The sequence below is a fragment of the Paractinoplanes brasiliensis genome, assembly GCF_004362215.1.
GTDB classification, from domain to species: Bacteria; Actinomycetota; Actinomycetes; order Mycobacteriales; family Micromonosporaceae; genus Actinoplanes; species Actinoplanes brasiliensis.
Window position 1 is genome coordinate 1720177 of sequence record NZ_SNWR01000001.1, and the last position, 226521, is coordinate 1946697.

Here is a 226521-nt window from a genome sequence, read left to right on the forward strand (position 1 = left end):
CGAGCTGAGGGCGGGCGACTACGTGACCTTCCCCGGCGACGTCGACCACCACTACGAGGCCCTCGAGCCGTCCTGGGCCGTCCTCGTGATGGAGCACCGCTGATTCAGCGCGCGTCGGTGTAGAGGCGGGCCACCACGTCCTCGATATCGGGTTCAACGACGGACAGATCCCGTACGGGGGCCGCGTTGACCAGGGCCGCCACCGCCGAACCGGCCGCGATCGACTCCAGCGCGAACGTGACCCGGTGACCCTCGGCCTCGGCCGAGATCAGGGTGGCGCCGGGCAGCGCGAAGTCCGGCGGCAGCGGCGATTCCAGGTCGGCGACCAGGCGACGCCTCGACCCGTACCGGGAATGAAGGTCCTCGATCGTTCCGTCGTGCACCACCCGGCCGTGGTCGATGACGATCAGCCGCTTGCAGAGTCGCTCGATGTCGGCCAGGTCGTGCGTGGTGAGCACCAGCGTGGTGTCGCCGGCCCGGCCCAGCTCGCCGAGGAACGAGCGCACCGCCTGCTTGCTGACCACGTCGAGCCCGATCGTCGGCTCGTCGAGGAACAGCACCTCGGGGCCGTGCAGCAGGGCGGCCGTCAGTTCGCCGCGCATGCGCTGGCCGAGCGAGAGCTGGCGTACGGGGGTGTCCAGGAACTCGTCGAGGTCGAGCAGGTCACGGCAGCGGCGCAGGCGGGACTCGTGATCTGCGGCGGGCACCCGATAAACGTGGCGGAGCAGCCGGAACGAGTCGCGCAACGGCAGATCCCACCACAGCTGGGAACGCTGCCCGAACACGACGCCGATCCGCAGGGCCAGCCTGGTCCGCTGCGGCACCGGGCTCAGCCCGCACACCGAGACCTCGCCGCCGGACGGGGCGAGCACGCCGGTCAGCATCTTGAGAGTGGTCGACTTGCCCGCGCCGTTCGGGCCGATATAACCCACCATTTCACCCGCGGCTATCGACAGGCTGACCCCGTCGACCGCCGCGAGCAGGCGTTTCTCACGGCGGAAACGGCCTGTTTTGACCCGTACGGCGAAGGTTTTGCGCAGTTCCCGCATCTCGATCATGAGCCGGTGCTCCGGTAGTGCCGCACGCCAATCCTCCAGACGAACCCGGCAATCCCCGCGGCGGCCAGCGCCACCAGCGGCGACAGGTAACCCGCCCAGGCCGGCAGACCGAGCGGGTCGGCGCGCCCGAGCAGCGTCAGCGCCGGGTGATAACTCACAAAACCGAACCCCAGCCCGTACGCGAAAATCGCGCGGAACCAGGTGCCGTAAACCGTGATCGGGTACGAGGTGAAGTCGCGACCGCCGTACGTGAAAGCCGCCCCGACCTCGCCCGAGTCGACCCACCAGAACGCGAGGCTGGCGCTCAGCACGAAGATCGACCCGAAGAAGACGGCGCCGGCGAGCGGGGCCACGATCAGCAGGACGACGTTCCCGGCCGTCCAGGCGATGTCGTTGCTCGCCACGGCGACGACCAGCACGGCGAGGCCGACGACGAAACGCATCAGCTTGCGCAACGGCAGATCGGCGATCACCAGCTGGGGCAGGATGCCGAGGGGGCGCACCAGCACGGAATCCAGCGTTCCCATTCGCACGTACGTCTTGAGCTGGTCGATGTTGCCGACGGTGAGATCCGCGAGCACGAAGCCGGACGCCGTCAGCCCGGTCATCAGCAACGCCTCACCGAGCGTGAACCCGCCCACGACCTTGGCCGCGTGGAAGAGCACGAAAATCGTGGAGACGTCGACCGCCGTGGCGCCCGCGTTGGTGAGCAATTCCACCGCGAAAGAGGCCCTGTACGTGGTGGCGCTGCGGAACCTTCCCCCGATCAGAGCGGCGTACGGCTTGAGGTCAGCCACCCTGCACCACCAGCTTGCGCTCGGCCCGGCGCTGTACCACACCCGCGAGCGCGACCATGATCACGGCCCAGACCGCCTGCAACCCGACCAGTCCCGCCTGCAGCGCCGGGCCGTCCCGCTCGACCAGCACGTCGAGTGGCGTCTGCAACAGTCCGGGGATCGGGGTCGCCACCCAGAGAGTGACGGTCAGCCACTCCGGGAGCAGGCGCAACGGGAAGTACAGGCCGGCCAGCACACCGGAGCTGAGCGTCCAGAACATCAGCGGGCCGCGGGCGTCGCCGAGCCAGTACGCGGTCGCGTTGACCAGATAACGACACCCGTAACAGCCGACAACCGCCAGCAACACAGAAGCCGCGAAAAGCGGCACGGTCTGCCAGCGCGACGGCGCGACCAGCGGAAACGCCAGCGCCCCGACGATCACCGGCGGCACGAACCGGGTCAGCGTCTGATAACCGGCGCGGCCCAGGTCAGCGGCCAGATAGGCGGTCACCGGCGGGACCGGGCGCAGCAGGTCGGCGGCGATGTCACCGGTCCGGATCCGCTCGGCCAGGTCGTTCCAGCCCCACAAGCCGACCACGTTCAGTAACCCCTGCCCCACCCAGACGAAGGTGGCGAGCTGCCGTGCGTCGTAACCGCCCGCTACGCCCCCGGCTGCCCCCGCCGCAACGGCCAGGAGCACGTAGCAGCGAAGAAAGCCGAAGACTATGTTGGTGAACGATCCGGCCACCGTTGCCTGCCGATAGGTCGCGTAGCGCCGGAAACCCGACCACATTAATGCACCGAAAGTAGCGACGGAGGCTCTCATCGGACGGCGAGGGGAGATCGTCGGCACGCTGGCGCCAAGCCCGTTCACGCCGTTAATCTCCTCTCCTGCAGTAGAGCCGGGCGACTCTACCCGGCATGCCGGACGCCCACCGCACAATTTCGACCAGAAGTGGAAGTTCGCCGTGACGGAGCGTCGCCATTCGCCGGGCCTCACCCTGGGTGCCCGATGAGCGGCTGGGGCGCTTGGGCCGACGAGCCGGCCTGGGTCTACGAGATCACCTGGGAGTGGGAGCCACAGCCCGGGCAGCGCTACCCGGGCGACCCGGGCAAGCGCAAGGCGGTGCACCGGCCGGTCTACGAGGCGTCCGAGGCGGGGCCGGCCTCGGCGCCGGCCTCCTGGTCCGACGCGCCGCAGTCGTCCGCCGGGGACGCTGCCGGCTCGCGCCCGGGTTCCCCGAGGCCGGACGCGCCGCGCTCGAACTGGCCGGGTGCAGCGGGCTCGCGTCCCGATCCCGCGCGCGCGGGATCCACGCCCGGTCCGGCGGAGTCCACGTCCCGCCGGGAGGAGCCGCTGTGGAACAGGCCCGCCGGGGTGTTGCCCGAGCAGCGGCGCGGTGACTCCTACCGCGATGGTGCACAGTTCCGTGAGGCGCAGGGGCGCGAGTCCGGGCCGCCTTCCGGGCCGCGTCCACCGCAGTATCGGGCCGGTGGCCAGGTTCCCGTGACTCCCGGTCACTCCTCCCCGCAGCAGGGCACTTCACCTCGCCCGCCGGCCGCTCGGGGTGGCTCGGCGCCGGTTTCCCCGCCGCCCGCGGCATCCAGCTCGTATTACGGCCGTCGGCAGGCACCGGAGCAGCAGCCCCCGGTCGGGCCGCGCCCCGTGTCCCCGTCCGCCGCCGTGTACGGAAGTGCCCGCCCGGCCCCGGCCGACGCCTTCCCGTCCCGGCCCGGCGCGCGCCCAGCCCCGGCCCCCGGCCGGCGCGACGACGCCCCGTTCGACCTGCGCCCGGCCCCGGCCGAGCGCAACACCCCGGCCCAGGCCCGTCCCGCGCCGCAGCCGACCAGGATGACGCCGTCGCGGCCCGGGGCTCCCTCGCCGGTGTACCCGCAGTCACCGGGCCAGACGCCCGGACAGCAGCCGCCGGACCGGACTGCCGGGTCGCGGGCGCCGGGTCAGACGGCGGCATCCGCGCGCCCGCCGGCCGGGCCGGCCCAGCCCGGGGCGAACCACCCGATGTCCGCCGTGCCGGACGACCAGGGTCCCCGCCGGCCCGCCTATCCGCCGCGGCCCGACGCCGTCCACCCGGCCTCGGCCCAGCCTGTTCCGCCGCGGCCGCAGCAGACCGGCTATGCGCCTCCGGGACAGCCGAACACCGCCCGTCCGTTCTCGCCGCAGCCGCCACGCGCGGGCCACCCGCCACGGCCGGACGCGATGGGCCCGGCCCAGCCGGGTGCCGTACGCCCGGCCTCCGCACCCGTGCCACCACGGCCAGACGCCGTCCACTCGGCATCCGCGCCGCCACGACCGGACGCCGTCCACCCGGCTTCCGCGCAACCCGTGCCACCACGACCGGACACTGTTCATCCGGCTTCCGCGCCGCCACGACCGGACGCCGCCCACCCGGCATCCGCGCCGCCACGACCGGACGCCGCCCACCCGGCATCCGCGCAACCCGGGGCGCCGCGGCCGGTGTCGGGGCAAACCGCGAGCAGCTATCCGGCATCCGCCCAGCCGTATGCGGGCTACCCGACGGCGGGTCACCCCGGTTCCTCGGGGCCTCAGCCGGGTTCCGGGCAGCCCTACCCGACTTCGGGCGGGCCTGCGCCGTCGCATCCCGCGCCCGGCGAGCCGCACACCGGCGGCCCGGGAAGCATCAACCCCCGTTCCGCACAGCCCTACCCGGCATCCGACCAGCCGCGCCGGGAAAGCGACGAATACCGCTCGATCGAGCCGCACACCGGCACCCCGGGAAGCATCAACCCGCGTTCCGCACAGCCCTACCCGTCGTCCGACCGGCTGCGCCGGGAAAGCGACGAATACCGCTCGATCGAGCCGCACACCGGCACCCCGGGAAGCATCAACCCGCGTTCCGCACAGCCCTACCCGTCGTCCGACCGGCTGCGCCGGGAAAGCGACGAATACCGCTCGGTCGAGGGTGGGCGAGGCCCGGATCAGCTCCGTGACCAGGGCTGGACCGCGCCGCGTGAGAGTGCGGCCGATCAGCGGGCGATCGACGAGCCGGGCCGGGCCGGGGACTACCGTGCCGAGCCCTACGGCGCTGAGAACCCTCCGGCGCCGGGCGAGGTCTACGACCCGTCGGTCGGGCCGGTGTCGACGCTTCCGGGCGGGCAGCCGTCCGAGGGCATCGAACCGGTGACAGGCCCGCCGAGCACGGAGCCGCGCCCCGGCGACGCCACCTGGAGCGGCTCGGTGTGGGATCGCCCCGCCACGCCGGAAAGCACCGAACCCGTCCGTGCCCAGGGCTCACCCACGGTCCCCGCGTCCCCGGCCCCCGCCGAACCGGCCGAGGACGCCCAAGAACCCCACGGCCTGGGCTGGCTGCTGTCCCAGAGCGGCCTCGGCGCGATCACGCCCTTGCCTCCGCCGAACCCCCAGCCGGTCAGCGGGCCCCCGGCGGCCCAGCCGGTCGTCATCGAGCCCCTCGACAACGACCCGGTCTCCGGGCCACCGCTCGCCTTCCGGCCGACATCGGCGCAGCCCGCCGCCACCGACCCGGTCTCCGCGCAGCCGTCCGGCGCGCCGCCGGTCTCGGCAGAGCCGTCCGACCCCCGGCCGTTCTCCGCCCAGCCGTCCGCGACCCGGCCGTTCTCCGCACTTCCGACTGCGGCCCGGCCGGTCTCGGCGCAACCGACCGCGCCCCAGCAAGTTTCCGCGCAGCCGGTCTCGACGCAGCCGTCCGCGACCGAGCAGGTCTCGGCGCAGCCGTCCGGGTTCCGGCCGGCCTCGGGACAGCCCGTCGGTCCGGAGCCGATCTCGGCCCAGCACTCCGCGCCGGCCCAGGTGCCGGCTCAGCCGACGGCGTCCCGGCCGGTGTCCGCGCAGCCTGATGCCGTTGAGCAGACGTCCACTGCGCGGTCGGTCCCCGGGCATTCTGGTGGGGCATGGCCGGTCTCGGCCCAGCCCGCTGCGGGCGGCTCGGGGTGGGACAGCGACGGCCCGCGAGCCGGATCGGCACACCCGATCGCCGGTGGGCCGGGGTGGGCCGACGGTGCGGGGTCAGCGGACGCTGACCAGGATCGGCCGGTCAGCGGCGGGCCGGGATCGCAGGACTGGTTCGTGCCCTCGGGTGCGCACCCCATCGTGGTTCCCCGGCAGAGCCAGGACGAGCCCACCGATCATGTTTCCTCGGATCCGGCGACGGAGAACCGGTTGTACGAGGACCTGCCCTACGCCGACTACGACGAGCCGATTGCCGTCCAGGCGGTTCCCGGCACGACACGCCCCGTCTCTGACCACTCGGTTTCGGGGCCGTCCACGCACGCCCAGCCGATCACCGTCGAGCCGGTTTCCACGTCTCCGGCCGAGCCCGCGGACCCACAGCAGTTCTCAGCACGGCCGTTCTCAGCGCGGCCTGTCTCAGCACAACCCGTATCGGCCCAACCTGTATCGGCCCAGCCCACGCCAACACCACCGGTGTCGGCCCGGCCGGTGTCGGCCCGGCCCGTGTCAGCGCAGCCCATGTCATCCGATTCCATGTCGGCGCAGCCCGTGTCGGCCGAGCCCGTGTCGGCGCATCCCACGTCGGCGCAGCCCGTATCGGCCCAGCCCGTATCGGCCCAGCCCGCATCAGCCCAGCCAACGTCGGCGCAGCCCGCGTCAGCCCAGCCGGTATCAGCCCAGCCAACGTCGGCGCAGCCCCTATCAGCCCAGCCCGTATCAGCCCAGCCAACGTCGGCACAGCCCGCATCAACCCCGCAGACGGAAGCACAGCCCGCCACGGCGCAGCCGGTTTCCGCAGCGCCCGCCGACTCGCGGCCGGCTTCGGGTCAGTGGGTCGATCGTGGGCACCTGGACGCGTACGCGGATCAGCCGGGACCGGAGCGAGCTGAAGGCCGGCCGGACATTGCCCACCCCGTCTCCGCGGCGCCGTTCCCCGCCGAGTCCGAGGCCGCGCGGGTCACTGAGCCGCAAGCAGACCGGTTCGCCGACACTGGCGCTGCTCCGGGCGAGTCGGCCGAGACGCCGGCCCAGCCGGGCGACCGCACCGCCGGGAGCTACTTGGAGCCGGAAGGCCGATTCGAGGCCGACGCGGCTGAGGGAGACGGCGAGCCGTTCGACGCCGAGATCGTCGAACCGGAGATCGACGACGATGAGCCGGCCGTCCTGCGCGCCGCCCAGATGGCCGGCAACGACGACATTGTGGACGCCGAGCTTGTCGAGGACGCCCCCGACTCCGTCGCCGTCCGGGAGACGACGCGCGCCATCTCGGCCGAGGCTCACAGCGGTGAGGTCACCGAGCGGGTTCACGCGGCCGATGACGCGTCCCGAAACGGCGGGCCGGAAGACGTCGAGGCGGGGGCCGACCAGCCGGACGACGTTGCCACGCCGGTCACGGAACCGGGCAACACCGGCACGCCAATCGACCAAGCGGACAACACCACTACGCGGGCCGACGAAGCGGACGAGGACAACACCACTACGCGGGCTGACGAAGCGGACGAGGACATCACGCCGGCCGGGGAAACGGACAAGGGCAGCGCACCCGACGCGGATGTGAGCGAGGACTCCACACCCGCCGAGGACACGCGGTCAGGCGTGGACCCGGACGTGGACGCTACGCGCGCCGAAGACACCGCGCCGGCCGAGGACACGGGCCAGGACACCGCGCCGGCCGAGGACGCGGGCCAGGACAACCCGGCGGCCGAGGACACGAGCACAGACAGCCCGACCTCCGACAACGCCGGCGAGAACACCGAGCCGGCCGAGGACACGAGCCGGCACGACTCGGCAACGGACGCGGGCACGGACGCCACCGAAGCAGGCGTGGACGCGGCGCCGGCCGGGCAGGTGAGCCAGGACGTTCCGGCTGCCCAAGAGGCGAGCGAAGGCGCGAAAGAGGACGAGGACGGGGAACGCGAGGACGCGGGTGCGCAGGCTCCGGCGTACGCGCGAAAGCCCATCAGGCAGCGGCGCGAGCAGGTGGCCGACCCGCGCAACCGCAGGACCGACCCGGAGCAGATCCTCGCGGCCTACCCGGTGACCTACGACCCGCTGACCCTGCGCGAGCAGATCGAGGACGACGAGCCCATGTGGGTGGTCATCGACCGGCTCACCGACAAGCTGGAGTACGCCGAGCGGGACGCCGACCGGGCACGGCTGCTGAGTTTGCGCGCGGTGGCTTCGCGGCTGCTCAACGACCTCGGCCCGGCGCTGGAGGACGCGACGGCGGCGCTCGCCCATGCCGAGGCGACCGGCGATCTCGTACGGGTGGCGACCGTCAAGGCGCGTCTCGGGCACGTGCTGCTGTGGCGTGGGGAGCACGCCGAGGCCGATCGGGTTTTCGAGGAGGCTGATTCGGCCGAGCTGCCGGCCCGGTTGCGCGCCGAGGTGCAGGAGCTGGCCGGGCGGTCGGCGTTCGAGCAGGGGCGTTACCTGGAGGCCGTCAACCACCTGGAGCTCGCCCTTGACCTGCGGAAGGGCGCCGACCCGGACCTCGTCGAGCGGATCGAGCTGGCCCTCGACACGATCACCGCGCGAGCGGCGAAGGGCTGGGGGCCGTACCCGCGGACCCGCGACGAGATCGTGGGCAAGCCGGCGCAGGCGCGGCCGTTGCGGGACGACGCGTCGGGGCTGTGGGGCTATCCGGGGTTGCTGACGCCGCAGTTCGCTCAGGCGCAGCCGTTCGCGGACGGCGTGGCGTGGGTGCGCCGGCCGGAGGCGCAGGCCTGGGAGCTGATCGACGCGGCGGGGCGGCTGCTCGTGGACGCGTCGGCCGGGTACCGGGCGGCGGGCCGGTTCTCGGACGGGCTGGCCTGGGTGTCGCGGGACGACGCGGGCGGCTGGTACGCGATCGACAAGCAGAACCGGGTGATCGTGCCGGGCGGGTTCGACGACGCGCGGCCGTTCCACAACGGGCTGGCGCTGGTGCGGCGGGGCGGCTGGGGCGTGGTCGACCGGCACGCCCGGCCGGTGGTGCTGCCGCAGTTCCGGGCGTTCGCGACCATGCTGGCCTCGGGCGAGCCGGTGGACGGTTTCACCGAGGAGGGCCTGGCCGTGGTCGACGCGGGCGAGGTGTACGGGGTGGTCGACCGGGCCGGGCAGTTGCTGGTGCAGCCGGTGCACGCCGCCCTGCTCATCCACCCGTCGGCGTTCCTGGTGGCCGACCGGTTCGGGTTGTGGGGCGCGCTCGACCGCAGGGGTGAGCCGCTGGTCGAGCTGAAGTACCGGGAGCGGGCCGACGTGCTCGACGAGATCGACAAGTTGATCAAGGACACTCGTCCCGTCCTCTGACAGATCCCGCGGGCGGGCATAGTGTCGGGGCATGGAACATCGTCATCTCGGCCGTTCCGGCCTGCTGATCAGCGAGCTGGCCTACGGCAACTGGATCACCCATGGTTCCCAGGTCGAGGAGGAGGCCGCCGTCGCGTGCGTGCGGGCCGCGCTCGACGTGGGCATCACGACCTTCGACACCGCGGACGCGTACGCCGGTGGCCGCGCCGAGGAGGTGCTCGGCCGGGCGCTGAAGGGCGAGCGCCGCGCCGGGCTGGAGATCTTCACCAAGGTCTTCTGGCCGACCGGTCCGGGCCCGAACGACCGCAGCCTGTCCCGTAAGCACATCATGGAGTCGATCGACGCGTCGCTGACCCGGCTGCAGACCGACTACGTCGACCTCTACCAGGCCCACCGCTACGACTACTCGACGCCGCTCGAGGAGACCATGCAGGCGTTCGCCGACGTGGTGCGTTCGGGCAAGGCGCTCTACATCGGTGTCTCGGAGTGGACGGCGTCCGAGATCCGCGCGGGCTGGGAGATGGCGCAGGATCTGAAGATCCCGTTCGTGTCGAACCAGCCGCAGTATTCGGCGCTGTGGCGGGTCATCGAGGCCGAGGTGGTGCCCACGTCGATCGAGCTGGGTGTCGGCCAGGTGGTGTTCTCGCCGATCGCGCAGGGCGTGCTGACCGGCAAGTACAAGGTGGGCGAGCAGCCGCCGGCCGGGTCGCGGGCCACCGACGAGAAGTCGGGCGCCAACTTCATCTCGCGGTTCCTGCGCGACGAGGTGCTGGAGGCGGTGGCGCAGCTCAAGCCGCTGGCCGACCAGGCCGGGCTGTCGATGGCGCAGCTGGCCGTGGCCTGGGTGCTGCAGAACTCGAACGTCTCCGCCGCGATCATCGGCGCGTCGCGTCCCGAGCAGGTGCACGACAACGCGGTGGCGTCCGGCAAGAAGCTCGACGCCGACCTGATGAAGGCGATCGACGCCGCGCTCGACCCGGTCGTCGAGCGTGACCCCGCGAAGACGCAGAGCCCCGCTCGCCGTCCGTGATGTGAGCTTCTGGTCCGGCCGTCACGAGCCGGACCAGAACCTCATCAGTTGCAGGCCGACCTGGATCAGGACCTCGGACAGGCCGAGCTTGTCGGTGATCCAGAAGACGACGTCGAAAAAGTAGTCGCCGACGCGGGTCTGCCAGAGCAACAGGAAGAGCAGGATGAACCCGTACGGGGCGAAAAGGTTCCACGCCCGTTGATAGGCCGGGCTCATCCACGGCGCGAGGATGCTGCCGCCGTCGAGGCCGGGAATCGGCAACAGGTTGAGAATCGTCGCCGTGACCTGCAGGAACGCGACCGCCGCGAGGGCCGCCCAGAACTCCAGGTGATCGCCGGAGCCGCCCGCCACGAACTGGCCGCCGACCAGTTCGAGCGTGGGGCCGACGCCGATCAGGAACGGGAACGCGGCCACCAGCGCCAGGATCACGTTGGTGAGCGGGCCGGCCGCGCTGATCAGCGAGTCCTTGAGGCGGCTGTTGATGTAGCGGTGGTCGACCCAGACGGCGCCGCCGGGCAGGCCGATGCCGCCCAGGATCACCACGACCACCGGCAGCACGATCGACAGCAGCGGGCTCGTGTACTTCAACGGGTTGAGCCGCAGGTAGCCGCGTTCGGCCACGCTGCGGTCGCCGGAGAAGAAGCCGACCAGCGCGTGCGCGTACTCGTGCAGGCACAGCGAAACCAGCCAGCCCGACACGATGAACAGGAAGACGTCGACCCGTACGTTGCCGAAGCCCGTCCAGGTCATCCAGCCGCTGACGGCGAAGACGGCGACGATGCCCACGAACACCGGGCTGGGCACGAACGCGTTGCGAGGTGTCCGGGTGGAGACCGGCTCGTAAGTCACGACCGTATGCTCACTCGGCCGGGAGCAGGCTCATCCGGTAGTCGACCCGGTCGTCCTCAAGCAGCACGACCCCGGCGACTCCCTCCTTGGCCAGCTGCCGCCATTCCTGGCCGATCCACGACTCGGCGTCGGCCTGGCTGCTGAACGTCTCCTGCGGCCCGGCCACCGGCTGGCCCTCGGCGTTCTCGTACCGCCAACTCCACGGCATTCGCCGCCCCCTCACGTCCTCGGTCGGTGCGCTTCCACCCTACGGCGTCCGCGTGCGCGCTCCGGCCTTAAGGTACGGGGCATGTCCGATGATCGGTGGCACACGGTCCTGGTGCTCGGCGGCATCCGTTCCGGCAAGTCCGCGTTCGCCGAGTCGCTGGTGGCCGGCGCTCCCGCTGTGCGCTACGTGGCGACGGCGAGCGGCGGTGAGGACGACCCGGAGTGGCTCGCCCGGATCGAGGCCCATCAGCGGCGGCGGCCGCAGTCCTGGTCGACCGAGGAGACCGGCGCCGACCCGGCCCGGCTGACCGAGCTGCTGACCGAGGCCAAGCCCGACGACACGCTGCTCGTGGACGACCTGGGCGGCTGGGTGGCGGCGGTGCTCGACCCGGCTCGCCAGCCCAACGACGACCAGGCCGACGTGGCAGCCCTGGCGGCGGCCGTACGCTCGTGCACCGCCCGGGTGGTGCTGGTGAGCCCCGAGGTCGGCCTGTCGCTGGTGGCGACGACGCCGGTGGGGCGCGCGTTCGCCGACGCCCTGGGCACGACGAACCAGGCCCTGGCCGACGCCTGCGACCGGGTGGCCCTGGTCGTGGCGGGCCGTCCGGTGTGGCTGAAGCCGACGGCCGAAGATGCCGCGCTCGTCGGCGACCGGCTCGCGCCGGCGGCAGCCGCGGAGGCCGGCGAGCCTGTCGTGGTTGCGCCCGTCCCGGTTGAGGCTCAGCTGGTCAGCCCCGTTGTTCCTGAGGACCCTTCACCCCGTACGGGGGAGGTTCTCAACGAGGCGACCATGGTGCTGCCTCTCGTGGCGTCCAACACGGTCATCGAGGCGGGCATGGAGCTGCCCATGCCCGACAGCGACGCCGGGCCCGACGCGCGTGATCGGCTGGTGAACGTCGACTTTCCCGGCACCGGGCTGGGGCGCCTCGTCGAGGCCGTCGAGTTCGCGGCGGCCACACAGGGCACTGTCACGCCGCGGCCGTGGGAAGCCGTACGGGTTCTGTTGCTCTCGGGCCGGCACGCCGGTGGCGCCGCGGCCGGGGACGACGTCGAGGACGTGGAACGCCGCGTCGCGCAGGTCGAGGACGGCGAAGGTGTGCTCAGCCGCCTGGCCGGTTCGGCCGGGGCCGACATCGCCGTGCTGCGCACCGAGGAAGCCGGCCCCATCGAGGACGGTCCGGTCAGCACCGACGAGGAGGTCGAGCGCGCACTGCGGCAGGGCTGGCAGCTCGCCGACGCGGCCGCCGAGGCGGGCAAGGATTTGCTGGTGCTGGCCTCGATCGGCGTCGGCACGGACGCGGTGGCCACGGCCGTCTCGGTCGCCACCACCGGTTCCGAGGCCGTGGCCGTGCTGCCCCGGGTGCTGCTGCCGGGCGGGGTGTACGACGACGAGTCGTGGATGCTGCGCTGCGCCGCCGTCCGGGACGCGTTGCACCGGATCCGCCGTGAGCCGCGCGGCGCCAAGGACATCCTGCGTGAGCTGGGCGGGCAGGACCTCGCCGTGGCCACGGGGGTGCTGCTGGGGGCGGCCGCCCGACGGTTGCCGGTCGTGCTCGACGGACCGGTCGGGGTGGCGGCCGGCCTGATCGCCCGCGACCTGGCCGGGCAGACCCGGCACTGGTCGCTGCTGGTCGACACGGGCAGCCTCGAACTGGTGCGCCAGGGCGGGGACGTGCTCGGGCTGAACCCCGTACTCGAGCTCGGTCTCGGTCTGGGTGAAGGGGCCAACGCCCTGGCCGCCCTGCCGCTGCTGAGGACGGCGGTGGGGCTGGCGTCGGCGACCGGGGTGCACCCGGCGATGCTGGCCGAGCACGGCGACGACGGGCTGACCGGGGACCTGGACGACGCCGACTTCGTCGAGCCCGAGCCGGACGGCCCGGGACCGGCCACGACGTGACCTTCGCGGCCGGGCTGCGGCTGTCGATCACCACGCTGACCGTCCTGCCGGTGCGCGCCGGGCGGATCGACCGGCCGGTGGCCGCGGTGGCGATGAGCGTGGCGCCGGCCGTGGGCGCGGCGCTCGGCACGATTGTGGCCGGGCTGCTCTGGCTGCTGCGCGAGGCGCACGCCCCGGCGCTGCTCGCGGGCGCGGTCACGGTCGCCGCGGCGGCCCTGCTGACCCGGGGGATGCACCTGGACGGGCTGGCCGACACGATCGACGCGCTCGGCTCCTACCGCCGGGGCGAAGCCGCCCTGGACATCATGAAGAAACCGGACATCGGTCCGTTCGGCGTGGCGGCGATCGCCCTCACGCTGCTGATCCAGGCGGCGGCGCTGAGCACGCTGCCGGTGGCGGCGGTGATCGTCGCGTTCGCGGCGGGGCGGGCCGCCATCCCGATCGCCTGCCGCCGGGGGGTGCCGGCCGCACGGCCGGAGGGGCTGGGCGCGCTGGTGGCGGGAACGGTGCCGGTGGCGGTCGCCGTCGCGGTTGCGGTGGTCGTGACGGCAGCGGCGGCGATCCCGGGCCGGACCTGGCAGGGGCCGGTGGCGGTGGCTGTCGCGTTGCCGGCGGTGGTCGGGCTGGTGCGCCACGCCGTACGCCGTTTCGGCGGCATCACGGGCGACGTGCTGGGCGCGGCCGTCGAAATCGCCACGACGCTCACCATGATCGCCCTGACCCTGGGCTAGGCCTCAGCGGACCGACGGCTGCACGAACGGGGGCTTGACCAGGCGGGCCTCCGTACGCCGGCCCCGGATGTCGATCTCGACCAGGTCGCCGTCGCTGAGGGCGGCCGCGGTGTCGATCAGGGCGAGCGCGATGCCGGCCTTCTTGGTGGGTGAGAACGTCCCGCTCGTGGTCTCGCCGATGCGCGACTCACCGGCGTACACGGGCATGTGGCCTCTCGGGATGCCCCGCCCGGTCAGTTCCAGCCCACGCAGGGTGCGACGCGGGCCGGCGGCCTTCTCGGCGACCAACGCGTCGCGACCCCAGAACGCGGGTTTGCCCCAGCCGACGGCCCAGCCCGAGCGCGCCTGCACCGGCGTGATGTCGAGCGAGAGGTCCTGGCCGTGCAGCGGGTAGCCCATCTCGGTGCGCAGCGTGTCGCGGGCGCCGAGGCCGCACGGGCGCACGCCGGCCTCGATCAGCGCGTCCCACACCCCGGCCGCCTTGTCCCAGGGGACGACCAGCTCGTAGCCGTGCTCGCCGGTGTAACCCGTACGGCAGACGATCAGCTCGCCGGCGGCCACGAACGACATGTAGTCGGCCGGCCCGGGCAGTCCGAGCTTGGCCAGCACCTCGGCCGACTGCGGGCCCTGCACGGCGAGCACAGCCCAGTCCCGGTGCTCCCCCGTCACGGTCACGCCTTCGGGCGCGGCGGCTTCGAGACCCCGTACGACGGAAGCGGTGTTGGCGGCGTTGGGAATGAGGAAGACCTCGTCGTCGGAGATCAGGTACGCGATCAGGTCGTCGATCACGCCGCCGTTCTCGTCGCAGCACAGCGTGTACTGGGCCTGGCCCGGCGCTATCCGGCCCAGGTCGTTGGTCAGGCAGGCGTTGACGAAGGCGGCCGCGCCCTCACCCCGTACGCGGGCCTTGCCGAGATGCGACACGTCGAACACGCCGCACGCCTCGCGCACGGCCGTGTGCTCCTTGATGACGCCGCCGCCCGAGTATTCCAACGGCATCTCCCAGCCCCCGAAAGCGGCGAACTTCGCACCGAGGGCGGCGTGGCGCTCGTGCAGGGGGGAACGAGAAAGGGCGTCGGCAGACATGAGAGTCAACTTACCCGTGACCTTGCCCTTGGTTAGAGTCGCGGGGACACCCCACCCCCGGCGTCAGTCCGCCGGGGAATCACCGACCAGCCGGCGCGGCCCATGAGGCGCCCGGCCCCGAAGTCCCGCGGAGAGCCTCCAGTGAGCCAGCCCAGCCTCAGCCTGGTCGACACCGACCCGGCCGAATTGGCCGTCGATGCCATCGTCATCGGCCTGCACAGCCAGCCCGACGAGGGTGGCGCCCTGCTGCCGGCCGCCGGCGCCGAGAGCATCGCCGCCGCGTTCGACGGCAAGCTGACCTCGACGCTGGCGCTGCTCGGCGCGAGCGGCGCGCCGGGTGAGGTGACCAAGCTGGCCACCCTCGGCACGATCGCCGCCCCGCTGGTGGTGGCGGTCGGCCTCGGCGACGAGCCGTCCGGGTCGGCGCCCGAGCCCGAGACCCTGCGCCGGGGCACCGGCGCCGCTGTACGCGCGCTGGCCGGCAGCGCCACCGTCGCGCTCGCGCTGCCGCTGCCCGACGACGAGGACGCGCCGTCGGTGCTGCGCGCGATCCTCGAGGGCGCGCTGCTCGGCTCGTACAAGTTCGCCGGTTACAAGACCAAGCCGCAGCCGAACCGCCGCGAGCCGGTGTCGGCCCTGCAGGTGCACGTGCCCGACGCGGCGGACCCGGCGGCCGCGGCCGAGGTGACGCGGGCCGAGGTCGTCGCGCGCGCGGTGCGCCTGACCCGCGACTGGGTCAACACCCCGCCCAACTCGCTGCGCCCGCCGCAGTTCGCCGACGCCGTGGTGGCCGCGGCCGAGGGCACCGGCCTGCAGGTCGAGGTCCTCGACTTCGACGAGCTCCAGGCCGGCGGCTACGGCGGCATCGTGGCCGTGGGGCAGGGCTCCGAGGCCCCGCCGCGCCTGGTCAAGCTGACCTACGTGCCCGAGGGTGTGGAGTCGCCGAAGCGGGTCGCGCTGGTGGGCAAGGGCATCACGTTCGACACCGGCGGCATCAGCATCAAGCCGGCCGCGGGCATGTGGGAGATGAAGTCCGACATGGCGGGCGCGGCGGCGGTCGGCGCCACCATGCTGGCCGTGGCGGCGCTCAAGCCCCGGGTTGCGGTGAGCGCGTACCTGGCCATGGCGGAGAACATGCCTTCCGGTACGGCGTACCGGCCGGGCGACGTCATCACGATGTTCAACGGCAAGCGGGTCGAGGTCTTCAACACCGACGCCGAGGGCCGGATGGTGCTGGCCGACGCGATCGCCCGGGCCTGCGCCGACGGCACCGACTACGTCTTCGAGGCGTCGACGCTGACCGGCGGCCAGGTCATCGCGCTGGGCAAGCGGATCGCGGGCCTGATGGGCTCGGAGGCGGCCACCGAGCTGGTACGCAAGGCAGGCGACGAGGTCGGCGAGCCGGCCTGGCCGATGCCACTGCCCGACGAGGTGCGCAAGGGCATGGAGTCCGACATCGCCGACATCTGCCAGACGAACGCGAACCTGGACCGGGCCGGGCACATGCTGCAGGGCGGCGTTTTCCTGCGGGAGTTCGTGGCCGAGGGTGTCGAGTGGGCGCACATCGACATCGCCGGCCCGAGCTACCACACGGGCGAGGCCACCGGGTACTGGACCAAGGGCGGCACGGGCGTACCGATTCGCACGCTTCTTACGGTTATCGACCAGTTGGGCTGATTATTACGGTTCCGGGCGCATCGCGCCCGGAACCGTGTCAGTTTTCCTGGGCGGGACGCCGTTTGCGGCGCTCGTTGTAGTCACGCATCCGCTGCGGATAGCCCATGAGCCGCACGTCATAGATCGGAACGCTCAACTGATGAGCCCACCGCCGGGCGATCTCGGGAGTCTCGGTGCGCCGGCGCGTCCACTCCCCGTCGTGTGCCACGAGCAACACCGTGGTCTCGGTCACTGTCGTGCGCGGCTCGATGAACGCCTCGACCCCGCGGCGGGTGCGGACGAACTCGGCAAGATACTCAAGATCAGCACGGTCGACAGCCCGCCCGGCCGCAGCCCGCGGCTCCTGACGACGCCGAAACCAGGCCACCACATGCTCCTCACGCTCAACTGCGGCAAGAGTACGTCGAGCAGGCCCGCCTCGGGGAACCTGAGTGCACCGGCCGGTTCGCAAAGTGACAAGATGGCGTGGACATACTGTGACCGTTTCCATTGGGAGTTGTTCGGGCTTACCTTGACCGACGCACAGCTACAGCTGGACGCCTCGGTGCCCACCGCCCCGAATAATTGTCACCGTGTGACCCGCATGGCAACGACGCGAACACTGGAGTCAACGTGAGCCAGCCGAACGGCGGAACCTTCGACATCGTCATCCTCGGCGCCGGCAGCGGTGGTTATGCGGCCGCCCTGCGCGCGGCCGAGCTCAACCTCTCCGTCGCGCTGATCGACAAGGCCGAGCTGGGCGGCACCTGCCTGCACCGGGGCTGCATCCCGACCAAGGCGCTGCTGCACGCGGCCGAGATCGCCGACCAGACCCGCGAGAGCGAGCAGTTCGGCGTCAAGGCCGACCTGGTCGGCATCGACATGGCCGGTGTCAACGCGTACAAGGACGGCGTGGTCGCGCGCCTCTACAAGGGCCTGCAGGGTCTGCTCAAGCAAGACAAGATCACCCTGGTTCAGGGCGCGGGCAAGCTGGTCGCCAAGGACACGGTCGAGGTCGACGGCAAGCGTTACACCGGCCGCAACGTCATCCTGGCGACCGGCTCCTACTCGCGATCGCTGCCCGGCCTCGAGGTCGACGGCAAGCGCGTCATCACCAGCGAGCACGCCCTCAAGCTCGACCGCGTGCCCTCCTCCGCGATCGTGCTCGGCGGCGGCGTCATCGGCGTCGAGTTCGCCAGCGTGTGGAAGTCGTTCGGCGCCGAGGTCACCATCCTCGAGGCCCTCCCCCGCCTGGTGGCGGCCGAGGACGAGGAGATCTCGAAGACGGTCGAGCGCGCGTTCCGCAAGCGCAAGATCAACTTCAAGGTCGGCAAGCCGTTCGAGAAGGTCGAGCACACCGACAACGGCGTCCGCGCGACCATCGCCGGCGGCGAGACCGTCGAGGCCGAGGTGCTGCTGGTCGCGGTCGGCCGCGGCCCGACGACGGCGAACCTGGGCTACGAGCAGCAGGGCATCACGCTCGACCGGGGCTTCGTCATCACCAACGAGCGCCTGCACACCGGCGTCGGCAACATCTACGCCGTGGGCGACATCGTGCCCGGCCTGCAGCTCGCCCACCGCGGCTTCCAGCAGGGCATCTTCGTCGCCGAGGAGATCGCCGGGCTCAAGCCGGCCCCGATCGACGAGGCCGGCATCCCGCGGGTCACCTATTCCGACCCCGAGATCGCCTCGGTCGGCCTGACCGAGACCAAGGCCAAGGAGCAGTACGGCGCGGACAAGGTCTCGACGTACAACTACAACCTCGGCGGCAACGGCAAGAGCCAGATCCTCAAGACCGCGGGCTTCGTCAAGCTCGTCCGGCTCAACGACGGCCCGGTCCTCGGCGTGCACATGGTCGGCGCGCGGATGGGTGAGCTGGTCGGCGAGGCCCAGCTGATCTACAACTGGGAGGCGTTCCCGGAAGAGGTCGCCCAGCTGGTCCACGCGCACCCGACGCAGAACGAGGCACTCGGCGAGGCGTTCCTGGCCCTGTCGGGCAAGCCCCTGCACGCACACAGCTGATCACCTGATCTACGCCGAGCCGGACCAAAAACGTGGTTAAGGAGTTCTGAGACATGCCGACATCGGTCACCATGCCGCGGCTGGGTGAGAGCGTCACCGAGGGCACCGTCACTCGCTGGCTGAAGCAGGAGGGCGAGCGGGTGGAGGCCGACGAGCCGCTGCTCGAGGTCTCCACCGACAAGGTCGACACCGAGATCCCCTCGCCGGCCGCGGGTGTGCTCGCCCGCATCGTCGTCGGCGAGGACGAGACGGCCGACGTCGGCAGCGAACTCGCGGTCATCGCGGGCGACGGGGAGGACGCCGGTTCCGCCGCGCCCGCCCCGGCCCAGCAGCAGACCGCCGAGCCCGAGCCCGCGGCGCCCACCACCCCGTCGACCGAGAAGCCGGTCGAGCAGGAGGCTCCGGCCCCGCAGACGGCCAAGCCGACCGGCGAGGGCACCGCGGTCAAGATGCCGGCGCTCGGCGAGAGCGTCACCGAGGGCACCGTCACCCGCTGGCTCAAGGCGGTCGGCGACTCGGTCGACGTCGACGAGCCGCTGCTCGAGGTCTCCACCGACAAGGTCGACACCGAGATCCCCTCGCCGGTCGCGGGCACGCTGCTCGAGATCAAGGTGCAGGAGGACGAGACGGCCGACGTCGGCGCCGACCTCGCGATCATCGGCGCCGAGGGTGCCGCGCCCGCGCCGGCTGAGGAGAAGCCCACTCCGGCGCCCGCGCCTCAGCAGCAGGCCGCTCCGAAGATCGAGTCGGCTCCCGCGCCCGACTTCGCCCCGGCCGGCGAGTCCTACGCCGACCCGGCGCCCGAGGCCGAGACGGCCAAGGACCCGGTCGCGGCCGAGGCGAAGGCCGAGCCGCCCGCCCCGGCGCAGCCGCGCACCGAGTCGGCGAGCCCGAACGGCGCCGGCGACGCGGGTTACGTCACCCCGCTGGTGCGCAAGCTCGCCGCCGAGAAGGGCGTCGACCTGTCGACCCTGACCGGCACCGGCGTCGGCGGCCGCATCCGCAAGCAGGACGTGACCGACGCCGCCGAGAAGGCTGCCGCCGCCAAGTCGGCTCCCGCTCCCGCTCCGGCTGCGGCTCCGCAGAAAGCACCGGCGCCCGCCAAGCCGGCGCCGAGCCCGTTGCGTGGCCGCACCGAGAAGCTGACCCGCACCCGCGCGACGATCGCCCGTCGCATGGTCGAGTCGCTGCAGATCTCGGCGCAGCTCACCACGGTCGTCGAGGTCGACGTCACCAAGATCGCTCAGCTGCGGCAGAAGGCCAAGGCCGACTTCCTGGCCCAGCACGGCGTGAAGCTCAGCTTCCTGCCGTTCTTCGCCCTGGCCGCGGTCGAGGCGCTGCGTCAGCACCCGGTGGTCAACTCGTCGATCGACCAGGAGGCCGGCACGGTCACCTACCACGACGCCGAGCACCTGGGCATGGCCGTCGACACGCCGAAGGGCCTGATCGTCCCGGTCATCAAGGACGCGGGCGACCTCAACCTGGCCGGCCTGGCCAAGCGGATCGCCGACGTGGCCGAGCGCACCCGCAACAACAAGATCGGGCCGGACGAGATCTCGGGCGGCACGTTCACGCTGACCAACACGGGCAGCCGGGGCGCGCTCTTCGACACCCCCATCATCAACCAGCCGCAGGTCGGCATCCTGGGCACCGGCGCGGTGGTCAAGCGCGCCGTGGTCATCAACGACCCCGAGCTGGGCGAGGTCATCGCGCCCCGCTCGATGGTCTACCTGGCCCTCAGCTACGACCACCGGATCGTGGACGGCGCCGACGCCGCCCGCTTCCTGGTCACGCTGAAGGAGCGCCTCGAGGGCGGCCACTTCGAGGGCGACCTCGGACTCGCGTAACAACCAGCAGCACAGAGAGCGTCCGGGATCATCCCGGGCGCTCTCTTCGTTTTGAACGGGTTCGATCCAGGGCATGATGGGAACCATGCGGATCCTGATCTCCGGCGGCTCCGGCTTTCTCGGCACCCCTTTCGTCGAGCGGCTGCGCGGCAACGGGCACGACGTGACCCGGCTGGTGCGCCGGCCGGCCCAGGCGCCCGACGAGGCGACCTGGCAGCCCTCGCAGGGTCAGATCGACCCGCACGTCGTCGCGGCGGCCGACGTGGTGATCAACCTGTCCGGCGCGAACGTGGGCGGCAAACGCTGGAACGCCCGCTACAAGAGCGAGCTGCGGTCCAGCCGGGTCGACACCACCGGCACGCTCGCCCGGGCGATCAGCAAGCTGCCCGGCGGCGACCGCCCGCACACGCTGCTGCAGGCCTCCGCCGTCGGCTGGTACGGCGACACCGGCGACAACCCGGTCACCGAGGAGGCGCCCGCGGGCACCACATTCCTGGCCGACCTGTGCCGGGTCTGGGAAGCGGCCGCCCGTCCGGCCGAGGACGCCGGCGTACGGGTCGTGCTGATGCGTACGGGCATCGCCGTCGAGACCCTGGTCGAGAAGCTCCTGCTGCCGTTCAAGCTGGGCGCGGGGGCCAAGCTCGGCGGCGGCAAGCAGTGGATGCCCTGGACAGACGTGCCCGACTGGCTCGCCGCGGCCGAGTTCCTGCTCGAGCGTGAGGACCTCGCCGGCCCGGTCAACCTGGTCGGCCGCGAGCCGGCGACCAACGCCGAGTTCACCAAGGCGCTGGCCGGCGCCGTCAACCGGCCGGCCCTGCTGTCCGTGCCGGGCCCGGCGCTGCACCTCGCGCTGGGCGAACTGGCCGGCGAGTCGCTGCGCAGTTCGCGAGTGGTCCCGGCCGTGCTGCAGCGGGCCGGTTTCCAGTGGGCCCACCCGACCATCGAGTCCGCTCTCCGGGCCGTCGTGGGCCGGGAAGCGGCAGCATCGCGTTGAGCAGCGGCGGCGGCTTGCTAACCTGCGCCTGATGTCCGTCGCCGTTCCCACCACCACGTCTGCCGCCGATGAGCCGGCCCCGCCCGACGCCCCCGCGGCGACCCGGCGGTGGCGGTCGCATCTGTTCGTCGCGCTGGCCGCCCTCGTCCTCGCCGGGTACGTCGTCAGCCGGCTCTGGCAGGACCCGTTCCAGCACGCTGTCGCCGAGAACGTCGGCGATCAGGCGTTCTTCGAGTGGGTGCTGTCCTACGGCGTGCACCTGATCCAGCACGGCGGCGACCCGTTCTTCACCGATCTGCTCAACGTGCCCGACGGCGTCAACCTCGCGGCCAACACCTCGATCACCGTGTACGCGATCCTGTTCGCGCCGCTGACGATGCTGGCCGGCCCGCAGATCACGTTCCTGACGATCCTCACGCTCAACCTGGCCGGCTCCGCCTTCGCCTGGTATCTGTTCCTCGGCCGCTGGATCACCGCCAACCGGGCCGCCGCCGCGCTGGCCGGGCTGTTCTGCGGGTTCGCGCCGGGCTTCATCGCCCACGCCAACGGCCACCTGAACTGGACGGCGGGCTGGATCGCGCCGCTGGTGCTGTGGCGGCTGCTCGCGATGCGGGACACCGGCCGCTGGCTGCGCAACGGGCTGATCCTCGGCCTGACGCTGGTGGTCGGGTTCTCGATCGCCGCCGAGGGCCTGTTCTTCGCGGCGCTGGCCGGCGGGGTGTTCGTGATCGTCTGGGCCCTCGCGCCGGTCAACCGGGCCGAGGCGCGCGCCGCGTGGGCGAAGTTCGCGGCCGGGCTCGGCGTCACCGCGGTGGTGGCCGGCGCCCTGCTGGCGTACCCGCTCCACATGCACTTCGCCGGGCCGCAGACCTTCAAGGGCACCGGGTTCAACCAGCGGCACTACTCCGAGGACCTGCTCTCGTTCTTCGCGTACGCCGATCGGTCGCTGGCCGCCTGGGCCGGGTTCGGCAACCACTTCGCTGCCAACCGTACGGAGGAGCAAAGCTTCTTCGGCCTGCCGCTGATGGTGCTGATCGTCGTCTCGCTGGTGATGCTTTACCGGCGGGCCGACGACAGCCGCCGCGCGACGCTGCGCGCTCTGCTCGTGGTGGGCGGGCTGTTCCTGCTCATCTCGCTCGGCCCCCGGCTGCGGCTGGCCGGCGAGGGCACAGACATTCCTTTGCTGTACGCCCTCCTGCAGCGCCTGCCGCTGTTCGACGCGGCCCTGCCGGCCCGGTACGCCCTGGTGCTGGTCGGTGTGTTCGGCGTGATCCTGGCCATGGCGTGCGAGCAGGCCTTCGGCGCCGTACGCCCGCAGCCGCTCTACACGATGGGGCTGGTGCTCGCGCTCGTCCCGATCTTCCCGATCCCGCTGGAGTACCGGCACCGCTCGCCCGAGCCACGGTTCATCGCCGACGGCACATGGGAGCGGTACGTGCCCGACGGCGGGGTGATGAGCGCGCTGCCGTTCGCGATCAACGTGGCAGCCGACGGGCAGCGCTGGCAGGCGTACACGATGGCCCGAGGCGGCAAGCTGTTCCGCATCCCCGACGGCTACTTCCTCGGCCCCGACATCGACGGCCCCGAGGGCAAGGGCCGCATCGGCTCGATCCCGCGGGCCACCGACTGGTTGTTCCTGCGGGCCGCCCTGTACGGCTACATCGCCGACCTCGACAACGCCGACCGGGCCACCGCCCGCGCCGACTTCCAGCGCTGGGGCGTCGAGGCGCTGTTCCTGCCCGACGAGATCACCGGTCCCGAGGGGCCGTTGTTCCGCTCGGCCGTCGAGTTCACCGCGCGCGACCTGCTGGGTGAGCCGGAACGCGTCGACGACGTCCTGGTGTGGCGTATCCGTCCCGGAGTGGATCCGGTCGACCGGTGAGTAGGGGACTACCGTGGATGCCGTGACAACTTCCACGCTCACAGTCCTGCGTCCCGGCCTCGTCGACTACCGCGAGGCCTGGGACGAGCAGCGGCGCCTGCACGAGGCCGTGGTGGAGGGCACCCAGCCCGACACCGTGCTGCTGCTCGAGCACCCCAGCGTGCTGACCGCCGGCAAACGCACCGAGCCCGCCGACCTGCCGATCGACGGCACCCCCGTCGTCGACGTCGACCGCGGCGGCAAGATCACCTGGCACGGTCCGGGTCAGCTGGTGGGCTATCCGATCCTGAGGCTGCCCGACCCGATCGACGTGGTGGCCTACGTACGCCGCACCGAGCAGCTGCTGATCGACGTGTGCGCCGAGTTCGGCGTCACCGCCGCCCGCTCCGACATCAAGGGCCGCAGCGGCGCGTGGGTCCTGGCCGACGACCGCGGCCCCGACCGCAAGATCGCCGCGATCGGCATCCGGGTCGCCCGCGGCGTCACCCAGCACGGCTTCGCCATCAACGCCAACTGCGACCTGGCCAACTTCGACAGGTTCACCCCGTGCGGCATCCGCGACGCGGGCGTCACCTCGCTCAGCGCCGAGCTGGGCCGCGACGTGACGGTGGCCGAGGTGCTGCCGGTTGTCGAGAAGCACCTCACTACGCTGCTCTGATGGCTCTCTATCGGGACCCGCGCGACAAACGCGTCTTCGTCCCCAAACGCGGCGGTGGGGTGTCGCTGAACTTCGGCCACCCCATCGCCTGGGTGATCCTGGTCTGCACGACCATCATCCCGTTCGCCATCGTGATCGGCATGACCATCGCTGTGCTGTCCTGACGCCCCTCGCGGCGATCCATCCCAGCGGTTCCGAACCAACACCCCAGCGCTCCCCGAAGCGCAGTCCGCTTAAAAGGTTCCAAACCAACACGGCCCAGCGCGTCCCGAAACGACCACCCCAGCGCGTCCCGGGGCCAGCTCCCCAGCGCGCCCCGAAGCCAGCGCCCCGGTGGTTCCCGGAGCGTCAGTTCGCCCCAACGGTTCCCCAAGCGATCACCCAACGCCCCCGGAACAATCACCCCGACGCCCCCAGCAACCGCCCCCAGCGCGTCCCGAAGCCAGCGCCCAGCGGCTCCCGGAGCGCAGTCCACTTCACCGGGCCTCCTGAGCTCGTGACGAACGCCCCAGCGCGCCCCGAAGCCAGCGCCCGAGTGGTTCCCCGAGCGCAGTCCACTTCAGCGGCCCTCCTGAGCTGGTCCAGCCCGGCGCCTCCCGGAGCACGGTCCGCTTCCGCGTGTACCCGGGCGATGTGGCTCAGTGGTTTTCGCGGGCGAACCTCCACACGCTGACGGTCAGGTCGTGGCGCAGGCACGAGAGCAGGTCGCCCGCGCGCTGACAGGCGTCCGGCGTCACCCGCGGGATGACACCGCGCACCCGGCCGTCGCCGGCGCCGACCAGCGTGGTGCGGTCCCCCTCGGGATAGAACACCAGGTCTCCGACCGGTCGTCCCCGGCCGAACTCGTGCGTGACCCGGCCGGTGGCGAGGTCGACCCGCGCGGACCGGCCGTCATCGCCGGTCAGCACGTCGCTCTCGCTCACCAGCCGCCACCGCGGGCCGCTCCACCGGACCCGGCCGCTCGCCGGATCGAGGGTGGCAACCCCCTCGAAGCCGACCACACAGAGCAACCCCCCGCCGCAAGCGACCGCCCCGAACGGCGACACGACCGGCGTGCGCCACTCGCGTTCCAGCCCGTCGAGCCGGAAAGCCGCGACGGAAGTGCCACTGATGGCGATCAGCCGCTCCCCCACGAGCTGCACCGCCGCGCCCGGCACAGAAAAATCCCATTCCCCCCGTACGCTCAAAGCCCGCGGCCCGGTCAGCTCGCGCCCATCGGCAGCGGCGTAGACGGCCGCGCGCGTCCCGTCGAGCAGCACCACACGTGTCTCATCCCCCGCGAACGCCGACGCCGGCCGCTTCCAGAAAAGCCGCCCGGTGCGCAGCTCACGGAGCCGGAGCACGCCGTCGTCGGGGCTCCACTCGGCCACCCGCCCGCCGACCAGCTGCACGAACGGGAAACCGTCCTGACTCCACAACACCGTGCCCGTGCGCGCGTCGAGGAAGGTCGCCACCCCCGCGTCGTTGGAGTCGACCACCAGCGTGCCGCCGGCCAGTTGCAGCCGCTGCCCCGACGTGATCTCGGCCCGCCAGGAAGGGCAGCCCTCGCACAGCGGGATGGCCTCGACCCGGCCGTCGGTGCGCGCGATGTAGGCGGCCTGGGTGGTGAGCAGGCTCGCCGAGAGCCCCACGCCGTCGGCCCTGAGAACCTCGACCACGCCGGCGCCCCGCGGAAGCACGGCGGCGCCACTGAGCAGCAGCAGGACGAGCCCGGCCACGGCGACGACCCGCGCAAGACGACGCGACCCGGTGACCCGAGCGGGGGGCCGCTCGGAGCTCGCGGGAGCAACGTCGAGATCGATGAGCACGGTCGGCACTTTACGCCGCGGGACCGACAGAAAACCCGTTGTCCACAGGCCACCCCGACACCCCGAGCACCTGTGGACAACCAGCTTGATCACCTTGACAACCCGCCAAAGTCCCATCCGTTTCCCCAGGGCGGGTGGGGGTTCGGGATGGCCCACGCGCACGTGAAAGATTGCTTGTTCCCCGTCGGCTTGAGCGCGAGCGAGTCGATGGCCCAAGCGCGTGAACAGATTTCTTGTCGGCGTAGGGCGGGCGGTTGGGCTCCGGAGCGGGCGGTTTCTGGGTGGCTCGTCGGGTGCGATCTGTCCGCGGCGAAGGCCCAATACCCCGGGCGGCGGGGGCCCCTCGGGGATTTGAGGGGCCCCACGACGCGTACGGCATGGGTTTATGGGGTTATGCGGTGCAGGTCGCGCGGGAAGGCGGTCACCTCGCGCACGTTCGGGGTTTCGGTCAGGCGGGCCACGAAGCGTTCCAGGCCGATGGCCCAGCCGCCGTGTGGGGGCATTCCGTAGCGGAAACCGTCCAGGTAACCCCCGTACGGTTCCAGGGGCTCGCCGGCCCGGGTAAGCGCCTCGACATAGTCCTCGTAGGTGTGCAGGCGCTGGCCGCCGGTGACGATTTCCAGGCCTCGGAAAAGCAGGTCGAAGCCGTTTGAATACGTGGGGTCGGCCGGGTCGGGGTGGGTGTAGAAGGGGCGTTTGCGCATCGGGTATCCGGTGACGTAGACGAATTCGGAGCCGTGTTCGCGCCGCGCCCATTCGCCCACGGCCCGCTCGTGGGCGGGGGCCAGGTCGGGCTCGTCGTGGGGCGCCCCGGCGATGCGCAACGCCTCGGTGAAATGCACGGCGGGGATCTCGGCGGGCACGATCGGTTTTTCGAAAAGCGGCTCCGTCATGACGGCGAGGGTGCGGGTCAGCGTCGCCATCACGTCGCGGTGGTCCGCTATGAAACCCATCTCGGCGTCGAGTGACGTGTATTGGGCGAGGTGCCGCGCGGTGTCGCTGGGTTCGGCGCGGAAGACCGGGCCGACCTCGAAGACGCGTTCGAAGACGCCGACCATGAGCTGTTTGTAGAACTGCGGCGACTGCGCGAGATAGGCCGGGCGCCCGAAATAGTCGAGCCGGAAGACGTTGGCGCCGGACTCGGTGGCCGAGGCGACGATTTTCGGCGTCTGGATCTCGACGAATCGCTGCTCGGTGAGCGCGGCCCGGAAACCGGCCGTGACCGTGGCCGCGATCCGCAGCGCCGACCGCCGGGCGGGGTGCCGCAGGGCCAGCGCGGCGTGGTCGAGCTGGGTCGGCAATGCGGCGGCGAGGGCCGGGCGGTGCAGTTCGAACGGCAACGGCGACCGTACGGCGGACAGCACTCGGATCTTGGGTCTTGTCAGTTCGACACCGCCGGGCGCCTGCTCGTTGGGGGTGACCGTCGCGATGACCTCGACGACGCTCTCCTCGGTGAGGTGTTCGAGCTGCTCACGAGTCTCGGGTTCGGCGACGACGACCTGCGACAGGCCCTCGGCGTCGCGAACGATCAGGAAGGCCACCGATTTGAGCAGGCGGCGGCGGCGGATCCAGCCGGCGATCGTCACGGTCTCGTGCGGATGCGCCGGGAGCTGGGAAGAGAGGATGCGTTGCACGGCTTGGACCTCCTCTGGTTGCTGCAACGCGGCCCCAGGGAGGCGTGGGCGAGCGGGATCCTCGCGGTGCCACCACACCTTCGCGCCCTCACGAGCGCCTCTTGTCGTGCTCGGCTCGGGAGTGTCTTCACGCTCCGGCGTCGGGCCACCTTCACAGCCTGTGGTGACTCTCTCGGCCGACAAATCGGAGCGTTACTTGGTTCCTTCAGCGCCGTCCGGCGACGTTAACAGGGGGCAACGCGGGGGCGAAAGGCATTTAACACGGCGCGTGTGGTGGCCGTCACACGAGACGTCACGTGAGCCTCGTCGCCCCTGTCTAGGCAGGGGCCCGTTCAGGCGTAATCTCGACCCTGTGACTATTGCTCCCGAGGGCCGCCGCATGCTGCGCATCGAAGCGCGCAACGCCGAAACTCCCATCGAGCGGAAGCCTCCGTGGATCAAGGTCAAAGCCAAGATGGGACCGGAATACACCCAGATGCGCGGGCTGGTGCAGAAGGAAGGCCTGCACACGGTCTGCCAGGAAGCCGGGTGTCCCAACATCTACGAGTGCTGGGAAGACCGCGAGGCCACGTTCCTGATCGGCGGCGACCAATGCACGCGACGCTGTGACTTCTGCCAGATCGACACGGGCAAGCCGGCCGAGTTCGACGCCGACGAGCCCCGCCGCGTGGGCGAGTCCGTCGCCACGATGGGCCTGAAATACGCGACCGTCACCGGCGTGGCCCGCGACGACCTGCCCGACGGCGGCGCCTGGCTCTACGCCGAGACCGTCCGCCAGATCCACAAGCTCCAGCCGGGTTGCGGCGTCGAGCTGCTGATCCCCGACTTCAACGGCGACCCCGGCCAGCTGGCCGAGGTCTTCGGCTCGGCGCCCGAGGTGCTCGCCCACAACGTCGAGACCGTGCCGCGCATCTTCAAGCGCATCCGCCCCGGCTTCCGCTACGAGCGCTCCCTCGACGTGATCACGCAGGCCCGCGCGGCCGACCTGGTCACCAAGAGCAACCTGATCCTGGGCATGGGCGAGGAACGCGCCGAGATCTCCCAGGCCCTGCGCGACCTCCACAACGCCGGTTGCGAGCTCGTCACCATCACGCAGTACCTGCGCCCGACCCCGCGGCACCACCCCGTCGAGCGCTGGGTCAAGCCGGAAGAGTTCGTCGAGCTGCGCGAGGAAGCCGAGCAGATCGGTTTCGCCGGCGTGATGAGCGGGCCGCTGGTGCGCTCGTCCTACCGGGCGGGCCGCCTCTACAAGCAGGCCCTGGCGGCTCGCGGCTGATCCCTGCTTCCCGATGCCCCGGTTCTCGCCCGGAGACCGGGGCATCATCGTTCTCGCCGTAGGCCCCTGACCGCGCCGCCCGCCAATTGGCCGTACGCCTCGCACGGCGCGCCGCCCGCCGATTTGCCGTAGGCCCCTGACCGCGCCGCCCGCCAATTGGCCGTACGCCTCGCACGCCGCGCCGCCCGCCGATTTGCCGTAAGCCCTCACCGCGCCGCAGCCAATTGGCCGCACGCCCCTCACTCCTCGGCCTGCTAAGCAAGTCGGATATTTCCGCCGAAGTTACTTTTATGAGGCTGCGTCGGTTCATGCTTGCTCTCGCCGCGGCGACAGCGGTGACCGCACCCGGCGCCGGCACCGCCTCGGCCGTCTCCGCCGCCGAGCCCTGCACCTCCGCCGCCTCCGCGACCTTCCGGCACACGTTCAGCGGCATTTCCGGCAAGACAACCATTTCCTCCGTACGCCCCCTCTGCGCCGGGCAGAAGCAGGCGTTCGCGCTGGTCGCCTACACGGCCGGCAGCGGCAACCGGGGCCAGTTCGTGTACTCGACCGACCGCAAGACGATCACCTCCACCAACCGCACGGTCAACCTCGACGTCGTCGTACCACCGTGCCGGGCCACTGTCGACGCGGTGCTCGGCGCCGAGCTGCTCGACGAAGCCGCAACCCCCGAGAGCCCGTACGGCTCGAGAACGCTGGGCGCCCCGGGCAGCCGCTCCGCCGGCCCGCTCGCCCACTACCGCGGCGGCTCCGTCGACTGCGCACCCGCCCCCACGGTCACCTTCGTGAACGCCTGCGACGGCACCTTCACGGCCACGCTCGCCAACGCCACGAGCGCCAACGTCAGCGCGGTCTTCCTGGTCAGCGGCCGCCTCACCCGCCTGGCGCCCGGCCGTTCCACCAGGGTCGACGGCCCCCGGGGCGGCTCACTGACGATCAGGGACAGCAACTTCACCTCGTACGTGGGAACCTGGCGCCCACCCGCAAGCGGCTGCGACTCGGCAGCGCCGCCACCCCCGTCCGCCCCCGCCGTGCTGCCGACCACCCCCCTGTCCGCCACCACGTCACCGTCGGCCCCCGTCCCCAGCGCGCCCAGCACGGTCACAACCATGGACCCACCGGCCGTCGGCTACCCCGCCCCCGAGGACACGTCCGAATCCCTGGTCGCCGTGGCCAAAAAGAACATGAGCATCGGCAGCGTCATCGCCATAGCCTTCGGCCTGGTCCTCATCGGCGGCGGCATCATCCTGCTGGTCCGCGTGCTGAGGTCCCTGCGCGAGCCCTCGTAATCAGCACCGCGCGAGGCCCAGGCCGCGTCAGAGCACCGCGCGAGGCCCGGCCGCGTCAGCTCGCACGGCGCTCGTCGTCGCGTCGTACCCGAAAGCGCCAGTTTCGCCACCGCGGGACCATCCTCCACAGGCGGCACATTCCACTACTTGGCGGAAAGCCCGAAGTTCGCCTCGACGGCGCGGACGACCGCCCTCCGAACCTGCTCGAATTCCTGCTTCTGGCGCGACTGGAACAGGACTGCCGTTCGTTCCCGGTAGAACGCCCGCAAGGTCATCCACTGCGGGTTACGCCGGTGATCCACAACCAGGGCGATCGCAGTGCCGAAGGCGGCAGTCCCGCCGACCGCCACCATCGCCTCGGATCCATAGGCAGCGGCGAGGACAAATCCCAGAGCCAGGTCGAGCGCCCCGCAGATCGCGGCAACCGACAAGGCCGCGTGGGTGTTGATGTGGACGCGTTCGATGACCTGAAGCTCTCGAACCAGGAATCGGTCCGTTTCAGTCTCGATGTAGTGGCTGGTGACGATGATTCGGGGACCGGCGTAGAAGACCCTTTGAGGAGAGGGCTGGACGGCGCCACCACCGAGCCGGCTCTCCGCGAGCTGATTCCGGACGTCGGCGGAAGTCGGGCGCCCGTCTTGATCAAGAGGTCGTCGTTCGTGCGGGGGAACGGAAGGCCGGCCAGCGCGCCCCAATCCGATCCGTAGAAGTGCAAGTGGTTGGGGGAACTGCGGCTGGAGTACTAACCTGTACACGACTCGTCCTCTCGTGATGTAACACGCCTTGCGGGGGATTGAGGTCACAGGGCGTTCCGGCTGCCTCCGGGGCGCCCTTCTTCCTGCTTCGGCCGGGCCGCCGACCAACTGCGGCACGACACTTTGACGGTGAAGATCATCGTGCGGTGGATATCGTGGCCGAAGCGTTACACTCAGTGTCGATGTCAAATACTCGCCTGGCAATTGCCACGCAGAAATTGACACAGTATCTTCGACGCGGCTGCTGCGAAGAGACCCGTCTTGACGCAGTAAAGTTCAGATGGTAGGCGGAGGGAGGTGCCGTGGCTGGTTCACCCAGTCCTCCGATCTTGAGACGCGAGCTCGCTCTCGCGTTGCGGCACTATCGCGATGCTGCCGAGATGACCATCGCGGAAGCCGCGAAGGCCGCCGAAGTCGACAAGGCTCAAGTGAGCCGGCTCGAAACGGCCACGAGGCTACCGGTGGTGAACACCGTCAAAGCACTTTGCCACGCCTATTCACTGGACAGCGGGACGACCGAGCGCCTTGTTGGCCTGGCCAGGGCCGGACGGCGTCGCGGCTGGTGGGAAGACTACAAACTCGAACCCGAAACGAAGACGTTCGTCAGTTTCGAAAGCGCGGCGAGCGTTATTGAGGACTTCGAAAACTCAGTTCTGCCCGGTTTGCTGCAAATCGAGGAATACGCGATCGAGGCGATCCGGCCGGTGCGGTCGGATTTCTCGCCGCTGCGTTTGTCTCAGCTCGTCGACACCCGCTTGACTCGGCAAGGGATCCTGGCCGGGACGAGCGACAAACAAGCGACGGTCCTGAGGGCGGTCATCGACGAGGCCGTTCTGCTGCGGCGGGTCGGTGGCCCCGACATCATGCGCAAGCAGCTGGATCATCTGCTCATGATGTCCGAACGCAACAACGTCACACTGCGAGTACTCCCGTTCGAGGCCGGTGCGCACCCGGCCCAGGACGGTCCATTCACGATCTTGAACTTTTCTCAGGAGTGGATGGGAAACCTGGTGTACGTCGAGGGTCCGCTCGGTCAGGTGCTGGTCGACAGGGCGGGCGTCGTCGATGGATGCCGAGAGAATTTCGATACCCTCATGTCCATATCCGCAAATGACCAAGAGTCGCGGAAGATCATCCGTTCCGCAAGGGCGGGACTCTAGAAGGCGAAAATGACAACTCGTGATGTTGACCGACGCGAACTCTTGTGGCGTACAGCGAAAAAGAGTTCGGGGGGGAATTGTGTGGAGGTCGCTCCGGCAGGCGGCGGCATGATCGCCGTCAGGAATTCCAAGCAACCTGACGGCGAAATGATTATCTACACTGCGGCCGAATGGACGGCATTCCTGGACGGAGTCAGGGGCGGCGAGTTCGACGACTTGACAGTCTCCGAGATCTGACACCGATCACAACGGCACCAGCCCGCTGTCCGCTGCGCCGGCCACCACGGTCGGCGCAGCCACCAAAGAAGAGGGCGAGTTCAGCCGGTCGTAGCATTTGATCTTGACGGGTCGGTGGGACAGGATTCTCGCCCGTGCGCAACATGTTGACCTTGGCCGATCGGGAAGAGATATCCCGCGGCCTGGCCGAAGGCTTGGAATACAAGGAGATCGCCCGGTTGCTCGACCGGAACCCCTCGGTGGTCTCCCGGGACGTCGCCAGGCACGGCGGCCGGGCGCAGTACCGGGCGGTCGCCGCTGACGAGACGGCCGCCGTAGGCCGGCAGCGGCCGAAGGCGTACGCGGTTGATCGTTCGCCGCGGCTGCAGACGGTGGTCAAGCAGCTGTTGAGGGGCGGCTGGTCGCCGGCGTCGATCGCGGGCCGGTTGCCGTACGACTACCGCGACGATCAGGCTGTACGGGTGTCCCACGAAGCGATCTACCAGTGGATGTACGCCCAGCCGGTGTCCACCCTGGCCCGTGAGCTGCTGAAGCTGCGCACCGGCCGTACCGCCCGCCGTTCGGGTCCGCGCCCGGCCCCGGCACCGCGTATCCGCGAGCCCCGCTACCTCGACGAACGTCCCGCCGAGGCCGAGGACCGGCAGGTCCCGGGACACTGGGAGGGCGACCTCGTCATCGGTAAGGCCGGCAAGTCCGCGGTCGCGACGCTGGTCGAGCGGACGTCCCGGTTCGTGGTCCTGGTCCCGCTGTCCGGCCGCGACGCGCTGACCGTGGGCGACGCGGTGATCGCCGCCGCCGGCACTTTGCCGCCGCAGATCGCGAAGTCGTTGACGTGGGACTGTGGCTCCGAGATGGCCGGCCACGCCCGGATCACCGCAGCCGGGCTGCCGGTCTACTTCGCCCGCCCGCACTCGCCGTGGCAGCGCGGCAGCAACGAGAACGCGAACCGTATCCTGCGCGAATACTTCCCGAAAGGCGTCCCGATCACGGCCGATCCGAAATATTTAGCGATGGTGGCTTCCGAAATCAATGACCGACCCCGTAAGATCCATAACTGGAAGAAGCCCTCCGAGATATTCGCCGAACTCGTAGAGGCAAATGCTTCGACCGTCTGAATTCGCCGAGCACAGCAACGGCCACGGGGCGGAGTCAGTCGTCGAGCAGGCCCAGGCGACGGGCGACCGCGGCAGCCTCGCCTCGGTTGGAGACCTCGAGCTTGGCGATGATGCGGGACACGTGGACGCTCGCCGTTTTCGGGGAGATGTAGAGGTCGGCGGCGATGCGGCCATTGGTGTGACCCTCGGCAACCAGGCGCAGGACTTCGCGTTCGCGGGCGGTCAGCAACTCGTCGCGGTCGGGGACCGGGGTGGACGCCGGGCGGATGCCGAGACGGCGGTTGAGGGTGTCGGCGGCCTCGACCAGCGGGGTGGCGCCCAGGGCCGAGGCGATCGCCACCGACTCGGCGATGGCGTCGGCGGCCGAGGAACGGTCACCCGCGGCGGCGTGGGCCTCGGCCAGCCTCACCAGGGCGGAGGCCAGCTCGTGGCGGTGGCCGTCGGAACGCCACGCTTCGACGGCCGCGGCCCACTCGCCTGCGCCGCCCTCGAGGAAGGCCCGGGTCTCGGCGGAGAAGGCCCGCTCGGCCGGATAACGCTGCGGCAGGCGTGCGGCGATCTCCGCAACCCGCGCGGCAAGCGACAGATCGGGCAAGCCCGACGAGGAGCCGGCCGCGCCCGACGAGGAAACCGCGTAACCGGCTCGGGCGGCTGCTGCGGCCGCATGGGCCAGCAAGGACCACGCGTAGCGGGGCAAGACCTCGAACGACGGCTCGGCCAGCGCGGCGAGAGCCGTCCGCACGGCAACCGCCGGATCAGGGTCGGTGAGGGCGGCCGTCAACCCCAGATCGAGCGTGGCGAGCCGGCCCTCCGTGCTCAGGTAGGGCCGCCGCAGAAACGTGAGCGAGCGGGCAACCAAAGACTCGGCGTCGTCGCGGCCGCGCGCCAGGCGGATACGGGCCCGTAGGCGCAGCCAGGGCAGGGCCATGCTCTCGGGCGGGTCCAGGCGGGCGGCCTCGGCCAGGCGGGTGTCGGCCTCGTCCCAGCGGCCCAGGGCGATCAGCGCCTCCGCGTGGTTGGCCAGCAGGTACACGCCGGTGGTGCGGCCGACACCGATGCGGCCCGCGTCGGGCAGGCCCTCGGCCGCGGCCGCCGCGGATTCCTCGTAGCGGCCCAGTTCGAAGAGGGAGTCGGAGACGCTGATCAGCCCGCGGGTGAAGCTCGGGAAGTCGCCGGCGGCGCGAGCCCGGTCGACTGCCTCGCGCATGACGGGCAGGGCCTCGTTCGCCGTCTGCCGGCCGGAGCAGGACGACCCGTACGCCACCTCGGCCGACACGATGGCCACCAGGTCACCCGACTCGTTGGCGTCGGTCATCGCGACCTGGGCCACCTCGGCGCCGCGGTCGCCGTCGACGGCCGAGATGAGGTGGGCCAGCTCGGCCAGCAGCCGCACCCGCTCGGGACCGTGCGGCGCCCGGGTGAGCAGGCGAAACGCTTCGTCGCACTCGGCGGCGGCGTCGGATTTGCCGGCGCTGCGCAGCAGCTTGGCCCGGCGCACCAGCAGCCGACCGGCCCGCAGCGGCTCGGCCTCGCAGTCGAGATCGCCGAGCGCGGCCCGGGTCAGGCTGAGCGCCCGGGAGTACTCCCCCGAGTCGACCGCGGCCATGGCGGACTCCTCGAGCAGGTCGAGGTGGTCGAGGCCGAGCAGGGTTTCGGCGTCCGGCACCTCTTCCCACAACTGGAGCACCCTGTCGAGCAGGCGGGCCTGTTCCCCGTACGCGAAACGGCACTTCGCCTCGTCGGCCGCGATCTTGGCTGTGACCAGGGCGCGCGGCCGGTCTTTGGCGGCGTGCCAGTGGTGCGCGACCTCGGCGGCGGCGCGGCCCGCGGCGACCAGGTGGGGCTCGGCCTCGACCGCCTGGGCGTAGCGCGCGTGCAGCCGGGAGTGCTCGCCGGGCAGCAGGTCGTCGTGCACCGCCTCACGGACGAGCGCGTGGCGGAACTCGTAATCCCCGTCCCCGTCGACCATCACGAACTGGGCCGCGACCACCACCCGCAGCGCCGACTCGAGGGCGGCCTCGTCCATGCCGGCGACGCGGGCCAGCAGCTCGTGACCGAAGCGGGTGCCGCCGACCGCGGCCACGCGCAGCACCCGCTGGGCCGGCTCGGGCAGCAGGTCGACGCGGGCCAGCAGCAGGTCACGCAGGCTGCCGGGGATGTCGCAGGCCGGGTCGGCGGCGCCGGCGAACTGCTCGATGAAGAACGGGTTGCCCTGGGCGCGCTCGTTGATCGCGTCGACCAGGCGCGGGCCGGGCTCGGCGCCGAGCAGGTGGCCCAGCATCTCGGCAGTGCCCTCACGGTCGAGCCGGTCGAGTTCGAGGCGCAACACCCCCCGTACGCGGTCGAGCTCGCCCAGGAAAGGCCGGAGCGGATGGCCGCGGTGCAACTCGTCGGTGCGGTAGGTGATGATCAGCAGCAGCTGGGGCAGTCGGGCCGCCCGCACCAGGAACGCGATGAGGTCGCGAGTGGAGCGGTCGGACCAGTGCAGATCCTCGATGACCAGGACGAGCGGCCCGCGGCCGAGCACGGCGGCGACGGCTTCGAAGAGCAGGCCGCGACGGGCGTCGGCCTCGGGCGGGGGCCCCAGTTCGGGCAGCAGGCGGGCCAGCTCTTGCTCGTGGCCGTCGAGGACCTCGCGGCCCCCGGCCCGCAGCAGCTCGCGCAGAGCGCCCGCGAACGGCGCGAACGGCAGGCCCTCTTCGCCCAGCTCGAGGCACTGCCCGGCCAGAACACGGACGGAGCCGGGGTCGAGGCCGCGGCAGAACTCCTCGACCAGGCGGGTCTTGCCCACCCCGGCCTCGCCGCCGACCAGCACGGTCGACGGCTCGGCGTGGCGGGCCCGTTTCAAAGCGTCGCGCAGCACGGCCAGGTCGGCCTCGCGACCGACGAGAACCTCGCTGTGGGCCTGCGCCGTCATGAGGTCGAGCATGCCATGCGGGTACGACAGGTTTTCGAACCCGAGATCGGCGGCCGGCCCGGGCCCCCCGAACGTCGCGGCCGTCATACGACCGCGGCCCGGGCCGGCTGTTCCACCGCCCGCGACCGGCGTGGCCACCGGCCGAAGCGGCGTACCGGACCGGAACCGGCACGGCGGGGGGCGGCTTGACGGGCGAGCTCGTCCGCGTGCTGCCGCTGCAGGTCGAGCATCGTGTAGGGGTCGTTGTACGGAAACATCTGCTTCTCCCTCGAAGAGCCGTCGGTTGCTGACTTCGACTCTTCGCCGGAAGGCCCCGGCCCGGCATGGGGAAGCTGCCTCATCTTGGCCGCCCCACCCCCTTACGCATCGGGGGCGGCCTCCCGCCCCGCGTAAGACGTGCCCGCCCCACTACACTTTCGAGTTATGGCAAAACCCCAGGAGAAGGTGTCGTTCGGCACGCGCCTGAAGCAGATCGGTCAGGTGTTCTCGTTCACGGCAAAGCAGGACAAATGGTTCGTGCCGCTGCTGCTGGCGGCCGTGCTCATCCCGCTCGCCCTGACCGTCCTCCTGGTGATCCTGTTCGGCTGGATCTACCTGGCGATCGGCATCATGGTCACCCTGCTGGCCGCCGTGATCGTGCTCAACCTGCGGTCCAACGCCGCGATGATGAACGCGGCCGAGGGCCAGCCCGGCGCGGCCGCCTCGCTGATCGAGAACATGCGCGGTGACTGGCGGGTGCGTCCGGCCGCCGCGTCGACCACCCAGTTCGACATGGTGCACGTGGTGATCGGCCGGCCCGGCGTGATCCTGCTGGCCGAGGGCAACCCGCAGCGCGTCCGTGGCCTGCTCGGACAGGAAAAGCGCCGCCTGGCCAAGGTGATCGGCAACGCGCCGCTCTACGACTACGTGATCGGCGCCGACGAGGGCCAGCTGCCGGTCCGCAAGCTGCGCACCACGATGATGCGCCTGCCGCGAAACCTCACCGGCAAGGACGTCAACGCGCTCGACAAGCGTCTCGGCGCGCTCATGGCCCGCCCCCAGATGCCCAAGGGCGCGATCCCCAAGAACATGCGCCCGAGCAAGGGCGCGTTCCGCCAGCAGCGCCCTCGCTGACCACGATCAAGACCGTTTCCCCCGTACGCGACCAGGCGCGCGACGAGCGCATCGGCACTCGTCGCGGCCCTCACGGCGTACGGGGGAACGGTTTTGACTTCAGGGACGCTGGACCATGACCGACTTGGCGGCGCGATCGTGCAGGCCACGGCCGTCGCCGTCGTTGATCATCGCGGGGATCACGAGGGCCAGCAGCAGCGCCCGCACGATGGCCCGGGGTATGCCGATCGCGCCACCGTCCGTTATGGAGGTGCAGCGGATGCGGGCCAGAGCCATGCCCAGGGTCTGTCCGAACAGTCCGACGAAGAACGCGTGCGTCAGGACGAAGACGCCCAGCTGAGGCCACGGGTTGGCGCGCAGGTCGTCGACCAGCGCGGCCGCGATCACGGTGGCCACCGCCCAGTCGATGAACAGCGCCCCGAGCCGGCGGCCGAACGACGCCGTCAGCATCGTGCCGTGATCGAGCGCGCCGTCCGCCTTGCCAGCCATGCCACCAGCGTAACCGGGGCGGTTTCGGCGACCCGGCACACGGGCCCGTCCGGCGCGATAGCCTCGCCTGGCGAGTGTTGGTCACAGACGCCGTAACACGACGGAAACAATAGGGATACGCCTGGGCAACTCCCGCCCCATAGCGTCGCGACCAGCCTAGCCATGCGGCGGAACCACGCCGCCCCGGTATTGAAATCGTGTGCCAGGAGGACGTGTTGTTCGCCAATCCCGAGGAACTCCTGCGATACCTCAAGGACGAGGACGTCAAATTCGTCGACGTGCGGTTCTGTGACCTGCCCGGTGTCATGCAGCACTTCAACATGCCGGTCGAGTCGTTCGACGACAGTGTGGTGACCGACGGTCTCGCCTTCGACGGATCCTCGATCCGCGGGTTCCAGGCCATCCACGAGTCCGACATGATGCTGCTGCCGGACGTCACCACGGCCTTCGTCGACCCGTTCCGCATCCAGAAGACGCTGGCCCTCAACTTCTTCATCCACGACCCGTTCACGCGCGAGGCCTACTCGCGTGACCCGCGGAACGTGGCCAAGAAGGCCGAGACCTACCTGGCGTCCAGCGGCATCGCCGACACCGCCTACTTCGGCGCCGAGGCCGAGTTCTACATCTTCGACTCGATCCGCCACTCCACCGCCGCGCACCAGTCGTTCTACTACATCGACTCGATCGAGGGCGCCTGGAACTCCGGCCGCGAGGAGGAAGGCGGCAACCGCGGCTACAAGACCGCGTACAAGGGCGGCTACTTCCCCGTCGCGCCGGTCGACCACTACAGCGACCTGCGCGACGCCATGGTCCGCCGCATGATCGACGTCGGCTTCACCGTCGAGCGTTCGCACCACGAGGTCGGCACCGCCGGCCAGGCCGAGATCAACTACAAGTTCTCGACCCTGCTGCACGCCGGCGACCAGATGCAGATGTTCAAGTACATCATCAAGAACACCGCCTGGGAACACGGCAAGACCGCCACGTTCATGCCAAAGCCGCTGTTCGGCGACAACGGCTCGGGCATGCACACCCACCAGAGCCTCTGGCTCAACGGCGAGCCGCTGTTCTACGACGAGACCGGCTACGCGGGTCTGTCGGACACGGCCCGCTGGTACATCGGCGGCCTGCTGCACCACGCGCCCAGCCTGCTGGCGTTCACCAACCCGACGGTCAACTCGTACCGTCGCCTGGTGCCCGGCTACGAGGCCCCGGTCAACCTGGTCTACTCGCAGCGCAACCGCTCGGCCTGCACCCGCATCCCGGTCACGGGAAGCAACCCGAAGGCCAAGCGCGTCGAGTTCCGGGTGCCCGACCCGTCCTCGAACCCGTACCTGTCGTTCTCGGCCCAGATGATGGCCGGCCTCGACGGCATCAAGAACAAGATCGAGCCCCCGGCCCCGATCGACAAGGACCTGTACGACCTGCCGCCGGAGGAATGGGGCAGCGTCAAGCAGGTCCCCGGCTCGCTCGACGCGGTGCTCAACAGCCTCGAGAACGACCACGACTTCCTCACCGCGGGCGGCGTCTTCACCGACGACCTGATCTCCACCTGGATCGACTGGAAACGCGCCAACGAGATCGACCCGGTCCGCCTCCGCCCGACCCCCCACGAGTTCGAGATGTACTACAACGTCTGATCCCTGACGACGTCGCAAACGGCGGTCACGCCCGGCTCCGGCCGGCGTGGCCGCCGTTTCGCTGTTCGGGTGCTCCTGTCCGTCGTCGCGCTCGGTGCAGGCGTCGCCTCCGTCGTGTTCGCAGCGGACTCAGGCGTGCACGCGTCGTGCCCGGCCGTCGGGAACGTCCCGGTCGCGCGCTACGGCCCGGACAATCACGCGGGTCGCGAGGCGCCGCGGGTTCGGTGGAGGGTGGTGGCGGGAGGAGACCCGGCGTACGTCTGCGGTTCAGAGACGCACGGTGGCGACCTTCTCGTCCGAGGAGTTGCAGGCCTCGGCGGTAGGTGGGTCGGCTGAGGACCAGACAACGACGAGGCGGCCGTGGGCCGGGACGGGCAGAACGCGGCCCTCGACGCGGAGGGTGGTGATGTCGAGGGCGGCCAGCAAGGCGGCGGAACTGATCCACACGTGAGTGGAAGATAGAGGCATGTCTGAGTTCGAGCCGCCCGCGCCCGTTGTTGAGCGGACGCCGCGGCGGGTGCGGGTTCGCCTGGGTGGCACTGTGGTGGCTGACAGCAGCCGGGCGTGGCTGCTCGACGAGATCTCTGAGCGCGGGTTCCCGACCTACTTTGTGCCCTTCGAGGACGTGCGCGATGACGCGCTCGAGGAAGGCACGGCGGGCCGCTGGACGGTCGTCGCGGCGGGGCGGCGGGCGGCGGACGCGGCCTGGACGGATGACCGTTTCGAGCAGCTCAACGGGCATGTGACGTTCTCGTGGGAGTCGCTCGACTGGTACGAGGAGGACGAACAGGTCTTCGTGCACGCCAGGTCGCCGCGGCATCGGGTTGACGCCGTGCGCAGCTCGCGGCGGGTGCAGGTGTTCGTCGGCGGGGACGAGGTGGCGAACAGCACGCGGCCCGTGATCGTGTTCGAGACGTCGCTGCCGACGCGCTACTACCTGCCGTTCGCCGATGTGCGGAGCGAGCTGCTGACCGCGAGCGAGACCGTGACGCGATGCCCGTACAAGGGTGTGGCCCGTTACTGGTCGCACCCGGCGCTGGCCGACGCCGCGTGGAGCTACCCCGAGCCGATCCCCGAGATGCCGAAGATCCGGGACCTGGTCTGCTTCTTCAACGAGCGCGTCGACATCGTGCTGGACGGGGTGCCGCTGGAACGGCCGGTCAGCCCGTTCTCGTGAGAGCGTCGCCTCCGGCGTGGCCCACGCCCAACCTCCCCGGCCGACCCCGACGCGCGGCCTTTCACGGAGGCAAAGGGACTTCCGTCTCGGGTCGCTGTCATTGTTCGCTGGTTCCGGACGTCCAGGTCGCGCGGGGATCGACGCACGGGACAGCGGAGGGCCGATGACAGCCGACAGGAACGCGCTGCCCCTCCGAGCCGGCGACGGCCCTCACCACCGCCGACCTGGAACTGCCGGCCGAGAACTACGCCCGCGAGTGGCGCCGCGAAGCGAGGAGCCGGGCGAACTATTTGACGCGCCGGTGCTGACGGGCGACCACCTTGTCGTACTCGTGGTGCTCGTCGAGCCAGGAGCCGAGGAACGGGCAGATCGGCACCACGAGCCGGCCCTGGGCCACCGCGTCCTCCATGGCAGCCCGGGCCAGCTCGCCGCCGACGCCGTGGCCCTCGGCCTCGGGCTCCACCCGCGTGTGGGTGTAGGCGATCACGTTGCCGGTCAGCTGATAGGTGATCACCCCGAGCAGGGCGCCGTCGTCGTCCCGGGCCTCGAAGCGCTCCTTCTCGGGCACGTCCGCAATTCTCACCAGCCCACAGTAGCGTCGAGGGGGTGCAGACCTTCCTCCCGTACGCGGACTTCGTCGCCTCCGCCAAGGTGCTCGACGCCAAGCGGCTCGGCAAGCAGCGCGTCGAGACGGTGCAGGTGCTGCGGGGGCTGACCGTTCCCGGGTACGGGTGGCGGCACCACCCGGCCGTGAAGATGTGGCGGGGGTACGAGGAGGCGCTGGTGCGCTACGGCCTCGACATGGCCGACGTCTGGACAGCGACGGGCCGGGCCGACACCACCGCCGCGACGCTGCTGGCCGACCTCGGGACGGGGGCCGAGATCCGTACGCAGGAGGTTCTGGCGAAGGCGGGCGAGCTGCCACCGTGGCTGGGCGACCCGGCCGTGCACCACAGTCACCAGTCGGCGCTGCTGCGCAAGGACCCGGAGTTCTACCGTCCGCTGTTCGGCCCCGACGTCCCGGACGACTTGCCGTACTTGTGGCCGGCCTCGGACAGGGCGGGCCGCGAGCTGTAAGTACATCTGGCCCACGTCCGACGGGGCGGGCCGCGAGCTGTCGGGCAGAATCGTACGGGTGGAGATCGCGGTGCTCGGCCCGGTCGAGCTGTGCGGCCGCGCCGTTTCGGGGGCCCGCCTCGGCGCGCTCGTGACCCTGCTCGCCCTCGACGCCGGTCGGGTCGTGTCGGCGGACAGGCTGATCGACGGCGTGTGGGGCGAGCAGCCGCCGGCCGCCGCGGGCAACGCGTTGCAGGCGCTGGTGTCACGGCTGCGGCGGGCCGCCCCGGAACTCACCGTCGAGGCCACGCCGCACGGGTATCGGCTGGCCGTCGAGCCGGAGCAGGTGGACGCGCACGTCTTCGCCCGGCTGGCCCCCACCGATCCGGTCGCGGCGCTGCGGTTCTGGCGGGGTGACCTGGAGTTCCCCGAGGTGGCGCGGGCCGACGCCGTACGTCTGGAACGCCTGCGCCGCCAGGCGCTCAAGCAACGCCTCGCCGACGAACTCGGGAAGCGTCCGGTGCTGGGCGAGGTGGAGGCCCTGCTGACCGCCGACCCGCTCGACGAGTCGCTGGTGGCGCTGCAGATGCGGGCGCTGCGCGACGAGGGCGATCAGGGCCGGGCGCTCGAGGCGTACGAGTCGTTCCGTGCCCGCCTGGCCGACGAGCTGGGCGCCGACCCCTCGCCGGAGCTGCGGGAACTGCACCTGAAACTGCTGCGCGGCGAGACGAAGCGGGGCAACCTGCCCGCCGAGGTGAGCAGCTTCGTGGGCCGCGAGTCCGATGTGACCGCCGTACGGGATCTTTTGCGAAGCCACCGCCTGGTGACGTTGATCGGGCCGGGTGGTAGTGGCAAGACCCGTCTGTCGGTAGAGGCCGGGGCCGGGGTGCCGGGCGAGGTGTGGCGGGTCGAGCTGGCCCCGGTGACCGATCCGGCGGAGATTCCGCAGGCCATCCTGTCCGCCCTGGGCCGGCGCGGTCATGCCGTGCTGGACCGGCCGGGCCGCAGCGCGCGCACCGGCCTGCGGGAGGTGATCGCGGGCCGCACGATGCTGCTGATCCTCGACAACTGCGAGCATCTGATCGCCGGGGCGGCCGAGGTCGCCGACGAGTTGCTGCGGGCCGCTCCCACGCTGACGTTGCTGGCCACGAGCCGCGAGCCGCTGGGCATCGCGGGCGAACGGCTCTTTCCGGTCGAGCCGCTGGCCCTCCCGCCGGTGGGTGCGGCAGCGTCGTCCGCTTGCGCCTATCCCGCCGTACGCCTCCTGCTCGATCGCGCCGCGGGCTTCGTCCTCACCGAGGAGAACACCCCGGCCGCCGTACGGGTGTGCCGTGCGCTCGACGGCATGCCGCTCGCGATCGAGCTGGCCGCCGCCCGGCTGCGCACCCTGCCCGTGACCGTGCTGGCCGATCGCCTCGCCGACCGGTTCCGCCTGCTCACCGGGGGCAGCCGCACCGCGCTCCCCCGGCATCAGACGCTGCGCGCGGTGGTCGACTGGAGCTGGGATCTGCTCGGCGAACCCGAGCGGCGGCTGTGGCGGCGGTTCGCGCTGTTCCACGGCGGCGCCGAGCTGGCCGCGATCGAGCGGGTGTGCGGGGCCGATGTGGACACCGTGGCCGCCCTGGTCGACAAGTCGCTGCTCGTGCTCGGCCCCGACGGTCGTTACCGCATGCTCGAGACGATTCGCGAGTACGGCCTGGAGCGGCTGGCCGAGGCGGGCGAGTCGGAGTCGCAGCGGCTGGCGGTGACGCGCTGGCTGCTCGATCTGGCCGCGACGGCCGACCCGCACCTGCGCGACTCCGATCAGCTGGTGTGGCTGCCCCGCCTGGCCACCGAGCACGACAACATGCAGGCCTCGGTGCGGGCCGCGATCGACGCGGGCGACCGGGTCACGGCGGCGGCGTTGGTGGCCCGCCTGGGCTGGTACTGGTGGCTGAGCGGGCACCGGCCGGAGGGCGCCCAGCTGGCGGTCGAGGTCGCGGCGATGCCGGGCGACGCCGCCGACGAGGACGTGGCGCTGGTCCACACCTACGCGGCGATCAACGGCTTGGAAGGTGGGCTGCCGGTCGACCTGATCGAGATGAACTTCCGGGCGGCGCAGCGGCTGAGCGCCGGTCGCCTGCCGGAGCATCCGGCCCTGCGGCTGCTTCCGGCCCTGGCCGCGATGTTCGACGAGCGGGCCGCGCCGGGTGATGGCTTCGCGCTGATCGAGCCGCTGTTCGACGACCCCGATCCGTGGCTGCGGGCGGTGGCCAAGCTGTTCACGTCGCAGCTGCGGCTGAACTTCGGGCACAGCGCCGAGGTGGCCGAGGCCGAGATGCGGGAGGCGCTGGAGGGCTTCCGCACGATCGGTGAACGCTGGGGGCTGGGTTTCGCGCTCAGCGCTCTGGGCGACATGGCCGCGGCTCAGGGCGACTTCACCCGGGCGGTCAGCTGGCAACGCGAGGCGATCGCGCTGGTCCGCGAGGTCGGCATCCGTGAGGATCTGCCGCAGATGGTGGTCAAGCTGGCCCATCAGCTGTGGCTGGCCGGTGAGGCCGACGAGGCGCGGGCGACGCTCAAGCAGGCGCGGCAGGCGGCCGAGGAGGTCGACCTGCCCGAGGTGATCGCGTCGGTGGCGTACGGAACGGCGACGTTCGCCCGCATGGAGGGCGACCTCGAGGAGGCCCGCCGATGCATGGACGCGGCCGTCCACTGGATGCGCCACCCGTCCGCGCTGCCACAGTTCCGGGCGATGGCGTCGCACACCCGGGGGCTGATCGACGCCGCGGGCGGTGACCTGGCCGGGGCCCGGCGCAGCCACACCGACGCGGTGCGGACGGCGGTCGAGTCCCGGGACTCCCCGGTGATCGCGCTGACCCTGGTCGGGCTGGCCGAGCTCGAGCTGCGTGAGAACAACCCGGAACGGGCGGCTTTCCTGCTCGGGGCTTCCGATGCCGTACGGGGGTCGCGGGATCTGTCGGTGCCGGACGTCGACCGCATCACCGGCGAAGCCCGCGCCGCGCTGGGCGAGGCGGGCTTCGCATCGGCTTACCGACGGGCGTCCGGAACGACGATGTTCACCGCCGCCGAGCTGGTCTGACTACAGGACCCGGCCCAGGCGCAGGAAGACGGTCTCGCCGGTGGCGTCGTCGACGGCGTCGTTGTCGGTGACGGCGTACGTCCGCCCGTCACCGGCGATCGCGAGCCCTTCGACCTTGTCCTGCACCCAGCCGCGGTCCGCCCGCAGCAGCGGCAGCAGATCCTGGACCAGTCTCTTCCGGACGGTCGGGGCGCCGGTCCAGGACGCCGGCACGTCGAACTCGTAGATCTTCTTGATCGAGGCCTGGGGGCCGCGCTGGTTGTCGCGCTCGATGACCGCGAACGTGTTGCCGTCGACCGCGACCAGCTCGGACAGGCCGGTCCAGCCGGTCGGGGCGGTGTCGAGCGGGTAGAGCAGCCATGACCAGGCGCCACTTCCCAGGTCCAGCTTCCCGATCCGGACGACGTTCTGCGGGTCGGTCCGGAGCGGGCGCTGGACGGCGACCCACACGGCGTCGCCGGTCTCGGCCACGCCCTCGAAACCGTTGCCGGTGACGGCGGCCGCGATGTCGGCGGGCAGCGCGATCTCCTGCTGGACCCGGCCCTTCTCGTCCAGCCGCACCACCAGATCCGGCGCCTCACTGGCCAGCCAGTAACCGCCGGACTTGCGGGCCACGATGCCCTCGGCGTCGTAACCGACCGGTTGGCCGTTCTTGGTGACGGTCAGCTCCCGCACGATGGTGGCGGGCCGCGAACCGGTGCCGATCGTCAGGATCCGGGTCGGCGTGTACGCCGAGTCGGTCACCGAGACCAGCTGGGACCGCTTGCCCGGGACCGCGGACAGCCCCGACAACGTGCCGAACGGGATGGCGCGGGCGGAGACGATCGACGGGAACCCGCCGTGGCCGAGCCCGAAGATCTGCACCGAGCCGCGGATGTTGGCGTCCGGGATCTCCTCCTCGCTGGAGACCACGACGAGCCCGCGCGACGGCACGGCAACCACCCCTTCGGGACCGTTGGTGGTCGGCAGCAGCTGCCGGAACCTCGGCCGCCACGGGTTCGACACGTCGTAGACGGCGGTGAAGTTGCCGCGCTCGGAGTTGACGAACACGTACGGCGTAGGGCCGATCCGGGCGAACGCGACGTTCTCCACCTCGATGCCCTTGGCGTCGGAGCGTTTGTCCGGGTAGAGGCCGTGTTCGACGGCGATGTGCTCGAGCGTGTTGCCCGCGTCCCAGACGACCTTGCCGTCACGCGAGAAGATCGTCCAGCCGCGCGAGCCACCCTCGTAGTCGCCCTCGTTGGCCGACGCGAACATGTCGTCGTTGATCCAGGCGACGCCGTCCGGCTCCCGCTTGGCCGTGATCGTGCCGTCCAGGGTGATGGCGTCGTCATCCCTGGTGTCCACACCGGACACCGTGACCTGACCGGCCGGGAAGTGCTTGACGACCTTGCCGGAGCGGAGCGACACGATCGCGACGTGGTTGTTCTCCTGCAGCGAGACGACCGCCTCGTCGCGTGAGTTGATGCTCACGTACTCGGGCTCGGGGTCGGTCGGGGCGACCGCGGCCAGACCGGTGAGTTCGACCCGGGAGGCCGTCCAGGTCCTGGTGTCGATCACCGAGATGTAGCCGGCCGGGAGCTGCGGGATCGCGCCGTCGTCGACGTCCTCGTCGCGCTCGTTCTCGATCGCCACCGCGATGTAGCGGCCGCTCGGCGCGACCGCGACCGAGTCGGGCTGGCCGCCGAGGTCGATCTCCCGGAGCACCGTGCGGCTGCGGTCGTCGATCACGACCAGCTTGCCGGACGGGTCGGTGAAGCTCTCCCGCGTGTTCACGCCGGCCAGCAACAGGCGGCCAAGGTGCGCCACCGAGGTGGGCTCGCCGTCGAGGGCGAGGGTGCCGCCGGGCCGAGGCCGGCCGGGATCGGTGATGTCGACGAAGCCGAGACGCTTGCCCGGGCTGTCGGTGTAGACGACCGTGCGGCCGTCCGCGGTGACGGTGGAGATCTCGGCGGCGGCCGTGTCGCCGGCCGACGAGTTCAGATACGCGGGGAAGGTGGCCAGCCGCCGGAACTCCGGACCGGGCTCGTGGGCGGCGGCCGGCGTGGCGAGGAAGGTGGCGGCCAAGCCGGCAAGGGCGACAGCCGAACGTTTGCGCATGCGCTCTGACTACGTGAGGATCTTGTCCGGTTCATGGACTTTCGTTGAACGACGGGTGCCGATGGGTGTCCAGATCAGCAGGGCCAGGCTGAACCAGACGTACAGGTTGCCGCCGATCAGCTCCAGCGGCGGGCGGGGGCGCCGCTCCCACAGCCAGGTGAGCCGGCTGGTCATCAGCACGTACGCGGACCAGCCCAGGATCTTGTGGTTGCGGGTGCCCAGGTCGATGCAGCGGACGATCGCCGGGAGCAGCCAGACACAGTGGTGGATCCAGGTGACCGGGCTGATCAGGCAGCCGACGACGCCGGTCAGCGCGAGCCCGCCCATGATGTCGTCGCGTTCCCGGGACACCCGCCACGCCCAGAACGCCAGGGTGAGCAGCACGCAGACCAGCCACACCCTCGACTCGACTTGCGGGATCGGCAGCCGGGCCAGGAAACCGCGCTCGGACTGGTTGGACAAATAGGACAGGACGCCGACCCGGTTGGTGTCCCACAGGGCCGAGGTCCAGAACTCGCGGGACTCGTCCGGGAAGATCGCCGCGGCCAGCAGGGTGGCGCCGGCCGCCGTGCCACTCGCGGTCGCGGCGGCCCGCCAGCGCCGGGTGACCAGCAGGTACACGATGAAGATGCCGGGCGTCAGCTTGATCGCGGTGGCCAGCCCGATGCCGACGCCGGCCCACTTGCGCCCGCGGGACAGGCCCAGCAGCATGTCGCCGGCCACGAGCGTGAGCAGCAGCGTGTTGACCTGGCCGAACGTGATCGTCTCGCGGACCGGCTCGAACGAGATCGCCAGGCACACCGCGATCCCGTACGCGAACCAGACCGGCCGGGCCTGCCGGCGGATCAGGTCGCCCGCGAACCACCAGATCAGCAGCGCCGTGGTCAGCACCGTGGCGACGACGGCGATCACCACCACGGCGCCGAACGGCAGGAACGCCATCGGGGCCATGACCAGGCCCGCGAACGGCGGATAGGTGAAGCCGTACGGGGTGTTGGGGCGCAACCAGTCGTAGACCATGCCGCCGTCGCCGCGGAACCAGTACTGGATCGCGCCGTAGTAGACCTTGGAGTCGAAGTACGCGTTACGCGTCTCGGCGAGATAGACGATCAGAAAGGTGACCAGTCCCGCCGCCGCCAGCAGCCCGATTTTTCGCTTCATGCACCGATTTCCAGGCAAAGTAGATGATCAATGCTGTCATGAAGACCGCGCCCTGGGTCTTCACGGCCAGCGCCAGGTTGTAGCCGTCCGGCAGGCACAGCGCGGACGCCACCGCGCAGGGCACGACCAGCCAGGTCAGCCGGCCCTGCCAGGTGGCGGCCAGGACGGCGAGGGGCCACAGGGCGTACCAGGGGTGAAAAACCGGCGCCAGCAGAACGGTCGCGGCGAGGGCGTAACCGGCGTACAGCAGCGGGTCGCGGGTGCGGGCTACGGGCGTCGCGGTGGACGTTGTGGACGTTGTGGGCGTTGTGGCGGTGCGGGCCCGCCACCAGAGCACCACCAGCAGGACCGCGAGCACCCCCAGGCCCAGCACCCGCGTGACCGCCACGGCATCGGGGCCGACCAGGCCGATCGTCATCCCGACCGCCGTCGGCGGGGACGTCCACTGCACCGACTTCCCGCTGCCGCTGAGGGCCGTGACCCACCCGAAGCCCCGCCCGCTGACGAGCGAGGCCGCCGCCAGCCCGAACACCAACCCCGCGACAAGCGCCCCTGCCCGCGCCGCTTGCCTCGCGTGTTCAGCCATCCCGAACCCCCACCACCAGGGGCAGGCGCCGAGACTACCGCCGTGGGCTTCTTGCGGCGTCGCGTTATCCACAGGCCCACTTCGGCCACCCCGGGATTGTGGACCACTGCCGAAGACCAGCAGAACCGCAAACGGGGCCACGACCAGGGCGGTTGCCTTCACGGCGACCGCCAGCCCGATGAGGAGGCCGGCTGTCCACGCGGCGAGATTGGCACGTTGGTGTTCGGCTTGCCGGGGGGTGAGCGCTTTCCCGTCGGTGCGCGGCTGGGAGTCGGCCTGCGGGCCGGCTCCGGCGCTCGGCTGCGCGTCGGCTCCGGCCCGCGGCTGCAAGTCGGCTCCGGCCCGCGGCTGCAAGTCGACTCCGGCCCGCGGCTGCAAGTCGACTCCGGTGCGGGGCTGCGAATCGGTTACGGTGCGCGCCTGGGGGCCGACTCCCGCGCGTACAGCCAGCGCCAGACCCGCCGTCATCAAGCCGATCATCAGGGCGTCGTTGTGGGCGCCCGAGATCAAGTGGATCGGCACGAGCGGGCACGCCAGCACCAGCCACGCCGCCCGGCCGAGCGGCACCCCACCGCGGCGGGCCAGCACCGGCAGGGCCACCGCGATCAGGGCGACCCCGAACAGGGCGATCACCCGCAGTCCGATCAGCGTGCCGGTCAGGCCGCCGGTCTGCGCCGCGACCCCGGCCAGCACCAGGAACAACGGGCCGTAGGGGGCAGGGGCGTCACGCCACGTCGGCGCCACGGCGTCGGCCCAGGGGCAACCCAAGAGATCAACACCGCCCGCGTACGGGTCCAGGCCCGCCCCCTGCTGCCAGCCCTGACACGCGTACGAGTAGGCGTCGTAGCTACCCAGCGGAAGGAACGCGAGCAGCGGCGCCATCCACAGGAGCGCGGTGACGTACGACCAGCGCGCGGTCTTCTGCAGCCGGACGCCCAGAACCCAAGCAGCGATCAGCAGCCCCGTGCCGGCCAGCCAGGAGACCGGCAGCAGCACACCGTTGTCACCCGCGAAGATCGTGCCCGGGGTGATCGTCGGCTGCCACGGGTTCGTCGCGCCGCCGAGCCACGCCGCGACCGCCAGGGCCAAGCTGCCGGCGAGGCCCCCATAGCGGACGACGGCGGGGCGGGGCATGGCGAGCACACTACCGTGCGTACGGGTAGGGTCTTGGCGCGTGTGGGCTCGGCACCGGCTGGAGTGGTTCACCGCCGTCGGGGCGGCGGCACTCGGCGTCGTCTACCTGCTGCTCCCGCCGATGGGCTCCGACCTGGCCGCGCAGCAGGCCCGGGCCGACTTCTTCGCCCGCCACGGCTACACGCCGGTGGACCTCCGCTGGTACGCCGGCGTCGACCAGCTCGGGTACAGCCTGACCTCACAGCCCGTGATGGCCCTGCTGGGCGTCCGCGTCACCGGCGCCCTCAGCCTCGTGGCCGCTTCGGTGCTGTTCGCCCTCCTGCTGCGCCGTACCCACGCGCCACGCCCGCTGCTGGGAGCCGTGGTGGGCACGTTCTGCATCGCCGGAAATCTGGTGAGCGGCCGGGTCACCTACGGCCTCGGCGTCGCCCTGGGCCTGGCTGCCCTGCTGGCCCTGACCACTCCGCGCCGCCGCTGGCTCCCACCGGTGTTGGCGCTGCTGGCCGGGCTGACGAGCCCGGTGGCCGCCCTCTTTCTGGGCCTCTGCGGCGTGGCGCTCGCCCTCTCGCTTCGTCGCCCACCCGCGCCAGGCGCCTCCCCCGCGATCGCACGACCCAGCGCCGAGATCTCTGAGATTGCTGCGGCGGCGCCGCCCACCACCGCGTCATCAGCCCTCGGTCTCTCCCCCGCCGGCGCCGGTCTGCTCCTGGCGGTGCCCGCGGCGGTTCCCCTCATCCTCAACGCGTTGTTCTTCGGGGACGGCGGCTGGATGAACATCAGCCGCAACGACACCGTACGGGCGGTAGTCGCCGCACTCGTCGTGGCGGCGCTGGTCCCGAGACGTCCCGTTCGCATCGGCGGCGTCCTGGCGGCTGGGGGTGTGCTGGCCGCCGCGCTCGTCCACACGCCGGTCGGGCTCAACGCGACCCGCCTGGCCGTCATGTTCACGCTGCCGCTGCTGGCAGGGTACGCGGCGCTGCCCCGGCCCGGCGGTCCGCAACCCGGCGACACGCGACCCGGTTCGCAACCCGACGTCTCACGTCCCGGTTCGGAACCCGGCGACTCGCGACCCGGTTCGCAACCCGACGTCTCACGTCCCGGTTCGCAACCCGGCGACTCGCGACCCGGTTCGCGGCCCTTGCCCGTCTGGGCCGTGATCGGGCTGCTGGTTGTGGCCGGGTGGTGGCAGCCGCCAGTGGTCACCGGCGATCTGCGGGACATCGGCAACCCGACGGCCGACGCGTCCTACTTCCGCCCGCTGCTCGACCGCCTCGCCCGGGAGCAGCTGACCGGGCGGGTCGAGATCCCGGCCACGCGCGCCTACTGGGAGGCCGCGCACATGGGTGACGTTCCGCTGGCCCGGGGCTGGCTGCGGCAAGCCGACATCGACCGCAACCCGCTCTTCTTCGACAAGATCCCTGGGGCTGACGGCACCGGTGTTCCGCTCACGGCCGACACCTACCGCCGCTGGCTGGACGAGCTGGCCGTGCAGTTCGTGGCCGTTCCCAGCGCCGAGCTCACGTGGTCGGGCCGCCCGGAAGCCGCCCTGGTCACCGCGGGGCTGCCCTATCTGACCGAGGTCTGGTCGAGCCCCGGCTGGCGGCTGTTCGCGGTCGCCGACGCCCGCCCGATCGTCGCCGCCCCGGCCACGCTGACCGGCCACGACGCGGCTTCGGTGACGCTCAGCACCCCGTCCGCGGGCGATTTCCCGGTACGGGTGAGGTGGAACCGCTGGTTGACAGTGACCGACGGCGCCTCGCTGCGGCGGGACGGCGACTGGCTCGTCGTCCGGGTTCCGGGGCCGGGCCGTTACACGGTCAGCAGCTGAGCCACCCACGTCAGCCGGAGGCCGCGCTATGGGCCTGGACCACCGGCTGGGTCGCGAGGAGCTGCGGGGGCGGTGCTGCTGCTTTTGCCGGCGGCGACGACGCGTACGGGATCAGTTGATTTCTTCGAGGACGCGGTTGCGGGCGTGCTGGTAGATCACCGAGCTGCGGAAGCCGACGATCTCGCGGCGGGCGCTGAACCTGTCCATGAGGAAGGCGTGCAGGGCGTCGACGCTGGGGACGCCGACGTGGACGAGCAGGTCGTCGCCGCCCGCGACGACGAAGACCGAGATGACCTCGGGAAGGCCGCCGATGTAGGACTTCAGGTTCTCGATCACTTCGCGGCTCATCGGGCGCACCTGGACGTGCAGGAACGCCTGGACGTGGCGGTTGAGCGCGGCCAGGCTGATCTCGGCGTGGTAACCGGTGATCACGCCGCGGTCGCGGAGCAGCCGGACGCGTTCGAGGCAGGTCGACGGTGCGATGCCGACCGCGCGGGCCAGGTCACGGTTGGTCTGCCGGGCGTTCGCCTGCAATTCCCGCACGATCGCCGAATCAATGTCGTCCACGGGGACACCTTTCGGGGCTGCTGCCGAACGTCGTTCGGTGAGCGGTCCGGACAGTTGGGCATGCGCCTACTTTCAAATCATGTTCTCGCACGAACGGATCATCATTCGGCGCGGCCCCGAGTCCGGGCTGCCCATCATCGTGGCCGTGCATTCGACGGCCCTCGGCCAGGCGCTCGGCGGGTGCCGGTTCAAGCCGTACGCCGACTGGCGTGACGGCCTCGCCGACGCGCTGCGGCTCTCCACCGCCATGACCGCCAAGTGCGCGCTGGCCGGCCTGCCCAACGGCGGTGGCAAAACCGTGATCGTCGGGGATCGGAGTCGTGGCGAAGCCGCTCTGCACGACGTCGGCGCCGTGATCGAGGAGCTGGGCGGCAGCTATGCGACCGGCCCCGACGTCGGCACCGGCCCCGACGACATGGTGACGATCGGCGCCCGTACGAGTCACGTCTTCTGCCGTCCGGTCGCCGCCGGGGGCAGTGGGGACTCCTCCCCCGGCACCGCCGTCGGCACGGTGGCCGCGCTCCGGGCGGTGTGCGAGGCGCAGTTCGGCTCGCCCGACCTCGCGAGGCGCAGCTTCTCGGTGCTGGGGCTGGGCCGGGTCGGCGGCCGGGTCGCGCGGCTGCTCGCCGAGACGGGCGCGAAACTGCTGGTCACCGACGTCGACCCGGCGAAGCGCGCGCTGGCCGACGAGCTCGGAGCGGGTTGGGTGACGCCGGACGAGGGCCTCACCGCCGCCGTCGACGTGGTCGTCCCGGCCGCGCTGGGCGGCGTGCTGACCCCGGCCTCGGTGGCCGCGCTGCGCTGCTCGGCGGTGGCAGGGCCGGCCAACAACCAACTGGACGCCGAGCCGACGGCCGACCTGCTGCACGCGCGCGGCATCCTGTGGGCGCCCGACTACGTGGTCAGTGCGGGCGGAGTCATCAGCGCCACCGCCGCCGAGCTGCGCCACGAGACCCCGGCGCAGGTGGCGGCGCGTCTCGACGGCATCGCGGGCACGCTGGCCGGGGTGTTCGCCGCCGCCCGCCGGGACGACGTCACCCCGGCCGCTGCCGCCGCCGCCGAGGCCCGCCGACGGGTCCTCACTCCCCCGGGCTGACCGGTTCGACCCTTTCGTACGAGTGGTTCAGCGGCGCTTGATCAAGCGGCGCGTCGCCTGGCGTGTGGTTCAGCGGCGCGTCGCCCGGCATGTCGGCGAAATGGGCGTTGAGGTGGGCGTACGGGTTGCGTCGGGGGTCGCGGGCCTCGCGGGCGATCCGGCGCTCCTGCCGCCGCAGGGTCACGGCGAGCCGCAGCGCCGACCACAGGCGCAGCCGGCGCGAGGAGTCGACGGCCGCCAGCACCCGGGCCAGCGCCTCCCTTTCCCGCTCGGGCACGCAGGTGAGCACGATGATCAGGGGCAGGACGGCCGCCACGATCTCGCTGAGGACGAACAACAACACCAGCAGGGCGACGATCCCGGCGAGCACGGACAAGGTCATCGACGTTCTCCTGTCCTGAGAAGCAAGGGTCCTACTCACTGTCCTGACGGACAAACCTCACTGAGCGTTCAAAGCCGCCATCGCGACGAGGACAAGCGCGATCACGACGGCCATCGAGACGACGGCGATCCCCGCGGCCGCCTGGAGCAGCGCGCCGAGAGGCATGAAGGCCTTGCGCAGCGAACGCATGATGCGCAGGGCGACCAGAAGCGACACGGCGGCGAGTGCCAGATACACGAGGGGCGGGGCCGAACGAACCGTCTCGAGGAGGCCGGCGTTCGCGCTCGCCATGGAAGCGGTGAAGGAAATGTGCATGGTCGACCTCCGGTTCAGGCCGCATATCCACCAGTGAGGGCCTGACCCCGTCGTCGAACGTCGGGACGAACACTAAGTGAAGCCGAACCGGCTTTCTGTGTTATCTCTCCGTGACCCCTAGCTATGAATATCCATGGCTATGCAGTCTGCCGCAAGTGTGAGCCGACTACGTGAATAGAATTTTTCCAGACTCACGACGGACTACCGGGAGAACAACCTTTGTGTTTGCATAAGATATGCGCCGGTACCGTATGACCATCGGGTCTGCTGTATCGTTCTCCCGTGACAAAACAACCTTTAACGGTCGTTCAGGATGCAGCGCCGCAACTGACTCTCGTCACGACGCTCTGTGGCGGTGGCACCTGCCCGACTGTCTACCGCACCGATCGCAACACGTTCGTGGTGCAGGGATATACCGTGACCGCCGAGGCCGCCGGGTTGGACCTGCCGGCCGGCGAGCAGTTGGTCGAGATTCCGGCCGAGCTCCTCGCCGAGGCGGTGAAGGCAAGCACCTGATCAACACGTCCACCGATGGAAGGGGCGGGACATGACCGACTCGCCCTACTTCCCCGAGAACACCGACGAACCCGTCGGCGCAGTGCTGGCCCGGCGGCGTAAGAGCCTGAAGATCCCGGGCCAGGTGCTCGGTGAACGGGTCGGCATGAGCCAGGCCAAGATCTCCCGTCTGGAGACCGGCAAGTCCACGCCCGATCCGTCCGACGTCCGTCTCATTGCCGAAGCCCTCGCGCTGCCCGATGTCGAGGTGGACAGGCTGGCCGCGCTGGCCGAACGATCCAGCAATCAGCTCGTCGACTGGCATTCGACCGAGGCCGGCCTGCAGAACAGGCAGAATCGCGTGCGCCACCTCGAGACCGCCGTGCGGGAGGTCCGGACGTTCCAGCCCGCGGTTGTCGTCGGACTGCTGCAGACCAGCGAATACGCCCGGGCGATCTTGACCGCGCTACGCACCAGCTTGGACGACGACGAGATCGCCGATTCCGCCCTGGCCGTCTCGGAGGCCGTGTCCACCCGGTTGCAGCGCAGCGAGATGCTGTACGAAGCCGGACGGTCGTTCACCTTCATCATGACCGAAGCGGTGCTGCGGAATCAGGTGTGCCCGGCGGCGGACATGGTCGCCCAGATCGGCCGGCTGCGCGAGGTGGCTCAGCTGCCCAACGTCCGGCTCCTGATCATTCCGGAGAACGTCGAGCTGAGCATCGCGCCGTTTCACGGGTTCGAGCTCATGGGCGACAGGTACGTGATGGTCGACCTCTTCAACACCACGATCGGGTCGGACGGCAGGCACACCATCCGCCTCTACCAGCGTGTTTTCGACACCCTGGAAGCGATGGCGACCTCGGACATCGACACCATGCTGGACGCCCACCAGTACCGCTACATCCGGATGCTACCCGGCGCTGTCGCCTGACACGTTGTAACGACGGTGTTTCCGTCCGTACCGTGGGGTCATGACGACCCATGAGGATTCAGGCACAACGGCCGCCCCGGATCGCCATCCGCAGATCCTGGCGAGCGAGTGTGGAGGCGGTTCCTGCCCCACCGTCTACGCCACCGGCGGGGAGACGGTTGTTGTGCAGGGTTACGTGGTGGACGGCCACGCCGGAGTCGAGGTGCCCGACGGCGAGCGCCTCGTCGAAATTCCGACCGAGGTGTTGCTCGCCGCGGCCGACGCTGTTCGTAACAGGGCCTGAGACAAGGGCGTCACCAGGCGAAACGACGCCGCTTCTTCTTCTGGCCGCGCAGGCCGCCGAGGAAGTCGGCACCTTCCCGCAACATCCTGCTGCCGCGGCTCGGGCCCTTCTTGGCCTCCAGCCGTTCGCTGAGCTTTCGTGCGCCCGCCGCCGCGAGCGGGACAGCCACGGCCATGATCGCAAAGCGCTTCACCATGTTGAACACCATGGGATACACATACCCACTCAGGACTCGAGCACACGTTCCATCGCCGCCCGGGAACGGCGGGTCACGCGCAGGTAGCGGTCGACGAACTCGCCCGGGTCGCCGCCGCCCAGCAACTGCACCACACCGGCCAGCTCGACACCGTGGCGGGGCAGCTGGTCGGTGGGGCGCCCCCGCACCAGGGTCAGCGCGTTGCGAACCTGGGCGGCCAAGGTCCATCCGGCGGTCATCGCGGCCGCGTCGGCCTTCGCGACCAGTCCGGCGACGACGGCGGCGTCGAGAGCCTCGAGCGTACGGGTCTTGCGCAGCTCGGTCTCCGCGTACGCGTGCCGCAGTTGCACCAGCTGGATTGCCCACTCCACGTCGGACAGGCCACCGCGCCCCAGCTTGGTGTGGGTGTGCGGGTCGGCGTTGCGGGGCAGCCGCTCCACTTCGACGCGGGCCTTGATGCGCCGGATCTCGACCACCTGTTCGCGGGTCAGTCCGCCCTCGGGGTAACGCATCTTGTCGGCCAGTTCCTCGAAGCGCCGGCCCAGCTCGGCGTCGCCGCAGACAAAACGGGCCCGCAGCAGCGCCTGGGCCTCCCAGACCCGCGACCAGCGGGCGTAATACTGCTGGTACGCGGCGAGGCTGCGGACGAGGGGCCCCTGCCGGCCCTCGGGGCGCAGGTCGGCGTCGATGCCCAGCTCGGGGTCGGGCGCGGGGGCGGTCAGCGCTTTGCGCAGCTGCTCGGCGATCGCCAGCGACGCCGCCGAGGACTCGTTGTCGGGGGCGCCGGGCGCCGGCTCGAAGACGAACAGCACGTCGGCGTCGGAGGGGTAGCTCATCTCGTACCCGCCGAGCCGGCCCATGCCGATGATCGCGAACCTGAGGCCGTCGGGGCCGGGATGGGCGCGCCGGGCCACGGCGAGAGCGGCGTTCAGCGTGGCGTCGGTGACGTCGGAGAGGGCGATGCCGATCGCGTTGACGTCGAGCGGCTCGGCCGGGGCCAGCTCACCCGCCCGGCTGAGAATGTCGGCGCAGGCCAGCCGGAACAGCTCACGCCGGCGCCGGGCCCGGACGGCCGCGATCGCCTTCACCGGGTCCTCCGGGTAGCGCCCGGCTGCGGCTCGGAACCCGTCGAGCAGCGACTCGCGCGAGCGGGGCAGCAGCTCGGCGTCGTCGGCGAGCAGGCGCAGCGCCTCGGGGTCGCGGGTGAGCAGGTCGGTCGCGTACCGGGAGAGGCTGAGCACGCGGGCCAGCCGGCGCGCCACCGGGCCACCGTCGCGCAGCAGCCGCAGATACCACGGCGTGGAGCCGAGTTTGTCGGAGACGTGGCGATAGTTGAGCAGGCCGCGGTCGGGCTCGGGGGCGTCAGCGAACTCCTGCAGCAGCATCGGCAGCAGCGTGCGCTGGATCGCCGAGGTGCGGGTGACGCCGCCGGTCAGCGCCTGCAGGTGGCGCAGCGCCGCGGCCGGGTCGGCGAAACCCAGCACCTCGAGACGGCGGCCGGCCGACTCGGGGGTCATACGCAGCGCCTCGGCCGGCACCCGGGCCACGGCCTCCAGCAGCGGCTGGTAGAGCAGCTTGACGTGCAGGCGGCGGACCTGAGCGGCGTGGCCCACCCAGTCGGAGCGGAACGCCTCGACGGCGTCGCGCCCGGGCAGGGCGGTGTAGCCCAGGGAGGCCGCCAGCCAGCGCAGACCGGCCGGGTCGTCGGGCACGGTGTGCGTACGCCGAAGCTGTTGCAGTTGCAGGCGATGCTCGACACTCCGCAGGAACCGGTAGCCGCGCAGCAGGGTCTCGCCGTCCTCGCGGCCCACGTAACCCCCGGTGACCAGCGCTCGCAGCGCCGGAATAGTGCCCGGCTGCCGCAGGGTCTCGTCGACCCGGCCGTGCACGAGCTGCAACAGCTGGACGGCGAACTCGATGTCGCGCAGCCCCCCGGGACCCCGTTTGATCTCGCGGTCGAGCAGGTCCGCCGGCACATTGTCGATGATCTTGCGGCGCATGTCGCGGACGTCGGGAACCGCCTCGGGCCGCTCGGCCGCGTGCCAGACCAGCGGGGCCAGGTCCTCGATCCAGCGGCGGCCCAGGGCCAGGTCACCGGCGGCGGGACGGGCCTTCAGCAGCGCCTGGAACTCCCACGTGCGGGCCCAGCGGCGGTAGTAGGCCTCATGGCTGGCCAGGGTGCGCACCAGCGGGCCGCGGCTGCCCTCGGGACGCAGCGAGGCATCGACCGGCCAGGCGACCATGCCGCAGATCTCGATCAGCCGGGCGGCGACGATCGTGCCGGCGCTCAGGTCGTCGTCGGAGTCGGCCACGAAGATGACGTCCACGTCGGAGACGTAGTTGAGCTCGTTGCCGCCGCACTTGCCCATCGCGACCACGGCCAGGCTCGGCTCGGCTGCCGAGGCGGGCAGACCGGCCACGGCGATCGCGTACGCCGCGGCAAGCGTCTCGTCGGCCAGGCGTGACAGGGCGGCCATGGTCGGCTCGAGTCCCCGCCCGCCGGTCAGATCGGCCGCGGCGATACGCAGCAGCGACACCCGGTAGGCCCGGCGCAGCGCGGGCACGCTCGGCTGGTCGCTGTCGAGTTCGAGGTGGCCCTCGGCGTTGGGCGGCAGGCCCGTCGGCCCGGTGGCCAGCACCTGCCAATCCCCCGGATGGGCGACCAGGTGGTCACCGAGCGCCGACGAGGCCCCGAGCACGGCCACCAGCCGCCGGCGCAACCCCGGGTCCGCCGCGAGCGCGCCGATCAGCGCCTCGGTGGCCTCGTTGGAGGCGATCTCGCCGCCCGGGCCGATGACCGGGCCGCCGTTGCCGCGCGCGGCCGCCCGGCCCGCCGCGTCGACCAGCCGGTGCAGCTGGCGCAGCGCCAGATTGGGGTCGGCCGCGCGGGACAACGAGCTGAGCACCTCGGCCGCGTCGGCGCCGACCGGGGCCTGCGCCTCCGGGTCCCACAACCGCAGGCCGGTCGGGCCGAGCAGATCGGCAACGCGGGCGCCGTTGTCGGCGAACCCGTACCGGGCGAGCCGGCTGGGCCGGGTCACGTCACTGCCCCAGCAGCGGAAGGGTGCGGCCGGTGCCGGACCCGGGTATGTCGGCGTCGGGCAGTGTGCCGAGGGCGAGCGACGCGAACCGGGCGGCGAACGGCTGCCACACCTCTTCGACATCGGGCAGGATGTCGGCGGTGGCGAACACGACGGCCTCGGCGTCGTAGCCCAGCTCGTCGATGGCGGCGCGGTCGCTCGCGGCCCACTGCTCGATCATCGCGGCGTCGCACTCGATGTGGAACTGCAGGCCCCATGCCCTGTCACCGAGCCGGAAGGCCTGATGCGGGTAACGGCTGGAGGCGGCCAGCAGCACCGACCGCAACGGCAGCTCGGTGATCTCGTCGCGGTGCCACTGCACCACGTCGGGCAGCAGCGGCACCCACTTGAACAGCGGGTCGGTGTCGGCCGCGTCCCGCTTGCCGACCAGGCCGGGCCCGATCTCGGGACCGCTGGTGCTGCGCTCGACCAGGCCGCCGTGGGCGCTCGCGAGCAGCTGCCCGCCGAGGCACACGCCGAGCGTGGGCACCCGGTGGCGTACCGCCTTGCGCAGCAGCCCTTCGAGCGCCGGGAACCACGGCGCGCCGGGCACACCCTCGGCGTCCGGGTAGGCGTTCTGGTCGCCGCCCAGCACGATCAGCGCGAGGTAGTCGTCGAGGGTCTCGGGGAGCTCGTCACCGGCGTGCGGCCGCAGGACGGTCAGCTCAAGCCCCGCCTCGGTCAGCCACTCCCCCAGCCGTCGCAGGTCGTCGGTCGGATCGTTCTCGATGACTAGTGCAGTCGCCACGCTCACGAATCTAACCCCCGTACGGCGAAGAGCCAGGCCGTGGGGTTGACTTCGTCGACCGGCTCGATAGCGTCCACCGCACCATGTCCGCCGCGCCCCTGCTCATGCTCGTGTCGGTCGTCTCGATGCAGTTCGGCTCGGCGATCGGCCGCACCCTCTTCGACGACCTCGGCGCGACCGGGGTGGTGCTGCTGCGAGCCGGCATCTCGGCGCTGGTGCTGGCCGTGGTGGTGCGCCCACACGTACGCTCCTGGCCCCGCGCGGCCTGGCGGGCGGCTTCGCTGCTCGGGATCGCGGTGGCCGGCCTCAACCTGCTGTCCGCGCTGGCCATGCGTACGGTGCCGCTCGGGGTGGTCGTCACCGTGTCGTTCCTCGGCCCGCTGACGGTCTCCCTAGCGCAGACCCGCCGGCTGCTCGACCTGCTCTGGGCCCTGCTCGCCGGCGCCGGCGTGGCCCTGCTGTGGTGGCACCCCGGCCCGTCGTTGCCGCCCGGCGGTCTGGTGCTGGCCGCGCTGGCCGGGGCGTGCGGCGCCGGATACATCCTGCTCACCGCGCGCGTAGGCGGACTGGTGCCGGGCGTCGGCGGCCTGCCCGTCTCGCTCACCGTGGCGACGCTGGTCGCGCTCCCCTTCGGACTCGCCGGGGCGAGCGCCGTCGTCACCCGCCCCTCCCTGCTGATCGGCGCGGCCTCGGTGGCCGTGCTGCAGACCATTTTCCCGTACGTCCTGGAACTGAACGCCCTGCGCCGCATCCCCACACGCGTCTTCGGCATCCTGACCAGCCTGAACCCGGCCGCCGCGGCGGTGGCCGGCCTGCTCGTGCTGGACCAGCGGCTGGGCACGGTCTCGCTGGCCGCGCTCGCCCTGGTCACCTCGGCCAGCGCCGGCGTCACCCTCACCCACCGGCCGGAACGATGATGGCAGCGGGTCTGCGCCCACGCGGGCCGCCCGTGCCCTCAGCGGAAGCGGCGACGATCGGTCAGGAGATGCACGCGCACACGATCAGGGCGGCCCCGAAGTGCGAAGCCGCACTCACCAGCGCTCCCCCGTGCCGTTCCGGCGTGCAGATGACCTCGCCCAGCTTGCCCGGGGTCATCCAGTCGAGGACCAGGAACGCCAGGCCCATGATGGCGATGCCGATCAGGCCGAACAACACCGTCGACGCCAGGCCCTGGCCGAACGAGTCGTACGACGTGAAGATCGCCGTGAAGACGATGGCGGCGATGCCGAGCTGGTTGGCCGCGAGCAGCAGCGACGCGTTGGGGTTGCGCTCCGCGAAGATCAGCTCGCGCAGCTTGCCGGGTGTGAGCAGGTCGACGAGGACGTAGCCCACCGCCATCAGCCCGATGCCGACGATTCCGAAAACGATGCTGCGCCCAGCACCCTCGAGCAGATCTTCAAGCACGGCCTCTCCCTTGTCACGCGACGTCAGGACAGACCGTACAAGACAGGCCCTACGTCTTTACAGCGCGCCCAGGTAACGCTGCCTCTCGTAGGGTGTCACCTCGCGACGGTACTGCTCCCATTCGGCCGTTTTGTTGCGCAGGAAGAAGTCGAAGACGTGCTCGCCGAGCACCTCGGCCACCAGTTCCGACCGGCTCATCACGTCGATCGCCTCGGACAGGTTCTCGGGGAGCGCGTCGTAGCCGGCCGCCTTGCGCTCGGCCGGGGAGAGCGACCAGACGTCGTCCTCGGCGCCCGGGGGCAGCTCGTAGCCCTCCTCGATGCCCTTGAGCCCGGCGCCGAGCAGCACGGCGAAGGCGAGGTAGGGGTTCGTGGCGGAGTCGATCGAGCGGACCTCGACGCGCGCCGAGCTGGGCTTGCCGAACGCGGGCACCCGCACCAGCGCCGACCGGTTGAGGTGGCCCCAGCTCACGAACGCCGGCGACTCGGTCACGACGTTGGGCAGCTGCAGCGGGAAGAGCCGCTTGTACGAGTTCACGTACTGGTTGGTGACCGCCGTGTACTCCCGCGCGTGCACGAGCAGGCCGGCGATGAACGAGCGCGCCGTCTTGGACAGCTTCTGCGGGTCGTCGGCGTCGTAGAACGCGTTCCGCTCGCCCTCCATCAGCGAGAGGTGCGTGTGCATGCCGCTGCCGGGCTGGTCGGTGTACGGCTTCGGCATGAAGGTGGCCCGCACCCCCTGGGAGAGCGCAACCTCCTTGACGACGTGACGGAACGTCATGATGTTGTCGGCCGTGGTCAGCGCGTCGGCGTAGCGCAGGTCGATCTCCTGCTGGCCGGGCGCGACCTCGTGGTGGCTGAACTCGACCGAGATGCCGATCCGCTCGAGCGCGAGCACGGCCTGCCGCCGGAAGTCACGGGCGATCGAGTGCGTGGTGTGGTCGAAGTAGCCGCCGCTGTCGACCGGCACCGGCACCGAGCCGTCGAGCGGGCCCTCCTGCACCAGGAAGAACTCGACCTCGGGATGGGTGTAGAAGGTGAAACCCTTCTCGGCCGCCTTGGCCAGCATGCGGCGCAGCACATGGCGCGGGTCGGCCCAGGCGGCGCTGCCGTCGGGCAGCAGGATGTCGCAGAACATGCGGGCGCTCTCGCCGCTGGCGCCGCCCTCGAACGGGAACACCTGGAACGTCGTCGGGTCGGGCATGGCGACCATGTCGGACTCGTAGACCCGGGCGAAGCCCTCGATCGCCGAGCCGTCGATGCCCATGCCTTCCTCGAAGGCGGACTCGAGTTCGGCCGGGGCGACCGACACGCTCTTGAGCGTGCCGAGCACGTCGGTGAACCAGAGCCGGACAAAACGGATGTCGCGCTCCTCCAGAGTACGAAGCACGAACTCCTGCTGTCGGTCCACGTTCACCCCTAGTAGTGATGACTTGACAAGCCAGTCTTCCCCGGCCCAGTTACGCCGAGATTACGCTGGCGCCGCCTCCTCCCGGTGCCCTGGGGTGTGAAAACCTCCACTCGCCCCTGACCGCGGCGCCGGCCCGGGTGCGACGATCGAGGGGCACCCGGGGACCGCACCGACGCGGCCTCGAGGGGGAAGGAGCACACCATGACCGAGATTCCCACCCTGTACGGTGGCCCGCCCACCCGACGGGTACGCACGCGTGACCTGATCGCCGCCAAGAGCCGCGGCGACCGCTGGCCGATGCTGACCTCCTACGACCAGTACACGGCCTCGATCTTCGACCAGAACGGCGTGCCGGTCCTGCTCGTCGGCGACTCGGCCGCCAACAACGTGTTCGGTCACGAGACCACCCTGCCGATCACCGTCGACGAGCTGATCCCCCTGGTCAGCGCCGTCGTGCGGGCCACCAAGACGGCGTTGATCGTGGCCGACCTGCCCTTCGGCAGCTACGAGGAGGGCCCGACGCAGGCGTTGCGCACGGCCGTCCGGTTCATGAAGGAGGGCGGCGCCCACGCCGTCAAGCTCGAGGGCGGCCGCCGCGTCGCCGCTCAGATCGAGGCCCTCACCGGCGCCGGCATCCCCGTCATGGGCCACGTCGGCTTCACCCCGCAGAGCGAGCACACCCTCGGCGGCTACCGGGTCCAGGGCCGCGAGAACGAGGGCGCCCAGGTGGTCTCGGACGCCCGCGCGGTGGCCGACGCGGGCGCGTTCGCCGTGGTGCTCGAGATGGTGCCGGGCGAGGTGGCCAAGACGATCACCAAGGAGCTCGAGATCCCGACGGTGGGCATCGGCGCCGGCCCCGACACCGACGCCCAGGTGCTGGTCTGGCAGGACATGGCCGGTCTGCGCACCGGCCGCACGCCGCGCTTCGTCAAGCAGTACGCCGACATGGCCGGGATGCTGTCGAAGGCCACCCAGCAGTTCGCCGCCGAGGTCCGAGGCGGCGAGTTCCCGTCGGCCGAGCACACTTTCTAAAGATCAAATGCTGATGTCGTAGCGGGGTGGTGGGTTCAGACCGTCGCTCCCGCCGAGGGCCCGGGCGGGCTGAGCAGGGCGCCGGCGCGCCCAGAACGCTCAACCCACCCGGGCGACCTGCGTGCGTGGTTGCGCCCAAAAGATCAAAACCGTCAGGCCTCGAACTGGACCTTGCGGGTGGACGGGTCTGCGGTGATCAGGCGGACCTGCATGCGGACGCCCAGGGACAGGCTGCCCTGGCAGCGGGCGCGGACGGCCGGCTCGTCGATGGCGATGGTGCCGCCGGGCGGGCGGCCCTTCGACGGGTCGTCGAGGTCGACCACGCCCGCCTCGAAGACCTCTCCCACCCGGTCGTGCAGCAGCACGGCCTCGGCCAGGTCGATCGCGCCGCGGTTGGCCGCGCCGGCCAGCCTGTCCGAGTCGGTCATGGCCTTCGGCAGCCGGGGCAGGGCGGCCCGCGCCCACTCGGGGATCGTCGCGCCGGTCGCGACCGCCAGGCAGACCTCTGTCGCGTAGCGGTCGGCCAGCCGCCGCAGCGGGGCCGTGACGTGCGCGTACGACGCTCCCACGCCGCCGTGGCCGGTCTGCTCGGGCGGGGCGCCGTCGAACGGCGTGTAGGCGGCCCCGCGCAGCAAGTCGGCCGCCTGGTCGAGGAAGGCCGCGCCACGCGGGGTGGCCGGGTCGACCGAGGCGACAACCGCGCCGACCTGGGCCCCGGACGGCCACAGCACGCCCAGCGACTTCGCGGCGGCCTGCAGCTTGACAACCGCCTCGGCCTTGGGCGGCGGCATCGTGCGCAGCAGCCCCACCCCGGCCCCCAGCATCAGCTCGGCCGCCGCCATGCCGGTGAGCAGCGAGATCTGCGCGTTGTGCTCCTCGATCGCGAGGGGCGCCCGCAACACCAGCCGCCAACCGCCGTTGTCGGGCTCGACCTCCTGCTCGGGCAGCGGCAGGTTGACCGCGCCCCGGTCGGCGGCCCGCCGGGCCAGCAGCGTGCCCAGTTCGGGCAGCAGGGCCAGCGGCTCGGGCGGGGTGCCCGCGTCGACCTGCTGCTGCACCGCCTCGTAGCTCAGCTTCGCCCGGCTGCGCACCCGCGCCCGTTCCAGGGTGGTCGAGACGATCGCGCCGTCGGCGTCCACGTCGATGGTCCACACCACGGCCGACCGGTCGACGTCGGGGAACAGGCTCACCGCGTCCTCGCTGAGAACCGGCGGGTGCAGCGGGATCCGCCCGTCGGGCAGATAGATCGTCTGGCCGCGGGCCCAGGTCTCGGCCTCGAGCGCCCCGCCCGGCCGCACGTAGGACGCGACGTCGGCGATCGCGTAGAGCACCCGGTAGCCGCCGCCGGGCCGCCGGCTCAGGTGCATGGCCTGGTCGAGGTCGCGGGAGGTGGCCGGGTCGATCGTCACGAACGGCACGTCGGTGCGGTCGGCGGCCGGTGGTGGCGGCGCCGCGGCGGCCGCTTCGGCCTCGGCCAGCGCGTCGGCCGGGAAGTCGCCCGGCAGCTTGAGTTCCTGCCGCAGGGCGTCGAAGTCGATGCGCGGCGCCCACACCCGTCTGATCGGCACGGGTCATTCCTACCAGTTCCCCGTACGAGGAAGGGCCGCGCCCGGCGGCACGGCCCTTCTTTTGTGCGTTGTCTCAGCGCCGGCGAGCGGCCGTCTTCCGTGCTGTCGTGGCGGGCGCGTCCATCATGTCCGCGGCCGGGGTGTTCCCCAGCGCGGCCTGCCGGGCCGCCGCCGCGGAGGCCGCCTTGGAGACCCGGGCCCGGTTGGTCGACGAATTCTTGGCGGTCGAGGCCGCGCGCGGCGTGTTGGCCGCCCGGGTGGCCCGCTCCCGGGTCGCGCCGGCCTCGTTGATGCTGCTGCGGTTACCGGCCGGCGCCGCCGCGGACCGGTTGCCGCCGCGCGCCACCACCGGGCTCAACCCGGCCACCTTGGCCACCGGCGAACGGGGTGCCGCCTTCGGAGCAGACCCTTCCGTTCCCGTACGACCGGACGACCGCGACGCCGTGGCTTTGCTCGCGCTCTTCACAGCCGACGCCGCCTTGGCCGCGCTCTTCGTCGCCGCCTTGGCCGCCGCCCTGGCAGCTGTCTTGGCCGCCGTAGCCGTCTTGGCCGCCGTCTTCTTCACCGCCGCGCTCTTCGCCGCGGTGGCCTTTGCTGCTGTGCTCTTGGCCGCAGTTGCCTTGGCGGCGGCGCTCTTCGCGGCCGTCTTCGCCGGAGTCGCCTTCTTGCCCGCCGCGCTCTTCGCCGCCGCGCTCTTCGCCGCCGTGCTCTTGGCCGCCGCGCTCTTGGCCGCCGCGCTCTTCGCCGCCGCGCTCTTCACCGCCGTCGCCTTGGCCGGGGCCTTTTTCGCCGCCGTGGCCTTGGCCCCGGTTGTCTTGGCCGCAGCAGCTCCGGCTCCCGCCGCCCGGGCACCCGTCGCCTTCGTCCCGGCCGCCTTGATCGCGGTGGCCCTCGCCCCAGTCGCCTTGGTCCCGATCGCCTTGGCGGCAGTCGCCCTGGCCGCAGCAGCCCCGGTTCCGGCCGCCCGGCCCCCCGCCGCCTTCGCCCCAGCCGTCTTCACCGCTGTCGCCTTGGTCCCGGTCGCCTTGGTCCCGGTCGCCTTGGTCCCGGTCGCCCTGGCCGCAGCAGCCCCGGTTCCGGCCGCCCGGCCCCCCGCCGCCTTCGCCCCGGCCGCCTTCACCGCTGTCGCCTTGGCGCCGCCCGCCTTGGCCGCGGTCGCCTTGGCCGTAGCGGCCTTCCTCGCGGCAGCCGCCGACTTCGCACCCGCCCTGGCCGCAGTCGCCGCCGCCCGGTTCGCCGTGGCCGCGGCCCGATTGGCAGCGGCCGTGGCACCGCTTTCGGCCCCCGTGGTGGCCGATCCGGCCGCCGCACGGTTGGCTGCCGCCGTAGCGCTCCGGTTGTAACCGACCCGGGCGGTACCCGCCGCCGCCTTGTTGGCCGAAGCCGTAGCGTTCCGCGCCGCCGACGCCTTCTTGGCCGCAGGTCGCGTAGTGGTGGCCTTCTTCGCCGGGCTCGCCTTGGCCGTAGCCGTCTTGCCCGCAGTCCCGCTCGTCGCAGCCGCAGTCTTCTTGCCCACGCTCCCGACCGCCGCAGCCGCAGTCTTCCTGGCCGTGGTCCCGCCCGCTGCCACAGCCGCCTTCCGGGCCGTGATCCCGCCCGCCCCCGCAGCCGCCTTCCGGGCCGTGATCCCGCCCGCCCCCGCAGCCGCCTTCCGGGCCGTGATCCCGCCCGCCGTCACAGCCGCCTTCCGGGCCGTGATCCCGCCCGCCCCCGCAGCCGCCTTCCGGGCCGTGATCCCGCCCGCCGTCACAGCCGCCTTCCGGGCCGCGGCCGCCTTCCGGGCCGTGGTCCCGTTCGCCGCCGCAGCCGCCGTCTTCGCGCTCGTCGCCGTCGTCTTGACCACGGGAACGCTGGTAGCCGCCTTCTTGCCCGCCGTGCTCGTCGCGGCGGCCGCCCTCTTGCCGGCAGGCACGGTCCTGGTCTTCTTGGCAATCGCGCTCGGGCCGGCCGCCGGCTTCTGGGCCACGCCGGCGCTGGTGGTGCGCCTCGCCGTGGCCGAGGTCGCCGCCGCCGTCCGCTTCGGCGCCGCCTTGCCGGCGGTCGTCGTCCTGGCCGCCGTCGTCTTCTGCGCGGCCTTGGCCGCGGTCGTCCTGCTCGCTGTCGTCATTGCCCCAGCCTTGTTAGCCGCCGTCTTGGTGGAACCGGTGCGGCTGGCCGGAACCCTGGCCACCCCGGTCGACTTGCCCGCACTGCTCGCCGCCGCCCTACGAGCGCCGGTCGTCGCCTTCTTGACGGCCCCAGCCGCCTTCACCGCCGCCACGGTGGTCTCCCCAGCCGCCTTCACCGCCGCCACGGTGGTCTCCCCGGCCGCGCCCCCGACCATCGTGGACCGGCCACGCGCGCCCGCCGCCCCGCCCACGCCAACGGCCCGCTGCCTCGGCGCCGCCTTGCCCTGGGCACTCGCGGCCTTCACACCGGTCCTGCCGGAGCCCGGCTTGATCGCGGAACCCTTGGCAGCAGCCGTTTTCGTGCCGCCTGCCTTCGCCGCTCCACCCCGCGCGGAGGACCCAGCCCTCACCGTCTGGTCCGCGTTCATCGACGTGGCCGCCGCCGGCCTGACCGTCGCTGACTTGGCCGCTGCAGCCTTGGCCACCGCTGACTCAGCCGTCGCCGATTTGGCGGCTGGTGAGTTGGCTCCTGCCGTCTTGGCCCCCGCTGACTTGCCCCTCGCCGTCTTGGCCGTCGCTGACTTGGCCCGTGCCGTCTTGGCCGCCGCTGACTTGGCCCCTGCCGTCTTGGCCGCCGCCGTCGTCTTGGCCCCCGCCGCCGTCGCCGCCGTCGCCGTCGCCGCCCCCGCGGTCCTGGTCGCCGCGGTCACGGTCTTGGCCGCGTTCGCCGTCCGGGCGGCGGCGACGGCGCGACCACGAGTGGGAGCCGCTGCCGAAGAGCGCGCCGGCTCGGTGGGCTCACGCACCGGCGTACGCGAAATGCGGTTTTTGTCCGCTCTAGAGGCAAGACTGGGGGCCTTTTTGGCAGCGGCCATCTGGGGTGTTCCTCCTTGCGAATGAACTGCGCGAGTTGCTGCGGGCTCGTCCCGCACGGAGACTGCAAACGATCGATGTCAGGGGGCCGGCGCCGGCGTCAGCGGTCCTCCCCGTTCCAACGAGCGTCCTCGGCATCCCACTCGGCGTTGCGCTTCTCGACCGTTTCGAGGGCCCGCTCCGCCTCGCCGGCCGTGGCGTAGGGGCCGAGCCGATACTGGGCGGGACACACGTCGTCGCCGGTCTCGACCCGATGGTGGCGCAGGCACCAGAAGTAGCCGCCTCCGCCGGGCCCACTGTCGCTCATGCAATCACTCTGCACCTCAAACCGACCATCCGCCACCGATTCGGGCAAAAAGTCCCGATTTTCCACATTGGAGGGTGAGGCAAGGCCAACAAAAACCGCCCCGGCCGGACAGCCGGGGCGGTCATGAGTTACACGCGCGAGCTACAGCGTGGCCGCCACCAGCTCGGCGACCTGCACAGCGTTGAGCGCCGCGCCCTTGCGCAGGTTGTCGTTGGAGACGAACAGGGCAATGCCGTTCTCCACCGTCTCGTCGGCGCGGATGCGGCCCACGTACGAGGCGTCGCGGCCGGCCGCCTCGAGCGGCGTGGGCACGTCGGACAGCTCGACGCCGGGCGCGCCGGCGAGCAGCTCGCGAACACGCGCGGGCGTGAGCGGCCGGGCGAAACGGGCGTTGATCTGCAGCGAGTGGCCGGTGAAGACCGGGACGCGGACGCACGTGCCCGAGACCAGCAGCGACGGCAGATCGAGGATCTTGCGGCTCTCGTTGCGAAGCTTCTGCTCCTCGTCGGTCTCGTCGCGGCCGTCGTCCACGATCGAGCCGGCCAGCGGCAGCACGTTGAACGCGATCGGCTTGGCGAACGAGCGCGGGGCCGGGAACTCGACGGCCGAGCCGTCGTGGGTGAGCTCGGTGGCGCGGTCGGAGACCTTCTTCACCTGCTCGTCGAGTTCGCTGACGCCGGCCAGCCCGGCGCCGGAGACGGCCTGATAGGTGGTGGCGACCAGCGAAACCAGCCCGGCCTCGTCGTGCAGCGGGCGCAGCACCGGCATCGCCGCCATGGTCGTGCAGTTCGGGTTGGCGATGATGCCCTTGGGGCGGTTGTGAATCGCGCCGGGGTTGACCTCGCTCACGACCAGCGGGACGTCGGGGTCCATGCGCCAAGCCGACGAGTTGTCGATGACCACCGCGCCGGCCTCGGCGACGCGCGGCGCGAGCTCCTTGGAGCTACCCTTGCCGGCCGAGAACAGGACGATGTCGAGACCGCTGTAGTCGGCGGTCGCCGCGTCCTCGACGGTCACCTCACCGGGGCCCCAACCGAGCGTGCGGCCCGCGCTGCGAGCGGACGCGAAAAGGCGGAGCTGCCCAACAGGGAATTCGCGCTCGGCCAGGATGCGCCGCATGACGCTGCCCACCTGTCCCGTCGCGCCCACAATGCCGATCCTCATGCCGACAAAAGTACGGCCTGAACTGCGTACGGAGAAATCGGTTAACCGCATCGATTCCATATGCCGAGATTTCCGTCCCATATTTGAGGACGGCGGGCGTAGGTTCGAGGGCATGGCGACGTACACGCACGGGCATCACGAATCGGTCTTGCGCTCGCATCGCTGGCGCACCGCAGAGAATTCGGCGGCCTACCTGTTGCCGCATCTTTCCTCCGGCGTGGCGGTGCTCGACGTCGGCTGCGGCCCCGGCACCATCACGGCCGACTTCGCGACTCTCGTCACACCCGCTCGGGTCACCGCCCTGGAACGCACCGAGGAGGCGCTCGGGCTGGCGCGGGCCGAGATCACCCGGCGCGGCCTGACCAACGTCGAGTTCGTGGTCGGCGACGTGCACCGGCTCGACTTCGGCGACGACACCTTCGACGTGGTGCACGCGCATCAGGTGCTGCAGCATGTCGGCGACCCGGTGGCGGCGCTGCGCGAGATGCGCCGGGTCACCAAACCGGGCGGCCTGATCGCCGTACGGGACAGCGACTATGCGGCTTTTGCCTGGTATCCACGGCTACCCGAGCTGGACGAGTGGCTGGCGCTCTACGAGCGGGTGGCGCGGGGCAACGGCGGCGAGCCCGACGCGGGGCGGCGCCTGCTGGCCTGGGCCCACGCCGCCGGTCTGACGGATGTGCGGGCGACGTCGAGCACGTGGTGCTTCGCGACACCGGCCGACCGCGAGTGGTGGGGCGGCATGTGGGCCGACCGCATCCTGCAGTCCGACATGGCGGCCACCGCCGAACGCACCGGCGCGGCCGGCCGTGACGACCTCGCCCGCATCTCGCGGGCGTGGCGCGACTGGGCCGCCCACCCCGACGGCTGGATGTCCCTGCTGCACGGCGAGCTGATCGCGCGGGTCTGAAACAGCCCGGATCTAGGCGGACGCGGGCTTGTACGCCCAGTGCCACGGCTCGCGCGGCACGTTCTCGACGAAGCCGTACTTGTCCGCGTTCTTGCGCATCCACGCCTGCGCCTTGGAGTTCAGGTCGAGGTCGGTGGCCATGCCCCAGCCGTGTTCGCTGGTGCCGGGCTTGGCCGCCAGCCCGCCCTGCGAGTACAAACCCTTGCGCCGTGCGAGGTCGACCTGCTCCTCGTACGGGCGGTACGAGTCGGTGATGCCGATGGTGACGCCGTCCCGCTTGGCGTCGCTGATCATCTGATTGAGGTTCTGCGCGGCCGGCGCCCACAGTTTGTGCCGGGTGTTGCCGACCTGTTCGAGGGCGTTGGCCGGGATCTTGCCGTTGCCGTACGCGGCGAGCTCGGTCGGGATGCCCTTGCTGTTGAGCGTGTAGGACTTACCGCTGGTGGAAGTCTGCGCGACGGCGTTCTCCAGCACGTTGGCGAAACTGCCGCCTTCGGCGCTCGTGGCCGTCCTGGCCGTCTGGGCCTGCACGTTCCGGCCCGCCTGTTGTGTCTGCAGCGCGATCATCCGGCTCTGGATGTCGGCGATTCGCGAGTTGACCCTCTCTATCCCCACGTACTCCTGTTCGGCAACCGCGCGGAACCCGTGAGTGTCCGGGCCGTGATTCAGTGCACGGCCGGCAGCGCGATCGTGTGCTGGGTGTGTGCGACCTTCGCCCGCAGATAGCGCAGGTTGGCCGGGGACGCGTGCACGGCGGTCGGCACGACCTCCCGTACGGAGATGTGGTTCCGGCGCAGCTGGGTGACCTTGTCCGGGTTGTTGGTCAGCAGGTCGATCGTGGTGACGCCGAGCGCGGTCAGCATCTGCGCGGCCGCCGTGTAGTCGCGCTGGTCGTCGCCGTGCCCGAGCGCCCGGTTGGCCTGGTACGTGTCGAGCCCGGCATCCTGCAGCGCATAGGTGTCGAGCTTGTTGTAGAGCCCGATCCCGCGTCCCTCCTGCCGCAGATACAGCAGGTAGCCGCCGTCCCCGGTGATCCGTTCGACGGACTCGCGCAGCTGGGGCCCGCAGTCGCAGCGCTGCGACCCGAAGACGTCCCCGGTCAGGCACTCGGAGTGCAGCCGCACGAGTGGGACCGCGCCGGGTGTGCCGAGCGCGAGCGCCAGGTGCTCCTTGCCGTCGGTCAGGCCGTTGAAGGTGACCAGGCCGGCGGTGGTCTCGTAGCCGTCCGCGAAGCGCAGCGGGACGGTGACTCGGGTACGTACGGACATGTTCCTGCTGATCGGCAGGACAGGGCCGCCACCTCAGAGTTTCACCGGCTCCCGTCGCTCCGCGCCCTCGAGCCGGTGGGCCAGGTCGAGGTCGACCTCCGACGTCCGGTTACGGCGGTTGGGCAGCATGTTGGTGACCAGCACGACCGCGGCGCCGATGCCCGCGTACAGAGCCAGCACGAGCAGGTGATGCTGGATCTCGGCAGCCGGGAAGTACAGGTTGTCGCGGACGGCCTGCACACCCGCTCCGGTCGGCAGGTTGGCGCCGAGGTGCCGGCCGAACGAGGGCAGGAACTCGGGCAGGATGCTGGCGCCCGAGATCACCGTGCCCAGCGTGAAGTACATCGCGCCGAGCAGCGCGCCGGCCGCGCCGAAGATGGCCACCGCGCCGGCCGTCGAGGCGGTGATGGCCAGGGAGATCAGCGCGAAGATGCCGAGCATCTCGCCGCGGTCGGCGGTCGTGCCCACGCCGAACCAGCCCATCGACCACAGCACCGCGGCGGCCGAGCCGAGGGCGTACACGGCCAGGATGCTGACGTGCGCGATGCCACGGCGCCACGACCTGCGCGTACGGGGAATCAGGCGGCCCAGGCCCATCGAGGCGATCGTGCCGCCGAGCGCGAGCGCCTGGGTCAGGAAGCCCAGCGAGACGCCGTTGACGTCGTCGTCGGGCAGCGGCACCACGTCGGTGACCGGCGGCGGGGAGTTGAGCTGCTGGGCCCGCGACACCGAGATCCGGTCGTTCTGCTGGGCCAGCCGCCTCAGCTCGGCCGCCGTCTGCTGCTGGACGACGGTGGTGAACGTGGCCCGCAGCAGCGACGCGGCGGCGGGTCCGGCGGCCGAGGCGACGTACAGGTGCGGCCGCGCGCCGGTGATGTCGACGCCGCCGTACACGTCCCGCCGTTTGATCGCGACCTGGAGATCGTCGGCGGTGGCGTAGTCGGTGACCCGGAAATAACCCCGTTCGGTGAGCAGGCCGGCCGCCTGGGCCCGCTCGGCGGGCGGCGAGACCAGCCCGACCGGCACGTGGTGCGGCTGCGCCTTGTGCCCCATGCCGAGGTAGTAGGCGGTCAGCCCGAGCTGGACGAGCACGCCGATCACGCAGACGGCCAGCGCGAACCGCCGGAACTGCAGCACAGACTCGGCCGGTTGAACCTCAGCCACCGCCGCTCCCCCCACTCGGTCCGTCTTGTGAGAGTTTTACGGACGAAAGGCAATCATGAGAGTGTTTCGGGCTAACCGACCTTCTCGTCGATCAGCGCCAGAAGCGCCCGGGCCGCCGCGCTGGGCCGGCGCACCGCCGAGACCGCCACGCCGAGCGGCCACTCCAGGTCGGCGCCGGCGACGGTCTTGAGCACGAGTCCCGTCCGGTCGTCGGGAACCACGAACGGTGGCAGAACGGCCAGCCCCAAACCTTCCCGTACGAAGCTCGCCCCGCTGCCGATGTCGGTGACCTCGATCGCCACTTGCCGCTGGACCCCGGCCGCGGCGAACGCCCGGTCGACGACCGTCCGGTTGCCGTAGCCCAGCGGGAAGTCGACGAACGGCTCCCCGGCCAGGTCGGCGATCCGCACCTCGGCCGCGCCGGCGAGCCGGTGCCCCACCGGCAGCACCAGTTCCAGGCGGCGCGACTCGATCTGGCGTATGCGCAGACCGGCGGGCGGGCGGCCCGGCGCCGAGACGAACGCGACGTCGAGCGACCCGTCGGCCAGCCCCTCGAGCAGCCCGACCGAGCCACGCGGAGAGACGATCAGCCGCAGCCGGACCTGCGGGTGCACCCGGTGGAACGCGCCCAGCAGGGCGGGCACGTCGATCAGCGGCACCGAGGTCAGGGTGCCCACGCGGACCGTGCCCCGCAGGCCGCCGCGCACCTCGTCGACGGCGTCGCGGGCATCCCGTACGGCGTCGATCGCGGCCCGGGCCCGGGGCAGCAGCGCCTCGCCGGCGTCGGTCAGCTCCACCCGCTTCGACGTGCGATCGAGCAGGCGCGCCCCCAGCTCGCGCTCCAGCGACTTGATCACGGCCGAGACCCCGGACTGCACGACGTGCAGCCGAGCCGCGGCCCGGGTGAAGTTCCGCTCCTCGGCGACAGCGAGGAAATACTCGAAGTGACGCAGTTCCAGCACAGTTGGTGATGGTAACGAGCAGCAATCATCGTTGGTGGTGATGCCAGGCCGGGGCACTGTCGTCACATGACCGTTCTTCTGGAGAGGCCGCGTGCCTCCATACCGGTTTCGCGGCGGCACGGACGCGGCTTCTGGCTGATCGCCGCCGTCTATCTCGTCGCGCTCGCCTTCTCGACCGTGCCCGCCCCGCTCTACCCGATCTATCAGCGGGTGGACGGTTTCTCGGCGTTCACGGTGACGGTCGTCTTCGCCACGTACGCGGTCGGCGTGATCACCAGCCTGGTGCTGGCCGGGCACGTCTCGGACTGGGTGGGCCGCCGCCGGATCCTGTACGCCGCGCTCGGCCTGGAGATCGCGGCCGGGGTGCTGTTCCTCACGTGGAGCGCGCTGCCCGGCCTGATCGCCGCCCGGTTCCTGACCGGACTGGGTGTCGGCATGCTGACCGCGACCGCTACCGCGTACCTGCTGGAGCTGCACAAGGCGCACCGCCCCGAGGCGGACGGGACCCGCTTCGAGATCGTGTCGTCGGCCGCCAACCTGGGCGGGCTCGGCGCCGGCACCCTGGTGGCGGGCGCGCTCGCGCAGTTCGTGACCTCTCCCCTCCGTACGCCGTACGCGGTCTTCCTCGTTCTGCTGGCGCTGAGCGTGGTCGCCGTCGCCGTCGCGCCCGAGACGGTGGACGCGCCCGCCACCCGCCCGGCCTACCGGCCCCAGGGCGTACGCATCGCCGGGCGGGACAGGACAGCAGTGCTCGTCGCCGCCGTCTCGTCGTTCGCCGCGTTCGCGGTGTTCGGCCTGTTCACCTCGCTGGCGCCGAGCTTCGTGGCGGGCGCGCTGCACCAGCCCAGCCGGCTGCTGGCCGGGCTGACCGCCTTCCTCGTCTTCGCCGCGGGCGCCACCGGTCAAGCCGTCAGCGGCCGGCTCACCCCGCGGACCCGGTTCCTCGGCGGACTGATCGCACAGGCCACAGGTCTGGTGGTGCTCACGGCAGGCATGCAGGCGGCGTCGCTCACGCTCTTCCTGGCCGGTGGCGTGATCGCCGGGGCCGGGGCGGGCGTCCTGTTCAAGTCGGCGGTCGGCACGATCGCGGCCGGCGCGCCCGCCGCCCGGCGAGGGGAGAGCCTGGCCGGGTTGTTCCTGATCGCGTACGCGGGTCTGATCGGCCCGGTGCTCGGGCTGGGGGTGGCCGGCCTTCACGTGGCCTCGACGACCTCGATCCTGTGGTTCACCGGCGTCATGCTGGCACTCCTGGCCGGGGTGGCGTGGCTAGGCTGGCGGCGTGGCCGATGACCCCCTGGAACTGGAACGGCAGGTCTGCTTCGCGCTGTCGGTGGCCTCGCGCAGCGTGGTGGGGCTCTACCGCCCGCTGCTCGAGCCGATGGGCCTGACCCACCCGCAATACCTGGTGATGCTCGCGCTCTGGCAGCACGCGCCGCGCTCGGGGCGCGAGCTCAGCCGCCTGCTCCAGCTCGACCCCGGAACGCTCTCGCCGTTGCTCAAGAGGCTCGAGACCATCGGGTACGTCGACCGGCAGCGTGACCCCTCCGACGAACGGAGCCTCGCCGTCACCCTGACCGCCGAGGGCCGTGCGCTGCGGGCCAGGGCCGAGAAGATCCCGCCCGCGATCGTCACCCGATTGGGCCTGCCCGTCGAGGAGCTGGAGTCGTTGCACGCGGCACTCACACGGGTGATTGCGGCCGCTCGCTGATCGATTCCGGAATACCGTGGGGAGGCAGGCCGGGATGAATTTCCGGGCCGGCTAATTGTCCCGCAAGAACACCGGCTGGCCGAAATGCGCACCGCTGATCCGAAAGGCGCAGCCGGCTGGAAGTGGCATTCGGAAGTAATGCCAGGTCGACGGGCACGACGACGACCACGGATGCCCGCGTCCGGTGTGGACCACGGTCTTCGTGTGACACGCCATGCGTTGACGTGCAAGTTGCACGACTCATAGTGTCTGGGGCGTAACTCCGGGTGTTCCCCCGTCCGGCGTTACGACCGCACCGTCTTCAGGGCCGAGGAGAGCCATCCCATGAGTGTCACGATCGGCATCAACGGATTCGGGCGGATCGGCCGAAGTCTCGCGCGGATAGTGGCGTCGACGCACGATCCCGGAATATCCATTGCCGCCGTGAACGACCTTGCCTCGACCGAGAAAATGGCCTATGGGCTGCGCCGGGACAGCATTCGCGGCGCATTTCCGGGCACCGTGACGGCCCGCCCCGACCACCTTGTCGTGAATGACCGTGCGATCCGCGCGTTCCACCATGAACGGCCCGAACGCATTCCGTGGGCCGACGCCGGCGTGGACGTTGTCATCGAGGCCACCGGGCGGTTCCGCGCCGGCACGACGGCCCGCACCCACATCACCCACGGCGGCGCGCGCAAGGTCGTGATCAGCGCCTCGGCCGACGACCCGGACGCGTTCCTGATCTACGGGGCCAACCACACCACGTACGACGCGGCCCGCCACGACGTCGTCTCCCCCGGCTCGTGCGGCGTGAACGCCCTCACCGCGATGGCCAAGGTGCTGCTCGACCGGTTCGGGCTGCGGGGCGTCAACACGTCGGTGGTGCTGGCCACGCAGGGCTGGCAGAAGCCGCAGGACACGTTCAGCGGCACCTCCCGCGACGACCCGCGCCTGGGCCGGGCCACCGGCGAGAGCATCATCCCGCACAACTACGTGGTCGGTGACCTGGTGCGGGTGGCGCTGCCCGAAATCGGCGAGATGCGCTACAGCTACTACTGCGTGCCCACCCCCATCGGGTCGCTGGCCGAACTGTCCGGGCAGACCAACCGGCCGGTCAGCGTCGAAGAGGTCAACCGGGCCATGGCCGAGGCCGCCGCCGGTCCCCTGCGCCGGGTCCTGGCCTACGACCCCGACCCCACCGTGTCGATCGACGTCAAGAACAACCCGGCATCGTGCCTGTTCGACCCGTCCGGCACCCAGACCACCGCGGACGGCGGAGTGAAGGTCCGCGGGTGGTTCGACAACGAGTGGGGTTTCTCGAACCGATTACTCGACATCGCTCGCCTGGTGGGTGAGCGCACGCCCGTGACGTCACGGCAGGTGTCGTGGAGCATCGCCTAGAGTTCACCCGGTGAGTGTCTCGATCGACGACGTACGAGCGGCAGCCTCCCGCCTCGACGGCCGCATCCGCCACACCCCCGTCCTGCGGGCCGACGACGGCGTCTGGTTCAAGCTCGAACACACGCAGCACGCCGGCTCGTTCAAGACCCGGGGCATGTTCAACCAGATCCTCGCCGCGGGCGCTCTGCCCGCCGCCGGCATCGTCGCCGCCTCAGGCGGAAACGCGGGCCTGGCTGCTGCATACGCCGCGCGCGAGTTGGGCGTACGGGCTGAGGTCTTTGTGCCTTTGACAGCGCCCGCGGTGAAGGTGGCCAAACTGGGCAAGCTCGGCGCCCACGTGGTGCAGGTCGGCAACGAGTACGCGGAGGCCTACGAGGCGGCGCTGGCGCGGGCGTCGACGACGGGCGCGCTGTTCTGCCACGCCTACGACGACCCCGCCATGGTGGCCGGCAACGGAACCCTCGGCCTGGACCTGCTCGACCAGATCCCCGCCGGCTTCGACACCGTGCTGGTCGCCGTGGGCGGCGGCGGCCTGATCGCCGGGGTGCTCGCCGCCCTGGGCCCCACCCACCGCGTCGTGGCCGTCGAGCCGTCGACGGCCTCCGCCCTGCACTCGGCGCTGCAGGCCGGCGCCCCCGTCGACGTCCCGGTCTCGGGCGTGGCGGCGGACTCGCTCGGGGCCCGGCGGGTGGGGCGGATCGCTTTCGAGATGGCTGCGGGCATCGACTCCGTGCTGGTCGACGACCAGGCCATCGTGGACGCCCGACGCCGCCTGTGGGACGACTACCGCCTGGCTGTGGAACACGGCACAGCAGCCGCCTTCGCAGCCCTGACCTCGGGCGCTTACGCACCCGCCCCGGGCGAGCGAGTGGTTGTGCTGCTGTGCGGAGCGAACACAAACCCGGCCGACCTCGCGTAGCGGACACACTGGCTGGGCAGGTGGGCGACGGACGAGTCGGCCTGTACGCCGGATTCTGTCCCGGCGACTTTCGTCGCCGTGGGCGGTCATCCATCTCGGCCGGCCGTTGCCGGCTCGGCTCTTGCGGCCTACCCGCAGGCTCGGGCGAGCAGCCCTCGAACGCCTGCGCCGGCCGCTCGCCTCGCGGTGAGCGGCCTTACTTGGCCTTGCTCCGGGTGGGGTTTACCTAGCCACCCCGGTCACCCGGGGTGCTGGTGAGCTCTTACCTCACCGTTTCACCCTTACCGGCGCCCTTGCGGGGCCGGCGGTCTGTTCTCTGTGGCACTGTCCCGCGGGTCGCCCCGGGTTGCCGTTAACAACCACCCTGCTCTGCGGAGTCCGGACGTTCCTCGGCGACGCCCCCTTCAGGGACGCCGACGCGACCGCCTGGCCGACTCGTCCGTCGCCCGGTCATTCTACTCATCATGGATCTCGCACACGTCGTCCTGCTGGCCGTGGCCGGTGTCGCGGCCGGGGCGGTCAACGCGATCGCCGGCGGCGGGTCTCTGATCACGTTCCCGAGCCTGATCGCGACCGGGTTGCCCACGGTGGCGGCCAACGTCACCAATTCCGTGTCGGTCTTTCCCGGGTACGTCTCCAGCGTCATCGGCAGCCGGGCGGATCTCGCTGGTCAGCGCGCCCGGGTGACCGCGACCCTGCCGGCCTGCGTGCTGGGCACGGGTGGCGGGTGCGCGTTGCTTCTGCTCACGCCGGCCCGCGCGTTCGAGCTGATCGTGCCGTTCCTGGTGCTCGGGGCGGCGGCCACGCTCGCCTTCCAGCAGCGGCTGCGCGGCCTGGTCGGGCACCCGCACGCCATGTCACCCCGCCGGGCGGCCGTCTCACTGCAGGCCGTCGTCTTCGTCGGAGCGATCTACGGCGGCTACTTCGGGGCCGCGCTGGGTGTCATGTACGTGGCGGCGCTCGCTCTGATCCTCGACGAGCCGCTGAACCGGATCAACGCCCTCAAGAACGTCCTCTCGGCCGCCGTCGGGCTGGTGACGCTGCTGGTCTTCGCGTTCTTCGGCCCGGTCAACTGGGCGGCCGTCGCGATCGTGGCCCCGGCGACGGTCCTCGGCGGCTACACGGGTGCCAGGCTGGCCCAGCGCCTCCCCTCGCACGTGCTGCGCATCATCATCGTGAGCTTCGGCACCGCCATCGGCCTGCTCCTGCTCTACCGAGCGCTGAGCTGAGAGCCGGTTGTCCACAGGCGCGGGAGTTGTCCACAGGCGCGGGAAAACGGGGAGCCGGGGTGGGCCGGATTTGGCTACGCTCCGCGCATGAGAAGCACCCCGCCGATCCTGCTGTTCGTCATCGGGCCGCCTGCCGTGGGCAAGATGACGGTGGCCAACGCGATCGCGGCCCGCACCGGGTTCCGGGTGTTTCACAACCATCTGACGATCGAGCCGGTGCTGCGGTTCTTCGAGTTCGGCACTCCGCCGTTCCAGCGGCTGGTCGAGAGCTTCCGGAGGGGAGTGTTCGAGGAAGTGGCGGCCAGCGAGCTGCCGGGGCTCGTGTTCACGTACGTCTGGGCGTTCGATCATCCGGAGGACGGCGCGGCTGTCACGAGGTACGCCGAGCCGTTTGTGAAGCGGGGCGGCCGGGTGCTGTTCCTCGAGCTGGAGGCGTCGCAGGAGGTCCGGCTGAAACGCAACGCGGGCGAGGACAGGCTGGCCGAGAAGGCCTCGAAGCGTGACCTCGACCGCTCCCGGACACTCCTGCTCGAGATCGACGAGCGGTACGAGCTGAACTCGACGACGGAGTTCGAGGGGCGCGACGACTACCTGCGTGTCGACAACACGGAGTTGCCGCCCGACGAGGTGGCGGCGCTCGCGATCGAGTGGTTCAGCCTGGCTGGAAGGAGCGCTCGGCAAAGCTGACCCCGCCGCGCTCGTCCGAGGTCAGAACCTTCCGGGGTACGAGGCGGGGCGCGCTGCGCAGATGCTGGCGGAATCCGCGGGCACGCAGGTGGAAGCCGAAGTTGTGCCCCTCGACGTGCCAGGACGGCTCGGGGTGCTCGTCCGTGGGGTCGAGGCGGTGGATGTCGGCGATCTCGAGCTGCTCGAAGAGCGGGCCGAACTCGCCGCGGATGCCCCACGCGCCGTCGAAGACGAGGGTCGCCGGGGAGATCCAGAAGGTGAGGTGGTGGCCGGGTTCGACGGGGTCGGCCCAGCGCACGATGTAGTCGAGGTCGATCAGCAGCCGCACCTGGGGAAGGGCGCCGTCGTCGCTGTGCTCGGCCAGGCTGAGGCCGTGGATGCGGCAGTCGTGCCAGCCCATCGCGGGGTAGTCGGCGTCGGTCCAGGTCGCCTTGGCCGGCTCCGGCGTCGCGGGCACGACAACGCTGGGCGTCGGCGACACGGCCGCCGCCGACCCCGGTGCATGGCCCGTTGCGGACTCCGGCGCTGGGACGGTTGCGGTCGTCGGTGGGTGGACGGCTGCGGTCATCGGCACAGTATCGGGCCCCGCGGCGGTCAACTCCGACATTTCGCTTGTGTCGGTTTAGTCCGAAATCTTTCTCAGGAAGCGAAGGAAATGCGGGTCGAAGCGCGCGGGATCGGCGGCGGCGAGATCGTCCCGCGACCACCACCGTGCGCCGTGGAACTCGCCGGCATCGACCACCAGGGGCTGGTCACGGTCGCAGGGCAGCACGTACCAGAGACTCACATCGGTGTGCCCGTGGTCGATCCCGACGGTTCGTGTCACGGTCAGGAACACCGGCTCTTTCGACACCCCGGCGCCGTCCAGCCCCAACTCCTCGTCGATCTCACGCACGGCGGTCAGCCACGGGTCCTCGTCCGGCTCGACGTGCCCGCCCGGCGGCAGCCAGAGTCCGGCGTTCACGTGGTCGACCAGCAGGATCGCGCCGTCGCGAGGGTCGGCCGGCACCACGTACGAGACCAGGTGCTGATCGGGGGTGGCCGGCTTGACCCGCCGGAAGACGTCGTCGGTGCTGCTCAGCCAGTCGAGCACCTGCTCGCGATGCTCACGTTCGAGGACGTCGCCGGGCTGGAGCTGATCAACCACCTCGTGCACAAGCCTCACCGACGCCAGCATCCGAGCATGGTCTCAGATCTCCTCGCGCGGTGAGGCGGTCAGCCTTTCAGGCCGGTGTGGGCCAGGCCCTCGATGAACTGGCGTTGGGCTATCACGAAGACGATCAGGACGGGGATGGCGGTCATCGAGGCGGCCGAGAGCTGGACGTTCCAGAGCTGGCCCTGGTAGGCGTCGGTGAACTGGGTCAGGGCCTGGGGCAGCGTGTATTTCGTCTGCGAGGAGATGTAGACGACCGGCTCCAGGTACAGGTTCCAGCTGTGCAGGAAGGTGAAGATGGCGACCGCGCCCAGGGCGGGACGGGCCAGGGGCAGCGCGATGCGGCGGAAGATGGCCGGGCGGCCCAGGCCGTCCATGCGGGCGGCTTCCTCCAGTTCGCCGGGGAGGGTGATGAAGAACTGGCGCATGATGAACGTGGCCAGCACGCTCGGCGGGCCCAGCATCGGCACCAGGATCAGCGGCCAATGGGTGTCGACCAGGCCCAGGCTGTTGAAGATGCGGAACAGCGGGACGATCGTCACCTCGCTGGGGATGAGCAGGCCGACCAGGACGACGAGGAACAGCGCGTTCTGGCCGCGGAAACGGATGCGGGCGAAGGCGTAACCGGCCATCGACGAAACGACCAGGGTGCCGATGGTGACGACCACGGCGATGTACGCGCTGTTCCAGTACTGCTGGGCGAACGGCTGCATGTCGAAGACCTGCCGCCACGGTTCCAGGCTCCACGAGGAAGGGAGCAGGGACGGCGAGAAGATCTCGGCGTTGGGCTTGAAGGAGCTCGTGATCATCCACCAGGTGGGGAACACGAACGGCACACAGAGAACGAGCAGGACCCCGTACAGGAAAAGCTTGGTCTTAATGCTCATGGAAGACCCACCTCTTGCGCATCTGCCACTGCAGAACGGTCAGGGCCAGCACGATCAGGAACAGCAGCACCGAAAGGGTCGCGCCGTAGCCGAAGGCGTGGAACTGGAACGCCTGCTGGTACAGGTAATAGACGAGAACCGTGGTGGAGGTGCCGGGGCCGCCCTGGGTCAGGACGCTGATCTGGGCGAAGACCTGCAGGGAACCGACCACGGTGATGATCGATGTGAGCAGAACGGTGGGGCTGATCAGGGGCAGCGTGATGCTGCGGAAAACGCGCCACGGGCCGGCGCCGTCGGTTCTCGCGGCCTCGTACAACTCCTGCGGAACGCCTTGCAGCGCGGCCAGGAAAAGCACCATGTTGAGGCCGACGTTCTTGAAGACCTGGACGATGACCACGGCGGCCATGGCCGTGCCGCCGGAGCGCAACCAGTTCGGGCCGTCGATTCCGATGGCGTCGAGCAAGCCGTTGATGCCGCCGTTGTCCTGCAGAAGGAAACCCCACACGATCGTCCACGCGAGAAGCGACACGACGACCGGCGAGAAGAACAGCACGCGGAAGAACGTGGTGCCGCGCAGTTTCTGGTTCAGCAGGACGGCCAGCAGCAACGCCAGCCCCAGGTTGAGCACGACCAGGCCGAGGGAGAAGAACGCGGTCGCCCGCAGCACGGCCGGCACATTGGGGTCGTCGGCCAGCTTCCGGTAATTCTCCGCGCCGACGAAATTGAAGGTGTCGGCCAGGACATTCCATTCGTGCAGGCTGTACCAGACGACCAGCACCAGCGGCAGGAAGACGAACGCCAGCGAACCGAGCAGCGCGGGCGTGATGAACACGTACGCGGTCAGTTGATCACGCCGCCGGGTGGTCCAGAAGCCGCGCCGCCGGGGAGGCGCGGACCGGGCCTCGGCAGCCCGGTCCATCACCACGGTCATTTCGCGAGCAGCGGCGTGATGGCCGTGCACACGCCGCGCAATACGCCGGAGATGTCAGCGCCCGGCTTCCACAGAGGATCAAGACCGGCCCGTACGGCCTGGTTGATCTCGGCGCTGCCGGTGTGACTCGGTTTCACGACGCCGGCCGCGATGCCGTCGATGACCACGTCCTGCAGCTGGTCGGGCTTGAGCAGCGGGTTCGCCTTGGCCAGGGTCTCGGCGTTCAGCTGGGACTTCCGCGGCGGCGGGAAGAACTGGGCGAGCTTCTCGCTGTTGGCGGGGCTGGTGAAGAACTTGACGAACTCGGCGGCCGCGGCGGCGTTCTTGCCCTTCTTCAGGACGCCGAGGCCGCCCTGGCCGATCACCGAGTACTCCCCCGACGGCCCGGCCGGCAGCGGCACGAGCGTCCAGCCGAACCCGTCCTCCTTGAGCAGCGACGCCCGCGAGATCTGCGCGATCGTCATGGCCGACTCGCCGGCGAAGAAGTCGGCGGCCACCCCGGGGGCGGGCAGCGCCTTGCCGGTGAAGATCGCCTTGTGCAGGAACGTCATGGCGTCGACCATCGGCGGCTGGTCGAAGCCGCAGGTCTTGCCGTCGGCCGTCCAGGCCTCGGCGCCCCAGCCGCGGAACACGGTGGCCAGGTTCGTCCAGTCCTTGTAGTCGAAGTCGCGGATCACCAGGCCCTGCTTGCCGGTCTTGCGGGCCACGGCCGCGGCCGCGCTGACCGCGTTCTCCCAGGTCCACTCGGCAGGCATCGTGACGCCGGCCTGTTTGAGCAGGTCGGTGTTCACGAAGACCCCGAACGGCGAGGTCGAGAACGGGTACGCCATGAGCTTGCCGTCCTGCTGCCACAGGGCCGTGGCCGCGGGCGCCAGGTCGGCCGCGTTCTCGATGCTGTCGTCGAGCGGTTCGAGCGCGCCGGACGCCACGAAGTCGGGCGCCGAACCCTCGAGGATCCACGCGATGTCGGGCGCGTTGCCGCCCGCGATCTGGGTGGTGACCGTGGTGGTGTAGTTGTCGAGCGGCAGGGCGTCGAACTTGATGGTGACGTCGGGGTGGCTGGTCTTGTAGTCGGCGGCGATCGAGTCGAACAGCTGCACGTGCGCCGGGTTGGACGACCAGGTGGTCATGCGCAACGTGATCGGGCCACCGGAACCGCTGTCGTCGCCCCCACCGCAGGCGGCGGTGAGCGAACCGAGCAGGGCGACCGTGGCTATTCCGCAGAGTAGACGTCTCACGACGGGGGTGCTCCTTTCAGTAACCGCTGATGTCGGGCCAGCGCAGCTCGACGCCGTCGGCGCTCAGGTGGTTCTGGAATTCGGTGAGAAGCTCGGGGGTGTTACGCACGGCCCGCGGCGAGACGGAACGGCCGAGGCAGAAAGCGGCAAGCGCGCCCGCCACCTCCCCCGCGTTCCACTCGACCGGGTGCAGCCGGTACGAGCCGTTGGTGATGTGGGTGGTGCCGATGTTCTTGCCGGCGGGCAGCACGTTCTCGACGCGCTGCGGGATCAGGGCGCCGAGCGGGATCTCGAACGGGCAGCTGGCGACGTCGATGTAGTTGTCGCCGCCCGTGGACGGGTGCAGGTCGATGCGGTACATCCCGACACCGACCGAGTCGGCGTACGAGACCGCGCCCTTGTCGCCCCTGACCCGCAACGACAGGTCCTGCTCGACGACCGTGTACTCGGCCCGGATGCGACGGCCCTCCCGCACGTACGGGGCCATCGCGAGCCCGTCCGTGCTGCCGGTGACGTCACCGCGCAGCCTCAGCCCCGGCCAGCCCGTGCCCCCGTCCGGCCGCGGCGCCTCGGTCTGCAGCCAGTAGAGCACCGAGAACGACAGTTCACGGGCCCGGTTCTCGACCTCGCGGGGGTCGGGCACATCCACGTACGGCTGCTCGAAGTAGTCGATCATCGGCCAGTTCACGAGGCAGATGTCGCTCGGGTAGTGACCGTCGGTGAAGTTGCGCCGGGCGGCGATGCGGCGGAACGTCCACAGGTTGCCGTCACCGGGGTTGACCCGCTGGTCGGCGTCGACGAGCCACGGGTCGTCGTCCGGGTTCGGGGTGAACGAGCGGGTGGACAATTGCAGCGTACGGGGGTTGGGGGTCTGCCACGACAGCATGCGCGCGCCCCAGAACTCGGGCTGGTACTCACGCCAGAACCCGTACGCGGAGGGCTTGTCGATGGTGTGATCGCCGTCGACGTGATCCACGGCGAAGCACACCGACAGCGCCTGCATGTTGGCCGGGTTCGCGATCGCGGGGGCGTTGGGTTCGCCGGTCTCGGCCTGCGACTCGGCGCCGGTCACGTACTCGGCGCCGGTCAGGGGCAGCAGCTCGCCGGTCTCGGTCGCGTCCAGGATGTACGGCGCCGACAGCACGATCTCGTCGCCGTGGTGGCGGACGGTCACGGCCGTGACCCGGTCACCGTCGGTCTCGGCGGCGATCGGCACTGCGGGTTGCAGGACGGTCAGGCGGCCTGACCCACGGTAGGGGGCGAGCATCGCGTCGATCACGGCCACGGCCACCCGCGGCTCGTGGCAGAGGCGGCTGACGTGCCCGGCGCCGGGGTTGAGGTCGCGGGTGCGGCGGGCGCGGTCGGTGAGCGGATAGTTCGCGCGGTAGTAGTCACGGATGCCGTCGCGCAAAGCCCGGTAGCTTGCCGTGACGCCGAAGCGCTCGACCCAGCTGTGCTCGTCGGGAGGCACGGCCTGGCTGGTCAGCTGGCCGCCGAGCCAGGCGTGCTCCTCGGTGAGCAGGACCCGGCGGCCGGCGCGCAGGGCCGCCAGGGCCGCCGCCACTCCACCGAGTCCGCCGCCGATGACCAGCACCTCTGTGTGCATCTCGCGGCCGGCACCCCTCTTCCACCCCTTGCCCGCTTCGGACATTTCGCTTCTGTCAGGCATGAGGCGCCGCCAGGGTCGCGCCGGCCACCGGCTCGCACGGCAGCAGCCGCTGCACGTCGCCACCCGCGCCCTCGAGGATCGCCGACAGCACCTCGACGGCCTGCCACCCCATCTCGCGCCGCGGGATCCGATAACCCGTGAAGTCGAGATCCGTGCTCGCGGGCCGCGTCGGGTCACCGAGGGCCACAAAGGACAGATCATCCGGTACGGCGAGACCCCGCCTCTTCGCTTCGTCGGCGAGCAGCGCGCCGTCGGCGAACTCCTCGACGAACACCGCCGTGCAGCCCTCGGCGAGGATGCGCTCCAGTGGTGACTCGTCCGCTTTTACATGTACGCCGGAGATGCCGGCCTCCTTGGTAGCTGATGTGAAGCCGCGGAAACGGTCGGCGTGCGACTCGGGCCCGCCGCCCTCCCCCACGTACGCGATCTTGCGATGGCCCAGCTCGGCGGCCCGGCGTACCTGGGCCGCGGTGGCCGCCGGATAGTCGGCGCCGACGTAGGGGACAGGGCCGCCGGCGTCGTCGCGACGGCCCACGCTGACGAACGGCTGACCCTCCGCGATCAGCCGGGACAACTCCTCCGGGTCGAGCCAGCGGCCGAGCAGTATGCAGCCGTCGGCCAGGCGCAGCCGGTTGTCCGACGAGAAGATCCGCCGCCGCCCGTCGACGACCGGGGCGCTGGTGAACAACAGCAGGTCACAGCCGATGCTCTCGGCGCACTCCTCGATGCCGACCAGGAACGGGTGGTAGAAGTCGCCCAGCCCGGCCGGGAACACCGGCTCGTAGGTGAAGACGCCGAGGAAACGGTTGCGCTGGGCGGCCAGGCGGCGGGCGATCGGGTCGGCGACATAACCCGTACGCCGGATGGCCGCGAGCACCCGCTCCCGGGTCTCGGGCGCGATGCGGACGGCGGCGTCGTCGCGCTCGTTGAGCACGATCGACACGGTCGTCTGGCTGACGCCGGTCATGCGGGCGATGTCCTGCTGGGTCACCCGCCTGTTGCTGGACGGCATGTCGGAGTCTCCTCTGTTACGCCGCTAATACGCATTAACAAACGTGCACCGATCGTGGGGCACACGATCGGCGGCCGTCAAGCAAAACGCCTGCACTAATAGGTATTAGCACCTTGACCGGCGTCGTTAACGGTGGTGAAACTTCGTGACATCCCCGCTCGCCTCGTCCCCCTCGGAGGTCAACCCATGGAACGACGCGCACTTCTCCGCGGAGTTGCCGGATTCGCCGGGCTCGCCGGCGTGGGCGCCATGCCCGCCGCGGCTCAGGCCGCCGGTCCCGCGGGCATGCCCACCTACACCTATCTGCGTGACGCGCTCAAGACGCCGCTGAGCTACAACCCGACCGGGGAGTTCATCTTCCCGTGCATCCGCGGCGTCTACGACAAGATCAGCGGCGCCCGCAGCCGCTACTACCTGTACTACGCCCCGCACGAGAAGCCCGGCGGCATCTGCGTCGCGGGGGCCAACTCGCTCAACGGGCCGTTCTCCGAGTACTCGAACAACCCGATCATCGACAACGTGCTGCCCAGCACGACCGTCTCGCACGTGTCCTCACCGCACGTGACCTGGGACGCGGCCACCAAACAGTTCTTCCTCTACTTCCACGGCGAGAACAACACGACCCGCGTGGCCCGATCGTCCGACGGGCTGACCTTCCGCGACGAGACCCCGATTTTGAGCACGCGCCTCGTGTCCGGGCTGAGCGAGACCTCGTACGCCCGGGTCTTCGAACACACGCTGCCCGGACGCGGCAACAAGTACACGATGGTCTACATGGGGGTGCTCGCCGGCAAGCGGCGCATCTATCACGGCTGGTCGCCGAACGGCTGGGACGGCTGGCAGTTCGCCCAGACCGCCCTGGTCAACCCGGAACCGGACGGCCTCACCGACATCTCGGGGCCGTCGCTGGTGTTCCGCAACAACACGGTGTACGTCGCCTACCACGGCAACGACGGCAAGATGCGTCTCACCGAGGTGGGGCCGTCGTTCGACCGCGAGAACCACCTGGGCGTCTTCTACTCCCCCGCGGCCTCCGACAACGGCCGCGCCGCAGCCCCCTCCTTCGGCACCGACGGCGGCGTGCAATACATGTTCTACGAGGCCGGGCCCCGGCTGAACGCCCGCATCTGCATCGCCCGGGCCGCCTGACCCTGTTCACCCGCGCCGGTCCCGGCCCGGCCGCCCGGCACACCCCATCCGCTGCTCGCTGCCGCGCGCGGCCACGCCCGACCCTGCCCGCGCGGCCACGGCCCGATCTTGTTGCCGCGCGCGGCCACGCCCGACCCGGCCCCGCGCGGCCACGGCCCGATCTTGTTGCCCCGCACGGCCAGGCCCGACCCGGCCCTGCGCGGCCACGGCCCGATCTTGTTGCCCCGCACGGCTACCGTCGGCTCATGGCGACCGTCTCGTACCCGCGTGCCCTGGCCATGGCTGCCCTGCAAGCAGCCCTGAGCGGAACCTGGATCGCCGCCGGCGAGCTCTCCCCCGCTCGGCGGCGGCTGACCCGATTCGGCGCGGCCGCCCTGGTGAGCGGCGTCGGATACGTCATCTCCCAGCCGTCACGCTCCTCGGACACGCCGGCCTCGCCGCCGGACGCACAGGTGGATCTGCGGCTGATCGCACCCGGTTCCGCCAACGCGCTCGGCATCGCGGCCCCGGACCTGACCGGCTCGGCGGACGCCACCCACCCGGCCGCCGACCCGGCCCCAGCAGATGAGGCGGCCGGCAACACAGACGCGAGCAGGGCATCGCACGGTTTGCTGGACGCGTCGGATCTGCTGGGGATCGGCGACAAGATCGAGATCCCGTACGACAAACGCAGGGCAGCCATGGGCGCGGCCGTCGTGGCACTGTCCGTAGGGGCGATGGTCGGCCGCCGCCGGCTCGAGAAGCGGTGGCTGGCCGGCCTGACCCGCAGCGGCCACCCCCACCCGACCCGGGCGCTCGCCGTGCGGATAGCCGCCATCGAGTTCGCCGCCCAGTTGGTCCTGCAGTTCGCCGAGCAGCGCCGACCCCGCCACTAGGCGGCGCGTCCAGCAGCCACGACCCCAAGACCGGGCGGCGTGCCGAGCAGCGCCGGCCCTGCCGCCGAAAGGGGGTCGGACCCGCGTCGAGCCGCACGTTTCTCGGCGCGTAGTGCCCGTTCGCCCGCCGTGACGGCCAAGCGAGCCATGCGATTCTCCCAGTTGCGCCGCAACTGTTCTCGCCAACCGGCCGGCGGCGGCCACGGCACGCCCCACTCGGCCAGGGTCTCACGCGTCCAACCGCCCCGCCGGGCGCGCGAGGCCTCAACCGTGCCCGGCGCGATGTCGTCACGCAGCAGTGGTCCTTGACAGGCCATGTGACCTCCTTCGAGTGCTGCGCCCAGTCTGCTCATCGGCGGCTTTTCGCGCCGGCGCCGATGAGCCGCCTGTGGACAACGCCCCGGCCTGTGGACAAGCCGCCGTGGCCGCCAACTGTGTGATACGCGCCGATCAGAGGCGAACATTGTGGACAGGCGGTGGGCGCGCGGAGCCTTGCCGGCTGAGCAGACTTGACGCATGACGGAACCACGGCGTCCCTGGTGGCACGTGGCGACCACGGCCGAGCAGGGATTCATCCTCGGAGGCTTCTGGGCCTTCCTCGCCGCCACCCAGGCGATCGTGCTGATGGCGGGCGACGGCGGTTGGCTCAGCATCGTGCTCGGCTCGGCCGCGGCTCTGCTCGCAGTCGCTTACCTCACCACGGCGATCGCCCTGCGCCGGAAGCGTTGAAAGAGCGCGAATCCGCGAAATGATCGAGTGATGCGGACCTTGACGCGCAACGTGGTGGAGAACTGGGGTGCGGATGGCGAACGCTGGCTGGCCGACCTGCCCGCGCTGATCGCTGAGGTGGCGGCGGAATGGGGCGTACGGGTTCTGCGGACCTACCCGATGACGTTTCACTGGGTGGCCGAGGCGGAACGCGCCGACGGCACCGGAGCGGTTCTCAAACTGGGCGTACCCGACGGACATCTCGACACCGAGGCCGAAGCTCTGCGGGTGTTCGACGGGGAGGGCGCCGTATGGCTGCTGGCCGAGAACGCTGCCAAGGGCGCGCTTCTGATCGAGCGGGCCGAACCGGGCACGCCATTGACGGTCGACGATGAGGCAACGCTCGTCGAGGTGGGCCGAAGGCTTCACCGCGTACGGGGGAAGAACTCCGACCTTCCGCACCTGCGTAACCTTCGCGGGGGTTTCGAGCGGTACCGCGAGGGTCCGATTCCGCGGCGCATGGTCGACCGGGCGGCGGAATTGTTCGACGACCTGTGCGACAGCGCGACGCGCGAGACCGTTCTGCACGGGGATCTGCACCACGGCAATGTGCTGCGGGGACGCGACGGCGAATGGCTGGCCATCGACCCGCACGGATGGGTCGGGGACCCCGGGTACGACGGTGGGGCGATGCTTTACAACCCCGATCCGGAACGGCGTGACCCGGAACTCCTCGAGCTCGTTCCGCGGCGGATCGAGATGCTCGCCGCGTACGAGAAAAAGGAAAGGGTCATCGCCTGGGGCTATGTCATGGGTGTCTTGTCGGAGTTGTGGACGGTGGAGTCGTCGGGCCAGGCCCGCACCCGAGCCCTCGACGTGGCCCGTTTTCTGGAGCCGATGCTCGACTAGCGTCGCAGAACCGGGGCGCCGAACGTCATCACGACCATGAGCCCGACAATGACGCCGAACGATACGGTCAGCGACGACACGTGCGCGATTCCGCCGATGATCCCGGGGGCGATCAGACCGCTCCCGTACGCGATTCCGGCCACCCCGGCAATGCTGCGCCCCGGATGTTCGCTGCTGCGCCCGGCCGCCGCGAAAACGAGCGGGACCACCACCGCGATCCCGACGCCGAGCAGCCCGAAACCGGCGATGACCGGCACGACGGAATCGAACAGCACAATGAGGAGCGCGCCGGCGGTGGCGAGCGCGCCGCTGATCCGTACGGTCATGACGGGACCGATCTTGTGCACCACCCGGTCGCCGCCGAAACGCGCGACCGCCATGCACACCGAGAAGATCGACACGGTGGCGGCGGCCGTCGCGGCGGGGTGATTCAGCAGGTCACGGACGTAGACTGCGGCCCAGTCGAGGCTCGCGCCCTCGGCGAAAACCGCGCACAGACCGATCAGCCCGATCGGCAGCACGGCCTTGCTGGGCAGCGCGAACGCCGGGGGTTCCTCGAGGTTCGGGGCGGGCCGGTGCGGGACGATCCACAGCGACGCGGCCAGCACCAAGACGGCCAGCGCGGCCACCGTGATCGCGAAGTGAGTGGGCGCGCCGAGCCCTTCGCGGGCCGCGACCACGGCGATGGCCGATCCGCCCAGCCCGCCGACGCTCCACCAGCCGTGGAAACCGGACATGACGGACCGCCCGTACCGCTCCTCGACCAGGACGGCGTGCGCGTTCATGGCCACGTCGGCGAGCCCGGCGGCCGCTCCGTAGATCACCAGCGAGGCGCAGAGCAGCCACAACGAGGTCGGCAGCGACGGCAGCATCAGCGCGGCGACCCAGGCGAGCATGAGGACGCGTACGAGGGAACGAAGGGTGAAGCGGTGCACGAGGCGGCCCGACAACGGCATCGCGAGCAGCGCCCCGACGCCGGGCATGAGCAGCGCGATCCCCAGCCCGCCGGGCCCGATTCCCACGTGGTCGGCAATCCACGGCACCCGCGCCGCGAACGTCCCCGTCACCGCCCCGTGCGCCGCGAACACCGCCGACGTCGCCACCCGCGCCCGCCGCAACCCCCCGACCTCAGTACTGATCACGCCCCCGACAGTAAGGCCTATGACGTGGCCGCCTCCGGCCCGTCCTGCGACGACGAGGCAAACAAGCTCCGCCGCGACTCGGGGCGTCGATCGGTCAGCGGAAATCGACTGTCTGTCCGATCAGGATGCGACGTTGGCCGCGCTTTTCCGGTTGGGCGCGGAAATCCGGTGGTGTGGGGGTCGCGTACGGGTAGGAATGTCGGTTGAATGGCTGGAGGCCGGTTAGTGATGGGAATGGGGGCGTTGTGCCGCTTCGCAGGCGTAAGCAATGGTGGGGCGTGACGCTGGACGCGCCGGACGGGGTGGCCCTCGGGCGGTTTTATTCGCGGCTGCTCGACTGGAAGTTCTATCCGGCCGAGAACGGGCTCGGCGGCGCCGTCGCGCCGTCCGAGCAGGCCGGGTTCAACCTGGGGTTTCAGACCGAGGAAAAGTATGTGCGGCCGGTCTGGCCGGCCGTCGACGGGCAACCGCAGATGAGCATGCACCTGGAGATCGAGGTCGACGATCTGGAGGAGGCGGTGGCGCATGCGGTAAGTGTCGGGGCAACCGTGGCCGGCTTTCAGCCACAGGCCTCTGTGCGGGTGATGCTCGACCCGGCGGGGCACCCGTTCTGCCTGTATCTCGATGAAAGCGAACTAGACGAAGGTAAATAGGCGAACGCCGGCGGCAAACGGTTTCGCGGGCCGGCGCAGGCGATGCAGGCCGACGCGGAAACGGGCGTCCGCCGGTTCGGAGAAGGCCAGTTCCTCGAAACCGGAACGGGCGAAGGCGTCGCGCACCTCGGCGGCCCCGGAGCCGGCTCGGGTCCACACCACCGTGCCGCCGGGGGTCAGCAGCGTGGGCAGGGCCTCGATTGTGCGGCACGTGTCGGCGTACGGGATGTTGCCGAAGACGCCGCAAGCGAGCAGAACCTCGGCGGGCGCCACGGAGGCGTAGGGGTCGGTGATGCCCGCGTCGCCGGTCACCACCGTGACGCCCGAAGGAGCCGACTGCCGTGCCCGGTCGGCGAGCGCCGGATCCCACTCGACCAGCACTGCCCGGGAACCGGAGGGCAGCAGCGGCAGCACGTCACGCCCGTCGCCGGCGCACATGCTGATCACGCGGCGCGGGCGATCGAGCAACGGGCGCAGGAAGCCCCGTACGACCTCGAGCCGCCGGGCCAGCGAAGAGCCCGGAATGTCGTATTCGTCGTGCCAGCGCACCCAGTCCCTCGTGGTCACGAACACCAGTAAAGACGAAGGCGCCGCGCCGGGACGAGGGGCGCGGCGCCTTCAGGAGCGGGCCAGGTTCAGGTGGAGGACTGGTGCTCGACGGTCGCAGCCACGTCCTTGTCGACGCGGGGGTCGCCCTCGTCGGCGTAGTAGTCGTCCTGGGTGGTGCCGTCCACGCCGTCGGGAGTCTTGGCCGCCCGCAGGATCAGCGTCACGATCACCGCCACCAGCAGGTTCACGATCACGGTGACGAAGCCCACGTAGATCGTGCGCTTGGTGTCGAAGCCGAAGTCGGACAGGGGGAACGCCGAGCCGCCGAAGTGGGCCCGGCCCGTCGCCGCGTTCGGGATCTGCCACAGCATCCACATCGACAGGCCCATGCCGACGATCCAGCCCGCGATCAGCCCGCCGCGGTGCAGCCAGCGGGTGAACAGGCCGAGCGCCACCGCCGGCGCGGTCTGCAGGATGATGATGCCGCCGATGAGCTGCAGGTCGATGGAGAACTGCGGGTCGAGGAAGACGATGCAGGCGACCGCCCCGACCTTGACCACCAGGGACGTGATCTTCGAGACTCGCGCCTCCTGGGCGTGGGTCGCGTCCTTGCGCAGGTACTCCTTGTAGATGTTGCGGGTGAACAGGTTGGCCGCGGCGATCGACATGATCGCGGCGGGGACCAGCGCGCCGATGCCGATCGCGGCGAACGCGACGCCCGCGAACCACGCCGGGAACTGCATGTCGAACAGCAGCGGCACGACCGTGTTGCTGTCCACCTTGCCGGTGGCGGGGTCGGTGATCGGTTTGACGCCGGACGCGATGGCCGCGTACCCGAGCAGCGCCAGCAGGCCGAGCAGGAAGCTGTAGGCCGGCAGGGCCGACATGTTCCGCTTGATCACGTTGCGGTTCTTGGCGGCCAGCACCCCGGTCACGCTGTGCGGGTAGAGGAACAGCGCCAGCGCCGAGCCGAGGGCCAGGGTGACGTACTGCATCTGGTTGCCGGCGTTGAGCAGGATGCCGTCGTTGGGCGATGGTGTCGCGTCGAACTTGGCCTGCGCCGCGTCGAAGATGCTGCCCCAGCCGCCCAGCTTGTAGGGCAGATAGATGACCGCCACCAGGATCACGATGTAGATCAGCGTGTCCTTGACGAAGGCGATCAGCGCGGGGGCCCGCAGGCCCGACTGATAGGTGTACGCGGCCAGGATCGCGAACGCGATGATGATCGGCGCGTGCCGGGCCAGCAGGCTCTCGCCGGTCACGCCCATGGTCTTGAGCACGGCCTCGATGCCGACGAGTTGCAGGGCGATGTACGGCATGGTGGCGACGATGCCCGTGATGGCCACCAGCAGCGCCAGCGTGGGCGAGCCGAACCGGGTGCGGACGAAGTCGGCCGGGGTGACGAAGCCGTGCCGGTGCGACACCGACCACAGCCGGATCAGGATCAGGAAGAACAGCGGATAGATGATGATCGTGTACGGGACCGCGAAGAACCCGGCAGCGCCGGCGCCGAAGATCAGGGCGGGCACGGCGACGAACGTGTACGCCGTGTAGAGGTCGCCGCCGATCAGGAACCAGGTGATCCACCCGCCGAAGCTGCGGCCGCCCAGGCCCCACTCGTCGAGGTGTTCCATGTCCTTCGGCGCCCGCCACCGAGCCGCGACGAAGCCCATGCCGCTGACCAGCAGGAACAGCAGGGTGAAGATGACGATCTCGGTGATGTGGTCGCTCATCGGATCACCGCTTCCTCGTCATCCGGTAGACGATCGTGGTGGTGCCCACGCCGACGAGGATGAAGAGGAACTGCAGCCAGTAGAAGGCCGGGAAGCCCCACAACCGGGGGGAGTCGTGGTTGTACAACGGCGTCAGCAGCGGCAGCACGATGGGTATCGCCAGCAGCCAGTTCCAGGGGCTGCGGTCGCTGCGCGTCGTGGGCACTGCTTTCGGCGTGTCGGGGTCCGCCATCAGCCGTACCTCCTCGTAACTGTGGAGACGGTCACAGTTACGCTAACGACACACGTCCGTTACAAGCGATCACCGTGCGCCGAGCGGTTTACGAACTGCGCCCAACGGTGAACCCCGCAGATCGCGGCGGCTCGATACGTGCGCGGCCCGGCAGAGTACGATCAGTGCCCACTGAGGACGCGGTCGGGTGAAAGGGTGTCGGATGGCTCAGGAGCCGGTGGTCGACCAGGGCGGACACGCGCTGGACATGAACGTTCCGCAAACCGCCCGGATCTGGAACTACCTGCTCGGCGGCAAGGACAACTTCGCGGCCGACCGGGCCGTGGGCGACCAGATCATCGCGAATCTGCCGCATCTCGCCGAGTACGCCCGGATGTCCCGCAAGTATCTTGCGCGGGCGGTGCGCTACCTCGCCGGTGACGCCGGCATCACGCAGTTCCTGGACGTCGGCACGGGCCTGCCCACCGCCGACAACACCCACGAGGTGGCCCAGCTGGTCAACCCGCGGGCGCGCATCGTCTACGTCGACAACGACCCGCTGGTGCTGACCCACGCCCGCGCGCTGCTGACCAGCAGCCCCGAGGGGGTCACCAACTACGTCGACGCCGACCTGCGCGACCCCGACAAGATCCTGGCCGCGGCGTCGGAGACCCTCGACTTCGACAAGCCGGTCGCGCTCATGATGATGGGCATCCTGGGGCACATCGAGAGCGACGACGAGGCCAAGTCGATCATCGACCGGTTCCTGTCGAAACTGGCTCCGGGCAGCTACCTGGCCATGTACGACGGCTCCGACACCAACGCCGACGTGGTCGAGGCCACCCGCATCTGGAACGTGTCGGCCAACCCGAAATACCACCTGCGCAGCCCCGAGCGGATCGCCGGCCTGTTCCAGGACCTCGAGCTGGTCGAGCCGGGCGTCGTGCCGGTGACCCGCTGGAAGCCCGACGCCGAGGCCGCGGCCGCTCCCGCGATCGCCCAGTACTGCGCGGTCGGCCGCAAACCCTGATTTCCCCGTACGGAGGTGCGGTGCGCAAAGGTGGCGCACCGCACCTCCGTTGTTCACGGGGTCCAGAGGCCGGTCGCCACGGCCTTGGTCAGCGACGCGTTGGCGTCATCGCCGTCGAGCGACCACATCATGGCGCCGCCCAGGCCCTTGGCCCGGATGTAGAGCGCCTTCTCGAGCATCATCGCCGGGTCGTCGTACGTCCAGAAGGTCTTGCCGTCGAACAGCCAGGAGTGACCGGCCTTGAGGTCGCGGTAGACCTTGAAGCCGGGCAGGTTCTTGACGGTCTTGTAGTCCTCGGTGCCGGCCGCGAACACGCCCGGTGCCGGGCCGGTGGCCGGGGCGAACAGGCCGTTCCCGGGCGCGGTGATGCCGGTCCAGCCCTGGCTGTAGTAGGGCAGGCCGAGCACCAGCTTCCTGCGCGGCGCGCCGACGGAGATCCACTTGTTGATGGCGACCTCGGACGAGAAGTCGGGGTTGTCCGGGGCGCCCTTCGGCACGAAGATCGCCGACTGCTGGTTGGTGCGGGACTCCCAGGAGCCGTGGAAGTCGTAGCCCTGCACCGTGGCGAAGTCGAGGTACTTGAAGATCTCGCCCTCGAAGCCGGCGTCGACCTTGACCGGCGAGGCTGGCAGGAACGCCGTCAGGTCATAGCGCTTCTTCGTCGTGCGCGAGAGGGCGTCCAGCTGCTTGCGGAACTCCGCCGTCAGCAGCGTGAAGTTCTGCTTGTCCTCGGGCCGGATGACGTTGCCGGCCTCGCCCTCGGAACCCGGCCACTCCCAGTCGAGGTCGACGCCGTCGAGGATGCCGGCGGCCACCCCGGCGGGCAGGCCGGGCAGGTTGCCCTTGATCCACAGGTCGACGCAGGACGAGACGAGCTTCTTGCGGGACGCGTCGGTGAGGGCCGCGTCCGAGAAGTACTTCGAGCCGGTCCAGCCGCCGAGCGAGATCAGCACGCGCAGCTTCGGGTTCTTGGCCTTCAGTTCCTTGATCTGGTTGAGGTTGCCCGCGATCGGCTGGCCCTCGACGTCGGCGACCCCGTCGACGCTGTTCTCGGCCGAGAACGGGGTCTGCCAGTCCGCCCAGGCGTCGGCCGACGCGCAGACGCCGTCCGCGGTGACCGGGCCGAACGCGTAGTTGATGTGGGTGAGCCGGGCCGCGGCGCCGGACTTCTGCACCTTGGCCAGCTGGAAGTCGCGGCCGTAGATGCCCCACTGGGTGAAGTAGCCGACCTTGACGTACGGCTTGACCGTCGCCTGTGCGGGTGTCGCGGCGAACGTCGACGCCACCGCGGCCACGGCCGCCACGGCGACGAGGCGCCGGGTAGTAACGCGCATGAGCCCTCCAGGGCCGAAAACGTTGAAGAAAGTTTCCTAATCGAGGAAGCTAAACGTCTCGAACCCTGGAGGCAATGCCTTCAGTCGTGTTTCGGACGGCGGGTGGGGTGGTGGACGTAGGAAGCAGTCAGCGCAGATGGGAAGTCTCGTTGACGGAACGCACCGCTATGTTCCCATCGGGCCACACATCCATCGTGGAGATTCCGGCCGCATCGAGGAACAGCCGATGCAGGAAGGCGTCGGAAGCGGCGAGCGCATCACGCAGGATGAGCTTGATCGGCGACACGTGGGAAACCACAACCACAACCCCACCCCCGTACGAGGAAAGCACCGTCGCCATCGCGCCACGCACCCGCTTGGCGGCCGCCTGGAACGACTCCCCGCCCGGCGGAGCGACGCTGGTCGAGCCGAGCCACGCGGTCATCTCGTCCGGCCAGCGCTCCTGCACCTCGGCGAAGGTCAGGCCCTCCCACAGCCCGAAATCCACTTCGATCAGGTCGTCCACGATCGTCACCGGCACCGCGCCGACCTCGTCCGAGATGCGCTCGGCGGTGCGCACGCAGCGGGTCAGCGGCGAACTGACGACGGCCGTGACGTCACGCGCGAGCCCCGCCACCCGGCCCCCCGCCGCCATCGCCTGGGCCTCGCCCTGCTCCGACAGCGGAATGTCACCGCGACCCGAGTAACGACCTTCTTGCGTGTAAGCCGTCTCGCCGTGCCGCACGAGGATCAGGCGCGTGGCGTTCTCGAGCGACGGCGGCGCCCACGACCTCGGCGCGGTGGGTGTGATCACCTCGCGCTCGGCGCGGTCGGCCACCGGTTTGCCCGCGGCCTCGTCCATGGCCCGGTTGGCCAGGGCGTCCGCGGCCTTGTTGCGCTCCCGCGGGATCCACTCGAAGGTCACCTGGCCGAACCGGGCCACCCACTGAGCGGCCTCGGCGGCGAGCGGCCGCAGCCCGGCGTTCTTGATCTGCCAGCGGCCGGACATCTGCTCGACCACGAGCTTGGAGTCCATCCGCACCTCGACCTCGGTGGCGCCCAGCTCGTGGGCCGCCTTCAGCCCCTCGACCAGGCCGGTGTACTCGGCCACGTTGTTCGTCGTGACGCCGAGCGAGCCCTGCCGTTCGAGCAGCACCTGGCCGTCGGTGTCGCGCACCACCGAGCCGTAGCCGGCCGGACCCGGATTGCCCCGGGACCCGCCGTCGGCCTCGACAACAACCCTCACAGACCCGATTCCTTCGTACGGACCATGATGCGCCGGCACTCCTCGCAGCGGACCACCTCGTCGGGGCCGGCCGCCTTGACCCGGGCCAGGTCGGCGCCGTACAGCTCGATGCGGCAGCCCCCACAGCGGCCGGACTGGAACAGCGCCGCCCCCAGGCCCGAGTCGAGCCGGATCTTGTCGTAGAGCGCGACCAGGTCGGCCGGCAGGTCGGCGGCCAGCGGACCCCGGGAGGAGTTCTTGAACTCCTGCTCCTTGGTGATCTCGGCGTACGCCTCGTCGCGCCGGCGCTCGGCCTCGTTGCGACGCCCGACAGCGGCGTCGATGCGCTGCTGCACCTCGGCCAGGGTGGCGTCGGCGGTCTCCTTCTGCTCCATCAGCTCGAGCTCGGCGTCCTCCAGCTCGGACTGGCGGCGGTTGAGCGTGGCCAGCTCGTGCTGCAGGCCCTCGATCTCGCGCAGCGCGCCACCGGCCTCGAGCCGGGACTGGTCGCGCTCCTTGCGGATCCGGACCTGCTCGATGTCCTTCTCGAAACGGCTGATGTCGCGCTCGAGGTCGTCCACGGCGACCTGGGCCCGGGCCCGCTCGTCCTCGAGCGCGGAGATCTCCCGTACGACGGCGTCGATCTCGGCCAGCTCGGGCAGCGACTTACGCCGGTGCGCGAGCTGGGCCAGGGCAGTGTCGACGGCTTGCAGGTCGAGCAGTCGGCGCTGGGCTTCCGGCGAGGCCTTCACGGCAGGGGCTCCTTCTTTTCGGGGTCTTTCCTGGCGTGCACGGTCCAGGGATCCGTGTCCAGATCGGACACGATGGCTTCGACGCCGAGCTCGTCGCGCAGCCACGCCGCGACGTCGTCGAGCCACGGACGTTCGGTGGCCCAGTGGGCGACGTCGAGCAGGGCGGGGCCCTGGGCGGCGAGATGTTCGCTCGCCGGGTGGTGGCGAAGATCGGCGCAGAGGTACGCGTCGACGCCGGCCCGGGTCGCGTCGGCCAGGAACGAGTCGCCCGCGCCGCCGCAGACCGCCATCGTGCGGACGACTCGGGAGGGGGCACCCGCGGCCCGCACGCCGGCCGCCGTGGCGGGCAGCCGGGTGGCCACGAAGCCGGTGAGCTCGGCCAGGTCCATCGGCTCGGCCAGCGCGCCGATGCGGCCGATGCCCCGGCCCTCGCCCTCGGCGGCGCCGGTGGCCGGCACGAGGGGGCGCAGGTCGCGCAGGCCCAGGCGCGCGGCGAGCGCGTCGGAGACACCCGGGTTGGCCACGTCCGCGTTGGTGTGGGCGCAGTGCAGCGCGATGTCGTGGCGGATGAGCCGGTGGATGATGCGGCCCTTGTAGGTGTCGGGGGCGACCGACGAGACCGGTTTCAGCAGCAGCGGGTGGTGGGCCACGATCAGGTCGGCCCGCTCGTCGAGCGCCTGCTCGACCGTCTCGGGCACGCAGTCGACCACGCAGAGGACGCGCCGGACCGGGTGCTCGAAGTCGCCGAGCACCATGCCGACGCGATCCCACGACTCGGCCCAGGCCCGCGGGTAGCGCCGGTCGAGGGCGTCGACCACGTCGAGGACGGTGGGTGCGGCGGCAGTGTCGGTCACGGCCGCCAACTCTATCGGGCTTCCGCCGCGGAATCGGCGGGACCGGCCTAGGCTCGTTCCACCTGGCCGCTGCTGCTCATGCTGACCGGGTTGCTGATCGTCTGGAGCGCGCGCCGCCAGGGGAACTGGCTCCGGAAACGGTCGGTCTGGCCGGGGTTGCCGAGCCGGCAGACGTCCTCGCCGTAGAGCACGTGCACCCCCCAGTCGCGGAGCTTGGCCAGGCTCTCGTGCAGCGCGGGATGCAGAGCCATGACCCGGTTCGTGTACGGGACGACGGCCGTCGGCACGCCGTAGCCGTAGCCCTCGACCAGCAGGCCGAGGACCAGGGTGTCGGTGATCCCGGCGGCCCATTTGTTCACCGTGTTGACCGTGGCCGGCGCGACGATCATCGCGTCCGCCGCGGGCAGCACATCAGGGTCGCCGGGGCTCTTGTAATAGGTGCGTACCGGGTGGCCGGTCTGGGCCTGCAGCGCCGGCACGTCGACGAACTTGCGTCCGTCGGGTGTCGTGATCACGCAGACGTCCCAGCCCTCCGCCTGGGCCAGGCCGACCAGGATGCCGACGTCACGGGCCATGGGCGAGCCGCAGACCAGGACGTACAGCACACCGGGCGCGGGGTTACCAGTCGTCACGTGCTGACCCACCTCATACGCCGACTCCCATCTGCTCGGCCAGCTCCGCTATGGGAGCCGGCGGAGTGCCCCGCGTCCGGCGGAGCACGTCGGAAAGAACCTCGTGCGCGAGCGGCCGGCAGCGGATCTCGGACGGGGCGAGCCGGTCGCCCTCGAGCAGCATCTCGCTCGCCTTCTCGACGTTGCCGATCTGCGTGTAGCCGCGCGCGATGTCCAGGAAGTGGTGCGCCCGGCGTTCCGGCAGCATCGCGTTGAAGCCGACCACGTCGATCTTCTCGTGCGTCTCGACCGCGGTGCGGCCGTCGCCCAGCTCGACCGCGGTGGCGCAGCGGTGCAGCTGCACGTTGGTCGGGCCGAAGCTGGTCCAGTAGTGGTTGTAGTCGCCGCCCAGCTCGAGCGAGGCCTGTTCGGCGCCGCAGAGCAGGTCGCGCACGGTGGCGCTGTCGCCGATGCGTGCCGCCGCCATCGCCCCGTTGAGCAGCAACATGCCGTACACCGACAGGCGCTCGCCCTTGTGCGCCGGCTCGTGCGTGGGCGCGAGCCGGTTCGCGATGTTGACGTTGACCTCGAGCGCGGGCCGGACCCGGCCCAGCGCCAGCAGCGCGCTGCCCACCCGATAGCTCGCCAGCCCGGCCAGGAGCTGGTCGCCGGCCCGTTGCGACACGGCGATCGAGCGGTCGGCGGCCAGCCAGCTCAGCTCGTGCTCGCCGACCTTGCGCAGCGCGGACGACGCGATCTGGTAGACCTGGCCCAGCAGGTGGGCCGCCTCCTTGGCCTCCGAACCGGTCGCGTACGCGCTGTCCGCCGCCTGGGCGTCACGCAGCAGCTTGGGCAGGGTGCGGGCCAGCACGCCGTACTTGGCGTGCTGATAGGTCAGCCAGGCGTGGCTGACCGCTTTACGCATCTCGGCGAGCGGCGGCGAATGTGGCACCGCTTGGAAGAACGCACTCATCTGGTCATAACGCTCCAGAGCGGCGCGAATCTCCTCAACCTCGACCTGATCGATGCAGTTCTGCGTTTCCGGCCGGCGCTCCACGTCCTTGCCCAGCAACAGCTGGACGTCGACCTGAAGAACGTCGGCGATCTCGTAGACGACGGAGAACTTGTCGAGCCGGCGGACCCCCCGCTCCACCTTGTCGACCCAGCTCTTGGACTTTCCCAGCCGGTCCGCGAAGACCTGCTGGGACATCTTGCGTCGACCGCGCCAATAGGCGACGCGGCGGCCGATCGGCAGCTCGTCCACGGTGCCTCCCCCAGCTCACCGGCGACCCCCGCCGGCGAGCCCTTGTGTCAACTGCAGTGTGATCGCTCCACGTCCGTGCACGTCGCACAGCGTGTGTGATCGCCTGCTCACCGATGCTCGTAGTTTTTGTGGCAACTTGCAAAGGGTGGATCTGCCGGAACCAACGAGGTGTGTCGCCCTTGGATACGGCGCACCTGGCTGATATAGCACCGGAAACCAGAATCGGGGGTTGTCGAGCCATGCAGTGGAGCGTTCGCCGGCCGTTCGTACCGCCGGTGGCCCTCGATCGGCTCCGGTTGCGCCGGGCCGCGCTCCGCCTCGCCGCGCACGGATGGGCCGTCACACCGGGCGCACGCCTGAGCGGCCACCGCTTCGACTGCGGACGGCCGGGCTGCCCGATCACGGCATGCCACCCGGCACTCGAGTCCTGGGAGGACACCGCGAGCACCGACCCGGCCCAGGTGCGGGCGTGGTGGCGGCACGAGCCGTACAGCCTGCTGCTGGTCACCGGGCGCCGCTTCGACGCGATCGAGGTGCCGGCCGCGCTCGGCCTGCGGGTGCTCGGCGCCGTACGGCTCAACCGGCGCGGCGACGCCCGCGGGCCGGTCACCGTCACCGCCGCCGGCCGCTGGAGTTTCCTGGTCGAACCCGGGGCGCCGCTGCGTTCCGAACTGGACCATCGGCTCGACGTGGTGCGGCACGGGCTCGGCTCGTGGATCCCGGCCGCGCCGAGCCGGATGCTCGAAGGGCCGGCCCGCTGGGCGGTGACCCCCGAGCAGGCCCAGTGGCGCCTGCCCGGCGCCGAGACGGTGCAGCAGCTGATGACCGACGCGCTCGGCACCGTGCGGGAACGTCAGCTCACCGTCCCCCGCCAGCTGTCGACCGCCCGCCGGGGTGGATGACGCGTTGTCGGTCTGCATGTCGAGTGACAACGTAGTGCCCCGGAGCGTGACGGTCGAGTCACTCAAACGGATGACGCGCTCTTCGGACGTGCCCGTACGTGGATCCGGGCGCCCTGCGCGTCGAAGATGGACAGGAACTCGACCGGCCGTCCCTCCGCGCTGCCGAACCAGTGCGGCACCCGGGTGTCGAACTCGGCGGCCTCGCCCGGCGGCAGCACCAGGTCGTGCTCGCCGAGCACCAGGCGCAGCCGGCCGCTGAGCACGTACAGCCACTCGTACCCCTCGTGCGTCTTGGGGTGGGGCGTCTGCCGCTCCCCGGCCGGGATGAGGTGCTTGAAGGCCTGCGGGCCGCCCGGGTTGCGGGTCAGCGGCAGGATCGTCTGACCGAACCGCTGGATCGGGCGCGCGTACACCCGCGGGTCACCGGTCTGCGGCGCGCCGACCAGTTCGTCGAGCGGCACCCGATAGGCCTGGGCCAGCGGCATCAGCAGCTCGAGGGTCGCCTTGCGCTGCCCCGACTCGAGCCGCGAGAGGGTGCTCACCGAGATGCCGGTCGTGTCGGCCAGCGCGGTCAGCGTGATCCCGGCGTCCTTCCGCAGCGAGCGCAGGCGCGGACCGACCTCCGCCAGGAAGTCTTTTGCTGTCATGGCAAAGAAGTTTCCCCCTTTCCGCCAAACGTGGCCACCATGGGTACATGACATACGACGTGATCGTTATCGGGGGCGGACCGGCCGGGCTGAGCGGCGCGGTGGCCCTGGGACGGGCGCTGCGCTCGGTGCTGGTGATCGACTCCGGCGCGGGCCGGAACGCGCCCGCCGAGGGCATCCACAACTTCCTGACCCGCGACGGGATGACCCCGGCGGAGTTCCGCGCGGCCGGGCGGGCCGAGGTCGAGCGGTACGGCGGGACGGTGGTCGACGGCGAGGTCGCGACGGCCGCACCCGGGTTCGAGGTCACCCTGACCGACGGCGCCGTGCACCGGGCACGGCGGTTGCTGGTCACCACAGGGCTGACCGACGTGCTGCCCGACGTGCCGGGGCTGGCCGAGGGCTGGGGCTCGACCGTGCTGCACTGCCCCTACTGCCACGGCTACGAGGTGCGCGGCCGGGCGATCGGCGTGCTCGGGACGCCCGGCGAGGAGATGACCGAGCACCGGCTGCGGCTGTGGGGTCAGTGGAGCCCCGACGTACGCCTGCTGCCGCTCGACGAGGTCGCGGCGGTCGAGCCGGGCGGCGTACGGATGAAGGACGGCGCCCTGATCGAGCGGGAATACCTGGTCGTGGGCACGCAGCTGCGGGCGCGGGCCGGGTTCCTGGAGTCCCTCGGGCTCAAGGCCGCCGAGCACCCGATGGGCATCGGCACCTATGTTCCGGCGATCGACCCCAGCGGGCGTACGGAGGTGCCCGGGGTCTGGGTGGCCGGCAACGTCACCGATCCGATGGCTCAGGTGATCACGTCGGCGGCCGCCGGGCTGACGGCGGGCGCGATGATCAACGCTGACCTGCTGCCGCCAGCTCCCGATAAGCAGTGATCACGGCGGCCGTACGTTCGGCCAGCTCGGGGCCCGCGTCGGCCGCCAAGGCCCCGGGCCGGTCGGCCAGCCCGGCCAGCACCAGCTCGGCCTGCCGCGCGGTCTCACCGATCTCGCGCTCCCGCAGGAACGCCTCGCCCGCCAGCGCCGCCCGGTCCAGGCTGCGCAGGATGCGATTGGCCTGCTCCCCGGTCTCACGCCACAACTCGGCGGCGCGCTCGCGCTGAGCCGCGAGGGCCAGCACGGCGGGGCTGTCGGCGGGGACGCCCCGGTCACCCACTTCTTCGAGCCCGGCGCGGAGCCGGCGCAGTTCCTGCCGGCGCACCAGCACTGCGCCCAGGTCGTCGAGGGCCCGGGTCAGCGCGACATCCGCCGTCTCCGGGTCGATCATGCCGGGAAGACCGGGCCACGTACGTCGGATCCGGCGCGAGACACCGGCGGCGCGCCGGAAGACGGCTCGTTCCTGCTCGGTCAGCAGCACGCGGCCGCTCTCGCCGCAGCCGCCCTCGCCCCGGCGGCTCCTGCTACGGCCGCCTTCGCCGCGGCCGCTCTTGCTGCGGCCACCCTCGCCTCGGCCGCTCCTGCTGCGGCCACCCTCGCCTCGGCCGGCCTCGCCGCGGCCGCCGTCGCTGGTGGGGAGCTCGAAGCTTGCCACCTGGGCGGCGCGGGCCTGGTGCCGCCAGACTGTGGCGACGGTCGCGACCGAGGCGGCGAACGGCAGCCACCAGGGCAGACCGGCGGCGTAGAGCGCGGCCGAGACGAAGATCAGAGGAAGGCTGAGGCGGGCGGCGAAGGCCAGCCGGGCCTCGCGGGTCACGCCGGACGGGGTCAGCGGGACGACCTCGATGACGGAGCCGGCGCGATGCCGGACCGCGCGCCCGGTGCGCAGCCTGAGGGCGTACGGGGAAATGACGGTTTTTTCGTCATCCATGCCGATGTGCAACTCTGACGGCATGCGCCCGCCCTCCGAGATCTTCGAACGTGTATGCCGCGGGCAGGGCGGGCCCGATCGCCGGGGGGATGCCGACCGGGGCCCGCCCGCCGGCGGGACAACCCGCCGGCACCAGTAGGAATCGGTGCTCGCGGCACCCGGTTGAGAAACGCCCGGTTGCAGGTCGGGTGTGCCTCGGATGAGGCGGGCGCCGTGGGCCCGCACGGCCCGGACGGCCCTGGTCGACGGCTCTGACAGGCCTGGCCACCGGCTCTGACCGGCCTGGCCACCGGCTCTGACGGCCATGGTCGACGGCTCTGACGGGCCTGGTCGACGGCTCTGACGGGCCGAGCGCCGGGCGCTCGGGGAGATGGACGAGCCGGGCGTGCGGACACCGGAGACGGTCCGCACCGTACGCGACGACCGGCTCGACGGATCCTGGCCGCGCGCCTCGCTCAGGCGCCCGCCCGCCGTCGCCCAAAACTGTCAGAGGGTCACCCTAAGTTCTCCCCCATGAATGACACCGCCCTCCAGTCCTCCCCGATCACCCTCGACCGCCGTCTGCTGCTCGGCGAGATCGACTACCAGGTCACCGCCTTCCCGACCGACGACCACCGCATCGATCTCTGCATCGTGAGCAGCGACGGCGACGGTCACGTGGTGAGCGAGATCAGCGGCGGCATCGCGCCGGCCGACCTGCCCGCGCTCACCGATGTCCTCACCTCCACCCTGGCCGGCCTGATCGCGATGACCCGGGCCCGGCCGGCCCCGGCCCCCGCCGGCCTGCCGCCCGACCGGCGTGAGCGCCACCCCAACCAGGGCGTCCGCTGGACGCCGGCTGACGACGAGCGCCTCGTCGAGCGTTACCGGGCCGGCGCCCGGCGGCGCGACCTCATGGCCGAGTTCGGGCGCAGCAGCGGCGGCATCCAGGCCCGGCTCGAACATCTCGGTGAGATCCCGCCCGGTGGCCGTCGGCGGCCCCCGGGCGAGAACACCGGCGACCAGCCGGCCGACGGGCCCATCGGCTGACAGGAGTGGGGCCGAGCGCGTCCCGTGCGCCCGGCCCCACGTCATCACCACCGCGCCCGGGAGCGATCGCCGGCCAACGGCCGCTCCCGGCGGGGTGGCACACCGGGGCCGCGCCGGTCACCGGCGGGCGTGTTGCCCGTGACCGGCCGCCCGGCCCTGGCGCGACTTCCTCGGCGTGCCCGCCGTTGCCCTGCACCTGCCCGGTCCCTGCGCTGCCCACCGCCGCCAGCAGACCTTGGCACGGACCGGCCCGTTGCCTACGGCTGACCGCTACCCGCGCTGCCCACCGCCACCAGCAGACCTTCGCGCGGACCGGCCCGTTGCCTACGGCTGACCGCTACCCGCGCTGCCCACCGCCACCAGCAGACCTTGGCGCGGACCGGCCAGGCAGGCCTCGACCCTCAGGACCTGCCCCTGGGTGAACATGTACATCGCCACGTCGTCGGTGTAGTCCATGAAGTTCATCCACATGTCGCCGTTCGGCCCGTTGTTGCAGGTGATCGACGGGAAGGTCGGCGTCCCGAAGTTCTGGCCGGCCTGGTTCGGCGTGTCGGACACGAAATCGCTGCCGCTGCAGCCCGTGCCGTCGTCGCCGCCGATGTGGAACAGGTTGAGCCAGTGCCCGATCTCGTGGGTGGTGGTGCGCCCGAGGTCGAACGGCGCGGACGCCGTGCCGGTGGTGCCGAACCCGGTATAGGTGATCACCACGCCGTCGGTGTCGGCCGGCCCGCCCGGGAACTGGGCATAGCCCAGCAGCCCGCCGGAAAGCCGGCACACCCAGATGTTGAGGTAACGGTCGGCGGGCCAGGCATCGGCGGCACCCTGCGCGGCAAACTTCACGGCGTCGTTGCTGGAGAACGCCCGCACGTCGGTCCGCCGCCGGGTGACGCCCGTGGTGGGGTTGCCGTCCGGGTCGAGGCTCGCCCGGCGGAACTCGATCCGCGCGTCGCCCACCAGGCCCTGCCACACCGTGGGCACGTTCTTGATGTCCGGGTTGGCGGCCCGGAAGTCCTCGTTGAGCACGGCGATCTGGCTGTCGATCTGCTCCTCCGAGAGATCCTGCTCGTCGTTGGCGTGCACGATGTGGACCACCACGTCGATGGTCAGCACGTCGGGCCGCGACGGCTGTTCCTGCCCCGTGGCGAAGGCGAAGGCAAGGTTCTCGATGGCGGCCCGGTTCAGCCGATAGTTCAAGCTCTCGTTCAGCATGCGACGGTGCACGTCCTCGGTGCCGCAGCGGCGCCGGGCCGGGGTCTCGACGATGTCGGCGTTGTCCATCGTGCTCTCCTCCTCGCGCTATTTACGGATCCTCAGCACCTGCGCGTCGTGCGCGACAATCCGCAACGTCCGGCTTCCGGCGTCGCCCCGCACCCTTACGCCGTCCCCCTCCGCCGCCTCCCAGCTGCCCCGGCTCGGCACGGCCCGGTCGGCCGGTCCCGCCGTGTACTCGACGAAGCCGCCGCCCGGCCGGAACTCCAGACTGGGCCGCGGCGCCCGGCTGGGCGGGAACGGATAGTCGCCCGGGCGGTAGACGGCCTGGTCGTCGGTGTCCTCCTCGAAGGAGCGGTACCAGCGCTGAAAAAGGTCCGGGGAGATGTCGGGCATCGTTGCGTCTCGACCGCCTGTCGTGATGCTGAAATTCGTGGTGGTGCCCGCAGACTGGCAGCGTCATCGCAGGCCGGCGACCCTCGGTCCTCGATCCGACAGGCCCCGCCCCCGGTTCGGAACGTTCGTCCGATGACCCCTGCCTACGCGGCCGCGCGAGCTCACCCGATGAGCCTGCGATTGCCCGCGAGGTCCTACCGCCGAAGGCCGTCCCGCCGAGATCGCTACAACGTTGTGCGCCCCATGCTGCGCATAGCGTTCATCAAGGCGACGGCCGTGGTCGAGGACAGCAGCCGGGGGTCGAAATCCTCGGTCTCCTGGAATTGCCGCAGCACGGAGTTCACCTCCGGCGAGGTCGTGGGGACGTAGCCCATCGTCCAGTCCGGGAAATCGCGGACGTCGATATCGTGGACCGAGACCAGGGCGACGTTCCCGTGCCGCGGATCCGCCGCGATGCGGCCGAACGTGGCAGTGACCTCCTCCCGGCCGCCTTCCAGGCATTGCAGGAAGAACTTCCGGTTGAACAGCAGGACACCGGTCAGACAATTACGTTCGTTGTTGCTCCGTGCCGTATCCAGGATCGCCTCGACACCTCCGGGGCCGAGCTCCCGCTTCTCGCTGAAGTAGATCAGTCGCGACATCGTCATGGTCCGACGCTAAGCTCCGACGGCCCGCGTCCGCAGGCCAAGCCGAGGGTCCACGGACGAAGGCCGACACTCCCACCCCAAGAGGCGCGACAGCGCCCTTTCCGCGCTGGTCGCCCTGGTGGGCGCGGTAGGTTTCGAACCTACGACCCCTCGCTTGTAAGGCGAGTGCTCTCCCACTGAGCTACGCGCCCGGTGTGAAACCGGAACCGACATCCTACCTAAAGGTCAGCCAGCGCCGCCCGCCAGGGTTTCTGGTCTCGGGGCTCGCCGGGGCTCAGCATCTCGGCGAAGCGGATGATGCCGGCGCTGTCGATGAGGAACGTGCCGCGGTTGGCCATGCCGCCGCCGGAGTTGAAGACGCCGTACGACTGGGCGACCGCCCCGTGCGGCCAGAAGTCGGCGAGCAGCGGGAAGTCGAAGCCTTCCTGCATCGCCCACACCTTGTGGCTGTAGACGGAGTCGACGCTGACCGCCAGGACCTGCACGGTGTCGTTCTGGTAGTCGGGGAGGCGGTCGCGGATCTCGGCGAGTTCGCCCTGGCACGTGCCGGTGAACGTGAAGGGGTAGAAGACCAGCAGGACGGCTTTGCGGCCGTGGAAGTCGGCCAGGCGTACGGGCTGGTTGTTTTGGTCTTTCAGGGCGAAATCGGGCGCGGGGGCGCCGACCGGGACCGTCATGCGGACAACCCTAACCGGACCGGCACCCGCGGGACGCCGGTCGGGCTGGGGACGCAGTGAGCTACTTCTTCTTGTTGCCCTTGGGGGAGACCAACCGGGCGCCGGTCCAGTCCTTGCCCGCGTTGACCGTCGAGGTCTGCTGCAGGCCCGCGGTGGGGGCCGACTCGCTGATCTCGCTCGGTTCGACGTGGTTGTCCCGGCCGGCTTTGGGGGTCAGCAGCCACACCACGCCGTTGTCGGCGAGGGGGCCCAGGGCGTCGGTGAGGATCTCGAAAAGGTCACCGTCCCCGTCGCGGTACCACAGCAGCACCGCGTCGACGACTTCATCGGTGTCTTCGTCGACCAACTCGCCGACGCGTTCGGTCAGGGTGTCACGAAGATCCTCGTCTACGTCGTCGTCGTAGCCCATCTCCATGACCACCATGTTCGGCTCGAAGCCGAACCGGTCCGCCAGGCTGCGTACGCCGTCGGCCTGACCAGCGGTCGCGCTCACTGTCTAAGTCCTCCTAGCCGTCGAGTTACCAAAACCTGGGGGTAGTCCACACACTCCGGGCTCTCGGCGCAAGTGGCGCACCGGGTGTGTGGCAATTTACCGCGCCAGCAGGGCGCGGGCACCCTGTGTGATGGCATCCTCCCCCACCAGCACATGCTGTGCGGCCGGACCCAGCGGAATCAGTGAGTCGGCCGAGGCGATTCGCCTGGCCGCGCCCACGAAACCGCCGTCCACCAGGGCCGCGAGCACGCCCTCGCCGACGCCTCCGGAGCGGCGGGTCTCGTCGACGATCAGGACCCGGCCGGTCGCGCCGGCCTCACGGACCAGGTCGTTGACGGGAAGCGGATTCAACCAGCGGAGGTCCACCACTCGGGATCCGTAGCCCTGCTCGGCGAGCTGGGCGGCAACACGCAGCGACATCCGGAGCCCGTTGCCGTACGTGATGATGGTGAGGTCTTGGGCGTTGCCGAGCGGGTAGGTGCGGGCGCGCCCGATCGGCACGTGCTCGGTGGTCCAGGCGCCGGGTCCGCTGTACGGGGCGAGCCACTCGTTGTCACCCTGCTGATAGAGGTCGCGGGTGTGGTAGAGCGCGATCGGCTCGAGGAACACGCAGACGCTGCCGTCGGACGCCGCCGAGGCCAGGCAGGAGCGCAGCATGGGCGCGGCGTCGCTGGGCCGGCTGGGCACGGCCAGGACCAGGCCGGGAATGTCGCGTAGGACGGCGAGCGAGTTGTCGTTGTGGAAGTGCCCGCCGAACGTCTGCTGGTAGGCCAGCCCGGCCACCCGTACGACCATGGGGTTGCGATAGGCCCCGGAGGAGAAGAACGACATCGTGGCCGCCTCACCCCGCAGCTGGTCCTCCGCATTGTGGAGATAGGCCAGGTATTGGATCTCGGGGACGGGGAGCATGCCGTCGAGACCGGCGCCCAGAGCCAGCCCGAGGATCGTGGTCTCGTCGAGCAGGGTGTCGAAGACCCGTTCGTCGCCGAAGCGTTCCTGCAGGTGCTTGGTGACCCCGTAGACGCCGCCCTTGCGGCCCACGTCCTCGCCGAAGACGAGCACGCCGGGGTCGTACGCCAGCGCGTCGGTGAGTGTTGCGTTGATGGTCTGCGCCAGCGTGAGCGGCCCGGACTGCTCGGGCAGTTTGCCGCCGAACGCCCGGGAGCGGGCCGCCGCGCCGGGCCCGAGTGCGCGGGTGGCGACCTCGGTGATCATGTGGGCGGCGCGCAGCGGGCGGCGCGGGGCGAGCGGGGCGACGATCTCGGCCACGTTGGCGAGCTTGGGTTCGCCCAGCACCTCCTCGGCGACCTTGCGCACCTGCCAGCCGACCTCGTCGTAGCGGGCGATCACCTCGTCCGGCCCGAGCAGCCCGGCCTCGACGAGCAGGCGCGCGGTGGCGATCAGCGGGTCCCGCTCCAGGTCACGGCTGATCTCGTCGGCCGTCCGGTAGGCCACCTCGGCGTCGGCGCCGGCATGACCCATCAGCCGTACGGTCGACAGGTGCAGCACGGCGGGCCGGCGCTCGCGGCGCACGTAGCCCACGGCCTCGATCGCCGCGTCGTAGGTGGTCGTCAGGTCGCAGCCGTCGGCCGCCGAGTACCGCAGGCCGGGCCGGGACTGCAGCATGGCCGCCAGCCAGCCGTCGGGTGTGGGCACGCTGATGCCCAGCCCGTTGTCCTCACAGATCAACAGCAACGGCAGCGGTACGCCGGTGTGCTCGAACCAGCCCGCCGAGTTGAGAGCGGCCGTGGCCGTCGCGTGGTTGACCGAGGCGTCGCCGAACGAGGCCACGGCGATGGCGTCGCGGGGCCATCGGCTGTCGGGGCGCGGCCGGGCCAGCGAGAAGGCCAGCCCGACCGCCCGGGGCAGGTGCGACGCCACCGTGGAGGTGGTCGGGACGATGTTGGCCTCGGCGCTGCCGAAGACCTTGTGCCGGCCCCCGGCGATGGGCTCGTGGGCCGAGGCGACCACGCCGCGCAGCACGTCGCGGGCCGCGTCGGGCAGGCTCTTGGCGCGGGCGGCGAAGAACGCGGCCGAGCGGTAGTGCAGCAGGGCCGGGTCGGTGGGCAGCAGCGCCGCGGCCACGGCGGCGTTGCCCTCGTGGCCGGACGATCCGATCGTGTAGAAGCCCTCGTTGAAGCTGCGCAGCCAGCGGGCCGCGAGGTCGAGGTGGCGGCTGGCCAGCTGGGCGTCGAACAGCTCGAGGGCGCGGGCGCCGGTGAGGGTGGAGCCGTCGCGGACGGCGTCGCCGGGTGCGCGGCGGGCCTCCGGAAGCGCGAGGCCCGACACAGCGTCCCTGAATCGCTCGTCGAGGTTCTGCGGGGTGGTCACCTGACCAGCATTGCCCACCCGGGCGAAGCCCGCCATGCCGGAAACCGGCGATCATCGGGTCGTCGGGGCGTGACCTGGGACGGGCTGGCAGACTCGGTTCATGCGTACCGAAGTGATCACGATCCGGACCGGGTCGCGTCCCGTGGTGCGGGACATCACGCGCGAGGCCGAGCGGTTCGCCGAGTCCGAAGGGGACGGGCTGCTGCACGTGTTCGTGCCGCACGCCACGGCCGGGCTGGCGATCATCGAGACCGGGGCGGGTTCGGACGACGATCTGCTGGCCGCGATCGACCAACTGCTGCCGGCCGAGGACAGGTGGCGGCACCGGCACGGCTCGAAGGGGCACGGGCGCGACCACGTGCTGCCGGCCTGGATCCCCCCGTACGCGTCGCTGCCCGTGATCGGCGGCCGGATCGCCCTGGGCACGTGGCAGTCGATCTGCCTCGTGGACACCAACGGAGACAATCCGGAACGCCAAGTAAGGTTCAGCTTTCTGCCCGGCTAGAAAGTTACTGGTCAGTACGTGTGTCGCGGATCGCGTACCCGGACGGTAGGCGTGACGATGCGCACGGCTAAGGGGCAGGATGGAGACATAACCCGCGCGACTCACACAATGGGCCGCTCGGTCCGACACCCGACCAAGAGGAATGCCTGTGGCCACGGAGCGCAAGCGCCCGGTGATCAGCGACGGCCTGCCGAGCCAGCTTCCGGACATCGACCCCGAGGAAACGAACGAATGGGTCGAGTCGCTCGACGGAGTCATCGACGAACGCGGCGCCAAGAGAGCCCGTTACGTTATGTTGCGCCTGCTCGAGCGGGCCCGGGAGCGTCAGGTCGGCGTTCCGCCGCTGACCTCGACGGACTACATCAACACGATCCCGCCGGAGCAGGAACCCTGGTTCCCCGGCGACGAGTTCGTGGAGCGCCGGATCCGGGCCTACATCCGCTGGAACGCCGCGATGCTGGTGCACCGCGCCCAGCGGCCCGAGATCGGCGTGGGCGGGCACATCTCGACGTACGCGTCGAGCGCCAGCCTCTACGAGGTCGGGATGAACCACTTCTTCCGGGGCAAGGACCACCCGGGTGGCGGCGACCACATCTTCTATCAGGGCCACGCCTCCCCCGGCATGTACGCGCGGGCCTTCCTCGAGGGCCGGCTCAGCGAGAACGACCTCGACGGGTTCCGCCAGGAGCTGTCCCACCCCGGCGGCGGCCTGCCGTCGTACCCGCACCCGCGGCTGATGCCGAACTTCTGGGAGTTCCCGACGGTCAGCATGGGCCTGGGCCCGCTGAACGCGATCTACCAGGCGCGGTACAACCGCTACCTGCACAACCGGGGCATCAAGGACACCAGTCAGCAGCGCGTGTGGGCGTTCCTGGGCGACGGCGAGATGGACGAGGTCGAGTCGCTCGGCGCGATCGGCCTGGCCGCCCGTGAGGAGCTCGACAACCTCACCTTCGTGATCAACTGCAACCTGCAGCGCCTCGACGGCCCCGTACGGGGAAACGGCAAGGTGATCCAGGAACTGGAGTCGTTCTTCCGCGGCGCCGGCTGGAACGTCATCAAGGTCGTCTGGGGCCGCGAGTGGGACCCGCTGCTGGCCGCCGACACCGACGGCGCGCTCGTCAACCTGATGAACGTCACGCCCGACGGCGACTACCAGACCTACAAGGGCGAGTCCGGGGCGTACGTACGGGAGAACTTCTTCGGACGTGACCCGCGCACCCGCAAGCTGGTCGAGCACATGAGCGACGACGAGGTCTGGAACCTCAAACGCGGCGGTCACGACTACAAGAAGCTGTACGCGGCGTACAAGGCGGCCACCGAGCACACCGGCCAGCCGACCGTGATCCTCGCCAAGACGATCAAGGGCTGGACCCTGGGCTCGCACTTCGAGGCCCGCAACGCCACCCACCAGATGAAGAAGCTCACGCTTGACGACCTCAAGGGCTTCCGCGACCGGCTCTACCTCGACATCAGCGACAAGCAGCTCGAGGACAACCCGTACCTCCCGCCGTACTACCACCCCGGCGAGAAGTCCGACGAGATGCAGTACATGCTCGAGCGCCGCCGTGAGCTGGGCGGATCCATCCCGACCCGGCGCACCAAGGGCAAGGTGCTGCGGATCCCCGAGTCGAAGGCGTTCGGCGACGTCAAGCGGGGCAGCGGCAAGCAGAAGATCGCCACCACGATGGCGTTCGTCCGCCTGCTGAAAGACCTCATGAAGGACAAGGAGTTCGGCGCCCGCTGGGTCCCGATCATCCCGGACGAGGCCCGTACGTTCGGCATGGACTCGCTCTTCCCGACCAAGAAGATCTACTCGCCGCACGGCCAGACCTACACCTCGGTCGACCGCGAGCTCTTCCTGTCGTACAAGGAAGCGACCAACGGCCAGATCCTGCACGAGGGGATCAACGAGGCCGGGTCGACCGCGAGCTTCATCGCCGCCGGCACCTCGTACGCCACGCACGACGAGCCGATGATCCCGCTGTACATCTTCTACTCGATGTTCGGGTTCCAGCGCACGGCCGACGAACTGTGGGCGGCGGCCGACCAGATGACCCGGGGCTTCCTGCTCGGGGCCACCGCGGGGCGCACCACGCTCAACGGTGAGGGCCTGCAGCACGAGGACGGCCACTCGCTGCTGATCGCGGCGACGAACCCGGCTGTGGTCGCCTACGACCCGGCGTTCGCGTTCGAGATCGCGCACATCGTCGAGGACGGCCTGCACCGGATGTACGGCGAGAAGCAGGAGAACGTCTTCTACTACCTCACCGTCTACAACGAGCCGGCCGTGCAGCCCGCCGAACCCGCCGAGGTCGACCGGGAGGGCCTGCTCAAGGGCATCTACCGGTACGCGGCGGCGCCCGAGGCGAACGGTCCGAAGGCGCAGCTGCTGGCGTCCGGCACCGGCATGGCCTGGGCCCTGAAGGCGCAGACGCTGCTCGCCCAGGACTGGGGCGTGAGCGCCGACGTCTGGTCGGTCACCTCGTGGACCGAGCTGCGCCGCGACGCGATCGAGGCCGAGGAGCACAACCTGCTGCACGCCGGCGATCAGCCGCGCAAGCCGTACATCCAGCAGAAGCTGGAGGGCACGGAGGGCCCGGTCGTCGCGGTCAGCGACTTCATGCGGGCGGTGCCCGACCTGATCGCCCGCTGGGTGCCGAACGACTACACGTCGCTGGGCACCGACGGATTCGGCATGAGCGACACCCGGCACGCCCTGCGGCGTCACTTCCACGTCGACGCCGAGTCGGTCGTCGTCGCCACGCTGCGCCAGCTCGCGCTGGGCGGCAAGGTGCCGTCGCACGTGCCGGCCGAGGCGGCCAAGAAGTACGCGATCGACGACGTGAACGCGGCTCCGGTCGGCGAGACCGGCGGCGACAGCTGAGCAACTGGGCAAACCGCCGGATCCGCTCGAAAGCGGGCGGATCCGGCGTCTACGTCTCAGCTCGTCCCTCGCCCCGCCGATAAGGCTAGGTGGGACGGAACAGCCGTGGGATGCAGATCAGTCACAAGCTCCTCGCCCTGGGCCTCGGCGGGGTGATCGGGACGGCCGCCGTGCTGGTGCTCGTGGGCGCCGGGGAGAGCGGCAGCTTCGCCGCAGGAACCGAGCGCGAGGTGGTGGCGCAGAACGCCGCCTCCCTGGAACGCACCACGGCCGACGTGACGACCCTGGTGCAGTCGGTCGGCGACGAGGTGCAGAACAGCGTCAACGTCAGCATGCGCGCGGCCGCCGAGCTGCTGGCGCAGCGCGGCGGCGCCCGCTTCTCCGACGAGACGACCACGTGGACGGCCACCAACCAGGTGACCCAGGCCAAGACCTCGGTACGCCTTCCCCGGCTCACCGTGGACGGCACGTGGCTCGGGCGCAACGACGACTTCAAGGTGACGACCCCGTTCGTCGACGACGCGGCGAAGCTGTCCAGTTCGGTGATCACCGTGTTCCAGCGGATGAACGCCGCCGGCGACCTGCTGCGGGTCGGCACGACCGTGAAGGCCGCCAACGGCGCCCGCGCGATCGGCACGTACATCCCCGCGACCGGCCCGGACGGCAAGCCCAACACGGTCGCGGCCGCGATCAAGGCGGGCAAGCCGTACCGGGGCGTGGCCCAGGTGGTCGGCACCCCGTACGTCTCGGCCTACGACCCTGTCAAGAACGCGGCGGGCGAGGTCATCGGCGCCCTGTACGCCGGCATCCCGCAGACCGAGGCGCTGGCCAACCTGACCGAGGCGGTCGAGGCGGGTGAGGTCGGCGCGAACGGCTGGCTCACCGTCTTCAGCACCGCGGCCGCCGACCAGGGCCGGGTCGTCGCCTCCAACACCCGGACCGCGACGGGCAGTGCCGACCTCGAGTCGACCGATGCCGCCGGCGCCGAGTGGGTCAAGGAGCTGGTGGCCAAGGCGCCCACGCTCACCGAGGGACAGACCTGGACCACCAAGTACCAGCTGCCCGGTTCGGGCGGCGCCGAGGCCGGGCCGACCACCACGACGGTCGCCTTCTACGCGCCGTACTCCTGGGCCATCGTGGTCGGCGGGTACGACAACGACGCGGCCGGCCCGGTCAACACGGTCCGCGACGGGCGTTCGGAAATGCTCTGGACCCTCGTCGTGGCGGCGGTGCTGCTGACGCTGATCGGCGGCATCATCGCGGGCGTGCTGGCCCGGCGCATCTCGCGCCGCCTGGCCGGGCTGACCGGGGGGCTGTCCCGGCTGGCCGAGCGCGATCTGACGGTGACCGTGCCGGTCCACGGCACCGACGAGATCGCCACGGCGTCGGCCGCCCTCAACACGGCAGCCGGGCAACTGCGTACGGTGATGATCGAGGTCACCACCGCGTCGCAGGAGGTGACCTCGACCGCCGGGCACGTGGCCGCGACCGGCGGCGAGCTGGCCGGCTCGGCCGAGGCGGCGTCGAGCCGCGCGGGCGCGGTCAACCACGCCGCCGAGAGCGTCTCGACCGTGGTGCAGACCGTGGCCGCGGGCGCCGAGGAGATGGGCGCCTCGATCCGCGAGATCTCGAGCAACGCGCAGGACGCGGCGGACGCCGGCCGCGACGGCGTGGGCCTGACCGCGACCGCCGCCGGCGTGATCGGCGAGCTGCGCAACTCCACCACCAAGATCGCTGACGTGGTGCGGCTGATCGCCGGCATCGCCGAGCAGACCAACCTGCTGGCGCTGAACGCGACCATCGAGGCGGCCCGGGCCGGCGAGACCGGCAAGGGCTTCGCCGTGGTCGCCAACGAGGTCAAGGAGCTGGCCCAGGAGACGGCGCGGGCCACCGAGGACGTGACCGCGCGGGTCGCAGCGATCGAGAACGACACCACCCGGGCGGTCGACGCCATCGAGGCCATCACGGCCCGGATCGCGCAGGTCAACGACTATCAGACGGCGATCGCGGCGGCGGTCGAGGAGCAGGCCGCGACGACCGCCGAGATGGCCCGCAACATTTCCGAGGTGGCGTCGGGCAGCCGGGACATCGCCGAGGGCATCGGGGTGGTCAGCGGCGCCGTGGAGGGCACCCGCGCCTCGGTGTCGGTGTCGCATCAGGCCGCCGACGAGCTGAACTCCACCGCGCGACGGCTGACCACGCTGGTGAACCGGTTCACCGTGTAGGCGTACGGCGGCGCCGGGACGCACGTTAAGTGTTCGTTCGAATGCGTTCCGGAGTATGGACCGGTGGTGCGAGATTTCCGTAAGCTGCCCCCGTGGGTGGCAACGGGGCCTTCCCGAGAGATCGGTGATCCTCTAATCTCCGAGGAAATACGCCCCATCAGGAGGCCGGATGGCCGTCGCTCACGGAGTCCCCGTCCTCGCCACGCCGGTCGAACCCGTTCGCCGGTCGTGGATCGGGTTGTTGTTCGCGGCCAACCTGGGGCTCTGGATGGCGTACTTCACGCCGATCCAGGTGCTCCTGCCCGAGCAGGTCGCCGAGATCACGCCGGACAGCAAAGAGCTGTGGCTGGGCGTCGTCACCGGCATCGGCGCGGTCGTGGCCATTGTGGTCAACCCCCTGGCGGGCGCGCTCTCCGACCGTACGAGGATCAAGCTCTTCGGACGCCCGTACGGGCGAAGGCATGTCTGGACGCTGGCCGGGTGCATCCTGTCGGTGCTGTCGATCGCGGTGCTGGCCGAGGCGTCCAACCTGCTCACGGTGATCGTGGCCTGGTGCTTCGTGACGGTCGGCATCAACGTCATGCTGGCCTCGCTGACCGCCGCCGTGCCCGACCGGGTGCCGATCGCGCAGCGCGGGCTGGTGTCCGGCTGGATCGGCATGCCGCAGGCGCTCGGCCTGGTCATGGGGGCCATCCTGGTCACGGCCGTGTTCACCGACATCGGCACCGGCTACATCGCGCTCGGGCTCGGGCTGGTCGTGCTGGCCGTGCCGTTCGCCCTGCTCACCAAGGACGACCCGCTGCCGCCGGGCACCAAGGTCCGGGCCCGCTGGAAGATCGACCTGCGTGGGCACCCCGACTACATGTGGGCCTGGGGCACCCGGTTCCTGGTGCAGCTGGGCAACGCGCTGGGCACGCTGTACCTGCTCTACTTCCTCGACGACGCGGTCGGGCTGGACGACCCGGACACCGGCCTGCTCTACATGATCCTGCTCTACACGGTAGGCATGATCAGCACCGCCATGATCGGCGGCTGGCTCTCCGACCGGGTCGGCCGACGCAAGATCTTCGTGATCTGGTCGGGCGTGCTGATCGCGATCGCCGCCACCCTGCTGGCGATCTGGCCCACCTGGACGATCTCGCTGGTCGCGGCGTTCCTGTTCGGCATGGGTTTCGGCGTCTACCTGGCCGTCGACACCGCGCTGATCACCCAGGTGCTGCCCAGCCAGGCCGACCGGGCCAAGGACCTGGGCGTGATCAACATCGCCAGCGCCGCCCCGCAGGCGCTCGGCCCGTTGCTGGCCGCCCCCATCGTGACCAGCCTGGGCGGCTACCCCGCCCTGTTCGGCGCCACCGCGCTGGTCAGTCTGGTCGGGGCCGTGGCGGTGGTGAAAATCCGCTCGGTGCCCTAGGTAGTCTGGTCGGGTGACTGTTCGCGTACGCTTCGCCCCCTCCCCGACCGGCATGTTCCACGTCGGCGGCGCCCGCTCGGCGCTGCAGAACTGGATCTATGCCAAGCAGCACGACGGCGTCTTCGTGCTCCGGATCGAGGACACCGACGCCGCCCGCAACCGTCCCGAGTGGACCGAGGGCATCATCTCCGCGCTCGACTGGATCGGGATCGAGCGCGGGTCGTACGAGGGACCGCATTTCCAGTCGTCCTACGCGCAGGACCACACCGCGGCGGCCACCCGGCTCTACGGCGAAGGCAAGGCCTACTACTGCGGTTGCAGGCGCGAGGACGTCATCGCCCGCACCGGCAACCAGCACACCGGTTACGACGGCTTCTGCCGTGACAAGGGCTACGGGCCGGGCGAGGGCCGCGCGCTGCGCTTCCGCACCCCCGACGAGGGCGAGACCGTCGTCGAGGACCTGGTGCGCGGCAAGCCCACCTTCGAGAACAAGCTGATGGAGGACTTCGTCATCGCGCGCAGCGACGGCTCGGCGGTCTTCCTGCTGGCCAACGTCGTCGACGACATGTCGATGGACATCACGCACGTGATCCGGGCCGAGGAGCACCTGCCCAACACGCCCAAGCAGCAGCTGCTGTGGGAGGCGCTGGGGCACACCCCGCCGGTCTGGGCGCACGTGCCCGTCATCGTCAACGAGAAGCGGCAGAAACTGTCCAAGCGCCGCGACAAGGTGGCCCTGGAAAGCTACCGCGACGAGGGCTACCTGGCCGCCGCGATGAAGAACTACCTGATGCTGCTCGGCTGGGCGCCCTCCGACGACCGCGAGATCGTGCCGTGGCAGGTCATCGAGGAGGAGTACCGCCTCGAGGACGTCAACCACGCGTCCGCGTTCTTCGACGTCAAGAAGCTGCGCGCGTTCAACGGCGACTACATCCGCGCCCTCTCGGTCCCCGAGTTCATCCAGCTCTGCACGCCGTGGCTGAGCGGCACCGACACGATCCCGGCCCCACCGTGGGAGCCGGCCGCGTTCGACGCCGAGGTGTTCACGGCCGTGGCCCCGCTCGCGCAGACCCGCATCGCGGTGCTGAGCGAGATCGTGGAGTACGTCGATTTCTTCTTCCTCGACGAGCCGGCGATCGACGAGGCGTCGTGGGCCAAGGCGATGAAGGAGGGCGCGGCCGACATCCTGGACGCCACGGTCGCCGCGTTCGAGCGGCTCGACGTGTGGTCGGCCGAGCCGCTCAAGGCCGCGCTCGAAGAGGTGGGCATGGCTCGCGAGCTCAAACTCGGCAAGACCCAGGCCCCCGTACGCGTCGCGGTGACCGGCCGCTCGGTGGGGCTCCCGCTGTTCGAGTCGATCGAGGTGCTGGGCAAGGAGCGCACGCTCGCCCGGCTGCGGGCCGCCCGCGCGCGCCTCTGACCCATTTGCTCCCCTTTACCGCATGTGGGGTCCGGTCGGCTATTCGCCCGCCGCCGTAACGGTGGTGAAATCCGCTGAGCGGGTGACCGGGCCCCTTCCGCGTTGCGCGGACTGGGTACTATCTCGCCACTGATCAACGGCCGTCGTCGTCTCGAAGGTCATCCTCCGGATGGCAACAATTCGTGCGGCCCGAGATGCGCCCGGGCGTCTGCTCGGGAAGGCTTAGGACTCGGTCGTTCCACGTCAAAGGTGGACGGCGGATGGCTCGCGAAGCCATGTCCACCACGGGGGCGGGGAGGCCGGACGATGGTTCGAGGGGCGATCACGCGGTTCGTTGCGGCGACCGGAGTGCTTGCGGCTGCGGCCGTGCTGGCGGCCGGGCTCGCGCCCGGCGCCGCGATGGCGGAGGGCGCGCCCAAACCGGCGCCGAAGCCGAACACCATCCAGATCACCGGCAAGGGCATCGACGACCCGATCGTCATCACCCAGGGCGACAGCAAGCGGCTCTTCTCGAGCCTGCTCAGCGAGGTCAACTGGATGTACTCGGCCCGGTCCCAGACGGCCGCGCTGCCCGCCGACAAGCTCGGCGCGAAATACACGATCACGGTGCTGGCCGGCAAGACGGGCCTGCAGACGTACGACGTGTTCCCGTCGGCCGTCGGCGGCCCGCGGGCGCACCGCCTGGCCAAGCAGCCCGGCGGCAAGAAAGCGGCCGAGGGCTGGTTCTACGGCCGGCTCACCCTGCCCGAGACGTTGCGGGTCAGCGGCGTGCCGCTCGAGGCCAAGCCGGACGTGGTCGGTGGCGGCATCGGCGGCGGCATCGGTGAGGACCTGGTCGAGGACGCCGAGGCGGCCGCGGGCGTCGACGAGGTGCTCGGCGAGATGCGCCGGCTGTACCTGCTCAACGGCGCGGTCATCGCGGTGATCTTCATCGGCGTGGCCGGCATCGCGTTCCTGATCCGCCGCCGGGTCTAGTCCCAATGCCGGGTAGTTAAGGGTCCGGGCTGGGTGTCAAGGTGGTCCGGCGAGGATGGTGAGGCTGATGGTGGCCTGGTAGGTGCGCCGGTCGATGTTTGGGCCGCGGGCGTTGTATTTGGAGATGGCTCGTTTGACGGTGCGGGCGTTGACGCGTAGCCGTCGGGCGGGCAGGAGGTCGTCGAGGACGAGGCGGCCGATCTTGCCGATCAGGTCGATGACGGTGTCGGCGATGACACCCGCGGCTTGGATGACCTGGTCACGGGCGGCGTGCAGGGCGATGGTGAAGCTGGCCCGGTCCGGGTCTGTGCTGGTGTCGCTGTTGGTGGCGTCGGTCATCGCGGTGCGCAGGATCTGGTAGGTGACCAGCAGCGCGTGGATTTCCTGGTCGACGCCGGTCGGGGTGCGTGCTCGTAGTACCCGGCCGTCGAGGATGCTCGATTTGATCTCCAGGTAGGCGGTCTCGATTTCCCACCGCTCGTGATAGAGCCGCAAGATCGTCGTGGCGGGGTAGGCGTCCGGGTCGAGCAGGGTGGTGATCAGCCGGTAGACACCGGTGACCGTGCCGGCCTTTGTCTTGATGCTGATCTCGGCGTCGATGACCCGGACGCTCTGGCCGCCGAACATCGACCGGTAGGAGCCGTCGACCAAACGGTGCAGTACGGGAAGCTTCGGACCACCACGGCCGGTCTTGGCCCGGACGAGCAGATGTGATCCGCAGCCGGTCACGAGGTTGAGCAGCTGACCGGCGGCGAAGTTGCGGTCGGCCAGCAACAGCACCCCGGCGGGTAGCCGGGCGAGAAGATCCTTGGCATACGTGGTCTCGCCGCTGGTGATCGGCCCGAACACGGCGTCCATCACCGATCGGGTGCCGCAGGCCATGATCGTGACCAGCCGCAGCATCGGATAGCTCGACCCGCCGGTGCGTCCGCCGCGTTGTTTGGAGTATCGGGCCAGGTTCGCCGTGGTGTCGGCCGTGAACAAGGTGGTGCCGTCGATCGCGCAGACCAGCAGACCGCGCCAGCGCACCGGCCCGGCCATGCTGGCTGCCGGGCCGCGCAGCAGGTCGAACAACGCCCGTAACGGTTGCGGGCCGACCCGGGCACGGGCCTTGGTCAACGCGGCCGCGCTCGGGTCCGTGACCGGCAGCCCGTCCAGGCCACTGATCAGGCGTTGCCACACCTGCCGATAGCCGATCTCGGCGAACAAACACCCCGCGAGCAACAGATACACCACGACCCGCGAGGGCAGGTCCCGAACCCGCTGCTGAGTACAGCGGGTCTGAGCCAGGACCGTATCGATCATCTCGAACGGCACCTGTTGGGTCAGCTCACCCAGATGACCCGGCGCGAACGGGCCTGCCGCGACCCGGACCACACGCGTAATGACAGACTGAACCAACAGCGGGGCTCCCGGCGGTAAGGCATGTCTTTGGCGGACGTACCTCTCCTACCGGAGTCCCGCTGCCAGTCTCAGCACCAACACACCCTCTTGACCAACCACCGCCGCGCTTAACTACCCGGCATTGGGTCTAGTCCCGCTCCTCGACCGGGGTCTCGAAGTCGGGGCAGCCCTTGTCGCAGTCCTCGTCGGGGCCGAACGCCTCGAACACGCGCTCGTCGGTGGCGATCTGCTCGACCTGGGCGCCGGTGAGGGCCGGCCGCCCGCGGTCCGCCCCCGCGTCCCGCTTCCCGGCGGCCATGACAGCCACCGTACGGCCGTCGTCGAGCCGCCGCGCGATGGTCTGCCGCACCTGGCGATCCGGGTCGTCCACATCGTCGTAGCGGACGAACTCCAGACCAGCGGCACGGTCCGGGCGGGCACACTCGCCGGGGTCCGCCGCCACGGGGAAACACCACTTCTTGCGTACGTCGAACGCCGCGACCTGCACGGCGCCGCGGGACCGACCGTCCGAGTCGGTGATCTCGTACCGGCGCCAGCCGTCCCCGCGTTCCGGCTGCCCCGGCCGTACGCGCAGCTCACGGCCCTCGACCAGCGGCTCGATCACGTCGCGCACCCGGTCAGCCGGAGCCGGGCTGGGCTTAGCGGTGAGCACCGGGGCCTGGCTGGGCTTCTCGACTGGCGCCGGCGGCGGCGTCAACAGGGCCGACGTCAGCACGTAGCCGAGCACCGCGATGATCCCCGCGGTCGCGGCGCCCAGCGCGAGCACGGCCTGCGTACGGCGCCGGCGCAACCGATCGGCCCGGCGGAAGACGGCGTCGACCTCGTCACCGATCGGCGGTTCCCCCTCCAGCACATGCTCGAGGAGCCGGCTCAGCGGCGCGCTCATCCGGCCATCGCTGCCTCGGACTCGCCGAGCAGCTTCTCCAAGGCGGCCAGCCCGGCCCGCTCGTACGCGGTGACCTGCTCGTCGTCGAGGTCCAGCATGGCCCCCGTGGCGTCCACGTCGAACCCGTCGAAGTAGCGCAGCACCAGCACGGCCCGGCACCGCGGCGCCAGCTTGTGCAGGGCGTCCAGCAGCAGGATGGACTCGGCTTCCACCCCCGCCGCACCGGCCGACGCCACAAAGACGTGCTCCCGGCGGCGGTTACGGCGGCGGCAGGCCTCCATCAGGTCGGACCACGCGAAGACGTCCGGGTCGGCGACCGCGCCGCGGCGGCTGTCGGCCACCAGGCGGGCCAGGGCGGCGTGGGTCAGCTCGGAAGCCATCTGCCAGTCGCCGCACATCAGGAACGCCGTACGGCGCAGCTGGGGCAAGCGGCTGGTGACGAACTCGCGCAGGGCCTCATCACGCAGGCGGCTCTTGCCGTCGTGCTTCGCCACGTGGTTGTCGCCGGACATAGGCCCTTTATAGGCGGGAAACCCCCTGTTCGGTGCCGAACGCCGATCACGCGACTCGAACGGCGACCTCGACGAGGCGTACCAGATCGGCCAGGTCGGCCTCGAACTCGTCGTCGCTGTCGCTCGCCACGACGGTCGCGCCGGTCACCTCGCCGGTCGCGTAGCCCAGCAGGAAAGCGAGGAACATGCGGGCCATCCGCGGGATGTGGGCCTCGGGCACCCCCGCGTCGTGCAGCACGCCCCGCAGCGCCGCGGTCAGCCAGGAGGCCGAGGCGCCGGCGGCGGGCCGGTTGAGCAGCAGGGGGAACGCGCCCGGGTGCCGCTTGGCCAATGCCCGTACGGACCGGCCCAGTGCCCGCAGGCGGTGCCGCCAGTCGTCGGGGCGGTCCCCGCCCACCTCGTCGCCGAGTTCCAGGCTGAGCAGGTCCACCAGGCCGTCCAGGAGGGCGTCCTTGCCACCGACGTACGGGTAGAGGGCCATCGACGTGAGCCCGACCCGCTCGGCCACCGCCCGCATCGACATGGCGGCGAGGCCGCGCTCGTCCACCAGAGCCAGCGCCTGGTCGAGGATCAGCCGTCTCTTGTCGTCCACCGGTCCACCGTTCCCGCCCTGGTGCGCCTTCCCGGAGGACGCGCCCGCCGGTCTCGCCCGGCTGCCGCTGTGCGCGTGCGGCTTTGGCCGTTCTTATCGGCTCTTATCCTCCCACGAAGCATGTAACCGGTTCGGATGCGGGCGGTGGGTTCGGATCGGGGCGTTCTCCTACCGGGCGCTGTCGGCTGGGGCGGGTCTCGCGAGACCGGGGCGGACCGTTCGGCGTGTCGGGACGATCGGCCTGTTGTCAGTCACCGGAGAGCCCGTCGCCGGATCCGGCCTGCCGTCGCGCTGCGGGTCCGGGGCGGGCGCTGCGGGTCCGGTGCGGGCGCTGCCCGTCCGGTGCGGGCGCTGCCGTCCGGGGCGGGCGCTGCCGTCCGGGGCGGGCGCTGCCGTCCGGGGCGGGCGCTGCCGTCCGGTGCGGGCGCTGCGGGACCAGTGGGCGGGCGCTGCCCCTCCGGTGCGGGCGCTGCCGGACCAGTGGGCGGGCGCTGCCCCTCCGGTGCGGGCGCTGCCGGACCAGTGGGCGGGCGCTGCCCCTCCGGTGCGGGCGCTGCCGGACCAGTGGATGACCCCGATCACGATGACGCAGCGGCGGGCGCAGCCGGGAACGGATCGTTGCGCCCCGCCCTCAGATCCGGACGGCTGTCAGCACCAGCGGCCCGGCGGGCGGCCGCGGCCAGCGGCCCGGCGGCGCGGACGCACCGCCCCGTGCAGGTGGGCGCCCGCCCAACCCCGCAGCTCGGTGCGGCAAGCGCCCCGGCTCGGACCCGAGTCCGGATCGTCCTGGTCGGCCGGTGGTTCCTCCACTGCCGGCACGGCGATCACCGGAAGGGCCGCGGCCAGCGTCTCCGCCGGCTGCGCGGGTTCGTTCTCCCGTTCCGTCATCTCGCCTCCCCTCAGCATGTTCGCGCTCATTGATCGGCAGCTGGCGGCCCACTTTTACCCCCTGGCGGCCGCAAGTCTGCCGACGCTAGGACGACACCCTGCCAGGTCACCGACCGAAGTCGCGGCAGGGGCTGACCGCTACTCCGGACTATAAGCCCACAATCGGACAAATCGCTCGGCACGCGACGTCGCCACTCCCGGACAAAACCGGAAAACACCCCACGCCGCGCACCCGCTGTGGACAGCCCGAAATCCCGCCCACCGCACCTGTGGACAACTCGCCACCCCGGCTTGACTCCCCGCTAAGTTCCCACCCGAAGCCCCCCGGGTGGGTGGTCAGGGGCGGAGGGCAAAGGCCAGGAGCAGTCAACAAATCAGGACCAGCACCCAGGGGGAGATCGGTGAGCGCGTGCCGGCCCCGCCCACCCGGGAACGCAGCATGCCAGGACCGCGCCCCCATCAGGGCCGTGGCACGCTGGGGACGTGTCCGAGAGCGCACCACCCCGGGGAGCCGCCAAACCGCCCCCCGCAGCCACCCTGCGGCGTATCGAGCGGCACGCCGGCGCCCTGGCCACCTCGGCCGTGGCGCGCATGGACGAGACGCTTCCGTGGTTCCGCGCCCTGCCGGCCGATCAGCGGTCGCAGGTCATGCTCGTGGCTCAGGCCGGTGTCCGCTCGCTGGTGGAGTGGCTGCGGTCGGGCGGGGTGGTGGCGCCCGCCACGCAGGAGATCTCCGATGACGTGTTCGCCGCGGCGCCCCGGGCGTTGGCTCGGTCGATCACGTTGACGCAGACCGTGCAGCTCATCAAGGTCACGATCGATGTGGCGGAGGCCGAGGTGGCCGCGATGGCCGCGCCGGGCGAGGAGGAGCCGCTGTTGCAGGCGATCCTCAAGTTCTCACGCGAGATCGCCTTCTCCGCGGCCCGAGTGTACGCCCGCGCCGCCGAGTCGCGGGGCGCCTGGGACGCGCGGTTGCAGGCCCTGCTGGTCGACGCCCTGTTGCGGGGTGACTCGTCGGACGTGCTGGCCAGCCGGGCCGCCGCGCTGGGCTGGGCCGACGCGCCGCCGGTGGCCGTGGTGGTGGGGCGCTCGCCGGGCGGTGACATCACGGCTGTGCTGCACGCGGTCTACCGGGCCGCCCGCCGGGCCCGCATCGAGGTGATCGGCGGGGTGCACGGCGACCGGCTCGTGGTGGTGATGGGCGGCGCGACCGATCCGATGGCCTCGGCGGGGGCGTTGGCCGGGAGTTTCGGGGAGGGGCCGATCGCGGTCGGGCCGGCGGTGCCGTCGCTCGACCAGGCCACGGAGTCGGCCCGGGCCGCCTTGGCCGGGTTCCGCGCGGCGCCGGCCTGGCCCGGCGCGCCGAATCCGGTGGCCGCCGACGACTTGCTGCCCGAGCGGGCCCTGGCCGGTGACATGGAGGCGCGGCGGACGTTGCGGCACGACGCGTACGGGTCTTTGATGCGGGCCGGCAGTGGGCTGGTGGAGACGTTGGACGCCTTCTTCGCCACCGGCGGCGTGCTCGAGAGCACCGCCCGTGAGTTGTTCGTGCACCCCAACACCATCCGGTACCGGCTCAAACGGGTCACCGAGGTCACCGGGTTGTCGCCGCTGGACGGCCGGGACGCGTTCGCGCTCCGGATCGCGCTGACCGTGGGACGCCTGGACCCTGCGACGTAGCTCACCCTCGGCGAAGGGGTCGTTCGCAGGCCTTCAAAGCCGGGCAAAGGGGGGTGATCCTCGGACACGTTTGTAGGATTCCCACAACAGTCGTCGTAGGGTTTGGTAGACGCCGCCAACCCCGCAACCGCGACCGATCCGGAAGAGTCGAGGACGTGCTCGCCGTACTCTCCCCCGGCCAGGGTTCCCAGAAGCCCGGCTTCCTGACCCCGTGGCTCGACCTGCCCGGCGCCGACACCAACCTGCGGTGGTGGTCGGCACTCGCCGGCGCCGACCTGCTGCGTCTCGGCACCGTGGCCGAGGCCGACGAGATCAAAGACACCGCCCGTACGCAACCTCTGCTGGTCGCCGCGTCACTGCTCGCGGCCGGCGAGCTGCCGCTGGAACAGGTCGACGTGGTCGCCGGTCACAGCGTCGGCGAGCTGGGCGCGACGGCGATCGCGGGGGTGTTCTCGGCTGAGGTCGCGATCGCGCTGGCCGGCGTACGGGGGAAGGAAATGGCTGCTGCCTGCGCGCTGGAACCCACGGGGATGAGCGCGGTGCTCGGCGGCGACCCTGAGGAGGTGCTCGCCGCGCTCGAGAAGCACGGCCTGCACCCGGCCAACCGCAACGCCACCGGCCAGGTCGTCGCGGCCGGGTCGCTCGACGGGCTGGCCCAGCTGGCGGCCGAGCCGCCCGAGAAGGCCCGCGTACGCCCCCTCGAGGTCGCAGGCGCATTCCACACGCCCTACATGGCGCCCGCCGAGACCGCGCTGGCCGCCGTCGCCGGTGGGATGACCGTCGCCGATCCCGTCCGCACGCTGCTGTCCGACCTGGACGGCACGGCTGTGACGCAGGGCCGCGAGATGGTCGAGCGCCTGGTCCGCCAGGTCACCGCGCCGGTCCGCTGGGATCTTGTGATGCGCGCGCTGGCCGATCTCGGCGTCACCGGCGTGATCGAGCTGCCGCCCGCCGGCACCCTGGCCGGGCTGGTCAAGCGCGAGCTCAAGGGCGAAGGGGCCCCTGAGATCGTCACCCTCAACACGCCGGACGACCTGCCCGCCGCCCGCGACCTCATCGCCCGGCACAGTGGGCACCCGATCGAAGGAGCAACACGATGACCGCGGGCACCCGCATTCTCGCGATGGGGCACTACCAGCCCTCGCGCGTCGTCACCAACGACGATCTCGCGGCGACGATCGACACCAACGACGAGTGGATCAAGAGCCGGGTCGGCATCGCCGAGCGGCGGATCGCCGACGGCGAGTCGGTCGCCGACATGGCCACCTTCGCGGCCGAGAAGGCGCTGGCCGCCTCGGGCCTGACCGCGGCCGACATCGACCTGGTCACCGTGGCCACCTGCTCCTCGGTCGACCGCTGCCCCAACGTGGCGACCCGGGTGGCGGCGCGGCTGGGCATCAACGCCCCCGCGGCGTACGACCTCAACACCGCGTGTTCCGGCTTCTCGTACGCGCTGGGCACCGCCGACCACGCGGTCCGGGCCGGCGCGTCGCGCAACGCCCTGGTCATCGGCGCCGAGAAGCTGTCCGACGTCACCGACTGGACGAACCGTACGACCGCCGTGCTCTTCGGCGACGGCGCCGGCGCGGCCATCGTGACCGGGGTGGCCGACGGTGAGCAGCCCGGCATCGGCCCGGTGCTGTGGGGCTCGGCGCCCGAGAAGGGTGACGCCCTGCGCATCGAGGGCTGGCAGCCCTACATCGAGCAGGACGGCCAGACGGTGTTCCGCTGGGCGACCACCGCGCTCGCCCCGTTCGCACTCGAGACCTGCGAGAAGGCCGGGATCAAGCCGTCCGAGCTGGCCGCTTTCGTGCCGCACCAGGCCAACACCCGCATCATCGACGGCATCGTCAAGCGTCTGGGCCTGGGCCCCGAGGTCGTCGTGGCCAAGGACATCATCCACTCGGGCAACACCTCCGCGGCCAGTGTGCCGCTGGCCCTGTCGAAGCTGATCGAGAGCGGCGAGGTCGCCTCGGGCGCCCCGGTGCTGCTCTTCGGCTTCGGCGGCGGCCTCACCTACGCCGGCCAGGTCGTTCGCTGTCCGTAAGCGTTGATCAACCGGAGCAGTCCCCACCCATTGGAGAGGAAACACCAGAACATGGCTACTCGCGAAGAGATCACCTTGGGCCTCGCCGAGATCCTCGAGGAGGTCGCCGGCGTGAACCCGGACGACGTCGCCGAGGGCAAGTCCTTCACCGACGACCTGGACGTCGACTCGCTGTCCATGGTCGAGGTCGTGGTGGCCGCCGAGGAGAAGTTCGGCGTCAAGATCCCCGACAACGAGGTGCAGAACCTCAAGACCGTCGGCGACGCCGTCAGCTACATCGAGGCGAACCACTGACATGAGTAACGTCGACGTCGTCGTCACCGGGCTCGGCGCGACCACCCCGTTGGGCGGGGACGTCGCGTCCACCTGGGACGCTTTGCTGGCCGGCCGCTCCGGGGTGAGCCGACTCACCGCGGAGTGGGCCGAGCAGCTCACTGTCAAGATCGGGGCGCAGCTCAAGGTCGACCCGTCCGAGGTCATCGAGCGGGTGCGGATGCGCCGGCTCGACCGTTCCGAGGCCATCGCGCTGATCGCCGCCAAGCAGGCCTGGGCCGACGCCGGCCTGGAGGGCGCCGAGATCGACAAGGAACGCCTGGCCGTCAGCCTCGGCAGCGGCATAGGGGGTGCCCTCACGCTGCTCAGCCAGGACGACATCCTGGAGGAGTCCGGGCAGCGCAAGGTCAGCCCGCACACGGTGCCGATGCTCATGCCCAACGGGCCGGCGGCCTGGGTCGGCATCGAGCTCGGGGCGCAGGCCGGGGTGCACGCCATGGCCAGCGCCTGCGCGACCGGCGCCGAGGCGATGGCTCTGGGCCTCGACATCATCCGGTCCGGCCGGGCCGACATGGTTCTGGCGGGTGGCACCGAAGCGGTGATCCACCCCCTGCCGTACGCCGGTTTCGCCAACATGCGGGCCATGTCGACCCGCAACGACGAGCCGGAGAAGGCCTCCCGTCCGTGGGACAAGGGGCGCGACGGGTTCGTCTTCGGCGAGGGTTCGGGCGCGCTGGTGCTCGAACGGGCCGACCACGCGAAGGCCCGCGGCGCGCGGATCTACGCACGGCTGGCCGGCGCCGGCATCACCTCGGACGGCTACGACATCGTCCAGCCCGACCCGGAGTGCAAGGGCGGGGCGCGGGCGATGAGCCGGGCGATCCGCGACGCCGGGCTGACCGGCGCCGACATCGCGCACGTCAACGCCCACGCCACGTCGACCCCGGTCGGCGACATGGGCGAGATCGTCGGCATCAAGGCGGCGGTCGGCACCCACCCGGTGATCACCTCGACCAAGTCGATGTCCGGTCACCTGCTGGGCGCGGCGGGCGCTCTCGAGTCGATCGCCACCATCCTGGCCATCCGGGACGGCGTGGTTCCGCCCACGATCAACCTGGACGACCCGGACGACAAACTCGACCTCGACGTGGCGGCGCACAAGGCCCGCCCGCTCGAGATCAACGCGGCGATGAACAACTCGTTCGGCTTCGGCGGTCACAACGTCGCGCTCGTCTTCACCCGCGCCTGATCGTTGACCTCCAGGAGGGCCCGGCCGCTCGGCCGGGCCCTTTCAACACGCCGTACGGGGTAGTCCCGGCACCGCGACCGGTGACCGGCCCGGGGCTTTGGCCTTGCCCGCGACCACGGCGGCCAGGGCGTTCAGCGACAACTTGCTCGACGAGTACGTGGCCACGAGCACCGGCGACTTCGCGGCGGCCAGCAGGTATGGCGTGTCCATGGCAACCGTCACCCGAGCCGCCGGCGAGAGGTCCACCGACTTGTCCCCGTAGCCGACGAGGTGGATCACCGTGCCGCCCGCGGCCCGTACGTCGAAACCCTGAGCCTGCAGAGCCCGTACGAGGTTCACGCGCGCCACCTCACGGCCGCCCGACGCCGTGACGGTGACCGGCCCGCTCAGCAGCGCCCCCGAGCAGGGCCCGCGCAGCACCGTGATCGACGCGGCGTCGAGCGCCCCGACCGCCTGCTCGTGGGCCGGCGAGGCGACAACCGACAGGCCGGGCTGCTTCTTGGCGGCGGTGCGGAATTTGAGCGTCAGGATGCGGGTGGCCGCCTGGACCAGGCGTTCCTTCTTGAGCGAGCCGTCCTTGAGCCCGGCCAGGATGCCGTCGCGGGCGGCGGCGATGTTCGGCGGCATCAGCAGCATGTCGTTGCCGGCGTTGAGGGCCCGTACGGCGGCCTCGCCCGGCGCCCATTTCATCGCGGGCGGCATGTTCATCGCGTCGGTGACCGCGACGCCGGTGAACTTGAGTTGCCCGCGCAGCACATCCGTCATGATCTTTTTGGAGAACGTGGCCGGCACGCCCTTGTCGAGCGCCTGCAGGTCGAGGTGGCCGGACATGACCACGCCGGCGCCCGCGTCCACGCCCGACCTGAACGGCGGCAGGTCCTGAGCCGTCAAGGCGGCCTTGCTCTGCGTCACCACGGGCAGGCCCTCGTGGCTGTCGCCGCTGGTGTGCCCGTGCCCCGGGAAGTGCTTCAGTCCCGCGGCAACCCCAGAGCCTTCCAGACCCCGTACGGCGGAAGCGACCTGAGCGGCGTTGGCCTTGGCATCGCTGCCGAACGCGCGCGAGCCGATCACCGTGTTCGCGGGTGGGCCGAGGGTGTCGGCGACCGGGGCGAAGTCCACCGTGATGCCCATGGCGGCCAGTTCCTCACCCGCGGCCCGCCAGGCCCCCTCGGTGAGCTTGGGTTGACCAGCCGCGCCCGTGCCCATGGCCGACGGCAGCATGGTGACGCCCTCGGTGACACGCGTGACAACCCCGTACTCCTGATCCGTGCCGATCATCAGCGGGGCGCCACCGGGAAGTTGCCGGGCCGCGGCCTGCAGACCGTCGGTCAGCTCCCGGACCTGCTTCGGGTTCTCGACGTTGGTGGTCGGGTTGGTGGCGCCGGTCGGGTCCTTGGCGGTGAAGCCGACCAGGATCAGGCCGCCCAGCCGGAACTTGGTGATCATCTCGGCGGGCGTGTTCACCCCGGCCAGCCCCTGGTTGCCGGCGGCCGAGCCTTTGTCCACGGTCGTCGCGTTGCTCCCGTACGCGTACGGCATGAGCACCTGACCGGCCAGGTCGGCGTCGCTCATCGCGGCCACGGCGGCGGCCGCGCTCGCCGCCGGATCAGCCGGTGCCAAGGCCGGCGTGGAGGGCAGCACCGAGGGCAAGGCCGGTGGCGCCGAGGCAGTGGCCTGCGGCGGCGGGGCGTCGTCCGACCCGCACGCCGCGGCGGCCAGCACGAGCGGGAGGAACAGGGCGGCTCGGACGATCCTCATGAGAGCATCGAATCAGGGGGCCATTCGGGCGTAACGCGCGGGTCAGCCCACCCGGGTCAGCAGGGTCACCGGGGCGCCGTCACCCGCGTACCGGTAAGGCTCGAGCTCGGCGTCCCAGGCGGAGCCGAGCGCCTTTTCCAGGGCATGCGAAAGGGCCTCCGGCGCCCGCGCGGAGGCCATGATCGAGCGCAACCGGTCCTCGCCGATCTGGATGTCGCCCGACGCGCCCATGATCCCGTGAAAGAGGCCGCGACCCGGGACGTGCATGAAACGCTCGCCGTCAACACCCGGGCTCGGTTCCTCGGTCACCTCGAAACGGATCATGGGCCACTGCCGGAGGGCAGCAGCCAGCTCGGCGCCAGTACCGGCCCGGCCGGTCCAGCTGCACTCGGCGCGCCGCATGCCGGGGTCGACCGGCTGCGGTGTCCAGTGCAGCGTGACCGGCGCTGTCAGTACGCGCGCGATCGCCCACTCGACGTGTTGGCACACGGCAAGTGGGGTCGAGTGGACGTATACGACGCCACACGTTGGCACGGTGACCTCCCGAAGACCGAGGTGCGTCTTCCCCTACGACCTCGACCGCGGTTGATCGTGTCCCATGATGCCGGTTGGTACGGATGGTGCGCCAGAGAATCGGCAACATCGACATCGGATCGGCCGTAGTGGCACACCCTGCTCAACGCCTCAACCTGCTCGTACGGCACGGTCGCCGAGCATCGTGTAGAGTTGCCACGGCCTTTTTTCTGCTTTTCCCAAGGAGTTCCGCCGTGGCGAGCAACACCTCAAAGACCGCCCGCGCATCAGTTCGCGCCGGCCAGGGATCCGGCGGCGCCCTGAGCGTGCTGGGTGAGTACAAGTACCTCATCCCGCTGGCCAACGGCCGCTTCGCCTATGTGCGGAACCTGACCAACGGCAAGACCGCGCACCTCAAGACCGACTCGGACGCCTTCGTCGAGGAGATCCGCGCTCTCTCGGCGGCCGGTCACGGTGCCAAGATCCGCGCCGAGCTGGGCGCGCTCGACGAGGCGAACCCGTCGCACGGCTGGGCCGCCACCGAGAAGCGTCTGGCCGAGGCCGGCGTCTTCGAGGGCTGAGAAACACCAGCGCACGAACAAGCGAGGCGCCTGCCGGCTACGGCCGACAGGCGCTTTCTTGCATCCCTCGAAGATCACCCACCGAGATCACCAGGGTGGATTACCGACAAAAAGGATTTTGCGGCGGGCAGGCCGGCGGCCGGGTCACGGCAGGAGTTCGACCACGCCCGTGTCGAGGTCGTAGACGGCGCCGACCACGTTGACCCGGCCCGCGGCCACCGCGTCGGCCACCACGTCGACTGTGCCCAGACGGCGGACCGTGTGGGCGACGTGCACAACCATCGCCTTCTCGGCGGCGTCGGGGTCGTCGACCCCGACCTCGCGTACGGCGGGGGCGATCTCGTCGACCAGGTAGCCGATCTCGCCGGCGGGGATCTGGCCCGCTCGCAGGGCCGCGGCGGTGGCGGCCACAGCGCCGCAGCGCTTGTGACCCAGGACCATGACCAGGGGCACACCCAGCTCGGACACGGCGAAATCGACCGAGCCCAGCACTGCCCGGTCGACGACGTGGCCGCCGGAGCGCACCACGCAGATGGAGCCGAAGGTCTGGTCGAAGATGGCCTCGAGCGGCACCCGGGAGTCGATGCATCCGAGCACCACCGCGTGCGGCTGCTGCCGGGCGGACGAGGCGGCGGCCGCGGAGACGTCGTGCCCGTGTTCGGGGCGGCTGCTGACGAATCGCTTGTTGCCTGCCACCAGCTCCGCCAGAGCTTCCGCGGCGTTCGTGATAGGTGCGGCGGGGCCCGCCGACGGGTCGGTCGTCATACGGGTGATTCTCGCCCAGTTCGACGTCATTAGCAGCGTGTGCGAGCCAATTCACGTTCCGCACGGGACTTCCGGCCCTGGCGAAGATCGGTCTGGCATTTCCGGTGATCGCGAGTGATGCTTATTACCCGTGGGTACTACGGGACCGTGCGGATCACGGAGGTGCCCATGTCCGAGCGAACGGAATTGTCTCTCCCGGACGGCGTACGGCTGAACGTCGAGGCGTACGGGCCGGAGGATGCCCCGCTCACCGTGGTGCTGGCGCACGGCTGGTGCCAGGACAGGCGTACGTGGAAACACCAGGTCGCGGCGTTACGTCTGCTCGGCGCGCGCCGGCCGCGAGTGATCGTGTACGACACCCGGGGGCACGGTCGTTCCGGGGCGACCGGTCTCGGCGGGGCGACGCTGGGACAGCTCGGCGAGGATCTGGCCGAGGTGCTGCGCCGGTACGCCCCGAGGGGGCCGGTCGTGCTCGGTGGGCACTCGATGGGCGGCATGACGATCATGGAGTTCGCGCACGCGTACCCGGGGGTGTTCGCCGAGCGGGTCGCCGGACTGCTGTTCGTCTCGACCACCGCCGAGGGCCACACCCATACCCAGTACGGGTTGCCGGCGCGGATCGCCGCGCTGATGCGGACCGGCGAGACGATCGGCGCGGGGTTGCTGGCCCGTTCCGGCCCGTGGCGCCCGCACCGGGCCCTGCTGCCGGCGCTGCGTCCCGCCGTGCGCTGGCTGCTTTTCGGCGACGACTGCGACGAGGAGGCGCTCGACCTGGCCATGCGCTGTTTCGGCCGGGCCTCGCTGCGTTCGATCGGCGCCTTCCGCCCCTCGATCGGCGCCCAGCAGCGCCTCGACACGCTGGCCGAGCTGGGCGACGTGCCCGCCACGGTGCTGGTCGGCGAGCGGGACAGGCTGACCCCGACCGCCTGCGCCCGGTCGATCGCCGAGGCGCTGCCGTGCGCCGAGCTGCGCGTGGTGCCGGGTGCCGGTCACATGCTGCCGCTGGAACGGCCGCACGACGTGTCAGCGGCGCTCACCGCCATCGTCGAGCGGGCCACCCCCGCTGCCCGCTGCCGCATTCGGCGTATTGCCAGCACACTCAGAAAGGCCGCGTAGCGCTGTCCACAGCCCGCGGGTTGTCCACAGGCCCGCATCGCGGCGCCTCCGAAGATCCGCCACCTCGATAAAATGGCCGTGGGCGGGGGTCCCCCGGTCGGGTGGGCCCTGAGCTCTCGGCTCTGGGCTCTGGGCTCTGAGCTCTCGGCTCTGAGCTCTGAGTTCTGAGCTCTGAGCTCTCGTCGTCTTGAGGTGGTCTGGTCGGCGACCGATCCGCCGCCCCGCCTCGCGCTGACACCCAGTCGGGCCGGGTGTTACGGGCCCTCCGGCGAGGACGGGGCCGCCGCGGCGCCGCCCGTGCGCGGCGGCCGCGTCGATGTGCGGGCCGGGTGAGACGCGACGGGCCTCGACGGAGTAAGTTCGAGTGCTCCCCTTACGCGAGCACGCTGCCCGAACGCGTGCATCGGGGTGCCGGAAAGAGAGATTCACCGTCTTGAGCGACGCCACCGTTCTTCAGCAGGAGATCGCGGTCGAGCAGAAGCACGTCGACCGCGTTTATGCCCGGCTCGCCGAGCTCCGCCGCGACGCGTCACGGGCCGAGAAGGAGGGTTATCAGCTCGCCGGGGTCGGCACGTTCGGCGCCCTGGTCGAGCGGGACGCGATGGTGTTCCACGCCGCCCGCCGCCGGCACGCGCTCGACACCGAGTACGAGGGCCTGGTCTTCGGCCGGCTCGACCTGAACACGGGGGCGACCCACTACGTCGGGCGCATGGGCATCCGGGACGACAGCTCGCAGCCGCTGGTGGTCGACTGGCGGGCGCCGGCCGCTGCCGCGTTCTATCGGGCCACCCCGGCCGACCCGCTGGGCGTGGTGCGCCGCCGCATGATCCAGTCGAGCCGTGAGCGGGTCACCGGCATCGAGGACGACCTGCTCGACCCGGACGCCGCGCCGGACGACATGCGCGTGGTCGGCGACGGCGCGCTGCTGGCCAGCCTGTCCAAGGCGACCGGGCGCGGCATGCGTGACATCGTGGCCACCATCCAGCGCGAGCAGGACGACGCGATCCGCTCCCCCGCCTCCGGCGTGACGATCGTGACCGGCGGACCGGGCACGGGCAAGACCGCCGTTGCCCTGCACCGGGCGGCCTACCTGCTCTATTCCGACCGCAACCGGTTCGCCGGCGGCGGCATCCTGGTGGTCGGCCCGTCCGGCGTCTTCGTCGACTACATCGCCACCGTGCTGCCGTCGCTGGGTGAGGACACGGCGACCCTGCGCTCGCTGGGCACGCTGGTGCCGGGTTACGACGCCACCCGGGTAGACCCGAACGACATCGCCGCGATCAAGGGTTCGCTGCGCATGCGGCGGGTGCTCGAGCGGGCCTCGCACGACGCGGTGCCCGGCGGGCCGGCCGAGCTGCGCCTGCTCTATCGGGGCACGCTGCTGCGCCTGGGGCAGGCCGAGCTCGACAAGATCCGGCGGTCGGCGCTGCCCCGCGGGGCCCGGCGCAACGAGGTGCGCGGCCACGGCTTCGACCGGGTTTTCGACGCGTTGTGGGCGCAGGCTCGCCAGCACAAGGTCACGGGCCTGCCCGAGAAGCGAGACTTCGAGGCGGAGCTGGCCGACCGGCCCGATTTCCGCGAGTTCCTCAAGGCTTGGTGGCCGCGCTTCACGCCGATGCGGGTGTTGCGCTGGCTGGCCGATCCGGCTCGTCTGCGGGCGTACGCGCAAGGTTTGCTCTCGCGGGACGAGATCGGGCGCCTGCAGGGATCGTTCGACGCGCTGGCTGCCCAGGGCCCGACGATCGCCGACGTCGCGTTGCTGGACGAGCTGGACGAGCTGCTGGGACGCCCCCGCCGGCCGGCCAAGAAGGCGCAGAACCCGTTTCACGTACGCGACGGCATCCAGGAGCTGAGCACGGCCAACGAGCGGCAGGCGGCGGCCCGGGCCCAGCAGGTGCAGCGCGACGAGGACTACCGCGAGTACGCGCACGTGGTGGTCGACGAGTCGCAGGACGTCTCGCCGATGCAGTGGCGCATGATCGGCCGCCGCGGCTCGTTCGCGTCGTGGACGATCGTCGGCGACCCGGCGCAGACGGCCTGGGCCGGCGACCCGGACGAGCTCGACCGCGCCCGGGAAAAGGCGCTGGGTTTGCGCAAGCGCACCAGTTACGCGCTGACCACGAACTACCGCAACTCGTCGGAGATCTTCGCGGTGGCCGCCTCGGTGATCCGCCGGATCATGCCGGACCTGCCGCTGCCGACCGCCGTGCGCAGCACCGGTGTGGAACCGGTGGACGTGGTGACCGACGCCGCCCGGCTGCCCGATCTCGTCCGCGAGGTGGCCGAGAAGCAGCTGGCCGACGTCGATGGCACGATCGGCGTCATCACCCCGGTGCCGCGGCGCGACGAGATGGCGCAGTGGGTGGCCGGCCTGCCGGAAAGGGTGCAGGTGGTCACGGCGCTGGAGGCCAAGGGCATGGAGTACGACGCGGTGGTGCTGATCGAGCCGGGATCCCTGACCTGGGACCCGGCCGGCTTGCGCACCCTCTACGTCGCCCTGTCCCGGGCCACCCAGCGCCTGACCACCGTCGGAACCGCCGCCGAGTGGTGAGGCGGCGGCAACTTACGGAATGGGCACGGCCACGGCGTTGTACGTCGTGGCCGGCTCGGCCGGTGTGGTGAAGCGGGCGTTGGGCAGGTAGAACCGCTTGCCGTACTCGGCGATCGTGGTCGGCACGTCGAAGGAGCCGCTGCCCGTACGGGACACGACCTTGCCCAGGGCGGCGTGCTCGTCCAGCGCGACCTTGGCGATCACGTTGAGCCGGTTCTGCACGACGTAAAGGGTGCGGCCGCGCAGCCACAGGCCGTCGCCGTTGGCCACGTTCTCGGCGCCGTTCAGCTTGATCTCGGTGCTGCGGCCGTCGTACCGGACCTTGAACAGCTTGCCGGTGCTGGACTGCACGACGATCAGGGCGCGGCCGTCCGGCGTACGGGAGATGCCGTTCGCGTTGATGCCGGTGGCGTACTGGAACTCGCCGGTGATCGGGACGGCCACCGGCGCCGACCTGAGGTTGAGCGGCACCTTCCACAGCACGGGGTTGGTCGAGTCGGTGAACCAGGCGGCGTCGCGGGTCAGCACGACGTCGTTGATGAACCACGCGGTGCTGCCCGGGGTCTTGAGCGTGTACGACTTGAGCACCCGGCCGCTGCGCAGGTCGACCACGCGGGCCGTGCCGGCCGTGCCACCGGCCACGAAGAGCCGGGCCCGGTCGTCGATCTTCAGTCCGAGCGACGGGTTGCCCGCCCCCGGCCCTTCGCTGAGGACGGAGCCTTTGCCCGTACGCAGGCTGACCCGGTAGATGTCGCCGTCGACCCGGGAGCCGAAGTACGCGTACGGCTTGTCGCCGATGGCGATGCCCTCGGGCTGGAACCCGGCCGGCAGCGTCAGCGAGCTGGGCCATTTCGACGAGTGCGACGAGGAGTGGGCCGCGGCCGGCGCCGCGCCGGCCACCACGGCGAGCGCCGTGGAGATGACAATAGCGAGGGTACGTCTGGACACGGTTATCCCTTTCCAGGCGGAACTTGCTGTCACTGGAGCAATACCCCGGCGCCGGCCCGGCGGTTCGAATTGCAAACATAGCGATGTACGCATACGTTTGTCGGGGCGCATCTCGCCGACGGAGGGTTGACTCATGGGAGCCGGGCACGACCACGGAGGCCAAGCGCTGCGCGCGGGGGCCAAGCACCGCAACCGGCTCTGGTGGGCGGCCGGCCTGCTCGCCGGCTTCATGGTCGTCGAGGCCGTGGCCGCGCTGGCGACCGGCTCGCTGGCCTTGCTCTCCGACGCCGGGCACATGTTCACCGACGTGCTCGGCATCGCGATGGCGCTCGCGGCGATCACCGCGGCCGGGCGGGTGGCCACCGACTCGCAGCGCACCTTCGGCCTCTACCGCCTCGAGGTGCTGGCCGCGCTGGCCAACGCCGTGCTGCTGACAGCGGTGGCCGGCTTCGTCGTGGTGCAGGCCGTACGCCGCTTCTCCGACCCGCCCGACGTCCCGGCCGGCTGGATGCTGGCGGTCGCGGCCGGCGGCCTGGTGATCAACTTGATCGCCTTCGGGCTGCTGCGCAGCGGGGCGAAGGAGAGCATCAACGTGCGCGGCGCCTATCTCGAGGTGGTCGGCGACCTGCTCGGCTCGGTCGGCGTGATCGTGGCCGCGGTGATCATCGGGCTCACCGGGTGGTCGTACGCGGACCCGATCGTCGCGGTGATCGTGGCGCTGATGATCCTGCCGCGCACGTTCGCGCTGGGCCGCTCGGCGGTGCGCATCCTCGTGCAGGCCGCGCCCGAGCATCTCGACATCACCGCGGTGCGGGCCCGGCTGGCCGCCGTGCCGGGGGTCTGCGACGTCCACGACCTGCACGTCTGGACGCTGACCTCGGGCATGGACGTCGCCTCGGCCCACCTGAGCCTCGAGCCCGCGGCCGAACTGGGCGCCGTGCTCACCAGCGCCCGTGAGGCCCTGCACGACGACTTCCACATCGACCACGCCACGCTGCAGGTCGAGCCGGTCGCGACGGGCGGGCGGTGCTCCCCCGCCGGGTGGTGAGAACGACAGGTCCGGCACTATGGCGATCATCACAACGCAGGGGGCATGATCCTCCCACCGGTCACCGGCCCCGATCCCTCTCTCTACGCTTGGTGACCATGTCATCACGGGAGGACAGCGCCATGGTCACGGTCATTCACCAGCCCCGGGTCGCCTGGGATGCGGCCCGCGCGTTCGTGCAGGCGGCGGGCAGCCCACGGTCCGAGAGCTTCGCCGCACGCGTGCTGAGCCGGCTGGGCAGCGAGATGTACGGCCACTTCGCCGACACCCGGCAGCGGCTGCTCACGGCCCTCGTCGAGACCGGTGGCGACCGGTACGCGGCCGACATCGAGGCCGGCAAGTGGCGCGTCCGGGTGGAGGACCTGCTGCGGACACGGCCCGATCTGACCGGCGCCGTGATGGAACTGACCAATGAGGGCTTCGAGCACTGAGTAGCTGAGTTCGCTTTTGCGGTAATCAACCCCAACCGGGCGACTAGCGGCAACAATGCCCTATATGGGCGACGCTCGGGTGATGGTCTTCGCGCCGGCACCGCAACTCACGGTGACCGTTGAACAGCAACACAACCAGCCGGAGCTGCACGTGCACCCGGGCGGACAGGGCATCTGGCAGGCACGCATGGTCACCTCGCTCGGGGCCGAGGTGACGCTCTGCACCGCGGTCGGCGGTGAGGTGGGCCGTGTGCTGAAGCCGCTGCTCGATTTCAAGGGCGTGCAACTGCGCACGATCCCACGCGAGAGCAGCAGCGGCTGGTACGTGCACGACCGCCGCAACGGCAAGCGGCAGGAACTCGCCGAGCATCCCGGCGCCCCGTTCACCCGGCACGAGCTGGACGAGCTCTACAACCTGGCGCTGGCCGAGGGCCTGCGGGCCGGCAACGCCATCCTGAGCGGCCCGGCCCACCCCTCGGTGATCCGGCCCGACGTCTACGGGCGCCTCGCCCACGACCTCAAGGCCCACGGCTGCCGCGTGATCGCCGACCTGTCCGGCGACCACCTGCGGGCGGTGCTCGAGGCCGGCCTGCACGTGGTCAAGGTCAGCCACGAGGAACTGCTGCGGGACGGCATGATCAAGGACGCGTCCGAGAAGTCGCTCACCGAGGCGCTGGTCAAGCTGCACTCCGACGGCGCCGAGACGGCCCTGCTGTCCCGGGCCGACGCGGGCGCGCTGGCCCTGTTCAACGAGCAGATCTATCGGGTCGGCATCCCGAAGCTGTCGATCGCCGACCACCGCGGCGCCGGCGACTCGATGACCGCCGGGGTCGCCGCCGTGCTGGCCCGGGGCGGCGAGATGACCCAGGCGGTCCGCACCGGGGCGGCCGCCGGCGCCCTCAACGTCACCCGGCACGGGCTCGGCACCGGGCACATGGACGCCGTCCAGGTGCTCACCGAACGCGTCAAGATCACCCCTCTCAAGAAGGCGACATGACGAGAATCCTGGTCACCAACGACGACGGCATCGATGCCCCCGGCCTGCGGCAGCTGGCGCGGGCGGCCGCCCGCGAGGGTCACGACGTCACGGTGGCGGCGCCGGTCACCGAGGCGAGCGGCAGCAGCGCGGCGATGACCGCCGTGGAGGAACACGGCAAGATCATTCTGCATCGGCGTGAGCTTCCCCACGCCAAACACATTCCCGCGTACGCGGTGGCGGCGTCCCCGGCCTACATCGTGCTGCTCGCCCTGCGGGAGGCGTTCGGGGAGATCCCCGAGGTGATCCTCTCGGGCATCAACAGGGGGGCCAACGCGGGCGCCGCGGTCCTGCACTCGGGCACGGTCGGGGCCACCCTGACCGGCTCGTACGCGGGTCTGCACGGTCTGGCCGTCTCGCTCGACGTGCTCTCGCCAAGGGCCTCCACCACGCGCAGCGGGGGTGCGGCGCTGGCCGCCCTCGACCACGAGGAGGACGAGAAGCGGCACTGGGACAGCGCGGCCCAATTGGCGATGCGCCTGCTGCCGACGCTGACGCACACCCCACCCGGCACGGTCCTCAACCTGAACGTGCCCGATTTGCACCTCGACGGCATCCGGGGGCTGCGGCGGGCCTCGCTGGCCCAGTTCGGGCAGGTGCAGGTGAGCATCGCCGAGTCCGGCGAGGGCTTCGTGCGTACGGCCGTGCAGGCGGCCGACGACACCCTGCAGCCCGACACCGACCTGGCCGCCCTGGCCGAGCACTTCGCCGTGGTCACGCCGATCCGGCCGCCGCACGAGCTGGCCGAGGTCACGATCAACCTCGAGGCCGTCCCCGTGCACGCCTCGGCCCTGTAGCAGCGCGAACACGACAAGGCCGGTCCTCCCACCCGCGGAGGACCGGCCTTGTCGACGAACTCAGGCTCCGGAGACCGCCGGCTGCGCGGCGTCGGCCTCACCGAACGGCTGCGGGTTGCCGAAGAGGCCGAGCAGCCCCGTCACCCACAACTGGCGGTGAGCGAACCGGCTGGGCCGGGTCACGACCAGTTTGACCTCACTGACCTGCGCGAGCTGGAAAGCGGCGACGAGCGCGCTGATGCCCACGGAGTCGATGAAGGTCACATTCTGAAGATTGAGCTCGATCCGGGTGATGTTGCCGGCGGCCAGCTGGCCGGCGACCGCCTCACGGATCTCATACGCGTTCTCGACGTCGATCTCGCCACTGGGCAAGACCTCCACCACGTCGTCGGCAAGCGTCGACGTCATTATCGACAGCGTCACGCCAATTCCCTCCACCCGCCCGGGATTTCCAGGCGTCTTTCCTCCGGCACGAGCTCTTCCGGGCGATCCGACTACGCCCGGCCGCGACCCGTGCCACGGGGGCGGTCGAGACTACCCCCGTCAGGTTCGGTGAAACTGTCCGAAAGGTTAGGACCCGAACCTGTCAGGCACCTGAGTGCCTGGTGTGAACGGGGTCAAGAGTACCGGGAGACGGCAAGTCGTTTCCAAAACGTGATGGCGTCCACACCGGACACGTTTGTTGAACGGCGCACATGGGCACGGTTAACCAGGAACGGCGAGCGCGGGAGGTAACAACGATGTTCTCCAGCAGGACCAAGTCGGAACGAACGGCCGCGCAGGCGTGGGAGTACCTGTCGGCGGCCATGGCCGCCGCCGGCGACACCGCGAGGGACACGGGCGACAAAGCAGCCAAACTCGCCGGCAAGGCGAGTGATCAGGGTCACAAGCTGGCCGGCAAGAGTCACAAGCTGGCAGGCAAGGGTCACAAGCTGGCCGGGAAGGCGAGCGGCAAGGCCGACCTGGCCTGGACCCGGGCCAACGCGGCGGCCGCGGCACTGGCCGGGCGCAAGCCGTCCCGTCCGTGGGGCTTGATCCTCGGAGCCGGTCTGCTCGGCGCCGCGGTGGGTTACGCGGTGGCGACGTCGGCCCGGGCCGCCCTGGAGCGCCAGGCCGAGCAGGAAGAGCTCGAGCTGGCCGAGACGGCGGTCGTGGTCACCCCGACCTACGACAACTAGATCGCGATCTCCCCGGGCAGCGCACCCCGCTGCCCGGGGATTTGCCGTGCCCAGTTCCAGGTGCCCCTCTGGCCCCCCGCTGATCCGCCGGGCCGGTTAGAGTTTCGCCGTCTCTCCGCTGTGGCTCAGCCACCTGATTAGATAAGGTCCGTTGGTGCTCACTGCCGGCCATCTCCTCGGCAACCGATACCGGTTGGACGAGCGCATCGCCACAGGCGGGATGGGTGACGTCTGGCGCGGCACCGATGTCGTGCTGGGCCGGGTCATCGCCGTCAAGGTGCTGCGTTCCAACATGATGGCCGACCCCGAGTTCGCCGCCCGGTTCTACGGCGAGGCCCGGATGATGGCGGCCTTCCGCCACCCCGGTGTGGTCGAGGTCTACGACTACGCGAGCGCCTCCGAGTCCGGCGGCGAGGACGGCATGGCCTACCTGGTCATGGCCTACGTCGAGGGCGAGCCCCTCTCGACCCGGGTCAAGCAGGGCCCGATGCCGGTCAACGAGGTCATGTCGATCGTGGCGCAGGCGGCCGACGCGCTGCACGCCGCCCACGAGAACGGCACGGTGCACCGCGACGTCAAGCCGGGCAACCTGATCGTCAAGCCCAACGGCACGGTGGTGCTGGTCGACTTCGGCGTGGCCCGCTCGGCCGCCGTCACCAGCGTGACGGCGGTCAACGCGATCGTCGGCACGGCTCTCTACATGGCGCCCGAGCAGGTCGCCAAGGGCAACGTCTCGGCCGCCACCGACATCTACGCGCTCGGCGCGGTCGCCTACCACTGCATCGCCGGCGAGCCGCCCTTCGACGGCGACAACGCGCTGCAGGTGGCCCTGCGCCACCTGGAGGACGAGCCCGAGCCGCTGCCCGAGGACGTGCCGGCCGACGTGCGCGCGCTCATCCAGAAAGCGATGGCCAAGCAGCCCGCCGACCGGTTCCAGACCGCAGCCGAGTTCGCCGAGGCGGCGTTCGCGGCGGCCGGCCCGCTCGACTGGAAGCGTCTGACCGGCACGTCGATGGTGGCCCCGCTCAGCCCGGCCGGGCCCGCCCGCACGGCCGCCCTGCCGCCCGCGACGCCGCCGCCCCCGCCGTCCGGCCCGTCGTCGACGTCGACCGGCCTGACCCCCCGGCGCCCGCCCCGCAGCCAGACCGCGCTGCTCGTGGCCGTGGTCGCCCTGCTCGTGCTGGCCGGCGGGCTCGCCTTCGCGATCGCGCTGCGGCCCGACGACGACAAGGGCACGGTCGACCGGACAGTGCCCGGCAGCGTGCCGTCCCAGCAGGTCGAAACCACGACCACCGAGCCCACCGCTCTGCCGAGCGAGACGACCACCAGCCGCTCGACGCCACGGGCCAACTCGCCGCAGCGCACCCAGACCCCCAGCGCGACACCGAGCGCGACGCCCAGCGCGACGCTGCCGACCACCCGGCCGACCAGCCGGCCGCCGACCACTCCGCCGACGACCACGACCACGACGCCGCCGACGACCCCGCCGACCACTCCGCCCACCACGACACCGCCGCCCGACACCGGTGGCGACGGCGGGGCCGCCGCGGGGGCCAATCCGTAGGGGTTCTTGACCCTCACACCGTGTCAGGCCGGAGAGTGATCCCATGTTCAGCATCGGAGAGTTCGCCGGTCTGGGCCGCGTGTCCGTGCGCATGCTGCGCCACTACGACGCGATCGGGCTGCTGCGGCCCGCCCACGTCGACCCGCACAGCGGCTACCGCTTCTACACCGCCGCGCAGCTGCGCCTGCTCAACCGGGTGACCGCCCTGAAAGACCTGGGGTTCAGCCTGCAGCAGGTGCAGACGCTCATCGACGACAAGGTCGACACGGCTGAGCTGTGGGGCATGCTGCGCCTGCGGCGGGCAGAGCTGGCGGCGCGGATGGCTCAGGACACCGCACGCCTGGCCCAGGTCGACGCGCGCCTCCGCATGATCGAGAGCGAGGGGCACATGGACACCGGGGACGTCGTACTCAAAAAGATCCCAGCCACCCGGGTGGCGATGCTCTACGGCACCGCGACCAGCTACGACCATCCGACATCGATCACCGAGAACCTGACACCGCTGTATCCGCGGCTGATGGACCTCCTGGAACAGCACAAGGTCCCGATCTGCGCGGCGCCGCTCGCGTACTACCGGCCCGCGCCGACCGAGCCGGGCGACGAGACGATCACGGTGCACGCGGCGTTCCCGATCGGCGACGCCGAGGTCCCGCCCGGCGCCGGCTTCGAGGTGGTGACGCTGCCGTCGGTCGACGAGGCGGCCACAGCGCTGCACCACGGCTCGATGGCGGAGGCGTTCCGCACCGGGCAGAAGATCGCCAACTGGATCGACGACAACGGGTACCGCGCGGTCGGTCCGGGCTTCGCCGTCGAGGTCTACCTCGACTGCCCGCCCGGCGAGTTCGACAAGTGGGTCACCGAGATGCAGGTGCCGATCAGAACCGCACCTGGGAACTGACCTCAGGTTTGCCCCGGGGCGGCCGATAGGGCCGGTCGGCACGGAACAGCAACCGGGCCGCTACCGAAAGGCCCCAGCATGTCGAGTCTGATCCCGCCCCCGGCGTATCCGACGACGCCGCCCTGGGGAACTCCCGAGCAGCCGGCCACCCCGGCTGCCCCGGCGCCACCGGCGGCGCCGCCCCGGCTGTTCGTCCAGTTCCCGGAGGAGATGGCCCGCGCGGCCCGGCCGGCGGCGCCGTCGTGGCTGCCGGTGGTGTTCTGGACGCTGTTGCTGGGGGTGCCGGGGGCGGTCTCGGCCGTACGCCGCAGCTCGGAGGCCCGGCGAGGCGGCAACGAGCGCTACCCGTACTGGCTGGCCTTCGGCACGGTGATCGCCGCCGCGGCGGTGACGCTGACGTTCCTGGGGTACGCCTGACCGGCGTACCCCGGACAACGATCAGAACTCGATCGGCACGCCGGCCCGGACGAGCTGCCAGTTCTTGACGAAGAAGCCGGCCGGATCGATCGCGCCCTTGGCCTGCGCCCAGTCGATCAGCAGCTGGCGGATCTCCTGCTGGGCGTTGTAGACCTGGGTCTTGACGATGCCGGGGAAGTTGCCGCCGCCGGAGCGCCGGTAGTTGTTCACCGCCACCACGAACCGCGCGGCCGGGTCGACATCGGCGCCGGCGATCTGCAGCCGCGTGATGCGGGAGCCGACCGGCTGCGAGATGTCGATGTCGTAGTCGACGCCGGAGAACACATCGTAGTTGTAGTCGGGCACGGCCGGGTCACTGATCGTGGCCGGGTCGACCGGGGCGCCCGGCGCGAGCGTGACGAAGTACTTGGCCGAGTACTCCAGGTACGCCTTGACCTCGGCGCCGGTCAGCACCACGGCCTCGAGGGTGTTGTCGTAGATGTAGAGCCCGGCCACGTCCTTGATCTTGACGTCGCCCTGGGGGAACACGGCGGTGCGGCTGAACGGGGCGGCGATCGAGAGCACCGGCAGGCTCGCGTGCTCGGTGCCGGCCAGCGCCGCGGCCACCGTGTCGGTCTGCACCTTGTTGATGTAGTCGAGGATCGGGGTGTCCTCGTACCGCGACGTGGCCGCCGAGAGCTCCTCGGTCGAGGTGGCCACGACCTGGTTGACGTACGCGACGGTCTTGGCGTGCTGCGAGCGGACGGCCGCCAGAACCTGGGGGTCGGGCTCGACGGTGTTGGTGTTCAGCGTGGCCGAGGACTTCGCGGCGATGGTCCAGCGCCCGCGCTCGCGGACCAGCTCGAAGTCCATCTTGGTGAGGCGCTGCCCCCACTTCGACGGCTCCGAGAGCAGAACCTGCTTCCCCGTACGGGTGTTGGTGACGAACCGTTGCGGAACCTCGGCGTGGGCGTGGCCGAACAGGATCGCGTCGATGCCCGGCACCCGCTCGGCGATCAGGGCCGACGGGTTCTCGTTGGGCACCTCCGGCCCGTAGCTCGAGGTGCCGCTGTCGCCGCCGTGCGCCGAGATCAGCACGATGTCCGCGCCGCGGGCCCGCATGACCGGCACCCACTTCGCCGCGGTCAAGATCATGTCGAGGAATTCGACCCGCCCCTCGACGTTGGCCCTGTCCCAGATCGCCGAACCGGGATTGGTCAGCCCCAGGATGCCGACCCGCAGCGTGGGGGCGTGCCGGCCGGGCGAGACCTTCTTGATCACGTACGGGGTGAAGGCGGGTTTTCCGGTTTTGGCGCTGACCGCGTTGGCCGCGAGCGCCGGGAAGCCGAGCTGCCGGATCCACAGGTTGAGCAGCGGCAGACCGTAGTTGAACTCGTGGTTGCCGAGCGTCACGGCGTCGTAGCGGAGCACGTTCATGGCACGGGCCATCGGGTGCTTCTCGCCGGTCTCGGTGATCGGTTCCTGCTTGGCGTAGTAGGTCGCCAGCGGCGTGCCCTGGATGGTGTCGCCCGCGTCGAGCACAAGCGTCGCCCCGGCCGCCTCGGCGCGCAGCTTGTTGACGAGCGCCGCGAGCTTGGCCACGCCGACGTCGTTGTGCGCGCTGTCGTCGTACTCCGCGTCCTTGTAGTAGTCCCAGTTGTAGACGTTGCCGTGGGTGTCCGACGTGCCCAGCACAGTCAGGCGGTACGTATCGCGCGAGGGGTGCGCCTGCGCGCCACCGGCGGCCACCACCGGGGCCGCCACGGAGGCAGCGCCGGCGGCGAGCACGGTTCGCCGGGTGAGGTTCATGTCCAGGCCTTTCGATCGTCCGGGGGCGCGCCTCGTGAGCACACCCAGTCGGCACCATAGCCGTCGATATGAAACCGGTCGATGGTTCGGCCGGTCGGTCACATCTCGCCGGGCACGGGCAGGCCCAGCAGGTCGAGGCCCAGCCGCAAGGTCTCGCCGGTGCGGGCGGTCAGGGCCAGCCGGCTCGGGGAGCCGAGGATCGGGCGGCACCTCTCGTAGAACGTGGAGAACGCGACCGCGAGCTCGTGCAGGTGGACGGCGAGCCGGTGCGGCTCACGCAGCTCGATCGCGGCGGTGACGGCCGGTTCGAAGGCGAGCAGGGTCAGCGCCAGCCGCCGCTCTGCGGGGTCGGCCAGGACCACCGGGCCGGGCGCCTGATCGGCCTTGGCCAGCAGGGAACGGATGCGGGCGAGCGCGTACTGCAGGTAGGGGCCGGTGTTGCCGGTCGTGGCCAGCATCCTGTCCCAGTCGAAGACGTAGTCGCTGCGCCGGTCGCCGGCCAGGTCGGCGTACTTGATCGCGCCGATCCCGACGGCCGGCGCGCTGGCCCGCGCGTCGGCCTCGTCGAGCAGGTCGACCAGCTTGATCGTGTCGCCGGAGCGGGTCTTGAGCACCTTGCCGTCCGGCCCCAGCACCGAGCCGAACGCGATGTGCTCGGCGGTGACCCCGTCGGGCAGCCAGCCCGCCGCCCGGCCGACCGCGAAGACCATGGCGAAGTGCTGCGTCTGCGGGGCGCCGACCACGTACAGCAGGCGGGTCGCGCCCAGGTCCCGGGTGCGGTGGCGCAGGGCGGCCAGGTCGGTCGCCGCGTACCCGAAACCACCGTCGCTCTTGCGGACGATGAGCGGGAGCGGTTCCCCGTCGCGGCCCGTGAACCCGGCGGGGAACACGCAGAGCGCGCCCTCGCTCTCGACGAGCAGCCCCTTGGCGTCCAGCTCGTCGACGACCGGGCCGAGCATGTCCTGATAGGAGCTCTCGCCGGTGAAGTCGTCAACGGTCAGCGTGATGCCGAGCCGTTCGTAGTCCGACACGAACGACCGCTGCGACTGCTCGACCAGCCGCCGCCACATGGCCCGGGTCGCCTCGTCGCCGCTCTGCAGCGCGACCACCCGCAGCCGGGCCCGTGTCCGGAACTCGGGGTCGCTGTCGAACCTGGACCGGGCCTGCCGGTAGAAGGCGGTGAGGTCGCTCAGCGAGTACGAGCCGTCGAGGTCGGCCATGTGCTCGATCAGCATGCCGAACTGTGTGCCCCAGTCGCCGAGGTGGTTGACCCGGATCACCTCGTGCCCGGCCCACTCGAGCAGCCGGGCCAGCGCGTCGCCGATGATCGTCGACCGCAGGTGCCCGACGTGCAGCTCCTTGGCCACGTTGGGGCTCGAGTAGTCGATGACGACCCGTTCCTTGGCGCCCGGAGGCGGGTCCAGGGGGTACGCGGCCGCGAGCACCGCGTCGTCGACGGTCAGGTTGAGGAAGCCGGGGCCGGAGAGCTCGGCCGTGGCCAGGCCGCTCAGGTCGGCGGCGGCCAGCACCTCGGCCGCGACCTGCCGGGGCGGACGGCCCAGCCGACGGGCCAGGGCGAGGGCGGCGCCGGACTGGAAGTCGGCGTGCTGGGAAGCCCGCACAGCCGGGTCGACCGGCTCACCGGCGACCGCCGCGAAACCGGCCGCGAGCCGGGCGGCGAGGAGAGTTTCGAGATTCATGGGACACCCATCGACGTACGCGGGAAGCGGGTCGACCGGGTCGGGAAAGAGCGGAGCACCGGCGGGATCGACCCGCCGGGAAGGAGCATGACTCAGCGGCGGTCGTCGGAACGCCGGCGTCGCTCGCTGAAGGTCTGCATGCGGACACGGTAGCTCATGCGGGCCGGGCGGCCGTAGCAAGATAGGAGGGTGAGCTGGGTGTCGGGTGAGACCGGAGTGATGGCACTGCCGTCGGGGCGGCTGGTGCGTGGGCGGGGTCTGCGCGATCCCATGCCGTCCGGGCACCCGCCGATCTTCGGTGTCTATCTGCTGGGCTCGCCGCCGCCCGAGTTCGGGTGGACCAGCCGCTGGATCCGGTGGCCCGACTTCCGGCTCCCGGCCGACCCCGCGTACGCGGAAAAGGTGCTGACCGAGGTGTGGGAGCGCGCGGCCGCCGAACGGGTCGAGATCGCCTGCGGCGGCGGACGGGGGCGGACCGGTACGGCGCTGGCCTGCGTGGCCGTCCTCGACGGGGTGCCGGCGGACGAGGCAGTGGCGTACGTGCGGGCGCACTACCACCCGCGCGCCGTCGAGACGCCGTGGCAGCGGAAGTTCGTCCGTTCCTTCACCCGATGATCAGAAGCGGCCATTAGTCTGGAGCGGCATGTCCGACGCCTGGGGGGACTCATGATCGTCGTGGAGCGCAGCCTGGCCGTGCACGTGCCCCCGCCGGTGGCGCTGGGCTATCTGACCGACTTCGGCAACACCGCGGTGTGGGACCCGGCCGTACGCGAATCCGTCCGCCACGGCGCCGGGCCGATCGTGCCGGGGGTCAGCTGGCGGCAGGTGTGCCGGCTGCTGGGCATCACCACCGAGCTGACCTACACGCTGGTCGGGGCCGAGCCGGGACGGCTGATGTTCCACGGGCGCAACGAGGGGGCCACCTGCGTCGACACGGCGGTCGTGCGGGCGGCCCCGACGGGCAGCCTGGTCGTCTATCGGGTCGAGCTCGAGATGCACGGGCTGGCCAAGCTCGCCTCCCGACTGATCAAGATGGAGTTCGAGAAGGTCGGCAACCGGGGCGCGGCGGCGCTGACCCAGGCGCTGAACAGCCTGGCCCCGGCCTGACTCTCAGGCTCGCGTTGCCACCACCTGAAGGTAGGCCGACGGGATGCGGGCCGTGCCGTCGGTTGCCGTGTTGTAGCGGCCCGCGAGCGCGACCAGGTCGTCGTAGAGCGGCTTGCCGCCGTCCGGGCCGAGCGCCTCGAACGCCTTGAGCGTCGGCCCGTAGTACTCGCGGAAGTAGTCGGCGAAGTGCTCGGCCGAGGAGAAACGGAACACGAACTCGCGGCGGGTCGCGCGCAGGTCGCTCACCCGATCGCCGAACAGCTCGCGGACCCGGGCCTCGCTACCCCACTCGACCGGCCCGCGGATGCCGGGCGGCGGCGCGACCCGGCGGCCCACGGTACGGAACATCTCGCCGATGAACCCGTCCGGTGTCCAGTTCGCCATCGCGATCGTGCCCCCGCTGCGGCACACCCGGGCCAGCTCGGCCGCGGTACGTTCCTGGTCGGGGGCGAACATGGCGCCGACCACCGAGAGCACGGCGTCGAACCGGCCATCGGCGTACGGCAGGTTCTCGGCGTCGGCGACCTCCGTCGTCAGCGCCAGCCGCTCCGCCTCCGCGCGTTCCCGGCCCCGGGCGAGCAGGCCAGGCACGTAGTCGGAAGCGGTCACCCGGCACCCGCACCGCGCCGCGGCCAGGGCGGCGTTGCCGGTGCCGGCCGCGACGTCCAGCACCTCCGCCCCCGGCGTGAGATCGGCCGCCTGCACGGTCTCCTCCGCCATCGGATGGATCAGGGCGGCCACCGCGCCGTAGTCGCCGCTGGCCCAGGTCTTCTGCTGCTTGGCCTTGAGTCCTTCGAGAATCAGCTCCGTCATGCCTTCGACGCTAGAAACCCGCAGGCCGCGCCACATGGGGAACGCTCCCTATGTTGACGCTCAGTTCCCCAGCGTTGTTCGGCGCGGCCCTGGCCCCGACGCTGCCGGCCGGCTTCGCCGAGGACTTCACCGGCCTGCCCGCCGACTCCCCCGAGTTCCTCGAACGCTGTCGCGACCAGCTCAAACTCATCGTCGCCAGGCTCGCGGGCCCTTCGGGCTGACCGACATCGCGTCAGATGAGGCCGCGGGTGCGGGCCTCGGCGGCGGCCTTGCCCCGGGACGAGACGCCCAGCTTGGTGAGCACGGCCGAGACGTGGTGGTCGACCGTTTTGGCCGAGAGGACCAGGCGGGCCGCGATGTCGGCGTTGCTCAGGCCCTCGGCCAGCAGGTGCAGCACCTCGCGCTGGCGGGCGGTCAGGCCGGTCGGGTCGGCGGCGGTGGCGGCTCGGGGGCCGCGGGGCACCGGCAGGCCGCGTTCCCGCAGGGAGGCGCGCAGGCGGCGGGCGGGGGCTGTCGCGCCGAGGCGGTCGAAGACGCGCAGGGCCTCGGCGGTCGCGGGGGCGTCGCCGTGGGAGCGGGCGCAGGCGGCCAGGTAGGAGCAGCCCAGCGCGTCCCAGTGCGCCGCCGCGGCCTGCCAGTCGCCCTCGATCAGGCGGCGGAACGGCTCAGCCGCGACGGCCAGGGCCGCCTCGACGAGGGCGTCGTCAGGCGGATCGGCGGCGGGGGCCTCGGCCGCAGCCTGGCGCGGGGCTGCGGAAGCCGGAAGCGGCGCTGCGGTGGCCGAGGGCGGCGCTGCGGTGGCCGAGGGCTGCGGTGCGGTGGCCGGGGACGGCGCTGCGGTGGCCGAGAGCGGCGCTGCGGTGGCCGGGGGCGGCGCTGCGGTGGCTGGGCCGTTGCTGCGCCACAGCCAGAACGCCAGCTCGCCGGCGAACCACGGATGACCCGCCCGCAGCGCCACCTCCAGGCCCCGGCGGGCCTCCGCGGCGGCCGCGGGCAGGTCGCCGGCGAGCCAGTACGCCTCGGCCAGCACCGTTGCGGGCGGGCAGAAGAACTGGGACTCCCCCGTCGGGTAGCCGCGCTCGGCGGTCCGCAGAGCATCGGCGAGGGCGCCCGGCTCGTCGCGCCGCACCCGCAGCGCCGCCCGTGCCACCAGGGCCGGGACGAGGCCGCCGCCGTTCATGGCCGGGCCGGTCAGGGCCTGCTCGGCGTCGTCGGCGGCAGCTGCCCAGTCGCCTCGGGCCAGGTGCAGGCGGGCCCGGTGGCCGAGCAAATGCCGGGCGTAACCGTCGAGGTCGCGGGCGGTCAGGAACGGGAGGATCCGGTCCAGGGTCTGCTCGGCCAGGTCGAGGTCGTACCAGTCGACGGCGCTGCTGGCCAGGTTGGTCAGGGCCCGCCCGGCGTGGTCGTCGAGCCCGGCCGCCACCGCCCGCTCGTGGGCCTCGCGCAGGTCGGCGACGCCGGCCGGGTCGCCCCGGTGCAGCCGCGCCGACCCGATGTTGATCAGCGCGTGCACCTCGGTGTCGAGGTCGCCGACGAGCCGGGCCAGTTCCGTCGCGCGCGTTCCCCACGCGATCGCCTCGTCCTTCTCGTCGCGCAGCATGAACAGCTGGGACAGGTTGCTGTAGGCGGCGGCCAGCTCGGGACCGGGCGGTTGCCGTTCCAGCACCTCGACAGCCCGGAACCCGACCTCACGGGCCTCGTCGGGACGGCCGTTCCACCAGCTCAGCCGGGACACCCAGCGCAGCGCGACCCCGGTCGGCAGGGGCTCGCCGAGCTCGATGCGCAGGGCCAGCGCGGCCCGGCTGGCGTCCAGGGCCTCGGTGAGCCCGCCGTGATAGGCCGCGACCGAATACTCCTCGAGAAGAGCAGCCCGATCCCGTACGGGGTGCTCAACGGCGAGCGGCAGGGCCAGCGCGTAATGGGCGGCGGCCTGCTTGTACGCCCCCAGCGACGCGGCCCGCCGAGCGGCGACCGGGGCCCAGCGCAACACCGCCCCGGGATCGCCGGCGTGGTGGGCGTGATGCACGAGCGCGGCCGGGTCGACGCCGGGCAGCCGCTCGCAGGCGCGCAGGATCTCGGCGTGCAGGGCCTGGCGGCGTACGGGGGAAAGGCTCTCCTCGACGGCCCGGCGCAGAAGCTCGTGGCGGAACGCGACGCCGCTGCCCCGCGCGGTGAGCACGCCCCGCGCGAGGCACTCGTCGACCTCGGTCAGCCGGTCGCCGAGCAGTTCGGCGCCCGCGCGGGACGGCACGACCGACACCAGGTGCGCGACCTCCCGGGCGGGCGGCGTGAGCGTAGCCAGACGGCTGAGGACCAGATCCCGTACGGTCGGCGGGACGCCCCGGGCCGGCGCGGCCAGCACCTCGGTGACCAGCAGCGGGTTGCCGCCAGTCACCTCGTGCACCTCCGGCGCCTCCCGACCGGCGGCACGGGCCAGCTCGGCCACCGCGGCGGCGCTGAGCGGAGGCAGGCTGATCCGCCGCACCAGGCCCGGCGGGAGTCCGGCCAGGACAGTGCGCAGCCGATGGTCGGGGCCGACCTCGTCCTCGCGGAACGTGATCAGCAGCAGGGCGCGGCACAACGCCAGCCGCCGCCCCAGGAACGCCACCATGTCGAGCGTCGCCTCGTCGGCCCAGTGCAGATCCTCCAGAACGACCACCGGCCGCGCGGCCCGCGGCGGCCGGTCGAGCGCCTCGAGCAGCAGGTCGAACACCTCACCCCGCGGCCCGTCGGCGATGCGGTCACGCAGCCGCCCGCCCAGCCGCCGCGCGATGTCGTGCAACGGGCCCAGCGCGCGCGGCGTGAGCAGCGGATCGCAGGCGCCCCACAGCATCTGCGCGCGCGGACCGGCGGCCTCGGCGAACGCGGCGGCCAGCGTGGACTTGCCGGAACCGGCCTCGCCGCTGACCACGGCGACACGCCCGCCGGCGGCACTGCCGGCGAGCAGCCCGTCGAGGGCACGCAGCTCGGCGGAGCGCTCCAGAAGCGGAGTCACGCGCTCAGGCTAGGCAGTGGCCGGAGCCACCGCCTAGCGCCTTTCCGACAGCGACATACCGCCCAATACTGACAACCCACGCATTTCCTGGGTACGAGTTCCGGCCATCCCAAACCCCCACCCGCCCGGGGGATATGGCCCAGGACCTTACGCCTTGTCAAGCCGGCGCGGGTGGGACTGTGGACAACGTCAGTGCGCTCGGAAGCCGTACGGATAGAACCCCTCGATCGTGACGGGGAGGCGGCCCGGGGCGGTGGTGCGACCCTGCAGCACGGCGGCCAGCGCGGCGATGGTCGGGGGTTGATACCCGTACGCGGCCACGAAGGTCTTCGCCGCGGGGAAGGAGGCCAGGTCGTACGGGGTGCCGACGGCGGCCACCACGATCGGTTTGCCGGTGGCGAGCAGGGCCTCGACCAGCTTGACCTGGGTGGGGTCGGCCCACGCGTTCGACGTGGTGACCACGGTGATGTCGTGCTGACCGGCGGCGGCGACGGCCTGGGCGATCACTGTGTCGGACGGGGAGCCGGTGTAGACACGGGTGGCGCCGAGCGCGGCCGCCAGGTTGGTCGTGGTGCCCACGCCCCAGCCGGTGACCAGCACCTTCTGCTCGGGGCGCAGGGGCAGGTGAGCCGTGCGGAGCGAGGTGATCGAACGGGCGGCGATGCGGTTCATGGTTTCCACGGCCGCCGGCGTGCCCACGACGGGCGGCTCGGCCACGTACGGGGAAAGGCCCTTTTTGGTCTTGAGGATGCGCCGCACCGACTCGTCGATGCGCCGCTCGCTGAGCTGCCCGGACTCCACGGCGTCGAGCAGAATGCGGATCGCGCCGGGGACGCTGCGGGGCATCAGCAACTGGTCGACGCCGGCCCGCACGGCCCCCAGAATCACCTGCTCGTCGGTGTAGCCGGCGAGGGCCGCGGCCTCGAGCGCGTCGGTCACCACGACACCCTTGAAGCCCAGCTGGTCACGCAGCAGGCCGGTGATGACGGGCCGGGACAGGCTGGCCGGCGCCCCGGTCGGGTCGAGCGACGGCGCGACGATGTGGGCGGCCATGATGCTCCCGGCGCCGGCCGCGATGATCGCCCGGAACGGCGGCACGTGGGTGCGCAGGATCTGGGCGCGGCTCTCGTCGGTGACCGCCACGTCGTTGTCGGTGTTGACCGTGGTGTCGCCCAGGCCCGGGAAGTGCTTGGCCGTCGTGCCGATGCCGGCCGCGCGATAGCCCCGTTCGGCTGCCACGCCGAAGGTGGCGACATGAGCCGTACGGTCGCTGAACGCGCGCACCCCGTCGGCGGCGTTGCGCGGGTTGGTGTTCACGTCGACGACAGGGGCGTGGGTGACGGTGATGCCGAGCGCCCGCAGTTCCGTGCCGCTGACCCGGGCCGCGTCATAGGCCGTACGGGGGTCGAAGGTGGCGCCGATGGCCATGGCGCCCGGTGAGATCGCGAGGGGCGCGCCGATCCGGTTGACCGTGCCGCCCTCCTGGTCGGTGCTGATCTGCAGCGGGATCCCGGTGTCGGCCATGGCGGCGCGCTGCAGGCCGTTGGAGAGGGCGGCGATCTGCGGCGGGTTCGCGAGGTTGCGGCTCCACGTGAAATAGATGACCCCGCCCAGGTGGTATTTCGCGACGGCCTGGGCGCCGGTGGTGACGCCCGCGCCGAACATGGCCTCGTTGGCCGCGGCGTCGGAAGCGGAGACGCTGGTGGCCGACTCGCCGTAGACGTACGAGACGACCATCTGCCCGACCTTTTCGTCGAGCGTCATCGAGGCGACCTCGTCACGGGTCGCGGCCAGGGCGGGGATCGCGGCCATGGTCAGCACCACAACCGGCAGCAGGCGTCGATTCACGCCCTCATCGGAGCGCGGCTATCGATCCTTGTCAAACCGAAGACGTCCTCGACCAGGTCGAGCGCCTTGATCCACGGGAACGGCCCGGTGCTGCCGGGGCCCCAGCCGTCGACCGGGCCGAACAGCACCCGGACGCCCTCGGCGCGCAGTTCGTCGAGCGAGCGGCGGAAGGGGCGGCGGGCCGCCAGGGGCTCGTTGACCGCGGGCACGAGCACGGTGGGCACGCCCCGGCCGATGACGTCGGCCATCGAGCTCAGCGCGTACGTGTCGGCGATGCCGTTGGCCAGCTTGTTGATCGTGTTGAAGGTGGCCGGGGCCACGATCATCGCGTCGGCCGGCGGCGAGATCCGGGTGCCGTCGGCCGCGAACTTGTACGTCGTACGGATCGGCCGGCCGCTGACCCGTGCGACCTCCGACGGATCCAGGAAGTCGAGGGCGTTCTGGGTCGCGGTGACGTCGACCGTCCAGCCGCGCTCGGCGGCCACCTTGATCAGCTCCAGCACTCCCCCGGCGGCGCCTCCGCCGCACACGACCAGCCGCAAATCACCCATGCTCGGATTCTCCTGGATTCTCGGGGCCCGGCGCTGCTGTACCGCCAGACTGTTCTTCCGTGGTGTTGCTCTTGGTGAAGCTGTTGTAGGAGCGGTAGGTGAGCCACAGCGCCACGACCGCGGTCACCGCCGCCGCCACACTGGACAACTGGTCGGCCCGGTCGGGCCCCAGCGCCGCCACAAAGATGATCACGGTGAGTACGACCAGCAGGCCGAAGCCGATCGTGCGTACGCGCTGTGAAGGCGGCCCGCTGCCCCGGACACGCAGCAGCAGGTTGAAGCCGGCCTCGAGAAGCACCACGGCCGCGGTCACCAGGATCGGGATCTGCCAGGCGTCGACCTCCACGCCGCTCATCCGATCTCCTTCTGCATGTCCTGGATGAACCGCTGCGTCAGCTGCTCGCCGTCCTTGATCAACCGGTGGGTGTGCTGGGCGAAGACCCGCGCGAAGCTGGCGTAGCCGCGGTGCATCGGCCGCGGGCGCGACGACTCCACCGCGTACCGGATGTATTTCAGGTGCGGCAGCGACTCGGCCAGCCGTTGGTCGATGTACGCGTCTAGCTCGGTCGGGGCGAAGCCGTACTTGGCCAGCAGCAGCTGCGACGACGTGCCGGTGAGGAAGTGAATCGCCTGCTCGGCGATGTCCTTGTTCTCGCTGGTGGCCGAGACGGCCAGGCTCTGGCCGCCGATGATGCCGGTGGGCAGCCCGCCCAGGCGGATCTCGGCGGTGGACACCTTGGTGCGCTCGGCGCGGTCGACGGCCGGGTAGGAGACAGGCCAGTTGCGCATGTAGCGCAGCCCGAACCGCTGGAAGGTACGGGTGGTGTCGCCCTCGCCGGCCTCGTCGGTCACCCGCCCCGACCGCACCGCGGCGGCGACCGGGCCGAGCGCCTCGCGCCACTGGCCCAGGCTGAACGACAGGGTCCCGTCCTCGGTCAGGATGGCGTCGTCCTGGGCCAGCGCGTGTTCCAGCACGTTGACCACGAAGGCCTCGTCGGTCTGCGGGCTGACCGTGTTGAGCTGGCCGGCGAACTGGCCGGGAGCCTTGGTGATCAGGTCGGCGAGTTCCGGTTCGACGTCGGCGACCGACTTGTCGGTGATCCGGCGGTACAGCATGCCGACGTCGGTGTTGAACGGGATCGCCCAGAAGTCGTCGTGGCCGGGGCGCTGCGACAGCCGGCGTACCGCGGGCAGAAGTGAGTGCCCCTCGCGCGGGGTGATCGGGACGATCCGGTTGTCGTCGGCGAAGCGCGGGATGTGGATGACGTCGAGGTTGAAGATGTCGGCCTTTTTGGAGAGGAACTTCTCGTACTGGTCGCCGGTGGAGCTGTTGATGGTCTCGGTGCGGATCTGGGCGTCCGGGTTGAGCTGATTCCACATCGTCACCAGGAGCTGGCGGCCGCCGGTGGTGTCCGCGCCGGTCGCGAGCACCAGCACGACCGGCTCGCGCCGGGTCAGCACATACCCTGCGCCGGCCGAGAGCGTGCCCGAGGTGAGCACCCCGGCGAGGAACGACCGTCGAGAGTAGAGCTCCGTCATCGGCGCCTCCGTTCGCCTACGTACGGTACTCGGTTGATCGCCTCCGCGTGACCCCCGTCACCGTCCGGACGTCCCTTGATCGAGTAGGGACTTTGGTCCCGCCGTATTCGGGCGCGAAGGCCCGGGTGCCGCCGCCTCCTTCGGAGCAGTCTCAGAGGTGAGAAAAACGATGAAGGAGGCAGCGATGACCACCATCCACCGGGCTGCGGCACACCTCGAGACCGTTGAGGCCCCGGGCGCCATGCTCACCAAGACCGCCGCCCGGGCCCTGGCCGCGCTGCGGATCACCACCGGCTTCGTCTTCCTGTGGGCGTTCCTCGACAAGACCTTCGGCCTCGGATACTCGACCCCCTGGGAACGCGCCTGGATCAACGGCGGCTCACCCACCAAGGGCTTCCTGTCCAACGTCGAAGTCGGCCCGTTCCAGGGCTTCTTCCACTCGATCGCCGGCGCCGGCTGGGCCAACTGGAGCTTCATGCTCGGCATGCTCGCGATCGGCGTCGCCCTGATCGCCGGGGTCGGCCTGCGCCTGGCCGCTGTCGGCACCACCGCCCTGATGGCCCTGATGTGGGCGGCCGAATGGCCCCTGGCCAGCGGCTCCAGCAACCCGGTGGTCGACTACCACTTCATCTACGCGGTCGTGGCCGTCGTGGTCGCCCTCACCTACGCCGGCCACACCTGGGGTCTCGGCCGCCTCTGGGCGAAGCTCCCGCTGGTGCAGAAGAACCGCTGGCTCATCTGAGCCCTCTCCTCAAGGCCCGGCCGCCGGCCGGGCCTTTCCTTTGTCACCATGGGCGTCATGACGAGTCAGCACGTGGTCGGCTACAACGGCATGTGGGCCCCGGCGGGCGAGGACCCCCGCACCCAGAACTCACCGGTGGACGAGCTCGACGTCATCCGGGAATACCTGACGAACTACCGGTTGACCCTGGGCCTGAAATGCGAGGGCCTGTCACCCGAGCAACTGGCCCGGCGGTCGGTGCCGCCCTCGACGATGAGCCTGCTCGGCCTCGTACGCCACATGGCGCGCGTCGAGCACAACTGGTTCCACCGCTGCTTGCAGGGCCACGGCGACGTCCCGCGCCTCTTCTGGACGGCCGAGGACAACGACGTCGACTTCAACGAGGCAACCGGCGACCGGGCCGTCGTCGAGGACGCCTTCACCCAATGGCGCGCCCAGATCGCCGCAGCCGACGCGTGGCTCGACGGCCGCCCCGACCTGGGCGCGGTGATCCGCGCGCCCTGGAACGACAACGTCAGCGTCCGTGACGTCCTCATCCACATGATCGAGGAGTACGCCCGCCATTGCGGCCACGCCGACCTGATCCGCGAATGCATAGACGGCCGAACCGGCCAATAACGCGGCGCTCAGGGCCCGCGGTCGCCACTGCGGCCATACCGGCCAACAACGGCTCTCAGACCCCCTGCGCCGGCTCCACCAGCTGCAGCTGGTCGGGGGTCAGGGCGACCTGGGCGATCGTGCGGCCCTCGCCATCGGTGAACTCCACCTCGTACGCCAGGTTCGGCCGCTCGAAAACATGAACCACGGCGCCGATTGCTCCGGCCGCCAGCCCCTCGCCCGGGAGGTCGACGAGCAGCCGGACCGTGTCGTACAACCCCATGTCGCGGTCGCCCGGTCACGGCGGCAACCGTTCAGCATCTCGACCCATGCCCCGGAATCTAACAATCAGTGTCCATCTATCAACCGGCCGTGATGCGGGGGCGGCGGGCGGTCAGGCGGTCAGGACGTCCTCGACGGGGCGGCGCTGGGCGGCCGGGCCGGGGCGGCCGTAGCCGATGCGCAGGGCCATCTGGGGAGAGCCCGAGCGGCCCAGCGAACGCCTCAGCTGGTCGCGGGCGGCCGGGACCTCGATGGGCTGGCTGATCAGCGAAGCCGCCAGGCCGTCGCCGGTGAGGGTCAGCAGGACCCGTTGCAGGGCCTGGCCGGCCAGCAGCTGGTCGGCGGGGCCGTCGCCTGCTGACCCCAGGACGGCGACCAGCGGCTCGGGCTCGTAGTCGTGGCCGGGAGCCCGGCGGCGGTCGCTGAAGGCGCGCTGGGGCAACAGGTCCTGGGGTTCCGGTGCGGGGGCTCCGACCGCGACCGGCACGCCGTCGGGGGCGTTGCCGGCGTGGGTCCACCCGGCCATCTCGGACCGGTAGAGGGTGTCGCGGCGCAGGACGCGGTCGGCGCTGCGGGCGATCTCGGCGAAGCCGGTCAGCGGGACCATGCCGACGAGCAGGTCGAGCCAGGCGTTCTCGGCGCAGGCGGCGTCGATGATGCGGCGGCGGGCATCGGGCGGCACCGGGTCCGGCCAGAACGGGGCGCGGTGGCTGTGACGGAGCGGGATCGCGTCGTACAGGGCCTTCTCGGCTTGCGTGGGCGGGCGGGACGGGCCCGGCGTCAGCCGGGCCATCAGGGCGGGGTCGGTGCGGTCGGGGCGCAGCGTTACTGTGGCGGGCCGGCCGTCGGCGGCGAGGGCCAGTCGGGCGTTGCAGGTGGCCGCCCCGACCGCGATCCGCGCGGCCCAGCCCGTGTGGTCGGCCACGGCAAGCCGGCGGGACGGGTCGGCGAGGATCTCGACGGCGCCGTCCCGCAGGCGGAACTGCCACGGCTGCGTGTTGTGCATGGAGGGCGCGCGGACTCCGGCCGCGGCCGCGCGCAGCAGGTCCTCCTGGCCGTAACCGTCCACTGCTCAGCCGCGGACGATCACTTCGGCGGCTGCGCGGCGCGGGCGCGGCGGCAGGGGCTGGGCCGAGGCGGTGTAGCCCAGGCGCACCATGATGTAGGGCTCGCCCAGGTCGGCCAGCAGCCCGCGGATCAGCAGCCGAGGCCATTCCACCTCGATGGCGTCGCTGATCGGGGCGGTGGCCAGGCCGTCGGCGGTCGCCGAGAGCAGCAGGGCCGAGAGCGCCTCGCCGCCGCGGAGCAGTTCGAGCCGGTCGTCGCCGCGGCCGAAGATGATGACGTACGCCGCGCCCTGGTCGTGCTCGGCGCCGATGGTGAGCCCGGGGGTGTCGTCCGGCGCGAAATCGCGTACGGGTACCCGGCGCAGGCCGGGCTCCACCGCGATGTCCGCCGGTACGCCGTCACCCGCGCCTGCCGGGCGGTGTGTCCACTCGCGCAGTTCCTCGCGGTAGTCCTGGTCGCCGAGTTCGGCGTCGCCGGCCAGCTCGGCCGAGATCGCCAGCGCGGGCACCTGGTCGGACGGCACCACGTGCAGGTAGGCGCCGTTCTGCTCGACCAGCCGGCGCAGCTTGGTGAGTTCCTCGTCGGTGACCGTGCGGGAGCCGAAGGCCCGGCGGTCGGTGCGGCGCTGCGGGATCGCGGCGGCCAGACGCTGCACGTCGGGTGCGGGCGTCGCCGGGGTCCCCAGCTGGATCCGGGCGACCGGGCCGGCGCCCTTGCCGGGGAGCCGCTCGACGGAGTAGGACCAGCCCGAGGCGGCCAGCGCGGTCAGGGCGTGGTGCAGGGCGGCGCCGAGGCTGAGGAGAAGCAGCCGGCCGTCGCGGTCGGTGGTCTCGAGCCGGCGGGACTCGTCGGCGTACAGCTCCATCGTGTCGCCGTCGATCTGCCAGCGCCACGGCTGGGTGTTGAAGACGGACGGGGCGTGCAACGCGGCCTGGGCGGCCAGCTCGAGCGGTGTCATGGTGAACCTCCGAATTTCCGGTCACCTCAAGCGTGCCGCCGACGGCCCCGCCCGATCAGGGCCGAAAGTCCCGTCTCACGAGGAGACAGGCACTCGCCAGGTCACCGTCGTCCCGCCGTCCGGGCCGGGGCCCGCGTCGAACGAACCGCCCAGGTCGTGGGCCCTCTCGGCCATGTTGACCAGGCCGCCACGGGCCGCGCCGGGCGGCAGGCCGGCCCCGTTGTCGGAGACCTGCAGGATCACCTCGCCGTCGGCGGCCCGGACCGACACCCGTACGCTCGTCGCCGCCGCGTGCCGGGCCACGTTCGACAGGGCCTCGCTCAGCACGGCCAGCAGCTCGGGAACGATGTCGTCGGGGATCGCGCTGTCGACCGGCCCGCTCGTGTCGAGGGTGGGCCGGAAGCCGAGCGCCGCCGCCTCGACCGTCTCGCGCAGGGACGCCCGCAGCGACGGCCCGACCGGCGCCCGCAGCTCGAAGATCGACCGCCGGATGTCGCGGATCGTCTCGTCGAGGTCGTCGACGGTGGAGTTGATGCGTTTGACGGTCTCGTCGCGCGAGTTCTGCAGGGCCGCCCCCTGCAGCTGCATGCCGGTGGCGAACAGCCGCTGGATCACCACGTCGTGCAGGTCCCGGGCGATGCGCTCGCGGTCGGCCAGCACCGCCAGCAGCTCGCGCTCCTCCTGCGCGCGGGCCCTTTCCAGGACGAGCGCGGCCTGGCCGGCGAAGGTCGACAGCAGCACCGCGTCCTCGTCGGCGACCGGCCGGCCGGGGGCCTGGGTGACGATGAGCAGGCCGTGCGGGGAGTCGGCGCCGGCGAGCGGGGCGACCACGGCCGGGCCGGCGGGCACCGGGCCGGGCCAGTCGGCGGTGGCCCGCAGGTCGTCGACCACCTGGTAGCGGCTCTGGTCGAACTCGCCCGCGGCGATCCGGCCACCGGTCAGCCGGGTGCAGGCCGGGTCGGCGCCGTCGGCGACCTCGATCGTGTACGACGAGTCGTCGAACAGCAGCACCAGCACGAGCTCGGCGTTCGACACCTCACGGGCGCGCCGGGCGATGAGCTGCAGCGCCTCGGTGCGGCGGACCGTGCCCAGCAGCACCCCGGTGATCTCGGCGGTGGCGGCGAGCCAGCGTTCCCGCCGCTGGGCGAGGGTGAACAGCCGCGCGTTGTCGATCGCCACGCCCGCGGCGGCGGCCAGCGCCACCACGATCTCCTCGTCGTCCTCGCTGAACTCGGGGGCGCCCTGCTTCTCGGCCAGGTAGAGGTTGCCGAAGACGTGGTCGCGGATCCGGACGGGGACGCCCAGGAAGCTGTGCATCGGGGGGTGGTGCGGGGGGAACCCGTACGAGTGGGGGTGTTTGGTGATGTCGGGCAGGCGCACCGGGTGCGGGTCGGTGATGAGCAGCCCGAGCACGCCGCGGCCGTGCGGCAGGTCACCGATGGCGGCGTGGGTCGCGGGGTCGATCCCGTACGTGATGAAGTCGGACAACTGGGTGCGATCGGCGCCGATCACCCCGAGCGCGCCGTACCGGGCGCCGGCCAGCGCGCACGCGGATTCGACGATGCGTTGCAGGGTGCTGCGCAGGTCGAGGTCGGTGCTGATGCCGACGACCGCGTCGAGCAGCGCGCGCAACCTTTCCCGGCTCGTCATGACCTCGCCGACCCGGTCGAGCATCTCCTGCAGGAGCTCGTCGAGACGTACCCGGGACAGGGGACCCAACCCGAGTTCGGGCTTCATCTGCTCCGCCACGCCACCAGATTACGGTGGCGGGACTTTCGACCCTTGGACCAGGCCTTCCGTACGGGGTAGGAAGGACTCATGATCCGAGTCTTCCTCCTCGACGACCACGAGGTGGTCCGCCGCGGCCTTGTCGACCTGCTCCAGTCCGGCGGTGAGATCGAGGTGGTCGGCGAGTCCGGCTCCGCTCAGGAGGCGGCCCGGCGCATCCCCGCGCTGCGGCCCGACGTCGCGATCCTCGACGCGCGCCTGCCCGACGGCAACGGCATCGACGTGTGCCGCGATGTGCGGGCGGTCGACTCGTCGATCAAGGGGCTGATCCTGACCTCGTACGAGGACGACGAGGCGCTGTTCGCCGCGATCATGGCCGGCGCGTCGGGTTACGTGCTGAAGCAGATTCGCGGCACCGACCTGGTCGACGCGGTCAAGCGGGTGGCCCAGGGGCAGTCGCTGCTCGACCCGGCGGTGACCCAGCGGGTGCTGGAGCGCATTCGCAACGGGGTGGAGCAGCCGCGGGAGCTGGCCGCGCTGACCGACCAGGAGCGCCGGATCCTCGAGTTCGTGGCCGAGGGCCTGACCAACCGCGAGATCGCCGCCCGGATGTTCCTGGCCGAGAAGACGGTGAAGAACTACGTCTCCAGCATGCTCGCGAAGCTGGGGCTGGAGCGGCGCACCCAGGCCGCCGTTCTGGCCACCCGTCTGCTCGGGGAGCATCCGCACGAATAGAGATCAAGTGCGATCGCACGAGAGATCGTCTCGTGCGCGCCCGAATTCTCACATGGTGCACAGAGATGAGGTTCCGGGGAACCGTCGCGGCTGCTGTCTTGACGGTCCTACTGGCTGGTCACCATGCCCCCACCGATCGAGGGCCACCTATTGAATCCGGCCCCGTCGATCATGTTCGCCCCGGTCATCGCGTCGCACGGCGCGTACGGCGCTGATCCCGTGGACGCATGACTCTCGTATCCGAGGGCAGGTGATTCCACGGATGGAGGCGATATGGCAACGCGCAAGCCCGCCACGCGCGCGTCGAGCACAAGCCCCCGCATGGTCCATACTGGATCGGAAAGCACGTGCGGATGCACGTGCAGATGCGCCGGCTCTCTGGCTCGGGGAGGACAAGGATGCGGCTGAGACACCCTTCCGGCCGGATCGTGCACCTTTCCTGCGAGCTGCCACCAACTGAGACGCCGGTGAATCTACCGGTGATCGTCTCGCAGCTCGACACCTACGGCGCTGTACGCGCCCGGCTCGGCGCCGACGCCCTCGGCGTGAGCCTCTGGCTTCCCCCCTCGCTCGCCGCCGCCCTCGCCGTCGAGAGCCGCGCCCGCACCCGGCTTCGTGCCGAACTCGACGCCCGCAGGCTCGAGGTCGTCACGTTGAGCGGCGCGCCCTTCGACGAGGGCGGCGGCGAGGCCCCCGCCTGGACGGAACCGGCCCGCCGCGAATACACGCTCGACCTGGCCCGGATCCTGCTCGACCTGCTCGACGACGACGCGGTCCGCGGCACCGTCAGCACCATCGGCGTCGGCCCGCGCGACGGCTGGGCCGAGGCGGAGGAAAAAGCCGCCCTCGGCATCCTGCGCCGGCTCTCCCACGGGCTGGCCGACCTCGCCTGGCAGAACGGCCGGGCCGTACGCGTCGGCTTCCAGCCCGCCCCCGGCCTGGTGCTCGACGACCCCGAGCAGACGGTGGCCGGGCTCAGCCGCATCGACAAGGACAGGCTCGGCGTCTGCCTCGACCTCGGGCACGTCGCCCGCAACTGGCCCGAGCCGGCCGCCGGCATCGAAGCCGTCACCGACTCCGGCCTGGCCATCGTCGAGGTCCGCCTGACCGCGGTGGCCGGCTCGACGACCGTGGCCTGGCGTGACGGGTTGCAGCAGCTGTTCGGCCGCCAAGGCCCGCTCACCGAGAACCTCACGCTGGTGAGCAAGGCCCCCACGGTCGAGCAGATCGCCGGCGACGTGGCGTACCTGCTGGCCGAGCTCGCCGCCCTCGGGCTCGCGCCGGAAAATGAGCCCTGCCCCGCGCGCTGAAACTCGTCTAGTGTCGGTCGTGGCACTGCCGTGACCGGCGGGCCGGAAGCGGGAGGCGCAAACCCGCCCCGGCCGTGGCGCCCGGGTCCGGTCGTGCCACAGGGCGGCTTTCCCTCGCCGCCCGCCCAGTGCTGTTTCCGCTCCGAGGGAGAAATCATGGCGCGACCCATCACGCTCTTCACCGGCCAGTGGGCCGACCTACCCTTCGACGAAGTCTGCCGGCTCGCCTCCGAGTGGGGCTACGACGGACTCGAGATCGCCTGCTGGGGTGATCACTTCGAGGTCGACCGGGCGCTCGCCGAACCCGACTACATCGACCGCAAACGCGAGCAACTCGCCAAGTACAACCTGAAGGTGTTCGCGATCAGCAACCACCTGGTCGGCCAGGCCGTCTGCGACCACCCCATCGACGAGCGGCACAAAGACATCCTGCCCGCCGACATCTGGGGAGACGGCGACCCCTCCGGCGTACGGGATCGGGCTGCGGAACGCATGAAGGACACCGCCCGGGCGGCCGCGCGCCTCGGCGTCAAAACGGTCGTCGGCTTCACCGGCTCGTCGATCTGGCACACCGTCGCGATGTTCCCGCCCGTGCCCGCCTCGATGATCGACCGCGGCTACCAGGACTTCGCCGACCGCTGGAACCCCATCCTCGACGTGTACGACGAAGTAGGTGTGCGCTTCGCCCACGAGGTCCACCCCAGTGAGATCGCGTACGACTACTGGACCACCCGCCGCACCCTCGAGGCCATCGGCCACCGGGAGGCGTTCGGCCTGAACTGGGACCCGTCCCACTTCGTCTGGCAGGACCTCGACCCGGTCAACTTCATCCTCGAATTCAAGGACCGGATCTACCACGTCGACTGCAAAGACGCCAAAGTCCGTACGGGTGACGGGCGGCGCGGCCGGCTCAGCTCCCACCTGCCCTGGGCCGACCTGCGCCGCGGCTGGGACTTCGTCTCGACCGGGCACGGCGACGTGCCGTGGGAAGACTGCTTCCGCGCGCTCAACGCCATCGGCTACGACGGACCCATCTCGGTCGAATGGGAGGACGCCGGCATGGACCGCCTGGTCGGCGCGCCCGAAGCCCTGCAGTTCGTGCGCCGGCTGGCCTTCGACGCCCCGACGGCGGCCTTCGACGCTGCCTTCTCGTCATCGTCCTGAGTTCGGCGAAACACGGCTGAGGCCGCCCTCGACGTTGAGGGCGGCCTCAGAGCCTATGTGATGCCGCGTGTCAGTACGTGGTGCCCGTCGACGACGGCTTACTGGCCGACGTGGCCAGCGGCTCCGTCGTGTCAGCCGAGTCGTCGGTGGTGACATGCAGCTTCTCGCCCAGCTTGGACGACTGGAGCTTGTCCTTGCTCTCGGAGTAGAGCTTGTTGGCCTGCGCCTGGGCGACACCGGCGGCCTCCTGCACCGACGGGTGCTCCCACACCTTCTTGGCGTTGGACCGGATCTCCTCGTACTTCTCCCGGCCGGCACGGCTGCCCAGGACGAAGCCCGCCGCGAGACCGGTGATGAACATCAGCTTTCCGCGCATGATGGCGGCTCCTTCCGTTCGATGACGCGCGTGCGTCGCTGAACCGTGCATACCCATGCTGCCCGTTACGTATGCCTGCCGCACGGCTTTCCACCCCACAGCAGCGCGCCGGGGAACCCCTTCGCGCCCCGGGCGCACCGTCATGTACTCTGTTCTCCGGCACTGAGGGAAACCCCAGAGCCGAAGCACGATCCCCTGTAGCTCAATTGGCAGAGCAGCCGGCTGTTAACCGGCAGGTTATTGGTTCGAGTCCAATCGGGGGAGCGTTTAGCGGTGGCCCTTGTTCGCGGAGAGCGCGAACCGGGGCCTTTCGCCATTTCTGCTCAGGGGGCCGAGCCCCCTGAAACCCCACGTTACGGTGCTTGCGGCAGGAACTTCTGCCTGCGCGGGGGTGGGAACTTTGTCCGCTGCGCGGACTCGTTCCCGAAAACACCTTCTCGCTGCGCCTCGGCACCTACCCTCGGCATCCCTGGGACCGCAGACCTTGCCTCTAGGTCCACCAGCCATAAGGCCCGCCCCGCTCCGCCGCGCCCCACCTCAGGGCATCGCATCTCGCCGCGCCTCGCCCCGGCCCGCCGCATCCCCGCCGCATCCCCGCCGCATCCCCGCCCCCTCCCCTGCCCTGCCTGCCCACCCCGCCGCATCCCGGCCCCCTCCCCTGCCCCGCCCTGCCTCCCCTGCCCTGGCTGCCCTGCCCTGGCTGCCCTGCCCTGGCTGCCCTGCCCTGGCTGCCCTGCCCTGGCTGCCCTGCCCTGGCTGCCCTGCCCTGGCTGCCCTGCCCTGGCTGCCCTGCCCTGGCATCCTAGGAACCTAGACTGCTATTTCCTGGCCCTGACGGCTCATTGCGGGTCCTCGCGAGGCGTTTCGACTCGTTGCCGGCTTGGTCGCGGAGCCTGGCCTGCGCTGTGCGAACGACGCAACCAGGCCCTTCGGTTTTCCGCCGCCACCCGCGGCGCGGGGCCGGGTCCGGCGCGGGGCCGGGTCCGGCGCGGGGCCGGGTCCGGTCCGGTCCGGGGTCGGGGCCGGCGCGGGTCGGGGCCGGCGCGGGGTCGGGGCCGGCGCGGGGTCGGGGTCGGGGCCGGGGTCGGTGCGGGGTCGGGTTGCGGATCGTCATGGGGATGCGGCGGAGTGCGGTGGAGTGGTGACCTTCTGTTATGTGGCCGATAGCTGTGGGTTGGGGGTGTTGCCCTTTCGTCAGTATTCTTTCCCGTTTGTTCGTGGGGGCGGGTTGAGCAGGGCAAACGGGGTCGGGTTGCGTCTTGCGGACGGTGTGCTATGGAGCGATGAGGGTCGATTGACATGGTTTGACACTCGGGTGAAAGTGGTTTGAGAGCGCTCTGGCGACACGGAGCGTGATGGCCGGGACGCAGCCCCCTTCTGTGTCCGCCCCCGAAGCGTTCCGGCCGGTGTGGGATCCCCTCCGGCGGCGCCGGGCCCGCGCCAGACGGGGGCCGGACTGTGGAGTGCCTATGCGTGTCAATCGCAAATCCCTGCTCGGGCTCGGGGTGGCGGCTGTTGCCGTCGCCGGGGTCGCGGCGGTCGTGCCGTCCGCCAGCGCGGCGGGGCCCAAACTGCTGCCCCTGACCGTGACGAACGACTCCGGCCGTGGCGAGGCCGTGAACCTGTACGTGCTCGGCGAGTCGGGCGGCAAGCTCGGCTACGTCAACGAGGCCGGCACGTTCACCGCGTGGCCGGCCGGGGGCAACCCGCCCGTTCCCGCGCCTGACGTGTCGATCGCCGGGCCGGCCGACGGCGCCAGCAAGACCATCCAGGTGCCCAAGGGGTTGTCCGGGCGCATGTACATGGCGTTCGGCGACAAACTCGACTTCCGGATCTCGCAGGACGGCGGCCTGGTGCAGCCGGCGCCGTGGGCGGGTGGTGACCCGAGCCGCGACGTGCTGTTCGACTGGAGCGAGTTCACCTACAACGACGCCGGGGTGTGGCTGAACAGCTCGCAGGTCGACATGTTCGCGGTGCCGCACAAGGTCGGCGTCACCGGCTCGGACGGGCGTACCGCCGAGACCGGCGAGCTCAAGCCGGGCGGCCACACCGCCGTGATCGACGGGCTCCGGGCCGACCCGGAGTTCGCCAAGCTGATCCAGACCCGCGGCGACGGGACCGTGCTGCGGGTGCTCGCCCCGGGCAAGGGCGCCGACGCCGGCGGTTTCGACCCGGACTACCTGGGCGGCTACATCGACCAGGCGTGGGCGGCGTACGCGAACAAGGACCTCACGGTCAAGCCGTTCGCCGAGCAGCCCGACAAGGTCTTCACCGGCCGTACGAGCGGCGACGTCATGAATTTCACCGACGCCACCGGCGCGCAGGTCGCCGGCTTCACCAAGCCGACCTCGTCGAACGTGTGGGGCTGCGACGGCAACCTGGGCGCCCCGAACGACCTGGTCGTCGGGCCGATCGCGCGCAGCCTGTGCGCGGCGCTGTTCCGCGGCACGCTCGGTACGCAGGACGTCGAGCCCAGCACCGACCCGGCCACGTTCTACCGCAACACCCCGGCCAACCTGTACGGCAAGCTGATCCACGAGAACATGGCCGACGGCAAGGCGTACGCGTTCGCCTTCGACGACGTCGCCAACCAGGAGTCGCTGGTGCACAGCGGCGACCCGGCGTCGATCACCATCACCCTCTCGCCCTTCAACTGAGCCCCCGTTCCCGGGCGCGCTCCGGCGTGCCCGGGAACCTTCAGAACGAAGGAGTTCCCCCATGAAGCATCGTTTTCTGGTCGCGGCCGTCGCTGTGACAGCGGGACTGGCCGCCCTGCTCCCGAGCTTCAGCGCCTCCGCCGCGAGCCTGCCGGTGTCCGAGGCCCAGTTCCAGCAGATGTTCCCGAATCGCATCCCGTTCTACTCGTACGCGGGTCTGCTCGACGCCATGGGCAAGTTCGGCGAGTTCACCGGCGCCGGCGACGAGGACGTACGGAAGCGGGAAGCCGCCGCCTTCCTCGCCAACATCAACCACGAGTCGGGCGGGCTGGTCCACGTCGAGGAGCTGAACCAGGCGAACTGGCCGCACTACTGCGACGCGTCCCAGCCGTACGGGTGCCCTGCCGGTCAGGACGCGTATCACGGCCGCGGGCCCATCCAGTTGAGCTGGAACTTCAACTACAAGGCGGCGGGCGACGCTCTCGGCATCGACCTGCTCAACAACCCGGACCTGGTCAAGACCGACTCGTCGGTGGCCTGGCAGACCGGTCTGTGGTACTGGATGACGCAGACCGGGCCGGGCTCCATGACCCCACACGCCGCGATCGTCAACGGCGCCGGGTTCGGCGAGACGATCCGCAGCATCAACGGCTCGCTGGAGTGCGACGGCGGCAACCCGGCCCAGGTGCAGAGCCGGATCGACGCCTACCAGCGCTTCACGCAGATCCTCGGGGTGGACCCGGGCGCCAACCTGTCCTGCTGACGCCCCCTCCGCAAGGGAACCGCCCGGCTGCCGGGCGGTTCCCTCACCCGCGGGCGCCGTGGATGTCCCCTGACTTTCTTCGACGAGCGCCTGCTCGACGGGCCCGGTCCCGCCTTCCCCGAGGTGCGTCACCTGCCGTGACGGTTGGGGGTGTCTTCGCCTTTCCGCTGCCGTGACCAGCCACCGCCGTTACTCTGGGGCTGCCTGTTTCGTCCCCTTGTGAGGTTCCCGTGTCGCAGCCCGTGGAGGTGGACGTCGTCATCGTCGGCGGCGGTCTAGCCGGACTCTCCGCCGCCCGACGGCTCGACCGCGCGGGGGTGGAATGGCTGCTCGTCGAGGCCTCCGACCGGATCGGCGGGCGGGTGACCACCGACGTCGTGGACGGCTGGCACTTCGACCGGGGATTCCAGGTCATCAACACCGCGTATCCGCGACTGCCCGCGCTCGTCGACATCGACGCGCTCGACCTGCGGTACTTCACGCCCGGGGTGCTGGTGCGCCGCGGCGGTGAGCTGCACCGGCTCGAGAACCCCGTACGCGAGCCGCTCGCCGCCGCGCAGACCCTGACCTCAGGCGTAGGCACGCTCAGTGACCGACTGAAGTTCGCCGCGCTCGCCACCAAGTGCGCGACGCTGCCCGCCTCCCGGCTGCTCGAGGCGCGCGAGACGACGACGCAGGAGATGCTGCGCAAGGCCGGCCTGTCCCACCGCATGATCGAAGAGGTGATGCGGCCGTTCCTCTCCGGCGTCTTCGGCGACCGCTCGCTCGACACGTCGAGTCACGTGTTCGCGATGATCCTCAGATCCTTCGCGCGCGGGCGGATGGGCGTGCCGGCGGCCGGAATGGCGGCCCTGCCCGCGGCGATCGCCGGTCCCCTGCCCTACCCACAGCTGCTCATCGGCGCCCGTACGCTCTCGATCGCCCCCGGCATGGTGGTCACCGAGGGCGGCGAGCTGCGCTGCCGGGCCGTGATCGTGGCCACCGACCCGGTCTCGGCGTCCGAACTGCTGCCCCAACTGCCCCGCCCCGACATGCACGGCCTGACCACGTTCTACTTCGGTTCCGACCGCGCCCCCATCGACGAGCCCATCCTCCTGCTCGACGGCGACCGGCGCGAAATCGTCGCCAACACGATCGTCCTGTCCAACGCCGCGCCCGAGTACGCACCCAGCGGCAAGTCACTGATAGCGGCCTCCGTGGTCGGCGTCTCGGCACCCTCCTCGGCCAGCGAGACGGTGATACGGGTCGAATTGTCCCGCCTGTACGGGGTTCCAACCGACGACTGGGAGCTACTCGAAGTCGTCAGCATCCCCCACGCGCTGCCGTCGGCCCGGGTCCCCCAGTCCAACCTGCGCAAGCCGGTCGACCTCGGCGAGGGCCTTTTCGTGGCCGGCGACCACCGCGACAGCCCCTCCATCCAGGGCGCCCTCGCCGGCGGATGGCGTACGGCCGGGGCTGTGCTTTCCTGGCTGGGAACCCACGTCCACGCCTGATTCGTCAGCTTCCCGCAGGCCCGGGGCGGGAGATCGCTGGCTGTGGCTGTGCGGCACGGGTTAGGATCGCCGCCGGTAAGGGGCGGTAGCTCAGTGGGTTAGAGCAGGGGACTCATAATCCCTCGGTCGCGGGTTCGAGTCCCGCCCGCCCCACTTTGATCTTGTATGCGAACCGCAGCGTGGTTGCCGCGGCTCTGGGTGGACCTGTATCCGTGTGGTCATGGATCTTTGTACTGGGCTGGAGTCAGACCCGACGTGTCGCGGAGTCGATGGGTGTGGGCCCGGTTGTTCTGCGTGGATCGGCTGAGGGTAGACAAGGACCGTGTCAGTTCAGTCTCCCTCGGTTCCTTCGCCTGTCCACCTGGCGCAGGTCCGGCGTCGGCCCGCGCCGCCGCAGCCGTGGCGAGGCAGACGTCTCGTCGACATGGAGAAGGAACGCGTTCGGTGGACCCTTCGGTCTCTGGTCACGGACCCGGCGACGGACTTCGCCATCCTGGACGCTGACGAGTTTTCGCTGCTCCGCGGTGGGCCTGCCAGAACAGCGTGATCAATGCGGGGTTGATCGCCGACTTCGGGCGTCGTCTTGCTGACGCCGCGTGGCCTCGCGTCCATGAGCCATGTCAGGCCTCCGGGGTCGCAGGACTTCCGGCGGTGAGGGACCACCACCGGTTGGAGGGAGGGAGGCCGCCGATCAGCGGACCAGCCGCGTGGTACCGCCGAAGGTGACGGCGATTCACCGGTCGGCTCACCGACTCGGAGTCGACCCCGACCACAAGTGATCCCGGGCGAAGATGGTGAAGAGCTGGCCCGCCGTCATGCCGTCGTGCGCGCCGGGGACCTGAGTCGTCGTGGCGGCGAAACCCCGGGCCCGGAAGTTGTCCGCGATGGCGTTCTGGGCGTTGAGGTTGCCCTCGAAGAGACCGTTGCCGAGGAACACGACCAGGTCATCGTCCCCGACCGCGTCGGCGATGTTGTCGTAGTCCTGCGACGTGAGGGACGGGTTGCCGGAGAAGTGTCCATAGAACCCGAATGTGGTCGGGTAGTTCTTGATGACCACGCCGCCCGCCATTCCGCCGTACGAGAACCCGGCATAGGCGCGTCCTGCGCGCTCGGTCGAGACGTTGTAGTTCGACTCGATGAGGGGGAGAATCGTCCGGACCAGGTTGTCGGCGGCGTTGGTCTGGTTGTACGAGGCGAAGTCGAGGCCGGTGCCCGTGAAGTGATTGCCCATGGTGACAACCACCGTGGGCTCGATCTCGCCCTTGGCCGTCATGTTGTCCAGGATGTTCGGGACGTTCGCCGGAATCATGAAGTCGGTCTCGTCACCGAAGATGCCGTGAGCGAGATACGCGACCTTGTACGGCTCCGCGCGGTTGGCATCGTATTTGGCCGGCAGGTAGACGCCGAGGTAGTGGCCACTGTCGCCCAGGATCGTGGTGTAGGGGACGTACTGGACGGTGCCCCGCCGCGATGGTCTGCTGATCGGCAGCTCGTACCCGGCACGTTCCTTCAGCACCGGGTCGTTCTGTTTCTTCGCATACGGCACATAGACGGCATCGAGAACGTCATTGTTCCTGACCCGGAATGACGACTCGCCCGGGGGTCGCGGTTTCGTCGAGGCGGGATCCCAGATGCGCTTGTTGACCCAGCTTCGAGTCGGGTCCCAGACCCGGTACCAGTAGCTGAGACCTCCGGCGTGCAAGGGGACGGAGACCGACCAGTAGCCCCGCGCGTCCTTGGTCATGCCCCTGAGGAACTCGGTACCTCCGGCGTGGTAGCGGCCGGGATGCCACGCTTCCGGCTGATACCGGGTATTACCGGTGCTGACATCGAGCAGCGAGAGGTCCCCGGCCAGGCGGACCTGCGTGGCATGGGGATTGTGGTAGACGAATCTGACGGTGTATCCGGTCGGTGAATTGCGATCCGCCTTAACAGTCGCGCCTTGCACAATCGCGGGTTTGCCTGCGGCGGCAGCCGGCGCGGAGACGATGGCACTTACGCCGAGCGACACGAGCGCCAGCGACGAGATCGCACGCCCGAGCCTGCGTATTCCGATTGCCTTCCTCATCTGAGCATGCTCCTTTGCATTATATTCTTGTGGCCAGATTCGGATCGCATGTCCCATTCGGAGCCCGTCATTGGGCGAGAAGCCACTGCAGGATGGTCTTTTCCTCATAAGTGGGGGCGGCGGCGAGGTGGCGGTCCGGCTCGTAGAAGGCGGAGTCGGCGTACTCGGTGTACTTGACCAAGGCGTTTGCCTGGACAGGGGTTTTTCCGAGCGCCACGTAGGCGTTCCAGATCTGGTTGTACGACGTCTGCCCGGTCGTGACCACGTTGAGGAGGTGGTCATGGGTGCCGTGGGTGATCCAGACCGGCGTGCCGGACGCGGCGATAGCGGTTGCCTGGGATGCGCTGGCAGCGAAGCCTCCGGTGATCAGTGCACCATCGAAGAGGTCCGGATAGGCGGCCAGTGCGGCCCAGGCGAGCGTGGAGCCGTACGAGACCGTGGACGCGTAGATCCGGTCCTGGTTCACCGGGAATTCCCGCGTGAAGGCGTTCAGGAGCTCGACCATGACCTCTGCCTGAGCGGCAGCGGTCCCGACTCGCTGGTTCTGTGGAGCCAGGACGATGACGTCTTCCTTGGTGCCCGTCCACTTCTCCTGCAGCCACGCGGTCGCGGGGATGTCCGCCGCTACTTGCACCCCTTCATTGGAGCCGTTGAATCCCATGCCATGCCCTGGCAGGATGACGACGACCGGGTACGTCTTGGCGGCGTCGTAGCCCCTTGGCAGGTGGTAGGCGTAGGGAATCATCGTGCCCGAGGTCGCGGTGAATCTCTTGTAGACGAAGTCGTCGGCCAACAGGTTGATCGCGGGCTTGGTGGGCCCATACGCCTTGTCGGACGCCGCGGCCAGCCGATGGCCACGGCCTTTCCCTTTCCGGGCCTGGGCGTAGACGTCCTTGTTCTGCACGACCCGCGTCTGCAGGTCAGTGTTGACCTTGACGTAGTTGCTCGTCGCCATGATGGTGTTGCCGCCGGGATCCGTCGCGTCGAGTTCGATGATGACGAAGTTGCCCCGATCGGACCGCTTGTCCGCGTTCAGGGCCGGCGCTTCGTTGGTATAGACCGCGGTGATCGTGCGATCGGCTCGTTTCGTCGGGTCGGTGATGTCCCCGACGGGGTTGAAGCGGAAGTTGTAGAGGCTGTCCGAGACCGTGTAGGTATCGCGGTCAAGGGTCCGCGCGTTCACCTCTGACGAGTACTCGACTGCGACGGCCGTGACCTTTTGACCGAAGGCCAGGATTTGCGTGATCGGGAGGACGTTCTGCACTCCCTCGCGGCCATGGCCGGACGGCTTCGCGTTTGCGGTGCCAGGGGCGATCCAGACCGCAGCGAAAAGGACGGCGACGGCGGCCAGGGGTGTTCGCTTCGACACTGGTTGTCCTTCCGATCGGTGCGCGCCGCCTTATCAGCAGGCGCCGTGCCACGGACGCTACGCAACACCCCCGAAACAATCAATAGACGAAAACATCTCGATCCCACGATGTCTTTATGATCAATCTGCCATATATCTAAATCCCATACGGGCGGCCGTTAGCACCGAGTAGGCACGACGGCACGGCACCTTCGCCGGTGGCGGAGTTATGACCAAACAGCTATAAATTATTGCTATGCCCATTACCTCCGCCGCGGCCCTCGACAGCGGTCTCACCGGCACGGAACAAGCCGTCCTCCGGGCGTTGTCCGACGGCCGGCAACGCACCGTCGCCGAACTCTGCGCCGAGCTTTCGGCGGCGCGTAGCAGTGTCGTGCACGCGTTGAACAGCCTTCGAACGGCAGGCGTCGTGGTGGAGCATCCCTCAGGTCGCTCGGCGAGAGGGCGGCCGGCCCGCGGTTGGTCCGTCGCGGCGTCGCCTGGCCTGCTCGCCGTGGTCTTGGCTGCGGCCCATGGCTTCCTCGCCGGCGTGGTACGACCTGACGGCGAGGTCCTGGCGGCGGTGCACGGCGCAGCGGACTTCACCGCACCGGCGGCGGCTCTGGAGTTGCTCGGTCGCGCCGTCGCCGAAGCCGGGGTTACGCACCGGCAGGTCGAACTCGCCGTTCTTGGGCTGCCCGGCCCATCCATGTTCGCCCGGACGCCCGGCCTCGACTCGTTCGGAGGGTCACACCTGCGGCGGTTCCGGGACTGGGATGGACGACCCGCCGCGGATGTCGTGAGCGAATACCTAGATCGCCCCGTCTTCTGCGAGAACGACGCCAATCTGGCAGCGCTCGGTGAGGCCGTCTACGGCGACGTGGCCGGCCTGCACACCGTGCTGCACATCTCTCTCACGCACGGGACCGGAGCTGGTTTGGTCATCGGCGGCAAGCTCCACCGTGGCGGGTCGCGGCTGGCGGGTGAAGTCGGGCATCTCCACGTCGATGACGGCGGGCAGCTTTGCGAGTGCGGTGCGCGCGGCTGCTTCTGGCAGACCACCAGCATTCCGGCGTTGCTCAATGAGCTGGCCACGGCCCATGGCAAGACCTTCACGGTGAGCGATCTTGACGCCGCGGCCGCCTTGGGAGAGCTTGAGATCGTGCGGGCGCTTCGCGGATTCGGCCGGTCCCTCGGCCGCCGCGTCGCCGACTTCGTCGTGTTCCTTGACCCCCAGGCCATTGTCGTGGACTGCACCCTCGGGGCCGCCTCCGACGTCATCGCAGACGGCATCCGGGAGGCGGTGGATCAATACGCCCCGCCGATGATGGCAGCGTCGGTCAAGATCTCGTCCGGGTCGCTTGGCGCATCGGCACATCTGAAGGGAGCGGCGGCCCTTGTCCGTACAGAGCACCTCCTCGACGTATCGCGGCTCGGTTTACCGGCGCCCGCCTGAATGGTGCGGCCCGGGTGGGGTACGACCACTCGACGATCTCGCGCGGCGGTATTCCAGGGCGGCGGAAGTCATCGTCACCTTCAACCTCAGCGACTTCCCGAGCCGGCCCTCAAGCCCTACGACATCGCGGCAATCCCCCCCGACGGCTTCCTCCTCGACCAACTCGATCTCTACCCCGGCTTGACCATGGACGTGCTCCGTCACCAAGCCGCGTCCTACCGGCGAGCGCCGAACACCGTGCCGGAGGTCCTCGTCCTTCTGCAGCGCACCGGCGTGCCCGGATTCGCCGCTGAAGTACGACGCCATCTCGGTCCCCCGGCCTGGTAACGCAGCCGTCCGAGGCGGCTGAAGGCGGGCACAAATCAGGCTAACGGGCAGGCCGAATACCCCTTGAACTGGCCAAACGCTCGGGCAGAGGATCGCCGGTGACGATGATCGGGTGGTTCGCATGGTGCATCGTCCGGCCCGCGTTGATCTTGATTGCGAACCGTGGCCTGGATTTCCGGCCGGGGGTCTCGATGGCCGGGCGTTCACGACTTGAGCCTGGTGTGACTCCGTGCTGGGCGTCGGTTGCAGGTCAAAGCCACCGCGATGTTCAGCGAACGGGCCGGGGCACGACGAACATGAGTCGCCGCCGCCTGCGTTCGGCGTTGTTGATGTCCGCTGGAAAGACTCAACGATGGCAACCACTCGGGTTGTGGTGATCATCGATGTTCCCGTGAAGCGGGTGTGGGGAGGCGGTCGCCGACGTAGGGCCGGTTCATGACCGGATCGGTCAGCGAACGGCGGTCAAGGCCGGGGTGGCCCAGCACGCCGCCACGGTCACGAGGATGGTGGCCGCTAGCATCCATCGCCAGAACAGGGTGCGTGCGGCGAGCCGCGCCTCGATCTCCGGGTCGGAGCACGTCGTCGTCCCTCGGAGACCGATCCAGCCGGCCGATGTGATGGCGACTCGGTCGCCGTGGCGGACCGGCTTGCCGATTACGAGAACGGGCGTGTCCGCCGGTGCGAGACATTCGAACACCCCCATTCCGCTGGCGCGTCCGTCTGGCGTGAGGTCTTCCGCCGTCAGATGTCCCTCGGCTGCCAGGTGAGTCCAGCTGGCGTGCTCGTCAGGCGAACTGTCGGAACCTGACGATCTGGCTGACCGGTTCGGTGATGAGCGTCGCAAACTTGCGGCCCAGCGCTTGACGCGCGAGGCTTTCGTCCAGCCACACGACGTTCTGTGCATCGTCTGCATCGAGCAACGGTATTTGCCGGTTCGGCGGGGCGGTTGCGGTGAAGAGGGCCTGGAGAACCTCACCCTTGTTCGAGCCGCGCGGGTCCATCCGGCCCGTTGAGCTGGCCAAACGTCCCGACAGCGGATCACCGGTGACGATGATCGGGCGGTTCGCATGGTGCAACGTCCGGCCCCACCCCTTCGATAAGCAGGACGTTCGCAAAGGACCAGGTGAACTGTGCGAACCATGCGGAGGGCGGTCCCCGGTTGCGGATCGGCCCTCCGCCCCTGTCCTATGCCGTCACCGGTCGTTGTCGGTGCTGTTGAGGTTGGCGAGGTGCCGGTTGGTTTCGGTGAGGTCGAACGGTTCGGGTTCTTGTGGATCGTCCTCGGACCAGTACTCGACCGGGGAGTCGCCGGAGAAGCCGGTGCACAGCGGGTATGTGAGGCCGGGGTCGCGTTGCGTGGTCCGTTCCAGGGTGATCTCGTGCCACCAGCTCGCGCCGAAGTCGTACTCGTAGCGGATCTTCTTGGCCGCCCCGGCGAGCACCTCCCGTAGCCGTACGCCGGATTCGTCTTTCTCGTCGCCGCCCAGGTCGAAGAACGGGTCGCTGTAGCGTTTGCCGCCGATCTCGAACTGGTGCAGGTGGTCGCCGTCCCAGCCGAACAGGATCTGGATGACGGCATGCAGGTCGTCGAGCGTGGTGGTGGAGGGCACCAGGATCCGCCGCCAGATCGGTGGTCGCCAGCGCATCAGTCCCACCTTGAGCTGGTAGACCTGGTCGATCGACGGGATGGCGCCCGAGTCCAGGAACTGCTGTACCGCGGCGGTGACGCGGGCGGCGTCCGGGTGATCGACGCCCGCCGCCACGTTCATGCGGGCTTCCAGGCTTTCGCCGGGGAGGCGGTCGAACAGCACGGTCAGCGCCTCGTCCGAACCGGTCCCGTCCAGGGCTGCTGCGGCGAACTCGACCGCCAACCACCTGGCGTCGACGGGTGCGATGCGCGGTTCGTCGTCTGCAATGGCGGTCACCGACGCTCGTGCGTGCGCGCCGAGGTTCGGTAGGTGCGCGACCGCCTGCCACACGGCCAGTGCCTGGTAGCCCAGGCTGTCGGTCACGTCGCCGGCTCCGATCCGGGCCGCTGCCGAGAGGTCGGCGGCGGCGGTCAGCAGTTCCCGGGCTGCGTCGGTCGGGCGCCGGTACTCGATCCATCGCCGGGCTGTCGGCCACGGGTCGGTGCCGCGTCGCACATGGTCTGCCAGTACCTCGACCACCGCATCGGCAGGCATGTCGAGAGTGACGTTACGCGGGCGGTCGGCCTGAGCCTGGGTCAGGGACCACCGGCCCAGCGCGGTCACCGCGACGGTAGCGCTGTCGTGGCCGGTCACCGCGCCGAGCTGCCGGAGCAGGTCCACCAGGCCGGCGAACGGATCACGGGTCTCGTGATCGGCATACTGGGTGAGTGAACGGACGTACCCCCATCCCAGCGGGTCCTTGTCATCCTCGCGCCGCTCGACGATGGCGACCACCCGGTTCCAGAGGCTGTCCTTGTCTGCGCCGTCCGGCATGGTCACCGCCTCCAGGAACGCGAGCGCCAGGATGAGCACGCTTCCTTCGCGCCGGGTGTCGGACTCGGCCGCGCACACCGCTTGGAACCCGGCCCACCACGCGTCAAGGGCTTCGGCGTCCGTCGACGACGACCACTGGTCCAGCAACGGCCCGGCCGCAGCGACCGAACCGCTGATCTTCAACAGCCCTGAGCCGAGGGCGAAGCTCCATGGCCGGTGCAGGGCCGGTACGTCCGCCGCTGTCCGCACCCTGTCCGGCACCGGCACTCCCGCCGCGGTTCCGGCGGCTGCGACGTCAGCACGACGTACCACCCGGCCGGCCGTCACCGTCCGGCCTGGACGGCCTACCCATCTGGCCAGTGCGCTGGCCTGCTCGGCCATCGGGCAGCCGCTGGCCAGGCGTGCCGCGCCGGCGACATCAACAGGAGCATCTACCGGGAATAGCTGCGAATCCATCCGCGAACGCTATCCGCCTTGCGGCGCGCCGGCGAAGCTGGGACCTGAACGGTGAACGTGAAGCGAGGCGCCGATGAAGTCAGGGCACCGGGGGATCGGGATGCTCGGCGAAGAAGCGGTCCGCGGCGACGCCGTCGATCAGCGATTCGTCGAGTAGCCACTCGACCGCCCGGCGGGCGGCCCGGGTGTCGCGGAAGTCGTACCAGGGCTGCAAGAGGTGCGGGTATTCCTCGTTCAACTCGTCCTTGAACCGGCGGAACGCGCCGCGGCCGTTGATCGCGCGGGAAAGCCGCCGGGACGCTCGATCGTCACTGACGAGGTCGATGAAGTCCGCCATGTCCTGGTACCAGACGTACGACGGCAAGGGCCGGATCACGGGGAGATCCAGATCGTCGAGATCGACGGGGTTCGTGCCGTCGACACCACCTTCCCGGGTCCACAGAACGATTTCTCCGGTTTTCGGGTCGATCAGATGCCGGTGCTCGTCGTAGAGGCTCTGGTCTGACAGCGCGAACGCGATCTCGTCAAGGTTGAATCGCTCGATCTCCAGCACGGCTCTCCGTTCAGGCCAGTCCCGTATCGATCAGCTGCCCGGCCTTCTGGCGATGATCACCGTGGCGATGCGCCGATTGGCGTCAGCGGGGTCGAAACGTGCGGGATCGAAGTCGGTGCCCTGCTCCAGGCCCAGCCATCGTCGTAGATCGTCGTGCTCGGGATGGTGCGGGTCGGCGAGCGCGTCGATCAGTTCCTGGTAGCCGGTGGTGCCGCCGCAGTCTTCCGGTGGGCAGGCGCGAGCGCCGTCGGTGCAGGCCGGGTATCGCCCGGTCGGCTCGGCGGATACCAGTTTCTCCAGCCGTACCTCGTGTGTCCAGCTGTCGCCGAAGTCGTACTCGTACCCGAACGTGTCTCCCTCGCGGGCAGCCAGGTTGCGGAACGTGGCCTTGCGTTCGTCGTGCATCGGAAAATCGAGGTCGGGCGTGCCGTAGTGGCCGGTGGGGTGGACGAACATGTGCAGGTGTGAGTTGGTCCAGCCCATCGCGGCCTGGATGATCCGGTCGAGCCGGTCCAGGCGCAATGTCGTGGGCACCAGCAGACGTCGCCACACCGGTGGGTCGGTGTCCATCAGAGTGACCTTGATCTGAGCGATCTGATCACCGGGCCGCACGGCAGCGAACCTCGTGCGCAGGACGTGCTCAGCGGTCGGGGACAGGCGCAGTGTCTCGCTGTCCTCGGTCAGCGCACCGAATGCGACCAACTCGTGGGCAGCGCGATGCAGGTCGCGGTCGGTGGCCTTGCGGAGGTGTCCCAGTTGCTCCGTGGTGGCTTCGTCCAGGTAGTAGCGGGTGGAGAGGGCGGACCAGACCCGTTCCTGCGCCTCCTCGATGCGCGTGGCGCCACCGCCTTCCGCGATGCTGGCGAACAGTACGGCGATCCCGTCGCTGAAGTCCTCGCCGAGCAACGAGGCGAACCAGCCGGGCGGGCAGAGTGCCGGGCCGAGTTGGCCGAAGGCCGTGAACATGGCGGTCCACAGGTCCGCAGGCCGTTCCAACAGGCGCTGATTCTTCTTGACCGGCATCAATCGGCCCTGCACGACTCGGAGAAGCCCGGCCGCCTTGGCCCACGCGACCACGAACGCCAACCGGGGAAGGTCGGCGCTGCTACGGGTACGGAACATCCGGGCGCCGATCACCGGGTCGATCTCGTCGCCAGTCTCCAGAAGACCAACCAGGTGCCGTGCGTCGGCCATGGTCAACTGGCCGGTCTGGGTCAGCTTCCGGCCGGGGCCGATCCAGCGGGTCAGGTCGACCACCTGCCGCAAGGCGGGTGCTGATGCCGCCGCGGCGGCGGCCAGATCCTCGTCAGACATTCGTGTACCGATCAGTTGGCCGGCTGCCATGGGTCAAGAAGGCTGATGCCGGTATCGACGAAGTCTCTGGTGTTCCGAGTAGCCAAAGACGCCGCTTGCGAGCGGCAGATCGCGGCGATCTGAGCGTCGAACCCGCTGATCGGGTTGCCCTGTTGCTCCCGGCTCACGACGATGTCGGCGTAGGCACTGGCGGAAGCGAGGTCGAAAGGCAGAACCTGGCGAGGGAAAGCCGCGAAGATCTCGCCGGCCGCCTGATGCAGCGATTGCCGCCGACGGCCCTCCGGCATGCGTACGATGCCGTACCGGATTTCGGCGATGGTGACCGCGGTCGTGTACAAGCCGTCACCGGAACTGCGTTGCATCCAGGCGAGCACCTGCGGAGCGGGTTCGGGACGCATGAGTTCGGAGACCACGTTGGTGTCCAGGACGATCATCACTCTGGCAGGCTCGCAGCCCGGGGCATGGTGGTACGTGCCGGCTGGTCGACGTCAGCGCCGCCGAGCTGGGCGAACCGTTCCGTGAGAGCACTGAACAGATCGGTTCGTGGAGCGTCATCGGTGACGGCGGTGGTCAGGATGGCGCGGATCTCGGCCTCCATGGAGCGGCCGTTGCGGGCGGCGCGAAGGCGTAGCTTCTCCTTCACCGCATCGTCGAGACCTCTGATGCTGAGAGCCGCCATAGATCCTCCCTTGAAAGCAGAGTTTGATAGCAATGCTAGCGCGCCAGCCGAGCATGTCGCGCCCGCCGCGAGTGATGTATTAGGCGCATCAACCCACTTATGTTCCGGCCTGAGTGCGGTGTGAGCTGGTCAAACGTCCCGGTAGTGGGTGGCCGGTGGCGGTGGTGTGGTTTGTATGGTGCAACGTCCGGCCCGCCATACCGATTCCGGGGGCGACCCCCGGATCCCACGGTGCGATGGTCACGCCGGCCGGTCCGCGCCGGCCGCCACAGGCGCGTCCTTTAGCCCGGGTGATTCACGGTGATCATCAACTCGTGGGTTCAACCGGCGTGTAAATAGACGGAAGTGCCTCTCTGGCAGGGGAAACTTGTGATTGCGACATCTACAAGGATCTCTGCAAGGAAGGCACTTCCGGCGTGCAGTCTACGGCGTGGTCGAAGGATCTGCGGGTCACCGCGGACGGAACTGGTGTGGTGTCGCACGTCGGCACGGCGTTGCTGCGGATGCTCGCGGACCGGGCCGGGCTGACCGGTGCCCTGTCCGGCGCGCTCGCCCGGATTGGGGTGTTCCCGGTCCATGACCGGGGCCGGGTCCTGGTCGATCTGGCCGTGCTGATCGCCGACGGTGGTGACGCGATCTGCGACATCGACGTGCTGCGCCACCAGCAGGAGGTGTTCGGGCCGGTCGCGTCGGACACCACCGTATGGCGGGCCCTCGACGAGATCGGCCCGGCCCAGCTACGCCGCATCGCGGTCGCGCGGGCGAAGGTCCGGGCCCGGATGTGGCAGCTGTTCGGCGGCCCGCCGCCGGCTCACGCGGCCGGCCGGGACATCGGCGCCGGAGTCGTCGTGCTGGACGTGGACTCCACGATCCTGATCGCGCACTCCGACAAGGAAAACGCCGCGGCCACCTACAAGCACACCTACGGCTTCCACCCGATCCTGGTGACCTGCGACAACACCAACGAGCTCCTCGCGATCCAGCTCCGGGCCGGTAACGCCGGGGCGAACACCGCCGCCGACCACCTCACCGTGCTGGCCGACGCGATCGCGCAGCTCCCCGCCGGTCATCGCCGGCATCTGCTCATCCGTGGTGACAGCGCCGCCGGCACGCACGCCGTGCTGGACTGGCTCACCGCCCAGAACACCCGCCGCCGCACCGTCGAGTACTCGATCGGCTGGTCGATCGGCGAGAACGAACGCGCCGCGATCACCGCACTGCCCGCCACGGCGTGGACACCGGCGCTGGCCGCCGACGGCGGCGTGCGCGAGAAAGCCGAGGTCGCCGAGTTGACCGGTCTGCTCACCCTGGCCGGCTGGCCAGACGGGATGCGGGTCATCGTCCGCCGCGAACGGCCCCACCCCGGCGCCCAGCTGAGCTTGTTCGAAGAGCGTGACGGCTGGCGCTACACCGCGTTCGTCACGAACACCAAGGCCGGCGCGTTGCAGTGGCTCGAAGCCCGCCACCGCGCCCACGCCCGCGTCGAGGACCGCATCCGCTGCGCCAAAGATACCGGCCTACGCCGGCTCCCGTCCCGCGAGTTCGCCATCAACCAAGCCTGGTGCACCGCCGCCGCGATCGCCGCCGACCTGATCGCCTGGCTCCAGATCCACGCCCTCGACGGCGACCTCGCCCGCGCCGAACCGAAACGGCTGCGCTACCGGCTGCTGCACACCGCCGCCCGCCTGACCCACGGTCAACGCCGCCGCTGGCTCCGCGTCCCGGCCACCTGGCCCTGGGCCACCCAACTGTCCGCCGCGTTCACCCGGATCGCGGCGATCCCCGCACCCGGCTGACCCCGGTCAGCCCAACACCTACGACCGGAGCACACCAGGAGACCACGCCCCGCCGCCGCGACAGACGGCCCACCACCATGCCCAGACCGCGAAACCCATCAACAAAAGTCGATCAAAGCGGCCAGGCCGAACCAGCAGCCGCCACCGGCGAATCATCGAGGTTAGTGGGTATGAGCGAGCCTCCGAGCGCGAGCAGCGGTGATCCAGCATGGGTAGCTCACGCGCACGGCACTGCGGCGTCATGTCAGCGCCCGGCCGCTCGCTTGGTCCACGGCGGCACTGAATGAGCAACGACGCTGCCCAACTTGTGGTCCACCTGACGCGCGAAATGGATTCCGCCCGCAGCGCCGTCCTCGACCTGGCCGACCATTTCGACGGCGATGATTTTGCAGACAACTTCGTTGTGGCTTGCGACCGCGCCAAAGACCTCGCGGGCATCCTCGCCCGCGCTCACAAATGCGCCTTGATCCTTCTGTTCCGGTTCGGTGGAGATTCTGACCTCAGTTCCCTACTGGCCAACGCCGACACTGACGCCGAGAGGCTGATCAGAAATCTCCACTCTGTTCGCGAGGCCGCCGCGACAGCTGCCATCGATGTCATTGAAGCGTGTCCCCGCTACGTCGATCTCGCTGTCAGGGATACCGAGGTGCTGGCACAAGGCATCGAGATGGCAGCTTCAGCATTGATGAATATCTGGTACCCGCTCGGCAGCACGAAGCCAGGGGCCGACGCGTTGGGTGAGGCTACGGAACTGAACGCTGGATCGACGAAGACCATGAACCGGACCTCACAGTCAGCCCGGTGTCTTGCGGGCCTTGCGACTCGGGTCCTGCCTTCTGCGTATCGCCCTCGTTATGACGAGGAGTATCGGTCAGAGTTGTACGACTTGGCTGCGGCCGGGGCGTCGTGGCGAGCTCAGTTGATGTACGCGATCCGGCTCATCGACAGCGCCTGGGTACTACGTGCCGAACTGGGCGAAACAGCGCCGAATCGGTCACGACCATGAAAGCAACCCGGCGGCGGGCTCAGCGAGCGAGTTCGTAACGACGGCGTCGGCTACCGGTTGCTCGCAATCAGCGACCGCCTTCGCCCCATCTCGGATGTGCACCCGCAGGCGCCGTAACCCTTCCCGCTGTCGCCGCATGAGCCCGAACAGCCCGTACGATGGGCCTATGAGCGCGGAGACCGTCGGCATGCACATGCCCGCCATGGTGACGCTCGACGACCTAGCGGCGATGAACGCCGCGGATCACAACGGCCACCGATACGAGACCAGCCCCGAGGGAGTCCTGTCCGTCATGCCGCCAGCGGACTCGGAACACGCGCAGATCGCCAGCCGCATCTTCGCCTGGTTGATCATGGCTGGCTGGCCGGCCGAGCAAGTTCTGCAGGCCGCCGGCATCCGCGTTCCGGGACCGGGACGGGACGGCGGCCGAATCCCCGACCTGAGCGTATGGAGCAAGGCTCCACCGCGCGGGGTCTGGCTGGCAGTCACCGAACTCCTCCTGGTGATTGAGATCGTCTCGCCGGGCTCGGAGGCGATGGACGAAGTCACTAAGCGCAGCGAATACTCTTCGGCAGCCATTCCCCAGTACTGGGTTGTCGACCGCGACGACGCCCAGACAGTCACGTTGTACCAGCTGTCTTCGGAAACGGTCTACGCCGAACGTGCGAAGATGCCGCTCGCGTGGCTGCTGCAGACCAGTCCAAGCGACCACCTCGACTAACCACCGCCTTGGACCCTCGACAACCCCCTGAGCGGCCGGGTCGCATAAACGGTCAAATGCCCGAGTAGCGGATCGCCGGCAACCGTCGCGGAGCGGTTCGCATAGTGCAACGTCCAGCCCACCAAGCCAGGCCGCGGTGATGGTTGCGGTGTTCGGGCCGCCGCTGTCCGGCTGGCAGATCGAGCTGCTCGCGCAGCCGGCCGTGTGGGACGCTGCCGCTCGCGTTTACGGTGATGGTGGCGGGCTCGCTGCTGACCCGCGGCCGGGTGCCCGCGGACGTGGGCGCGACGACGCCGGCGGCTGCACGCCCCGGAAGTCGCATTTAAGAAACTTTAAGGAACGCTTGCTCAGCGTCATGAACTGCTGCACATCGTTGCTCGTATGTCTCGGCACAAGCAGTACCGAGACGAAGAGGGGCCGTGCATGTATCGACGCGGAGTCAGCAGCTATCGACGCGGAGCCAGCAGCCGGACGCGCAAGCTGGTGATTGGAGGTGCCGCCGCAGTGCTGCTCGGCTCGGCTCTCGCGGTCGGCACGGGGATGAGCCAGGCCGCCGAACAGGGCAACGCCGGAGCCAGCGCCGGTAACATTGACGCTTTGGTGCCGGCGCTGGGTTTCAGCCCGGGCGATCCGAACGCGACGGCCGACCGCGTGGGCCCCACCGGGGTAAATGTTCCCGGCCGCTGCCCACCCACTCAAGCCCAAGTGAACGCGCAGGTAGCGCTCAAGAATGCCAACCTTCCGAGCGGAACGGACCTTGAAAGCCGCATCCAACGTTTTGAAAAGACCTTGTCGGCGATCCAGGACTTGAAATGCCCCGCATCTTCCACGACTCTGCTGGGCCGCTTGAATTCCTTGACCGCGCTGCGCGCAAACGCGAACCGCGATGACGTCCTGCGTGGTTTGGGTTTGAACGAAACGCCAGCGGATGCAGCCGCCGGCACAGGATCCGGTGACGCGGCCGCGGGTGGAGCGGCGGGGAACGCCGGAGCCGGCTCCGGCACCATTGACGCTTTGGTGCCGGCGCTGGGTTTCAGCCCGGGCGATCCGAACGCGACGGCCGACCGCGTGGGCCCCACCGGGGTAAATGTTCCCGGCCGCTGCCCACCCACTCAAGCCCAAGTGAACGCGCAGGTAGCGCTCAAGAATGCCAACCTTCCGAGCGGAACGGACCTTGAAAGCCGCATCCAACGTTTTGAAAAGACCTTGTCGGCGATCCAGGACTTGAAATGCCCCGCATCTTCCACGACTCTGCTGGGCCGCTTGAATTCCTTGACCGCGCTGCGCGCAAACGCGAACCGCGATGACGTCCTGCGCGGCTTGGGTTTGAACGAAACGCCGGCGGGATAAAGCCGCAGGGAATGCGGCGCCGCAAAACGCGCCAGCGAAACAAGCGGCTTGCAGAGCGGCGCCGCGGACAACGGCAACCTGGTCCTTCGCGGATCCTGATCCACCGCACGGAACCGCCTCGCCGGAGGCCCTCGCACCACGGGGGTCTCCGGCGCGTCCGTGGGTGGGCCCTGCGCGCGGTGATCTTCGGCTACTTCGGCACGCTGACCGATCCCGGCGCGCACCGCACCGGCGAGCTGCTCGGCGTCTGCCGGCCACGGTTCTGGGAGGCGCTGGCCGGGAGCTTCGGCGAGCGCACGATCGGGGTCCACGACGGGACGGAGAGCAGCTGTCGATATTGCCCGGTCGGGTCGCTGATCGCGACCAGTTCGTCGCAGTGGAGGCAGAGGCCGACGAGGTCGAGGCGGGTGCAGGAGGTGTGACAGTCGTGGCACCACTGCTGGCCGAGGTACAGGTGTCGCATTGCGAGCACTGGTAGACGGTGACTGACCGTGGGCCGTGTTCGGCGTTACCGCGGTGTGGGCTGGCTGGGATTGTGGGTGGGCGCGCCAGGCGGCCTGTCGGCAGGCGGGAGTGCAGTGCCGTGGGCGCGACTGTTCGCACGGGTGCGCGCCCACGGCGCACAGGATCGGTTTTCCCGGTCGACGGCGCCCGCTATCTCGAGGACACCGACACCGCCTCCACGAGCGCGTGCACGCTTCGGGGCCGCTCGACGGCCAGCTGCCGCGCTTCCAACCCTTTCGTGATCGCCCCAGCGGTCGTGTGGCGTTCTGTGCAAGACATTCGCACACACAAAATTGTTCGCGACTGAAGTCACTATTCGACCCGTTGATCGAAATATCGTTTGAGAAGTAGCTTGGCGGCCGTGACAAATTCCCGAACGTTCGTCCTCATTCCGGGCGCTTGGCTGGGCGCGTGGTCGTGGCATCCTGTGGCCCGTCGACTGCGCGAGGACGGCCACCAGGTCGTTGCCCTGACGATGCCGGGTCTTTCGTACGGCGATTCCGTGAAGGGCCTTCGCCTGGCTGACGCGGTCGACTTCGTCGTCAGCGAAATCGACCGCCGCGACCTGAACGACATCATGCTCGTGTCGCACAGTTGGGGCGGTTATCCGGCCACCGGTGCCGCGCTCCGGCGGGCCGATCGCGTCGCGAAGGTCATCTACTACAGCGCGGTCGTCCCGGCCCGCGGCGTCGGCATGGCAGATGAGAATGCCGCCTACGGCGAGATCATTCGCGCGTCGATCGCCGGCACCCCCGATGGAACGGTCCCTCTTGCGGTCGACGCAATCCGGGCCGGGTTGATGCCAGGGGAGCCGCCTGAGCTCCAGGAACTGGTTGCGGGCCTGGTGCTGCCGCAGCCCGGCGCCTACATGACCGAAGCGCTCGACGTGCCTGCGGTGACCGAGGCCGGGTTGTCCGCCGCCTATCTGCTCGGTGCGGACGACAAGTCCCTGGCCCGGCCGGGTGAGGAGTTCGCCGGCCGGCTCGGGCAGGAGCCGGTGATCGTGCCGGGCGCTCACATGGCGCTGTTGTCCCGCCCGGCCGACATCGCCGAGGCGTTGCTCGTTGCGGTGGCGTGACGGTCGCGGCTGACGACGATGTGGTCGTAGTGCCGGTCGGTCCAGGAGATCAGCGATTTGATCACCTCCACGAGGGACCGGCCAGCCTCCGTGAGCTCGTAGTCGGTATTGCCGGCGCTACGTGCCACCAGTCCGTCCCGTTCCAGCTGGTGCAGGCTGAGCGTGAGCATCCTCTGGTTGATCTGCGAGGAGCGGTGGATCTCGGAGTACCTTCGGGGCCCGGTTTCCAGCAGGATCAGCACGAGCGAGCTCCACTTGCCGCCGACGTGGCCGAGGACATCTCGCCGGACACTGCAAAGCTCCTTGGTCGTGACAGCCACGTTCGCTCCTCTGGATAACTGTCCGGGGCAGCGTATGTGAATGGTCGCCTTGCTGCCGACCGTCGAGCCGCAATGCGCGACTACGGCGCAGCGCCCTGAGGCTCGACGGTCGGGAACTGTAGCAGGTCGCCAGTTGCGGGGACTGGCCGCCGAACGCGGCGAGGTCGCCAGCGAACACGCTCTGCAGCAGGAGGCTCTGCTCGACACCGGGCGCGGTGACGATCTCCCAGAGTTCGAGACCGCGACGGTTCGCGGTGACGACGCCGGCGGCGCTCATCCGCGGGACTGCTCTGAGATCCAGGCCCTGTCGCTGATGGAACTCGGTCGCGACGACGCCCGGGCACAAGCCTGGACCTGGATGCCGTGCGGGGCGAGTTCGGCGTGCAGGGCCCATGAGAGGGCGACGCTGAGCGCGAGGTTGGCCACATGCCCCGCACGGCGCAGCGGCACCTGCTCCGGGCCGGCCGGCCCGCTGAACGCGATCGTCCGGAACACGTTGACGAGCTGCCCGGCGCCGCGAGCGACCATGCCGCCGATACGGTCCGCGGCGGCCTGACCACGCTGGGCCTCCCTGGCGCCGATCCAGATGCTCTGTCCCGCCTGGATGAGGCGGCATGCGACCTCGAAACCGAGGCCCCGGTTACCGCCGGCGATGAGGGTGGTAGTGACGTGAGAGTTTCCTCATCGGACGGGCCGGAAGGGGCGTAGCAGGCTGATTCCGTCTTCGATGGAACCGTCGATGAGCTTCAGCATTTGCGGCACGAGCTCGTTCATCCGGGGTGCGCTGAGATGCGCGTCGAGGCACTCGCGGTTCTCCCAGCGTTCGTAGATGACGAAGGCGCCGGGCCGGCCTTCGACTTCATGAGCCTCGTAGTCGATGTTGCCGGGGTCGTTACGGGACGGGGTGACGGCGGCCGTGATGAACGCTTTCAACTCGGCTTCCTTGCCGGGTTTGGCCCGGGTCTGCCAGATGACGGTCACGTAGCCGTTGGGTGTTGCAGTCATGCCTCGAGCTTGCGGCCGGCCGGCAGGGGTAGCCAGGGAAGGATCGTGCTACCCAACCGACCCCAGAACCTGCCCGCCACCGGCAGACTCGGTGCAATGAGTTCCGAACCGCTCTCTTTCGGCGAGATGCTGCGCAGCGCGCGGGAGCGCCTCACCCCCGCCGATGTCGGACTGGAGTCCTTCGGTCGGCGGCGCGCAGCCGGCCTGCGGCGCGAGGAGCTCGCGCAGCTGGCCGGCGTCAGCGTCGACTACATCATGCGTCTTGAGCAGGGACGCGTGCGCACCCCGTCGCGGCAGGTAGTCGCCTCGCTCGCCCGGGCCCTGCAACTGAGCCGCACCGACACGGCGCTGCTGCACCGGGCGGCGGGACTGACCCCACCAGCCTCGGGAACGGTCTCGCACCACATCCCGGCCGGGGTGCAGCGGATGCTCGCCCGCATGCCAGACCTGCCACTGGCAGTGTTCGCCGCCGACTGGACCCAGCTCGCCTCGACGCCGCTGTGGCAGGCCCTGTTCCAAGCCCCCTCCGTGGCGGCCGACCCGAACCAGAACCTCCTCGTTCAGACGTTCATCGACAACAGCATCGGCAAAGTCGCCACCGCACAGGGCGCCCCAGAGACGTTCGAACGCGCCCTGGTGTGGGACCTCCGCCGCTCCGCGGCCGACTATCACCACGATTCCCGGTTCCAGGCCTTCACCGCCGACCTGCGAACCCGCAGCCCTCGGTTCGCCACGCTATGGGATCAGGGGCGCGCGGCCGCCCATCAGAGCATGGTCAAGACCGTGCACAACCCGTTGGTGGGGGACGTCGTGCTCGACTGCGATGTCCTCGTCGTCCCGGACTCCGACGTCAAAATTGTCGTCTACTCGACGTCGCAGCAGGGTACGGACGCCGAGAAGCTCGACTTCCTCCGGGTCAGCGCCACGCGGGCGATTTAGCGACGCGATCAAGCGAGACATCGCCTGGGTGCCGCTCACGCTGATGACGTTGCAGGCCGGGGCGTTGTCGGTGGGCGCCCCGCCCTGATCTCGTACGCATGGATCTGCGCATGCCGGGACTGCCGGCCAAGGCCGCGGACGTGACCGGCGGTCAGGCCGGGCGCAGGCCGGAAGGCTGGGGACGCCGGGTCCGCCGCCTGGCGCCGGCGCTCGCGGTGATGCTCGGCACGGTGACCGTGGTCGTATGGGCCACCGCCGACGCCGACATGGTGCGTACGACGCTCGGTGACGGATCGGCCCCGGCGACCCGACGCGCGTCCACATCGGCACCGACACACGTGCGTTCTCGCTTCTGCTGGGCGCGCTCGCGGCCACTGCCGGGGTACGCCGCGCGCTGGACGCGATCCCGGACCGCTGGACGGGCTCGATCCTGGCCGCGCTGGTGCTCGTCCTCGGCGCGGCGTGGGCACTGATCGACGGCGTGCAGTGGCCGTGGCTGTTCACCCACTCGCTGGCCGCGGCCACGCTGATCGGCCTGTGTGCCCGCGGCTCCCGGACGATGGTCGCCCACTTCCTGAGCTGGGAACCGCTGCGGTGGCTGGGATCCGTCTCGTACGGCCTGTACCTGTGGCATTGGCCGGTCATCGTGCTGCTGGACGCGACCGCGAGCGGTGGCCGGACGGCGGCCGCGTACGCGATCTCGATCCTGCTCGCCGCGCTGTCGAAGCGCCTCGTCGAGGACCCGGTCCGGTTCCGCGCCGCCTGGGCACGGGGGCGGTCGGGAGCGATCGCCTTCGCCGGCCTGATGATCGCACTCGCCCTGCTCTGGATCGTGCTGCCGGCGCCCGCACCGCCGACCATCGACCTCACCGGCCTGGGTTGATCAGCGGACAGGTACGCGTTTCCTCGGAACCAGGCGCCGGTTGGGTGAAGTACAACCGCACCGTGGTCCGGGCCGAGCCGCCGCCCTGCACATGCACGGCGAGCGCGGTGCAGACGACCTGGTCGACGCCGAACGCCGTGACGTCCTCGGAGGTCACCGGCATCCGCAGCTCGATGGTGGTGTCCGTGATCGTAGTCTCCACCCGGGTGACCCCGTCCGAGGTGATTCCGGTACGCATCCCCGACCCGCCCGGCCCGTAGAGCAGCAACGTCACCGCCTCACCGACCGTTCCGAGCCGGCCGGATGCCCGCTGCTGCGGCCGCAGGTCGCCGCGGGCGTCGATGAAGTACAGCGTGGGGCCGGGGGCGATGCCGGTCGGCGCCGCACCGGCGTCGGTCGCGCCGGAGGGTCGCACACCGCAACCGGCGAGCAGCAGCAGCAGCGCCACCGCGGCAGCCCATCGCGTCCGGTTCATCGCCCGATCTCCGTCTCCGCTGCGTCCCGGGGCAGCCACAGCACGAACCGGGCGCCGCCGCCCGCGTTCGAGGCGGTGAGGTCGCCGCCGTGCAGACGCGCGTTCTCCAGCGCGATCGCCAGCCCCAGTCCGCTTCCCGGGCTGCGGGTGCGGGCCGGTCCGGCCTTCCAGAAACGTTCGAAGACGTACGGGAGGACCGACGCTGTCCGGCCCGGACCGTTGTCGACCACCTCGACGTACACCCGCTCCACGTCCGCCGCGATCTGCACCCGCACCGGTGGCTCACCGTGCCGCAGCGCGTTGCCGACCAGGTTGGCGACCACCACGTCGAGGCGGCGGCGGTCGGCGTGCAGGTGAATGCGCTCCGGCGCGGTCACCTCGACCCGGTCCAGCCAGCCCCGGGCGCGCAGGGATTCGCGTACCGCGTCCGTGACGTCGAGTTCCTCGACACGCAGGGCGGCGGTGCCCGCGTCGAACCGGGACACTTCCATCAGGTCCTCGGCCAACCGGACCAGCCGGCGGGTCTCTGTGATCGCCAGCCGGGCCGACTCCCGCGCGTCCGGTTCCATGTCGCCGGCCGTGTCGGCCAGCACCTCGGGCGGGCAGCCCGGGGAGGCGCCGGTCAGGTCGTGAGGTCGGCCAGCAGCATGCCGATGAGGCGTTCCTCCATCACCGAGCGGCCGGCGTCGGTCATGGCCTCGGCGAGCGCCGGATCCCACGGAGTGGCCGTGGCCGTGCCGTTCAGGCGCAGACCTGTCCGGTCGGCGGTCCGGTAGTCGGCGCTGGACATACGCCACGGCACCGCGCCGGGATAGCGGGCCAGGGCTGCGGCGGTCAGCCGTACGCCGGTCCAGTCGAAGTCGTTGCGCCAGCGGATCACTGTCCCCGGCGCCCGGCAGCTCAGCAGGGCGTGGACCGCGGCAGACGGCACTCCTTCGGTGCAGATGAGCGGGGCGGTGCCTCGACCGGCGGCGGCTCGCAGGACCGCCGGGTTCTCGCACACGAAAACCTCCGGGGCCAGCAACGCCAGCGGTGCGAGCCGTAACTGGTGCAGGGTGACGCGGAACGGCACGTGCACGGCCGCGGCTGCGGACAGCCAGTCGCCGACCAGACCGCCCGCGGCCGGCAGGTTCAGGACCAGCACCTGGCTGGCGAGGTCGTCGGGCACCACGCCGGCCAGCTCCCACAGCGCCCGTTCCTGTTCGGCGCCCTCCGGGTTCTCGGTTGCGTGCCAGGTCGCCAGCGCCCGCTGGATCAGGCCTCGGATGGGGCCGTCGGCCAGGGCCTTGGTGTCGCCCAGGACGCGTTCGGCGAACACCGGCATCGGCTCGCCGGCGCCCGGGAGCGCGTCCAGCACCGCCAGCACCTGCGAGAACGCCAGTCCGGCGCGGACTATCCGGGTGAGCGTTCCGTCGCGGCGCAGGCCGGCGAGCCAGTCGGCGAACCAGGGCTCGCCGTCGTGTCGACTCGTCGCTGCCAGCGCGAGCACGGAGTCCCGTGCCTCGGTGAGGACAGCGCGTTCGCCGGGGCGGTCACGCAACGGGCCCACCACATCCAGCAGGCCGGCGCCGTGAGCGTCCCGCAGGAACGCGTCGATCTCAGCCAGTCGGACGGTGACCCGGCTGACGCCGACCGGCCGGTGCACCCCGGTCACCCCGATGACGACGTGTCGTTCCGCTTCGTCCGGCGCGGCCAGGGAGACGGTTCCGGCGAGGCTGCCGCCGGTGCGTTCCAGGCTGCGGCGGGCGGCGGCGAGCAGACGCCGCCACCCCGGATCCGCGGTGAGATCAGGCATGCGACCCGACGGTACGGGTCGACGGTGAGCCGAGGGCCGCGGCGAGTGTCCCGTCGAAGTCGGCCACGTTCACAGCGCCGTCCCACACCAACAGGACCGTCGACACGGCGTGTTCGACCGTGGAGTGTGACAGGTCGTAGTGCGCACACCCGGTCACCGCCGGGTGGGTGGCCCACAGGTCGTAGCCGGTCATGAACAGGTCCAGGTCGAACTGTTTGGCAAGGGACATCAGCTCACCGCGCCCGTTGTCGTCGACACCGGCGAACGCCTCGTCCAGCCCGAGCAACCGGGGAGCGTCCGGGCGGGCCGACCCGAACAGCGCGTTGGCGGCGGCGAACAATGGCAGGTGCAGCGACACCGACTGCTCACCGCCGGAGAGCTGACTGTGCCGGGCCCGGGTGAGCGGCTCACTGACGCCGCCGGGGCGGTGCAGCGTGAACGCGAAGACCCGCCACAGCCGGTAGTCCAGCACCTCGGCCAGCAGCTCTCGATAGGGCTTCTCCGGGGCCTGAGCGCGGGCGGACTTGATCCGGGCCGCGAAGTGACGACGCAGGGTGGTCAGCTGACCCGGCCCGAGTCGTGCCGGGTCGCGTTCCAGCAGTTTGCAGACCTCGCGCTGCTCCGGGTCGAGGTCGTCGGAGAGCCGCCAGCCCACACCGACGGTCAGGCCGGACGACATCCGCCGGGCACGCATCTGCTGGTCCATCGCGTCGACCAGGTCGCGGGCCTCGATCGTACGACGGTGGATCTGCCCGGCCAGCTGGCCCAGCAACGCGTCCTCGAAGACCCGTTGCTCGGCGTCGGTGAGCAGTTGCTCCTGGTCGCGGCGTTCCCCTGCGATCCGTTCGGCGAAGTGTGCGACCGGCGTCAGGCCCTGTTCGTCGGCGACCCGCACGACGATGACGCCCTCGTCGGTGTCCCATTCCGGCCGGTGGTCGAGTCCTGCGGCCGGAAGCTGAGCCTGCAGATCGGTGAGGGCGCTGGTCAGCCGGGTCGCGCTTTGCTTCAGTGAGGTCTCGGTCGGGCTCAGCTCGCGGGTGGCAGTCAAGATCGCCTCGTGCAGCGCCACGATCGCCGGATCGAGGTCGTCGTCCGTCGTGTCGGCGGCGGGCCACCGCAGGTGCGGCGGGCAGCGCATCAAACCCAGAAGATCAGTCTGGGCGTACGGGCGGAGCCGCAGCGCTTCACGCCGTGCCTCGGCGATCGCCTCGGCCACGGTCCGCTCCCCTACCTCGACCCGGGCCACTGCGCCGGCCCGGCTCTGCAAGGCCGCACTGTGCGCTGCCCTGGCCTGTTCGAGGGCCTGCTCCGCACCGTTGACCGCGCCCTCGGTCTCGGCCACCTCGGCCAGCACCCGGGTCGCCTCCGCGCCGATGGCCGCCGACAGGGTGCGCAGCTCCTCGTCCTTCTCGGTGTGCCGGGCGTGCGCCGCACGGGCTGCCTGCCCGGCTGCCTCGGACCGTTCCTCGGCCTCGGCATGCCGCTCGGTGGCCTCTCCGGCCAGCAGATCGGCGGCGTCCGCGCTGTCATGGGCGTGCCGCAGCTCCATCCCGAGCCGGTCGAAGCGGTCGAGCGCGCCGGCGGTCGAATCGAGGCGTTCCACCGGTAGCGACCGCTCGGCGCCGGCCCGGCGCAGCCCGGCGGTGGCGGCGGCCTGGCCGGCCACGGCCGCGTCGAGCCGGCCCGCGGCGTCGAGTGCCGCCTCACGGCGTACCCGCAGAAGAGTCGCGGCCCGGTCCAGATCGCGTTCAGCCTGGGTGATCGCGGTGCGTGCGGGCAGCGCCGCACCCGCCCGGTCCACCGAGCCCAGCGTCTCCCGGCGGGACTCGCAGCCGGTCTCGACCTCGTCGATCTCCTGGTCGAGGGCGGCGATCCGCCGGTCGCAGTCGGTGATGCGCGCGGCCCGGCGCGCAGCACGGGCGGTCGCCCCGATGTATTCACAGTGACCCTTCGCGAACCAGCCGACGCTGGAGCCCTGCGCCCATCGGCCGTCTCCGGTCACCCCGGACGGGCCGGTGATGTCGCCGAGCGCGATGCCACGGAGCACGGCCGCGATCCGCTCAGCCGCCACGAACTCCTGATCCTCGGGTACGAGCACATCGGCCAGCGTTCCGCCGGACTGCTCGCCGGCGCGCAGGTAGGTGTCCTGTTCGTCGTCGTCGGCCTCCGGGTGCACCCAGGCGTCGAGCAGGCCGGCCGCGTGCAGGGCGGCCTCGATTCCGGCGGCCTCCGCCTCCGATGTCCCGTCGGCGAACCGGACGAGACGCCACAACGGCGCTCCGGGCCGGTTCTCCCGAGAGGCCGGACGGGTCGGTGACGGCGGCGGCGAGTCGTCATGCTCGGCAGCGATCAACGCCCGCTCGTCCAGTACCTTCCGGCGTTCGATGGCCAGCCGGTCGGACCGGGCACCGAGCGTGGCCACCTCGTCCCGGATCGCGCCGACCGGAGCGGCCATCCGGTCGTGGTAGAGGTCCCGCAGCGAAGGGCTGGTCACCGCCTCGGCGAGGGTGTCCGGCAGATCGGGGACGTTCAGCGTCGTGAACAGCTCGGCGTGGTCAGTCCCCCAGATCCGCACTGCCTCGGCGGTCTGCTCGCAGGCCACCTCGAGGGCGTCGCCGGCCTGTTCCTCCGCCTCGGTGGCGTCCTCCGCCGCGGCGCGGGCCGCACGATCGGCCTCCGCTGCCCGCACGTGCTCGCGTTCCGCCTCCACCAGCTGGTCCGCCAGCTCCCGGACCGCCCGTACGTCGGCTCGGCGGGCCGCCGACCGGGATGCCAACCGTGTCGTCAGCCCGTCGGCGTCCGCATCCCCGGTTCGCCATTCGACACCCGCTGTCTCCGCCTCCGACGCCAGTCCGGCCGTCACCCGGCCGACTCCGGCGCGCGCAGCGTGCAGGGCGGCAGCGGCCCGCTCCGCCTCCGCTCGTCGTCTGCCGGCGGCGTCGCGCTCCACCTCGACGTGCCCGTCGGCGCGGCGGGCGGCGTCCGCCAGGTCGTGCACATGCCGTTCCAGGTCGGCCAGTTGTTCGTGCGAGCGGTACGCGGCCGAGCTCTTCAACCGGTCCAGGTGCGCGCGTAGCCGGGCGGGCTCACCCTCGACCGCACGCAGCCGCTGCTCCGCCTCCGCAGCCTGCCCGTGAGCCGCCTCGGCCTCGTCACGTGCGGCGGCCAGCGCGTTTCGGCGTACGTCCGCGTTGTCCCGGCGTGCGGTGAGCGCGTCGGCCGCGGCTCTCGCGTGGGTTCGCAGGTAGGTGGCGTAGACGGCCAGGAAGGAGGTCGTCGCGGCATCAGCCGCGATCAAGCCTTCGAGGGTACGGGCCACCGCTTCCATGTCGTCGAACGAGCGCGCCGCCTCCACCAGCAGGTGGTCCTCCACCGGGCGCAGGCCGCGTTGCAGGGTGCGGGACAGCTCCACCGGGTTCAGGTCCTTGGCCAGCTGCGGCTTGCGCAACGTCAGCACCAGGTCGAGCAGTTGCTCGTAACGGGCCGGGCCCAGCCCGAACAGCTTCGCGTCGACCAGGTGCCGGTAGTCCTCGGCCGAGTCGCGTACCGCCTCCGCGCCGAGCCGGTCGATCAGGTCCCGCCGGGACACCGGCCGGTCCTCGGCGTCCAGCAGTGACAGGTCCGCCCCGACCCGGCCGTCAGCGACGAAGTGCCAGCGGGTCACCCGGTCGTTGTGCCGGTGGGCGCGCAACCCGATCCCGGCCGTCACGAACCGGTCGCCGTCACCGAACTCCATCCACACGTACGCGTAGGCCGTCTCCTGTCCCCGGTAGAGCAGGTTCGACTTCATCGTCCGGTCCTCGCCGGCGAACGGATTCAGCCGGCGAGGCTCGATCCGCCCGTCCAGCACGAACGGGAACAGCACTTCGAGTGCTTTCGTCTTGCCGGAGCCGTTCGGGCCACGCAGCACGAGCCAGCCGTCGACGAACAGGAACTCCTCGTCGCGGTAGTCCCAGAGATTGATGATCCCGGCGCGAGTAGGGGCGAAACGGGCCAAGGCAGAGGCCTCTCTTCTAGAAGAGGGTTCGTTGTTTGACCTGGGCGACCGTGCTGCGATAGCGGCCGATCAACGGGCGGGCCAGGACACCGCCGGGAACGGCTAGCACCGCGCCGAACCGGACGAGCAACTCGATCGCCTCGGTACGCAACCGGTCCGGATCGGCGTGCCAGGCGGCGCCGAATGCCGACCCGTACCGCCGCAGGATCTCCGCCGTCGCCTCCCGCAGGAAGCTGTCGGTGATCAGTGGCAGTCGCCGCTCCGCGTTCTCGACCTCCGGCGGCAAGTCCGCCGTCGTCTCATCGGTGTCGAACTCCAACGGCACGCCCGCCGGCAACCCGGCGTCGACCTGGCCGATCAGCTTCTCCTGGGCCTCCGCCGGGTCCGGCACCGGAATGCGGCGCGTCTTGCGGCCGTCCGGATCCGACACCCGTTCCGCGACAGCCACCGCCAGCAGCACCGCTGCCTGCGCCACCGAGCCGGTGCCCGGAAACCGCTCCGCCGACCAGCCGGTCGTGTCGACCAGCAGCACACCCTCGGCCCGCCGTTCCAGGCGCAGCCCGGTCAGCCGGTACAGGTCAGCGGGCAGCGCCTGCCCGCGCAGATGGTTGCCGATCTCGGTGGAGACGTCGTCGTAGTAGACGATCGGTCGTTCCAGCACCGTACGCCGGGCGGCCTGGGCGGCGGCCCGGCGTTCGGCGTTGCCGCTGCTGCTCAGCGAGCGGTCCAGCAGAGCGGTCACCGACTCGATGTGCTGAAGCACCCGGGGCGGCCGGAACAGTGCCAGCACCGCGTCGCGCGCGACGTCGTACAGCGCCTCACCCGAGCCGGGATCGCTCGCCCACGCCGAACTGGATCCGTCGGCAAGCCGCAGCACACCCCGCTCCTCCAGCCACGCGACCGCGTCGACGAACGCCCGCCGGTCCGCGCCGGAGTCCGGGTCCAGCCCCAGGCCGGTGATCCGGCCGGCGTCGGCGGCCACCGCCTCGGCCAGCTCGCTCAGCGTGATCTGGATACCGGCACGGCCCAGCGTCGCCAGGCACAACGACAGATAGGCGTAACGCTGCCGGTCGAACGGGCGACCGGTCCGCGAGACCGCCGGCCGGTCCGTCTCCAACCGGTCAGCGGTGCGGACCAGCCGCGCGGTGGCCCCGTGCAACTCCAGCCGGTAGCCGAATGCCTCGGACAGGTCACCGCGCAGAACGGCTGCGAACCGGCGGATCCGCGCCAGCGCCTTCTCGTCCGGCCAGGTCGCGGTGATCAGCGGATGCCGCAGCAGGAGCCGGACCGCGCGCTGGTAGTCGGCGAGTTCCAGATCGGAGACGTCGGCGGCGAATCTCACCCGGCCATCGTTTCTGTGCGGCGCGCAGCGGTGTGCGCGGCCGTGGTCACGGACAGCTCGAAGCCGTCGATGTGTAACCTGCCCGATTCGGTGGGCACCGTGGTGAACCGGCCGGGGCAGGGAGTGAGCGTCAGGCGTACCCCGAAAGCGGCGGCCGCGAGGGAACCTTCCCGCCGGCCCGTTTGCCGGGTCGCCAACGCGATGTCGAGAAGCCGGCGCAGCGCACCGGCCTGTGCTTCGGTAAGCGTTTCCGCGTCGATGAGGCTGGTGGCTGCGTCCGCCTGGCGGCGTTCCTCGGCGACCTGCCGCTCCCGCAACGCCCGGCGGGAGGACTCCGAACGTTCGATCCGGGCGATCCGGCCGTTGCCCTGCCCCGGCATCCGGCCGCTCTGCACCAGCGTCCGGGACAGCTCCACCGCCGGCGCCTCCCACCAGGACAGCCGCCCCGGGATCGCGTCCGGATCGGCGTACGCCACCCCGACGTGCCGTGGCGCGCCCAACCCGAACACCACATCGAAGACGGCGTGCGCGGCCTCGTCGGAACCGGCTCCGGTGAACCAGGCCGCCAGATGCCGCAACTGCGACTCCCTGCTCACCCCACCCCGGCGGGCCTCGGTGACCCGGCGCAGCAGGGCGAGCACGTCCCCGATCGCAGCCATCGTCGCGCCGGACAACCGGTCGGCCTCACTGGGCCGGTCGGACTCCGGTGCCAGCCATGACCGCAGCCCGGCCCAGCGGCGGCGCCAGTCCTCGATCCGCTCGGCCGGCGTCGCGAAGAGCCGCTCGTCAGCCTCGGCCGCCGCCTCGATCATCCGCTCCAGACCGGTCGCCTCGACCTCGTACACGGCCTCGCGCAGGCGCGGCGTGTACCGCTGCAACTCGTCGTGGAAGTCCCGCAGGTGGGCCAGGAGCGCATCCTTGTGGGTGAGGAAGACCTCGGGGCGTACGTCATGGGTCCGGCTCAGATCGCCGAGCATGTGATAGAAGCGGGCGGCGCGTTCCGCGACGTCGGCCAGGGCCCGATCGAGGCGGTTGAGCTTGCGATAGACCTCCTCGGCGTCGCCGTCGGAGTTCGCCGTGGCGAGAGCCTTGAGATCGGCGAGCAGGTCGGCGAAGACCAGCCGGGACAATGTGCTGTCGTCCAGCCCGGCGGCGAGAACGGATTCGACAGCGCGGTGGGTGCGGTAGCCGGCCTCGGTGAACTGGTAGACCGAATGCCGGTTGCGGTATTCGGCGAGTGTGGCGGCCCGGGTGCCGTCCTGACCGCGGTCCAGCACACCCCAGTCGACGAGGGCGTCCAGCAGCCGGGGCAGGTCGAGCCCGGCAGGGTCGGGGCAGTCCTGGTGGCTCCCGGCGAGACCGGTCAGAGCCGCCTGCACGTCCGACGTGTGCAGGACGACGTGGTAACTGGACCGGGCGGCGTCGAAGGCACGCAGGAGCCACAGGTACGCGAGCCGGTTGTCCGCATTGACGTAGCTGAACAGCCGAAGGCGGTCGTCGACCCCGAAATCATCCAGTCCGAACGAGGTCCGTGGTTCCGGCATGCGGCCACGATACCGCCGTCATCCGGCCGCCCCCGGACACGGTGTACGGGCGGTCACTTGCACGGGTGAGCCTGCCCGGCGCTGTGCGGGAGGACGGCCGAGCCCTCCGCGGTGCTCTGAAAGCCTGGTCCGCTTCGATGCCGCCGCGCTGGGGTCGACTCCGCTACAGACTGGCGATGGGGACGGCGAGGATCCATTCGCTCGAACCACAACCCGGTGGTTCGCTGTCGTCGGCTGCTGGTGAAGTGCCGGAGGCGGTTCTCTATTCTGCGCGGGTGTCTTCGCTCAGCGATACCGAGCTCGATGCCTTGGCTGGAGAGCCGGTCGTGGATTGCTATGACGAGAATGAGCGGCTCAGTGGCCTCTTCGCCATGATCGAGGACAATTTGGCGGTGCCGTTCGGCACCGACGTTCTCGGGGTGCCGGTGGTGGTCCGGAAGGTGGATATGCGTTCGTCGGGGATCGTGCCGAACTGCCATCGTGGCCGGCTGCGGCAAGCGATCGGGATTCTGGACCTTCCGTTGCCGGATCCCGTGCCTGATGGCGCGCAGTGGATCGAGGCGTACCGGTGGTGGGCGGGGGCGCAGTGAGCGAGTACCAGTACTACGAGTTCGTGGCGCTTGATCAGGCCTTGACGGCGAAGCAGCAGGGCGAGTTGCGGGCGGTGTCGTCCCGGGGCCGGATCACGTCGTCGGGTTTCGTCAACGACTATCAGTGGGGCGATCTCAAAGCCGATCCGGCCAAGTGGATGGAGCGGTACTTCGACGCGCACCTGTACCTGGCGAACTGGGGCACGCGGCGGATCATGCTGCGGTTTCCCAAGGCGGTGCTCGCTCCGGAGACGGCGGAGGCGTTCTGCGTCGGGGATTCGGCCGGCTGCTGGGCGACCCGTACCCATGTGATCCTCGATCTTCGCAGTGAGGACGAGGACGGTGACGAGGAATGGTGGGACGAGGAAGGACGGCTCGCGGCGATCGTTCCGGCTCGGGCGGAGTTGGCCGGCGGTGATCGGCGGCTGCTGTATCTGGCCTGGCTCCTGTGCGTGCAGAACCGGGAGCTGGATGATGACGCGCCGGAGCCGCCGGTTCCGGCCGGGCTGGCGACGCTGAGCGGGCCGTTGCGGGCCCTGGCCGATTTCCTTCGCCTGGATCCGGACTTGCTGGAGGCGGCGGCAGCGGGGAGCCTGCCGCTGGCCGAGAAGAAGCCCTCCGCCGCCGAGTTGCGCCGCTGGGTGGCGGGTCTGCCGGTGGTGGCCAAGGACGAGATGCTGGTGCGGGTGCTGCGTGGCGATGCCGGGTTGCTGCGGTCGGAGTTGCTGCGGCGGTTTCACGGTGTGACGGAGGAGCCGCGTGCCGGAGAGGTGCGGACTGCCGGGGACCTGCTTGCTGCCGCTGAGGAACGCTGGGCTGCACGGCAGCGGCAGAAGCGGGAGCGAGAGGCGGCCGAGCGTCTGCGTCGTGAGGAAGCGGCCGCCGCGGCTCGCGAGCAGCGTCTGGACGCGCTGGCACGGAACCCGGTCCGCACTTGGGACCAGGTGGACAAGTTGATCGCGACGAAACGTCCGAAGGACTACGACGCGGCGGTGACCCTGCTTTTGGATCTTCAGGCGCTGGCGGTACGGGAGGGTGAGATCTTCGAGTTCGCCGAGCAGATGACCCGGCTGCGGGAGCGTCATGCCCGCAAGCCGAGCCTGATCGACCGTTTCGACCGCGCCCGGCTCGACTGAGCCGGCTGTCGGGCCGTCGGTAGCGCCCGAGCGCTGGGCCGCCCGGCTTGGCACTGCAAGCGGGAGCGGGACTGGTGACCAGCAGTGCCGCCGCAGCGGTTCGGCAGTGTCGTCTCCGGTACGCGAAGCAGGCTGTTCTCCACGAAGTCATGGACGGGAATCAGGACTGCGGTGGCGGGCCCAGTACTTCGATGCCGTGCCGGCTCGCGGCGTGGCCGAGGGCCGCGGGATCGATGAGTGCCGGGCCGGGCAGTCGCCGTTCGGTGGCGGGGCATCCGGCTTCGGCGGCGAAGTTCTCGAATCCGGCGGGCGTGGTGATCTGCAGTGCCCGCAGGGGTTCGTTGGCGCCCACCAGGAAGGTGTGTGCCACCCCGAACGGCAGCAGGACGAAGTCGCCCGGTCCGGCGTGGAGTTCCTCGTCCGCACACTGGAACCGGGCACTGCCCGAGAGGACGTAGAACATTTCGTCCTCCACCTGGTGGCGGTGCAACGGTGGCGCGAAGCCGGGCGGGTTGACGAACTCCGCCACGGTCAGCCGGCCACCGGTTTCGGCTCCGGAAGCCTTGATCGTGACGAGGTTACCCAGGAACCAGAAGGCCGGGCCCTCGTCCACGCGTCGCAGGTAGGGGTCGGTGGTCATGGTCGAACGCTCCCTTGTGCCGGGCTTCCGGACGAGTATTGAGTAGCTCGCTGTTTGTTGAATATACTCGCAGTATGGTGAATTCGACCGCGGCGTCAAGGGGTGCTGAAAGATCCCAGCGGGGAAGCCGGCCGTCCGGCGGCATGACTACGGTTTCCGGGACGAAGGCAGCGTCGTACGGCGAAACTGGACTTCGCGTGTGGCGGGCTGAACGCTTGGTAGCATCGCGCCGTCATGGATGAGGGCGACGACCGGAAGCCGGCACGGCCGTACCGCTCTGCGGTACGACAGGAGAGCGCACGCCGTACTCGGCAGGCCGTCGTGCGAGCCGCAACCGATCTGTTTGTTGCGAACGGTTACGGCCCGACCTCACTGGCGCAGGTAGCTGCCGCGGCCGGAGTGGCCCGGCCCACCGTTTTCGCCGCTTTCGGATCCAAGGCTGCCCTGCTGCGCCAAGTGCTCGATGAGGCCCTGGCCGGCGACGACGAACCGGTGCCGGTCGCCCAACGGCCCTGGTTCCGGCCTGTGTGGGAGGCGCAGGCCCCCGGCGCGGTCCTTCACGGATACGCCAAGGTGTGCACGCTCATCGGCGGCCGGGCCGCGCGTGTCTTCGAGGTGGTGCGGCGGGCCGCCGACGAAACACCTGAATTGACGGAGATCTGGGGGACGCTGCTGTCCAACCGCCGAGCGGGTGCCCGGATGATCGTCGAACGGCTCGTCACCCTCGGCGCGACACTCAGGCAGGGCGCCGAACCGGAACGGGCAATCGACGAACTGTGGTTCTACAACGACCCGGCCCACTACGGTGCGCTCGTGCTGCACTGCGGCTGGACCGAGGAATCCTTCCAGGCCTGGCTCGCCGAACGGATGTGCGAGGTGCTGCTCGCCGGCGCCCTCGATTCCCGGCCGTCGAGGTGACAGCCGGTCCTGGTGGCGTTCCCCGCACGTGGCAGAAGAGCGACGAGCCCGCTACGGGGTGACGCGGTCGCGGATGCTGTCGAGCACCGACTCCGCCGCCCATGCGGCAGCGTCGGCGATGTCTCGCTGGTCCATGCCGAACTCGCGGCGGAACGTCACCCAGGTGCCGGCGGAGTCGAGGTGTGACAGCGCCGCGACGACCGTCCTGCGTTGCGCCGCGTCGAGGGACGGCACCTCGGCGTCCAGGAGGCGTTCGAGCTGCTCCCGGCCCGGCGACGGCGCCGCGCCGTTCACGCCGCGCATCGCTGTTTCGGCGACGACGTGTGCGAGTTCCGGCCGCGCGTCGTACCGCTGCATCGCGCCTCGGATCGCGAGGGGGATGTCGAAGATCGAGTGCGACTCCTCGCGGGTGAACAGGGTCGCCTCGATCCAGGCCGCGGTCGCCAGCAGCAGGTCGACTCGCGTGGGGTAGTTGCGGAACACCGTGCGCTCGGCGATGCCGGCCCGGCGCGCGATGACCCGGTACGACACGTCGTCGCTGCCGAGTTCCTCGATCAGCTCGGTGTAGGCGGCGAGGATCGCCTTCTGCGTGCCGCTCAGCGCCGGCCCGGTCACGGCTTCGCCCACGTCGCGTCGGGCAGCCTCGCGAGCACGGTGCCCACGGCACGGTCGAACGCGTCGCAGATCTCGTCGGCGTCCAGGTCGAAGGACGTACGCAACCGAGCCCAGAACATCGCCGACGCGAAGTACCGCAGGGATGCCGCGACCCGCCGCCGGTCCCGCCGGTTGAGCGTCGGCGCCGCCACGTCGAGCATCGCCTCGATCGCCCGCGTGATGTAGGCCGGCTCGGTGCCGAGCGTCGGCGAGATCGCGGACGCCCGCGCGCCGACGAACGCGTAAGCGGGCGACGCGTCGAAGGCACGGAAGCGCTCGTGCACGGCGGCGCAGAAATCGGACACGGTCACGAACGGCGGCAGCGGGAAGCGGGTCTGCTCGATCCAGTTCGAGAGCGCGGCGAGCAGGTGCGCGCGCGTGGGGTACTGGCGGTAGATCGTGCGTTCCGAGATGCCGACCTCGTCGGCGAGGGCACGATAGGAGATGTCGTCGAACGAACGCTCACGCAGCAGCACCGCCGCGCTCGCGAGAATTGCGGTCGCGGTGTCGACCGGCTCCTCCATCACGTCTCCCCCCGTCTCTGGGATGCTCGGCGGGCGGTCGCGCGGTGCGGGGGCCCGTTGACTTCCGGTGGGAGCACGTACTGATCGGAATCGTCGAGCGTGAGCGCCAGCGACGAGACGTACTGCACTTCCCCGTGCGGCCCTTTCTCGGCCGACGCCAGCATATCCGGCCGCTCGAAGGTGTACCCGGTGACGTGGCAGCGGAGCCGTTCGCCGGAGGGGTTGCCGTTGTCGTCGAACCGGGGCGAGTCGATGCCGTCGGAGCGGCGGCGCAAGTAGTAACGCCCGCGTGTGGCGAGTGCCGTGACCGGCGTGGCAACGACCGCGACGCCGATCGCGATGAGCACCGAGAACGGCTTGACGGTGGCGCCGAACACCCCGGCGAACGCGAGCAGCGACAGCACCGAGGCGAGCCCGACGGACACGAGCCCGACCGGGTTCCAGTCGTGCAGCATGCCGCGGCGGAACTCGGGGAAGCGGGGCGAGATGCGCAGCACCCACTTGTTGATCGCGATATCGGTGGCGATCGTCACGAGCCATGCCATGACGACGTTGGCGTAGAGGCTCAGCACGAAGGAGATGAGGGTGAAGACGTCCAGCATCATGAGCGCGTACGCGATCACGAGGTTGAAGAGGACGAAGATCGTACGCCCCGGGTAGTGCTTCGCCACCCGGGTAAAGACGTTCGACCACGCGAGCGAGCCCGAGTACGCGTTCGTGACGTTGATTTTCACCTGTGCGACCACGATGAGCACCAGGGCGAGAACGATCGCGAGCCAGTCGGGGAGCAGGGTCTGGTACATCACGACGAACTGCTTCGCCGGTTCGGTGGCCTGGCGCCCGAGATCGGGTTCGACCTTCACGAGGAGGTAGACGGCGAGAAATACCCCGATCACCTGCTTGGTGCCGCTGAAGATGACCCATCCCGGGCCGGCGAACACGTACGACGTCCACCACGAGCGGGCGTTCGACGGCGTACGCGGGGGCATGGCGCGGATGTAGTCGATCTGCTCGGCCAGCTGCGGGGTGAGGGCGAAGCACACCGCCGCGCTCGAGACCACGGCGCCGAAGCCGATCGAGCCGTCGGAGGTGCCGGCGAACGACGTGAAGGCGCGTACCGCCTCGGGGTCGGAGACGACGATCCACAGCAGCGGCAGCAGGGCGAGGACGAGCCACAGGGGCGTGGTCCAGAACTGCAGGCGCTCCAGCGCACGCATGCCGTAGATGACTATCGGGATCACGACGACGGTCGAGATGAGGTAGCCGAGCCACAGCGGCATCCCCGTCGCCAATTGCAGCCCCTGCGCCATGATGGCGCCCTCGAGGGCGAAGAAGATGCAGGTGAAGCCCGCGAAGACCAAGGTCGTGAGGATGGAGCCGTAGTAGCCGAACCCGGAGCCACGGGCGATGAGGTCGAGGTCGAGGTTGTAGCGGGCGGCGTAGTAGGCGACGGGCACGCCCACGATGACAATGACGACCGACGCGAACACGATCCCGAGCACGGCGTTGGCGGTGCCGTGGTCGAGGCCGATGCTCGCGCCGATCGAGAAGTCGGCGAGGAACGCGATGGACCCGAGGGCGGTCGCGCCGACGGAGGCCGCGCTCCAGCGGCGGAAGGTGCGCGGCACATAACGGAAGGCGTAGTCCTCCAGGCTGTCCTCTGCGGCCGCGCGCGCGTTGTCCGTCGACACAGTGGCATCCCCTAAGGCACCTTGCGTGGGGGGATCGTCGCTGTCCGGTGTTACGACGGCATTGCGCGCGTGGGTCATGTCGGCTCAGATCGCCATGGCGGCTCGCACGGTGGAGGTGGCTGCCTTGCCACCCTCTCCGGTCTGTGTGACGTGGCCAGAGGAGAGCACGACGTAGCGCTCGGCTGCCTCGAGGGCGAAGCCGATGTGCTGCTCGACGAGCAGCACATTGATGCCTTCCTCGGCCAGCTGCATGATGGTCTGCTCGATCTCGGCGACGATCGTGGGCTGGATGCCCTCGGTCGGCTCGTCGAGGATGAGCAGCTTCGGCTCGGTGATGAGGGCGCGGGCGATCGCGAGTTGCTGGCGCTGCCCGCCGGAGAGCAGGCCCGCCTTCCGGGCGGCGAACTGCTTCAGCGCGGGGAAGCGAGCCATCTGCGCGTCGATGAGGGCCTTGCCGCCCCGGCGCCCGTCGGCGACGAGCTGCAGGTTCTCCAAGGTGGTGAGCTGGCCGAACGATTGCTGACCCTGCGGCACGTACGCCATGCCCCGCGCGACGCGCCGGTTGGGGGCGAGCGACGTGATGTCCTCGCCGTCGAGCACCACGCGGCCCTTCGACGGTTTGATGAGGCCGATCGCGAGACGCAGCAGGGTCGATTTGCCGGCGCCGTTGTGGCCGAGCACGGCCACCACCTTGCCGGACGGCACTGTCACGCCGTGCAGGACCCGCGTACGCCCGTAGCCGGCCTCGATGTCGGTGAGTTCCAGCATGTCAGTCCTCCTCCCCGTGCAGCGTCGCGGCCACCACGCCCGGCGAGCTTGCGAGCGGGCCGTCCAGCACTGTGGGCACGACCGACATGGCGGCCGTGGTGGCGGCGCCTGCGGTGCCGAGGTAGACCTCCTGCACCTTGGGATCGGCCTGAACCTCGGCCACCGTGCCCTGCGAGAGCACCTTGCCCTGATGCAGCACCGTCACGCGTGTGGCGAAGCGGCGCATGAAGTCCATGTCGTGCTCGACCACGAGCACGATCCGCTTCGCCGCGATGCGCTGCAGAAGCTCGCCGGTCGCGGTGCGCTCGTCCTGGCTCATGCCGGCGACGGGCTCGTCGAGCAGCAGCACCTTCGCGTCCTGCACGAGCAGCATCGCGATCTCCAGCCACTGCTTCTGGCCGTGCGACAGGATGCCGGCCGGCGTGGCCAGCTCGCCGGTGAGGCCGGTCTCCTCCAGCGCGCGCTCGATCGACGGGTCGATGCCCCGCCGGGCCCGCAGCAGCGAGAACGCGGGGCGGTGGCGTCCGGCGGCGATGTCGAGGTTCTGCAGCACGGTGAGCTCGTCGAAGACGCTCGCGGTCTGGAACGTGCGGCCGACCCCGAGCCGTACGATCTTGTGCACTTGCCGGCCGAGCAGCTCGGTCTCGCCGAGCCTGGCCGACCCGGTGGCCTTCGTCAGCCCGGTGATGGCGTCGATGCAGGTCGTCTTGCCGGCGCCGTTCGGGCCGATGAGGAACCGGACCTCGCCGGCGTGCGCGTCGAACGAGACCCCGCCGACCGCGACGAAACCCGAGAACTCGACGTGCAGATCCGTGACAACGAGCGAGTCGCCGGTCATGCCCTCACCTCTTCGAGCTCGGCGGCGGCGACCGCCGGGACGGTTTGACGCTCCGGGCTCCGGCGCATCGCGGCGAACCTGGCCGGCAGCGACGACAACCCGTTCGGCAGGAAGAGGATGACGACGATGAACAGCAGACCGAGGATGTAGGTCCAGCCGTCGGGCCAGGTCGAGCCGAGGCTCGACTGTCCCCATCCGACCGCCATCGCGCCGAGCGCGGGGCCGAAGAGCGATGCGCGGCCGCCGAGGGCAACACCCGCGATCATGAGGATCGAGGCGGCGGCGCCGATCTCGGCCGGGGTGATGATGCCGACGATGGGCACGAACATCGCTCCGGCGATGCTTGCCATCAGCGCGGCGACGACGAAGGCGACGAGCTTGACGTTGGCCGGGTCGTAGCCGAGGAAACGTACGCGTTCCTCGGCGTCCCGGGTGGCGACGAGGAGCTCACCGAAACGGCTGCGGTAGAGCTGCCACACCGCGAGCAGGCACACGATGAGAAGCGTGGCCGCGATGAGGAACACCAGTTGCTTGTTCGCCGGGTCGTTCAGCACGAAGCCGAAGAAGTACTTGAAGTCGCTGAGCCCGGTGTCGCCGCCCGTCTCGCGGATCGTGGAGCTGATCAGGGTGGCCAGCGCGACGGCGAGCGCCTGCGACAGGATCGCGAAGTACGCGCCCTTCACGCGGCGCTTGAACAGCGCGTACCCGAGGACACCGGCCAGGACCACGGGTAGCACAACGATGGCCAGCAGGGTGAAACCCGCGCTGCGGAACGGTTCCCAGAACACCGGAAGCGGCGCGAGCGGGTCGTAGAGCACCATGAACCCCGGTATGCGGTCACCAGCGGTCTCCAGCGTGAGGTGCATGGCCATCGCGTAGGCGCCGAGGGCGAAGAACACCCCCTGCCCCATCACGAGCATCCCGCCCCGGCCCCATGCCAGGCCGATGCCGACGGCGGCGATGGCCCAGCAGCAGTACTTGCCGAGGTTGTTGAGCCAGTGATCGGTGAGCATGAGGGGAGCGACCGCGAGGAGCAGGACGGCGAACACCCCGATGCCGCTGAGGGAAAGCCATGGCTTCAGCTTGGTCATACCAGACTCCTGGTTCGCACCGTGAACAAGCCCTGCGGGCGCAGCTGCAGGAAGACGATCACGAGGATGAAGGCGAGCACCTGCGCCAAGCTGCCGGTTGTCCAGTAGGCGAAGAACGAGAGCGCGACGCCCACCGCCCATCCGGCAAGGATCGTGCCCTTGAGCTGGCCGATGCCGCCGGCGGCGACGACGAGGAAGGCGGGGATGATGTACTGCGCGCCCATCTGGGAGTTCGTGCCGCCGATGAGCGACGCGGCCACGCCGGCGACCCCGGCCAGACCTGACCCCACAAAGAAGGTGAGGCGGTCGACCGTACGGGTGGGGATGCCCGACGTCTCAGCGAGGTCCCGGTTGTGCACGGTCGCCCGGATGCGGCGGCCGAACGAGGAGTACTTGAGCCAGGCTGCCAGCGCGGCGACGCAGACGGCCGCGAGCACGATGGTGAACAGCTGCCGAAGGGGCCATTGGTAGCCGAGGATGTTCAGCTGCCCGTCGAGCCAGCCGGGTTTCTCCACCGGGACACCCTGGGACGGGAAGATGTGCAGTGCCGCCTGCTGCAGGATCAAGCCGACACCCACCGTGACGAGCAGGGTGTCGAGGGGCCGGCGGTACATCCATTGGATGATGGTGACCTCCAGCAGAAGGCCGAACAGGCCGGCGACGACGAACGCGACCGGCAGCGCGACCGGGATCGACAGATTGCTGGCGGAGATGACCTGCTGGACCAGGTAGGCGGCGAAGGCGCCGATCATGAGGAACTCGCCGTGAGCCATATTGATCACGCCCATCTGGCCGAAGGTGAGCGAGAGGCCCAGCGCGGCGAGCAGGAGCAACGCACCTTGTGCGCTGCCGTTCAGCAGCGGTGCGATCAATGCGTCCACATGCACTCGCTCTCTGGTTCGAAAAGACAGTGACGGTGGGCGCGGGGTTGCCTGCCGGGCGACACGCAACCCCGCATCCGGGTGAAGGGGAATCAGCCCGCTGCGTCCACGAGCTGCTTGCGGATGTCGGCCGGGAACCAGTCGTAGCCCTCGAGGTACGGGTCGGGCTTGATGAAGCCGTCGGAGGCCCAGGCGATGTCGAACTGGTTCTTGGAGTTGATCTGACCGATGTGGCCGGGCTTGGAGATGTGGTGGTTCTTCCCGTCGAGCGTGACCTTGCCCTCCGGCGCGTCGAACGTGATGGTGTTCTTCTTCGCCGCCTCGTTCACCGCGTCGACGTCGAACGAGCCGGCCGCCTCGACGAGGGCCTTGTACAGGTACAGCGAGATGTAGGCGGCCTCCATCGGGTCGGAGGTGACGCCGCTGCTGCCGGGGTAGGCCTTCCAGCTCTCGATGAACTTCGGGTTGGTGGGCGTCTTGAGCGACTGGAAGTAGTTCCAGGACGCGTAGTGGCCGGTGACCTCGTGGCCCATCGCCGGCGCTTCCTCCTCGGCGATCGACACCGAGATGATCGGCGTCGTCTTGGCGTTGAGGCCGGCGTCGTAGTACGCCTTGATGAAGCCGACGTTCGACGAGCCGTTGATGGTGTTGAAGATGAAGTCGGGCTTCGCGGCCACGATCTTCGCCACCTGGCTGGTCCAGTCGTCCTTGTCGAGGGGCACGTACTCCTCCCCAACGATCTGGATGCCCAGCTTGGCCGCGTACAGCTTGATGATCGCGTTCGCGGTGCGCGGGAAGACGTAGTCGCTGCCGGCGAGGAACAGCTTCTTCACCCCCTTGGAGGCGAGGAAGTCCATCGCCGGGATGATCTGCTGGTTCGTGGTCGCCCCGGTGTAGTAGATGTTCGGCGACGACTCGAGCCCCTCGTACTGCACCGGGTAGAAGAAGAGGCCGTTGTGCTTCTCGACGACCGGCTTGACGGCCTTGCGAGAGGACGAGGTCCAGCCACCGAAGATCGCAGCGACGCAGTCCTGGGTCAGCAGCTTCTCGGTCTTCTCCGCGAAGGTGGGCCAGTCCGTGGCGCCGTCCTCCTGGATGTACGCGATCTTCTTGCCGAGGATGCCGCCGCCGGCGTTGATCTCGTCGGCGGCCATGTGCAGCACGTTGGAGACGGTCTTCTCAGAGATCGCCATGCCACCGGTAAGGGAGTTGAGGAAGCCGAGCTTGATGGTGTTGCCGGAGGTGTCGACGCAACTGGGCGCCGCGGACGTCCCGCTGCCGGCCGCTTCGTCGCCGGCTCGGGCGCCGCAACCGGCGAGCACGAGGGCCACGGTCGTCCCGATGGCGCCCATGGCCGTGAGCGTGCGCAACCGCTTGCTGGTGGTGGACATATGTGGGAACTCCGTTCCTGGTGAAGGGGGCGTGACGCGGGGTCGTGGCACTGCGTCCCGAACTCCCCGCCCCTTGCCGCCGGCCAGGTTCAGTCGGCTGCTGCAGGTGAGATCAGATTGACCCTGAGTCATTACTCTGACATTTCTTGGATGTTCCAACTCTGTAGCCGGAGAACCGATCAAGATGCGATTCCCCAGCAAGAGCAAGGATTCTCAAGAGAAGTTGATGTCAGGGTTCTGCCACTCAGCAGCGACGGAGTGGAGGCATGGCACACTTTTGACATCCGAGAGGCGGGCCTCGCCGCCGCCTGGCCTACCGGGTGAAGACCGGCTTGGCCGGCGGCGGTTCGAGCAGGATGTCGATGGCGTCGTCGTAGCCGTACGGGCCGGTCAGCATCGGCGCCGGGTTCAGGGTTCCGTTGCCGATCAGGCGGAGCACGTCGGGCACGTACGGGCTCGCGTGGGGCGGCCCGGTCACGATGGTGATGCCTGTCCCGTACAGGGCGAAGTACGGCAGGCGCAGCTCGGTGAAGTAGACGGACCGGATGACGCACGTGCCGCCGGGGCGGGTGGACAGGAGCGCGCACCGGAAGCCCGCCGGGTCGGCCGAGGCGTCCACGACCAGGTCGAAGGCGCCGTCGAGCCGGTCGGGATACGCGCTGACGGCGGGGACGACGGCGCCCAGGGCAGCGGCCGTCGCGCGTCGTGCCTCGTCGGTGTCGAGATAGGTGACCTTCGGGGCCCCGAGGGCGATGGCGCTGGCGACTGTCAGCAACCCGAGGCTGGCAGTTCCGCCTACGACGAGCACGTCGGCGTCGGGGTGGGCCGCGAGTGCCGGCCGTACGGCCTGGAAGGCGTCGGTGAGGTTGTCGGCGGCCGAGGCGGCCAGGAACGGGTCGACCGCGGGCGGCAGCGGTGTCAGGTTGTGCCCGGCCCACGGAACCCGTACGAGGTCGTCGAACAACCCTCCCCAGTGCCCACCGACGTTCGTCCCGTACGAGGCGAGACGGGGCACCGAGGCGCAGGCGCCGGGGAGGTCGCGCCGGCAGTTCTCGCAGGCGCCGCAGCTGATGTGCCAGGGGATGACCACCCGCTGGCCGACCGTCAGCGCGGTGTTGCCGTCGGCGAGGGCGACGACCTCGCCGACCGCTTCGTGGCCGAGGGCGAACGGGGGTTCGAAGGGGGCCGGCGACGCCACGATCCAGCGGTCGAGATCGCAGGAAGCCGAGGCGATCGGGCGCACCAGCGCGTCCGCCGGCGCCGACAGGCGAGGTGCGGGCCGGTCCTGCCATTCCAGGCGACGGGGGCCGGTGAGGACGAGGCTTCGCATGGGTCTCCCGACACGATCTAGAGGGAACTCTCTAGAGAGAGGACTCTAGATGGCGGGTTGGGTATCTTCAACCCGTGCCCCGCCTCGTCCACGACACCTCGGCGATCCTCGACGCGGCCGCACGGCTGCTCACCTCGGGGAGCGGGGACACCCTCACGATGGCCGGCGTGATCCGGGAAGCGGGGGTCTCCAGCGGCTCCGTCTATCACCGCTTCCCCAACCGCGCGGCCCTGCTCGCCGCCGTGTGGAACCGGGCCGTGCGGGGCTTCCACGAAGAGCTGTATCCCCTGTTCGCCGGTGAGCCGGTGGCCGCGGCGGTCGCGCTGGGGCGCCGCACGGTGTCCTGGTGCCGCGCCAACCCCACCGACGCGCGGGTGCTGCTGGCCGGCCCCGGATCCCTCGAACCTGCTGCCTGGCCCGCCGAGAGCCGGGCGTGGCGAGAAGCCGACCAGGCACGCTGGGACCAGGACGTCCGCCGCCTGGTGGATGACCTCAAGGCCGCGACCGGGCTCCCGACCGCCGAGATCCTGCTCGTCGTGGTCGACCTGCCCTACGCCGCCGTACGCCGGTACCTCGGCGCCGGTCGGGAAGTGCCGGCCAACCTCGACGGCATCGTCGCGCGTCTCATCCGAACCCAGCTCAGCGCTCCGGCCGGTCCCCCGTGAGATCCTCGCCGTACAGGCGGGCCACATCGGGCGAGTCGAGCCAGCCGCTGTACGCCGGTTTCTGCGGCCAGCCCTCCGGCGAGTCCTGCCAATCCTCCTGCCGCCCGTACGGCAGCACGTCGACCAGCGGGAACGTATAGGTGAGCTGCTCGACGCCGCGGCCCGAGGTGTGCCAGGTGCGATAGACGGTCTCGCCGTCGCGCAGGAAGACGTTGAGCGCGAAACCGCCGCCGGGCGGAGCATCGACATCTGCCCCGAACGGGCTGCCGGCGGTGGAATACCAGGTCATCTTGTTGCCGACACGCTTCGCGTACGCCAAGGCCTCGTCGATGGCGCCCTGAGTCACGATCACAAAGCGCGCGTCGTAGTTGTCGAGAAAACCGAGCCGGGTGAACACCGAGGTGAAGCTGGTGCAGCCGCCGCACTGCCACTCGGCGCCCGGTTGCCACATGTGGTTGTAGACGATCAGCTGCGACCGGCCCTCGAAAATGTCGACCAGCCGAACCGGCCCCCCGGCCCCGACCAGAACGTAGTCGGGCATACGCACCATCGGAAGCCGGCGCCTCTGCGCGGCGATCGCGTCGAGCTCCTTGGTGGCGGCCTTTTCCCGTACGCGTAACGCCTCAAGCTCTTCACGCCAGGTCGCTTCCTCCACAACGGGCGGCATTGCCATGATCACCATCTCCTTTCGCCTGCGAATCGACCGGACTCCAGCGTCCCGCGTTCGCTGACGATTTTCCCCTTGTCAGCCCGAGCGGCGCGCGAACGGACCAGGCCAGGCGGTCACAGTGGGAAAGTGCCGTGGCGCCAGTGCCAGGACCGGCCGGCCTTCAGGTGGTCGATGACGGCGCGCTGCAGGACCGTACGGCGAGGAAGCTGGGCCAACGGCGCGGAGAGCGTCCGGAAGGCGAACCTCAGCACCTCGACGTCGGGGTCGAGACCTTCCGGTTCCTCGTACGGGGAAAGGGTGAAACGCTGCTGGAATCTGATGATGTTGGATTCGGCGGGCAGGTATTCCCGCAGTTGCGGGTCGAGCAGCCAGGAACCGCAGGAGAAAGTCTTGTACGACTCCGCCGGGAAATGGCGTGGGAAGAACTCGCGGGCCTCGTCCAGCGACGCGTCGATCGCCTGCGGGGTCAGGGGGCCGGATTCGGGGATGTGCAGGCTGAGGGCGGTGTCGCCGCGCTGGAATTGCAGGCGGCCCAGTTCGTAGAGGCCGCCGCGCGCGTGCAGGGTCAGCCAGCTTTGCATGACGGGCCACCCCTCGCCGTTCATGCGACGGTTGACGGCCAGGTTGCGGCCCAGGTCGGCGAGCGTCGCCCACGACACGGAATCGGGGATGCCGTGGTCCCGGTGGTACTGCCGGACGTCGTCGAGCAGGGCCAGATAGACGTAGACGAAATAGCGCGGGAGCTCGGGACCGGGGGCCAGCCAGCCGTAGCCGCCGAGGTCGGCGCGGACCAGGGCGATCGAGCGGTCGAGCAGCCAGGTCAGCTCGGGAGTCCACGACACCGAAGGCCAGCCGGCCATGATGTCGGTGGCGTCCTCCGGGCGTACGGCCAATTGGCCGAGGATTCGCGGGGCGTCGGCTTTCGCGCACAGCGGGGCCGACGGAAGGTCGCCGGCCAGGTGGTGCACGCGTTCGATTTCCCGGAGGGGCACGCCGAGCCGGGTTGCGATGCCGTTCAGGTCCACGCCGGGAATAGTAAGGGGAGTTCGTTCGGGCCGTGGGTGCCTATGGCCGGGCGCCACGTCACCTCGCCGGTGATGAGCGGGGGGCCGAAACGGCGTGTCAGGACGGGCAGGGATTCGGCCAGTTCGGCCTGGGCGAGCGCGGCGCCGAGGCAGTAGTGGGGGCCTGCGCCGAATTGGAGCAGCGGGGGTTCCCGTACGGCGGTGATGTCGAAAACGTGGCCGCCGGGATAGGCGCGCGGGTCCCGTTGAGCGGTCACGACCGCCATGGTCACGAAGGTGCCGGCTGTTATCGGCAAGCCCTGGAACTCGAAATCCTGGGCGGCCCGCCGGAACACGCTCGCCGCCGAGGGTCGCCAGCGCATCGACTCGTTGACGGCATTGCCGGTCAATTCCGGGCGGTCGCGCAGCAGAGTCCATTGCCCGGGGTGTTCGGCGAACGTCACCATCATGTTCGAGAGCTGGTGACGGGTGTTGTCATGCGCGCCGAAAACCAGGGTGACCAGCAGGTTGCGCAATTCTGCGCGGGTGATCGCGTTGTCGGACTCCCCCGCCGCGACCATTCTCGAAATGAGGTCGTCGGCCGGACGTTTCGCCTTTTCTTCGATCAAAGTTCCCACGTACGCGTCCAGGCCCGTGACCGCCCGTTCGACGCGAGCCGCCGTGTCGCCGCCGGCCGCCAGCGCGAAGATCATGCCGATGTCGCCGGCCCAGGCGCTGAAAAGATCGTGGTCGGCGGCGGGCACCCCCAGCAGCTCGCTCAGCACGGCCAGCGGCAGCCGGTCGGCGAAGGCGGTTACGAAATCGGCGTCGGCGACCTCGTCGGCCAGCGCCTCGGCCGTGGACCGGATGAACGGCCGCAACGCGTCGATCGTACGGGGTGTGAAGGAACGGCTGACCAGCGTGCGCAGCCGGCGGTGCTCGGCGCCGTCCCGGTTGACGATCATCGGGACCCACCAGTCGTGAATGGGCCCGGACGTGATGCCGTTGCCGCTCAGGTAGCTGTCGCCGCCATGGTCGAGCCGGCGGTCGCGGAGCAGTTCGTGCGTCTCGGCGTACCGCAGCACGAGCGGGCCGAGCGGGCAATCGGCGTACCAGCCGGCCTCCTGAGCCGCGAACACCTCCGGCGCCGTGAAGTCGAACGCCGGGTCGACCACATTGAGGAACGTCACGGTCACCAAGTGTTGCGCATCGGTCACCAAGAACGGAACCTCAGCGGCGGCGCCAACCGGCCAGGACCCGGTCGATGGTTTCGCGGATCTGCTCGCGGGCCTGGTCCCGCGGCACACCGGCCATCAACATCTCGTCGTAGGGGGTGTCCTCGTGCCGCACCGAGGCGACCACCGCGCGGGTCACGGCGTCGGCATCGAGCGCCTGCCCGGCGGCGCTGCGACCCACCCGGCCGCTCCCCCGGGCGCCGGCGTGCATGCTGATCGCGGCCGCACGCTCCGGTGGGCAGCCGGGGAACAGCGCCACGATCTCGTCGGCCAGTTTCTGCTGGAACACCACGTCACCGGCCTCGCGCCGGACGCGGTCACGTTCGCGACGCCGGGCCCGGGCGTCCTCGTCGGACAGGCACTGCTGCTCGGCCAGCTCGAGCGCGGCCGGCTCGACCAGCAAGCCTTGGCGCTCGTTGCGTTTACGGGACCGGTTGAACCGCACCACCACCGCCGACAACCGGCCGGCCTGCTTGGCGCGGCGGGTCAGGGCGGCGTCCCCGGCCGGCAGGAACACCAAATGGTCGAGGTCGGCGCAGGCCAGGCAGATCGGCTCGCCGTCCTCCATCATCAGCATGTCGGCCTCGGTCTCGCCGCAGCCGGCACAGGTGAACGGCCGCGTGGCCAGCAGCACCACCAGGTCGGGCGGCTTGCTCTGCCGGGTCGTGATCCGTTCCTGCTGCTTCTCGGTCAGGTCGGCCGCCAGCCAATGCACCCGGTACGCCTGTTCCAGCGCCTCGTCACCCGACGCGGTGAAACGCAGCGGCCGCCGGTCGCGGGTGGCGGCCACGTAGCCGACCTCGCTGGGCCGCAGACCGCGCTCCTTCACCCAGCGGTGGAAGATCTCCAGCGCGTCGGCCAGCCGGGCGGCGGACACGGCCGCGACCCCTTCGAGATGCGGCACGCGGCCCTGCCGCCAGTCGGTCACCAGGCCGGGCGGCAACCAGCCCAGGCCGGTCAGCACGTCGAGCGGGCTCACGTGCCGCTGCCGCTCAAGCGCCTGCTCAGCGGCGCTCACCACGCGGCGTTCCAGCTTCGAGGCGAACTGCATGAAGACGCACGCTACCCGCCGCGCAGATGAGCCCTCCACCTCGGACGACGTGACGCCCAGAAACCCTCCGGGGCCGCGGTCGACGGGGCAAGCTGGAATGTAAGGCCCGAACCGGCGAAATTTGCGCCCTCGCGAAGGTCGCGGGGAGCGGAGCGGCGATTGCACGATGGCCTCAGCCGGAACGGCGAGGAGCGTCATGACCACCTTCGGTATTGATCTCGGGACGACCTATTCCTGCATCTCGTACGTCGGCGACGACGGTGATCCGGTCATCGTGCGCAACGACGAGGGGCAGGAGCTGACGCCGTCGGTCGTGTATTTCGAGACGCCGCACAACGTCATCGTGGGGGAACAGGCCAAGGACGCCGCGAAGAGCGACGCCGAGCGGGTCGTGTCCCTGATCAAGCGGCGGATGGGCAGCCAGGACATCGAGTTCGACTTCGACGGCGTCTCGTACACCCCGGAGAGCGTCTCGGCGTTCATCCTGCGGGACCTGGCCCGGTCGGCCCGCAAGGCGACCGGCGCCGAGGTGACCGACGCCGTGATCACCGTGCCGGCGTACTTCGGGCTGAGCGAGCGGCACGCCACTCAGCTGGCCGGGGAGATCGCCGGGCTCACCGTGGTCGGCGTCGTCCCGGAGCCGGTGGCGGCGGCCCTGCACTACGGGGCTCTGTCCGGCGCCGAGGACCGCACCATTCTCGTGTACGACCTCGGCGGCGGAACGTTCGACACCACGGTGATCCGGTTGCACGGCGGGGACGTCACGGTGGTCTGCACCGACGGCGACCACCAGCTCGGGGGCGCCGACTGGGACGACCGGATCGTGACGTATCTGAGCGAGTGCTTCGTGGCGGCCCACCCGGACGCCGGCGCCGCCGACAGCGAGACGTTCCTGCAGGGGCTGGGCCTGATCGCCGAGGATCTCAAGAAGTCGTTGTCGAGCCGGGCGGCCAAGCGGCAGCTGGTCCAGTACGGCGGGGCCAAGCTCAACGTCGACCTGACCCGGGAGACGTTCGAGGAGCTCACCGCCGACCTGCTGAACCGGACGCTGGAGATCACCACTCGGACGCTGCGGGTGGCCGAGGAGCTGGGGGCCGGGCGGCCCGACACACTGCTGCTGGTGGGCGGTTCGACCAGCATGCCTGCCGTGGCGAGGAAGCTGCGGGACGCGCTGGGGCTCGAGCCGCTCGTGCACGATCCGCACCTCGCGGTGGCCAAGGGCGCCGCGATGTTCGCCCTGCACAAGACGATCCGGGTCCGGCTCGCCGACAGCGACGAGACGGTGGGCGTGAAGGCCACCGCCGAGGCGCTGGGCGTACCGGAGAAAACCGTGGGCGGGCTCGTCGCGAAGAAGGTCACGATCGTCGTTCCGCGAGCCTTCGGCGTCGGGGTCGTCGCGCGGGACACCGATCCCGAGGACGGCAAGATCGAGGTCCGGCACCTGCTGGAGGCGAACACCCCGCTGCCGTCCCCCAAGATCACTGAGCAGTTCTTCACCGCCGTCAGCGATCAGACCAGCATCCACATCACCATCTGGGAACAGGCCGGGGCCGAGGTCTCGCACCTGGTCGAGTACAACAAGCAGATCGGCGAGGGCCTGATCGAGCGGTTGCCGTTGCTGCCCAAGAAATCACCGATCGACATCACCTTCGCCATGGACGAGGCCGGCCTGCTGACGGTCGACGCCCGGGAGCTGAAGACCGGCCAGAAGATTCGTATCGAGGTGCGGATCGGCGGGCTCGACGACCGGCGGGTCAAGCAGGCCCGCGACGCGGTGACCCGGCTGGCCTGAGCGCGACAGCCGCCGGAACCGCGAACACGCCATCGGTCACGCCGCCCGCGCGGCCCGTCCGAGCCCGAAGGGACGGCAGGCCAGCGGCACCGCGGCCGCCGCCGACCAGCGCGGGCTCATCTCCCGCAGCACCTGGTCGACCGACGGGCCCAGATACTTCGGCGTGCCGTCGGCGAACGGCCGCTCTCCCCTGACCTGACGGGTCCGCCGCAGCCACCAGGTGTCCCGCCACTGCCCGTCGGCCACGGTGGCCGCCGCCCCGCCCGCACCTCCGGCGGCGAGCAGCGCTGCTTGATCGTCGACGCTCGCGGCGATGCCGGCCGACCGTTCCAAGTGCTCGCGGGCCTCCTCCGCACGGCCCAGGAGGCGGCAGGCGCGGCCGAGGTCCCGGCTGTCGTGCATGATCGCCAGGCGGTCCTGCTGCGCCTCCGCGATGCCGATCGCCGCCCGCAGGCGGGTGACGGCGCCGGCCGGGTCGCCGGCCGCGCGGCACGCCCGGGCCAGCATCCGCAACGCGTCGGCGGTCAGCCCGGCCGGTGGGGTCTCGATCCGGGTCGCGCCGGCCAGTGCCTCGTCGAAGAGGGCGACGGCCGCCTCCAGATCACCTTGGTCGAGCCGTTGCTCACCGGCCGCGAGCAGCGCGACGACACGCAACGGGGTGTCGGGCACGGCGCCGGCCAGTTCGCCGGCCTCGATCCCGGCGACCTCGGCGGCCTCGTCGTCGCCGGTCATCAGGCGGCCGCGGCAGATGTGCAGCAGGCACCACGCCAGCGCGGGGGGCGCGTTGAGGGCCCGGTAGAACCCGGCGGCCCGCTCGAGGTCCTCGACCGCCTCGTCGTACTTCTCGTGATCGAGCTCGAGCCGGAAGCGACCCCGCTGCCGGCGCGCCTCGGCCACCAGATCGGCGTCCTGCTGCTCGTCCAGCAGGGACAGCACCCGGCTGTACCAGGCCTCGGCCATCCGCAGGTCGCCCCGGTCGCCGTAGAGCCGGCCGAGGTGCAGAAGGCCACCGGCCGCCGCTCGGACGTCCCCACCGGCCTTGGCCGCCTCCACCGCCTCGAGGAGAGCGTGGACGGCGTCGTCAGCGCGGCCGTCCTCCCTGGCGAGCAGTCCGAGAGCGGTCAAGCAGGCCACTCTCGACCGCTGGTTGCCGGCAGCGGCGGCGCGGCGCAGCGCCAGGTCGAACCAGCGGGCGGCGCCGGACGGATCGCCCCGGCGCGCGTCGATGCCGCCCTGCTGGATCGCGCTCGCCACCCAGACGGCGTCGTCGGTGTCCTCGGCGGCGGTCATCGCGCGGGCGAACAGCTCGCGCGCGTCCTCGAGGCGGCCCGCGCGCTCCGCCACCGAGCCGCGGAACAGGCTGGTCGCGGCGCGCAGCGACCGGGAACATAGCCGGTCGGCGATGGCGTCGGCCTCCGCGAAGTGCTCCTCCGCGAGGCCGCCCTCGCCGAGCTGGGCGACGACCCGGCCCATCTGCTGCTCGGCGATGGCGCACCGGACGGGATCCTCCAGCTCGTCGGCCATCTCGGCCAGCATCTCGTACATGTGCAGCGCGAACTCGTGGTCGCCGACCTCGAACAGCACGTCGCCGTAGTTCTGGGCGCACTGCGCCAGCAACGGGAGGTCGCCCAGGTCGCGGGCCGCCTCGAAGGCGTGCCACAGGTCCCGCGCCGCCAGGCCGGGCGCCCCGCGCATCAGCTGCACCGCGCCGGTCTGCAGGGCGGAGGTGGCCAGCAGGCGCACGCTGTCCAGCCCGAGAGCAGTGGATTCGCCGGCCGCCAGTTCGTGCTCGTCGGCCCGCTGCTGGTCGCCGACGGCCCGGGCCAGCCGGGCCAGGTCACGATCGGCCTCCGCGAGCTCGTTGGTTCCCGCCAGTTCCTCGGCGATGCGGAGCGCGCCGACACTCCAGCGCCAGGCCTCGTGGTCGCCGCGGGCCAGGGCCAGCGCGCCGATCTGCTGGTAGCTGGAAGCCAGGACGGTCAACGCCGCCGGCGTCCCGTTGACGCCGGGTTCCTGGCACCGGTGGGTGGCCGACAGGTACAGGTCGCGGGCGGTGTCGGGGTTCCCGCGCAGCTGGGCCAGCGCGCCGAGCTCCCGCAGGGCGGCCGCCTCGGCCACGGGATCGCCGTGGGTCTCGGCCAGCCGGCGGCACAGTCCGAGATTCCACTCGGCGTCGGCGTAGTCGCCCAGGCGCAGCGAGATCACGCCCAGCTGATGGCGGAAGAACCAGGCCTCCGGCTGCTCGTCGCGGAGCAGGCTCACGGTGTCGAGGCACACCCGCTGTTCCTGGCGCAGCTCGCTGCGGGCGTCGAGGGCCACACAGAGCTCGGCCGCGACCCCGACCGCCTGATCGACGTCGCCGGCCGCGACGCAGTGGTGATGCGCCTCCTCGAGGTCGCTGTAGTCGTACGCCGGATCCCGGCTGTTCAACCGCGCCCACCAACGGCGGTGGTCGGCGGCCCGGCGATGAGCCCGGAGCACCTCCTCCGGTGCGGCCGCGGCCAGCGACGACGCCGTCCAGCGGTGGACCACCCACCGCGGCTCGCCGTCGTCGGCGGGCGCCGGGGTCAGCAGGCCGAGCCGGGTCAGTTCGGCGCACGCGGCGTCCAGCCAGGGAACGTCCGCGGGAAGGGTCTGGGCGGCCAGGTCCCGGTTCAACCGGGCGTATTCCGCCGACGACATCGGGAGGTCGTCCAGAGTGGTGCCCGGGTCCTCCGCGCAGGCTCGGGCGAGCCGGTCGTAGTGCTTCCGAAGCCGGTCCACGCGTTCCGGAAGCACCGCGGCCGGCTCGGTCACCACCCACTGCAGGGCCGCCCGCGTCACCGGCACACGATGGACCGAGGACGCCACCAGCAGGCCGCGGGCCTCGGGGAAGGTGGCGCCGAGCTGTTCCAGGATGTCGTCCAGCAGGACCTCGGCCGAGGCCTCGGCGATCGCCTCCGCGGTGGCCACGTCGACGTCGCCGGCCGCGGTGCGCATCCAGCCCTGCACGTCGGACACCCCGCGCCGGCGCAGGCCACGCTCCAACCGGTCGGCAACCCGATCGAACGGCCGGGATCCGTCCCGGGCGCCACCGGGAAGCCGTTCCGGGCCGCCCGCGCCGCTGCTGAGCACGGCGTCCAGGTATTCCAGGGAACGCGGGTGCCCACCGAGGTCCCGGTACGCGCGGGCGCGCTGCTCGTCGTCCAGGGTGTAGACCGCAGGCAGCCGCCACATCAGCTTCTCGGTCTCCGCACGGCTCAACGGCCCGAGGTGGTGGGTGATCAGCTTGGGGTGGGTCAGGACATCGGCGTGCCGGGCGGTGACGAGCAACCGGGCGCCCCGTCCGATCCGCAGCCAGGCGGTCAGGAAGTCGCGGACGTCGGCGTCGAGAACCGGGTGGATGCCGGGAGCCGTGCTCGCCGGGTCGCCGAGCGGGTCGTCGACGACGAGCAGCACGTCCACACCCTGTTCGACGACCTCGTCCCGGAGCATTTCGAGCCGCAGATCCCAGCCGTCCTCGGCGTCGGTCAGCCGCCGGTGAAGCCGCTTCGAACCCTCGGCGTCCGGGAACTCTGCCACGCGCAGCCGGTTCGCGATCGCCATCATGATCTCGTCGGTCGTGCAGCGGCCGTGCAGGCTCGCCACGACGGTGTCGCTGCTGCTCGCGGCCATCCGGGCGGCCTGCGCCGCGAGGCTGCTCTTGCCCACGCCGCCGATGCCGTGGATCAGCACGCCGTGGCCGGCGGCACGGCCCCTCAGGACGCCCAGCAGCCTGCGCAGGTCGGCGCGGCGGCCGACGAACTCGCCGTCGTCGAGGTGGGCGATCCCCGCGGCGACCCGCGCGGGCGGCACCCGCTCCGGCACCGATCCCCGCGTACGCGGGTCGTAGAGGGCGGTTTCCCGCACGCGGCTGAACATCGTCGCCGTGGGCCATTCCGGCAGCTGCCGGATGCGGTCGCGGGCGGGCCGGGCCGCGCGCGTGTGCTCGAGTTCCCGGCGCGCGTCGGACAGCACCGCGAGCGGGTCGGCCGGCTCCCCCGCCCGGGAAAGGCGGCCGTACACCGTGGAGAGCAGTTCGGTGGCGTAGATGTCGGTGACGGCGGCCGTCATGGCCACGACCGTCGGCACGCCGTGTTCGAGCAGGGTGTGGGCCAGGCCGGGCAACGCGTCCGCGCCGGCGGTGTGGCATCCGGCGAGCACGATCATCGGGACGCCGCGATCCGGCAGCACCAGTTCGCGGGCGAGCCGGACGGCGTCGACCTCGTCGGGCCCGCCGTCGGGGGTCTCCATGAGCAGCACGCCGGGTGCGGCGTGGCACGAGATGTGCAGGATGTGGAAGCGCTCCTCGTGCAGCGCCTCCCGGATGGCCCCGACCGACCCCCAGTTCAGGACGCGGACGTGGGCGCCGCCGCGCCGGGCGTTGTCGACCCGGCGCAGGATGGTGCTCAGCTCGTGCTCGTAGTCGAGCAGGTCCTGGTGCCCGCCGTCGGGACTCGCCACGACGGCCAGGATGCTCAGCGGCCCCGGGATGTCGGGTTGCGCGGTGGCGCCCAGATCCCATCCGCGGAAGAGCCGCACCTGAGGCCGCAGGGCCAGCGGGACGGCATCGCCGGGCAGGATCGTCGTCTCCCAGGGCAGCTCCTCGATCTCGGTCTCGAGGCAGATCCGGACCGCCTGGTTGCGGGTGGCCGCTCCGGCCAGCAGGTCGACCAGCGAGTCGGCGACCGGGCCGGGCAGGAAACGCTGCCCGAGTTCCCGGCCGACGGTGCGGATGGCCTGCTCGGCGCGGCTCCGGCGCAGCCGGTCCCGTTCGGCGCGGCCGGCCACGTGCTGCACGACCGCCGTGAGCCCATCGTGGGCCGCGCTCACCCTTTCCCCGTACGGGGGCACGAGAACCGTCTCGTTCGAGCCGATCACGAGGCGGATGTCGACGGGTGTTTCCGAGGTCCGGTCGAATTCCGGCGCGGCCACGCTCCGCCGCGCCACCGGTTCGCCGCGCAAGGCTCTGGCCAGGGCGTCGTACCGCAGGTCGTGATCCGCGCGGGTGCCCGCCCGGGTGAAGTCGATCCGCTCGCGCCCGCTCAGCGACGGCGGCACCGCGGCCCCGTCGAAGACCACCGGAACGACCGTCAGTTTCCCCAGGTCGGCGAGTTCGGTCAGGGCCGGGTACTCCCGGATGCGGCCGCCGTCGCCGGAGATCAGGACGACCGCCGCGCCGCACTCCTCGATCGTCTCGTCCAGCCGGTCCACCGTTGTCTGCCCGGGTTGCACGTCCCAGGCCCGCAGAAAAACCCGGAGCCCACGATCCTGCAGCTCCACGCCCAGCCCGGCCGCCAGGGCGGCGTCGCCGGCCGCGTGAGCCACGTAGATCAACACATCATCCGCCATTGATCGATCCGCTCCGAGCCAATTGCCCGGTCCATTGTTCGGGCTCCCCAGCCGGAATGGCAGGCATGTCCGGCCAGCGTTTGACCGCCGCTTTCCGGATGGCTTCCGAAAAGTTGCCGAAGTTAGCGTGGGCCCACCTGGACATCCGCATTCCTCCCCATCCGAAAGGGGCGCCGAGTGTCCGATTCGGACAATGACCGGTCCGCCGGCGGCGACGCCATCGCCGGCGCGCTGGCCTCGATCGACGAAGGCTTGCAGGCCTTCCATCAGCGCTCGGCCCGTCGCGAGGCGGTGATCGACCGGCTCCACGAGGAGAACCAGGTGCTGCGGGCGGGTCTCGCGCGTACGGTTCTCCAACCCGTGCTGACCGACCTCGCCAAG

At 70.6% G+C, this 226521-nt stretch carries 211 protein-coding genes, 3 tRNA genes, 1 other RNA gene and 1 pseudogene (2 of these 216 cut by a window edge); 99 read left to right on the forward strand and 117 right to left on the reverse strand.

All coding sequences use genetic code 11. The features are described 5' to 3' along the window. Positions 1 to 103: the 3' portion of a helix-turn-helix domain-containing protein gene (locus C8E87_RS07335; protein WP_133872381.1), read on the forward strand. Its footprint begins 464 nt before the window's first position; the window shows 103 of its 567 coding nt (coding positions 465-567); its start codon lies beyond the left edge, outside the window; its stop codon occupies positions 101 to 103. A gap of 1 nt (position 104) precedes the next feature. Here the strand turns inward: C8E87_RS07335 and C8E87_RS07340 are convergent, their stop codons facing one another. Genes C8E87_RS07340 through C8E87_RS07350 form a run of 3 tightly spaced genes read right to left on the reverse strand, consistent with a single transcriptional unit; the run spans position 105 to position 2660 of the window. Further along, complete coding sequence (locus C8E87_RS07340; protein WP_133872382.1) at positions 105 to 1058, reverse strand: ABC transporter ATP-binding protein; 954 nt, start codon at positions 1056 to 1058, stop codon at positions 105 to 107. Then, positions 1055 to 1855 (reverse strand): ABC transporter permease, encoded by an 801-nt coding sequence (locus C8E87_RS07345; protein ID WP_133872383.1) that lies wholly within the window; start codon positions 1853 to 1855, stop codon positions 1055 to 1057. Before C8E87_RS07345 ends, C8E87_RS07340 begins: the two co-directional genes overlap by 4 nt. Then, complete coding sequence (locus C8E87_RS07350; protein ID WP_438866170.1) at positions 1848 to 2660, reverse strand: ABC transporter permease; 813 nt, start codon at positions 2658 to 2660, stop codon at positions 1848 to 1850. The genes C8E87_RS07345 and C8E87_RS07350 overlap by 8 nt, the downstream gene beginning before the upstream one ends. Positions 2661 to 2846: 186 nt before the next feature. On the opposite strand from C8E87_RS07350, the gene C8E87_RS07355 reads away from it, so the two are divergent. Next, the gene (locus tag C8E87_RS07355; protein WP_133872385.1) at positions 2847 to 9092 is read left to right on the forward strand and encodes a WG repeat-containing protein; all 6246 of its coding nucleotides are present in this window, start codon (positions 2847 to 2849) and stop codon (positions 9090 to 9092) included. Positions 9093 to 9123: 31 nt separating this feature from the next. Next, positions 9124 to 10122, forward strand: a complete 999-nt coding sequence (locus C8E87_RS07360; protein ID WP_133872386.1) for an aldo/keto reductase family protein — start codon at positions 9124 to 9126, stop codon at positions 10120 to 10122. A 21-nt stretch (positions 10123 to 10143) separates the two neighbouring features. On the opposite strand, the gene C8E87_RS07365 is transcribed toward C8E87_RS07360, so the two are convergent. Then, positions 10144 to 10971, reverse strand: a complete 828-nt coding sequence (locus C8E87_RS07365) for a site-2 protease family protein (protein WP_133872387.1) — start codon at positions 10969 to 10971, stop codon at positions 10144 to 10146. Positions 10972 to 10981: 10 nt separating this feature from the next. After that, positions 10982 to 11179 (reverse strand): hypothetical protein, encoded by a 198-nt coding sequence (locus tag C8E87_RS07370; protein WP_133872388.1) that lies wholly within the window; start codon positions 11177 to 11179, stop codon positions 10982 to 10984. Positions 11180 to 11260: 81 nt separating this feature from the next. Between C8E87_RS07370 and C8E87_RS07375 the strand changes: the two genes are divergently transcribed. Both C8E87_RS07375 and C8E87_RS07380 read left to right on the forward strand, forming a co-directional pair. Beyond that, positions 11261 to 13075 carry a bifunctional adenosylcobinamide kinase/adenosylcobinamide-phosphate guanylyltransferase gene (locus C8E87_RS07375; RefSeq protein ID WP_133872389.1) on the forward strand — a complete coding sequence of 605 codons (1815 nt, stop codon included), beginning with the start codon at positions 11261 to 11263 and terminating at the stop codon, positions 13073 to 13075. After that, positions 13072 to 13806: an adenosylcobinamide-GDP ribazoletransferase gene (locus C8E87_RS07380; RefSeq protein ID WP_133872390.1), complete on the forward strand. Its 735-nt coding sequence runs from the start codon at positions 13072 to 13074 to the stop codon at positions 13804 to 13806. Before C8E87_RS07375 ends, C8E87_RS07380 begins: the two co-directional genes overlap by 4 nt. Before the next feature lie 3 nt (positions 13807 to 13809). Here the strand turns inward: C8E87_RS07380 and gcvT are convergent, their stop codons facing one another. Further along, positions 13810 to 14892, reverse strand: a complete 1083-nt coding sequence (gene gcvT, locus C8E87_RS07385; protein ID WP_133872391.1) for a glycine cleavage system aminomethyltransferase GcvT — start codon at positions 14890 to 14892, stop codon at positions 13810 to 13812. Between the two features lie 141 nt (positions 14893 to 15033). Between gcvT and C8E87_RS07390 the strand changes: the two genes are divergently transcribed. After that, positions 15034 to 16569, forward strand: coding sequence for a leucyl aminopeptidase (locus C8E87_RS07390; RefSeq protein WP_133872392.1), 1536 nt, complete (start codon positions 15034 to 15036; stop codon positions 16567 to 16569). A gap of 37 nt (positions 16570 to 16606) precedes the next feature. On the opposite strand, the gene C8E87_RS07395 is transcribed toward C8E87_RS07390, so the two are convergent. Next, the gene (locus tag C8E87_RS07395) at positions 16607 to 16936 is read right to left on the reverse strand and encodes a hypothetical protein (protein ID WP_133872393.1); all 330 of its coding nucleotides are present in this window, start codon (positions 16934 to 16936) and stop codon (positions 16607 to 16609) included. Positions 16937 to 17181: 245 nt separating this feature from the next. On the opposite strand from C8E87_RS07395, the gene lpdA reads away from it, so the two are divergent. The 6 genes from lpdA (at position 17182) to C8E87_RS07425 (ending at position 24115) form a co-directional block, all read left to right on the forward strand. After that, on the forward strand, positions 17182 to 18570 hold the full coding sequence (lpdA, locus tag C8E87_RS07400) for a dihydrolipoyl dehydrogenase (RefSeq protein WP_133872394.1): 1389 nt from the start codon (positions 17182 to 17184) through the stop codon (positions 18568 to 18570). Positions 18571 to 18623: 53 nt separating this feature from the next. Beyond that, complete coding sequence (sucB, locus tag C8E87_RS07405; protein WP_133872395.1) at positions 18624 to 20417, forward strand: 2-oxoglutarate dehydrogenase, E2 component, dihydrolipoamide succinyltransferase; 1794 nt, start codon at positions 18624 to 18626, stop codon at positions 20415 to 20417. 85 nt (positions 20418 to 20502) lie between these two features. Then, a complete protein-coding gene (locus C8E87_RS07410; protein WP_133872396.1) occupies positions 20503 to 21411 on the forward strand; it encodes a TIGR01777 family oxidoreductase in 909 nt (302 codons plus the stop codon). A gap of 31 nt (positions 21412 to 21442) precedes the next feature. Beyond that, a complete protein-coding gene (locus tag C8E87_RS07415) occupies positions 21443 to 23293 on the forward strand; it encodes a DUF6311 domain-containing protein (protein WP_166661104.1) in 1851 nt (616 codons plus the stop codon). Between the two features lie 22 nt (positions 23294 to 23315). Next, the gene (lipB, locus tag C8E87_RS07420; RefSeq protein ID WP_133872397.1) at positions 23316 to 23951 is read left to right on the forward strand and encodes a lipoyl(octanoyl) transferase LipB; all 636 of its coding nucleotides are present in this window, start codon (positions 23316 to 23318) and stop codon (positions 23949 to 23951) included. After that, on the forward strand, positions 23951 to 24115 hold the full coding sequence (locus C8E87_RS07425; protein WP_133872398.1) for a peptide ABC transporter substrate-binding protein: 165 nt from the start codon (positions 23951 to 23953) through the stop codon (positions 24113 to 24115). Before lipB ends, C8E87_RS07425 begins: the two co-directional genes overlap by 1 nt. 474 nt (positions 24116 to 24589) lie before the next feature. On the opposite strand, the gene C8E87_RS07430 is transcribed toward C8E87_RS07425, so the two are convergent. After that, complete coding sequence (locus C8E87_RS07430; RefSeq protein ID WP_166661105.1) at positions 24590 to 25759, reverse strand: outer membrane protein assembly factor BamB family protein; 1170 nt, start codon at positions 25757 to 25759, stop codon at positions 24590 to 24592. A 383-nt stretch (positions 25760 to 26142) separates the two neighbouring features. Continuing rightward, positions 26143 to 27393 (reverse strand): aspartate--tRNA(Asn) ligase, encoded by a 1251-nt coding sequence (gene aspS, locus C8E87_RS07435; protein ID WP_133872400.1) that lies wholly within the window; start codon positions 27391 to 27393, stop codon positions 26143 to 26145. A 379-nt stretch (positions 27394 to 27772) separates the two neighbouring features. Between aspS and lipA the strand changes: the two genes are divergently transcribed. Both lipA and C8E87_RS07445 read left to right on the forward strand, forming a co-directional pair. After that, positions 27773 to 28669: a lipoyl synthase gene (gene lipA, locus C8E87_RS07440; protein WP_133876682.1), complete on the forward strand. Its 897-nt coding sequence runs from the start codon at positions 27773 to 27775 to the stop codon at positions 28667 to 28669. Positions 28670 to 28977: 308 nt separating this feature from the next. Further along, positions 28978 to 29958 carry a hypothetical protein gene (locus tag C8E87_RS07445; protein ID WP_166661106.1) on the forward strand — a complete coding sequence of 327 codons (981 nt, stop codon included), beginning with the start codon at positions 28978 to 28980 and terminating at the stop codon, positions 29956 to 29958. A 143-nt stretch (positions 29959 to 30101) separates the two neighbouring features. On the opposite strand, the gene C8E87_RS07450 is transcribed toward C8E87_RS07445, so the two are convergent. Next, on the reverse strand, positions 30102 to 30713 hold the full coding sequence (locus C8E87_RS07450) for a DUF6232 family protein (protein ID WP_133872402.1): 612 nt from the start codon (positions 30711 to 30713) through the stop codon (positions 30102 to 30104). A gap of 302 nt (positions 30714 to 31015) precedes the next feature. Here C8E87_RS07450 and C8E87_RS07455 point away from each other — a divergent pair, with 302 nt between their 5' ends. The 3 genes from C8E87_RS07455 (at position 31016) to C8E87_RS07465 (ending at position 33225) form a co-directional block, all read left to right on the forward strand. Then, positions 31016 to 31873, forward strand: a complete 858-nt coding sequence (locus tag C8E87_RS07455) for a helix-turn-helix domain-containing protein (RefSeq protein ID WP_166661107.1) — start codon at positions 31016 to 31018, stop codon at positions 31871 to 31873. Between the two features lie 9 nt (positions 31874 to 31882). Beyond that, complete coding sequence (locus tag C8E87_RS07460) at positions 31883 to 32110, forward strand: DUF397 domain-containing protein (protein WP_133872404.1); 228 nt, start codon at positions 31883 to 31885, stop codon at positions 32108 to 32110. Between the two features lie 143 nt (positions 32111 to 32253). Next, a complete protein-coding gene (locus C8E87_RS07465; protein ID WP_239080771.1) occupies positions 32254 to 33225 on the forward strand; it encodes an IS30 family transposase in 972 nt (323 codons plus the stop codon). Between the two features lie 34 nt (positions 33226 to 33259). Here C8E87_RS07465 and C8E87_RS46300 read toward each other — a convergent pair whose 3' ends face one another. Both C8E87_RS46300 and C8E87_RS43535 read right to left on the reverse strand, forming a co-directional pair. Next, positions 33260 to 36142 (reverse strand): helix-turn-helix transcriptional regulator, encoded by a 2883-nt coding sequence (locus C8E87_RS46300; RefSeq protein WP_279536852.1) that lies wholly within the window; start codon positions 36140 to 36142, stop codon positions 33260 to 33262. An 83-nt stretch (positions 36143 to 36225) separates the two neighbouring features. Then, positions 36226 to 36399, reverse strand: a complete 174-nt coding sequence (locus C8E87_RS43535; protein ID WP_166661108.1) for a hypothetical protein — start codon at positions 36397 to 36399, stop codon at positions 36226 to 36228. A 166-nt stretch (positions 36400 to 36565) separates the two neighbouring features. On the opposite strand from C8E87_RS43535, the gene C8E87_RS07475 reads away from it, so the two are divergent. Continuing rightward, positions 36566 to 37255 carry a DUF4191 domain-containing protein gene (locus C8E87_RS07475; protein WP_133872407.1) on the forward strand — a complete coding sequence of 230 codons (690 nt, stop codon included), beginning with the start codon at positions 36566 to 36568 and terminating at the stop codon, positions 37253 to 37255. A 99-nt stretch (positions 37256 to 37354) separates the two neighbouring features. Here the strand turns inward: C8E87_RS07475 and C8E87_RS07480 are convergent, their stop codons facing one another. Further along, positions 37355 to 37744: an RDD family protein gene (locus C8E87_RS07480; RefSeq protein ID WP_133872408.1), complete on the reverse strand. Its 390-nt coding sequence runs from the start codon at positions 37742 to 37744 to the stop codon at positions 37355 to 37357. Positions 37745 to 37959: 215 nt separating this feature from the next. Here C8E87_RS07480 and glnA point away from each other — a divergent pair, with 215 nt between their 5' ends. Beyond that, positions 37960 to 39384 (forward strand): type I glutamate--ammonia ligase, encoded by a 1425-nt coding sequence (glnA, locus tag C8E87_RS07485; protein WP_133872409.1) that lies wholly within the window; start codon positions 37960 to 37962, stop codon positions 39382 to 39384. 267 nt (positions 39385 to 39651) lie between these two features. Here the strand turns inward: glnA and C8E87_RS07490 are convergent, their stop codons facing one another. Then, a complete protein-coding gene (locus tag C8E87_RS07490; protein WP_133872410.1) occupies positions 39652 to 39831 on the reverse strand; it encodes a hypothetical protein in 180 nt (59 codons plus the stop codon). A 19-nt stretch (positions 39832 to 39850) separates the two neighbouring features. Between C8E87_RS07490 and C8E87_RS07495 the strand changes: the two genes are divergently transcribed. Further along, positions 39851 to 40561, forward strand: a complete 711-nt coding sequence (locus C8E87_RS07495) for a DUF427 domain-containing protein (protein WP_133872411.1) — start codon at positions 39851 to 39853, stop codon at positions 40559 to 40561. A gap of 286 nt (positions 40562 to 40847) precedes the next feature. Here C8E87_RS07495 and C8E87_RS07500 read toward each other — a convergent pair whose 3' ends face one another. Continuing rightward, on the reverse strand, positions 40848 to 41144 hold the full coding sequence (locus C8E87_RS07500; RefSeq protein ID WP_239080688.1) for a GNAT family N-acetyltransferase: 297 nt from the start codon (positions 41142 to 41144) through the stop codon (positions 40848 to 40850). 23 nt (positions 41145 to 41167) lie between these two features. Here C8E87_RS07500 and C8E87_RS07505 point away from each other — a divergent pair, with 23 nt between their 5' ends. Both C8E87_RS07505 and C8E87_RS07510 read left to right on the forward strand, forming a co-directional pair. Further along, the gene (locus C8E87_RS07505; RefSeq protein WP_133872412.1) at positions 41168 to 41638 is read left to right on the forward strand and encodes an MSMEG_6728 family protein; all 471 of its coding nucleotides are present in this window, start codon (positions 41168 to 41170) and stop codon (positions 41636 to 41638) included. Positions 41639 to 41696: 58 nt separating this feature from the next. Next, entirely contained in the window at positions 41697 to 44699 is a 3003-nt protein-coding gene (locus tag C8E87_RS07510) for an AfsR/SARP family transcriptional regulator (protein ID WP_133872413.1), read from the forward strand. Here C8E87_RS07510 and C8E87_RS07515 read toward each other — a convergent pair whose 3' ends face one another. Genes C8E87_RS07515 through mptB form a run of 3 tightly spaced genes read right to left on the reverse strand, consistent with a single transcriptional unit; the run spans position 44700 to position 49680 of the window. Further along, positions 44700 to 46799 carry an esterase-like activity of phytase family protein gene (locus tag C8E87_RS07515; RefSeq protein ID WP_133872414.1) on the reverse strand — a complete coding sequence of 700 codons (2100 nt, stop codon included), beginning with the start codon at positions 46797 to 46799 and terminating at the stop codon, positions 44700 to 44702. A 9-nt stretch (positions 46800 to 46808) separates the two neighbouring features. After that, positions 46809 to 47960, reverse strand: a complete 1152-nt coding sequence (locus tag C8E87_RS07520) for a glycosyltransferase 87 family protein (protein ID WP_133872415.1) — start codon at positions 47958 to 47960, stop codon at positions 46809 to 46811. Then, entirely contained in the window at positions 47884 to 49680 is a 1797-nt protein-coding gene (mptB, locus tag C8E87_RS43540) for a polyprenol phosphomannose-dependent alpha 1,6 mannosyltransferase MptB (RefSeq protein WP_239080687.1), read from the reverse strand. Before mptB ends, C8E87_RS07520 begins: the two co-directional genes overlap by 77 nt. 121 nt (positions 49681 to 49801) lie before the next feature. Between mptB and C8E87_RS07535 the strand changes: the two genes are divergently transcribed. Continuing rightward, complete coding sequence (locus tag C8E87_RS07535) at positions 49802 to 51508, forward strand: hypothetical protein (protein ID WP_239080689.1); 1707 nt, start codon at positions 49802 to 49804, stop codon at positions 51506 to 51508. Between the two features lie 111 nt (positions 51509 to 51619). Here the strand turns inward: C8E87_RS07535 and C8E87_RS07540 are convergent, their stop codons facing one another. Then, positions 51620 to 52075 carry an Lrp/AsnC family transcriptional regulator gene (locus tag C8E87_RS07540; RefSeq protein WP_133872417.1) on the reverse strand — a complete coding sequence of 152 codons (456 nt, stop codon included), beginning with the start codon at positions 52073 to 52075 and terminating at the stop codon, positions 51620 to 51622. Positions 52076 to 52154: 79 nt separating this feature from the next. Between C8E87_RS07540 and C8E87_RS07545 the strand changes: the two genes are divergently transcribed. Continuing rightward, a complete protein-coding gene (locus C8E87_RS07545; protein ID WP_133872418.1) occupies positions 52155 to 53171 on the forward strand; it encodes a Glu/Leu/Phe/Val dehydrogenase dimerization domain-containing protein in 1017 nt (338 codons plus the stop codon). Here the strand turns inward: C8E87_RS07545 and C8E87_RS07550 are convergent. Continuing rightward, entirely contained in the window at positions 53155 to 53553 is a 399-nt protein-coding gene (locus C8E87_RS07550) for a hypothetical protein (protein WP_133872419.1), read from the reverse strand. The genes C8E87_RS07545 and C8E87_RS07550 overlap by 17 nt on opposite strands. A 57-nt stretch (positions 53554 to 53610) precedes the next feature. Next, positions 53611 to 53844: a hypothetical protein gene (locus C8E87_RS07555; protein WP_166661110.1), complete on the reverse strand. Its 234-nt coding sequence runs from the start codon at positions 53842 to 53844 to the stop codon at positions 53611 to 53613. Positions 53845 to 54150: 306 nt separating this feature from the next. Here C8E87_RS07555 and C8E87_RS07560 point away from each other — a divergent pair, with 306 nt between their 5' ends. From C8E87_RS07560 to C8E87_RS07570, 3 genes are read left to right on the forward strand one after another with little or no spacing between them, the layout of a single operon-like run. Then, a complete protein-coding gene (locus C8E87_RS07560) occupies positions 54151 to 54384 on the forward strand; it encodes a hypothetical protein (protein WP_239080686.1) in 234 nt (77 codons plus the stop codon). 31 nt (positions 54385 to 54415) lie between these two features. Next, positions 54416 to 55297: a helix-turn-helix domain-containing protein gene (locus C8E87_RS07565; RefSeq protein ID WP_133872421.1), complete on the forward strand. Its 882-nt coding sequence runs from the start codon at positions 54416 to 54418 to the stop codon at positions 55295 to 55297. A 40-nt stretch (positions 55298 to 55337) separates the two neighbouring features. Next, a complete protein-coding gene (locus tag C8E87_RS07570) occupies positions 55338 to 55580 on the forward strand; it encodes a hypothetical protein (protein WP_203720996.1) in 243 nt (80 codons plus the stop codon). 10 nt (positions 55581 to 55590) lie between these two features. Here the strand turns inward: C8E87_RS07570 and C8E87_RS07575 are convergent, their stop codons facing one another. From C8E87_RS07575 to C8E87_RS07585, 3 genes are read right to left on the reverse strand one after another with little or no spacing between them, the layout of a single operon-like run. Beyond that, positions 55591 to 55788, reverse strand: coding sequence for a hypothetical protein (locus C8E87_RS07575; RefSeq protein ID WP_133872422.1), 198 nt, complete (start codon positions 55786 to 55788; stop codon positions 55591 to 55593). A 17-nt stretch (positions 55789 to 55805) separates the two neighbouring features. Next, on the reverse strand, positions 55806 to 58817 hold the full coding sequence (locus C8E87_RS07580) for a bifunctional [glutamine synthetase] adenylyltransferase/[glutamine synthetase]-adenylyl-L-tyrosine phosphorylase (RefSeq protein ID WP_166660992.1): 3012 nt from the start codon (positions 58815 to 58817) through the stop codon (positions 55806 to 55808). 1 nt (position 58818) lies between these two features. Beyond that, positions 58819 to 59604: a type 1 glutamine amidotransferase gene (locus C8E87_RS07585; protein WP_133872424.1), complete on the reverse strand. Its 786-nt coding sequence runs from the start codon at positions 59602 to 59604 to the stop codon at positions 58819 to 58821. 83 nt (positions 59605 to 59687) lie between these two features. Between C8E87_RS07585 and C8E87_RS07590 the strand changes: the two genes are divergently transcribed. Further along, the gene (locus C8E87_RS07590; protein ID WP_239080685.1) at positions 59688 to 60521 is read left to right on the forward strand and encodes an EamA family transporter; all 834 of its coding nucleotides are present in this window, start codon (positions 59688 to 59690) and stop codon (positions 60519 to 60521) included. A gap of 61 nt (positions 60522 to 60582) precedes the next feature. Here C8E87_RS07590 and C8E87_RS07595 read toward each other — a convergent pair whose 3' ends face one another. Next, the gene (locus C8E87_RS07595) at positions 60583 to 61008 is read right to left on the reverse strand and encodes a DUF350 domain-containing protein (protein ID WP_133872425.1); all 426 of its coding nucleotides are present in this window, start codon (positions 61006 to 61008) and stop codon (positions 60583 to 60585) included. A gap of 57 nt (positions 61009 to 61065) precedes the next feature. Beyond that, entirely contained in the window at positions 61066 to 62418 is a 1353-nt protein-coding gene (locus C8E87_RS07600; RefSeq protein WP_133872426.1) for a glutamine synthetase family protein, read from the reverse strand. A gap of 201 nt (positions 62419 to 62619) precedes the next feature. On the opposite strand from C8E87_RS07600, the gene panB reads away from it, so the two are divergent. Next, on the forward strand, positions 62620 to 63450 hold the full coding sequence (gene panB / locus C8E87_RS07605; RefSeq protein ID WP_133872427.1) for a 3-methyl-2-oxobutanoate hydroxymethyltransferase: 831 nt from the start codon (positions 62620 to 62622) through the stop codon (positions 63448 to 63450). Between the two features lie 152 nt (positions 63451 to 63602). Here panB and C8E87_RS07610 read toward each other — a convergent pair whose 3' ends face one another. Further along, positions 63603 to 65018 carry an RNB domain-containing ribonuclease gene (locus tag C8E87_RS07610; protein WP_133872428.1) on the reverse strand — a complete coding sequence of 472 codons (1416 nt, stop codon included), beginning with the start codon at positions 65016 to 65018 and terminating at the stop codon, positions 63603 to 63605. A gap of 107 nt (positions 65019 to 65125) precedes the next feature. Here C8E87_RS07610 and C8E87_RS43545 point away from each other — a divergent pair, with 107 nt between their 5' ends. Further along, complete coding sequence (locus tag C8E87_RS43545; RefSeq protein ID WP_166661111.1) at positions 65126 to 66361, forward strand: hypothetical protein; 1236 nt, start codon at positions 65126 to 65128, stop codon at positions 66359 to 66361. Positions 66362 to 66526: 165 nt separating this feature from the next. After that, positions 66527 to 68026: a hypothetical protein gene (locus C8E87_RS07625; RefSeq protein WP_133872429.1), complete on the forward strand. Its 1500-nt coding sequence runs from the start codon at positions 66527 to 66529 to the stop codon at positions 68024 to 68026. A 73-nt stretch (positions 68027 to 68099) separates the two neighbouring features. On the opposite strand, the gene C8E87_RS07630 is transcribed toward C8E87_RS07625, so the two are convergent. After that, the gene (locus C8E87_RS07630) at positions 68100 to 68306 is read right to left on the reverse strand and encodes a hypothetical protein (protein ID WP_133872430.1); all 207 of its coding nucleotides are present in this window, start codon (positions 68304 to 68306) and stop codon (positions 68100 to 68102) included. A gap of 141 nt (positions 68307 to 68447) precedes the next feature. Continuing rightward, on the reverse strand, positions 68448 to 69470 hold the full coding sequence (locus C8E87_RS07635; protein ID WP_133872431.1) for an aspartate-semialdehyde dehydrogenase: 1023 nt from the start codon (positions 69468 to 69470) through the stop codon (positions 68448 to 68450). Between the two features lie 112 nt (positions 69471 to 69582). Between C8E87_RS07635 and C8E87_RS07640 the strand changes: the two genes are divergently transcribed. After that, positions 69583 to 70380: a class I SAM-dependent methyltransferase gene (locus C8E87_RS07640; protein WP_133872432.1), complete on the forward strand. Its 798-nt coding sequence runs from the start codon at positions 69583 to 69585 to the stop codon at positions 70378 to 70380. 12 nt (positions 70381 to 70392) lie between these two features. On the opposite strand, the gene C8E87_RS07645 is transcribed toward C8E87_RS07640, so the two are convergent. The 4 genes from C8E87_RS07645 to C8E87_RS07660 all read right to left on the reverse strand — a co-directional run bounded on the left by C8E87_RS07645 (position 70393) and on the right by C8E87_RS07660 (position 73774). Continuing rightward, on the reverse strand, positions 70393 to 70995 hold the full coding sequence (locus tag C8E87_RS07645; RefSeq protein WP_133872433.1) for a M15 family metallopeptidase: 603 nt from the start codon (positions 70993 to 70995) through the stop codon (positions 70393 to 70395). 50 nt (positions 70996 to 71045) lie between these two features. Then, on the reverse strand, positions 71046 to 71648 hold the full coding sequence (locus C8E87_RS07650) for a GTP cyclohydrolase II (protein WP_133872434.1): 603 nt from the start codon (positions 71646 to 71648) through the stop codon (positions 71046 to 71048). A 33-nt stretch (positions 71649 to 71681) separates the two neighbouring features. Next, positions 71682 to 72812: an MFS transporter gene (locus C8E87_RS07655; protein WP_239080682.1), complete on the reverse strand. Its 1131-nt coding sequence runs from the start codon at positions 72810 to 72812 to the stop codon at positions 71682 to 71684. Positions 72813 to 72883: 71 nt separating this feature from the next. Further along, entirely contained in the window at positions 72884 to 73774 is an 891-nt protein-coding gene (locus tag C8E87_RS07660) for a LysR family transcriptional regulator (RefSeq protein WP_239080681.1), read from the reverse strand. 66 nt (positions 73775 to 73840) lie between these two features. Between C8E87_RS07660 and C8E87_RS07665 the strand changes: the two genes are divergently transcribed. From C8E87_RS07665 to C8E87_RS07680, 4 genes are all read left to right on the forward strand, one after another. Next, the gene (locus C8E87_RS07665) at positions 73841 to 75064 is read left to right on the forward strand and encodes an MFS transporter (RefSeq protein WP_133872435.1); all 1224 of its coding nucleotides are present in this window, start codon (positions 73841 to 73843) and stop codon (positions 75062 to 75064) included. After that, entirely contained in the window at positions 75054 to 75482 is a 429-nt protein-coding gene (locus tag C8E87_RS07670) for a MarR family winged helix-turn-helix transcriptional regulator (protein WP_133872436.1), read from the forward strand. The genes C8E87_RS07665 and C8E87_RS07670 overlap by 11 nt, the downstream gene beginning before the upstream one ends. A gap of 324 nt (positions 75483 to 75806) precedes the next feature. Then, complete coding sequence (locus C8E87_RS07675; RefSeq protein WP_133872437.1) at positions 75807 to 76865, forward strand: type I glyceraldehyde-3-phosphate dehydrogenase; 1059 nt, start codon at positions 75807 to 75809, stop codon at positions 76863 to 76865. A 10-nt stretch (positions 76866 to 76875) separates the two neighbouring features. Further along, complete coding sequence (locus C8E87_RS07680; RefSeq protein ID WP_133872438.1) at positions 76876 to 77784, forward strand: threonine/serine dehydratase; 909 nt, start codon at positions 76876 to 76878, stop codon at positions 77782 to 77784. Positions 77785 to 77812: 28 nt separating this feature from the next. Here C8E87_RS07680 and rnpB read toward each other — a convergent pair. Continuing rightward, positions 77813 to 78222, reverse strand: an RNA gene (gene rnpB / locus C8E87_RS07685) — RNase P RNA component class A. Positions 78223 to 78248: 26 nt separating this feature from the next. On the opposite strand from rnpB, the gene C8E87_RS07690 reads away from it, so the two are divergent. Both C8E87_RS07690 and C8E87_RS07695 read left to right on the forward strand, forming a co-directional pair. Next, complete coding sequence (locus tag C8E87_RS07690) at positions 78249 to 79013, forward strand: sulfite exporter TauE/SafE family protein (RefSeq protein WP_133872439.1); 765 nt, start codon at positions 78249 to 78251, stop codon at positions 79011 to 79013. 87 nt (positions 79014 to 79100) lie between these two features. Beyond that, positions 79101 to 79700, forward strand: coding sequence for a P-loop nucleotide/nucleoside kinase family protein (locus C8E87_RS07695; protein ID WP_133872440.1), 600 nt, complete (start codon positions 79101 to 79103; stop codon positions 79698 to 79700). Here the strand turns inward: C8E87_RS07695 and C8E87_RS07700 are convergent. The 7 genes from C8E87_RS07700 to C8E87_RS07730 are packed head-to-tail and all read right to left on the reverse strand — an operon-like array spanning position 79666 to position 86590. After that, positions 79666 to 80268 (reverse strand): hypothetical protein, encoded by a 603-nt coding sequence (locus C8E87_RS07700; RefSeq protein WP_133872441.1) that lies wholly within the window; start codon positions 80266 to 80268, stop codon positions 79666 to 79668. The two genes, C8E87_RS07695 and C8E87_RS07700, sit on opposite strands and share 35 nt — an antisense overlap. Before the next feature lie 54 nt (positions 80269 to 80322). Next, positions 80323 to 80865, reverse strand: coding sequence for an NUDIX domain-containing protein (locus C8E87_RS07705; RefSeq protein ID WP_239080680.1), 543 nt, complete (start codon positions 80863 to 80865; stop codon positions 80323 to 80325). 50 nt (positions 80866 to 80915) lie between these two features. After that, entirely contained in the window at positions 80916 to 81740 is an 825-nt protein-coding gene (locus C8E87_RS07710) for a carbohydrate ABC transporter permease (protein WP_133872443.1), read from the reverse strand. After that, positions 81730 to 82671, reverse strand: a complete 942-nt coding sequence (locus C8E87_RS07715; RefSeq protein WP_203720993.1) for a carbohydrate ABC transporter permease — start codon at positions 82669 to 82671, stop codon at positions 81730 to 81732. The genes C8E87_RS07710 and C8E87_RS07715 overlap by 11 nt, the downstream gene beginning before the upstream one ends. Continuing rightward, complete coding sequence (locus C8E87_RS07720; protein WP_239080679.1) at positions 82668 to 83909, reverse strand: ABC transporter substrate-binding protein; 1242 nt, start codon at positions 83907 to 83909, stop codon at positions 82668 to 82670. The genes C8E87_RS07715 and C8E87_RS07720 overlap by 4 nt, the downstream gene beginning before the upstream one ends. Before the next feature lie 16 nt (positions 83910 to 83925). Further along, entirely contained in the window at positions 83926 to 85515 is a 1590-nt protein-coding gene (locus C8E87_RS07725; RefSeq protein WP_133872444.1) for an FAD-dependent oxidoreductase, read from the reverse strand. 55 nt (positions 85516 to 85570) lie between these two features. Beyond that, on the reverse strand, positions 85571 to 86590 hold the full coding sequence (locus C8E87_RS07730) for a LacI family DNA-binding transcriptional regulator (protein ID WP_133872445.1): 1020 nt from the start codon (positions 86588 to 86590) through the stop codon (positions 85571 to 85573). A 186-nt stretch (positions 86591 to 86776) separates the two neighbouring features. Between C8E87_RS07730 and C8E87_RS07735 the strand changes: the two genes are divergently transcribed. Further along, positions 86777 to 87739 (forward strand): glycoside hydrolase family protein, encoded by a 963-nt coding sequence (locus C8E87_RS07735; RefSeq protein ID WP_133872446.1) that lies wholly within the window; start codon positions 86777 to 86779, stop codon positions 87737 to 87739. A 245-nt stretch (positions 87740 to 87984) separates the two neighbouring features. After that, on the forward strand, positions 87985 to 88614 hold the full coding sequence (locus C8E87_RS07740; RefSeq protein WP_133872447.1) for a hypothetical protein: 630 nt from the start codon (positions 87985 to 87987) through the stop codon (positions 88612 to 88614). Here C8E87_RS07740 and C8E87_RS07745 read toward each other — a convergent pair. Further along, a complete protein-coding gene (locus tag C8E87_RS07745; RefSeq protein WP_133872448.1) occupies positions 88611 to 88931 on the reverse strand; it encodes a hypothetical protein in 321 nt (106 codons plus the stop codon). The genes C8E87_RS07740 and C8E87_RS07745 overlap by 4 nt on opposite strands. A gap of 199 nt (positions 88932 to 89130) precedes the next feature. On the opposite strand from C8E87_RS07745, the gene C8E87_RS07750 reads away from it, so the two are divergent. Together C8E87_RS07750 and C8E87_RS07755 are read left to right on the forward strand one after the other, a co-directional pair. Then, positions 89131 to 89343, forward strand: a complete 213-nt coding sequence (locus C8E87_RS07750) for a hypothetical protein (protein ID WP_133872449.1) — start codon at positions 89131 to 89133, stop codon at positions 89341 to 89343. 30 nt (positions 89344 to 89373) lie between these two features. Beyond that, positions 89374 to 90231, forward strand: a complete 858-nt coding sequence (locus tag C8E87_RS07755) for an aminoglycoside phosphotransferase family protein (RefSeq protein WP_133872450.1) — start codon at positions 89374 to 89376, stop codon at positions 90229 to 90231. On the opposite strand, the gene C8E87_RS07760 is transcribed toward C8E87_RS07755, so the two are convergent. After that, positions 90228 to 91373, reverse strand: a complete 1146-nt coding sequence (locus tag C8E87_RS07760; protein WP_133872451.1) for an MFS transporter — start codon at positions 91371 to 91373, stop codon at positions 90228 to 90230. The two genes, C8E87_RS07755 and C8E87_RS07760, sit on opposite strands and share 4 nt — an antisense overlap. Positions 91374 to 91651: 278 nt before the next feature. Here C8E87_RS07760 and C8E87_RS07765 point away from each other — a divergent pair, with 278 nt between their 5' ends. Next, a complete protein-coding gene (locus tag C8E87_RS07765; protein WP_239080678.1) occupies positions 91652 to 92026 on the forward strand; it encodes a VOC family protein in 375 nt (124 codons plus the stop codon). Here the strand turns inward: C8E87_RS07765 and C8E87_RS07770 are convergent. From C8E87_RS07770 to C8E87_RS07780, 3 genes are all read right to left on the reverse strand, one after another. Further along, a complete protein-coding gene (locus C8E87_RS07770) occupies positions 92009 to 92593 on the reverse strand; it encodes a class I SAM-dependent methyltransferase (protein WP_133872453.1) in 585 nt (194 codons plus the stop codon). The genes C8E87_RS07765 and C8E87_RS07770 overlap by 18 nt on opposite strands. A gap of 68 nt (positions 92594 to 92661) precedes the next feature. Next, positions 92662 to 94308, reverse strand: a complete 1647-nt coding sequence (gene mctP / locus C8E87_RS07775) for a monocarboxylate uptake permease MctP (protein ID WP_133872454.1) — start codon at positions 94306 to 94308, stop codon at positions 92662 to 92664. Between the two features lie 4 nt (positions 94309 to 94312). After that, positions 94313 to 94540, reverse strand: coding sequence for a DUF3311 domain-containing protein (locus C8E87_RS07780; protein ID WP_133872455.1), 228 nt, complete (start codon positions 94538 to 94540; stop codon positions 94313 to 94315). Between the two features lie 202 nt (positions 94541 to 94742). Between C8E87_RS07780 and C8E87_RS07785 the strand changes: the two genes are divergently transcribed. Beyond that, a complete protein-coding gene (locus C8E87_RS07785; RefSeq protein ID WP_133872456.1) occupies positions 94743 to 95549 on the forward strand; it encodes an SAM-dependent methyltransferase in 807 nt (268 codons plus the stop codon). A gap of 53 nt (positions 95550 to 95602) precedes the next feature. Here C8E87_RS07785 and C8E87_RS07790 read toward each other — a convergent pair whose 3' ends face one another. The 6 genes from C8E87_RS07790 to C8E87_RS07815 form a co-directional block, all read right to left on the reverse strand. Beyond that, positions 95603 to 96883, reverse strand: coding sequence for a glycoside hydrolase family 18 protein (locus tag C8E87_RS07790; protein WP_133872457.1), 1281 nt, complete (start codon positions 96881 to 96883; stop codon positions 95603 to 95605). Positions 96884 to 97010: 127 nt separating this feature from the next. Further along, the gene (locus tag C8E87_RS07795) at positions 97011 to 98108 is read right to left on the reverse strand and encodes a bifunctional RNase H/acid phosphatase (protein ID WP_133872458.1); all 1098 of its coding nucleotides are present in this window, start codon (positions 98106 to 98108) and stop codon (positions 97011 to 97013) included. After that, positions 98105 to 98839, reverse strand: coding sequence for a zinc ribbon domain-containing protein (locus C8E87_RS07800; protein WP_133872459.1), 735 nt, complete (start codon positions 98837 to 98839; stop codon positions 98105 to 98107). The genes C8E87_RS07795 and C8E87_RS07800 overlap by 4 nt, the downstream gene beginning before the upstream one ends. After that, complete coding sequence (locus tag C8E87_RS07805; protein WP_133872460.1) at positions 98836 to 99693, reverse strand: Nif3-like dinuclear metal center hexameric protein; 858 nt, start codon at positions 99691 to 99693, stop codon at positions 98836 to 98838. Before C8E87_RS07805 ends, C8E87_RS07800 begins: the two co-directional genes overlap by 4 nt. A gap of 47 nt (positions 99694 to 99740) precedes the next feature. Then, positions 99741 to 100268 carry a flavoprotein gene (locus C8E87_RS07810; protein ID WP_239080684.1) on the reverse strand — a complete coding sequence of 176 codons (528 nt, stop codon included), beginning with the start codon at positions 100266 to 100268 and terminating at the stop codon, positions 99741 to 99743. A gap of 70 nt (positions 100269 to 100338) precedes the next feature. Beyond that, positions 100339 to 101568, reverse strand: a complete 1230-nt coding sequence (locus C8E87_RS07815) for a helix-turn-helix domain-containing protein (RefSeq protein WP_133872462.1) — start codon at positions 101566 to 101568, stop codon at positions 100339 to 100341. Positions 101569 to 101807: 239 nt separating this feature from the next. On the opposite strand from C8E87_RS07815, the gene C8E87_RS07820 reads away from it, so the two are divergent. Beyond that, on the forward strand, positions 101808 to 102470 hold the full coding sequence (locus tag C8E87_RS07820; protein ID WP_133872463.1) for a bifunctional DNA primase/polymerase: 663 nt from the start codon (positions 101808 to 101810) through the stop codon (positions 102468 to 102470). 62 nt (positions 102471 to 102532) lie between these two features. Here C8E87_RS07820 and C8E87_RS07825 read toward each other — a convergent pair whose 3' ends face one another. Further along, positions 102533 to 103117 carry a helix-turn-helix domain-containing protein gene (locus tag C8E87_RS07825; RefSeq protein WP_133872464.1) on the reverse strand — a complete coding sequence of 195 codons (585 nt, stop codon included), beginning with the start codon at positions 103115 to 103117 and terminating at the stop codon, positions 102533 to 102535. Positions 103118 to 103164: 47 nt separating this feature from the next. Between C8E87_RS07825 and C8E87_RS07830 the strand changes: the two genes are divergently transcribed. After that, the gene (locus C8E87_RS07830; RefSeq protein WP_133872465.1) at positions 103165 to 104001 is read left to right on the forward strand and encodes an NAD(P)/FAD-dependent oxidoreductase; all 837 of its coding nucleotides are present in this window, start codon (positions 103165 to 103167) and stop codon (positions 103999 to 104001) included. Here the strand turns inward: C8E87_RS07830 and C8E87_RS07835 are convergent. Next, positions 103961 to 104932 carry a hypothetical protein gene (locus tag C8E87_RS07835; protein ID WP_133872466.1) on the reverse strand — a complete coding sequence of 324 codons (972 nt, stop codon included), beginning with the start codon at positions 104930 to 104932 and terminating at the stop codon, positions 103961 to 103963. The two genes, C8E87_RS07830 and C8E87_RS07835, sit on opposite strands and share 41 nt — an antisense overlap. 513 nt (positions 104933 to 105445) lie before the next feature. Here C8E87_RS07835 and C8E87_RS07840 point away from each other — a divergent pair. After that, the gene (locus tag C8E87_RS07840) at positions 105446 to 105961 is read left to right on the forward strand and encodes a hypothetical protein (protein WP_133872467.1); all 516 of its coding nucleotides are present in this window, start codon (positions 105446 to 105448) and stop codon (positions 105959 to 105961) included. A 324-nt stretch (positions 105962 to 106285) separates the two neighbouring features. Here C8E87_RS07840 and C8E87_RS07845 read toward each other — a convergent pair whose 3' ends face one another. The 7 genes from C8E87_RS07845 to C8E87_RS07875 all read right to left on the reverse strand — a co-directional run bounded on the left by C8E87_RS07845 (position 106286) and on the right by C8E87_RS07875 (position 111750). Continuing rightward, positions 106286 to 107239, reverse strand: a complete 954-nt coding sequence (locus C8E87_RS07845) for a zinc metalloprotease (protein ID WP_133872468.1) — start codon at positions 107237 to 107239, stop codon at positions 106286 to 106288. 18 nt (positions 107240 to 107257) lie between these two features. Beyond that, positions 107258 to 107566 (reverse strand): hypothetical protein, encoded by a 309-nt coding sequence (locus tag C8E87_RS07850; RefSeq protein ID WP_133872469.1) that lies wholly within the window; start codon positions 107564 to 107566, stop codon positions 107258 to 107260. A gap of 224 nt (positions 107567 to 107790) precedes the next feature. Beyond that, positions 107791 to 108213: a BLUF domain-containing protein gene (locus C8E87_RS07855; RefSeq protein WP_133872470.1), complete on the reverse strand. Its 423-nt coding sequence runs from the start codon at positions 108211 to 108213 to the stop codon at positions 107791 to 107793. Between the two features lie 116 nt (positions 108214 to 108329). Further along, a tRNA-Val gene (locus C8E87_RS07860) sits at positions 108330 to 108404 on the reverse strand. 27 nt (positions 108405 to 108431) lie between these two features. Continuing rightward, complete coding sequence (locus C8E87_RS07865) at positions 108432 to 108890, reverse strand: peroxiredoxin (RefSeq protein ID WP_133872471.1); 459 nt, start codon at positions 108888 to 108890, stop codon at positions 108432 to 108434. A 61-nt stretch (positions 108891 to 108951) separates the two neighbouring features. Beyond that, on the reverse strand, positions 108952 to 109383 hold the full coding sequence (locus C8E87_RS07870) for a DUF3052 domain-containing protein (protein WP_133872472.1): 432 nt from the start codon (positions 109381 to 109383) through the stop codon (positions 108952 to 108954). 96 nt (positions 109384 to 109479) lie between these two features. Further along, on the reverse strand, positions 109480 to 111750 hold the full coding sequence (locus C8E87_RS07875; protein WP_133872473.1) for a thiamine pyrophosphate-dependent enzyme: 2271 nt from the start codon (positions 111748 to 111750) through the stop codon (positions 109480 to 109482). Between the two features lie 64 nt (positions 111751 to 111814). Here C8E87_RS07875 and C8E87_RS07880 point away from each other — a divergent pair, with 64 nt between their 5' ends. From C8E87_RS07880 to C8E87_RS07905, 6 genes are all read left to right on the forward strand, one after another. Further along, a complete protein-coding gene (locus tag C8E87_RS07880) occupies positions 111815 to 112219 on the forward strand; it encodes a YjbQ family protein (RefSeq protein ID WP_133872474.1) in 405 nt (134 codons plus the stop codon). A 148-nt stretch (positions 112220 to 112367) separates the two neighbouring features. Beyond that, positions 112368 to 115106, forward strand: coding sequence for a pyruvate dehydrogenase (acetyl-transferring), homodimeric type (gene aceE / locus C8E87_RS07885; protein WP_133872475.1), 2739 nt, complete (start codon positions 112368 to 112370; stop codon positions 115104 to 115106). Between the two features lie 110 nt (positions 115107 to 115216). Next, the gene (locus C8E87_RS07890; RefSeq protein ID WP_133872476.1) at positions 115217 to 117331 is read left to right on the forward strand and encodes a methyl-accepting chemotaxis protein; all 2115 of its coding nucleotides are present in this window, start codon (positions 115217 to 115219) and stop codon (positions 117329 to 117331) included. Positions 117332 to 117500: 169 nt separating this feature from the next. Continuing rightward, positions 117501 to 118742, forward strand: a complete 1242-nt coding sequence (locus C8E87_RS07895) for an MFS transporter (RefSeq protein WP_133872477.1) — start codon at positions 117501 to 117503, stop codon at positions 118740 to 118742. Between the two features lie 13 nt (positions 118743 to 118755). Continuing rightward, complete coding sequence (gene gltX, locus C8E87_RS07900; protein WP_133872478.1) at positions 118756 to 120162, forward strand: glutamate--tRNA ligase; 1407 nt, start codon at positions 118756 to 118758, stop codon at positions 120160 to 120162. A 306-nt stretch (positions 120163 to 120468) separates the two neighbouring features. Then, the gene (locus C8E87_RS07905) at positions 120469 to 121137 is read left to right on the forward strand and encodes a hypothetical protein (RefSeq protein WP_133872479.1); all 669 of its coding nucleotides are present in this window, start codon (positions 120469 to 120471) and stop codon (positions 121135 to 121137) included. A 36-nt stretch (positions 121138 to 121173) separates the two neighbouring features. Here C8E87_RS07905 and C8E87_RS07910 read toward each other — a convergent pair whose 3' ends face one another. The 5 genes from C8E87_RS07910 to C8E87_RS07930 all read right to left on the reverse strand — a co-directional run bounded on the left by C8E87_RS07910 (position 121174) and on the right by C8E87_RS07930 (position 125419). Further along, positions 121174 to 122514 (reverse strand): IS4 family transposase, encoded by a 1341-nt coding sequence (locus tag C8E87_RS07910; protein WP_239080768.1) that lies wholly within the window; start codon positions 122512 to 122514, stop codon positions 121174 to 121176. Between the two features lie 154 nt (positions 122515 to 122668). Then, the gene (locus C8E87_RS07915) at positions 122669 to 123427 is read right to left on the reverse strand and encodes a hypothetical protein (protein WP_133872480.1); all 759 of its coding nucleotides are present in this window, start codon (positions 123425 to 123427) and stop codon (positions 122669 to 122671) included. After that, the gene (locus C8E87_RS07920) at positions 123424 to 123939 is read right to left on the reverse strand and encodes a SigE family RNA polymerase sigma factor (RefSeq protein WP_133872481.1); all 516 of its coding nucleotides are present in this window, start codon (positions 123937 to 123939) and stop codon (positions 123424 to 123426) included. The genes C8E87_RS07915 and C8E87_RS07920 overlap by 4 nt, the downstream gene beginning before the upstream one ends. Positions 123940 to 123985: 46 nt before the next feature. Further along, on the reverse strand, positions 123986 to 124531 hold the full coding sequence (locus tag C8E87_RS07925) for a TetR/AcrR family transcriptional regulator (protein WP_133872482.1): 546 nt from the start codon (positions 124529 to 124531) through the stop codon (positions 123986 to 123988). Between the two features lie 648 nt (positions 124532 to 125179). Beyond that, complete coding sequence (locus C8E87_RS07930) at positions 125180 to 125419, reverse strand: hypothetical protein (protein ID WP_239080488.1); 240 nt, start codon at positions 125417 to 125419, stop codon at positions 125180 to 125182. 483 nt (positions 125420 to 125902) lie between these two features. Between C8E87_RS07930 and C8E87_RS07935 the strand changes: the two genes are divergently transcribed. The 5 genes from C8E87_RS07935 (at position 125903) to fabF (ending at position 130668) form a co-directional block, all read left to right on the forward strand. Next, complete coding sequence (locus C8E87_RS07935; RefSeq protein ID WP_133872483.1) at positions 125903 to 127099, forward strand: PucR family transcriptional regulator; 1197 nt, start codon at positions 125903 to 125905, stop codon at positions 127097 to 127099. A 155-nt stretch (positions 127100 to 127254) separates the two neighbouring features. Next, positions 127255 to 128199, forward strand: coding sequence for an ACP S-malonyltransferase (locus tag C8E87_RS07940; protein ID WP_133872484.1), 945 nt, complete (start codon positions 127255 to 127257; stop codon positions 128197 to 128199). After that, on the forward strand, positions 128196 to 129146 hold the full coding sequence (locus tag C8E87_RS07945) for a beta-ketoacyl-ACP synthase III (protein ID WP_133872485.1): 951 nt from the start codon (positions 128196 to 128198) through the stop codon (positions 129144 to 129146). Before C8E87_RS07940 ends, C8E87_RS07945 begins: the two co-directional genes overlap by 4 nt. 51 nt (positions 129147 to 129197) lie before the next feature. Further along, positions 129198 to 129440, forward strand: a complete 243-nt coding sequence (locus tag C8E87_RS07950; protein WP_133872486.1) for an acyl carrier protein — start codon at positions 129198 to 129200, stop codon at positions 129438 to 129440. A 1-nt stretch (position 129441) separates the two neighbouring features. Continuing rightward, on the forward strand, positions 129442 to 130668 hold the full coding sequence (gene fabF / locus C8E87_RS07955) for a beta-ketoacyl-ACP synthase II (protein ID WP_133872487.1): 1227 nt from the start codon (positions 129442 to 129444) through the stop codon (positions 130666 to 130668). Positions 130669 to 130710: 42 nt separating this feature from the next. On the opposite strand, the gene C8E87_RS07960 is transcribed toward fabF, so the two are convergent. Continuing rightward, positions 130711 to 132426 (reverse strand): glycoside hydrolase family 3 protein, encoded by a 1716-nt coding sequence (locus tag C8E87_RS07960; RefSeq protein ID WP_133872488.1) that lies wholly within the window; start codon positions 132424 to 132426, stop codon positions 130711 to 130713. Positions 132427 to 132468: 42 nt separating this feature from the next. Then, positions 132469 to 132960 (reverse strand): DUF3145 domain-containing protein, encoded by a 492-nt coding sequence (locus C8E87_RS07965; protein WP_133872489.1) that lies wholly within the window; start codon positions 132958 to 132960, stop codon positions 132469 to 132471. Positions 132961 to 133193: 233 nt separating this feature from the next. Here C8E87_RS07965 and C8E87_RS07970 point away from each other — a divergent pair, with 233 nt between their 5' ends. Continuing rightward, positions 133194 to 133520 carry a hypothetical protein gene (locus tag C8E87_RS07970; RefSeq protein WP_133872490.1) on the forward strand — a complete coding sequence of 109 codons (327 nt, stop codon included), beginning with the start codon at positions 133194 to 133196 and terminating at the stop codon, positions 133518 to 133520. Between the two features lie 144 nt (positions 133521 to 133664). Here C8E87_RS07970 and C8E87_RS07975 read toward each other — a convergent pair whose 3' ends face one another. Further along, positions 133665 to 134285 (reverse strand): carbonic anhydrase, encoded by a 621-nt coding sequence (locus tag C8E87_RS07975; protein WP_133872491.1) that lies wholly within the window; start codon positions 134283 to 134285, stop codon positions 133665 to 133667. A gap of 168 nt (positions 134286 to 134453) precedes the next feature. Here C8E87_RS07975 and C8E87_RS07980 point away from each other — a divergent pair, with 168 nt between their 5' ends. Both C8E87_RS07980 and C8E87_RS07990 read left to right on the forward strand, forming a co-directional pair. After that, positions 134454 to 135401, forward strand: coding sequence for an alpha/beta fold hydrolase (locus tag C8E87_RS07980; protein WP_133872492.1), 948 nt, complete (start codon positions 134454 to 134456; stop codon positions 135399 to 135401). A gap of 433 nt (positions 135402 to 135834) precedes the next feature. Then, a complete protein-coding gene (locus C8E87_RS07990) occupies positions 135835 to 137952 on the forward strand; it encodes a HelD family protein (RefSeq protein WP_133872494.1) in 2118 nt (705 codons plus the stop codon). A 12-nt stretch (positions 137953 to 137964) separates the two neighbouring features. Here C8E87_RS07990 and C8E87_RS07995 read toward each other — a convergent pair whose 3' ends face one another. Then, complete coding sequence (locus tag C8E87_RS07995) at positions 137965 to 138900, reverse strand: SMP-30/gluconolactonase/LRE family protein (RefSeq protein ID WP_133872495.1); 936 nt, start codon at positions 138898 to 138900, stop codon at positions 137965 to 137967. Positions 138901 to 139033: 133 nt separating this feature from the next. Between C8E87_RS07995 and C8E87_RS08000 the strand changes: the two genes are divergently transcribed. From C8E87_RS08000 to surE, 4 genes are all read left to right on the forward strand, one after another. Beyond that, on the forward strand, positions 139034 to 139948 hold the full coding sequence (locus C8E87_RS08000; RefSeq protein ID WP_133872496.1) for a cation diffusion facilitator family transporter: 915 nt from the start codon (positions 139034 to 139036) through the stop codon (positions 139946 to 139948). Between the two features lie 98 nt (positions 139949 to 140046). Then, positions 140047 to 140379 (forward strand): hypothetical protein, encoded by a 333-nt coding sequence (locus tag C8E87_RS08005; protein ID WP_239080489.1) that lies wholly within the window; start codon positions 140047 to 140049, stop codon positions 140377 to 140379. Positions 140380 to 140443: 64 nt separating this feature from the next. Next, a complete protein-coding gene (locus C8E87_RS08010) occupies positions 140444 to 141376 on the forward strand; it encodes a 1-phosphofructokinase family hexose kinase (RefSeq protein WP_239080490.1) in 933 nt (310 codons plus the stop codon). Beyond that, a complete protein-coding gene (surE, locus tag C8E87_RS08015; protein ID WP_133872497.1) occupies positions 141373 to 142212 on the forward strand; it encodes a 5'/3'-nucleotidase SurE in 840 nt (279 codons plus the stop codon). Before C8E87_RS08010 ends, surE begins: the two co-directional genes overlap by 4 nt. Positions 142213 to 142272: 60 nt before the next feature. On the opposite strand, the gene C8E87_RS08020 is transcribed toward surE, so the two are convergent. After that, on the reverse strand, positions 142273 to 142635 hold the full coding sequence (locus C8E87_RS08020) for an STAS domain-containing protein (RefSeq protein ID WP_133872498.1): 363 nt from the start codon (positions 142633 to 142635) through the stop codon (positions 142273 to 142275). A 317-nt stretch (positions 142636 to 142952) separates the two neighbouring features. Here C8E87_RS08020 and C8E87_RS08025 point away from each other — a divergent pair, with 317 nt between their 5' ends. The 4 genes from C8E87_RS08025 (at position 142953) to C8E87_RS08040 (ending at position 146269) form a co-directional block, all read left to right on the forward strand. Next, a complete protein-coding gene (locus C8E87_RS08025) occupies positions 142953 to 143390 on the forward strand; it encodes a hypothetical protein (RefSeq protein ID WP_133872499.1) in 438 nt (145 codons plus the stop codon). 154 nt (positions 143391 to 143544) lie between these two features. After that, positions 143545 to 144954, forward strand: coding sequence for a serine/threonine-protein kinase (locus C8E87_RS08030; protein ID WP_133872500.1), 1410 nt, complete (start codon positions 143545 to 143547; stop codon positions 144952 to 144954). Between the two features lie 43 nt (positions 144955 to 144997). Then, positions 144998 to 145852 carry a MerR family transcriptional regulator gene (locus C8E87_RS08035; protein ID WP_133872501.1) on the forward strand — a complete coding sequence of 285 codons (855 nt, stop codon included), beginning with the start codon at positions 144998 to 145000 and terminating at the stop codon, positions 145850 to 145852. Positions 145853 to 145930: 78 nt separating this feature from the next. Further along, positions 145931 to 146269 carry a hypothetical protein gene (locus C8E87_RS08040; protein ID WP_133872502.1) on the forward strand — a complete coding sequence of 113 codons (339 nt, stop codon included), beginning with the start codon at positions 145931 to 145933 and terminating at the stop codon, positions 146267 to 146269. Positions 146270 to 146290: 21 nt separating this feature from the next. Here C8E87_RS08040 and C8E87_RS08045 read toward each other — a convergent pair whose 3' ends face one another. After that, on the reverse strand, positions 146291 to 148057 hold the full coding sequence (locus tag C8E87_RS08045; protein ID WP_133872503.1) for a bifunctional metallophosphatase/5'-nucleotidase: 1767 nt from the start codon (positions 148055 to 148057) through the stop codon (positions 146291 to 146293). A gap of 98 nt (positions 148058 to 148155) precedes the next feature. Beyond that, positions 148156 to 149757 carry an arginine--tRNA ligase gene (gene argS, locus C8E87_RS08050; RefSeq protein WP_133872504.1) on the reverse strand — a complete coding sequence of 534 codons (1602 nt, stop codon included), beginning with the start codon at positions 149755 to 149757 and terminating at the stop codon, positions 148156 to 148158. Positions 149758 to 149976: 219 nt separating this feature from the next. On the opposite strand from argS, the gene C8E87_RS08055 reads away from it, so the two are divergent. Together C8E87_RS08055 and C8E87_RS08060 are read left to right on the forward strand one after the other, a co-directional pair. Next, positions 149977 to 150372: a protein-tyrosine phosphatase family protein gene (locus tag C8E87_RS08055; protein ID WP_133876695.1), complete on the forward strand. Its 396-nt coding sequence runs from the start codon at positions 149977 to 149979 to the stop codon at positions 150370 to 150372. A gap of 51 nt (positions 150373 to 150423) precedes the next feature. Beyond that, positions 150424 to 150864, forward strand: coding sequence for an SRPBCC family protein (locus C8E87_RS08060; protein WP_133872505.1), 441 nt, complete (start codon positions 150424 to 150426; stop codon positions 150862 to 150864). A gap of 3 nt (positions 150865 to 150867) precedes the next feature. Here C8E87_RS08060 and C8E87_RS08065 read toward each other — a convergent pair whose 3' ends face one another. Next, the gene (locus tag C8E87_RS08065; RefSeq protein WP_133872506.1) at positions 150868 to 151677 is read right to left on the reverse strand and encodes a class I SAM-dependent methyltransferase; all 810 of its coding nucleotides are present in this window, start codon (positions 151675 to 151677) and stop codon (positions 150868 to 150870) included. A gap of 50 nt (positions 151678 to 151727) precedes the next feature. On the opposite strand from C8E87_RS08065, the gene C8E87_RS43550 reads away from it, so the two are divergent. Next, entirely contained in the window at positions 151728 to 151898 is a 171-nt protein-coding gene (locus C8E87_RS43550; RefSeq protein ID WP_166661112.1) for a hypothetical protein, read from the forward strand. 11 nt (positions 151899 to 151909) lie between these two features. Here the strand turns inward: C8E87_RS43550 and C8E87_RS43555 are convergent, their stop codons facing one another. The 5 genes from C8E87_RS43555 to C8E87_RS08100 all read right to left on the reverse strand — a co-directional run bounded on the left by C8E87_RS43555 (position 151910) and on the right by C8E87_RS08100 (position 158610). Next, on the reverse strand, positions 151910 to 154672 hold the full coding sequence (locus C8E87_RS43555) for a helix-turn-helix transcriptional regulator (protein ID WP_166661113.1): 2763 nt from the start codon (positions 154670 to 154672) through the stop codon (positions 151910 to 151912). Positions 154673 to 154861: 189 nt separating this feature from the next. Continuing rightward, positions 154862 to 156520 (reverse strand): glycoside hydrolase family 3 protein, encoded by a 1659-nt coding sequence (locus C8E87_RS08085; RefSeq protein ID WP_133872507.1) that lies wholly within the window; start codon positions 156518 to 156520, stop codon positions 154862 to 154864. Further along, positions 156517 to 157071: a flavoprotein gene (locus C8E87_RS08090; RefSeq protein ID WP_133872508.1), complete on the reverse strand. Its 555-nt coding sequence runs from the start codon at positions 157069 to 157071 to the stop codon at positions 156517 to 156519. Before C8E87_RS08090 ends, C8E87_RS08085 begins: the two co-directional genes overlap by 4 nt. Further along, entirely contained in the window at positions 157064 to 157426 is a 363-nt protein-coding gene (locus tag C8E87_RS08095) for a hypothetical protein (protein WP_133872509.1), read from the reverse strand. Before C8E87_RS08095 ends, C8E87_RS08090 begins: the two co-directional genes overlap by 8 nt. After that, a complete protein-coding gene (locus C8E87_RS08100) occupies positions 157423 to 158610 on the reverse strand; it encodes a type 2 periplasmic-binding domain-containing protein (protein WP_166661114.1) in 1188 nt (395 codons plus the stop codon). The genes C8E87_RS08095 and C8E87_RS08100 overlap by 4 nt, the downstream gene beginning before the upstream one ends. 169 nt (positions 158611 to 158779) lie before the next feature. Here C8E87_RS08100 and C8E87_RS08105 point away from each other — a divergent pair, with 169 nt between their 5' ends. Continuing rightward, a complete protein-coding gene (locus C8E87_RS08105; RefSeq protein WP_438866024.1) occupies positions 158780 to 159352 on the forward strand; it encodes a hypothetical protein in 573 nt (190 codons plus the stop codon). A 57-nt stretch (positions 159353 to 159409) separates the two neighbouring features. Beyond that, the gene (locus C8E87_RS08110) at positions 159410 to 159970 is read left to right on the forward strand and encodes a DinB family protein (RefSeq protein WP_166661115.1); all 561 of its coding nucleotides are present in this window, start codon (positions 159410 to 159412) and stop codon (positions 159968 to 159970) included. A 55-nt stretch (positions 159971 to 160025) separates the two neighbouring features. Here C8E87_RS08110 and C8E87_RS08115 read toward each other — a convergent pair whose 3' ends face one another. From C8E87_RS08115 to C8E87_RS08130, 4 genes are all read right to left on the reverse strand, one after another. After that, positions 160026 to 160232, reverse strand: a complete 207-nt coding sequence (locus C8E87_RS08115; RefSeq protein ID WP_133872511.1) for a DUF4926 domain-containing protein — start codon at positions 160230 to 160232, stop codon at positions 160026 to 160028. 111 nt (positions 160233 to 160343) lie between these two features. Further along, positions 160344 to 161300: an Acg family FMN-binding oxidoreductase gene (locus C8E87_RS08120; RefSeq protein WP_133872512.1), complete on the reverse strand. Its 957-nt coding sequence runs from the start codon at positions 161298 to 161300 to the stop codon at positions 160344 to 160346. A gap of 3 nt (positions 161301 to 161303) precedes the next feature. Continuing rightward, a complete protein-coding gene (locus C8E87_RS08125) occupies positions 161304 to 162257 on the reverse strand; it encodes an Acg family FMN-binding oxidoreductase (protein ID WP_133872513.1) in 954 nt (317 codons plus the stop codon). A gap of 75 nt (positions 162258 to 162332) precedes the next feature. Beyond that, positions 162333 to 163994 carry a sensor histidine kinase gene (locus C8E87_RS08130; RefSeq protein WP_239080492.1) on the reverse strand — a complete coding sequence of 554 codons (1662 nt, stop codon included), beginning with the start codon at positions 163992 to 163994 and terminating at the stop codon, positions 162333 to 162335. Between the two features lie 81 nt (positions 163995 to 164075). On the opposite strand from C8E87_RS08130, the gene C8E87_RS08135 reads away from it, so the two are divergent. From C8E87_RS08135 to C8E87_RS08145, 3 genes are all read left to right on the forward strand, one after another. Continuing rightward, on the forward strand, positions 164076 to 164720 hold the full coding sequence (locus tag C8E87_RS08135) for a response regulator (RefSeq protein ID WP_133872514.1): 645 nt from the start codon (positions 164076 to 164078) through the stop codon (positions 164718 to 164720). Between the two features lie 467 nt (positions 164721 to 165187). After that, entirely contained in the window at positions 165188 to 166030 is an 843-nt protein-coding gene (locus C8E87_RS08140) for a TIM barrel protein (protein ID WP_239080491.1), read from the forward strand. A 156-nt stretch (positions 166031 to 166186) separates the two neighbouring features. Further along, positions 166187 to 167194, forward strand: coding sequence for a sugar phosphate isomerase/epimerase family protein (locus C8E87_RS08145; protein ID WP_133872516.1), 1008 nt, complete (start codon positions 166187 to 166189; stop codon positions 167192 to 167194). 70 nt (positions 167195 to 167264) lie between these two features. On the opposite strand, the gene C8E87_RS08150 is transcribed toward C8E87_RS08145, so the two are convergent. Further along, a complete protein-coding gene (locus C8E87_RS08150; RefSeq protein WP_133872517.1) occupies positions 167265 to 167570 on the reverse strand; it encodes a hypothetical protein in 306 nt (101 codons plus the stop codon). Between the two features lie 191 nt (positions 167571 to 167761). Between C8E87_RS08150 and C8E87_RS08155 the strand changes: the two genes are divergently transcribed. From C8E87_RS08155 to C8E87_RS08180, 5 genes are all read left to right on the forward strand, one after another. Continuing rightward, a tRNA-Asn gene (locus tag C8E87_RS08155) sits at positions 167762 to 167834 on the forward strand. A 1205-nt stretch (positions 167835 to 169039) separates the two neighbouring features. Next, a complete protein-coding gene (locus tag C8E87_RS08165; RefSeq protein ID WP_133872519.1) occupies positions 169040 to 170227 on the forward strand; it encodes a beta-1,3-glucanase family protein in 1188 nt (395 codons plus the stop codon). 61 nt (positions 170228 to 170288) lie between these two features. Beyond that, a complete protein-coding gene (locus C8E87_RS08170) occupies positions 170289 to 170990 on the forward strand; it encodes a chitinase (protein WP_133872520.1) in 702 nt (233 codons plus the stop codon). A gap of 230 nt (positions 170991 to 171220) precedes the next feature. After that, a complete protein-coding gene (locus C8E87_RS08175; RefSeq protein ID WP_133872521.1) occupies positions 171221 to 172483 on the forward strand; it encodes an NAD(P)/FAD-dependent oxidoreductase in 1263 nt (420 codons plus the stop codon). Positions 172484 to 172562: 79 nt separating this feature from the next. Then, positions 172563 to 172636 (forward strand) — tRNA-Ile (locus C8E87_RS08180). A 592-nt stretch (positions 172637 to 173228) separates the two neighbouring features. Here the strand turns inward: C8E87_RS08180 and C8E87_RS08185 are convergent. Further along, a complete protein-coding gene (locus tag C8E87_RS08185) occupies positions 173229 to 174551 on the reverse strand; it encodes an alpha/beta hydrolase (protein WP_166661116.1) in 1323 nt (440 codons plus the stop codon). A 67-nt stretch (positions 174552 to 174618) separates the two neighbouring features. Continuing rightward, positions 174619 to 175920, reverse strand: a complete 1302-nt coding sequence (locus C8E87_RS43560) for a hypothetical protein (RefSeq protein ID WP_166661117.1) — start codon at positions 175918 to 175920, stop codon at positions 174619 to 174621. 235 nt (positions 175921 to 176155) lie between these two features. Here C8E87_RS43560 and C8E87_RS08190 point away from each other — a divergent pair, with 235 nt between their 5' ends. After that, complete coding sequence (locus C8E87_RS08190; protein WP_133872523.1) at positions 176156 to 177355, forward strand: ROK family transcriptional regulator; 1200 nt, start codon at positions 176156 to 176158, stop codon at positions 177353 to 177355. Positions 177356 to 177541: 186 nt separating this feature from the next. Then, positions 177542 to 177682 carry a VapC50 family PIN domain-containing toxin gene (locus C8E87_RS47080; RefSeq protein WP_498368245.1) on the forward strand — a complete coding sequence of 47 codons (141 nt, stop codon included), beginning with the start codon at positions 177542 to 177544 and terminating at the stop codon, positions 177680 to 177682. A gap of 785 nt (positions 177683 to 178467) precedes the next feature. Here C8E87_RS47080 and C8E87_RS08200 read toward each other — a convergent pair. The 6 genes from C8E87_RS08200 to C8E87_RS08225 all read right to left on the reverse strand — a co-directional run bounded on the left by C8E87_RS08200 (position 178468) and on the right by C8E87_RS08225 (position 183146). After that, on the reverse strand, positions 178468 to 178758 hold the full coding sequence (locus C8E87_RS08200) for a hypothetical protein (RefSeq protein WP_133872524.1): 291 nt from the start codon (positions 178756 to 178758) through the stop codon (positions 178468 to 178470). A gap of 117 nt (positions 178759 to 178875) precedes the next feature. Then, entirely contained in the window at positions 178876 to 180405 is a 1530-nt protein-coding gene (locus C8E87_RS44540; RefSeq protein ID WP_203720852.1) for a plasmid pRiA4b ORF-3 family protein, read from the reverse strand. 274 nt (positions 180406 to 180679) lie between these two features. Beyond that, a complete protein-coding gene (locus C8E87_RS08210) occupies positions 180680 to 181153 on the reverse strand; it encodes a UPF0158 family protein (protein WP_133872525.1) in 474 nt (157 codons plus the stop codon). Positions 181154 to 181183: 30 nt separating this feature from the next. After that, the gene (locus tag C8E87_RS08215) at positions 181184 to 182467 is read right to left on the reverse strand and encodes a plasmid pRiA4b ORF-3 family protein (protein ID WP_166661118.1); all 1284 of its coding nucleotides are present in this window, start codon (positions 182465 to 182467) and stop codon (positions 181184 to 181186) included. A gap of 11 nt (positions 182468 to 182478) precedes the next feature. Continuing rightward, on the reverse strand, positions 182479 to 182901 hold the full coding sequence (locus C8E87_RS08220; protein ID WP_133876701.1) for a type II toxin-antitoxin system VapC family toxin: 423 nt from the start codon (positions 182899 to 182901) through the stop codon (positions 182479 to 182481). Then, the gene (locus tag C8E87_RS08225; RefSeq protein ID WP_133872527.1) at positions 182901 to 183146 is read right to left on the reverse strand and encodes a FitA-like ribbon-helix-helix domain-containing protein; all 246 of its coding nucleotides are present in this window, start codon (positions 183144 to 183146) and stop codon (positions 182901 to 182903) included. Before C8E87_RS08225 ends, C8E87_RS08220 begins: the two co-directional genes overlap by 1 nt. Before the next feature lie 416 nt (positions 183147 to 183562). On the opposite strand from C8E87_RS08225, the gene C8E87_RS08230 reads away from it, so the two are divergent. The 7 genes and pseudogenes from C8E87_RS08230 (at position 183563) to C8E87_RS08260 (ending at position 189601) form a co-directional block, all read left to right on the forward strand. Beyond that, a complete protein-coding gene (locus C8E87_RS08230) occupies positions 183563 to 184942 on the forward strand; it encodes an IS1380 family transposase (protein ID WP_133872528.1) in 1380 nt (459 codons plus the stop codon). Positions 184943 to 185225: 283 nt separating this feature from the next. Continuing rightward, positions 185226 to 185948, forward strand: a complete 723-nt coding sequence (locus C8E87_RS45375; RefSeq protein ID WP_239080493.1) for a hypothetical protein — start codon at positions 185226 to 185228, stop codon at positions 185946 to 185948. Between the two features lie 166 nt (positions 185949 to 186114). Further along, complete coding sequence (locus C8E87_RS08240; RefSeq protein WP_133872529.1) at positions 186115 to 186669, forward strand: Uma2 family endonuclease; 555 nt, start codon at positions 186115 to 186117, stop codon at positions 186667 to 186669. A 130-nt stretch (positions 186670 to 186799) separates the two neighbouring features. After that, a pseudogene (locus C8E87_RS45380) lies at positions 186800 to 187005 on the forward strand (cation acetate symporter); the annotation flags it as partial. Positions 187006 to 187092: 87 nt separating this feature from the next. Further along, positions 187093 to 188019 (forward strand): hypothetical protein, encoded by a 927-nt coding sequence (locus tag C8E87_RS08250; RefSeq protein ID WP_133872530.1) that lies wholly within the window; start codon positions 187093 to 187095, stop codon positions 188017 to 188019. A gap of 179 nt (positions 188020 to 188198) precedes the next feature. Further along, positions 188199 to 188441: a hypothetical protein gene (locus C8E87_RS08255; protein WP_133872531.1), complete on the forward strand. Its 243-nt coding sequence runs from the start codon at positions 188199 to 188201 to the stop codon at positions 188439 to 188441. Between the two features lie 443 nt (positions 188442 to 188884). Then, entirely contained in the window at positions 188885 to 189601 is a 717-nt protein-coding gene (locus C8E87_RS08260) for an alpha/beta fold hydrolase (RefSeq protein WP_243755171.1), read from the forward strand. Here the strand turns inward: C8E87_RS08260 and C8E87_RS08265 are convergent. The 3 genes from C8E87_RS08265 to C8E87_RS08275 all read right to left on the reverse strand — a co-directional run bounded on the left by C8E87_RS08265 (position 189538) and on the right by C8E87_RS08275 (position 190902). Then, entirely contained in the window at positions 189538 to 189921 is a 384-nt protein-coding gene (locus tag C8E87_RS08265) for a winged helix-turn-helix transcriptional regulator (protein ID WP_203720855.1), read from the reverse strand. The genes C8E87_RS08260 and C8E87_RS08265 overlap by 64 nt on opposite strands. Before the next feature lie 273 nt (positions 189922 to 190194). Beyond that, entirely contained in the window at positions 190195 to 190449 is a 255-nt protein-coding gene (locus C8E87_RS08270) for a hypothetical protein (RefSeq protein ID WP_133872533.1), read from the reverse strand. Between the two features lie 153 nt (positions 190450 to 190602). Then, positions 190603 to 190902 (reverse strand): putative quinol monooxygenase, encoded by a 300-nt coding sequence (locus tag C8E87_RS08275; RefSeq protein ID WP_203720856.1) that lies wholly within the window; start codon positions 190900 to 190902, stop codon positions 190603 to 190605. A 120-nt stretch (positions 190903 to 191022) separates the two neighbouring features. Between C8E87_RS08275 and C8E87_RS08280 the strand changes: the two genes are divergently transcribed. Continuing rightward, positions 191023 to 191865 carry a helix-turn-helix domain-containing protein gene (locus C8E87_RS08280; RefSeq protein WP_133872535.1) on the forward strand — a complete coding sequence of 281 codons (843 nt, stop codon included), beginning with the start codon at positions 191023 to 191025 and terminating at the stop codon, positions 191863 to 191865. A gap of 151 nt (positions 191866 to 192016) precedes the next feature. Here the strand turns inward: C8E87_RS08280 and C8E87_RS44545 are convergent, their stop codons facing one another. Further along, positions 192017 to 192187 carry a hypothetical protein gene (locus C8E87_RS44545; protein WP_203720857.1) on the reverse strand — a complete coding sequence of 57 codons (171 nt, stop codon included), beginning with the start codon at positions 192185 to 192187 and terminating at the stop codon, positions 192017 to 192019. A gap of 120 nt (positions 192188 to 192307) precedes the next feature. Between C8E87_RS44545 and C8E87_RS08285 the strand changes: the two genes are divergently transcribed. Beyond that, positions 192308 to 192748 (forward strand): acyltransferase family protein, encoded by a 441-nt coding sequence (locus C8E87_RS08285; RefSeq protein WP_341771731.1) that lies wholly within the window; start codon positions 192308 to 192310, stop codon positions 192746 to 192748. Here the strand turns inward: C8E87_RS08285 and C8E87_RS08290 are convergent. From C8E87_RS08290 to C8E87_RS08315, 6 genes are read right to left on the reverse strand one after another with little or no spacing between them, the layout of a single operon-like run. Beyond that, positions 192732 to 193223, reverse strand: coding sequence for a hypothetical protein (locus C8E87_RS08290; protein WP_133872536.1), 492 nt, complete (start codon positions 193221 to 193223; stop codon positions 192732 to 192734). The two genes, C8E87_RS08285 and C8E87_RS08290, sit on opposite strands and share 17 nt — an antisense overlap. Further along, complete coding sequence (locus tag C8E87_RS08295) at positions 193220 to 193816, reverse strand: sensor histidine kinase (protein WP_203720858.1); 597 nt, start codon at positions 193814 to 193816, stop codon at positions 193220 to 193222. The genes C8E87_RS08290 and C8E87_RS08295 overlap by 4 nt, the downstream gene beginning before the upstream one ends. 29 nt (positions 193817 to 193845) lie before the next feature. Next, entirely contained in the window at positions 193846 to 195018 is a 1173-nt protein-coding gene (locus tag C8E87_RS08300) for a TIGR02679 family protein (protein ID WP_133872537.1), read from the reverse strand. After that, on the reverse strand, positions 195011 to 199015 hold the full coding sequence (locus C8E87_RS08305; RefSeq protein WP_239080495.1) for a TIGR02680 family protein: 4005 nt from the start codon (positions 199013 to 199015) through the stop codon (positions 195011 to 195013). The genes C8E87_RS08300 and C8E87_RS08305 overlap by 8 nt, the downstream gene beginning before the upstream one ends. Positions 199016 to 199031: 16 nt before the next feature. After that, positions 199032 to 200357 (reverse strand): TIGR02678 family protein, encoded by a 1326-nt coding sequence (locus C8E87_RS08310; protein ID WP_133872539.1) that lies wholly within the window; start codon positions 200355 to 200357, stop codon positions 199032 to 199034. Further along, positions 200354 to 201901, reverse strand: coding sequence for a TIGR02677 family protein (locus C8E87_RS08315; protein WP_133872540.1), 1548 nt, complete (start codon positions 201899 to 201901; stop codon positions 200354 to 200356). The genes C8E87_RS08310 and C8E87_RS08315 overlap by 4 nt, the downstream gene beginning before the upstream one ends. 176 nt (positions 201902 to 202077) lie before the next feature. Here C8E87_RS08315 and C8E87_RS08320 point away from each other — a divergent pair, with 176 nt between their 5' ends. Continuing rightward, positions 202078 to 202491 carry a calcium-binding protein gene (locus C8E87_RS08320; protein WP_239080496.1) on the forward strand — a complete coding sequence of 138 codons (414 nt, stop codon included), beginning with the start codon at positions 202078 to 202080 and terminating at the stop codon, positions 202489 to 202491. Further along, entirely contained in the window at positions 202488 to 203627 is a 1140-nt protein-coding gene (locus C8E87_RS08325; protein WP_133872541.1) for a hypothetical protein, read from the forward strand. Before C8E87_RS08320 ends, C8E87_RS08325 begins: the two co-directional genes overlap by 4 nt. A gap of 160 nt (positions 203628 to 203787) precedes the next feature. Here the strand turns inward: C8E87_RS08325 and C8E87_RS08330 are convergent, their stop codons facing one another. Beyond that, positions 203788 to 204267, reverse strand: coding sequence for a quercetin 2,3-dioxygenase (locus tag C8E87_RS08330; protein WP_133872542.1), 480 nt, complete (start codon positions 204265 to 204267; stop codon positions 203788 to 203790). 321 nt (positions 204268 to 204588) lie between these two features. On the opposite strand from C8E87_RS08330, the gene C8E87_RS08335 reads away from it, so the two are divergent. Next, the gene (locus C8E87_RS08335; RefSeq protein WP_239080497.1) at positions 204589 to 205185 is read left to right on the forward strand and encodes a TetR family transcriptional regulator; all 597 of its coding nucleotides are present in this window, start codon (positions 204589 to 204591) and stop codon (positions 205183 to 205185) included. A 51-nt stretch (positions 205186 to 205236) separates the two neighbouring features. Here C8E87_RS08335 and C8E87_RS08340 read toward each other — a convergent pair whose 3' ends face one another. From C8E87_RS08340 to C8E87_RS08380, 9 genes are all read right to left on the reverse strand, one after another. Next, positions 205237 to 205812, reverse strand: a complete 576-nt coding sequence (locus C8E87_RS08340) for a TetR/AcrR family transcriptional regulator (RefSeq protein ID WP_133872544.1) — start codon at positions 205810 to 205812, stop codon at positions 205237 to 205239. After that, positions 205797 to 206363 carry a TetR/AcrR family transcriptional regulator gene (locus C8E87_RS08345; RefSeq protein WP_133872545.1) on the reverse strand — a complete coding sequence of 189 codons (567 nt, stop codon included), beginning with the start codon at positions 206361 to 206363 and terminating at the stop codon, positions 205797 to 205799. The genes C8E87_RS08340 and C8E87_RS08345 overlap by 16 nt, the downstream gene beginning before the upstream one ends. Continuing rightward, positions 206363 to 208054: a purine-cytosine permease family protein gene (locus C8E87_RS08350; RefSeq protein ID WP_133872546.1), complete on the reverse strand. Its 1692-nt coding sequence runs from the start codon at positions 208052 to 208054 to the stop codon at positions 206363 to 206365. The genes C8E87_RS08345 and C8E87_RS08350 overlap by 1 nt, the downstream gene beginning before the upstream one ends. A gap of 84 nt (positions 208055 to 208138) precedes the next feature. Continuing rightward, entirely contained in the window at positions 208139 to 208822 is a 684-nt protein-coding gene (locus tag C8E87_RS08355; protein ID WP_133872547.1) for an ATP-binding cassette domain-containing protein, read from the reverse strand. 1 nt (position 208823) lies between these two features. Further along, positions 208824 to 209660, reverse strand: coding sequence for an urea ABC transporter ATP-binding protein UrtD (gene urtD, locus C8E87_RS08360; protein ID WP_133872548.1), 837 nt, complete (start codon positions 209658 to 209660; stop codon positions 208824 to 208826). Then, positions 209657 to 210751 (reverse strand): urea ABC transporter permease subunit UrtC, encoded by a 1095-nt coding sequence (gene urtC, locus C8E87_RS08365; RefSeq protein ID WP_133872549.1) that lies wholly within the window; start codon positions 210749 to 210751, stop codon positions 209657 to 209659. The genes urtD and urtC overlap by 4 nt, the downstream gene beginning before the upstream one ends. After that, complete coding sequence (urtB, locus tag C8E87_RS08370) at positions 210748 to 211632, reverse strand: urea ABC transporter permease subunit UrtB (protein WP_133872550.1); 885 nt, start codon at positions 211630 to 211632, stop codon at positions 210748 to 210750. The genes urtC and urtB overlap by 4 nt, the downstream gene beginning before the upstream one ends. Before the next feature lie 92 nt (positions 211633 to 211724). After that, positions 211725 to 213023: an urea ABC transporter substrate-binding protein gene (gene urtA, locus C8E87_RS08375; protein WP_133872551.1), complete on the reverse strand. Its 1299-nt coding sequence runs from the start codon at positions 213021 to 213023 to the stop codon at positions 211725 to 211727. Positions 213024 to 213336: 313 nt separating this feature from the next. Then, the gene (locus C8E87_RS08380; RefSeq protein WP_133872552.1) at positions 213337 to 214353 is read right to left on the reverse strand and encodes a zinc-dependent alcohol dehydrogenase; all 1017 of its coding nucleotides are present in this window, start codon (positions 214351 to 214353) and stop codon (positions 213337 to 213339) included. A 74-nt stretch (positions 214354 to 214427) separates the two neighbouring features. On the opposite strand from C8E87_RS08380, the gene C8E87_RS08385 reads away from it, so the two are divergent. Continuing rightward, a complete protein-coding gene (locus C8E87_RS08385) occupies positions 214428 to 215018 on the forward strand; it encodes a TetR/AcrR family transcriptional regulator (protein WP_133872553.1) in 591 nt (196 codons plus the stop codon). Here C8E87_RS08385 and C8E87_RS08390 read toward each other — a convergent pair. The 4 genes from C8E87_RS08390 to C8E87_RS08405 all read right to left on the reverse strand — a co-directional run bounded on the left by C8E87_RS08390 (position 214993) and on the right by C8E87_RS08405 (position 218978). Beyond that, positions 214993 to 215691: a DUF899 domain-containing protein gene (locus tag C8E87_RS08390; protein WP_203720859.1), complete on the reverse strand. Its 699-nt coding sequence runs from the start codon at positions 215689 to 215691 to the stop codon at positions 214993 to 214995. The two genes, C8E87_RS08385 and C8E87_RS08390, sit on opposite strands and share 26 nt — an antisense overlap. Before the next feature lie 110 nt (positions 215692 to 215801). Next, entirely contained in the window at positions 215802 to 216713 is a 912-nt protein-coding gene (locus tag C8E87_RS08395) for an acyltransferase domain-containing protein (protein WP_133872555.1), read from the reverse strand. After that, positions 216704 to 217882 carry a cytochrome P450 gene (locus C8E87_RS08400; RefSeq protein ID WP_133872556.1) on the reverse strand — a complete coding sequence of 393 codons (1179 nt, stop codon included), beginning with the start codon at positions 217880 to 217882 and terminating at the stop codon, positions 216704 to 216706. The genes C8E87_RS08395 and C8E87_RS08400 overlap by 10 nt, the downstream gene beginning before the upstream one ends. A 40-nt stretch (positions 217883 to 217922) precedes the next feature. Further along, a complete protein-coding gene (locus C8E87_RS08405; RefSeq protein ID WP_133872557.1) occupies positions 217923 to 218978 on the reverse strand; it encodes a DUF2293 domain-containing protein in 1056 nt (351 codons plus the stop codon). A gap of 196 nt (positions 218979 to 219174) precedes the next feature. Between C8E87_RS08405 and C8E87_RS08410 the strand changes: the two genes are divergently transcribed. Then, entirely contained in the window at positions 219175 to 220770 is a 1596-nt protein-coding gene (locus tag C8E87_RS08410) for an Hsp70 family protein (protein WP_133872558.1), read from the forward strand. Positions 220771 to 220806: 36 nt separating this feature from the next. Here C8E87_RS08410 and C8E87_RS08415 read toward each other — a convergent pair whose 3' ends face one another. Further along, positions 220807 to 226140 carry a tetratricopeptide repeat protein gene (locus C8E87_RS08415; RefSeq protein ID WP_166661120.1) on the reverse strand — a complete coding sequence of 1778 codons (5334 nt, stop codon included), beginning with the start codon at positions 226138 to 226140 and terminating at the stop codon, positions 220807 to 220809. Positions 226141 to 226317: 177 nt separating this feature from the next. Here C8E87_RS08415 and C8E87_RS08420 point away from each other — a divergent pair, with 177 nt between their 5' ends. After that, positions 226318 to 226521, forward strand: partial view of a nucleotide exchange factor GrpE gene (locus tag C8E87_RS08420; protein WP_166661121.1) — the start only. It continues 339 nt past the right edge of the window; the window shows 204 of its 543 coding nt (coding positions 1-204); it begins with the start codon at positions 226318 to 226320; its stop codon lies beyond the right edge, outside the window.

Excerpts from the sequence above, each read along its gene's own strand:
- urtA (WP_133872551.1), bottom strand. The coding sequence starts at position 213,023 with ATGTCCACCACCAGCAAGCGGTTGCGCACGCTCACGGCCATGGGCGCC.
- C8E87_RS07875 (WP_133872473.1), bottom strand. The coding sequence starts at position 111,750 with ATGGCGGGCTTCGCCCGGGTGGGCAATGCTGGTCAGGTGACCACCCCG.
- C8E87_RS08110 (WP_166661115.1), top strand. The coding sequence starts at position 159,410 with ATGACGAGTCAGCACGTGGTCGGCTACAACGGCATGTGGGCCCCGGCG.
- C8E87_RS07480 (WP_133872408.1), bottom strand. The coding sequence starts at position 37,744 with ATGGCTGGCAAGGCGGACGGCGCGCTCGATCACGGCACGATGCTGACG.
- C8E87_RS07750 (WP_133872449.1), top strand. The coding sequence starts at position 89,131 with ATGACGGAACCACGGCGTCCCTGGTGGCACGTGGCGACCACGGCCGAG.
- C8E87_RS07565 (WP_133872421.1), top strand. The coding sequence starts at position 54,416 with ATGACCGACTCGCCCTACTTCCCCGAGAACACCGACGAACCCGTCGGC.
- C8E87_RS07905 (WP_133872479.1), top strand. The coding sequence starts at position 120,469 with ATGGTTCGAGGGGCGATCACGCGGTTCGTTGCGGCGACCGGAGTGCTT.
- C8E87_RS08390 (WP_203720859.1), bottom strand. The coding sequence starts at position 215,691 with ATGGCAATGCCGCCCGTTGTGGAGGAAGCGACCTGGCGTGAAGAGCTT.
- C8E87_RS07975 (WP_133872491.1), bottom strand. The coding sequence starts at position 134,285 with ATGACGACCGACCCGTCGGCGGGCCCCGCCGCACCTATCACGAACGCC.
- C8E87_RS08320 (WP_239080496.1), top strand. The coding sequence starts at position 202,078 with ATGGGGACGGCGAGGATCCATTCGCTCGAACCACAACCCGGTGGTTCG.
- C8E87_RS08045 (WP_133872503.1), bottom strand. The coding sequence starts at position 148,057 with ATGAACCTCACCCGGCGAACCGTGCTCGCCGCCGGCGCTGCCTCCGTG.
- C8E87_RS07550 (WP_133872419.1), bottom strand. The coding sequence starts at position 53,553 with ATGACCTTGTCCGTGCTCGCCGGGATCGTCGCCCTGCTGGTGTTGTTG.
- C8E87_RS08115 (WP_133872511.1), bottom strand. The coding sequence starts at position 160,232 with ATGGGGTTGTACGACACGGTCCGGCTGCTCGTCGACCTCCCGGGCGAG.
- C8E87_RS07350 (WP_438866170.1), bottom strand. The coding sequence starts at position 2,660 with ATGAGAGCCTCCGTCGCTACTTTCGGTGCATTAATGTGGTCGGGTTTC.
- C8E87_RS07780 (WP_133872455.1), bottom strand. The coding sequence starts at position 94,540 with ATGGCGGACCCCGACACGCCGAAAGCAGTGCCCACGACGCGCAGCGAC.
- C8E87_RS07415 (WP_166661104.1), top strand. The coding sequence starts at position 21,443 with ATGTCCGTCGCCGTTCCCACCACCACGTCTGCCGCCGATGAGCCGGCC.
- C8E87_RS08165 (WP_133872519.1), top strand. The coding sequence starts at position 169,040 with ATGCGTGTCAATCGCAAATCCCTGCTCGGGCTCGGGGTGGCGGCTGTT.
- C8E87_RS08225 (WP_133872527.1), bottom strand. The coding sequence starts at position 183,146 with ATGGCGGCTCTCAGCATCAGAGGTCTCGACGATGCGGTGAAGGAGAAG.
- C8E87_RS07845 (WP_133872468.1), bottom strand. The coding sequence starts at position 107,239 with ATGGACAACGCCGACATCGTCGAGACCCCGGCCCGGCGCCGCTGCGGC.
- C8E87_RS08105 (WP_438866024.1), top strand. The coding sequence starts at position 158,780 with ATGAAGGAGGCAGCGATGACCACCATCCACCGGGCTGCGGCACACCTC.
- C8E87_RS07980 (WP_133872492.1), top strand. The coding sequence starts at position 134,454 with ATGTCCGAGCGAACGGAATTGTCTCTCCCGGACGGCGTACGGCTGAAC.
- C8E87_RS47080 (WP_498368245.1), top strand. The coding sequence starts at position 177,542 with ATGGACGTGCTCCGTCACCAAGCCGCGTCCTACCGGCGAGCGCCGAAC.
- C8E87_RS07960 (WP_133872488.1), bottom strand. The coding sequence starts at position 132,426 with ATGAGGATCGTCCGAGCCGCCCTGTTCCTCCCGCTCGTGCTGGCCGCC.
- C8E87_RS07830 (WP_133872465.1), top strand. The coding sequence starts at position 103,165 with ATGACATACGACGTGATCGTTATCGGGGGCGGACCGGCCGGGCTGAGC.
- gcvT (WP_133872391.1), bottom strand. The coding sequence starts at position 14,892 with ATGTCTGCCGACGCCCTTTCTCGTTCCCCCCTGCACGAGCGCCACGCC.
- C8E87_RS08150 (WP_133872517.1), bottom strand. The coding sequence starts at position 167,570 with ATGCGCGGAAAGCTGATGTTCATCACCGGTCTCGCGGCGGGCTTCGTC.
- panB (WP_133872427.1), top strand. The coding sequence starts at position 62,620 with ATGACCGAGATTCCCACCCTGTACGGTGGCCCGCCCACCCGACGGGTA.
- C8E87_RS08095 (WP_133872509.1), bottom strand. The coding sequence starts at position 157,426 with ATGAGCGGCGTGGAGGTCGACGCCTGGCAGATCCCGATCCTGGTGACC.
- C8E87_RS07865 (WP_133872471.1), bottom strand. The coding sequence starts at position 108,890 with ATGACGGTCCCGGTCGGCGCCCCCGCGCCCGATTTCGCCCTGAAAGAC.
- C8E87_RS07635 (WP_133872431.1), bottom strand. The coding sequence starts at position 69,470 with ATGAGGATCGGCATTGTGGGCGCGACGGGACAGGTGGGCAGCGTCATG.
- C8E87_RS08280 (WP_133872535.1), top strand. The coding sequence starts at position 191,023 with ATGAGTTCCGAACCGCTCTCTTTCGGCGAGATGCTGCGCAGCGCGCGG.
- fabF (WP_133872487.1), top strand. The coding sequence starts at position 129,442 with ATGAGTAACGTCGACGTCGTCGTCACCGGGCTCGGCGCGACCACCCCG.
- C8E87_RS07945 (WP_133872485.1), top strand. The coding sequence starts at position 128,196 with ATGACCGCGGGCACCCGCATTCTCGCGATGGGGCACTACCAGCCCTCG.
- C8E87_RS07460 (WP_133872404.1), top strand. The coding sequence starts at position 31,883 with ATGACAACTCGTGATGTTGACCGACGCGAACTCTTGTGGCGTACAGCG.
- C8E87_RS07520 (WP_133872415.1), bottom strand. The coding sequence starts at position 47,960 with ATGAAGCGAAAAATCGGGCTGCTGGCGGCGGCGGGACTGGTCACCTTT.
- C8E87_RS07730 (WP_133872445.1), bottom strand. The coding sequence starts at position 86,590 with ATGCCGTCCAGCAACAGGCGGGTGACCCAGCAGGACATCGCCCGCATG.
- C8E87_RS08010 (WP_239080490.1), top strand. The coding sequence starts at position 140,444 with ATGGGCGACGCTCGGGTGATGGTCTTCGCGCCGGCACCGCAACTCACG.
- C8E87_RS07475 (WP_133872407.1), top strand. The coding sequence starts at position 36,566 with ATGGCAAAACCCCAGGAGAAGGTGTCGTTCGGCACGCGCCTGAAGCAG.
- C8E87_RS08090 (WP_133872508.1), bottom strand. The coding sequence starts at position 157,071 with ATGGGTGATTTGCGGCTGGTCGTGTGCGGCGGAGGCGCCGCCGGGGGA.
- C8E87_RS08145 (WP_133872516.1), top strand. The coding sequence starts at position 166,187 with ATGGCGCGACCCATCACGCTCTTCACCGGCCAGTGGGCCGACCTACCC.
- C8E87_RS08250 (WP_133872530.1), top strand. The coding sequence starts at position 187,093 with ATGTATCGACGCGGAGTCAGCAGCTATCGACGCGGAGCCAGCAGCCGG.
- C8E87_RS07465 (WP_239080771.1), top strand. The coding sequence starts at position 32,254 with ATGTTGACCTTGGCCGATCGGGAAGAGATATCCCGCGGCCTGGCCGAA.
- C8E87_RS08005 (WP_239080489.1), top strand. The coding sequence starts at position 140,047 with ATGTCATCACGGGAGGACAGCGCCATGGTCACGGTCATTCACCAGCCC.
- argS (WP_133872504.1), bottom strand. The coding sequence starts at position 149,757 with ATGAATCTCGAAACTCTCCTCGCCGCCCGGCTCGCGGCCGGTTTCGCG.
- C8E87_RS08345 (WP_133872545.1), bottom strand. The coding sequence starts at position 206,363 with ATGGAGGAGCCGGTCGACACCGCGACCGCAATTCTCGCGAGCGCGGCG.
- C8E87_RS07835 (WP_133872466.1), bottom strand. The coding sequence starts at position 104,932 with ATGGATGACGAAAAAACCGTCATTTCCCCGTACGCCCTCAGGCTGCGC.
- C8E87_RS08290 (WP_133872536.1), bottom strand. The coding sequence starts at position 193,223 with ATGAACCGGACGCGATGGGCTGCCGCGGTGGCGCTGCTGCTGCTGCTC.
- C8E87_RS07920 (WP_133872481.1), bottom strand. The coding sequence starts at position 123,939 with ATGTCCGGCGACAACCACGTGGCGAAGCACGACGGCAAGAGCCGCCTG.
- C8E87_RS07855 (WP_133872470.1), bottom strand. The coding sequence starts at position 108,213 with ATGACGATGTCGCGACTGATCTACTTCAGCGAGAAGCGGGAGCTCGGC.
- C8E87_RS43535 (WP_166661108.1), bottom strand. The coding sequence starts at position 36,399 with ATGTTTCCGTACAACGACCCCTACACGATGCTCGACCTGCAGCGGCAG.
- urtC (WP_133872549.1), bottom strand. The coding sequence starts at position 210,751 with ATGACCAAGCTGAAGCCATGGCTTTCCCTCAGCGGCATCGGGGTGTTC.
- C8E87_RS45375 (WP_239080493.1), top strand. The coding sequence starts at position 185,226 with ATGAGCAACGACGCTGCCCAACTTGTGGTCCACCTGACGCGCGAAATG.
- C8E87_RS07745 (WP_133872448.1), bottom strand. The coding sequence starts at position 88,931 with ATGGCCTGTCAAGGACCACTGCTGCGTGACGACATCGCGCCGGGCACG.
- C8E87_RS07640 (WP_133872432.1), top strand. The coding sequence starts at position 69,583 with ATGGCGACGTACACGCACGGGCATCACGAATCGGTCTTGCGCTCGCAT.
- C8E87_RS07950 (WP_133872486.1), top strand. The coding sequence starts at position 129,198 with ATGGCTACTCGCGAAGAGATCACCTTGGGCCTCGCCGAGATCCTCGAG.
- C8E87_RS07370 (WP_133872388.1), bottom strand. The coding sequence starts at position 11,179 with ATGCCGTGGAGTTGGCGGTACGAGAACGCCGAGGGCCAGCCGGTGGCC.
- C8E87_RS08170 (WP_133872520.1), top strand. The coding sequence starts at position 170,289 with ATGAAGCATCGTTTTCTGGTCGCGGCCGTCGCTGTGACAGCGGGACTG.
- C8E87_RS08330 (WP_133872542.1), bottom strand. The coding sequence starts at position 204,267 with ATGACCACCGACCCCTACCTGCGACGCGTGGACGAGGGCCCGGCCTTC.
- surE (WP_133872497.1), top strand. The coding sequence starts at position 141,373 with ATGACGAGAATCCTGGTCACCAACGACGACGGCATCGATGCCCCCGGC.
- C8E87_RS08300 (WP_133872537.1), bottom strand. The coding sequence starts at position 195,018 with ATGCCTGATCTCACCGCGGATCCGGGGTGGCGGCGTCTGCTCGCCGCC.
- C8E87_RS08040 (WP_133872502.1), top strand. The coding sequence starts at position 145,931 with ATGTCGAGTCTGATCCCGCCCCCGGCGTATCCGACGACGCCGCCCTGG.
- C8E87_RS08315 (WP_133872540.1), bottom strand. The coding sequence starts at position 201,901 with ATGCCGGAACCACGGACCTCGTTCGGACTGGATGATTTCGGGGTCGAC.
- C8E87_RS08035 (WP_133872501.1), top strand. The coding sequence starts at position 144,998 with ATGTTCAGCATCGGAGAGTTCGCCGGTCTGGGCCGCGTGTCCGTGCGC.
- C8E87_RS07675 (WP_133872437.1), top strand. The coding sequence starts at position 75,807 with ATGAGTGTCACGATCGGCATCAACGGATTCGGGCGGATCGGCCGAAGT.
- C8E87_RS07785 (WP_133872456.1), top strand. The coding sequence starts at position 94,743 with ATGGCTCAGGAGCCGGTGGTCGACCAGGGCGGACACGCGCTGGACATG.
- C8E87_RS07650 (WP_133872434.1), bottom strand. The coding sequence starts at position 71,648 with ATGTCCGTACGTACCCGAGTCACCGTCCCGCTGCGCTTCGCGGACGGC.
- C8E87_RS07735 (WP_133872446.1), top strand. The coding sequence starts at position 86,777 with ATGGAACGACGCGCACTTCTCCGCGGAGTTGCCGGATTCGCCGGGCTC.
- C8E87_RS08125 (WP_133872513.1), bottom strand. The coding sequence starts at position 162,257 with ATGACACCGCTCGAGCTGGCCGCCCAGGCCGCGTTGCACGCCCCGTCC.
- C8E87_RS07445 (WP_166661106.1), top strand. The coding sequence starts at position 28,978 with ATGCTTGCTCTCGCCGCGGCGACAGCGGTGACCGCACCCGGCGCCGGC.
- C8E87_RS08215 (WP_166661118.1), bottom strand. The coding sequence starts at position 182,467 with ATGTCTGACGAGGATCTGGCCGCCGCCGCGGCGGCATCAGCACCCGCC.
- C8E87_RS08000 (WP_133872496.1), top strand. The coding sequence starts at position 139,034 with ATGGGAGCCGGGCACGACCACGGAGGCCAAGCGCTGCGCGCGGGGGCC.
- C8E87_RS08220 (WP_133876701.1), bottom strand. The coding sequence starts at position 182,901 with ATGATCGTCCTGGACACCAACGTGGTCTCCGAACTCATGCGTCCCGAA.
- C8E87_RS07790 (WP_133872457.1), bottom strand. The coding sequence starts at position 96,883 with ATGCGCGTTACTACCCGGCGCCTCGTCGCCGTGGCGGCCGTGGCCGCG.
- C8E87_RS07690 (WP_133872439.1), top strand. The coding sequence starts at position 78,249 with ATGGATCTCGCACACGTCGTCCTGCTGGCCGTGGCCGGTGTCGCGGCC.
- C8E87_RS07820 (WP_133872463.1), top strand. The coding sequence starts at position 101,808 with ATGCAGTGGAGCGTTCGCCGGCCGTTCGTACCGCCGGTGGCCCTCGAT.
- C8E87_RS07810 (WP_239080684.1), bottom strand. The coding sequence starts at position 100,268 with ATGGCCCGTGACGTCGGCATCCTGGTCGGCCTGGCCCAGGCGGAGGGC.
- C8E87_RS07715 (WP_203720993.1), bottom strand. The coding sequence starts at position 82,671 with ATGACCGTGGTGATGGACCGGGCTGCCGAGGCCCGGTCCGCGCCTCCC.
- mctP (WP_133872454.1), bottom strand. The coding sequence starts at position 94,308 with ATGAGCGACCACATCACCGAGATCGTCATCTTCACCCTGCTGTTCCTG.
- C8E87_RS43550 (WP_166661112.1), top strand. The coding sequence starts at position 151,728 with ATGTTGACGCTCAGTTCCCCAGCGTTGTTCGGCGCGGCCCTGGCCCCG.
- C8E87_RS07890 (WP_133872476.1), top strand. The coding sequence starts at position 115,217 with ATGCAGATCAGTCACAAGCTCCTCGCCCTGGGCCTCGGCGGGGTGATC.
- lipA (WP_133876682.1), top strand. The coding sequence starts at position 27,773 with ATGCTGCGCATCGAAGCGCGCAACGCCGAAACTCCCATCGAGCGGAAG.
- C8E87_RS07915 (WP_133872480.1), bottom strand. The coding sequence starts at position 123,427 with ATGAGCGCGCCGCTGAGCCGGCTCCTCGAGCATGTGCTGGAGGGGGAA.
- sucB (WP_133872395.1), top strand. The coding sequence starts at position 18,624 with ATGCCGACATCGGTCACCATGCCGCGGCTGGGTGAGAGCGTCACCGAG.
- C8E87_RS08060 (WP_133872505.1), top strand. The coding sequence starts at position 150,424 with ATGATCGTCGTGGAGCGCAGCCTGGCCGTGCACGTGCCCCCGCCGGTG.
- C8E87_RS07850 (WP_133872469.1), bottom strand. The coding sequence starts at position 107,566 with ATGCCCGACATCTCCCCGGACCTTTTTCAGCGCTGGTACCGCTCCTTC.
- C8E87_RS08405 (WP_133872557.1), bottom strand. The coding sequence starts at position 218,978 with ATGCAGTTCGCCTCGAAGCTGGAACGCCGCGTGGTGAGCGCCGCTGAG.
- C8E87_RS07340 (WP_133872382.1), bottom strand. The coding sequence starts at position 1,058 with ATGATCGAGATGCGGGAACTGCGCAAAACCTTCGCCGTACGGGTCAAA.
- C8E87_RS07355 (WP_133872385.1), top strand. The coding sequence starts at position 2,847 with ATGAGCGGCTGGGGCGCTTGGGCCGACGAGCCGGCCTGGGTCTACGAG.
- C8E87_RS07570 (WP_203720996.1), top strand. The coding sequence starts at position 55,338 with ATGACGACCCATGAGGATTCAGGCACAACGGCCGCCCCGGATCGCCAT.
- C8E87_RS08130 (WP_239080492.1), bottom strand. The coding sequence starts at position 163,994 with ATGAAGCCCGAACTCGGGTTGGGTCCCCTGTCCCGGGTACGTCTCGAC.
- C8E87_RS07725 (WP_133872444.1), bottom strand. The coding sequence starts at position 85,515 with ATGCACACAGAGGTGCTGGTCATCGGCGGCGGACTCGGTGGAGTGGCG.
- C8E87_RS08190 (WP_133872523.1), top strand. The coding sequence starts at position 176,156 with ATGCCCATTACCTCCGCCGCGGCCCTCGACAGCGGTCTCACCGGCACG.
- C8E87_RS08410 (WP_133872558.1), top strand. The coding sequence starts at position 219,175 with ATGACCACCTTCGGTATTGATCTCGGGACGACCTATTCCTGCATCTCG.
- C8E87_RS07590 (WP_239080685.1), top strand. The coding sequence starts at position 59,688 with ATGTCCGCCGCGCCCCTGCTCATGCTCGTGTCGGTCGTCTCGATGCAG.
- C8E87_RS08055 (WP_133876695.1), top strand. The coding sequence starts at position 149,977 with ATGGCACTGCCGTCGGGGCGGCTGGTGCGTGGGCGGGGTCTGCGCGAT.
- C8E87_RS07555 (WP_166661110.1), bottom strand. The coding sequence starts at position 53,844 with ATGGCGAGCGCGAACGCCGGCCTCCTCGAGACGGTTCGTTCGGCCCCG.
- C8E87_RS08380 (WP_133872552.1), bottom strand. The coding sequence starts at position 214,353 with ATGCGAAGCCTCGTCCTCACCGGCCCCCGTCGCCTGGAATGGCAGGAC.
- C8E87_RS07515 (WP_133872414.1), bottom strand. The coding sequence starts at position 46,799 with ATGCGCAAACGTTCGGCTGTCGCCCTTGCCGGCTTGGCCGCCACCTTC.
- C8E87_RS07895 (WP_133872477.1), top strand. The coding sequence starts at position 117,501 with ATGGCCGTCGCTCACGGAGTCCCCGTCCTCGCCACGCCGGTCGAACCC.
- C8E87_RS07425 (WP_133872398.1), top strand. The coding sequence starts at position 23,951 with ATGGCTCTCTATCGGGACCCGCGCGACAAACGCGTCTTCGTCCCCAAA.
- C8E87_RS07755 (WP_133872450.1), top strand. The coding sequence starts at position 89,374 with ATGCGGACCTTGACGCGCAACGTGGTGGAGAACTGGGGTGCGGATGGC.
- C8E87_RS46300 (WP_279536852.1), bottom strand. The coding sequence starts at position 36,142 with ATGACGGCGCAGGCCCACAGCGAGGTTCTCGTCGGTCGCGAGGCCGAC.
- C8E87_RS07710 (WP_133872443.1), bottom strand. The coding sequence starts at position 81,740 with ATGAGCATTAAGACCAAGCTTTTCCTGTACGGGGTCCTGCTCGTTCTC.
- C8E87_RS08185 (WP_166661116.1), bottom strand. The coding sequence starts at position 174,551 with ATGAGGAAGGCAATCGGAATACGCAGGCTCGGGCGTGCGATCTCGTCG.
- C8E87_RS07545 (WP_133872418.1), top strand. The coding sequence starts at position 52,155 with ATGTTCTCGCACGAACGGATCATCATTCGGCGCGGCCCCGAGTCCGGG.
- C8E87_RS07410 (WP_133872396.1), top strand. The coding sequence starts at position 20,503 with ATGCGGATCCTGATCTCCGGCGGCTCCGGCTTTCTCGGCACCCCTTTC.
- C8E87_RS07495 (WP_133872411.1), top strand. The coding sequence starts at position 39,851 with ATGTCTGAGTTCGAGCCGCCCGCGCCCGTTGTTGAGCGGACGCCGCGG.
- C8E87_RS07375 (WP_133872389.1), top strand. The coding sequence starts at position 11,261 with ATGTCCGATGATCGGTGGCACACGGTCCTGGTGCTCGGCGGCATCCGT.
- C8E87_RS07360 (WP_133872386.1), top strand. The coding sequence starts at position 9,124 with ATGGAACATCGTCATCTCGGCCGTTCCGGCCTGCTGATCAGCGAGCTG.
- C8E87_RS07930 (WP_239080488.1), bottom strand. The coding sequence starts at position 125,419 with ATGACGGAACGGGAGAACGAACCCGCGCAGCCGGCGGAGACGCTGGCC.
- C8E87_RS07700 (WP_133872441.1), bottom strand. The coding sequence starts at position 80,268 with ATGACCGCAGCCGTCCACCCACCGACGACCGCAACCGTCCCAGCGCCG.
- C8E87_RS07880 (WP_133872474.1), top strand. The coding sequence starts at position 111,815 with ATGCGTACCGAAGTGATCACGATCCGGACCGGGTCGCGTCCCGTGGTG.
- C8E87_RS08065 (WP_133872506.1), bottom strand. The coding sequence starts at position 151,677 with ATGACGGAGCTGATTCTCGAAGGACTCAAGGCCAAGCAGCAGAAGACC.
- C8E87_RS08100 (WP_166661114.1), bottom strand. The coding sequence starts at position 158,610 with ATGACGGAGCTCTACTCTCGACGGTCGTTCCTCGCCGGGGTGCTCACC.
- C8E87_RS07665 (WP_133872435.1), top strand. The coding sequence starts at position 73,841 with ATGACCGTTCTTCTGGAGAGGCCGCGTGCCTCCATACCGGTTTCGCGG.
- C8E87_RS07695 (WP_133872440.1), top strand. The coding sequence starts at position 79,101 with ATGAGAAGCACCCCGCCGATCCTGCTGTTCGTCATCGGGCCGCCTGCC.
- C8E87_RS08025 (WP_133872499.1), top strand. The coding sequence starts at position 142,953 with ATGTTCTCCAGCAGGACCAAGTCGGAACGAACGGCCGCGCAGGCGTGG.
- C8E87_RS07740 (WP_133872447.1), top strand. The coding sequence starts at position 87,985 with ATGGCGACCGTCTCGTACCCGCGTGCCCTGGCCATGGCTGCCCTGCAA.
- C8E87_RS08355 (WP_133872547.1), bottom strand. The coding sequence starts at position 208,822 with ATGCTGGAACTCACCGACATCGAGGCCGGCTACGGGCGTACGCGGGTC.
- urtD (WP_133872548.1), bottom strand. The coding sequence starts at position 209,660 with ATGACCGGCGACTCGCTCGTTGTCACGGATCTGCACGTCGAGTTCTCG.
- C8E87_RS08270 (WP_133872533.1), bottom strand. The coding sequence starts at position 190,449 with ATGGTCGCTCGCGGCGCCGGGCAGCTCGTCAACGTGTTCCGGACGATC.
- C8E87_RS08415 (WP_166661120.1), bottom strand. The coding sequence starts at position 226,140 with ATGGCGGATGATGTGTTGATCTACGTGGCTCACGCGGCCGGCGACGCC.
- C8E87_RS08240 (WP_133872529.1), top strand. The coding sequence starts at position 186,115 with ATGAGCGCGGAGACCGTCGGCATGCACATGCCCGCCATGGTGACGCTC.
- mptB (WP_239080687.1), bottom strand. The coding sequence starts at position 49,680 with ATGCCCCGCCCCGCCGTCGTCCGCTATGGGGGCCTCGCCGGCAGCTTG.
- C8E87_RS07575 (WP_133872422.1), bottom strand. The coding sequence starts at position 55,788 with ATGGTGTTCAACATGGTGAAGCGCTTTGCGATCATGGCCGTGGCTGTC.
- C8E87_RS07535 (WP_239080689.1), top strand. The coding sequence starts at position 49,802 with ATGGGCTCCGACCTGGCCGCGCAGCAGGCCCGGGCCGACTTCTTCGCC.
- C8E87_RS07825 (WP_133872464.1), bottom strand. The coding sequence starts at position 103,117 with ATGACAGCAAAAGACTTCCTGGCGGAGGTCGGTCCGCGCCTGCGCTCG.
- C8E87_RS07630 (WP_133872430.1), bottom strand. The coding sequence starts at position 68,306 with ATGAGCGACAGTGGGCCCGGCGGAGGCGGCTACTTCTGGTGCCTGCGC.
- C8E87_RS07840 (WP_133872467.1), top strand. The coding sequence starts at position 105,446 with ATGAATGACACCGCCCTCCAGTCCTCCCCGATCACCCTCGACCGCCGT.
- C8E87_RS08135 (WP_133872514.1), top strand. The coding sequence starts at position 164,076 with ATGATCCGAGTCTTCCTCCTCGACGACCACGAGGTGGTCCGCCGCGGC.